Source organism: Streptomyces sp. NPDC048288 (genome assembly GCF_043201555.1).
Classification (GTDB): Bacteria; Actinomycetota; Actinomycetes; order Streptomycetales; family Streptomycetaceae; genus Streptomyces.
Window position 1 is genome coordinate 1,209,126 of record NZ_JBICZD010000001.1, and the last position, 197,108, is coordinate 1,406,233.

The window sequence follows — 197,108 nt, forward strand, 5'->3', positions numbered from 1 at the left end:
CCTGGGCGCCGCCGAACTTGTCCAGCGGGACGATGACCCCGCCGCCCACGAGCAGCAGCAGGAAGACCAGGTTGGCGGCGGCCAGGGTCGCCTCCGCCTTGAGCGTGCCCGCCATCAGCAGGCCCAGCCCGGAGAAGGCGGCCGTGCCGAGGACCAGCAGGAGCAGGACGGCGAGGGGGTTGCCGTGCGGGGACCAGCCGAGGGCGAAGGCGATCACCGTCAGGAGGACGACCTGGAGGATCTCCGTGACCAGGACCGACGCGGTCTTCGCGGCCATCAGGCCCCAGCGGGGCAGCGGGGAGGAGGCGAGCCGCTTGAGGACGCCGTAGCGGCGCTCGAAGCCCGTCGCGATGGCCTGGCCGGTGAAGGCCGTGGACATGACGGCGAGGGCGAGGACGCCGGGGGCGAGGAAGTCGACCGACTTGCCCGCGCCCGTGTCGACGACGTCCACCGAGCTGAACAGGACGAGCAGGAGGGTCGGGATGACGACCGTCAGCAGCAGCTGCTCGCCGTTGCGCAGCAGCATCCGCGTCTCCAGGGCCGCCTGCGCCGCGATCATGCGGAGCAGCGGGGCGGCGCCCGGCCGGGGGGTGTACGTGCCGGTGCCGGTGTCGGTCGCGGTGGTCATGAGCGCAGCTCCTTGCCGGTCAGCTCAAGGAAGACGTCTTCCAGGGTGTGGCGTTCGACCGAGATGCGGTCCGGCATCACCCCGTGCTGGGCGCACCACGAGGTCACCGTGGCCAGCAGCTGTGGATTGACCTTGCCCATGACCCGGTAGGAGCCCGGGGTCAGCTCGGCGGCCGAGCTGTCGGTGGGGAGCGCCTTGAGGAGCGAGCCGACGTCGAGGCCGGGGCGGCCGGTGAACCTCAGGGTGTTCTCGGCGCCGCCCTTGCACAGCTCCTCGGGGGAGCCCTGGGCGATCACCCGGCCGGCGTCGATGATCGCGACGTCGTCGGCGAGCTGCTCGGCCTCGTCCATGTGGTGGGTGGTGAGGATGACCGAGACGCCGTCGGTGCGCAGGTCCCGGACCAGGTCCCAGGTGGCCCGCCGGGCCTGCGGGTCGAGTCCGGCCGTCGGCTCGTCGAGGAAGACCAGTTCCGGGCGGCCGACCACGGCCATCGCGAGCGCGAGGCGCTGCTGCTGGCCGCCGGAGAGGCGCCGGTACGACGTCCGGCCGCAGCCTCCCAGGCCCAGCCGTTCGATCAGCGCGTCCACGTCGAGCGGATGCGCGTGCAGTCTGGCCACGTGCCGCAGCATCTCGTCCGCGCGGGCGCCGGAGTAGACGCCGCCGGACTGGAGCATCACGCCCACCTTGGGGCGCAGCTCGGCGGACTGGCGTACGGGGTCGAGGCCCAGGACGCGCACCGAGCCGGAATCCGGCCGGCGGTACCCCTCGCAGGTCTCGATCGTCGTCGTCTTGCCCGCTCCGTTGGGGCCGAGTACGGCGGTCACCCCGGGCCGGGCCACCAGGTCGAGGCCGTCCACGGCGGTCTTCGTGCCGTACCGCTTCACCAGGTCCCGCACCTGGACCACGGGCTCACTTCGCATGGTGACAGAGTCTAAGGACGCCCGGCGTCACCCGGACGGCCGGGTGCTAGATCTCCTCCTCACGGGGTCGGTGTACGGCCAGCCATCGCTCGGCGTAGGCCACGGCTTCGGCCATCGGGAACAGCCGGGTCTCGGCCGCGCCGACCGTGCCGCGGACGACGACCGGGCGGTCGCGTTCGAAGTCGTAGCCCAGTTCGTCGAAGCGGTCGGAGGTGATCGACACCTCCGTCACCTCCTCCCAGCCGCCGCCGGGCGCGGGCCTGCCGACCGCGACGCGCGGCGAGGGGATGCGGTACTCGGCCAGGTGGAAGGCGGTACAGGTGGCGTAGCCGGTGCCGAGCATCAGCACCCGCGCGTCCAGCTTCTCCAGCCGGGCCAGCGGGCTCTGCTCGCCGAGCCGGCAGTCGGGGGCGTGGCCCTCGGTGATCTCGGCCGCGCGGGGGCCGATCGCCGCGAAGGAGGTCTGCGGGTGCGCGCTGCGCAGGGCGCCCGGCCAGTTCCGTACGGTCTCGGGGATCACCCCGACCCCGCGCGAGGGCGTGCGCAGGGGGTCGTACTCCGGCATGGTCGCCCGGATCGTCGGCCACCACTCCTCGGGCACCGGCGGGTGCTGCCAGACCGCCGGGTCGGAGAGGTCGCCGGTCTGGGTGGGGACCACCAGGGTGCCGCCCGTGCCGCCCGTGCCGCCCGTGCCGAGCGCGTCGAGGAGTCCCTGGACGACGGCCACGGCTCCGCCGTTGACCCAGCCGAGGGAGCTGAGTGAGGTGTGGACGAGGAGGGTCTCGCCGGGCTTGACACCGAGGGCGCGAAGCTGCTGCGCGAGGGTGTCCCGCGTGACAAGAGGGCCGGTCGGAGGGGGTGTGGGCATGGTTCCGGAGTCTTGCGGAGGGGGCGGTCGCGCGCCACCGGTTTGGCTGAGGGATGATCGATCAAAGATCGTTTCCCCAGGTCAGATTAGGTATGCCTAAGTGACGCAGGGCACCGTCGGGTCGCCCGGACGCGGCTTGCCTGCCTCTGAGGAATTACGCAACAATGGCGTTGTGAAAAACGTCGACGAGGCTCGGGAGACCCCCATCGGGGTCCCGCAGGAGGAGCTGGCGACCGGTGAGCGTTCCACGCGCAACCGGGTCGCGCGGTCGATCCTGGACCACGGCCCGTCGACCGTCACCGAGCTGGCCGGACGCCTGGGCCTGACCCCGGCGGCCGTACGCCGGCATCTGGACGCGCTGGTCGCCGACGATGTCGTGGAGGCACGCGAGCAGCGGGTGTACGGCGCACGGACCCGCGGCCGGCCCGCCAAGGTCTTCGCCCTCACCGACTGCGGCCGGGACGCCTTCGACCAGTCGTACGACAAGCTGGCCGCCGACGCGCTGCGCTGGATCGCCGAGCAGGGGGGCGGCCAGGAGGCGGTCGCCGCCTTCGCCCGGGCCCGGATCACCGCCCAGGCGCGCGCCTACCGCAAGGCGATCGAGAGCGTGCGCCCCGACGAGCGGGCCGAGGCGCTGGCCAGGGCGCTGAGCGTGGACGGGTACGCTGCCACGGCGCGCAGCGCACCGGTCGGCGAACAGCTGTGCCAGCACCACTGCCCGGTCGCCCATGTCGCGGAGCAGTTCCCCCAGCTGTGCGAGGCGGAGACGGAGATCTTCGCCGAGCTGCTCGGAACGCACGTCCAGCGACTGGCGACCATCGCGCACGGCGACGGCGTCTGCACGACGTTCATCCCCAAGATTTCCACTGACGCATCTGCTAGCACGGCCGGGAGGAACCCCGCATGACTCTCCCCACGGAGACTGCCCACCCTGAGCTCGAAGGCCTGGGCAAGTACGAATACGGCTGGGCCGACTCCGACACGGCCGGCGCCTCCGCCAAGCGCGGCATCAACGAGGACGTCGTCCGGGACATCTCCGCGAAGAAGTCCGAGCCCGAGTGGATGACCAAGCTCCGCCTCAAGGGCCTGCGCCTCTTCGAGAAGAAGCCCATGCCGAACTGGGGCTCGGACCTGTCGGGCATCGACTTCGACAACATCAAGTACTTCGTGCGCTCCACCGAGAAGCAGGCGGAGTCCTGGGAGGACCTGCCCGAGGACATCAAGAACACCTACGACAAGCTGGGCATCCCGGAGGCGGAGAAGCAGCGCCTGGTCGCCGGTGTCGCCGCCCAGTACGAGTCGGAGGTCGTCTACCACCAGATCCGCGAGGACCTGGAGGAGCAGGGCGTCATCTTCCTGGACACCGACACCGCGCTGAAGGAGCACCCGGAGCTCTTCAAGGAGTACTTCGGCACCGTCATCCCCGTCGGTGACAACAAGTTCGCGTCGCTGAACACCGCCGTGTGGTCGGGCGGCTCCTTCATCTACGTGCCGAAGGGCGTGCACGTCGAGATCCCGCTGCAGGCCTACTTCCGGATCAACACGGAGAACATGGGCCAGTTCGAGCGGACCCTGATCATCGTCGACGAGGGCGCCTACGTGCACTACGTCGAGGGCTGTACGGCCCCGATCTACAAGTCGGACTCGCTGCACAGCGCCGTGGTCGAGATCATCGTCAAGAAGAACGCCCGCTGCCGCTACACGACCATCCAGAACTGGTCGAACAACGTCTACAACCTGGTCACCAAGCGCGCCGTCGCCTACGAGGGCGCCACCATGGAGTGGATCGACGGCAACATCGGCTCCAAGGTGACGATGAAGTACCCGGCCGTCTACCTGATGGGCGAGCACGCCAAGGGCGAGACCCTCTCCATCGCCTTCGCGGGCGAGGGCCAGCACCAGGACGCCGGCTCCAAGATGGTCCACATGGCGCCGAACACCTCCTCCAACATCGTGTCGAAGTCCGTCGCCCGTGGCGGTGGCCGCACGTCCTACCGCGGTCTCGTCGAGATCGGCGAGGGCGCCGCCGGCTCCAAGTCCAACGTGCTCTGCGACGCGCTGCTGGTCGACACCATCTCCCGCTCGGACACGTACCCGTACGTCGACGTCCGCGAGGACGACGTGTCCATGGGCCACGAGGCGACCGTCTCCAAGGTCTCCGAGGACCAGCTCTTCTACCTGATGAGCCGTGGCCTGACCGAGTTCGAGGCGATGGCGATGATCGTGCGCGGCTTCGTCGAGCCGATCGCCAAGGAGCTCCCCATGGAGTACGCCCTCGAACTCAACCGGCTGATCGAGCTCCAGATGGAAGGCGCGGTCGGCTAAGCCACCGCCCTCACCGTCACGCCACTCACGTAAGAAAGCGAGCAGACCGACAGCCATGGCTGAGGCTCAGAACACCCCGGTGGGCTCCACCACCGCCGGCGCCATCGCGGTGGCCGCCGAGTCGACCGTCGCCACGCGCATGAGCGCGCCCCCGTCCTTCGACGTCGCGGACTTCCCGGTCCCGCACGGCCGCGAGGAGGAGTGGCGGTTCACCCCGCTGGAGCGCCTGCGCGGGCTGCACGACGGCACGGCGGTCGCCACCGGCGACAGCCTGAAGGTCGCGGTGGAGGCCCCCGAGGGCGTCACCGTCGAGCTGGTCGGCCGCGACGACCCCCGGCTCGGCCGGGCCGGCGCCCCCGTGGACCGGGTCGCCGCCCAGGCATACTCCGCCTTCGAGCAGGCCGGCGTGGTCACCGTCCCCAAGGAGACGGTGCTCACCGAGCCGATCCGGATCAGCGTGCACGGCCAGGGCGGCGTCGCCTTCGGCCACCAGGTCATCGAGCTGGGTGCCTTCGCCGAGGCCGTCGTCGTCATCGACCACACCGGTGACGTGGTCACCGCCGCCAACGTCGAGTACGTCCTCGGCGACGGCGCCAAGCTCACCGTCGTCTCCGTCCAGGACTGGGACGACAAGGCCGTCCACGTCGCCCAGCACAACGCCCTGGTCGGCCGCGACGCCAGCTTCAAGTCCGTGGTCGTCACCTTCGGCGGCGACGTCGTACGACTGCACCCGCGCGTCGCCTACGCCGGCACCGGCGGCGAGGCCGAGCTGTACGGCCTGTACTTCACCGACGCCGGGCAGCACCAGGAGCACCGCCTCCTCGTCGACCACAACACCCCGCACTGCAAGTCCAACGTCGCCTACAAGGGCGCGCTCCAGGGCGACGACGCGCACGCGGTGTGGATCGGTGACGTCCTCATCGAGGCCAAGGCCGAGGGCACCGACACCTACGAGATGAACCGCAACCTGGTCCTCACGGACGGCGCGCGGGTCGACTCGGTGCCGAACCTGGAGATCGAGACCGGCGAGATCGTCGGCGCCGGCCACGCCTCCGCCACCGGCCGCTTCGACGACGAGCAGCTCTTCTACCTGATGGCCCGCGGCATCCCGCAGCACGAGGCCCGCCGCCTCGTCGTCCGCGGCTTCTTCGCCGAGCTGGTCCAGCAGATCGGTGTCGCCGACATCGAGGAGCGCCTGCTCGCCAAGATCGAGGAGGAGCTGGAGGCCTCGGTCGCATGACCAGCACCTTCGTACGCGCCTGCGGGCTGAGCGAGCTGGCGGAGGACACCCCCAAGCGGGTGGAACTCGACGGCACGCCGGTCTCGGTCGTGAAGACCGAGGGAGAGGTGTTCGCGATCCACGACATCTGCTCCCACGCCAACGTCTCGCTCTCCGAGGGCGAGGTGGAGGACTGCCAGATCGAGTGCTGGCTGCACGGCTCCAGCTTCGACCTGCGCACCGGCAAGCCGTCCGGCCTCCCGGCCACGCGCCCCGTCCCCGTTTACCCCGTAAAGATCGAAGGGGACGACGTGCTCGTCTCCCTCACCCAGGAGTCCTGAGGCACCCATGGCAACGCTTGAAATCCGAGACCTGCACGTCACCGTCGAGGCCGACAACGCCACGAAGGAGATCCTCAAGGGCGTCGACCTGACCGTGAAGCAGGGCGAGACGCACGCCATCATGGGCCCCAACGGCTCCGGCAAGTCGACCCTCGCCTACTCGCTGGCCGGTCACCCGAAGTACACGATCACCGGCGGCACCGTGCTGCTCGACGGCGAGGACGTCCTGGAGATGTCCGTCGACGAGCGCGCCCGCGCGGGCCTGTTCCTGGCGATGCAGTACCCGGTCGAGGTCCCCGGCGTCTCGGTCTCCAACTTCCTGCGCACCTCCGCCACCGCCATCCGCGGCGAGGCCCCCAAGCTGCGTACCTGGGTGAAGGAGGTCAAGGAGACCATGGAGCGCCTCTCCATGGACCCCTCCTTCGCCGAGCGCAACGTCAACGAGGGCTTCTCCGGCGGTGAGAAGAAGCGCCACGAGATCCTCCAGCTCGAACTGCTCAAGCCGAAGATCGCGATCCTCGACGAGACCGACTCCGGCCTCGACGTCGACGCCCTTCGCATCGTCTCCGAGGGCGTCAACCGCGTCCGCGAGACCGGCGAGGTCGGCACCCTGCTGATCACGCACTACACGCGCATCCTGCGCTACATCAAGCCCGACCACGTCCACGTCTTCGCGGGCGGCAAGATCGTCGAGTCCGGCGGTCCCGAGCTCGCCGACAAGCTGGAGAACGAGGGCTACGAGGCTTACACGAAGGGTGGCGCATCCGAGTGACACAGCTGCCGGGCCTCCTCGACACCGAGGCGATCCGCAAGGACTTCCCCGTCCTGGACCGGCTGGTCCACGACGGCAAGAAGCTCGTGTACCTGGACAACGCGGCGACCAGCCAGAAGCCGCGCCAGGTACTGGACGCCCTGAGCGAGTACTACGAGCGCTACAACGCCAACGTCCACCGCGGTGTGCATGTGCTCGCCGAGGAGGCCACGGCGCTGTACGAGGGCGCGCGCGACAAGGTCGCCGAGTTCGTCAACGCGCCCAGCCGCGACGAGGTGATCTTCACCAAGAACGCCTCCGAGTCGCTGAACCTCGTGGCCAACATGCTCGGCTGGGCCGACGAGCCCTACCGGGTGGACCACGAGACCGAGATCGTCATCACGGAGATGGAGCACCACTCCAACATCGTGCCGTGGCAGCTGCTCGCGCAGCGCACGGGCGCGAAGCTGAAGTGGTTCGGCCTCACCGACGACGGCCGTCTCGACCTGTCCAACATCAACGAGATCATCACGGAGAAGACGAAGATCGTCTCCTTCGTGCTGGTGTCGAACATCCTGGGCACGGTCAACCCGGTCGAGGCGATAGTGCGCCGCGCCCAGGAGGTCGGCGCGCTCGTCTGCATCGACGCCTCCCAGGCCGCGCCCCACATGCCGCTGGACGTACAGGCCCTCCAGGCCGACTTCGTGGCCTTCACCGGCCACAAGATGTGCGGCCCGACCGGCATCGGCGTCCTCTGGGGCCGCCAGGAGCTGCTGGAGGACCTGCCCCCGTTCCTCGGCGGCGGCGAGATGATCGAGACGGTCTCGATGCACTCCTCGACGTACGCCCCGGCGCCCCACAAGTTCGAGGCGGGCACCCCGCCGATCGCCCAGGCGGTCGGTCTCGGCGCGGCCATCGACTACCTCAACGCCATCGGCATGGACAAGATCCTCGCCCATGAGCACGCGCTCACCGAGTACGCGGTGAAGCGGCTGGCCGAGGTCCCGGACCTGAAGATCATCGGCCCCACCACGGCCGAGGACCGGGGCGCCGCGATCTCCTTCACCCTCGGGGACATCCACCCGCACGACGTGGGCCAGGTCCTCGACGAGCAGGGCATCGCGGTCCGCGTCGGCCACCACTGCGCGCGGCCGGTCTGCCTCAGGTACGGAATTCCTGCGACCACGCGAGCGTCGTTCTATCTGTACTCCACCCCGGCCGAGATCGACGCTCTGGTCGAGGGACTGGAGCATGTACGGAACTTCTTCGGCTGAAGGGCGTGAGCTGAGACCGTGAAGCTGGATTCGATGTACCAGGAAGTCATCCTGGACCACTACAAGCACCCGCACGGGCGTGGTCTCCGGGACGGCGACGCCGAGGTGCACCACGTGAACCCGACGTGCGGCGACGAGATCACCCTCCGAGTGAAGTACGACGGCACGACCATCGAGGACGTCTCGTACGAGGGCCAGGGCTGCTCCATCAGCCAGGCCTCGGCCTCCGTACTGAACGACCTGCTCGTCGGCCGGGAGCTGGCCGACGCGCAGAAGATCCAGGAGACCTTCCTGGAGCTGATGCAGTCCAAGGGCAGGATCGAGCCCGACGACGCGATGGAGGAGGTCCTGGAGGACGCGGTCGCGTTCGCCGGGGTCTCCAAGTACCCCGCCCGGGTCAAGTGCGCCCTCCTGAGCTGGATGGCGTGGAAGGACGCGACGGCCCAGGCGCTGGGCGGCGCGGCCGACGCCGAAAGGAAGACGGCATGAGCGAGACCGCTGAGATGAAGCCGGCCTCGGAGGAAGAACTCCGCGAGGCGCTGTACGACGTCGTCGACCCCGAGCTGGGCATCGACGTCGTCAACCTCGGCCTGATCTACGGCATCCACATCGACGACGCGAACATCGCCACCGTCGACATGACCCTGACCTCGGCGGCCTGCCCGCTGACCGACGTCATCGAGGACCAGGCCAAGTCCGCCACGGACGGCCTCGTCAACGAACTGCGCATCAACTGGGTCTGGATGCCCCCGTGGGGCCCCGACAAGATCACCGACGACGGCCGCGAGCAGCTGCGGGCGCTCGGGTTCAACGTCTGAGACCGGGCACGGGAAAGCGGCGGCACCTTCGGGTGCCGCCGCCTTCGTCTGTGCGCTCAGTCCAGCGGGTCCACGAACCGGAACGCGGAGTCCGCGCGGTAGAGGTCGCTGCTCTGGTAGGGGTCCAGCTTCAGCTGGAAGTTCTGGTGGCGGAGATAGCGGCCGGGGTAGTTCACCGACTCCAGCATGACCGCGCCGGAGTAGGAGGAGGCCCGGGCGCAGAAGGTGGCGTCCTGCCTGAAGAGGGACGAGCCGTCGTCACTCATGGCGCGCAGGATGAAGTTGCGGTGCCGCAGGTACCTGCCGTCGGCCGTCTTGAACGAGAAGCAGGAGCTGTTCGCGAGGCCCTTGACCACGGTGAACGAGGAGTCCTCGCGGGACTCCGAGCCGCGTGGCGCGTCCAGCTTCACCAGACCGTCGCTCACGTGCCAGTAACGGTCGGGGTAGTTGACCGACTGGACCGACTTGCGGGCGCTGCTGGTCTGTTGACCCGAACCGCCCGAGCCGCTCGAACCGCCTGAGCCGCCCGAACTGCCCGAGCCGCTCGAACCGCCCGTGGACGACGAGGACTTGGACGGCTTCGCGCCGGTCGGCGTGGCCTTGGGGGTGGTGCCGTGCGCCGAGGCCGCGGCGGAGGCCGACGCGGTCGGCCCGGTGGACGCCATGCCCGACTTGTCCTTGGCGGGGGCGGTCGCACCCGTCGTCGTGGGCGAGGCGAAGGAGAGCAGGCCGGGGCCGTTGTCGGTGTGTGCGTCGGTCGCCGGGGGAGTCGATGACGCCTGGTCAGGGGTGGTGCGGCTGACGGCTATCGCCGTGACGCAGGCGACGATCGTGGCGATCGCCAGCGTGCCGGCCAGCCAGAGTCTTCGGGTTCCGGGAGCCCGTGAGGTGTCGGGGGCCCAGCCGTTCTCCCAGGAGGGATGCGGCGGGGGTTGGGGGGTGGTTTCTGGCATGCGCGTTTCCTCCAGCGGCGCCAAGGCAGCGGCAGCCGGGGGTGTGAAGGTGAGGTGAGTGACATGTGAAACATTGATGGATCACAGAGGTGCACAGACTAGTGGAGTCGCGGGGCTGCGGGGAGCCGTTTCAGCGAGCGGTTTCTGTGAGCATTAAACATCCTCATGTGACGCACGGGAGTTCAAACGTCATTCTCAGCACCCTCCCAGTGCCGGCTCATCGCCCGACGGCAGCCTGGCACGGATGGCTACCTCAGCGTTTTCCCCTGCTCGCCCCGTCTTCGTCGTCGGCTGCCCCCGCTCCGGTACGACCCTGCTCCAGCTGATGCTGCACGCCCATCCGCGGATCGCCCTGCCGCCGGAGACCCGCTTCGTGCTGCCCGCGTACGAGCGCCGGCTCAGCTTCGGTGACCTGCGGGAGCCCCTGAACCGGGCCGGACTCGCCCAGTGGATCACCGGCCGCAAGGAAACCCGTTTCCATGAACTGGGCCTGGACGCCGAGGTCGTCGCCGGCCGGATCGCCGACGGCCCGCCCACCCTCGGCTCGGCCCTCGGCATCGCCCTCGCGGCGTACGCGGAGAGCCACGGCAAGGCCCGCTGGGGCGACAAGCGGCCCGCCTACGCCCTGCACGTCGAGGAGATCCTGCGGCTCTTCCCGGACGCCCAGTTCGTGCACCTGATCCGCGACGGCCGGGACTGCGCGGCCTCGCTGCTCGGCATGCCCTGGTGGCACTGCGGCTTCCACGAGGCGGTGGCCACCTGGGCCCAGGTGATGGACGTGACCCGGCGCTACGCCGGCCGGCTCGGCCCGGGCGCCTGGCACGAGGTCCGCTTCGAGGACCTGGTCGCCGATCCCGAGCCCCAACTCCGGCTGATCTGCGCCTACTTGGGCGAGGAGTACGACCCGGCAATGACCCAGCCGCACCGCCTCGCCCGTACCGCCGTACCGGCCCGCAAGACCTGGCACCGCCGCACCCGCGGCGCCCTCGACACCTCCCGCGCCGGCAGCTGGCAGCAGCGGCTGACACCGGATCAGATCCGGCTCGCCGACGCCGTCCTGGGCGACCGCCTCGCCCGGTACGGCTACGAACCGAGCGGAGCGGTCCGGCCCGACCCGGCCGAACTCCTCCGCTACCGCCGCGTCTTCGCCCTGCGCCGCGCGGCCCACGCCAAGCGCCGGCTGCTCGACCGGCTGACCCGGCTGCGCGAACCGGGCCCGGTGGCGGCGGCCCGGTCCGGCTACGAGGTCACGGCGTGACACCGGCACCGACGCTGGCTGCGGCAGCGGCAGCGACGTCGGTGGTCCGTGGGGGCGCTGGTGCGTACGGTCGTACACAACGGTGCGTACACTCGTACACATGGGATACCTCACGCTCGCCGGCGCCATAGCCGCCGAGGTCGCCGCGACGACGGCGATGAAGTACAGCGACGGCTTCAGCAGACTCTGGCCGACGCTGCTGACGACGCTGGGCTACGTCGTCTCCTTCCTTCTCCTGGCCCAGACGCTGAAGACCGTGTCGATCGGCACGGCGTACGCGATCTGGTCCGGCGCCGGCACCGCGACCATCGCCGTGCTCGGCCTGATGCTGTTCGGCGAGGGGCTGAGCCTGGTCAAGGTCGCCGGAATCGTGCTGATCATCGGGGGAGTGGTGGTCCTGAACCTGGGAGGCGCGCACTGATGCCACGCCGTTACGACCCCGAGCGCCGGCAGCGGATCATCGAGGCGGCGATCCGGGTGGTCGGCGAGAAGGGGCTTGCCGGGCTGAGCCACCGCTCCGTGGCCGCCGCCGCGGATGTGCCGCTCGGCTCCACGACGTACCACTTCAAGACCCTCGACGAGCTGATGGTCGCCGCGCTGCGCCAGGCCAGCGAGGGCTTCGCCAAGGTGATCGCCTCGCGCGGGGGACTGGAGGATCCCCGGGCCGACCTCGCCACCGAACTCGCCGGACTGATGGGCGAATGGCTCGCGGGCGACCGCACCGGCGTCGAGCTGGAGTACGAGCTCTACCTCGCCGCGCTGCGCCGCCCCGCCCTGCGCCCGGTGGCCGCCGAGTGGGCCGAGGACCTCGCCGCCCGGCTCGCCCGCCGTACCGACACCCGCACGGCGCGGGCGCTGGTCGCGCTGATGGACGGGATCTGCCTCCAGGTGCTCCTCACCGGCGTTCCGTACGACGAGGAGTACGCGCGCGAGGCACTGGCACGGGTGATTCCCTGACCGCCCCGCCGTTCCCCACCGGGCAACAGGAGGTGACACGCACGCACCGACGAACCAGAGGGAGCCTTGCGAGCGGACCACCGCCGTCCACGAACCGGCGCCTGGGCGACTCGGCGGCCGCCGATGGCCGACCTGGGGTCGGACACCACCGGCACGCACCGCAAGCTCGACGTCACCAAGATGCACCGGGAGAACGGCGGGGAGGGCGACGGCCGCTCGCCGCGCGACGTCTGCGTCTGCGTCTGCGTCGAGATCGGCGTTCTGCTGACCGCCGACGTCATGCCGTCCAAGGGGCTGGCCTCGCTCCACCGGGCCCTCGCCACGGAGACCGCCGCCGGGCGCCGGGTGGTCGCGGTGAGCGGGGAGCCGATGCGGGACCAGTGGCTGATCGATCCGCAGACGTACCGGATCGTCGGCATGCGGATGGTCCGGGGCGGCAAGGTCGTCGGCGGAGGCTCGACCGTCGCGAGGGCCGTGGTGGACGAGGCCGGAGACTGCGGCTGACACTCCGGACCGGGGCGGCCCGCACCACGTGGGGGGTGCGGGCCGCCCGCCACCCGAGACACCGCTGTCGCTGGTTGGCCTGCGCGGGCCCCGGCCGGTTAGGTTTCCCTCATGACCGACACGACTGCTCCTCGCACCACCGGCGCCGCGGCCGCCGGCCTCGCCACCATCGCCGCCGACGGCACCGTTCTCGACACCTGGTTCCCCGCTCCCGAGCTGGTCGCCGAGCCCGGCCCGGCCGGCACCGAGACCCTGACCGCCGAGCAGGCCGTGGAACTCCTCGGCGCGGGTGCGGCCGACGCGATCGGCCCGGACCCCCGCCGCAACGTCGAGGTCGTCGCGGTCCGCACGGTCATCGCCTCGATCGACGAGAAGCCGATCGACGCGCACGACGTCTACCTGCGCCTGCACCTGCTCTCGCACCGCCTGGTCAAGCCGCACGGCCTGAGCCTGGACGGCCAGTTCGGCTTCCTCGCCAACGTCGCCTGGACCTCCCTCGGCCCGGTCGCCGTCGACGACATCGAGACGGTCCGCCTCAACGCCCGCGCCGAGGGCCTGCACCTCCAGGTCACCTCGATCGACAAGTTCCCGCGGATGACCGACTACGTCGCCCCCAAGGGGGTGCGCATCGCCGACGCCGACCGGGTCCGCCTCGGCGCGCACCTCTCCGAGGGCACCACCGTCATGCACGAGGGCTTCGTCAACTTCAACGCCGGCACGCTCGGCACGTCGATGGTCGAGGGCCGTATCTCCGCCGGCGTCGTGGTCGGCAACGGCTCGGACATCGGCGGCGGCGCCTCCACCATGGGCACGCTGTCCGGCGGCGGCAACGTCATCATCTCCATCGGCGAGCGCTGCCTGATCGGCGCCGAGGCGGGCGTCGGTATCGCCCTCGGCGACGAGTGCGTGGTCGAGGCCGGCCTGTACGTCACCGCGGGCACCCGCGTCACCATGCCCGACGGCCAGATCGTCAAGGCCCGCGAGCTGAGCGGCGCCTCCAACATCCTCTTCCGCCGCAACTCGGTCTCCGGCGCCGTCGAGGCCCGCCCCAACAACGCGGTCTGGGGCGGCCTCAACGAGATCCTGCACAGCCACAACTGACGCACGACGGCCGCCGTGACCTCCTGCGGCCGCCCCGTCGACGCCGGTCATCACCGAGCGCCCTTCCACGGTCCGAGGACGGCCCGGGGGAGGGCGCTCACGTGCTTCCTCGATGAGGTCGGCAGCACACTGCTCGCACGCACCCAACCGCCAACACGCTCCGGGTCCCGCCTGAACGGCCGTGAACGGGGCTGAACGAGACGGAAACTGAGACAGCCGAGCGGTCGCCTAGGGCCGGGTTCGCTCGTGGGGCAGGTCGCAGTCGTCGTCCCGGAGGTGCAGTCCGTGGAGGTCTCGGACCAGGCTGACGGGGAAGGGATGGAGCTTCCACTGTGCGCGATAGCCGGCCTCACCGTGCTCCGTGAGTACGGTCTGGGCTGCGTCCAGAACGGCGTGGGAGAACACATGGCGTGGGTGCGCCGACTGCCAAATCACCGTGCCGTCGGTGTCCGGTAGGTCGGGGCTCACCGCAACATCGGGGAACTTGTAGATGGTCACGCCGATCGCGTCGTCGACCGGGCGGAGCACCCAGCGGAGCTCCTGTGGCTCGGCGTCGAAGAAGAACCGCGCTGTGCTCCCTTGCTCGTACAACGCGCTTGTGGCTGCCACGAGATCCGCCAGCGCGTCGGTGCAGTAGCTGACCAGCAGCGAGGCCTGCTTGGCGTCATCGGTCAGGTGGCACTTCGCCCAACCCTGCCCAGAAAGTTCCCACTTCAGCTGAAAAACGTCCGTCGACACGTGATGTACCCGCACAGGGCCCAGGCTACCGACAGCGATCGGCCATGAGCTTGGATGAACGTCGAAACGGCATTGCCGGCCGAAGTGCCGACCTCGCCGATCTCGGATCTTTCCTCTGCGGAAATGACTGACGTCGCGTACATGGCGCGGTTTACTTCGAAGCCGCACGTTGCGATCTCCTCGGTTCCTGTTGCGCCGTTCGGAGACTCGCATGCTCATCGCACTCGCCGTATGAATGTGTCGCAGGGCTGTCAGTGCCTACGCCGTGAAAGCGGCGTAGGCATCCCGCTGTGCTGCTCGACGCTGCGCGCGCCGCTCGGCCGCTCGGTCAACCGTCGGTGCTCACGGCAGCCTCCTTGACGCATGACGATGGCACAACAGTGTCGCGTCACAGGGGCCTGTTTGTCCTCAATGCTGGACCTCTTGGTCCCGAAGCGACGTGAGCAGCCGCTCCACCTCGGGTCAGGGCACTTCTCCCCAGTCAGGCAATGCCGGTCACGTTCCCGCTGCTGGACTCTGCCGGGCAGTGCTCCAGGCCGTGGCATCATGCATACGGCCAGGCCGCAGGGCATCAATCCTCAAGGTGCCGCCGCGCCGGCCGCCGCCGGCGCGGTCGGACGGCGGCAGGCGCGGCACCTGTCGTGTGTGCCTGCCGCGTCGTGGCCTTTCAGCCCCGCGGTGCGACGCGGAGACGGTTTCCGTCGGGATCGGCCGCGAGGAAGGTCGGCCCGAATCCCGCGTCGTGGGGCTCGCGCAGGATCGTGACGCCCCTGGACTGCCACTGCTCGAAGATCGCGTCGACCTCGTCGGGCCCACCGTCGACGGCCAGACACACCTCGCTGGTGCGCGGGACGTCCGCCGACAGATCCTCGAACTGGCCGGACCACAGACCGAGATCAGCGCCTGGCCCGAGGGCGAAGGTGATGTATCCCGGAGTCTCGAACGACGGCCTCATGCTGAGGAGGCCGCCGTAGAAACGCGCCGCGGCGGGAGCGTCGTTCACATAGACGATGGACACGACGGATGCGGTCATGGTTGTTCCTTCTCGCAGGTGGTAGGTGTGCGTCCGCCAGCCTGACCGGGATATGCGCCGGATCCTGTCGCCATTCCTGAAAAAATCGGTGTGTGACCCCAGACCGCTTCTTCTCCCTGATGCTGCTCCTCGCATCAAGGGATGCCGTGACCACACAGGAACTCGCCTCGGCGCTCGGGGTGTCCCTTCGCACCGTCAACCGGGACCTGAACTGGCTCCGCGACGCCGGTCTGCCGGTGACCGCGCAACGGGGCCGCCTCGGCGGCGTGACCCTGCTGCCCGGGTCCGGGCCCGACCTCACCCGGCTCACGCCCGGCGAGCGTGATCACCTCTCGCTCACCGGACTGGACGAGAGGCAACGCGCGGAGCTCGACGCGTCGGCCGAGAGCCGGCGCGCGCTCTCCAAGATCGCCGCCGCACAGCCACGCCGGGTTCACGAGCTCCTGCCGCTCACCGACGTCGTGCACGTGGACAGCCGTCCCTGGCTCCAGGCCCCTACGTCCGGCACGACTCCGGCTTCGCTGATCGGCCCGCTGCGGCGCGGCCGCCGGCTACGGATCGAGTACGACAGCCCACGCGAGCCAGGCCCACGCGACCTGCTCGTGGATCCCTACGGGCTGTTCGCCAAGGCCGGCACCTGGTACCTCGTCGCCGACTGTGCCCGAGTGCCACGGATGTACCGGCTCGAACGGATCACGGCGTGGAAGGAAGCCGGCCGGCCACGGCGGATCCGCGAGAACCAGACCCTGGCCACCGTCGCCGCGGCGCTCGTCGATCAGTGGGAACACGACCACGCGACAGAGGTCAGCGCCACCATCGACCGGACCCAGATCGAGCGAGCGCGACGGATCCTCGGCCGACGACTCGTCCAGGAGGACCATGACGCATCCGCCGCCGGCCACCGGGTGACCATCCGCTTCCCGCAGCTGGAGGACGTGCGAGCACTACTGCCGTTCGGGAGCGCCATCACCGTGCACGGCCCCGCCGAAGCCAGGGCTCACCTCCGTGACCTCGCCACCGACCTCGCCCGCCACTACGCGCCGACACCAACCTCCCGACCCGCAACATCAGTCGATGATGCGAGGGCTCCGCGCCCGAATGACGCGATGCGCCGCTCGTAGCACCAGGACCAGCACGGTGACCGCCAGTGCGCCGTTGAGGGTGTCCGTGATCATGACGACTGAGTGGGGCGCGTCCAGCAGGCGAGGCACCCTGGCGATGATCATTCCCAGGCCCAGGAGGAGCGGGAACGAGGCGCGAATCGCGACCACGGACCAGTCCGTGAACCGCAGCATCCGCACTCCTTCATCGAGGAAAGGATCCTCCTCTCACGGTTGTCCGCGGTCAAGGATCGCCCGCGGCCCGTCCGTCGACACCTCGGCAGGGTTCTCCGCCGGGACCACTCGAAGGGTCGTCTCGGGCGGCGCGGGTCACAGTATGGCCACCCATCCGACACGCTCCGCACACAGGGTTCTGACGGGCACTACGGTCACTCCACCCGAAACACCCTGGGGGGACGAGATGACCAACCCGTACACCACGCCCATACCGCCGACACCGGGCCCGCCCGCCACGCGCCCGCTCCACAGACGGGTCCTCGTATGGGTCGGCGGCACGGCCCTGTTCGTCACGGGCGCGCTCATCGGCTCCGCCGGGAACGACGGGCAGCAGCCCGTCGAGACCAAGGTCAAACCCTCGACCACCATCACCGCGACCGTCACCGCCACCGCCACCGCCACGCCCGAGCCCGGCCCGACCGTCACCGAGACCGTCAAGGCCAAGGCGAAGCCCGCCCCCACGGTCACGGTCACCAAGACCGCCGCCGCCAAGGCCGCCGACAGCGGTAGTGGCAGCGGCAGCAGCGGTCAGGACAGCGCCGGCACCTGCACCATCGTCTCCAACGCGGGGAACTGCTACGCGGCGGGGCAGTTCTGCCGGAACAGCGATCACGGAGCCGTCACCACCACCGCGGGCGGCGTGAAGATCGAGTGCGCGTACAGCTCGAACGCCTGGCGCTGGACCTACGTCTGACGGGCCGAGGCAGGCGCGGGTGTCACGCGCGGGGGCCGGGCGGTGTCTTCATGCCGAACAGCCCCACGGGGACGCGTACAAGGAGGGTCATCATGACATTGCGCTTGCCGAAGGCCGAGCTTCCCGCCGAGCTCCGGGAGAACATGATCAAGCAGCTGGGTGCTGTGCCCGAGAACGTGGAGGTGCTGTGGCACAGCCCCCGGGTGGCCCAGGACAACCTGGAGTTCGGCGCCAAGGTGGGGGTGTGGGAGGGGGCCGACGCCGGCCTGAAGTCGTTCGCGCACATGGCCGTCGCGGCGCAGGTCGGCTGCAGCTGGTGCCTGGACGTCGGCTACTTCCAGGCGCGGAACGAGAACCTGGACCTGGCCAAGGCGAGCCAGGTGCCGCGCTGGCGGGAGGCGGAGGTGTTCACAGCGCTGGAGCGTGACGTCATGGCGTACGCCGAGGCGATGACGGACACGCCGCCGACCGTCACCGACGAGCAGTACGCCGCCCTGCTGCAGCGGCTCGGGACGGGGGCGATGGTGGAACTCACCGCGTTCATCGCCTACGTCAACCTGGCGACCAGGGCCAACGTGGCGAACGGGGTCGCCTCACAGGGCTTCTCCGACGCCTGCGAGATCCCGCTCGCGAAGCGCCCGGCGGCGTCCCGTGCGGGGTCCACGGCATGACGGAGGACCCGTTCGTCGTCCACCGGGGCCTGCTGTTCACCGTCGCCTACGAGATGCTCGGCTCCGCCGCCGACGCGGAGGACGTACTGCAGGAGACCTGGCTGCGGTGGGCGGGCGTCGACCGGTCACAGGTGCACGACCCGCGGGCGTACCTCGTCCGGGCCGTCACCCGGCAGGCCCTCAACCGCATGCGCACCCTCACCCGCCGCCGTGAGGACTACGTGGGCGAGTGGCTGCCCGAGCCGCTGCTGACCCACCCCGACGTGGCCGACGACGTCGAACTCGCGGAAAGCGTATCCATCGCCATGCTGACCGTCCTGGAGACGCTCGGACCCGTGGAACGCGCGGTGTTCGTGCTCCGCGAGGTCTTCGACATGCCCTACGACGAGGTCGCCGGGGCCGTGGGCAAGACCTCCGCCGCGGTCCGGCAGGTCGCCCGGCGGGCCCGTGATCACGTCGCCGCCAGACAGCCACGCGTCAGGGTGAGCCGCTCGGAGCACAAGGCCGTGGTGGACCGCTTCGTCGCCGCGCTGCACACCGGGCGCATCCAGGACCTCATGGAGATCATGGCGCCGGACGTCGTCCTCGTCGCCGACGGAGGCGGGATCACGGCCGCCGCCCCGGCCCCCGTCCACGGCGCCGCACTCGTGGCAACGATGCTCGCCGCCGCCGACCGGACCGCCTGCAGAACCACCACGGTATGCCTCAACGGCGCCCCCGCGATCCGCATCGCAGCCGACAGCGGCGGCGCCACGGTCAGCTTCCTGATCGAGAACGGGCGCATCACCCGCATCTACGCGACCTCCAACCCACAGAAGCTGACCCGACTCGATGAACCGACCGATCTCACCCGGTAGTTCCACCCGCACCCGCACCACCCGCACCGCCAAGCCGTCACCACCAGGGCAGTACGGGTGATGCGGGTGGTCAGGCGTCGGGTGGCAGGGATGTCCGGAATTCTGTCAGTGCGGTGAAGTCGGTGTCCCGTAGGCCGAGTCGGGGGTCGACGTGGTGCAGCAGGGCCGGGGCGGGATGGTGGGTGTGGACGTACAGGGTGTCCGGTGGGGTCTGCTCGTCGTCGATCCAGGCGAAAGGGCGGCCGTCGGCGTGGGCCACGATCGCCTCGGTCTTCCAGTGGACTCCGTCCGGTCGCTGGGTCAGCAGGGTGTGGCCGAAGTCGACGTACGGTAGGTCGGGGAGGCCGAGGACCGGGGCGATCCAGCGGTTGGCCTCGGCCATCCAGGTGGTCGCCCAGCAGAGTTCGTAGCCGAGGGCGAGCAGGGCCGGGCCGTGGTGGGGGTTCAGCCAGACGCGCAGGGGGCGGCCGGGGCGCACGGTCGCGCGGATCGTCGTATAGCCCGGGGGCCGTCGTTCGGGCTGGGCCGCGTACGGGTTGAGGGGGCCGTCGACGTCCAGGAACAGCAGGGGGCGGCTCACGGGGCCAACGTACGGCAGGGCGGCCGGCCGGCTCCGGTGATTCTTTCCGCGCCGGACAGGCATAGTGGGGCCGCTTCGCGCGCGTCACCAGGGAATACAGGGCCCGGACACGAGGTGGGCCCGGGGGAAGAGAAGGTGACGATGGATGCGGAACTGCAGGAGAGCTTCGTGGAGTTCGTGGACAGCCGGTCCTCGGCGCTGCTGAGGACGGCCGTGCTGCTGACCGGCGGCGACCGGCACGCGGCCGAGGACCTGCTGCAGAACGCCCTGATCAAGGCGGCCGGCCGCTGGCAGCGCATCGACGAACCCGAGGCCTATGTACGGCAGGTCCTCTACCGGCAGCAGATCAGCCGCTGGCGGCTGAAGTGGCGACGGCGCGAACTCACCGTCGCCGAACCCCCGGAGAGCCCGCCCGCGTCCGCCGCCGAGGCGCGGCTCGTGCTGCGCGCCGCGCTGTCCCGGCTCACCGCCCGCCAGCGCACCGTGCTGGTCCTGCTCCCCCACTCTCGGCTTCGCTCGAGCGGGGGGACCCCCACCTTCGAGGACCTGCCGGAGGCCGACGTGGCCCGGCTGCTCGGCTGCTCCGTCGGCACCGTGCGCTCCACCACCCACCGCTCGCTGGCCCGGCTGCGCACCCTCGCGCCCGAACTGGCCGCCCTCGATCCGGACCCCGGCCGCGCCCAGCCGCCGTCCCATGACTACTCGCCCGTGGAGGTGCGGCCGTGAACGTCGAGGAACTCGTGTGCGACTCCCTGCGGGAGCTGGCCGCGGAACAGAGCCCGGCGGGACCGGGCTTCGCCGACCGGGTGCTGGCCGTGCGCCGGCGCCGCCGCACCCGCAGGCTCGCCGCCATGGCCGCCGCGACGGCCGCCGTGGTCGCCGTCGCCGTCGCCGTCGCGGTGGCGGTGCCGCTGCTGGACTCCGGGAAGAGCGATGTGCGCCCGTCCGGGGTCCTGCAGCAGGACGGGATCACCAGGACAGCCGGACCAGTCGCCGCCGCGCTCACTGATCGCGGCCGGGCAGACGGCGCTCGCCGCCTACTACACCTGGCGCACCGTGCCGCAGCCGGGAGGAAAGGGCATCGGCGTACGCACCTACCGGCTGCTCGACGCCGGGACCGGAACGTATGTGAAGGACTCCCGGTGGTCCTTCGTCGCCGTCGCGCCGGGCCTGCGGACGGCGGCCGTGCTGGAGCAGAACCAGCCCGTCCACCGGATCGGCCTGCTCGACCTCGACACCAGGAAGGTCGAGCGGTGGATCCCGGTCGAGCACGCGGTCGCCGGGCTCGCGTTCTCCTACGACGGGACCCGGCTGCTGGCCACGACGTACACCGGCAACCCCGATGTGCGGTCCAAGGCCCAGAACGTCGAGGGCGGCTGGGACTGGGGACCCGCGTTCGAGGCGTCGACCCGGACCGGCTTCTACGACTTCTCCGTGGCCTCCGGCAAGGGCACCTGGACGGCGGTGGCGAACGACCGCGACACCCTCGCCCGCGCGGACTTCTCCTACAGCCGTACCGGCCGTCAGGTGTACACGCAGGTCCTGGGCGACCATGACGGCACCCAGCAGTTCTACGGCCTCGACGGCGACAGGACCGCCGCGCCGGCGAACGAGCGGTACCTGCGCGCGGACGTCGACGCACGGCTGTCCCCGAACGGCCGGCTCGCCGCGCTCGGTCTGACGAAGGAGGTCGCCCCCGGGAAGTCGTACTCCTCGATCCGCGATCCCCGCACCGGCAAGGAGATCACCAAGGTCCGCGGCGGCCATCTGCTCGCCTGGGTCGACGACCGGCGGCTCGTCGCCTGGGAGCGGGTGACCGGCCTGGACGAGCCGTACCGGGCCCGGCTGGTGCTGGTGACGATCGGCAGCGACAGGATCGTGCCGCTGAGCGGGGTCCAGCGGCAGATGTACGACGAGCTGAAGGCGTGGGTGCCCGTCTTCGTCCGCCGCTGATCAACCGGCCATGAACTCCTCGTACACCGCCCGCAGTCCGTCGGCCGCCTCCCGGCCGGCGGGCCGCAGCGGGGCCCGTACCGGTCCGGACGGCAGACCGAGCGCGGTGAGCAGCGCCTTCGACGTGACCGTGCCGGGCAGGCCGGCGGCCATCACCGCCTCGATCAACGGGGTCGCCCGCAGCTGGAGTTCCGCCGCGCGGGCGGTGTCGCCCGCGTCGAACGCGTCCAGGATCGCGGTGATCTCGGCGGGTACGACGTTCGCCACCGTGCTGACACAGCCCGCCGCGCCCACCGCGTACAGGGCGAGGATGTGCTCGTCGCAGCCCGCGTAGTACGCCAGCTCCGTGCGGGCCAGCACCTTCTGGGTGCCGAGGAAGTCGTAGGAGCAGTCCTTCACGGCGACGATCCGGGGGTGCGCGGCGAGCCGGACCAGCGTCTCCGGCTCGATGCGGGTGCCGGTGCGGCCGGGGATGTCGTACAGCATCACCGGCAGCCCGCTCGCGTCCGCCACCTCCAGGAAGTGCGCCTCCAGCGCGTCCTGCGGCGGCCTGCTGTAGTAGGGCGACACCACCAGCACGCCGTCCGCGCCCGCCTTCTCCGCCGCCAGCGCCAGCTCGACCGTGTGCCGGGTGTCCGCCGTGCCCACGCCCGCGACGAGTGCCGCGCGGTCGCCCACCGCCTCCCGGACGGCCGTGATCAGCTCCGCCTTCTCCGTGTCCGTGGTGGTCGGCGACTCCCCGGTCGTGCCGTTCAGCACCAGGCCGTCGCAGCCCTCCGCCACCAGGTGCGCGGCCAGCCGCCGCGCGCCGTCGAGGTCGAGCGCCCCCGTGCCGGTGAAGGGCGTGACCATCGCGCAGAGGGTCCGGCCGAAGGGACGGGACGGGCGGGCGGTGTCGCGTGGGTTCGTCATGGGGGTAGTCTCGGCAGCGCGACGGCTTAGCTCCACTTAATTCTTCTATGGGGTATGTCTTAGTAAAGCTAAGATGTTGGTGACCCGGCGGGTCGAGGCCCTGTGTCCAACTCGGCCTCTCATGGGTCACTATGGGCCGGACGGTCACCGAGGGCAGGTCATGGGAGGCGTCATGAGGCTCGGCAGGGCACTGGCCAAGGGGGTCGCCGAGGAGCGGCCGCTCGTGCACGGCGAAGAACCCGGACTTCCCGAAGAGATCCAAGAGCCCCAGGCCGAGTCCGTGCCCGAAGAGGTCCCGGCCGCCCGGTGAGGCTGCGGCTCCCGGCGGAACGCCCGGCGGAGCCGCCGACCGGCTACAAGATCGCCCACCCGATGCTGTCCGGGGACGGCACCCGGGCCGGGTTCACCGGTGTGTCGCTGGGCGGCGCGCTGCCCTACGGAGTGCTGGACGACGCGTCCTGCGTCTACGGCCGCCGGCACCGCCCGCCCGCGCGGCTGTGCGACTGCGGTTTCCACTGCGTGCACGAACGCGAGACCGCCGAGGCCCTGTTGTGCACCGCCGAGCACCGGGCGGCCGTGCTGCTCGAAGTCTCCGTCCTCGGCGCCTACATCCGTTTCGAGCGCGGCTTCCGCTACGCCCGGCAGCGGGTGCGTACGGCCACGGTGGGCCCCTGCGCCTGCGGGGCGCCGGCCGTCGCGCTCGCCGACGCGGGCTGGGGCAGGCCCGGTTGGCGCGCCCTGACGGCGGTCTGCGGGGGCTGCGCGCCCACGCGTACGGCCGTCTCGCTCGCCGGGTTCGCGCGGCTGGCGGGGGAGCGGCTGCGGGTGATCGCCGGGGGCGCGGGGGCGCCCACCGGGGGTGCGCCACCCGGTGGGGCGGTGCCGGGCGAGGGGTTCGGGGTGCCCGAACTCGTGGCGGAGGCGGCCCTGTTGCAGGCCCGTCTGGACTGGTTCCAGAGCCGGCTGGCCCGGCTCGGCGAGCGCGAGGAGCGCGGGGAGCAGGGCTGAGCGCCGTCGACCTGGGTAGCCGCATGTCTGGAGACGGAACAGAGCGGACGCCGACGACACCCGGGAGGGCGGCAGCGATGACGAAGAGGACCGCACACGCGACGGGGGCCCGACTGGGCGACGCCGCGGGCGCGTTGACGGCGAAGGCCGGTCTCAAGGGCCGCGCCCGGGCCCGTGCCGCCGGGCTGAAGGACAAGGCCGGCGTGCTGACCGTACATCTGCGCGAGGGCGCGACCAGGGCGGGTCACCAGACCCAGGACCGGGCGGCGAAGGGCGGTCACACCGCCCAGGAGCGACTGCTGAACGCGCGGCACGCCCTGCGGGAACGAGCGTCGAGGACCGGGCACGCCCTGCGGGAACGAGCGTCGAGGACCGGGCACGTCGTGCGGGAGCGGGTGGTGTGGGTCCGGCACGTCGTACGGGAGCGGGTGGTGTGGGTCCGGCACGTGGTGCGGGAACGGTCCGGAAGGGGTGGGCACGCCGTGCGGGAACAGGCGTTGCGGGCCGGGCACGTGGTGCGGGAACGGTCCGGGAGGGGTGGGAACGTCGTGCGGGAACGGGCGATGCGGGCCGGGCACGTCGTGCGGGAACGGGCGATGCGGGCCGGGCACGTCGTGCGGGAACGGGCGATGCGGGCCGGGCGCGTGGTGCGGGAACGGTCCGGGAGGGCCGGGCATCTGGCGTCCGAGAAGGCCGCCGGGGCCGGACACGCCGCCGGGGAGCGCGCCTCGCGGTCCACGCACGCGATCGTGCGGGCCGCTCGGCGGCACCCGCGCCGGGTGCTGGCAGGGGGCGCGGCCCTTGCCGCCGGTGTCGCTGCCGTGGTCGCGGGTGTGCTCAGCCGGCGCCGGCGCGGCTGAGATCCGGGTACGGGTCCTCGCCGAGCGCCGAGCGCCGAGCGCCGAGCGCCGAGCACCGAGCACCGAGCACCGAGCACCGAGACCCCCCTCGCGAACACCGACCGCGGCACGCCACACCCTCTCACCGAAAACTCGATCCGTCTGGACAAGAAAAGTTTTCGGTGAGAGGGTGAAGCCATGCTGGACGTGACCGTGATCGAGGACCCCGAGGCGGCGGCCGTGACGCTGGACCCCATACGGTCCAGGCTGCTCGCCGAACTGGCCGCCGCACCCGCGTCGGCCGCGATGCTGGCCGGCAAGGTCGGGCTGCCCAGGCAGAAGGTGAACTACCACCTGAAAGCGCTGGAGCGGCACGGCCTGGTCGAGCTGGCGGGTGAGCGGCGCAAGGGCAACGTCACCGAGCGGCTGATGCGCGCGACCGCGGCGTCGTACGTCATCTCCCCGGCCGCGCTGCCCGCCGTGCAGCCGGACCCGGACCGCTTCCGTGACCAGCTCTCCGCGCGGTGGCTGCTCGCGCTCGGCGCCCGTCTGGTGCGTGACGTGGGCACGTTGATCACCGGCGCCACCAAGGCCCGTAAGCGGCTGGCGACGTACGCGCTGGACGGCGAGGTGCGCTTCGCCTCCGCCGCCGACCGCGCGGCGTTCGCGCAGGAGCTGACGGCGGGTGTGAGCGCGCTCATCCGCAAGTACGACGCACCCGACGCGGAGGGCGGCCGGGACCACCGGATCGTCGTCGCGCTTCACCCCACGGTCAAGGACCAGCCCGTACCCGAACTGGATCAGTAGGCAGCAGGAGCCCCGACATGTCCGAGGACAAGGAATTCGAGATCGCCCGCGAGTTCGAGGTCGACGCCACGCCGGAGGAGGTGTGGGAGGCGATCACCAACGCCACCGGCGCCTATCTGTGGCCGATGGAGCCGCCCGAGCCCCGGGTCGGCGGTGCGGCGGCCTTCGGCTCCACCGTCACCGCGTACGACCCGCCGCACCACCTGGTCGTCCGCAGCGAGAACGTCGGTTTCCCGACCCAGAGCGCCAACCAGCTGGAGCACGTCATCGAGCCCCGCGACGGCGGCCGGCGCGCCTGGGTGCGCTTCGTGCACAGCGGGATCTTCACCGACGAGTGGGACAACCAGTACGACGGCGCGAGCAAGCACAACGACTTCTATCTGCACACCCTGCGCGAGTACCTCACCCACTTCGCGCCCCGCCAGGTGACCTTTGCGCAGCTCAACGGGCCCGAGGCGTCCCAGGCGCCGGACGCCTTCACCGCCGTGGGCCGCGCGCTCGGGCTGCCGGACGACCTGGCCGAGGGCGCCAAGGTGAGCGTCCGGGGACCCGGCGGCCGGACCGTGGACGCGGTGCTCGACTACCGCAACCCCTACTTCATCGGACTGCGCACCGACGACGCCCTCGTGCGGTTCTTCGGCCGCAACCACTGGGGCGCCCCGGTCGGCATCAGCGTCCACGACTTCGCGCCGGACGCCGACGCCGGGGCGAACGAGACCGCCTGGCAGGACTGGCTGAACGGTGTGTACAGCCAGTCCTGAGCCGGGTTTTGTCACGGGCGGAAGCGCAGCACCTGCGGGTCGTGGTCGCTGATCTGGTCGTGGAACTCCGAGTTGATGTGCACGCTGTCGTACTCGAAGTCGCAGCCGCGCCGGATCGCCGGGCTGATCAGGATCTGGTCCAGGACCTGCTGGTTGCCCTGGTAGTCGTAGGTGTAGCGCTCGCTCCTCGGCAGCGACTGGATCGCCGACCACAGCTCGCCGTCACCCTGCAGGATCTTGGTGGTGTCGGAGAAGTCGAAGTCGTTCATGTCGCCGAGCGCGATGACGTTCGCGTTCTTCTGGACGTCGAGGATGCTCTTGGCGAACGCGTCGACCAGCGCCGCCTGCGCGTGCCGCTGGACCTCCGAGCTGCGCGTCGGGGGCTGGTACTGCGAGGTCAGCCCCTGGTCGCCGCCCTTGGAGTTCAGGTGGTTGGCGATCACGAAGACCGTCTTGCCGCGGAAGACGAACTCGCCGGCCAGCGGCTTGCGGCTGCTCGTCCAGGCGGAGTTCGACGGGTCGACACGGCCCGGGGAGGCCGTCAGCTGGGCCTTGCCGTGCACCTTGGTGACGCCCACCGCGGTGGTGGAGTCGCCGCCCGCGCGGTCGACGAAGGAGACCCGCTCCGGGTTGAAGAGGAAGACCTGGCGGATGTTGCCGCCGGGCTCGCCGCCGTCCTGGTCGTTGACCGGGTCGATGGAGCGCCAGTCGTACTTCGGGCCGCCGGCCGCGACGATCGCGTCGATCAGCTTGTTCACCGTCACGTCGGCGGCGACCGTGCCGTCGTCCGTCGCGCCGTTGTTGTCCTGGATCTCCTCCAGGGACACGATGTCGGGCGACTGCAGGTTGTTCACGATCGCGGCCGCGTGCGCGTCGAACGTGGCGTCGGACGGGTCGAGGTTCTCGACGTTGTAGGTCGCCACCGCCAGCTCGCCGCGCGACTGCTTCTGTGTGGTCTCGCGCTGCAGGCCGCCGCTCTTGAGCGTGCCGAGGCTGCTCGCGACGAGCGTGTAGCCGCCGTACTGGTTGTAGTCCATCGGGCCGGTCGTGGCGCCGGTCAGCGTGTCGCCGACGTTGGCCACCGGGAAGTCGGCGGTCGCGCCCAGGGACTGGATCTGCAGCCGGCCGGTGTTCTGGTCGTCGTAGGAGGCGTACAGCGAGCCGCCGCGGCGGGTGCGGTTCTCGTGCGGCTTCACCGTGACCCACAGCTCGCTGTACGGGTCGGTGGCGGTGACCACGCGCGTGTCGGAGACCTGGACGTTCATGCCCTCCAGGGACTCGTAGTAGTCCAGGGCGTACTTCTTCGGCTCCAGGGCCAGGGCGTTGACCGAACCGCTCGCCGCCGTGTCACCCGCGGGGGTGTACGCGGCCGGCACCGACTTCGCGTCGATCACGACCGGCGCCGGGACCGCGTTGCCGGTGGAGACGGTGGTCACGGTCGGCTTGGTGATCTCGGTCAGCGACTGGTTGCCGGTGGAGGCGCCGCCCGGGACGTACTCGGAGACCGTGCCGGTCACCGTGACGGAGTCGCCGACGGCGACCTTCGGGGTGGAGCTGGTGAAGACGAAGACGCCCTCGCTGGTGGCCGGGTTGTCGTCCGGCGTCGGGTCCTGCAGCCAGAATCCTCTGGAGGAGCCGTAGGTGCGCGTGGCCGTGACGATGCCGGGGACGTCCGTCACCTTCTGGCCGGCGTACGGGGAGGTGCGCGTGGTGCCCTGGACGTCGTGGATGCGCAGCCCGTCGGCCTGCGCCGGCGAGGTGAGGGCGACGGTGGACGCCGCGCTGCAGACGGCGGCGACGGTGAGCGCGGCGAGACGCGCGGAAGACCTGCTCGGCAAGGGAATCCCTCCGGGGACATACGGACGTGCCGGGACGAGGGTGAACATGGGGCGTGCATGACACATGCGACGTGATGCGACGCCGCATGTCACGTGCGTGTATGACATGCGACGCGGATGTGACGCGCGTAGACAACGAGTGAACACTTGTCTCCCCGTTTTCTACGCGCGTCAATCTCCTGCCTGGCCAAGGGAGTTGTCAAGGTTTCAGCCATGTGCGCGGTCCGGCGGGGAGATGAACCGGGCGGCATGGGTGGAAATCCGTCTAGGCTGAGCGGCTGAGCCGTACGGCGTCCAGGTGGTCGTACGGCCGTCGGTACGGTGTCCATGTCGCCGTACGACCCTTGAGGCGTCCGAGGAGAACCCGCCGATGTCAGACAGCTCGCCCCTGCCCCCGGTGCGGTTGCGTTCCGAAGCGGAGCTGGCGCGTGCCGCGCTGGCCGCACCGCTGCTCTCCCGGGCCGCCCGGCTCGCCCGCTGGGCGGGGCCGGACACCCGCGTCGACGCAGGCGGGGGACTGGCCGAGGAGCAGCTCCCGGCCGCCGCCGAGCTGCTCGGCCTCACCGGGGACGACGCCGCCGGGTACGCCGCCGAGGCCTGGCGGGTCGCCCTGGACGCCGGGCTCGTCGAGATCGTCGACGAGGACGCCGGGACCGTGGCGGCGGGGGAGGAGCTGGCGCTGCTCACCGCCGGCTCGCCGCACGACGTCCTCGCGGTCTGGCAGGCCGCGCTGGAGGCCGTGATCGCCGACGCGGGCGTGCCCGACCTGGACGGAATTGTCGACGCGCTGGGCGAGGGCGGCGAGGTCGATTTCTCGTCACTCGACTGGGACCCCGAGGCCGAGGCGGACTTCCTCGACGGCGTCCTCGGCAACCTGTACCTGCTGACGGTGAGCGAGGGCGGGCCCGGCGAGGCACCGGTGCCGCTGCCCGCGCTCGCCGCCTCGATGATCGTGCCCAGCGACATGGGCGAGCCGACCAACGACGTCCTCGAACAGGTCTCCGACGCGATGATGCGGCTCGACGACCAGTTCCGGATGCTGGAGCCGGTCGGGCTCGTCGAGTACCAGCCGGTCGACGAGGCGCTCATGGCCGACGCCGAGGAGGAGCCCGCGGCGGGGCCGGTCGACGACGCCGACGTCTCCCGGTACGGCATGGTGCGGCTCACCCCGCTCGGCGCCTACGGGCTGCGGGCGCGGCTGCTGGAGGCGGGCTTCGAGGCGCCGGCGGTCGGGGACCTCGCCGACAAGGGCGCGGACGCGCTGCTCGACGGTACCGCCGCGTTCCCGCAGGGGGCCGCGCAGGCCGAGACCGAGCAGTGGCTGGCGGGCCGTGAATCCCTGTCCGCGGCGCGGGAGCTGCTCGCCGCCGCCCGGGGCGAGGACGCCGGCGCGCCACTGCGCCGCCTCCGCTGTCAGCAGGCCCTGTCCCTGGTCGGCCCCGAGGCCGAGCCGGCGCTCCGCGAGGTCCTCGACGACCCCGAACTGGGCGGCCTGGCCCGGGTCTGGCTCACCGAGGGCGGCGCCGCCGATGTGCCGGCCCCCTCCCAGGACATGATCTTCTGGCTGACCATCGACACGGTCGCCGCCCAGCTGGCCGCCGAAGGCAACTCCGAGGAACTCCAGGCCCTGGTCGAGGGCTTGGCCCAGCAGCACGCCGGTTTCTTCGCCGAGGCCTGGCGCGTGGACCACCCGGACACCGCCGACGTTCTGGAGGCGATGGGCCGCCTGCACCCGGACAAGCGGGTGGCGAAGGAGGCCCGCAAGGCGGCGTTCAAGGCGCGGTCGCAGCACGGGGGATAGGGCGCGGCCGACGGGGGGGCGAGAGAGACGGACTGCGGCGGGGGCCCTGGAGGGTCACCGCCGCCGGTCTTCGCTCGTGCTGCGGGCGGCCGCGTGACGGGCACCGCCCGGTCGCGTCGGTCGCGCCGGTCGCGTCGTCCGGGCCGGGCGCCGTTGCGGCGGGAGGGGACCGGGGGACCGCGGGGTGTGTTCTTGGGCGGGTCTTTTGGATGCTGTGGGCCGGTGTATACGGATTCATGGAAGTGGCGTCGTCGAAGTCGCCTGGTGTTCAACCGGAGTTCAGGGGTGGGCGCGAGCGTGTGCGCCGAGTTGAGGTCCGCCACCCTCCACGGCACTCCCGACCGTCACAGGAGACATCATGTCGCTCACCCGTAGGGACTTCGCCAGGAAATCCGCGATCACCGGTGCCGGTGTCGCGCTGGCGGGCAGTGTCGGTGCCCTCGCCACCGCCCCGAACGCCCTCGCCGCCACCGAGTCCGCCGAGGCCGGTTCGGCGGACGCGCACGGCGGTGTCGGCTACGGGCCGCTGGTCGAGGATCCCGACGGCATCCTCGCGCTCCCCGCCGGCTTCAAGTACAAGATCATCACGTACAGCGGCAAGACCAAGCTGGAGTCGGGCGAGTTCACCCCCTCCAACCACGACGGCACCTCCACCTTCGACGGCCCGCGCGGCGCCACCCTCCTCGTCAACAACCACGAGCTGGCCGGCCCCCGCGCCAACTGGGCGTACCCGGTGCCGCTCACCGAGGGCCTGGTGTACGACCCGGCGGCGGCCGGCGGCTGCACGGTCGTCGAGGTCCGCCCCGGCGGCAAGGTCGCCGAGTGGGTCGGCATCGCCGGCACCGCCACCAACTGCGCGGGTGGCAACACCCCTTGGGACACCTGGCTGACCTGCGAGGAGACCGAGGACAAGACCGGCACCAACGGCTTCACCAAGGACCACGGCTACGTCTTCGAGGTCGACCCCGAGGACCGCCGGGCCAACCAGGACCCCAAGCCGATCAAGGCGCTGGGCCGGTACGCCCACGAAGCGGTCGTCGTCGACCCGAAGCGCGGCGACCTCTACCTCACCGAGGACGCCTCCAACCCGAACGGCCTGCTCTACCGCTGGACCCCGCCCGAGCACTTCCACCACGGCCGCGGCAAGCTCCGCACCCTCGCCGACACCGCGGGCACCCTCCAGGCCTTCAAGTGCTTCGACTCCGCCGGCCAGTTCGTCGACGACCTCTCCCGTGCCACGAAGCTCGGCACGGTCTACGGCGTCGACTGGGTGGACGTCCCGGACCGCGACGCGAAGACCACCTCCGTCCGCAAGCAGTTCACCGCCGGCCAGGTCACCCGCGCCCGCAAGCTGGAGGGCATGTGGTGGGGCGACGGCGGCGTCTACATCGTCTCCTCGTACGCCCGCGCGGAGAGCCCCGTCCAGCACGACGGCTCCGTGTGGTTCTACGACCCCAAGCGACGCACCCTCACCCTCAAGGTCCGCATCGGCGTCAACCCGGACCCGTCCGTGGAAGGCAACTTCGACGGTCCCGACAACATCACCGTCTCGCCGTACGGCGGTCTGGTCATCGCCGAGGACGGCGAGGGCCTCCAGCACCTCTTCGGCGCCACCGACGACGGCACCACCTACCCCATCGCCCGCAACGAGCTGAACGCCGGCACCGAAGAGGAGCCGGAGTACAGCGAGTTCACCGGCGTCACCTTCTCGCCCGACGGCCGGACCCTCTACGCCAACATCCAGACCCCGGGCATCATGCTCGCCATCACCGGGCCCTGGAAGCGCCAGAAGCACTGCTGAGCTTAATTCGTTCGCTCGACTCGCGGCCGCCCTCCTAAAGTGATGAACGTCCAGGTGCGAAGGCAGGACCTACTTCCACTGATAATGGGGCGGCCGCGGGTTCGAGTCCCGCCACCGGTACAACGCGCCGGTGTAGCTCAGGGGTTAGAGCACCTACGTCGGTTCCGCCGACTTCGATCTCTGGACACCAAAAACTTCATGCACCTCCCGGTGTGTGTGCACGTGAACTCGGGAGGCGCAGCTCATGGTGGGTGTCCGGTGCGCAGGCAGCGGTTACTTCAGGGCATGGTCCCCGACTGGGGGTGCGGGTTCGAATCCCGTCATCGGCCAAAGGCCGGTGTGGCGGAATGGCAGACGCGCCAGGTAATAGTCCCGTCGTCGATCCCTGAACTCGGACACCCTCCTTCTGTTGCGCCTCCTCCGGAACTCCAATGAATTCGGGGGGAATTCACCATGGCGCGATTCAACACCAAGTCGGCGCGGGCGCAGCCCACTTCGCGAGTCACTTCCACGGGACGGGTGCTCCGTACCTACCAGGGCGGCCTCGGCCGGGAGCGGGACGCGCGCTCCGAGCTCTTCCTGCTCGCCGTTTCCCACTTCGTCTCGCAGCGGACCTTCTACGAGACCGGCGCCGACCGCGACGACCGGTTCGCGGGGCTCGTGCGCGAGCTCGCCGTCACCGACCCGGAGTGGACCGCCGGCCTGCTCGGCTGGCTGCGCGGTGAGGGCAACATGCGGACCGCCTCGCTCGTGGGCGCCGCCGAGTACGTGCACGCACGGCTGGCCGTGGGCGCCACCGGCGGCCCCTCGAACCGGCAGGTCGTCGCGTCCGTGCTGCGGCGGCCGGACGAGCCCGGCGAGCTGCTCGCCTACTGGACCGCCACCCACGGCCGTGCCGTCCCCAAGCCCGTCAAGCGGGGGATCGCCGACGCCGTACGGCGGCTCTACCACGGCAAGTCGCTGCTCAAGTACGACACCGCGTCCAAGGGCTACCGCTTCGGCGACATCCTCAACCTGGTGCACGCGGCGCCGGACCCGGACAAGCCGTGGCAGGGCGAGCTGTTCCGGTACGCCCTCGACCGGCGGCACCACCCGGACACCGCCGTACCGCCCGGGTCGAGCCCGGTGCTCGCCGCGCACCGCGAGCTGATGGCACTGCCCGTCGAGCGGCGGCGCGCGGTCGTCACCGGGCCGGACGGCGCCGAGCGGCTCGCGGCGGCCGGACTGACCTGGGAGGCGCTGGCCGGCTGGCTGCAGGGGCCGATGGACCGGGCGGCCTGGGAGGCCGTGATCCCCTCCATGGGGACCATGGCGCTCGTCCGCAACCTGCGGAACTTCGACGAGGCCGGGGTCTCCGACGAGGTCGCCGCCCAGGTCGCGGCCCGGATCAGCGACCCGGCGGAGGTGGCGCGGTCGCGGCAGTTCCCCTTCCGGTACCTCGCCGCGTACCAGCACGCGCCGTCGCTGCGCTGGTCCTACCCGCTGGAGCGGGCGCTCGGCCACTCGCTGGCCAACGTGCCCGCGCTGCCGGGGCGGACGCTGGTGCTCGTCGACCGGTCCGGTTCGATGTTCTACTCGCCGCTGTCCGACCGCTCGGAGCTCAACCGGGCCGACGCGGCGGCGATCTTCGGCACGGCGCTCGCGCTGCGGGCGGCGGACGCGGACCTCGTCGAGTTCGGTACGACGAGCAAGCGGCTGGACTTCGACCGGGCCGAGTCGGTGCTGAGGATCCTCGGCCGCTTCGGCGACCTGGGCGGCACCGACACCACCTCGGCGATCCGCGCGCACTACCGGGGGCAGGACCGGGTGCTGATCGTCACCGACGAGCAGTACGCGTACCACCAGCACGGCGACCCGACCCGGCAGGTGCCGGCGCACATCCCGGTCTACACCTGGAACCTGGCCGGCTACCGGGTCGGCCACGGCCCGTCCGGAAAGGCCGGCCGGCACACCTTCGGCGGCCTCTCGGACGCGGCCTTCCGCATGGTGCCGCTGCTGGAGGCGGCCCGGGACGCCGACTGGCCGTGGGCGACGGCGGCCTGACCGTCGCCCCTCGATCGTGACCCGCACCTTCACGGGGGGTGCGGGTCACACCCATGCCCGCCACACCGATACCCACCCCGCCGCACCCTTGCCTGCCCCGCTATTGATATCTAACATTTCAGTGCATGGAGGCCCTACGACCCCTGCCCCGCACCCTGCTCCGCGACCGCGCCTACACCGCGATCCGGGACGCCATCGTCGCCGGGGAGATCGAACCCGGTGCGGTGGTGCGTGACGCCGAGTTCGCGGAGCGGCTCGGGCTGTCCCGGGCGCCGGTGCGGGAGGCGTTCGCGCGGCTCGTCGACGAGGGGCTGCTGGAGAGCAAGCCGCAGAGCTACACCCGGGTCACCCCGGTGGTGGCCGCCGAGGTGCGGGACGCGGCGGCCGTGGTCGGCGCCATGCACGAACTGGTCACCCGGGCCGCCGTGCCCCGGCTCCGGGACGCGGACCTGGACGAGATGCGCGCGGCCAACGTGCGGTTCGCCGGCGCCGTACAGGACGGTGACGTGGACGAGGCGCTGCGCGCCGACGACGAACTGCACGACGTACTGGTCCGCGTGGCGGGCAACCGCGCGGCCGCCGCCACGGTGGCCCGCTACACCCCACTCATCCGCCGTCTGGAGCGCCGCCGCTTCGGCGAGGGCGGCTCCTGCCGCTCGGCCGGGCTGCACGAGGGGCTGATCAGGGCCTGCGCGGCCGGTGACACGGAGGCGGCGGTCCGGGTCACCGCGGAGATCTGGCGCACCCTCGCCGACCTGGCCGACGACGACACCATCGACTGAACCGCCCCTCCAGGAGGCCTCCATGTCCCTTTCCTCGTACGACCGTTACCCGCTCCTCTTCGGCCCCTCCCCGGTGCACCCCCTGGAGCGCCTCACCGCCCACCTCGGCGGGGCGGCGCTGTGGGCCAAGCGGGAGGACTGCAACTCCGGGATCGCGTACGGCGGGAACAAGACGCGCAAGCTGGAGTACCTGGTCGCGGACGCGCTCGCCAAGGGCTGCGACACCCTCGTCTCCATCGGCGGGGTGCAGTCCAACCACACCCGCCAGGTGGCCGCCGTGGCCGCCCGCGCCGGGCTCGAGTGCGTCCTGGTGCAGGAGAGCTGGGTGGAGTGGCCGGACTCCGTGTACGACAAGGTCGGCAACATCCTCATCAGCAGGCTGGCCGGGGCCGACGTACGCCTCGTGCGGGCCGGGTTCGGCATCGGCTTCAAGGAGAGCTGGGAACTGGCGCTGCGCGAGGTCGAGGAGTCCGGCGGCAAGCCGTACGCCATCCCGGCCGGCGCCTCCGACCACCCGCTCGGCGGCCTCGGCTTCGCGGGCTGGGCCTATGAAGTCGCCGAGCAGGAACGGCAGTCGGGCGTCTTCTTCGACACGGTGATCGTCTGCTCGGTGACCGGGTCGACCCAGGCGGGCATGGTCGCCGGGTTCGCCGCGCTGGAGCAGGCGGGCGGCCGTGCGCGCCGCGTCATCGGCATCGACGCCTCGGCCAAGCCCACCGAGACCCGCGAACAGATCGCCCGCATCGCCCACCGCACCGGCCAACTCATAGGCGTCGAACGGGAGCTGACCGTCGACGACGTCGAACTCGACGAGCGCTACCACGCGGGCATCTACGGCATCCCGGACGACACCACCCTCGCGGCGATGCGCCTCGCCGCCCGCACCGAGGGCATGGTGACGGACCCGGTGTACGAGGGCAAGTCCATGGCGGGGATGATCGACCTGGTCGAGCGGGGCGAGATCGCCGCCGACTCCACGGTCCTCTACGCCCACCTCGGCGGCCAGCCGGCACTGAACGCGTACAGCGCGGTGATCTAGGCAGAACGACATCCCGCGAGCCTCAGCCGACCGCCCGGGCGGCGCCCTCAATGAGATCGTCGGGTCGTCGCCGACCTCAGGGTGACCGATCATCACGACGTGGGACGAGCTCGGCACGCCGGCGGGATGGCCTGGTCCCGGCTGGCGGTCAGTTCGGGATGCTCGGTGCGGGTGCGTCATCAGGAGTTCGGCTCTGCCACGCACGGTCGGCTTGAGCGGAAGTCCTACCGTGACTGTGAGTCGGGCCAAGGGCGTGTTTCAGAAGTGGATCGAGCATCGTGGTCGGCTGGGTTGGACGTCTCGTCTGTCCAGCCTCGGGGCAGAGCCAGTCGGCCTGACCGGTGTGCGTTGCGCTGTTCGGTGACCCATCGCTCGACCTGGTTCACGGAGGTCGCGAGTGACCGGCCGGTGGCGTCGATCAGGTGGGTGCGCCATCGCGGGTCTTCGGCGGTCCATGTGGTCCACCGGTGCCAGGCCATCTCCGGCCAGCTCCCGTCGGTGATGACGTCGGGCCGGAAGCACGGGTCGCGGGCGTGCCCGCGGTGCCAGGCGGCCCAGCCGCAGAAGGCGTCGGTGGCGGCCTGGCCCCATCGGCCGCCGTCGCGTGCGGCGAGTCGGTCGCGCCGGTCTTGGTCGGCGACGTCGATCAGGCAGACGGCGATGCCGTTCAGCGAGGGGGCCGAGGGGGCGGCCAGGACTTCGCCCAGCGGTGAGTTCCCGGACAGCAGCAGGTCCATTCCACGGTCCTGCTACTCCGGCGCACCCACACCTCGGTCATGCGGTTGCGCCAGTGGGGAGGGATCGGAGGGTCCGGGACACCGACTTCATCGAAGTCGTGCACCACGACCCCGTCCAGTCGGTCGATGACGGCGAAGGCGAGCGTGGTCTTGCCCGCGCCGCTGGACCCGGTCAGCTTGAGCAACATCTGGCCAGGGTGACAGCCCGAAAAAGCTTTCTCGACCGGTTTGTCGGGCCCCATCGGCCCACCGCGTGAACGCCGAAGACGGCTGTCCGAGCTCGGCAGCCGCGTCCAGACCGCGCCGAACGGCCCGTGCCGACCACCTCAAGGCAACCGACCGACCGCCCCGGTACCCGAGGGCCACGGGGCCACATTCGACTCACGCCTCCACCACCCGCCCGCGATCTCCCTCCGCCCGCCCGTTACCGGCCTTGGCACGCCCATTGCCGGGGGGTACCACTTCTTCCTGGGCCATCATCCGGGGGTCGATCCGGCCTTCATCCCTCAGCGCAGGAACGCGTTCAAGCCGGAGACTCTTGATTCGAGAATTAATCACATCCGATTTGGCTTCCTGGCGCCAATCCAAACAGGCCCAGTCGACTTGCCGCAATTAGTCAGAACGCAAATAGGCCCGCCCCTCGAAAGGGGCGGGCCTGCTGGTGGAGCTGTTTAGTTGGCGGCTGGCGATGGCCGCCAGGAGGGCTTCACAGAGCCGTTCGACGTCGGCTTGCTGCCTGGGGGCGAAGACCATGCTGTTAGGCGACTTGATGGCGGCTGCATTACTGCGCACCACGGCGTTGTTGGTGTCGCCGATGATGACCACGCCGAACCGCCCGTTCGTGAGCAACTTGCGCGGGGCCTTGTAATAGACCTCGCTGATCTGTGCCACGCTTACCCGGCGCTGGCCCGGCACCCGGCTTAATGCGCCGTGCCCGATCGCCAGCAACTGTCCGTCGAAGCTCCGCCTTCGGCCCGAATCGGTTGCTGCGTTGTGCTCATTTCTTGACCTCCGAATTAGCTGCAATCTCTTATTGCATCGGATGAAAGAAAATCATTGCATATCGTCGAAATCGTTGGCCCAAACACATCACGCCGTAAATAAGTTTCCAAGAACGGGTAGTGCTTCGGGCGTTCGATCGGCAAGATAACCCATCATGCGGGCCAGATTCGCAAGACTGACAGCCGAAGCATCGTTCGCTTTCTGTGTTTCCGTGTCCATTTGGGGGCTTTACTGGGCATTTGATGGGCCAGCTCCACGGGCTCCTGCAACTGTTGGTGTCATCCTTGCTTCCGCGAGCTTCCTCACGCTCGTGCTCCAGCACATAGTCGACTCCGCAAACGAGGTGCAAAAGAGCCGCGAACGAGTCCGCGAAGCGGAGCGCAACCTAGAGGACGCTCTGTCGGAGGGGGCCAGCAGACCCCACGAGGATCCGCCCGAGACTCCGAGCGAAGAACGCCGTGAGGCTCACCGGCTGGCGCTCGCGCTGCTGTGGGAGGTGAACCACAGCAAACTGGAGCTATATCACAAGATCGCCACGAGACAGGCGAGCATGTCCTTCTGGAGCGCCCAGCTCGCGATGTTCCTCGGCTTCGGAATGCTGGGGCTGTTCGTGGCGGTGGCGTACGACGCCAGCACGACGGCGGGGGCGATCGTGGCGGGCGGCTTGGGCGCGGTGTCGGCCGCACTCGCGGGATTCATCGGCAAGACGTTCGTCAGGTCACAGGAGGCGGCGGCTGGTCACCTCAAGGCGTACTTTGACCAGCCGCTTGAGATGTCGCGCTTCCTGGCGGCCGAACGCCTGGTCGCCGACTCCGGCATGACGCAGGAGCAGCGGGCGGCGATAACCGCGGAGTTGGCCAGGGCGATCGTGGCGCGCCCCGGTGCCACACCGGCCGCCGGGGGCACCGAGACGTCATTCGAGGGCAGCCGGACGGCCACGGGCTGACAAGCCAGCTCCCTGGTCTTCGTCGTCGTCCCACGTGGGCCACTTCTCGCGGACTGTGAGGCGTGGCCGCTTCACCCGCCCGCCCTCTGGCCAGACCATGCGGGGCGGGAGCGGCTCCAGCTCGGGCGCCGTGGCCTGCCTACGCCTGATGGACGCCGTGGGCTTCCCGGCGGCCAGGAGCCGGGCCTCCCGCTGCCGCACACACCAGGCGTCGCCGTACACCCTGGCCTGAGGGGTGCTGGTCGGTTCGACCCAGCGACCCCGGTCGTACCAGTGGGGGCGGGCGTAGCAGCGTGACTGGTAGTAGTCGATGAAGTTCGGCGGAGCGGTGAGTTTGTGGTGGTGCCAGACCAGGCACCAACGGCAGCGCACGGCCACCTCCATCGCGTTCAACGTGGTGAAGCCGTATAGGAGGGGGACGCCTCCGATGTCCGCGTTCGGTCATGGGCGGAACTCCTCCGGTGGAGGCGTCAGGCCAGGGCCTGACGAGGTTGGGAAAGGTGACGGTGGGGGGTGTCGGCTGCGGGTCACTGGGTCGTTTGGAGGGGGGCTGGCGCTCCGGGCTAGGTATGTACGCGCCGGCCGGACCTGCCGTCCTTGACGGCGGAATCGCGTTCGGGGGCACTCTGGCCCTGTGCCGGGCGGTGCTGAAAGCCCTGAAGGTGTTGTGGACGCGAGGAGGCCCCGGAGCTTGTGTGCTCCGGGGCCAAAAACGGTCACCCGTGCTAGATTTGAGCCTCAACCCGTTCATTGAGCTATTGCTGCCGCCGGTTCGATTCCGGCAATCACACTTGCGGTTGGTTTGGCAATCTGGCACTCCTACGAGTTCTCCAAGGTCATTCGCACACTCCGTAAGGGCAACATCCAGGACAAGCGTCCTAACAAAACAAATTCAAATAGAAGGCTGAGGTTCGGCATGAAGATTATCGAAATCGTAATGCCAGCCGTAAGCGTCGTTGCTGGATGGTTCCATGTGGCGGCAGCTGAGTGAACGGTCGAGTCACCGAGAAGGGGCGCCCCCGCAAATGGGGCGCCCTTCGGTGTTTATCCGCCTAGCGCGGGTTGAGGGCGCGTCTGGCCGAGTCGATGAGGTTGTGGGCGTGAGAGCCGTAGACGGCGGACTCGCTCAGGGTGTCGAAGACGCGCAGGTAGGTGGCCACGTTGTCGGCGTCATCGACCCACATCTCCGAGTGCCAGTTCTCCACGATCACCTGACGGTCGTCGTAGACCCAGAAGGCGGTTGCCGGAGGGATCTTGAGGGACGCGGAGAGGGGGATGATGCCCAGCTCGACCGTGTCCAGGCCGATGGCCCCCGAGAGGCGGTCCAGTTGGGCGGCCAGCACCGATGGTGGACAGATCAGGGCGTGGAGAGCGGACTCCCACAGGATGAGGTGGAACCGCTTCGAGGAGTCGTACAGGGCTTCCTGCCGCTTCATGCGGGAGCGCACGGCCTCCTCGGTGTCACGCGGCGACCGCTGTAGCTCCGCGTACCGGGTGAAGATCGACCGGGCATAGTCCGGCGTCTGCAGAATGCCGAAGATCATGGAGGACTCCCAGCCCCGGAACACAGACGCGTCGGCGTGCGCGCCCAGGTGGGTGTCCTGGACCGGCTTGTGCCCGGAAGCCAGCTGCCGTCGCCACGACCGGATGTGTGACTCGAACCCTCGAAGCCTGGCCAGCAGCTCGCCATGCGCCTCGGGCTGGCCGCACGCTTCGGCCCACCTCTGCAGGTCGTCAGCCGTGGGAGTTTGTCTGCCGTTCTCCAGCCTGCTGACCTTCGACTTGTTCCAGCCGTACCGCTGGGCAAGCTGCTGACCGGTGAGCCGGCCACCGGGGGTGGAGAACCTGAGTTCGCGCAACCGCATGCCCAGGGCCGCGCGTGCCTGCTGGTAGTCCGTGCTCACCGGTCAGCAACCTGCCTTACTCCTTCGCGGTCAGCTGCGCCGCGAACTGGTCGTACGGGATGGCGTGGTGCATGGCCGCGTCCCGCGCCTGGACGTACCTCAGGACCGCCGCGGGCTCCGTGATCAGCTCGACATTCAGCAGGGTGTCGGCGTCATCGAAGTTCAGGAGGGCGGCCAGCCGCGAGTCGAAGAGCCAGAAGTCCTCGGCGGGCAGGCCGAGCCGGCCGGCGTCCTCGCGCCACAGGTTGAAGATCCGCTCACCGACGGCGCTGTTACGGCGCGCGTTGTCGAGGAGGTAGAGCTGACCGGCCGTTGGCGGGTTGTCCACCACACGCGCCCGCTCGAATCGCTTACCCAGCGCGGTCTGTTCCCGGCGTTCGGCGCACCACTCCACGTCGACGCCATCCCAGTTCACGGGCTCGCCACGAGTGAACTGGGCGTAAGTGTCGGTGACTTCGTCGGAGGCGTACCGGCGCCGCGTCTCCAGCCGCCAGGCCGTGTGCTTGAACTGGGTGAAGAGCCGGTCGAACTCGTCCAGACCGATGATGTCCGGCACCCGGGTGACCTCCTTCGGGCCGAAGTCGACGAGCAGTTCGCGCGGTACCACGATGGGCACTTCGCCCTGGTTCAGGTGGCGAAGCTGGCCGATGTCATCGGGGTCGGTGAGAGCCGGGCCGTGCACGATGACCTCACCCGAGTCGAGATCTTCATGCACAGCGGGGCACCCGTTGACGCCGCTGCCCGTGCCTTTGAAGCGCAGTCGACGCGCCATGATCAGTTCCTTTCGTCAGAGGACTGATCTTCCAAGCCTCGCTGAGCCCGGCGGCTTCCCGACCGGGTTCCGTCGGCCTTTATCAGCAACCTTCCGCAACTCGGGGAGGACGTCAAGCAACTTTGCGCAACTCCCATAGCGATCAGCGGTGGCCGGTTCCTAGCTTCGGGTTCATGGCACCGAAGAAAGCGCAGGACGTCACCGACACTCAAGCGGCGGTCGAGGAACTGAGAGCCGCCCTGGACGGAGTGAGGATCGTCTTCCCCTCGCTGAGGCTCGACCCGGCCTCACCCGGGTCGGAGCCGGTCGAACTGGGCTGCGTGCGCGCCGACGTGGCCGTCCGCCTCGCCAAGGCACTCCGTTCGGGGGCTCGCGAGTGACCGCCGAGAAGGTGGAACCGCCAGCCGGCACCCTGGTCATCGACATCGCCAGCGACAAGCTCGGCTACCTCATGGGGCACGAAGGTTCGTACGTCCAGCTGCGCCCCGTGGCCGGAGGGCGAGATTGGGACGCCGACCCCGCTCACGTCCGTCGGGCCACAGACGAGGAGCGGCACCGGGCCATGGCCGAACGCATCCGCGCCATGAACACCTTCAGCAGCGGCGGCATCTTCGGATGAGCGCGCCGACCGACGACACCTCCACGATGTCCCCTGAGTGCGCCCTCGGCCAGCGGCCGGGTTACCTGGGCATGCACGACGAGTGCCGCCAGACTAAGGACATCCCGCTCCCCCACGGCCGGGGCATCCTCCTCATACGTCGCTGCACCTGCCCCCATCACCGCTACACCTCCCCCAGGTGATGCCCCCTCACCAAAGCCATCTGACCAGCAACTGAGCCTTACCCCAACTCGACCAGGGTGAGGCTTAGTTACGTCTCCCCCCGCTGCCCTCGGTGATGCGCTACATTCGACGCGGCAAGTCGTCAGGCTCTCTGCCTCTCCAGCTCTCCAGAGGCCTCGCGGGCTGCTTCTCAGCGTTTCGACTGGATGTAGTGCGGAGTGCGAACCTGTACGGCGTGAGTCGAAACCACAGAGGCGGACCGCTCCAGTTCCCGAGCCTGCTCGGGTTATCGGCTGCTGCTGAGTAGAACCGAGAACATTTGCGCACACGTCGGCGTTAGGTGCACGGTCCGAACCGCAGGGTTCGGATCGAGGCTGCCTGCGCACCCGATCCGACCTGTGACAGGGAAGGTAAGGATCGGTGGACGGCACCGCCATCATCATTCTCGCCATCGCTGGCGTGCCTTCCGTGCTGCTCTTCGCTGTGAAGGGTCTGCTGGACCAGGTCCCGGATGTGATCGACTCCGCCGGGAAGGCCCGCGACGCATGGCACCGCTAGGAGGCACGTTGCAGGCGAGGACTCGCCGGACGGTGGTGGTCACAGCACGTTGCTGAGCCGTTCGATCAGCGCGTGCGCCGTCTCCTCGCCGCCAGCCGTGGCACCTGCCGCGACCGTGCTGATCGCGATCGGAGCGAGGTGTCCCCTGAGGGTTGCCAGGGCGCGCCGGAGAATGCCGCGGTCCGGCTCGTCTCGGGCGACCTCGGCGCAGACGGTTGCTGCCGCATCCGATGCGTCTTCGCGGACACCATCGGGCACATCCGCGGTGACCAAATGACGCACGGCGTCAGCCACGGCTTCGGCGAGGGCCTCGAAGCCGGGAGTGACCCTCTGGACGAACTGATCCACGTTGCCATAGGTCACCGACCCTTGGACCTTGCCCGAGTTTTGATTTCCAATCTGCACGATCTTGTCGCCGTAGTGGATTTCACTCATCCAGTCACCTTGCCTGTGTTGGCGTTGCCGAACTGCGTGATGCTGTCACCGACATGAAAGTTCTCGACCTGGAACTGAAACTCCGCCTCCGGATTGTCAATCGCCTCCATGATCGAGCGGGAGATATCGGACACCAGTTCGTTGTCTGGATGCGTAATTACGGCGCTCGCCGCTCCCGCAGTCTCGATGTTGAGCCGGTACAGGGTGTCTCCGCTGATCGCCCATACCAGGCGGATGAGACCAGAGACGAGGAACGCGGCCAAGATCCCCAACACTGCTGGCGCGATGAGCCCAGCCGCGAGGGTTTGACCTTGAGTCACGTACAGGGCGTAGCCCACGAGTACGACGTACGCCACGAGAAACCAGCGCCCGACGCTCTTGAAAATCTTGGCGAAGCTCGGCCTCAGCGTCTCTGGCATCACGCGGGCGATGTTCTGAAGGGGGTAGGCCGCGGAACCGACCCAGAGGACCCTTCGACTGACGCGGATAGTGATCGTATTGTGCCTATAGAACATCCTGCCCCCCGTACCAGGAATGCCTGCCAATCGGCACTTAACTGTATCCGTCTATCGCCGGAGGAGGTGGGCAGATCGACAGAATGATGAGCATGATCAGGGCTGGCTAAGAGGCGTAGTCGGCCTGTGGCCGTCTCGTTGCCGGGGCATGGGGTGGTGGGAGGCTTGTGGGGATGAGGGGCTTACAACGGCTAACGCAATAAGCTGAGTTATCGGTGGGCGATCAGACAGCAGGCGAACTTGAGGAACGCTTCATGGATGTCGGCTCGGCGTTCCCAGCGGATCCGCAGGCGCCGGAAGCCGTGCAGCCACGCGAAGCTCCTTTCGATCACCTAGCGGTAGGTGCCCAGTCCGGTGCCATGGCATGTTCCGTGGCGGGCAATGGCTGGCACGATCCGCGGTTGCGGACCTGGTCGCGGTAGGTGTCGTGGTCGTAGCCGCGGTCGGCGAACAGCGAATCGGGTTTGCGGCGCGGTCGGCCGACACGGCCGCGGACGGGCGTGATCGCGTCGAGCAGGGGCAGGAACTGGGTGCCGTCGTTGCGGTTGCCACCGGTCAACAGGACAGCCAGCGGGGTGCCATGCCCGTCGGTGATCAGATGGTGTTTCGAGCCGGCCCGGCCCCGGTCGACCGGCGAGGGACCAGTGTGGCTCCCCCTTTTAGTGCTCTGACGTGGGAGGAGTCGACCACGCAGCGGGACCAGTCCAGGCGTGAGGCTGCGTTCAGTTCGGCCAGCAGGACGTCGTGGAGTCGCTGCCAGACGCCGGCCTCGTTCCAGTCCCGCAAGCGGCGCCAGCAGGTCATGCCCGAGCCGAAGCCCAGTTCCTGCGGCAGGTACTCCCACTGGATCCCGGTGTGCAACACGTAGAGGATCCCGCACAGCACTTCCCGGTCCGGTAGCGCCCTGCGGCCCGGGTACCGGAAACGCCGTTCACGCTGCGGCAGCAGCGGCTTCAGGCGATCCCACAGCTCATCCGACACGATCCACGGCGATGTCCCCACATCTGGCCGAACGCTCAACTACCGGCACAGACACGGCCAGCAGTGCCAATCCACCTCATTGTGTTAGCCGTTGTAAGGGCCTGTAAAAGAACAACATGCGGGTGCACGTCCCGCTGACCTGCAGTGTCAAGAATGGAACCAGCAAGTTAATTCCCGGCAGGCCCTAAGCGGGGTGGGCACGCCTGCGGCCAGCACCTGCCGGCCCGCGACCGGTTCTAGCCGCCCGCGTTCAGCCTCCGCCTGCCCGTGGCCACCCCCTCACCTGCCCGTGACCGGCCCCTACCGGCCCGCAACCACCGCCCACCGGCCCGCAACCAACCTCCACCCGCGCAGCGATACAGTGCACAGCGTGCGGGCGGACGATCAACAACGGGAGACGCGCGGCGGGGGGCCGGACGGCCCTCGGCGTCGGGCCACGATTCATGATGTGGCGCGGCTCGCGGGTGTGTCCCGGCAGACGGTCTCCCGTGCGGTGAACGACAAGGGTGAGATCGACCCGGTCACCAAGGAACGCGTGCTGGAGGCGGCGCGGTTGCTGGACTACCGGCCGAGCCGGTTCGCCCGGGGGATGGTGCGCAAGGGCGCGGTGACCACCGGTCTGGTGATCCCGGACCTGATGAATCCGTTCTTCCCCGAGGTGGCCGCCGGGGTGCTGGAGGCGGCCGAGCAGCGGGGCTGGCAGGTCGTGGTGTGGGACTCGCGCACCGACGTGGACCGTGAGCGCGAGGCCCTCGACGTGCTCTCGCACCAGGCGGACGCGGTCGTCGGCTACTTCAAGAACGAGGACGCGGAACTCGCGCGGCTGCTCGGCGGAGTTCCGCTCGTGCTGCTCGAACGCGGCCCGCAGCAGACCCGGTTCGGCGCCGTCGGCATCGATGTCGCCGTCGGTATGGAGCGGGGCGTCGCCCATCTGGTCGCGGCCGGGCACCGCCGGATCGGACTGCTGGACGGCGACGGGCTGTCCGCCCCCGGCCCGCGCCGGGCGGCCTTCCTCGACGAGGTCCGGCGGCACGGGCTGCCGGTCGACCAGGGGTGGATCGTGCTCTGCCCCGAGCACAGCGTGGCGGGCGGTGAGACCGCCATGGCCCGACTGCTGTCGGCGCACCCCGAGGTGACCGCCGTCGTCGGCTTCAACGACCTGATCGCCATCGGCGCGATCCGCACCGCCCGGAGCCGGGGGCTGCGGGTGCCGGACGACCTGGCCGTGCTGGGCTTCGACGGGCTTTCGCTCGGCGAACTGGTGGAGCCCGCGCTGACCACCCTGCACATCGACAAGCGCCGCCTCGGCCGGCTGGCCGTCGAGCAGGTCGCCCGGCTGCGGGCCGGTGAGGAGCCGCTGACCGGCGCGGACGCGTGGGTGATCCCCGAACTGGTGGTGCGGGCCTCGGCCTGAGCCGTCGTAGCGGACCCCGTCGGCCCCGAAGACCCCCTGACACCACGTCAACAGATAGCGCCTGCACGTCTCTTGACTGATCTTTTCGGCCACCCCAATACTCGTCGGCAACGTTCACGTGAACGTTCACGGGGCCTTCGACATCGTTGTCCTCCCCTTGCTCCGGAAAGGCGAGTGCGCGCCCATGGCACCACACCGAACGATCTCCCGCAGGCGGCTGCTGGGGGCCTCCCTGGGCGGCGCGGGGGCCGCGCTGCTGGGTCTGTCGGGATGCGGGACGGGCAGCGGCTCGATCTCCGCGGGCACCGACCACCTCACCATCTGGTACTGGAAGGGCTCGCTGAGCGACAAGCTGCTCGCCACCTCCGCCGGCGGCGTTCCCGGGGTCTCCGGCCTCAAGGTGAAGGGCGCGCCGATCGCCGGCGACTACCGGGGCAGGCTGCGCACGGTCATGGCGGCCCGCGCCTACGTGCCGGACCTGGCCTGCCTCAACTCCCCGATCGGGGACTACTTCCCGGACGAGAACGAGTTCCTCGACCTGAAGGACCTCGGCGCGGACGCGGTCGAGGACGAGTACCTGGCCTGGAAGTGGAAGAGCTGCGTCAGCCCGTCGGGCCGCATGATCGGCTTCCCGCTCGACGCCGGCCCGACCGCGCTCTACTACCGCCGTGACCTCTTCGAGGCGGCCGGACTGCCCACCGAGCCGGCCGAGGTCGCCGAGGCGACCTCGACCTGGGAGAAGTACCTCGACGTCGGCAGGACCCTCAAGGCGAAGGCGCCCGGCAAGCCCTACCTGATCTCGCAGATCGCGTACGTCTTCCGGATGGCGCTGTACCAGAGCCCCAAGCAGTTCGTCGACGCCGACAACCACTTCATCGGCGACCAGGAACACGTCAAGCGCGCCTGGGACCTGGCCGTGGAGACCTACCGGCAGGGGCTGAGCGCCCGTGTCCTGGACGGCACGCCCGACTTCAACTCCGCGCTCGGCGGCGGCCGGATCGCCTCGATGAACACCGCCGTCTGGTACATCAACGGCCTCAAGGACACCGCCCCCAAGACCGCGGGGAAGTGGCGGCTCACCACGATGCCGGGCGGCCCGGCGAACTACGGCGGCTCGTATGTCGGCATCACCCGCTACTGCCGGGACCCGGAAGGCGCGTTCGCCTTCCTCAAGTGGCTGCTCGGCCCCGCCAACCAGCTGAAGAGCTATCAGGAGATGGCGCTGTTCCCCACCACCCCGGCCGCCTACGACCAGCCCGCGATGCGCGAGCCCGACCCCTTCTTCGGCGGCCAGATCCCCGTCGAGGTGTTCGGCCCGGCCGCCGAGAAGGCCCCGGTCATCTTCTTCAGCGCCTACGAGAACACCGCGAACACCCCTGTCTACCAGGAGCTCACGAACGTGGAGACGCTCGGCAAGAACCCCGACAAGGCATGGCGTGACGCCATGGAGGCGTCCCGGACCGCGCTCGCCCAGCGGGGGGTGAGCTGACATGGCCGCAGTGGCACAGACACCGTCGGCGGCGGACCTCACGGAGGAGCCGGTCCGGGCGCGGGCCCCGCGCGGCCGCCGGCGGCGCCACCTGCCGTCGTACGCCGCCATCTCGCCGTACTACGTGCTCTTCGCCGTCTTCGGCGCGTTCCCGGTGGGCTTCTCGCTGTACCTGTCCTTCCAGGACTGGGACGGCATCGGGGACATGAAGTTCGTGGGCTTCCGGCAGTACTACTGGCTGCTGCACGACTCGGTGTTCTGGCACGCGCTGCTGAACACCTTCGAGATCTGGTTCCTGTCCACGGTGCCGATGCTGTTCCTGGCGCTGGTCCTCGCCTTCCTGCTGCACTCGCAGACCCGGTTCTCGGCCGCCTGGCGGGTGGCGTACTTCATCCCGAACGTCACCTCGATGGTCGCGATGACGATCGTCTTCGGCTCGGTCTTCGCCCAGGCGGGCCTGGCCAACTCGCTGCTCAAAGCGGTCGGGGTGGACGGTGTGAGCTGGCTGACCTCGGCGCTGGGCATCAAGTCGGCGATCGCCCTCATGATCGTCTGGCGGTGGGTGGGGTACAACGCGCTGATCTTCCTGGCCGGTCTGCAGGCCATCCCCACCGAACTGTTCGAGGCCGCCCGGGTGGACGGGGCGAACAGCAGGCAGCTGCTCTTCCGGGTGATCGTGCCGCAGCTGCGGCCGGTGATCCTCTTCGCCGTCATCACGTCCACCATCAACGGCCTGCAGATCTTCACCGAGCCGCAGGTGCTCTTCTACTCGGACGACCCGGGCACCGCCGGCGGTCCCGGCCAGGAAGGCATGACGATCGTGCTCTACCTCTGGCAGAAGTCCTTCAACGACCTCCAGTTCGGCTACGGGGCGGCGATGGGCTGGCTGCTCTTCGCGGTCATCGCGCTGTTCGCGATCATCAACTGGCGGCTGGTGTCCGGCTCCGGCCGCGACGACCGCCCCGGCATCCCGCTCGGGAAGGAGACCGGCCGTGGCCGCTGAACGCACCGCCTCGAACGCGGGGCTCGCCGTCGGAGCCGGGAGCAGGACCACCCGGATCGCCGTCCGGATCGCCCTGCTCCTCGGGGTGCTGGTCTCGCTGTTCCCGTTCTACTGGCTGGTGGTGATGGCCTCCGTCACCACCCAGGACATCCTGGCCTACCCGCCCCGGCTGCTGCCGGGCGACCAGCTCCTGCACAACATGCGGGAGGTGATCCACCGGATCGACTTCTTCACCTCGCTCTTCAACACGGTCGTGGTGGCCACCGTCGGCACCCTGCTCGTGCTGTTCTTCGACTCCCTGGCCGCCTTCGCGTTCGCCAAGTACGCCTTCCCGGGCCGGAAGATCCTGTTCGGCATCCTGCTGGCCACCTACATGATCCCGGCGCAGCTCTCGCTGGTCCCGCAGTTCGTCACCATGGCCCACTTCGGCTGGGCCGGCACCCTGAAGGCGCTGATCGTCCCGGGGGCGGCCAACGCGTTCGGCATCTTCTGGATGCGCCAGTACGCGCAGAACTCCCTGCCCGACGAACTCCTCGACGCCGGACGCATCGACGGGGCCGGCTTCTTCCGCCTGTACTGGCAGGTGGCGCTGCCGCTGTTCCGGCCCGCGCTCGCGTTCCTCGGCATCTTCACCTTCATCAGCCTCTGGAACGACTACATCTGGCCGCTGGTCGTCATGGTCAACCCCGACAAGGTCACCCTCCAGGTCGCCCTCGCCAACCTCAACGTCGCCTACAACACCGACTACGCGGTGGTGATGGCGGGCGCGCTGATGAGCGTGCTCCCGCTGATCGTGGTGTTCCTGATCGGGGCCCGGCAGTTCCTGCGGGACCTGGCGGCGGGGGCGACGAAGATGTGACCAGGGCCGGGCCGCAGCCGCCACAGCCGGCAGCTTCGGCAGCAGCCGCACCACCGTGAACATGGCCGGGGTCACGGGCAGCCGGCCGCCCTCCGCGGCCACCCCGCCGAGCAGCGAGGACACGGCGAACAGCAGCGCTCCGGCGCCGAGCGTGCGGCGGCGGCCGACGAGCAGTAACGGACCGCCGAAGGCGAGGGTGCAGGCGTTGAGCACCCAGGACAGGCCGGTGCGGTTGAACCCCGGGCCCCGCTGGATGTCGGGCGGCGCGACATTGACGACGGTGGAGTCGACGCCGACCATCATGGAGGCGGCGACGATGACGAGGAGGCCGGAGCGGAGCCCGGCGGGATGCGGGGAGCCCGGCGGGACACCGGCGGCGGTGGCGGACACGGACGGGCCGGACGGGCCGGACGGGGAAGACATGAGGTTCTCCCGGTCTGCGCGTCCCCCTGTACGCCCCCGGCGCGAACGGGCCGGCCGACTGCCCGCGGAGCACACGGTTTGCAAGGAGTAACTGGATGACGCAGGTCAGGCCCATGCGGGCGGACGCTCGGCGCAACTACGAGCGCTTGCTGAAGGTGGCCGTCGAGGCCTTTGCCGAGCATGGGGAGAACGCCTCGCTGGACGACATCGCCAAACGGGCGGGCGTCGGCTCCGGCACGCTCTACCGGCACTTCCCGACCCGGCAGGCGCTGCTGGAGGCCGCGATGACCGACCGGATGGAGGCGCTGGCGGCCAGTGGTGACGCGCTCGCCGCGGAGCTGCCGCCGGGGGCGGCGCTCATGGAGTGGCTGAACGAACTGTGCGTCGCCACCATCCAGGTACGCGGTCTGAAGGCCCTGCTGGGCTCGGCGGTCACCGACGGCAGCCCGGCCCCGCTGACGGCCTGCGGCCGGCTGGTGCGCGGCACGGCCACCCGCCTGGTGGACGCGGCGAAGGCGGAGGGCACCCTGCGCCCGGACATCGAGCCGGTCGAACTGCTGCGCCTCGCGCACGGACTCGCCACGGCATCGGAGCTGGCCAACGGGGAGGGCCAGGACATCCGGCGGTATCTGTCGCTGCTCACGGAGGGGCTGCGGCCGTAGCACCCACGGCCGCGCACCCGCTCCCGGGACACCTCTAGAGGGACTCCGCCCCCGGCTTCACCATGTTGCGGACCGTGCGGGCCTTCACGAACTGGCCCATCGCCGTCATGTCCCACTCGCCGGAGAACTGGCGGATGAGCTTGGCCATCATCACGCCCGTCTGCGCCTCGGCGTTGGTGAGGTCGAAGCGGGCCAGCTCCTCGCCGGTCGCGGCGTCCAGGAGCCGGCAGTAGGCCTTGGCGACCTCCGTGAACTTCTGGCCGGAGAACGAGTTCACCGTGAAGACCAGGCCGGTGACCTCCGGGGGGATCCGGCCGAGGTCGACCACGATCACCTCGTCGTCGCCGCCGCCCTCACCGGTGAGGTTGTCGCCGGAGTGCTTGATCGCGCCGCCCAGGATGGACAGCTTGCCGAAGTAGCAGCTGTCGATGTGGTTGCGCTGCGGGCCGTAGGCGATGACCGAGGCGTCCAGGTCGATGTCCTTGCCGCGGAACGCCGGCTCCCAGCCCAGGCCCATCTTGACCTGGGAGAGCAGCGGGCGGCCGCCCTTGACCAGGGACACCGTCTGGTTCTTCTGGAGGCTGACCCTGCCCTTGTCCAGGTTGATCTTCCCGGCGCCGGGGGCGGGCGGGGCCGGGGGAACCGGGGGAGCGGTGGGCGGGACCGGCTGGGTGGCGGCGGGGGCAGGGGCGGGGGTGGGGGTCGGCTGGGCCGCGGGGGCCGGGGCGGGTGCGGCGGCCGGTTCCTCCACCGTGACGCCGAAGTCGGTGGCGATGCCGGCCAGACCGTCGGCGTACCCCTGGCCGACCGCGCGGGCCTTCCACGCGCCGTTGCGCAGATAGATCTCCACGACCACCAGGGCCGTCTCCGTGCCGAGCTGCGGAGGCGTGAAGGTGGCCAGCACCGAGCCGTCGGCCGCGTCGCGGATCGTGGCCGTCGGCTCGATGCCCTGGAAGGTCTGGCCCGCGGCGTCCGGGCTCGCCGTGACCACGATCTTCTCGATGCCCGGCGGGACGGACGCGGTGTCGACGATGATCGCGTCGGGCGCCGTACCACCGCCCGAGCGGTAGGTCACGCCCGCGCCCGCCGGCTGGTTGTAGAAGATGAAGTCGTCGTCGGAGCGCACCTTGCCGTCGCCCGTGAGCAGCAGGCCCGACACGTCGAGCCGCACGGGAGCGGCGACGTCCACCGCCACCCGGGAGGCGGAGAGAGGGATGTTCGAGCCAGGGGTCATAGCTGTCATGCCGGGTGAACGAACGACCTCTCTTTACCGTTCCCTTAAACTTCTGCCGTACCGCCGAACCGCTACGGCACCACCACGATCTTCCGCCCCACCCCCGCCGCGAACTGCTCCAGCGCCTGCGGGTAGCTGTCGAGCGGCAGCCGGTCGCTGATGAAGACCTCCGGGTCCAGCACTCCGTTGGCGAAGAGTTCCGCCGCCCGTTCGTAGCTGTGGAGCACGGCCATGGAGCCGGTGATGGTGATCTCCTGGTTGTAGACGCGGTACGGGTCGATGGTCACCCGGGTCGCGTAGTCGGCGACGCCGAACTGCAGGAAGGTGCCCGCCTTCGCCACCCGCTCCAGGCCGTCCTGGATGGCGGCCGCGTTGCCGGTGGCGTCGATCACCACGTCCCAGCCCCGCGGCCGGTCCAGCTCGTCCGCGTTCGCGGCGGACGCCGAGACGCCCAGCCGGCGGGCGGTCTCCAGGCGGGCCGGGTTCAGGTCGACGACGTCGACGCTCGCCGCGCCGGTCCGCTTGGCCAGCTCCAGCATCATCAGGCCCATCGTCCCGGAGCCGTAGATCAGGACGTGGGCGCCGAGGCGCGACTGCAGGACGTCGTAGCCGCGTACCGCGCAGGAGAGGGGCTCGACCAGGGCCGCGTCCTGGGTGCGGACGTGCTCGGGGAGCTTCACGCAGTTGGCGACGGGGGCGACGGCGTACTGCGCGGCGCCGCCCGGTACCGTCACGCCGATCGCGGCCCAGCGCTCACAGAGGTTGTTGTGGCCGTCACGGCAGTAGCGGCACTCGTAGCAGTACAGGGACGGGTCGACGGCGACCCGGTCGCCGATCGCCACCTCGGTCACCTGGGAGCCGACGCCGACCACCTCGCCGGCGAACTCGTGGCCCGGCACGATCGGCAGCTTGGGCGCGAACTCGCCCTGGAGGATGTGCAGATCGGTGCCGCACAGGCCGCACGCGGCCACCTCCACGACGACCTCACGGGGGCCCGGGGTCGGGTCCGGGACCTCGGTGACGACGGCACGGCCCACGGACTCGATGACGGCGGCCTTCATTTCACGGCTCCCAACGACAGGCCCTGGACCAGCTTGTCCTGGGCGGCGAACCCCGCGGCGAGCACCGGCAGGGAGACGACGAGCGACGCGGCGCACACCTTGGCCAGGAACAGGCCCTGGCTGGTGATGAAGCCGGTCAGGAAGACGGGGGCGGTCTCGGCGACCACGCCCGTCAGGACTCGGGCGAAGAGCAGTTCGTTCCAGCTGAAGATGAAGCAGATCAGGGAGGTCGCGGCGATGCCGGGCAGGGCGATCGGGGCGACCACGCGCGCGAGGATCGTCGGCAGCCGGGCGCCGTCGATCTGCGCGGCCTCGATGACGGCGACCGGGACCTCGGCGAGGAAGGACTGCATCATCCACACCGCGATCGGCAGGTTCATGGAGGTGTAGAGGATGACCAGGAACCAGATGTTGTCCAGCATCCCGGTGTTCTTCGCGAACAGGTAGATCGGCAGCAGGCCGGCGACGACCGGCAGCATCTTCGTGGAGAGGAAGAAGAACAGGACGTCCGTCCACTTCCGCACCCGCCGGATCGACAGCGCGTAGGCCGCCGGGAAGGCGAGGACCAGGACGAACAGGGTCGAGACGATCGACGCCACCGCCGAGTTGACCAGCGCCGGCCAGGGGCTCGCGCCGCCGCCCGCGCCGAAGAACTCGCGGTAGCCGTCCAGGGTGAGGGCGGCGCCGAAGGAGGGCGGGTTGGTCGCCGCGTCCGCCTCGGAGTGGAAGGACGTCAGCGCCATCCAGGCGATGGGGAAGAAGAAGACGATGCCGACCAGCCAGGCCACCAGGCCGACGCCGACACCCCGGTGCTGCCGGATGCGTGGGGCGATGGTGCTCATGCGCGGGACGCCTCCTCTCGGAACAGGGACGACACCACGCGCAGGGCGAAGGTCGCGATGATGATCGAGCCGATGACCACCAGGACCCCGGCGGCCGAGGCGAGACCGTTCTCGTGGGCCTGGTAGAAGCTCTGGTACACGGTGTAGGGGAGGTTGGCGGTGCCCAGGCCGCCGGACGTGATCGTGAAGACCGCGTCGAAGTTCTGGACGATGTAGATGGAGCCCAGCAGGGCGCCGAGTTCGAGGTAGCGGCGCAGGTGCGGAAGCGTCAGATGGCGGAAGATCTGCCACTCGTTGGCGCCGTCGACCCGCGCGGCCTCGATCTGCTCGGGGTCCCGGCTCTGCAGCCCGGCGAGCAGGATCAGCATCATGAACGGCGTCCACTGCCACACCAGGGCGGCCTCCACCGCCAGCAGCGGGGTGTTGGAGATCCAGTCGGGCTGCGGCCCGCCGACGTAGTGCAACAGGCCGTTGAGCAGGCCGTACTCCGGGTTGTAGAGGACGTGTTTCCAGAGCAGCGCCGCGGCCACCGGGACCACCAGGAAGGGGGCGATCAGCAGGGTGCGGACGACGCCCCGGCCGCGGAACCTGTTGTTCAGCAGCAGGGCGAGCGCGAGGCCCAGCACCAGGCTGACCAGCACCACGGTGACCGTGAGGAGGACCGTCGTCCAGACCGAGTGGCGCAGGTCCGCGTCGGTCAGCACCTGGCGGTAGTTGTCGACTCCGGCGAAGTGCCGGGCCTTCGGATAGAGGGCGTTCCAGTCGAAGAAGGAGATGACCACCGTGGCCACGAACGGCAGCTGGGTCACGACGATCATGAAGACCAGGGCGGGCAGGAGCGGGGCCCGGGTGGCCCAGGCGCGCAGGCGGGCGGAGGGCGGCCGCGAGGCGCGTGCGGGTGTCGCTGCGTAGGGGGCTGTCGTCGCGGTCATCGTCCCTCGTACTCCTTGGAGATCTTCTCGGCGAGCTGCTGGGACTTCTTCAGGGCCGAGTCGACGGACTGCCGTCCGGCGATGGCCGAGCTGATCTCCTGGGAGACCTTGGTGCCGAGATCGGTGAACTCGGGGATGTCGACGAACTGGATGCCGGGCGCGGGGCGCGGCTGCACGCCGGGGTCGTTCGGGCGGGCGCTCTCGATGGCCTCCTTGGTCATCTCCTGGAAGGCGGCGGCCGACTTCACGTAGTCGGGGTTGGTGTACGTCGAGGCCCGCTTGCCCGCCGGGACGTTGGACCAGCCGCTGGTCTCGCCGACCAGCTGCTCGTACTGCTTGCTCGACGCCCAGGAGATGAACTTCCAGGCCCTGTCCGGGTTGCGGGAGGCCTTCTGGATGCCCCAGGCCCAGGTGTAGAGCCAGCCGGCGGACTTCGTCCGCTCGACGGGCGCGGGGACGTAGCCGAGCTTGCCCTTGACCGGGGAGCCGTTCGCCTCCAGGAGACCGGCCGCCGAGGTCGCGTCGTACCACATGGCGGTCTTGCCCTGGGTCATGTTGTTGAGGCACTCGGCGAAGCCGGACTGCGGGGCGCCGGACTCGCCGTGCGCGCGGACCAGGTCGACATAGAACTTCGTCGCCTTCTCGAAGCCGGACCCGGTCAGCCGGGCCTTCCAGTCCTTGTCGAACCAGGTGCCGCCGAAGGTGTTCACCACCGTGGTCAGCGGCGCCATCAGCTCGCCCCAGCCGGGCAGCCCGCGCAGGCAGATGCCGCGCATCCCGGACCGCGCGCCGTCCACCTTCGCGGCGAGGTCGGCGACCTGCTGCCAGGTGGGGTGCGCGGGCATCGTCAGGCCCTTCGCCGCGAACACGTCCTTGCGGTACATCAGGAACGACGACTCGCCGTAGAAGGGCTCGCCGTAGAGCTTGCCGTCGTTCGCGGTCAGCGACTCGCGCATCGGCTGCAGGATGTCCTGCTGGTCGAAGCCCGGGTCCTTCGCGACGTACGAGTCCATCTCGTGCAGCCAGCCGTTGCGGGCGTAGATCGGGATCTCGTAGTTGGACAGGGTGGCCACGTCGTACTGGCCGGCCTGGTTGGCGAAGTCCTGGCTGATCTTGTCGCGGACGTCGTTCTCGGGCAGGACGGTGAAGTTGACCTTGATGCCGGTCTCCTTGGTGAAGCGCGGGGCGAGCTTCTGGAGTTCCGTCATCTGGGGGTTGTTGACCATCAGCACGTTGATCGAGTCGCCGCCGGAACCGGACCCGCCCGCGCCGACCCAGCAGCCGGAGAGCAGCGGGGCGAGCAGCGTCCCTGCGGCGGCCATGGCGAGGGTGACGCGCGGCCTCCGTCGGCTCGGGGTTCGCATGGATCGCTCCTGGAGGAATCGGGATATATGGGGCAGTGGAGGGTGTGGAAAGGCCTTCGGGGAGGGGTGAGGTCGGGGGTCAGACCCGGATGACCTGGGGGCCGAGCAGGGAGTAGCGGTGGGCCTCGGCGGTGGGCAGCAGGGTGCTCGTCACGATCGCCTCCAGGGCGCCGACCTCGGCGAAGCGGCAGAAGCTGACGGCTCCGAACTTGGTGTGCACGCCCGCGAAGACCGTCCTGCGCGCGGCCCGGACGGCCTGCGCCTTGACCTCGCTGACGGCGGGGTCCGGGGTGGTCAGCCCGTGCTCGCGCGAGATGCCGTTGGCTCCAATGTAGGCGAGATCGAGAACGAAACCGGCGAGCATCTTCGTCGTCCAGTGGTCGACGGTCGCCAGCGTGCCGGGCCGCACCCGGCCGCCCAGCAGCAGGACCGACATGTTCTCGGTCTCCGCGAGCGCGCCCGCGACCGGAAGTGACGCCGTGACCACGGTCAGCGGCCGGTCCGTCGGCAGCGCCTCGGCGATGAGCTGCGGGGTGAAGCCCTCGTCGACGAAGACCGTCTCGGCGTCGCCCAGCAGCTCGGCGGCGGCCGCCGCGATCCGCCGCTTCTCCGGCACATGGCTGGTCGAGCGGAAGGCGAGGGTGGTCTCGAAACCGGCGCTCTCGACGGGGTAGGCGCCCCCGTGGGTGCGGCGCACCAGGCCGTGGTCCTCCAGGGCGCGCAGATCGCGCCGGATGGTCTCCTTCGCCACGCCCAGGGCGCCGGCGAGCGCGGTGACGTCGACGGAGCCCGAGGCGCGTGCGGCCCGCACGATCTCGCGCTGGCGTTCCTCCGCCGTCTGCGTGCTCATCCCGTCACCCACTCCCTTGTGGAAACGCCGTGGAACTGCCCGTTCGGGCCATGCAGCAATTTCTACAGCGGGTGTGCGGGGCTGACCAGGTCTGTTGCGGGCCCGATACTGCCCGTGTGGGCCCGTTTGCCCGGCTCGGTGCCCGCCTCGGACCTGCACGGCTGTCCGGGGAGGGGTGGGATCGGGCGGCCCGGATGCCCGAACGCGGCGGCGGGCGGGCCCGTTCGGTGCCCGCCCGCCGCCGCGTGCGATCGTCTCGCGCCGTCGCGAGTACCGGTGTCAGTACGGCCAGATCGGCGGGTCGTTCACGAAACGGCCGCCGAGGTGGGTGTGGGCCGGGTTCTCCGGGTCCAGCTCGCCGTGCTCGGCGATCAGCTTCCCGGCGTACTGCTCGGAGTCGTCCTGCGGGTCGTAGCCGAGCGCCCGCGCGCTCGTCAGGTCCCACCACAGGCGGGTGTTGGCGGAGGAGCCGTAGACCACGGTGTGGCCGACCTCCTCGGCGGTCAGGGCCGCGTGGAAGAGGCGGGCGCCGTCGGCGGGGCTCATCCACACCGAGAGCATCCGTACGTCGGCGGGCTCTCCGAAGCAGGAGCCGATGCGGACGGAGACGGTCTCCAGGCCGTGCCGGTCCCAGTACAGCTGGGCGAGGTCCTCGCCGAAGGACTTGGACAGGCCGTAGAAGGTGTCCGGGCGGTGCGGGGTGCCGACCGGGATGAGGGGGTCGCCCGCGCGGGGGGCCGGGGTGTAGCCGACGGCGTGGTTGGAGGAGGCGAAGACGATGCGCGGCACGCCGGCCTCGCGGGCCGCCTCGTACAGGTTGTACGTGCCCTCGATGTTCGACCGGAGGATCTTCTCGAAGGGCGCCTCCAGGGAGATCCCCGCGAGGTGCAGGACCGCGTCCACGCCGCGCACGGCCTCGCGCAGCGCCTCCTTGTCGGACAGGTCGGCGGTGATCGCGTCCGGCTCGCCCTCGACCGGGCGCACGTCGAAGAGGCGCAGGGTGTAGCCGTACTCCGGGAGCAGGGAGCGCATCAGGGTGCCGAGCCCGCCTGCGGCGCCGGTCAGCAGTAGCGTGCGGGGAGTGGGCATCCACGGTCTCCTTGACTCGGCACGGGTCGCGTACATGCATGATATTCACATGCGTGGACACGCTAGGGAGCTGGGGTGTGCCGAGTCAAGTGTGCACGCGCGTGCGGAAATCTGCTCGCATGGTGGGTGTTTGCCTGCTTGACCGGCCCTCGGGAGGGCTCGTAACGTGGTCGCGTTCATGAATATGGACACCGATCAGAGACATGCATCGACAGGGAGCGCCCGTGACGCCAGCCCCGCTCGCCGCCCGGCTTCGTGACCCGCGCGGGCCGCTCTTCTTCCCCGTCACCGCCTACGGCCCCGACGGCTCCCTCGACCTCGACGTCTACCGCGAGCACGTCCGCCGGGGCGTCGAGGCCGGCGCCGCCGCCGTGTTCGCCTGCTGCGGCACCGGGGAGTTCCACGCACTGCTCCCGGAGGAGTTCGAGGCCTGCGTGGGCGCTGCCGTGGCGGCGGCCGACGGACGGGTACCGGTGATCGCGGGCGCGGGCTACGGCACCGCGCTCGCCGTACGCTACGCGCGTCTCGCCGAGGCCGCGGGCGCCGACGGCCTGCTCGCCATGCCGCCCTATCTGGTGGTCGCCGGCCAGGAGGGGCTGCTGCGCCACTACCGGGAGGTGGCCGCGGCGACCGGCCTCCCGGTGATCGTCTACCAGCGGGACAACGCGGTCTTCACCCCGCCCACGGTCGTCGAACTCGCCCGCACCGACGGCATCATCGGCTTCAAGGACGGCCTCGGCGACCTGGACCTGATGCAGCGCATCGTCAGCGCCGTCCGCACCGAGATCCCCGGCGACTTCCTCTACTTCAACGGCCTGCCCACCGCCGAACAGACCCAGCTCGCCTACCAGGCCATCGGCATCGGCCTCTACTCCTCGGCCGTCTTCTGCTTCGTCCCCGAGATCGCCCTCGCCTTCCACGCCGCCCTCCGCGAGGGGAACCGGGCGACGGCGGAGCGCCTGCTGGACGGCTTCTACCGCCCGTTCGTCGAACTCCGCGCCCAGGGACGGGGATACGCCGTCTCCCTCGTCAAGGCGGGCGTACGCCTGCGCGGTCTCGACGTCGGCGGGGTCCGCCCCCCGCTGCACGAGCCGGGCGAGGACCATGTGAAGCAGCTCGCTCAGCTGATCGAGCGTGGGTACGCGCTGCTGGAGGAGGACGCGTGAGCACCTCCGCGTCCGGAGGAGGCCGCATGAAGACGTCGACGTTCGTCTACCCCTGGGACGTCAACGGGGACCCCGGGGCCCCCGACCGCATCGCCGCGCTCGGCGTGGACCAGGTGACCCTGGCCTCCGCCTACCACTCCACCCGCGCCCTGACCCCCCGTCACCCCCGCCGCCGCATCGTCACCGCCGAGCACGCGGCCGTCTACTACCCGACGGACGGGCGCTGGACGGGCCGCGAGCTGCGCCCGTACCCGGCGGGCGACTGGGCCCCCGGCGACGCCTACGGCGAGGCGGCCGAGGCCCTGCGCGGCGCCGGTCTGGAGGTCCACACCTGGGTGATCCTCGCCCACAACTCCCGTATGGGCGCCGAACATCCGGCCACCTCCGTCGTCAACGCCTACGGCGACCGCTACCCCTGGGCCCCCTGCATCGCCCAGCCCCCCACGCGCGCGTACCTCACCGACCTCGCCGCCGAGGCCGCCGTCCGCCCGGGCGCCGCCGGCACCGAACTGGAGTCCCTCGGCTGGTACGGCCTCCAGCACCTGCACGCCCACGACAAGACCGCCGGGATCCCGCTCGGGGACGCCGGCCAGTACCTGATGGCCCTCTGCTTCTGCCCGGCGTGCCGGGCCGGCTACGGCGAACAGGGCCTGGACGCCGACGAGTTGGCGACCGCCGTACGCGAGGCACTGGAACCGCTCTGGCGCGGCACGGCCGACGACACCGGCTGGCCCACGGTGGAGAAGCTGCTCGGCGAACCGGTCGCGGCGGCCACGCGCGCGTGGCGCGACGAACAGGCCCGCACCCTCCAGGAGACGGCCGTCGCGGCGGTGCGCGCGGCCGCCCCCAAGGGCTTCCAGGTGCTGCTGCACGCCGACCCGGTGGCCTACCACTGCGGCGCCAACGCGGGCGTGGATCCCGCCCGCATACTCGCGGTCGCGGACGGGGTCGTGGTCCCCTGCGCGGGCGGTACGGCCCTGCTGGCGCCCTTCGCCGAGCACGCGCCCGTGGACGCCGTGCTGGCCGCCAACTTCGGGGTGGTCTCCGGCATGGGCGGCAGCCCGGCCACTCTGGCGGCCGACGCGGAGCGCGCCCGGCAGCTGGGCGCCACCGAACTACGGCTCTATCACGCCGGGTTGGCGTCCGACGGCGACCTCGCGGCGGTACGGGAGGCACTGCGCTGAGCCAGTGACCCGGCGGTGGCCAGCAGCCCACCGCCGAGGACCGCCAACAGCCAGCGGTGGTCGACGAGTTCGACGAGGGCGGCGCCCGCCGTCAGCCCGATCACGTTCGGGGTGAACATCAGCGTGTCGGCGGTCGCGGACGCCCGCCCCAGCGCGGCGGCCGGGATCTCGCGCTGGACGGCGGTGTGGGCGGCGATCAGCACGCAGGGGAGGCCGAGGCCGCCGGCGAGGCTGCAGATGAGCAGTGATATGTCACATGGCACCGCCCGCACGGCCACCGCCACCCCCGTCAGCGCGATCCCGTACCCCGCGAACCGCCGCTCGCCCAGCCGCCGCAGCGCGGGCCCGGAGACCAGCCCGACCGCGACCGAGCCGACGCCCTGGACCGTGTACAGCACGCCGACATAGGCGGGGGAGTGGCCGACGGCGTCCACGACGGCGTAGTTCAGGCTGCTGCCGAGCGAGGCCAGGCACATCGTGGCGCCGCCGGCCCGGACCAGCGGCCGCAGCACCGGATGCGCCCACAGCAGCCGGACGCCCTCGACGGTCTGCCCCCGCCAGCTCCCGGCGGCCGGCCCCGGCCGCTCCTCACGCACCCGGAGCAGCGCGCACACCCCCGCCGCCAGGACGAACGTCAGCGCGTCCAGCAGCACCACGCCCGGCCCGCCGTACGCCGTGTACAGCGCGGCGCCGGTCAGCGGCGCGACCAGCTTCATGCCCTCGCGGGCGGTCATCCGCAGTCCGTTGAAGTCGCCGAGGAGGGCGGGATCGACGGCGGCGACGACCAGGGCGGAGTTCGCCGCGTCCTCCACGACGCCCGCCGCGCCGTAGACGAGGAGGACCGCGAACAGGAGCCGGACGGAGGCGGGGGAGTCGACGGTCAGCAGGGACAGCAGCAGACCGGCGAGACCGAGGTTGACGCAGATCAGCAGGGGTCTACGGCGGACGCGGTCGGCGAGGGTGCCGAGGACCGGCCCGGCGAGGGCCGGGGCCCAGAGGGCGGCGGTGCACAGGGCGGCGAGGCCGTCGGAGCCGGTCAGGTCCTTGACCCAGACACCCGACACCAGCCAGAGCGCCGACGTGCCGAACCCGGACACCACGACGCCGGTGAGGTAGAGGGCCGCGTTACGGTCGCGCAGCAGCCGGAACACGGACCAGGAGGTGGCTTTCATGCCTGGTCATCGTGGATCTAAGGCGGGGGTGCGGGGATCGGGCAGGTGCCTTAGAAGCACGCGGGAAGTACGCGGAAGGCACGAGGGAAGTACGCGGACGGCGCGAGGGACGTACGGCGGGCCGATGAGTTCCGGCGGTCGCCGCGGTCCACCTCCCGAAGGCTGTTTTGCGCATCGGCAGGAGGAACCGGAATGACCGGCACGACCATGATCGACCTCGGTCCGCAGGCAAGGATCGTGGCGGCGCTCGCCGAGCGGGTGACGGACGAACAGCTGGCCGGGGTGACACCCTGCCCCGCCTACGCGGTCCGGCACCTGCTGGGCCATGTGGCGGGACTCTCCGTGGCGTTCCGGGACGCGGCCCGCAAGGACCTGGGGGCGACGACCGCCACACCGCCCGGCACCGTCACGCCCGACATCGGGCCGGGCTGGCGGGCGGAGCTGCCCAAGGCGCTCGACGAACTGGCGGCGGCCTGGCGGGATCCGGACGCGTGGAGCGGCATGACGCGGGCGGGCGGGATCGACCTGCCCGGGGAGGTAGCGGCCGCGGTCGCCGCCGACGAACTGGTCGTGCACGGCTGGGACCTGGCCCGCGCCACGGTCCAGGAGTACGCCCCGGACCCGGCGGCGCTGGCAGCGGCGCACGGCTTCCTGCGGATGGCGGCGCAGGGCGACCGCGGCCCGTTCGGGCCGGTCGTGCCGGTACCGGAGGACGCCTCGCTGCTGGACCGGACGGTGGGGCTGAGCGGCCGGGACCCGGGGTGGAAGCCGTAACAGGGCGCGAACGGTGAGCGGACGGGGACCCGGATCCGTACTCTCCTCGCCATGCCCCTGAGTCTCACCGTCCTCGGCACCGCCTCCCCGCACCCGCGCCCCGGCCGCCCGTGCTCGGGCTACCTGCTGCGGGGCGGCGGCGCCGAGGTGTGGGTGGACGCGGGCACCGGGACCTTCGCGGAGTTGCAGCGGCACACGGATCCGGCGCGACTCACGGCGATCTGGATCTCGCACCTGCACGCCGACCACAGCGCGGACCTGCTGGCCGCCGCCTACGCCTACGCCTTCGGCGGGATGACACCGGCCGCGCCCATCCCGGTGTACGCGCCCCAGGACTGCGCACCGCGCCTCGCGGCCTTCCTCGGCCGACCCGATGTGGGCTTCCTGCGCGGGGTGTTCGACTTCCGGCCCCTGTACGACGGCCACAGCGTCCGGCACTGGAACCTCCGGCTCACCGCGCGGGCGGTCGCGCACGGCACCGAGGCGTACGGGCTGCGCGCCGAGTGCCAGGGGAGCGTGCTCGCCTACTCCGGGGACAGCGGCCCCTGCGACGCGCTGACCGAACTGGCCGCCCGCGCCGACGTGTTCCTCTGCGAGGCCGACCTCGACGAGCATCGCGACGGCGAACGGGTCCACCTGACACCCGAGGACGCCGGCCGCTTCGCCCGGGACGCGGGCGCACGGGAGCTCCTGATCACCCATGTGGGGCCGGCCCTGACCCGTGAGATGGCGGCGGCCCGCGCCGGAGTGGTCTTCGGCCGGGGCACGGCGGTGGCCCGGGAGGGCGAGGCACGGGGGTTCTGAAACGGCCGAAGCGGTCCTGGGTCCCGTGACCGTCACGCCGGGCCACCGGACCGCCGGGCCGGGGAACCAGTACGACCGGTGCGACCGGCGACAATTCCCTGCGGGGAATGGCCCGGGAACCCCGGCCGCCGTTACAACAGGCCCGTGGACTTTCCTCGCGCGCTTCGTGACCGCCGTACCCGCCGTCAGCTCAGCCAGCTCGACCTGGCGCTGCGGGCCGGCACCACCCAGCGGTACCTCAGCTTCATCGAGTCCGGCAGGTCCGTGCCCGGCCGGAACATGGTCGTACGCCTGGCGGAGTCGCTGGAACTGCCGCTGCGGGACCGCAACGAGCTGCTCCTGGCCGCCGGGTACGCGCCCGCCTACCCCGAGAGCCCGCTCGACGACCCCGCGTTGGCCCCCGTGCGGACGGCGATCGACCACGTCCTCCGCGGGCATCTGCCGTATCCGGCGCTGGTCGTGGACCGGGGCGGTGACCTGATCGCCGCGAACACCGCCTTCGGCCTGATCACCGAGGGAGCGGCCGCCGAACTGGTGGGCCCGGGCCGGAACGTCTACCGTCTGGCGCTGCATCCCGAGGGCCTGGCACCCCGCATCGGCAACCTCGCCGAATGGGCGCGGCACATCCTGGCCCGCCTCGGCCACCTGGCGGACCTGCGTGCCGAACTCGCCGCGTACGTACCCGAGTTGGAGCCGTCCGCCGGGGCACTGGGGTTCGCCGTTCCGCTCCGCCTGCGGTCCTCGTACGGTGAGCTGCGCCTTATGACGACGGTGACGACCTTCGCCACCGCCGTCGACGTGACGCTCGCCGAACTCAAACTGGAGGCGTTCCTGCCGGCCGACGAGGCGACGGCCGAGGCGCTCGCGGCCGCCGGCCGGGCGTCCTCCTCCGGTCAGGCCCCCGGGAACATGTAGTCGGCCTTGATCCGGCCGCCGTCGTCGAGCACGAGGATCTCCAGGCCGCCGCCCACGACGTCGCCGGTCTCGGTGGACACCGCCTCCCAGCGGAACTTGACCACGCCGTTCAGGCGTACCGCGTCGGCGCACGAGCGGAACGTGACCCCGTTCTTCTCGACGAACCGCTCGTGGCTCCGCGCCACGCGAGCCTCGATGGCGTCGTACCCCTGAGCCTCCAGTGTGGTGTGGCCGAAGCCGAGTTCCGCGGCGATCTCCCGGATCTCCGCGGGCGGCTGAAGGACGTGGGTGGCGTCCTCGGCCCACAGCCGCTCGATGGCCGCCCGGCGTCCGGCGGCGTCCGGCACGGTCCACTGAGCCATGTAGCGGTCGGCCAGGTGCTGCGGGTCGATCTCGATCATGTACCTCTCCTTGCCGGCGGGTCGTTGCGGACCTGATCGTGCGATGCGTCGCCGGGACCGGCAATTCCCCCGGGGGAATGGGCGGCGGTCGCCGGCCGGCGCCTGATCGAATCGCGGTGGAGAAGGCGGGGGTCATCGGCGAGGGTGAGGGCATGGAGACAGCGAGACTTGTGCTGCGGAGGTTCGGGCCGGGGGACGCGCCGGCGCTGGCGGAGTACCGGTCGGATCCGGAGGTGAGCCGGTACCAGTCGTGGGAGGCGCCGCTGCCGGCCGGGGACGCCGAGCGGCTCGTGGCCGCGTTCTCGGCCGGAGACCCGGGGGATCCGGGGTGGTTCCAGTACGCCGTCGAACTGCGGGACACCCCGGGGCTGATCGGCGACATCGGGGTGTGCCGGAGCCGGGACGGGCGGCAGGCGGAGGTGGGGTTCACGTTCGCCCCGGCGTACCAGGGGCAGGGCTATGCCACCGAGGCCGTGGCGCGGGTGGTGGACCTGCTGCTGGTGGACGAGGGGCGCCACCGTGTCTCGGCCGACTGCGACGCGCGGAACGTCCGCTCGGCGCGGCTGCTGGAGCGGGTCGGGTTCCGCCGTGAGGGCCGTCTCGTCCAGAGCACCTGGATGAAGGGAGAGTGGACCGACGACCTCCTGTTCGGGCTGCTCGCCTCGGAGTACCGGGCCATGAAGGGCCGCACCCGGCACGGCAGTTGAGCAGCTCTTCCGGCTCACCTCTGTCAGAAGCATTGACGAAACACGGCTGTCCTCCTACCTTCATCCGCGTCGTACTTCGTACGTCATATATGAGACGCGATACGTGAGATCAGATACGTCAGACCGGGTCCCCGGGCCCGGTACGTGACCCCGAGAGGCGCGCATGACCTCTGTGCCCATGCCGATCCCGTCCCGCACGCAGTACGTGCTGGACGCGATCAAACACCGCATCCTCACCGGGCAGCTGACGCCCGGTCAGGCCCTGGTGGAGACCGAGCTGGCCGCGCAGTTCGGGGTGTCCAAGACCCCCGTGCGCGAGGCGCTCAAGACCCTCGCCGGGACCGGGCTGGTCGTGATGAGCCAGTACAAGGGCGTCACGGTGCGCATGGTGGACGCGGACATGGCCCGCGAGGTGTACGACGTACGGCTGCTCCTCGAACCCGAGGCGCTCCGCCGGGCCGTGCGGCGCGGTGCCTCCCTCGACGCCGCCCGCGATGCCCTCACCCGCGCCGACGATGCCACCGACACCGCCGAACGCTCCCTCGCCAACCGGGACTTCCACCGCGCCCTGTACCTCCCGTGCGGCAACCCGCTGCTCGCCCGGATGCTCGACGAGGTCCGCGACCAGGCCGCCCTCGTCTCCGCCGTGGCCTGGGCCGCCTCCCCCTCCTGGGAGCGCGAGGCCGGCGAGCACCGCGAGATCCTGCGGCTCGCCCTGGCCGGGGACGCCGACGGCGCCGCCCGCACCCTGCACGCCCACATCGCGTCCTTCGTCGAGCGCGCCTACCCCGAAGCCCAGGCAAAGGAAGGACAGGAATGAGCAGCGTGGCATTCGAGACCCAACGGGCGGCCCTGGCCGACGTCGTGGCCATCCCGGTGACCCCCTTCGCCGAGGACGGCAGCGTCGACCAGGACGCCCACCGGGCCCTGCTGCGCCGCCTCCTCGACGGCGGGATCCGCACCCTCACCCCCAACGGCAACACCGGCGAGTTCTACGCCCTCACCCCCGAGGAGCGCCGGCTCGTCACCGAGTCGACCCTCGACGAGACCGGGGACCGGGCCGCCGTTCTCGTCGGCGTCGGGCACGACGTGCCGACCGCCGTCGCCTCCGCCCGGCACGCCCGCGACCACGGCGCCCACATGGTGATGGTCCACCAGCCCGTCCACCCGTACGTCGCACAGTCCGGCTGGGTCGACTACCACCGCGCGATCGCCGAGTCCGTCCCCGAACTGGGCGTGGTCCCCTACCTCCGCAACGCCCAGCTCACCGGCGCCCGCCTCGCCGAACTCGCCGATGCCTGCCCCAACGTGATCGGCGTGAAGTACGCGGTCCCGGACGCCGCCAAGTTCGCCGCCTTCGCCCGGGACGCGGGGCTCGACCGCTTCGTCTGGGTCGCCGGGCTCGCCGAGCCCTACGCGCCCTCCTACTTCTCGGCCGGCGCCACCGGCTTCACCTCCGGTCTGGTGAACGTCGCCCCGGCCGTTTCGCTGAACATGATCGAAGCGCTTCGATCCGGCGACTACCAGGCCGCCATGAAGGTCTGGGAGCAGATCCGCCGGTTCGAGGAACTCCGCGCCGCGGGCGGCTCCGCCGACAACGTGACCGTCGTCAAGGAGGCCCTCGCCTCCCTCGGCCTGTGCCGCCGCGACGTCCGGCCGCCCAGCAGGCAGCTGCCCGAGGAAGACCGCGCCGAGGTCGCCGCCATAGCCTCCGGATGGTCCCTGTGACGACGCCAGTGGTCCCGGTGAAGAAGCCCGAGGAACTCAGAAGCCACCAGTGGTACGGCACCGAAGGCCTCCGCTCCTTCAGCCACCGCGCCCGCACCCGCCAGCTCGGCTACCTCCCCGAGGAGCACCTCGGCAAGCCGGTCATCGCGATCCTCAACACCTGGTCGGACATCAATCCCTGTCATGTACACCTCCGTGACCGGGCCCAGGCGGTGAAGCGGGGTGTCTGGCAGGCGGGCGGCTTCCCGCTGGAGTTCCCGGTGTCCACCCTCTCCGAGACCTTCCAGAAGCCGACCCCGATGCTCTACCGCAACCTCCTCTCCATGGAGACCGAGGAGCTGCTGCGGTCGTACCCGGTCGACGGCGCCGTGCTGATGGGCGGCTGCGACAAGTCCACCCCGGCCCTCCTCATGGGTGCCGCCTCCGTCGACCTGCCGGCCGTCTTCGTGCCCGCGGGGCCCATGCTCCCCGGCCACTGGCGCAACGAGGTCCTCGGCTCCGGCACCGACATGTGGAAGTACTGGGACGACAAGCGCGCCGGCCTGATCGGCGACTGCGAGCTGACGGAGCTGGAGAGCGGGCTGGCCCGGTCGCCCGGTCACTGCATGACCATGGGGACGGCCTCCACGCTCACCGCCGCCGCCGAGGCCCTCGGCGTCACCGTGCCGGGCGCCTCCAGCATCCCGGCCGTCGACTCCGGGCACGACCGGATGGCCGCGCAGGCGGGCCTGCGGATCGTCGAACTCGTCCACCGGGACCGGAAGCTCTCCGAGCTCCTCACCGCCGACGCCTTCGAGGACGCCGTCACCACCGTGCTCGGCCTCGGCGGCTCCACCAACGCCGTCATCCACCTCATCGCCATGGCCGGACGGGCCGGGGTGCGGCTCACCCTCGACGACTTCGACCGCATCGCCCGTACCGTGCCCGTCCTCGCAAACGTCCGGCCCGGCGGCCAGAAGTACCTCATGGAGGACTTGCACTTCGCGGGCGGCCTGCCCGGCTTCCTCTCCCGCATCCCCGACCTTCTCCACCTCGACCGGCCGACGGTGTCGTACGACAGCTACCGCGAGCAGCTGGCCGGCGCCCGGGTCCACAACGACGACGTCATCCGGCCCCGGGACAACCCGGTCGCGAGCGAGGGCGGGGTCGCCGTGCTGCGCGGCAACCTCTGCCCGGACGGTGCCGTCATCAAGCACATCGCCGCCGAGCCGCACCTGCTCAAGCACACGGGTCCGGCCGTCGTCTTCGACGACTACCGGACCATGCAGCGCACTCTGAACGACCCGTCGCTGGGTATCACCGCCGACAGCGTGCTCGTGCTGCGCAACGCCGGACCCAAGGGCGGCCCGGGCATGCCCGAGTACGGCATGCTGCCCATCCCCGACCACCTCCTCAAGCAGGGCGTCCGGGACATGGTCCGGATCTCCGACGCCCGGATGAGCGGCACGAGTTACGGCGCCTGCGTGCTGCACATCGCACCCGAGTCGTACGTCGGCGGACCCCTCGCACTCGTGCGCGGCGGCGACTCCATCACCCTGGACGTCGAGGCGCGCACCCTCCGGCTCAACGTGGACGACGAGGAGCTGGAGCGGCGCAGGGCGCGGTGGACACCGCCGCCCGTGCGCCAGGAGCGCGGCTACGGAGCGCTTTACGACCAGCAGATCACCCAGGCCGACACCGGCTGCGACTTCGAGTTCCTGGCCCGGCCGGGAGAAGTCCCGGACCCGTACGCGGGCTGACCCCCTTCTTTCCCCTGACGATCGTCGAAGCGCTTCAACCACGTGTATGCAGCAAGCGCTTCCTGCACCCGCTGTAAGCGTCCCATCGCGAACGGAGAACAGGTCATGGCCCAAGCCGCAGCCGTGGCGAAACCGCCCGCGCCACCCCGGCGGCGGCGTGCCTCGGCGACACCGCGCAGACTGCCGTATCTGCTGATCGCGCCGGCCGCCCTGCTGATGCTGGGCTTCATCGCCTACCCGGTGCTCAGCGTCTTCTACTACAGCCTGCAGAACTACAACCCGACCAAGCCCTGGCGGAACGGGTTCGCGGGCCTCGACAACTTCACCCAGGCCTTTGCCCACGACCCGCAGTTCTGGGACACGCTGACCTTCAGCGCCCAGTGGGTCGTGGTGGAAGTCGGGCTGCAGCTGCTGTTCGGACTCGCGCTGGCGCTCATCGTCAACCAGACGTTCGTGGGGCGGGCGCTGGGCCGGGCGCTGGTCTTCTCGCCGTGGGCCGTCTCCGGTGTGCTCACCTCCGCGATCTGGGTGCTGCTCTACAACTCCCAGACGGGCATCACGCGTTACCTCGCCGACGCGGGCATCGGGTCGTACGGCACCAGCTGGCTCTCCGACACCTCGACCGTCTTCCCGGCGGCGGTGGTCGCCGACCTCTGGCGAGGCGTCCCCTTCTTCGCGATCCTCATCCTCGCCGACCTCCAGTCCGTCTCCAAGGACCTGTACGAGGCCGCGGAGGTCGACGGGGCGAGCCGGCTCAAGCAGTTCTGGCACATCACGCTGCCGCACCTCAAGGACGCCATCGTCCTGTCCACGCTGCTGCGCGCGGTCTGGGAGTTCAACAACGTCGACCTGCTCTACACCCTGACGGGCGGCGGACCCGCGGGCGAGACCACGACCCTGCCGCTCTACATCGCCAACACCAGCGTCGACGCCCACAACTTCGGCTACGCCTCCGCCCTGACCACCGTGGCGTTCGTGATCCTGCTCTTCTGCTCGGTGGTCTATCTGCGGCTGAGCAAGTTCGGAGGCGAGACGAAGTGATCACCGAGATCGCCCCCACGGCACAAGCCGCCGTGTCCGAACCCGCCCGGCCGGGGAAGCGGCGCCGCGCCTGGGACGAGGCTCCCCGCTGGCAGATCTACCTCCCCCTCGGGATCTACCTCCTCTTCACCCTGGTCCCCTTCTACTGGATCCTGCTCTTCGCGCTCCGCCCGGCCGGCTCCACCTCCCTCGTCCCCTGGCCGGTCACCTTCGACCACTTCCAGAAGGTGTGGACCGAGCGCAGCTTCGCCACCTACTTCACCAACAGCGTCTACGTCGGCGTCGCGACCCTGGTGCTGACCACCGTCGTCGCCCTGGCCGGCGGCTACGCCCTGGCCCGCTTCGACTTCCGGCTCAAGCGCGGCTTCATGCTGGCCCTGCTCTGCTCCCAGTTCGTGCCGGGCGCGCTGCTCCTGGTCCCGCTCTTCCAGATCTTCGCCAGACTCCAGATGATCAACTCCCTCGGCAGCGTCATCATCGCCGAGACCGTCTTCCAGCTCCCGCTGTCGATGATCCTGATCAGCGGCTTCATCAGGAACGTGCCGTACTCCCTGGAGGAGGCCGCCTGGGTCGACGGCTGCAACCGGTTCACCGCGTTCCGGATCGTCGTCCTCCCGCTGCTGCGGCCGGGGCTGATCGCGGTCGGCTCCTTCGCCTTCGTGCACGCCTGGAACCACTTCCTGTTCGCCCTGATGTTCCTCTCCGACCAGAGCAAGCAGACCATCCCGGTCGGCCTCAACACCCTGATGAGCGCCGACAGCGTCGACCTGGGCGCGCTGGCCGCGGGCGGGATCATCGCCGCCGTACCCGTCGTGATCGTCTTCGCCTTCATCCAGAAGTGGCTGATCACCGGCTTCAGCGCGGGGGCGGTGAAGGGATGACACGCCTCGCGGGACACCTCATGAGACGCCTCCGGGGCCGACCGGGCCGGACGCTTACCCTGCACGCAAAGATCGACGACGCAGGGAGGACACCATGACCATCGACATCGTCCTGGCGGGCGCGCGGGGCCACGGCCGCTGGCACCTGGAGAACATCCGGCGGCTGCAGGAGAAGGGGGTCGTACGGCTCGCGGGCATCTGCGAGCTGACCCCGCTGGGCCCGGACGAGCTGCCCGAGGGCCTCGGACAGCCCGCCCAGTCCGCCGACTTCGGCACCCTCCTCGACGAGACCGGCGCCCGGATCGCCGTGATCTGCACCCCGATCCCCACCCACACCGACCTGGCGCTGGCCGCGGCCGAGCGGGGCGTGCACCTGCTCCTGGAGAAGCCGCCGGCGCCGTCGTACGCCGAGTACCGGCGGATGGCCGACGGGGTCGCCAAGGCCGGGGTGGTGTGCCAGATCGGCTTCCAGTCGCTGGGCTCGCACGCCGTGCCCGCGATCCGCAAGCTGATCGAGGAGGGCGCGATCGGCGCGGTGTCGGGCGTCGGAGGGGCGGGCGCCTGGGCCCGCGCCGAGTCCTACTACCGGCGCGCGCCCTGGGCCGGCAAGCGCCGCCTGAACGGGGTCGACGTCGTCGACGGCGTCCTCACCAACCCGCTCGCGCACGCCGTCGCCACCGGGCTCGCGCTGCTCGGCACCACCCGCGCCGAGGATGTCACCGGCATCGAGACCGAACTGCTGCGCGCCAACGACATCGAGTCCGACGACACCTCCTGCGTCCGCGTCTCCACCCGGCGCGGCCCGGTCACGGTCGCCGCGACGCTCTGCGCCGAGCAGCCGGGGGACCCGTACGTCCTGGTGCACGGCGCCGGCGGCCGGATCACCTTCTGGTACAAGCAGGACCGGGTGCTGGTGCAGCGGGCCGGACACGGCCCCGAGGAGACCGAGTACGGCAGCACGGACCTGCTGGAGAACCTCGTCGACCACCTCACCGACGGCGCCGAGCTGCTGGTCGAGCCGGACTCGACGGGTGCCTTCATGAAGGTCGTTGAAGCGATTCGACTGGCCGACGACCCGGCCGTCCTGCCCGCCGGTACCTGGCGCCTCCTCCCCGAGGAGGACCGCCGGGTGGTGACCGGCATCGACGGACTGGTCGCGGCCGCCGCCGACACCCTCGCCCTCTACTCCGAGCTGGGCGCCCCCTGGGCCACTTCGAAGGAGGTGGGCACATGACGGACGGCAGGACGGACGGCAGGGCGGGTGGCGGGACGGACGGCAGGACGGGTGGCGGGACGGGTGGGGCGGTGCTGCGGGTGGGTGGGCGGCCGGTGGGCCGCTATGTGACATACCACAGGCTCCCCGCCCGTCTCTCCCCGCGCCCCCACCTCCACCCCGTCACCACCCTGGCCGGCACCACGGTCACCGAGCTGACCCCGGCCGACCACACCCACCACCTCGGCGTCGGTGTCGCCGTTCCCGACGTCGAGGGGTACAACTTCTGGGGCGGGCGGACCTATGTACGGGACCGGGGCCCGACCGAGCTGGACAACCACGGCACCCAGCACCACGTGGCCTTCCAGCTCAGCGACCCCGACGGCTTCGTGGAGGAGCTGCGCTGGGCCGCCGGCGGGGCGGACCTGCTGCGCGAGCGGCGCACCGTCGCCGCCACCGAACTCACCGCCACCGCCTGGGCGCTGGACTTCACCTTCTCCCTCACCAACGTCAGCGGCGGACCGCTCTCGATCGGCAGCCCCGCCACCAACGGCCGCCCCGGCGCCGGTTACGGCGGTTTCTTCTGGCGGGCCCGCAAGGAGGCCGTCGCCCCGGACGTGTTCACGGCGGACCGGGAGGGCGAGGCGGCGGTGCACGGCCGGAGCGCCGACTGGCTGGCGCTGGCCGGCGCCGACTGGACGCTCGTCCTCGCGGGGGCCACCGAGGACACCCGCCGCGACCCCTGGTTCGTCCGCACCACCGAGTACCCGGGCGTCGGCTCCTCGCTGGCCGCCGCCGCACGGCTGCCGATCCCGGCCGGCGAGACCGTCGTACGCCGGATCGTCACCGTCGTCGCCGACGGCCGCCCGGGCCGGGACGAGGCGGCCACGCTGGTCCGCAAGGCGGTGGCCCAGTGACGACGTACCCGCAGTCCCGGATCGGCCTCGCCTAGTCCGCACCTCCGTCACCCCGTTGGGAGCCGCAATGCCGCACCTCCGTAGCAAGCGCTTACCAGATCAAGGGCCGACTTCCCCCACACCCGCACCTGTCCGCTGGATCCCGAAGCAGAGACCCGGAGAAGAGAGCCGACCGATGAAGAGCAGCATTCGCAGAAGCAGGCGCGCGGCCCTCGCCGTCGCCCTGGGTTCCGTGCTCGCGCTGACCGCCACCGCCTGCGGCGACGACGGCAGCGGCAGTGCGGGGGACAAGGGCGGCGAGGGCTCGGGCAAGGGCACGATCACCTTCTGGGACAACAACGGCGGTGTCCGCACCGACGTCTGGAAGCAGATCATCGCCGACTTCGAGAAGCAGAACCCCGACATCAAGGTCAAATACGTCGGCATTCCCGCCGCGAGCGCCCAGTCCAAGTACGACACCGCCATCCAGGGCGGCGGCCTGCCCGACGTCGGCGGTGTCGGAACCGCGATGCTCGCCGAGGTCGCGGTCCAGGGCGCGCTGGAGCCGCTGGACAGCCGGCTCGCGAAGAGCTCGCTGAACGGCAAGCTGAACCAGAAACTGCTGGACAGCAGCCGGGCCGCGGGCGGCGGCGACAAGCTGTACCAGGTCCCGACCTCGTCCAACAACGGTGTGCTGTGGTACCGGACCGACCTTTTCAAGAAGGCGGGGCTGGACGCGCCGACGACGTGGACGAAGTTCTATGCGGCCGCCGACAAGCTCACCGACAAGGGCAAGAACCAGTTCGGGTTCACCATTCGGGGCGGTGAGGGGTCGATCGCGCCGGCGCTCGACGCGTCGTACAGCCAGAGCGGGATCACCTCGTTCTGGAACGGCGACAAGACCACGGTCAACGACCCCAAGAACGTCACCGCGTTGGAGAAGTACGTCGCGCTGTTCAAGAAGGACACCCCGTCCGCCGACGTCAACAACGACTTCACCAAGATGGTCGCCCAGTGGGACAGCGGCACGATCGGAATGCTGAGCCACAACCTGGGGTCGTACCAGGACCATCTGAAGGCGCTGGGCGCGGACAAGTTCCGGGGGCTGCCGAATCCGACGCAGGACGACGGCACGCGCGTACAGATCTCCAATCCCGTCGACGGGCTGAGCGTTTTCAAGTCCAGCAAGAACAAGTCGGCCGCGTGGAAGTTCGTCGAGTTCGCGGTGTCGCACGAGGAGAACTCGAAGTTCAACGAGTCGGCGGGGCAGATTCCGGCGAACACGGAGGCCGCCCAGGACGCGTGGATCCAGAAGGCCGAGCCGACGAAGCTGGCGGCCGAGGCGCTGAACGGGGCGACGACGAAGATCGTGCAGCTTCCCTACTACCTGCCGGACTGGAACACCATCTCCAAGGCCGACAACGAGCCGAACTTCCAGAAGGTGCTGCTCGGGAAGATGACGGCGAAGGAATTCCTGGACACGTTGGCCGACCAGCTGAACAAGGCCCAGGCGGACTGGAAGGCCCATCACTGAGAGCGGTTGTGGGGAGCTGCGTGCGGGTCCGTTGTGGCTGGTCGCGCAGTTCCCCGCGCCCCCAAGACAAAGACCTGAAAGGTGCACCCTTGTGTCCCTTACGCGCAGGCAGGTGACTTCCGCGGCTCTCGCCGCCGTGCCTCTCGTCGGTCGGTCTCCCGCGAGGAACTCTCGAACCCTCTACATCGCCGGTGATTCCACCGCCGCCCAGAAATACGCCGACGCGGCTCCGGAGACCGGGTGGGGAATGGCGCTTCCCTTCTTCCTCCGGAAGGAAGTCGGTGTCTCCAACCAGGCCGTGAACGGCCGGAGTTCCAAGAGCTTCGTCGACGAGGGGCGGCTGGAGGCCATCCTCGCCACCATCCGGCCGCACGATGTGCTGCTCGTCCAGTTCGCGCACAACGACGAGAAGAGCGCCGATCCGACCCGGTACACCGAGCCGTGGTCGACGTACCAGGAGTATCTGCGGATGTATGTCGACGGGGCGCGGGCGCGCGGTGCCCGGCCCGTGCTCGCCACCCCGGTCGAGCGCAGGAAGTTCGATGCCGACGGCAACGCCGTGCCGACCCATGGCGACTACCCGGCGGCGATGCGTGCGCTGGCCGGGCAGGAGCGCGTGGCGCTGCTCGACATCGAGGCGCTGTCGCTCGCGCTGTGGCAGTCGCTCGGGGTCGAGGCGACCAAGACGTACTTCAACTGGACCGACACCGAGCAGGACAACACGCACTTCAACCCGCCGGGGGCCATCGCCGTGGCCCGGCTCGTGGCGCAGGAGCTGCTGCGCACCCGGGTGCTGGCCCGGCACGACGTCATCCGGCTGCACGAGGACATACCGACGTCCTGGATCACCTGGCCACCCGCATAGCCGAGGAGAACCGCACAGTGCGTACACAGATATGTCATGGACGCGTCATTGGCGCGCTGGCCGGTTGCACGGCTCTCGTCCTGGCCGCGACCGGGACCGCCCAGGCCGCCGCCCCGCACCGGACCGCGCTCGACCGCCAGGTGCTCGCCGCGAACGACGGCTGGGGCTCGGCGACCACCGGGACCAGCGGCGGGTCCGCCGCCGACGCCGCGCACGTCTACACCGTCACCACCTGGGACGAGTTCAAGGCCGCCCTCGCCGACGGCGGCAGCGCGCCGAAGATCGTCAGGGTCGTGGGGACCATCGACGCGGACGGGCCGAGCTGCGACTCGTTCGCCGTGCCCGGCTACGACTTCGCCGCCTACCTCGCCAAGTACTCACCGGAGGCCTGGGGCCACTCCACCACCCTGGACAACGAGCCCGACGACAGCCCGGAGGGGCTGCGCCGCGCCTCCCAGGCCCAGCAGGACGCCTACATCAAGGCCTACGTCCCGGCCAACACCACCATCGTCGGCGTCGGCAAGGACGCCGGCTTCAAGGGCGCCAGCCTGCAGATCAAGGCCGTCGACAACGTCATCGTCCGCAACCTGAGCTTCGAGAGCCCGCTCGACTGCTTCCCGCAGTGGGACCCCACCGACACCGCCGACGGCAACTGGAACTCCGAGTACGACAGCGCGGTGATCTACGGGGCGACCCATGTCTGGATGGACCACGACACGTTCACCGACGGCGACCACCCGGACAGCACACTGCCGTACTACTTCGGGCGGATCTACGAGCAGCACGACGGCGAACTGGACATCGTCAAGGGCGCCGACTACGTCACCGCCTCCTGGAACGTCTTCGAGGACCACGACAAGACGATCCTCATCGGCAACAGCGACAGCGCCTCCACGGCGGCCGTCGACCGCGGGCACCTCAAGGTCACCTTCCACCACAACCTGTTCGCCAACCTGGTGGAGCGGGCTCCGCGGGTGCGGTTCGGGCAGGTCGACTCCTACAACAACCACTTCGTCGCCGAGGACGGCTACGGCTACAGCTACGGCATCGGCATGGAGTCCCAACTCGTCGCCGAGCACAACGCGTTCACCCTCGCGGACGGGATCGGCGCCGGCACGATCCTGAAGAAGTGGAAGGAGGCGCCGCTCACCGCCGACGACAACTACGTCAACGGTGAACCGACGGACCTCATCGCCGTCCACAACACCGAGGTCCCCGGCGAGATCCTGCAGTCCGGCGCCGGCTGGACCCCGACCCTGCGTACGCGGATCGACCCGGCGCAGGCCGTGCCGCGCGTCGTCGACTGCGGCGCGGGCGCCGGCCGTCTGCGCTGACATCCTCCGGGGCCGGGGCAGCGCGCGCCCCGGCCCCCACACCCCCCACGGCAAAGGACGTACCGCCACCCCTCCTTCTTCGCCACCGTCAAGGAGCACCCGCATGTCCTCGCCCCACCTTCCCCTGCCCAGACGGGGTTTCCTGCTCGCGAGCGCCGGGGCGGGCGCCGCGCTCGGCCTGGCCGCCCTCCCCGCGCACGCCTCGGGCCGCCCCTTCGGCCGCTACGGCTCCCCGCAGCACCGCCGCACCCCGCAGACCCTGTACGTCGACCCGTACGGGCGGGGCGACTTCACCACCGTCCAGGCCGCCGTCACCGCCGCCACCGGCAGCGGCTGGACCCTGGTCCTCGCCCCGGGCGTCTACCGGGAGACGGTCGCCGCCGACACCACCCGCACCGGGGCCACCTGGATCGGTGCCTCCGAGAACCCCCGTGACGTCGTCATCGTCCACGACAGGGCGGCCGGCACCCCCAAACCGGGCGGCGGGACGTACGGCACCACCGGGTCCGCCACCGTCACCGTGCAGGGCGACGGCTTCACCGCCCGCTGGATCACCTTCGCCAACGACTGGCTGCGCGCCGACCACCCCGACATCAGCGGCACCCAGGCCGTGGCCCTGAAGGCGCAGGGCGACCGCAGCGCCTTCCACCACTGCCGGTTCCTCGGCCACCAGGACACCCTGTACGCCGACTCGACGGCCCTCGGTGTCTTCGCCCGGCAGTACTTCGCGCACTGCTACGTCGAGGGCGATGTCGACTTCGTCTTCGGGCGGGCCACGGCGGTGTACGAGGGCTGCCACTTCCGCACCCTGGACCGCGGCGACCTCGCCGCCGCCCCGTACGGGTTCGTCCTCGCGCCCTCGACGGCGGGCGCCAACCCGCGCGGCTACCTGGTGAGCCGGAGCCGGGTGAGCAGCGCGGCCCCGGACGCCTTCTACAAGCTGGCCCGGCCCTGGGTGCCCAGCTCCGACACCACCGCCCGCCCCGCACTCGTCGTGAGGGACACCGTCCTCGGCCCCGGGATCGACGCCGTCGCCCCCTACACCGACATGTCGGCGAGCTTCCCCTGGCAGTCCATGCGGTTCGCCGAGTACCGCAACAGCGGACCGGGCGCGGTCGTCTCCGTCCCCGAGAACCGGCCCCAACTCACCGACGAGCAGGCCGGGTCGGCGACCCGGGAGAGCTACCTCGGCGACTGGACCCCGTGGCAGGGGTGCTGACATGCCGACCCGACGCACACTCCTCGCCGCCGCCGGTGCCGCGCTGGCCATGGGCTCGGCCACCGGCTTCACCCGCGACCGCCGTGTCCTGCACGTCCGCCCCGGTGACTCCGTGCAGGCCGCCGTGGACGCGGTGGCCGGGCCCGGACGGACGATCGTCGTGCACCCCGGTACCTACCGCCAGGTCGTCAACGTGCCTGCGGAGAAAGCTGAGTTGACGATCCGGGGCGCCGGCCGTGATCCGCGGGCCGCCGTCATCGTTTACGACAACGCCAACGGGACGCAGCGGCCGGACGGTTCGGGGACCTACGGCACGGCCGGCTCCGCCACCTTCACCTCGGCGGCTCCGGGGCTGGTCGTCCGCGACCTCACCCTCGCCAACGACTGGCTGCGCGCCGACCACCCCGACATCACCGGCACCCAGGCCGTTGCCGCGTACCTGACCGGGGACCGCACCCACTTCGAGAACGTCCGGCTCCTCGCCCACCAGGACACCCTCTTCGCGGACACCGCCGCCCTTGACTCCTTCGGCCGGCAGTACTTCCACGACTGCCACATCGAGGGCGATGTCGACTTCGTCTTCGGGCGGGCGCGGGCGGTGTACGAGCACTGCCGCTTCCGCACCCTGCCACGGGACGTGGCCTTCACCCCCAAGGGCATGGTGTTCGCCCCCTCGACCGCCCGTGCGAACCCGTACGGGTACCTCGCCGTCCACTGCCGGTTCTCCTCCGGCGCGGAGGACGGGGCGTACAAGCTGGCGCGGCCCTGGGTGCCGACGTACGAGACCACCGCCTGGCCCTCGCTGGTCGTGCGGGACAGCCTCATCGGCCCCGGGATCGACCCCGTCGCGCCCTACACGAACATGCGGGACGCCTACCCCTGGCAGTCCATGCGGTTCGCCGAGTACCGCAACTCCGGGCCGGGCGCGGTGATCACCGTCCCCGGGAACCGGCCCCAGCTCACCGACGCCGAGGCGCTGTCGCACACCCCCGCGGCCTACCTCGGCGACTGGCAGCCCCAGCGCATTCCCTTCCCCTGATCGACGAAAGGACCCGCACGTCATGCGTCGACTCAGCACCTTCACCGCGCTCGCCGTGACCACGGCCTCGCTCGGACTCGCCGTCATCGCCACCCCGGCCCACGCGGCGACCGTCGTGGTCAGCAACTCCACCGACCTGACCAGCGCCATCAAGAACGCCACCGCCGGCGCGGTCATCCAGGTCCGCGGCGGCACCTACTACCCGACGGCCACCCTCCAGTCCACGGCCAACGGCACCTCCTCCGCACCGATCACGCTCACCGCGTACGGCTCGGAGACCGTCAAGATCGACGGTTCCTCGCTCGCCGCCGGCTCCTGGATCTTCAAGCTGACCGCGGACTACTGGAACGTCTCCAACATCACCTTCCAGAACTCCCCGGACAGCGCGGTGGTCTGCCAGTCCTGCACCGGTACCAACTGGAGCAACATCAAGACCATCAACGGCGGCGACTCCGGCTTCACGCTCACCGGCGACGGGACCGTGAACAACACGGTCAAGAACCTCGACTCGTACGGCAACTACGACGCCGCCACCCACGGCCAGAACGCGGACGGCGTGGCCATCAAGTTCGGCTCCGGCACCGGCAACCTGGTCACCGGCGCCCGGCTGTACAACAACTCGGACGACGGGATCGACCTGTGGTCCTTCTCCTCGCCGGTCACCATCGAGCACACCTGGTCCTTCGGCAACGGCGTCAACCGCTGGGGCGACTCCGCCTTCGAGGGCAACGGCAACGGCTACAAGCTGGGCGGCAACGGCGTCACCGTCGCCCACGTCGTCAACAACTCCGCTGCCTGGGGGAACGCCGGCAACGGCTTCACCGAGAACTCCAACACCGGCGCGATCGTCATCAACCGCACCACCGCCTACGCCAACAGCGGCTGGGGCTACTACTTCGCGACCAGCGCGGCCCGCCTCGGCAAGAACCTCGCGGTGAGCAACGGCAGCGGCTCGGTGAGCAAGGGCTCGTCGGTGGTCTCGGCCGGCAACAACTGGGACAGCGGCATCTCCACGCCGTCGTTCGTCTCCACGGACGCCTCCACCACGTACAACGCCCGTAAGTCGGACGGCTCCCTGCCGTCGACGACGTTCCTCACCACCGGCAGCAGCACGATCGGCGCCACGATGAACTGACCGGAATCCGCGGTCCGGGGCGCTTGACCCGGTTTTTGCCTGTGGATGAGATATCGATCAGGCAACGGGTCTCGCGCCCACCGGGGTGACGCGCGTAGAACTCCTGTCATGCATAAGTCACTTCGGATCGCGGCGATCACCGCCGCCTGTGCCGTCGCGGGGGGCGCCCTGTACGGCGCCGGTGCCGCCACCGCCGGTCAGTCGACCGCGAACTCCACCCACGAGCCGTACAACATCGGGCTCCTGGTGAAGGACATCGACACCTACTACGGCACCACCGCCGACGCCAACGGTGTCTACCAGGCGTCCGCGGACAGCCCGTACGCCAAGGACCTCGCGCGCATCGACGCGGCCGCCAGGCGCCAGATCGACCAGGCCGCGCGCAAGGCGCACCACCGGGGCGAGAAGCCCGCGGTCGTCTTCGACATCGACGACACGCTGCTGCTCAGCCTCGACTACGAGAAGCGCTACAACTACACGTACAACTCGACCACCTGGGCCGACTACGTCAACAAGGCCGACCGGCCGGGCGTGTTCGGCAGCGCCGAGCTCGTGCGGTACGCGGCGGGCAAGGGCGTGGAGGTCTTCTACAACTCCGGTCTGAGCGAGGCGCAGCGCACCGCCGCCGTGGAGAACCTGAAGAAGATCGGCGCCGACGTCAACCTCGACTCCGCGCACATGTTCCTCAAGGACAAGGCCAACCCGCCGTCCTACCTGAGCGCCTGCGCCACCCCGGGCACCTGGACCTGCACCACCGTGCAGTACAAGTCCGGCACCCGCAAGCACATCGAGGACGACCTCGGCTACGAGATCGTCGCCAACTTCGGCGACCAGTACTCGGACCTGGACGGCGGCTACGCGGACCGCACGTACAAGCTGCCGAACCCGACGTACTTCGTGTCCTGACGAAAGTTTCCCCGCCGCCGTGGCAACCCTTTCCGGCCACGGCGGCGACAGGGAGACAGAAACGGGCCGGGGCGGCCCCTCCGGCCCGTTTCGCCCCCCTCGTCAGTACGTCCCGTCAGGGGCGTCAAGGAAAGGAACGGCCAGTGCGCTTCAGCACCGGACGCCACCGCAGGACGCGTACCCTCTCGATCGCCGCGGCGGTGGCCGTCGCCGCGGGAGCGGGCGGCGTCTACCTCGGCCTGTCGAACGGCGGTGCCCAGGCCGCCGGCAGCACGGTCACCGTCTCCACCACCGCACAGCTGGAGTCGGCCGTCGCGAACGCCGCCGCCGGTGCCGTCATCCAGGTGCGCGCGGGCACGTACTACCCGACCGCCACCCTCAAGTCGACGGCGAGTGGCACGAGTTCCGCCCGGATCACCCTTGAGGCCTACGGCAGCGAGAAGGTGAGGATCGACGGCTCCAAGCTGCCCGCCGGCTCCTGGCTCACCGGGATCTACGGCAGCTACTGGACCGTGCGGAACCTCACCTTCCAGAACTCCCCGGCCCAGGGCTTCGTCGTCACCTCGTCCACGGGCGGCATCTTCAACAACCTCGTGACCGCGAACAACGGCGACTCAGGGTTCACCCTGCGCGGCGACAACACGGTGAACAACCTCGTGCAGAACCTGGACAGTTACGGCAACTACGACAAGGCCGGGCACGGGCAGAACGCCGACGGGATCGCCATCAAGTTCGGCTCGGGCACGGGCAACAAGGTGACCGGCGCGCGCCTTTACAACAACTCGGACGACGGCCTGGACCTCTGGCAGTTCTCCTCGCCGGTCAGGATCGAGCACAGCTGGGCCTTCGGCAACGGCAAGAACCGGTGGAACGACTCCGCGTTCGAGGGCAACGGGAACGGGTTCAAGCTGGGCGGTGGCGGCGTCGCCGTCGCGCATGTCGTCAACGACGACGCGTCCTGGGACAACACGCTCAACGGGTTCACCGAGAACTCCAACACCGGCGCGATCGTGCTGAACCGGAACACGGCGTACGCGAACGGCGAGGCCGGGTTCTTCTTCCAGACCGGCAAGTCGCGGCTGGCGCGGAACCTGTCGGTGGGCAACAAGGGCGGCAAGGCCACGCTCGGCTCCGCCACGGTCTCCGCCGCGAACAACTGGGACAGCGCCGTGAGCGCGCCGACGTTCAGGTCGACGGACGCGACGACCGCGTACGGCGTCCGGGGCTCCGACGGCTCGCTGCCCGCCACGACCTTCCTGACCACGGGGTCCACCACCATCGGGGCGACCATGGACTGAGGCCGGTCCGTGCCCGAGGCTCACGGTTCCCCGCGCCCCTGCCGCTTCTTCTGGGGGCGCGGGGAACCGTGTTCGAACGGCCGCTGTGGACGGCATGTTCCCGGACCTCACCACCGGGGGTCGTACCGCCGCCCTCGCGACCGCCGGGGCGAGCCGGTTCGCCGCAGTACGGCCGGGCTCGCCCGTCGCTTCCCGGTCGCCGCCGGCGGGGAAAAGGTTGCCGCGCCCGCACAATTTCTTCCGGCCGTGCCCGCGGGACTTCTCTACGAGTCGCCGTCGGCTGTCGTGTGGGTCGCGAAGTCGCCGGTCACCGCGTACTGCTTGCCGTCCGCGCCGCCGGTGATCGTGTAGCTGTCCTTCTTGGCGTCGCGGCCGCCCTGCTGGTGGTTGTACTGGCCCGCGAACACCCACTCGCCGACGGCGACCTTGCTGCCCGGCTTGAGCGTCCACGTGTAGACCAGGAACCCGTCCTGCTCGGCCACCGTCTGCGTGAAGTCGTTCTCCGGCAGCGAGCGCCAGGCCCCGGCGTCGGACACCCCGCCGGTCTGGGCGACCTTCAACTGCACCGTGAGCGAGGTCAGTTGCCGCGAGGCTTTCAGGGTCACGTCGGACTGGGCCCAGAAGTCGTTGCTGTGCGGGTCCACCGAGCCGTCCGACCACAGCGGGCCGTCCTCCTCGCCCTTCGCGACGGGCGTGACCGGGGTGGCGGAGGCCTTCGGGGTCGACGAGGGCGGCGCGCTCGCCCGCGGGGAGGAGGCCGTGGCGGACGTGCTGGGGGCCGGCGGGGCGGCCGAGTGGGACGGCGGGCGCGAGGTCGCGTCCGGGGACCCGGAGGGCGCCGGAGACACCGCGACCGTCTTCTCGGTGGGCGGGTCCTTCACGGCCGAGGCGACCGCGTAGCCGCCGACCCCGAGCACCGCGGCGACCGCGGCCGTGGCGCTGACCACCCGGATCCAGCCGAACACGGGCGGCAGGGTGGCGCGATGGCCGGTGCGGGCCTGTGGTGCCATGCCCCGCTCGACCCGGGCCAGGATGCGGGCGCGGTCCGGTTCGTGCGCCTCGGCCGCCTCGTGCAGCCGGGCGCGCAGCTCGTCGTGCACGTCCTGCTGCCTCATCGGTTCCTTCCTCCGCTCTGACCCGCGCGCGGCGCCATCGCCGCGTGCACCCGCTGCGGAACGCTCTGGTCGCCCAGGAGCTTCTGCAGCTCGGCCATGCCCTTCGACGTCTGGCTCTTAACCGTACCCACCGAGATTCCGAGGGCGAGAGCGGTGTCCTTCTCCGACAGGTCGAACGCGTGTCGAAGCACCACACACGCCCGTTTGCGGAAGGGCAGGCGGCGCAACGCCCCCTGGACGTCCACCACCCCGGCGACATCGGGGTTCTCGGTCTTCTCCTCGCGCTGCGACCAGAACAGGGCGATACGGCGCCGCTCGCGCACGGCGCTGCGGATGCGGGTGCGGGCCAGATTGGCGACGACACCCCGGGCGTAGGCCACCGGGTGGTCGGCCGCGCGCACCCGGTCCCAGCGGTGCCAGAGGGCCAGCAGCGCGTCGGCCGCCAGGTCGTCGGCCGCGTCGGACTCACCGGTCAGCATGTAGGCGAGACGGGAGAGCTCCGCGTAGTGGCGTTCGAAGAAGGCATGGAACTCCACGGAGGCGGCGTCGTCGACGACTGTGCCCACGGGTGACCTCTTCTGTCGGGGTGCTTCTGGCAGGGTGCTTGTGTCATGCAGATGACATGTGAACGTCCGAAGAGACGTTTCGGCGAGATCCGGAGCGTAGCAGTGGTCATTTCGTGTGCTTCGTACGGGGGTTCGGTGTGCCCAGCCTGATTCCGTAACACGGGGAAAACCTGAAACTGGTTCAACGCGGGAACAATCCAGCCAGCATCCGCACACGAACGCTCAGTCGACGAGGAGTACGACCATGTCCGAGACGCAGAAGGTGGACCCGCCGCGCGGCGCGGCGCCACCTGCCGGGAACAGCGTCGACCGGTTCTTCAAGATCTCCGAACGGGGGTCCACCTTCGGCCGGGAGATACGCGGCGGCTTCGCCACGTTCTTCACCATGGCCTACATCCTTGTCCTGAACCCCATCATCCTCGGCAGCGCCAAGGACAAGTTCGGCCACAGCCTCGACACCGGCCAACTCGTCACCGCCACCGCGCTGGTGGCCTGCGTGATGACGATCATCATGGGCGTCGGCGGCAACCTGCCCCTCGCCATCGCCGCCGGTCTCGGCCTCAACGCCGTCGTGGCCTTCCAGCTGGCGCCGCTGATGAGCTGGTCCGACGCGATGGGGCTGGTCGTCCTCGAAGGCCTGCTGATCTGCGTGCTCGTGGTGACCGGTCTGCGCGAGGCCATCATGAACGCGATCCCGCAGCAGATGAAACAGGCGATCGGCGTCGGCATCGGCCTGTTCATCGCGTTCATCGGCTTCGTCGACGCCGGGTTCGTCAGCCGGATCCCGGACGCCGCGCAGACCACGGTGCCGGTGCAGCTGGGCGCCGTCGGCCGGCTCACCGGCTGGCCCGTACTCGTCTTCTGTCTTGGCGTGCTCCTGACCATCGCGCTGGTCGCCCGCAAGGTGAAGGGCGCGATCCTGATCAGCATCGTCACCATGACCGTCGTCGCGATCGTCATCGACTCGGTCGCCGACATCAAGAGCTGGGGCCTGACCACGCCGAAGGTGCCCGACAAGATCGTGGCCGCCCCCGACTTCGGGCTCGTCGGTCACTTCAGCCTGTTCGGCGGCTTCGCCAAGGCCGGTGTGCTCACCGCCGTGCTGCTGGTCTTCACCCTGATCCTGTCCGACTTCTTCGACGCCATGGGCACGATCGTCGGCATCAGCGCGGAGGCCGGGCTGCTCGACGACAAGGGGCAGGTGCCGGGCATCGGGCGGGTGCTGTTCATCGACGGCGCGGCGGCCGTGGCCGGCGGCATCGGCTCGGCCTCCTCCAACACCGCGTACATCGAGTCGGCGGCCGGGGTGGGGGAGGGCGCCCGCACCGGCTTCGCCAACCTGGTCACCGGCGGCCTGTTCGGGCTCGCGCTCTTCCTCACCCCGCTGCTGACCATCGTCCCGCTGCAGGCGGCGGCGCCCGCGCTGATCGCCGTGGGCTTCCTGATGATGACCCACGTCAAGCACATCGACTGGGACAAGTACGAGATCGCCATCCCGGCGTTCCTGACGATCGCCGCGATGCCGTTCACCTACTCCATCACGGACGGCATCGGGGCGGGCTTCGTGTCGTACGTCGTCATCAAGGCGGTGCTGGGGAAGGCGAAGGAGGTCAACTGGCTGCTGTGGGTGGTCTCGGCGCTGTTCCTGGTGTACTTCGCGATCGATCCGGTGGAGCAGGTGCTGGGCGTGAAGTAGGTGACGCTGCGCGACCGGCCGCGGGTTCGTCGTGGCTGGTCGCGCACACGCGGCGGAGCCGCATATTGATACAGCCCCGCGCCCCTTGGGGGGCGCTTCAGCTCGGGGCGTCTACTTGAGAGCCGCTTCCATCATCGCCTTCGCCACCGGCGCCGCCAGCCCGTTGCCGCTGACCTCGGACCGGGCCGCGTCGGACTGCTCGACCATGACCGCCACGGCGACCTCCTTGCCGGTGCTGTCGGACTTGCCGTAGGACGTGAACCAGGCGTACGGCGTCTTGCTGTTGTTCTCGCCGTGCTGGGCCGTGCCCGTCTTGCCGCCCACGGTCACGCCGTCGATCCGCGCGTTCGTGCCCGTGCCGTCCTCGACGACCGTCTGCATCGCGGACTGCAGCTGCTCGGCGGTCGAGGAACTGACGATCTCCTTGCTGCTCGCCTCGTCGTCGTAGTTCTTCAGCACGTCGCCGCCGCTGTCGGTGATCTGCGAGACCATATGCGGCGAGACCAGCTTGCCGCCGTTGGCTATGGCGGCCGACACCATGGCCATCTGGAGCGGGGTCGCGGTGACGTCGAACTGACCGATGCCGGAGAGGCCGGTCTGGGCCTTGTCCATGTCCTTGGGGTAGACGCTGGTGTAGGCGCGCACCGGGACGTCCAGCTTGTCGTCGTTGAAGCCGAACTTCTCGGCCATCGCCCGCACCTTGTCCTGGCCCAGGTCGACGGCCATCTTGCCGAAGACGTTGTTGCAGGAGAAGCGCAGGGCGGTACGGATCGAGGCGTCCTCGCAGGGCGCCGAGGTGTTCTCGTTCTTGAGCGGGGTGACCGTGCCCGGCAGGGTGTACGGGTCGGGGCTGTCGGTCTTGGTGTCGACGTTCGCGTAGAGCCCGTCCTCCAGCGCCGCCGCCGCGACCACCAGCTTGAAGGTCGAACCCGGCGGCAGCGGCTGGCGCAGCGCCCGGTTGGTGAGCGGCTTGTCGCTGTCGGCGTTCAGCTTCTTCCAGGCCGTGCCGGCGGTGTTGGCGTCGGTGAGCGAGGAGGGGTCGTACGACGGGGTCGACACCACCGCCAGGATCTTGCCGGTCTTCGGGTCCATGGCGACGGCCGCGCCCTTGTTCGTGCCGAGCGCCTTGTACGCCGCCTTCTGGACGGCCGGGTCGATCGTCGTGACCACGTCACCCGGGTCGGCGCGCCGGTCGGTGACCGTGTCCATGGCGGTCTTGAGCCGGGTGTCGGTGCCGTTGAGCAGGTCCTGGTAGATGCCTTCCAGCTGGGTCGGGGCATAGCTCTGCGAGGCGTAGCCCGTCACCGCCGCGTACAGCTTGCCGTCCGTGTACGTGCGCTTGTACGTGAGATCGCTGTTGCCCGAGGACCTCGTCGAGCCGGTGATCGCCTCACCGGCCACGATGATGTTCCCGAGCGGCTGTGAGTACGTCTCGATGACGTTGCGCCGGTTGTGCGTGTCGTCCGCGAGGGCCTGTCCGTCGTAGAACTGCACCCATGTCGCCCTGACCAGCAGGGCGAGCACGAGCAGCAGCGCGAAGACGGAGGCTCGCCTGATCGTCTTGTTCATCCCACTCGGACAGACGAGCGAAGGCGGGGTGTTCGTTCCCCCGGAGCCGATTTCTCATGGTCCGCTCATGCGGCGGACGCCTGTCTCACAGCCTGCGCGTCGCCAGTGTGAGGCGGTCCCGTGCGTCGAACAGGGCGTCCTTGATCATCTGTTCGTGGGCGGGGGTGAGGCGGGCCACCGGGACCGAGCAGCTGATCGCGTCGCGGGCCGGGGTGCGGTACGGGATCGCCACGCCGAAGCAGCGCAGCCCCAGCGTGTTCTCCTCGCGGTCGATCGCGAAGCCCTGCTCGCGGATCTGGTGGAGCTCCTCGATGAGCTTCTCGCGGTCGGTGAGGGTGTGCTCGGTGAGCGCCGGGAGGGTCTCCGGCAGCAGCTTGCGGACCTGCTCGTCGGTGTGGGTGGCGAGCAGCGCCTTGCCGAGCGAGGTGGAGTGCGCGGGCAGGCGGCGGCCGACCCGGGTGAAGGGGCGCAGGTAGTGCTGCGACTGGCGGGTGGCCAGGTAGACCACGTTGGTGCCGTCCAGGCGCGCCAGGTGGATGGTCTCCGTGGTGTCGTCGGAGAGCCGGTCCAGGGTCGGCCGGGCCGCAGCGACCACCTCGTCGCCGTCGATGTACGAGGTGCCGACCAGCAGCGCCCGCACCCCGATGCCGTACCGGGTGCCGGTCGCGTCCGTCTCCACCCAGCCCAGTTCCACGAGGGTGCGCAGCAGCATGTAGAGGCTGGACTTGGGATATCCGACGGCCTCCTGGACCGCCGCGAGGGAGTGCATACCGGGCCGGCCGGCGAAGTACTCGAGCAATTCCACGGTCCGCACCGCGGACTTGACCTGCGCCCCGCCGCCTGTCTCGCCTGCCGACATCGCCCTTGACCCCTTCGTTGGACGGGAAATAGTCTCCAACAGCATATTCATCATCAGAGACAGCGTTCAGTATATCGAACATCCCTGGTGAATGACCCGGATACTGCGGCACTAACGCAATACATGGAGGGACCCGCGGTGGCAGCAGCACCAGTCTGGAGTGTCGACCCGCGCACCGGGAAGCAGCGTGAACAGGTTGCGGTGGAGGCCACAGCCGAAGAGGTGGACGCCGTCGTCACGGCCGCGCACGCCGTACGCGGTTCCCTCGCCGACCGCACGGTCCGCGCCGCCTTCCTGCGCTCGGCCGCCGCCGGACTCGACGCGGCCAAGGACCGGCTGGTCGAGGCCGCCGACGCGGAGACCGCGCTGGGCCCGGTCCGGCTCACCGGCGAACTCGCCCGCACCGTCTACCAGCTGCGGGCCTTCGCGGACATCGTCGACGAGGGCGCCTTCCTCGACGTCATCATCAACCACCCCGACGCCACCGCCACCCCGCCCATCCCGGACCTGCGCCGCTACAAGGTCCCGCTGGGCGTCGTCGCCGTCTACTCGGCCTCCAACTTCCCCTTCGCGTTCTCCGTCGCCGGCGGCGACACCGCGAGCGCGCTGGCCGCCGGCAACCCGGTCGTCGTCAAGGCCCACCCCGACCACCCGGCGCTGTCCGAGCTGGTCGCCAAGGTGCTGCGCCGGGCCGCCGCCGAGCACGGCATCCCGGACGCGGTCCTCGGACTCGTGCACGGCTTCGAGGCCGGCATCGAACTGATCAGGCACCCGCTGGTCGCCGCGGCCGGCTTCACCGGCTCCATCCGCGGCGGACGGGCGCTGTTCGACGCGGCCGCCGCGCGACCGGTGCCGATCCCGTTCCACGGCGAGCTGGGCTCCCTGAACCCGGTCCTCGTCACGGAGGCCGCGGCCACCGAGCGCGCCGAGGAGATCGGCACCGGGCTCGCCGGGTCGATGACCCTGGGCGTCGGGCAGTTCTGCGTCAAGCCGGGCCTGGTCCTGGTACCGGCCGGTGCCGCCGGTGACGGCCTGGTCAAGTCCCTCACGGACGCGGTCAGCAACACCGACGCGGGCGTGCTGCTCGACCACCGGATGCGGGACAACTTCATCGCCGGGGTCGCCGAGCGCGGCGAACTCCCCGACGTGGACAGCCCGGTGACGCCGGGGGCGGGCGGCGAGCACACCGTCAGCGCGGGGTTCCTCACGGTGGCGGCGAGCCGGCTGGCCGAGGCCGGGGCGTACGACCTGCTGCTGGAGGAGTGCTTCGGGCCGGTGACCGTGGTGGTCCGTTACGAGGACCGGGGCGAGGCGACGGCGGTGCTGTCGCGGCTGCCGGGCAACCTCACGGCCACCGTCCATGTCTCCGACGGGGAGGCCGCGGGGGAGGGGCTCGGCGCGGAGATCCTCGCGGAGCTGACGCCGCTGGCCGGGCGCGTGCTGGTCAACGGGTGGCCGACGGGGGTGGCCGTGGCGCCGGCCCAGCATCACGGCGGGCCGTACCCGGCGACGACGTCCACGTCGACCTCCGTGGGCGGGACCGCGATCGAGCGGTGGCTGCGGCCGGTGGCGTACCAGGGGGCGCCGTCGGCTCTGCTGCCGGCGGAGTTGAGGGACGAGAATCCGCTGGGGCTTCCCCGGCGGTTCAACGGGGTGCTGGAGCGGTAGCGCCGTGGGGGTGCGGGGTGCGCTGCGGAGTGCCGGTTCGATGTGGTTGCTCGCGCAGTTCCCCGCGCCCCTGACGGGGCGCGGCTGCTGACACAATCTGACCATGGACGTGGAACTTCCCGAACTTCCTTTCCCCCTCCGTACCTATGGGCCCGACGGGCACTGGTTCTACGAGGACGGTGTGCTCACCGGGTGGGCCGGGGCCCGGCAGGACCGGTTCGTGTCGCCGACCGGGGAGGCGCTGGATCCTGCTTCCGATGCGCCCCGGCTCCTTGGGGCGCCCGAAGGGGACTTCCAGCTGATCGCCCGGGTCACCGTCGGGTTCGGTGCCGCCTTCGACGCCGGGGTGCTCTACGTGCACGTCGGCGACCGGGCCTGGGCCAAGCTCTGTCTGGAGAACTCCCCGGACGTGCCGACCGTCTGCACGGTGGTCACCCGGGGGCACTCCGACGACTCCAACGCCTTCACGGTGGAGGGCAGTTCGGTGTGGCTGCGGATCAGCCGGACCGGGCGGGCGCTCGCCTTCCACGCCTCCCGCGACGGCAAGAAGTGGGTCTTCGTCCGGCTGTTCACCCTGGGCGGCGAGAAGGAGACGGGGGGCGCGCTGGTCGGCTTCATGACGCAGTCGCCGATGGGGGAGGGGTGCGTGGTGACGTACGACCACCTCGAGTTCAGGACCGACTGGCCGGCCGATCTGCGCGACGGCAGCTGACCGGGAACGCCGGGGCGGCGCGGCGGCGGGGAACCGGCGCGGGCCCGGGCGCGTCCTCCGTTGCATGATCAGTGACCGTGTGCGTGGACTCCGTGTGATCCGTACGGCGCTGTCCGCCGAGGCGGAGAAGATCGCCGCGCTGCACCACCGGGCCCGCTCGACGTACTACCCGGACGGGCTGCCGGACGACGGGATGGACTGGACGGCCGCCTGGCGCTCCGCCGTCGAACGGCCCGACGGGCAGGTGCTGTGCGCGGTCGAGGCGGGCGAGATCATCGGCGTCGCCTCGTTCCGGCCCCCGGAGGGCGCCCCCGCCGAAACGGTCAAGCTGTTCCAGTTCCATGTCGACCCCGGGCGCTGGCGGGCCGGCATCGGCACCGCCCTGCACACCGCCTGTGTGGAGCAGTGGCGGGCCGAGGACAGGCGGACGGCAGTCCTGGACGTGCATGTCGACAACCGGCGGGCCCAGGCCTTCTACGCCCGGCAGGGCTGGGTGCCGGACCCGGAGCAGCCGCCCGCCGAGGACGACCACCATCTGTATTTGCGGTACGCGGTGCGCGGGGAATGAAGCGGGGAACGACGGGGGAATGAAGCGGGCTGGTTGAAGGTTCAGGTAGTTCGGAGACGTCCCCTTCACTACCTGGAGAGCCGAGAACATGCGCGTCGAGATCTGGAGCGACATCGCCTGCCCGTGGTGCTACGTGGGCAAGGCCCGCTTCGAGAAGGCCCTCGCCGCCTTCCCGCACCGTGACGAGGTCGAGGTCGTGCACCGCTCCTTCGAGCTGGACCCCGGCCGTGCCAAGGACGACGTCCAGCCGGTGCTCGCCATGCTCGGCAAGAAGTACGGCATGAGCGAGGCGCAGGCCCAGGCGGGCGAGGACAACCTGGGCGCGCAGGCCGCCGCCGAGGGTCTCGACTACCGCACCCGGGGCCGTGACCACGGCAACACCTTCGACCTGCACCGGCTGCTGCACCTCGCCAAGGCGGAGGGCCGCCAGGACGAGCTGGTCCAGATCCTCTACCGGGCGAACTTCGCCGAGGAGCGGTCCCTGTTCACCGAGGGCCCCGAGCGGCTCGTCGAGCTGGCCGTGGAGGCCGGGCTGGACGCGGCGGCCGTGCGTGAGGTGCTCGCCGACCCGGCCGCCTACGCCGACGAGGTCCGCGCCGACGAGCGCGAGGCCGCCGAGCTCGGCGCGAACGGGGTGCCGTTCTTCGTGCTGGACCGGAAGTACGGGGTCTCGGGCGCCCAGCCCACCGAGCTCTTCGCCCAGGCGCTCGGCCAGGCCTGGGACGCGCGTTCCCCGCTGAAGCTCATCGACGAGGGCGGCGCCGAGGCCTGTGGGCCGGACGGGTGCGCGGTCCCACAGCACTGAGAAAGGGCAGGTCGGGGCGGTCGTATAAGCAGCGCTTAGCGGTTCCGCGTATTGATGCGCAATGGACGGGGGGTTCCGTGGGCCGCAGAGTGGACGCATGGAGACCACGGAGACGTTCGAGAGCCTCGTCCGCGCCGAGTTCACCCCGCAGAGCACCTTTCTCAACACCGCCAGCAGCGGCCTGCTGCCCGCCCGTACCGTGGCCGCCCTGCACGCGGCGGCACTGCTGCGGGCCGAGGGGCGGCCGCTGACCTCCCTGTACGAGGACGTCGAGGCGTGCCGGGCCGGATACGCCCGGCTTGCCGGTGTCCCGCCGACCCGGGTGGCGGTCGGCGCCTCGGTCGCCGCGCACACCGGCGTGATCGCCGCCTCGCTGCCGGTCGGCGCCGAAGTGCTCACCGCCGAGGACGACTTCACCTCCGTACTGAACCCCTTCCACGTCCGCGGCGACCTCAAGGTCCGCGCGGTGCCGCTGGAGCGGATCGCCGAGGCCGTCCGCCCGGACACCGCCCTGGTCGCGGTCAGCGCGGTCCAGTCGGCGGACGGCCGGATCGCCGACCTGCCCGCGCTGCGCGAGGCCGCCCGCACCCACGGGGCGCGCACCTACGTCGACTTCTCCCAGGCCGCCGGCTGGCTGCCGATGGACGCCGACGCCTTCGACTTCACCGCGTCCGTCGCCTTCAAGTGGCTGCTCGGCCCGCACGGCGTGGCCTTCCTCGTGCTCCCCGAGGACTTCGGCGGCCTGACCCCGCTCCTCGCGGGCTGGGTCGCGGGCGAGGAACCGTGGGACAGCTGTTACGGCCCGGTCGCCGAACTCGCCCACTCCGCACGGCGGTTCGACCTCACCCACGCCCTGTTCACGTGCGCGGGCCTGCGCCGCTCGCTCGACCTGATCGAGGAACTCGGCCTGGCCGCCGTCCACACCCACGACGTGGGCCTCGCCGACCGGTTCCGGGCCGGGCTTGCGCGCCTCGGGCACGAGCCGGTGGCCGCCCCCGGTTCCGCGATCGTCTCGGTCCCCGGGCTCGGCGGCCGGCAGCCCGAGCTGAGCCGGGCGGGCATCGAGGTCTCCAACCGCGCCGGCAACCTGCGGGCCGCCATCCACCTGTACAACACGCCCGCCGACGTGGACCGCCTGCTGGACGTCCTGGCCGGCTGACCGACGGCACGGCCGGGCCGGGACCCCCCGTCCCACACGAGGAGATCCCGGCCCGGCGGCTCACGGAGCGGTCACCTCACGGGCGTGAAGTCCCGCGCGCCGATGAACTCGGGCCGGCGGACCGGCGCCGCGAACGGCTCCACCGCCGCGTTCTCCACGCTGTTGAACACGATGAAGACGTTGCTGCGCGGGAACGGCGTGATGTTGTCGCCCGAGCCGTGCATGCAGTTGCAGTCGAACCAGGTCGCCGAGCCGGCCCTGCCGGTGAACAGCTTGATGCCGTACTCGCCCGCCATGGCGGTGAGCGCCTCGTCGGACGGGGTGCCCGCGTCCTGCATCTGCAGGGACTTCTTGTAGTTGTCCCTGGGCGTGGCGCCGGCGCAGCCCAGGAACGTCTTGTGCGAGCCCGGCATGATCATGAGCCCGCCGTTGGTGTCGTGGTTCTCGGTCAGCGCGATCGAGACCGACACGGCCCGCATGTTCGGCAGGCCGTCCTCGGCGTGCCAGGTCTCGAAGTCCGAGTGCCAGTAGAAGCCGCTGGCCCCGAACCCCGGCTTGACGTTGATCCGCGACTGGTGGACGTACACGTCCGAGCCGAGGATCTGCCGGGCCCGGCCGACCACCCGCTCGTCGTGCACCAGGTTCGCGAAGATCTCGCTGATCCGGTGCACCTCGAAGACGGACCGGATCTCCTGCGACTTCGGCTCGATGATCGAGCGTTCGTCGGCCCGGACCGCCGGGTCGGCGACCAGTCGCTCCAACTCCTGCCGGTAGACGGCGACTTCGTCGTCGGCGATCAGCTGCTCGACGGCGAGGAAGCCGTCGCGGTCGAACGCCTCCAGCCGGTCCGTGGCGAACGGCCCGGGCGCGCCGGGCGCCGACCAGACGACCGGGTCCTTGCGGGGGACGGTGACCTCGACGGGACCACGGCTCGGGTACAGGTCGGTGATCGTGGTCATGGTCAGCCCTCCTCCGTCAGCAGGGGATAGACGCCGTTCTCGTCGTGGTCCTCCCGCCCGGTGACCGGCGGGTTGAACACGCAGACGCAACGGAAGTCCTCCTTGACGCGCAGGGTGTGCCGTTCGTGCCCGTCGAGGAGGTACATGGTCCCGGGCGTGATCGTGTACGACGTCCCGGTCTCGCGGTCGGTCAGCTCGGCCTCGCCCTCGACGCAGACGACGGCCTCGATGTGGTTGGCGTACCACATCGACGTCTCGGTGCCCGCGTACAGGATCGTCTCGTGCAGCGAGAAGCCGACCCGCTCCTTGGCGAGGACGATGCGTTTGCTCTCCCAGGTACCGGACGCGGACCTCACATGCCGGTCGGTGCCTTCGATTTCCTTGAACGATCGGACGATCACGGTTCTGCGATGCCTCCTAGCTGGTGTTTCAGACGGTTTCCCGGACGGCCCGGGCGAGGATGCTCAGCCCCTCGTCCAGCTCCTCCGGGGTGACGGTCAGGGCGGGCAGCAGCTTCACCACCTCGCTCTCCGGTCCCGACGTCTCGATGAGCAGCCCGAGTTCGAAGGCGCGCGCGGCGATCCGCCCGGCCCGCTCCTTGTCGTGGAACTCCAGGCCCCACACCAGGCCCCGGCCCCGGTACTCGCGCACGTCGGCGAGGTTCTCCTCGACGATCGCGATGAGCCCCTGCTCGATCTGCTCGCCCTTGGTCCGGGTCTGCTTCTCCATCGCCGGGCCGTCGCTCCAGTAGCTCTCCAGGGCGGCGGTCGCGGTGACGAAGGCGGGGTTGTTGCCGCGGAAGGTGCCGTTGTGCTCGCCCGGCTCCCACACGTCCAGCTCGGGCCGGAACAGGCACAGCGACATGGGCAGCCCGTACCCGCTGATGGACTTGGACACCGTCACGATGTCCGGGACGATCCCCGACTCCTCGAAGGAGAAGAAGGCGCCGGTGCGTCCGCAGCCCATCTGGATGTCGTCGACGATCAGCAGCATGTCCTGCCGCTCGCACAGCGCCTTCAGCGCGCGCAGCCACTCGGGCCGGGCGACGTTGATGCCGCCCTCGCCCTGCACGGTCTCCACGATCACCGCGGCGGGCTTGTTGAGCCCCGACCCCTGGTCCTCCAACAGCCGCTCGAACCAGAGGAAGTCCGGCACGGTCCCCTCGAAGTAGTTGTCGAACGGCATCGGCGTCCCGTGCACCAGCGGGATCCCGGCCCCGGCCCGCTTGAACGCGTTGCCGGTGACGGCCAGCGAACCGAGGGACATCCCGTGGAAGGCGTTGGTGAACGACACGATCGCCTCGCGCCCCTTCACCTTCCGCGCCAGCTTCAGCGCGGACTCCACGGCGTTGGTGCCGGTCGGCCCCGGGAACATGACCTTGTACGGCAGGTCGCGCGGCCGCAGCACCAGGTCCTGGAACGTCTGCAGGAACGACCGCTTGGCCGTGGTCGACATGTCGAGGCCGTGGGTGACCCCGTCGCGTTCCAGATAGTCGAGCAACGCCCGTTTCAGTACGGGGTTGTTGTGGCCGTAGTTGAGCGACCCGGCGCCGGCGAAGAAGTCCAGGTACGCGTGTCCGTCCTCGTCGTACATCCGGCTGCCCCGGGCACGGTCGAAGACGGTCGGCCAGCCGCGGCAGTAGCTGCGGACCTCGGACTCCAGGGTCTCGAAGATACTCAGGTCGGGCTGGGTGATGGTCACGGTAGGGCTCCTCAGTGCGATGTGGGGGTCAAGGGGCCGATGCGGTACAGGACTTCGGGGTCGTGCGGACCGTCGGGGAACTCGCCCGCCTCGAACAGCACCGAGCGCTCCAGCGCGGCGCCGTGCCGGGCGGCGTACGACGTGAACAGGCGCTCGGAGGCGGTGTTGCCGGGCGTGATGGTGGTCTCGACGGCGGTGAGCGGCCGGTCGGCCGCCACCTGGGCCGTGAGGCCGTCCAGCAGCCGTGCCGCGACACCGCGTCCGCGCTGCGCGGCGTCCACGGCCACCTGCCAGACGAGCAGGGTGTCCGGCCGGTCCGGCCGGGTGTACCCGGTCACGAACCCGACGGGCTCACCGTCCGCGCCGCGCGCCACCACCGACGTCCCGGCGAAATCCCGGCACCACAGCAGATAGCTGTAGGAGGAGTTCAGATCGAGGCTTCTCGAATCCTTCGCGATACGCCAGAGAGCGGCGCCGTCGGTCACCAGCGGGCGCTCGACGGTCAGGTCTGCTTGTGGGGCAGTCATGCGGCTTGAATTTAGCGAGGCAAATACAAAAATGCACGGCGAGTGGTCTTGTCAGCTCATCTCTGGGTGCCCTTATCCACCGATATTTCCCACCACAAACCAGACAAAAACCCCCGACATGTGGAGTGTGTCACAGGGTTGAAACCCGGATGAAATCTCCCCTGTTTAGCTCCGCAAAAAGCGGGCAGAAGAACTCGGGTAAGCCATCCACCGAAAGGGAATTCGGAATTGCTCTGAATTCAGGCCCCGGTAACACCGTCGATACCCTCACGCGCAGACTGACCTCGACACCGTCCAGCGGGCCACCGGAGATCCGCCCGGTGTCGTCGAGCGACCGCCCCGCGCACAACTCCCGCCCCCGCGCCACACGTCCAGCGCCTCGTCGAGCCCGCGCCCGGGGTCGAGCGTGTACCCCGTCTCGTCCTCGTGCACCGGAGCCACGTCGAGCCCCGCGAACACCCGCTGGAACCAGTTCCGTTCGACCTCGGCGAGATGCTGCACCAGCCCCAGCAGCGTCAGCGCGGACGGCGCCGCCGACGCCGTCCGCACCTGTTCGTCGTCCAGGCCCGAGCACTTCAGGGCGAGGGTCGCCCGGTGGTAGTCCAGCCAGCTTTCCAGCATGGGGCGTTCGGCGCCGGTCGGGAGTGGGAGGTGGTGGCACCCGCCGCTTTTCGGCCCCTATCGCCAGGCGGACTCCGCCGCGCGCCGGGCGGCCTCCAGGTCCACGGTCAGGCCCTGCTTGGCGAGGCCGGCGCCGATGGCCGCCAGGCTCGACTGGACGGCGCGTGCCGTGGCGTCGGCGCCGTAGTGGTTGACGCGGATCATCTCGCCGGACAGGGTGCCGCCGCCGGCGGCCAGTGGGAGGGTGTCGTCGCTCGCGAGGGCCTCGGCGACCAGGTCCGAGGCCACCACGCCGGCCGGTACCCGCAGGGTCGTGGCGACCGGTGCCGCGTCGGACTCCTCGTGGACGTACGGCGTCAGGCCGCCGCCGAGGGCCACCGCCCCGGCCCGGGTGGCCAGCGCGGCCGTACGGTGCCGCCGCATCACCGTGTCCAGGCCGTCCGCCTCGATCCGCTCCACGCACGCCTCCAGCGCCAGCATCTCCAGCTGGGCCGGCGCGTGCAGCAGCGCCTTGCGGCCGCCGTCGACCCAGCGCTCCTTCCAGTCCAGCAGGGAGAGGTAGGAGCGGCGCGGGGCGCGCGGGTTCGCCGCCATCCGGGCCCAGGCCCGCTCGCTGACCGACACCGCCGAGACGCCCGCCGGGCCGCCCATCGCCTTCTGCGCCCCGATCACGCACAGGTCCACACCCCACGCGTCCGGCAGTACCGGCTCCGCCCCGACCGAGGCGACCGCGTCGAGGTAGAAGAGGGCGCCCCGCTCCCGTACCGCCTCACCGATCTCCGCGACCGGGTTGGTGTTGCCGGTGGCCGCCTCCGCGTGCACCAGGGAGACGAAGTCGATCTCCGGACGCTCGGCGAACGCCTCCCGGATCCGCGCGGCCGTCACCGCCGTGTGGAACGGCACGGCGAGGTCGATCACGGTCGCACCGCAGTCCCGCAGCCAGTTCCCGAAGGTCTGCCCGTACGGGCCGGTGATCACGTTCAGGGCGACCGTTTCCGGCCCCGCCGTCGCCCGGATCGCGCCCTCCAGCGGCAGCAGCGCCTCGCCCTGCATGATCACCACGTCCTGGCGGGTATCCAGCAGCCGGGCCACCCGGTCCTCGATCGCGGCGAAGTGTGCGGCGCTCAGCGGGGGCAGGTCGAGGAAGGGGTGGGTCACGGCGGTGCTCTCTTCGGTCGGTGCGGGGAGATCCAGATGAGCGTAACCGGCAGGGCGATCACCGGCCCCGACCGGCGACTTCTTAGGCCGGACGGCTCCACGGCCATCGGTTTGATTTGAGAGACCCAAACATCTCCTTATAATCGGAACCCGCAGAACCGGAACACAAAGCTCCCCCACAGACTTCTGGAGGTCTCGTGACCACGCTCCTCGGGCGCCGCCGGGCTCGCGCCCTGGCCGCCGTCACCGCCGCGGCCGGGCTGGCCCTCGTGGCCGGCTGCACGTCGAGCGGCAACGGCTCCAGCGCCTCCAGAACCGCCGCCGGCGGGGTCGAACTCGTCAAGGCCGGCCAGCTCACCACCTGCACCCACCTGCCCTACCCGCCGTTCCAGTCGGAGATCGACGGCAAGGTGCAGGGCTTCGACGTCTCGATGATCGACCTCGTCGCCAAGAACCTCGGCGTGAAGCAGCAGATCCTCGACACGCCCTTCGAGAACTTCAAGACCGGCGCCTTCCTCAACTCCGGCGAGTGCGACCTGGCCGCGGCCGGCATGACCATCACCGCCGAGCGCAAGAAGAACGTCGACTTCTCCGACCCCTACTTCGACGCCACCCAGGCCCTGCTCGTCACCAAGAACAGCGGTATCACCTCGCTCGCCGACGCCAAGGCCAAGAAGGCCCCGCTCGGCGCCCAGGCGCAGACCACCGGCGAGGACTACGCCAAGGCGCAGGGCTTCGACCCGGTCTCCTTCGAGTCCTCCGACGCCGTCCTCAACGGCCTGCGCACCGGCCAGGTCAAGGCCGTCATCATCGACTACCCGGTGGTCCAGGGCTGGCTGAAGGACAAGGCCAACGCGGACGCCTTCCAGCTCGCCGGCAACATCAACACCGGCGAGCAGTACGGCTTCACGGTGAAGAAGGGCAACACCGAGCTCGTCGCCGCGATCAACAAGGCGATCTCCGACGCCAAGGCCGACGGCACGTACAAGAAGCTCTACGAGAAGTGGATCGGCCCCTACGACGAGTCGGCCGCCTCGCCCTCCGCGTCATGACCGCCGCGGACACGGAACTCCAGCCCCGAAGAAAGGGCCTGACCCGGCGTCAGAGGCGCAGCCTGTCGCGCGGCGCGCAGTACGTCGTCTTCGTCGCCGCGGTGATCGCCTTCGCGGTCGCCGCCGACTGGGGGCGGCTGCGGAACCAGTTCGCCCAGTGGGACATCGCGAAGCAGATGTTCCCGGACGTCATCACACTGGCGCTGAAGAACACCGTGCTCTACACCCTGTCCGGCTTCGTCGTCGGACTGGCGCTCGGCATGGTGATAGCCCTGATGCGGCTGTCGTCCGTCGGCCCCTACCGCTGGCTGGCCGGCGTCTACATCGAGATCTTCCGCGGCCTGCCCGCCCTGCTGATCTTCATCTTCATCGGGGTCGCGGTCCCGCTGGCCTTCCCCGGCACGGAGATCATCGGCGGCACCTACGGCAAGGTGGCCCTGGCCCTCGGCCTGGTCGCCGCCGCCTACATGGCCGAGACGATCCGCGCGGGCATCCAGGCGGTCCCCAAGGGCCAGCTGGAAGCGGCCCGTTCGCTGGGCTTCTCACCCGCCCGCGCGATGATCTCGATCATCGTCCCGCAGGCGTTCCGCATCATCCTGCCGCCCCTGACCAACGAACTGGTCCTGCTCTTCAAGGACTCCTCCCTGGTCCTCTTCCTCGGCGTCACCCTGGAGGAGCGCGAACTGTCCAAGTACGGCCGCGACCTGGCCAGTACGACCGCCAACTCCACGCCGATCCTCGTCGCCGGCCTGTGCTACCTGCTGGTCACGATCCCGCTCGGCTTCGTCGTACGCCGCATGGAGGCGAAGGCCCGGAAGGCCGTGAAATGAGCCGACCCGAGATCGAGGTGAAGGGCCTGCACAAGTCCTTCGGCGACAACGAGGTGCTGCGCGGCATCGACCTGGAGATCGGCCAGGGCGAGGTCGTGTGCGTCATCGGCCCGTCCGGCTCCGGCAAGTCCACCCTGCTGCGCTGCGTCAACCTCCTGGAGGAGCCCACCCAGGGCCAGGTGTTCGTGGGCGGCACGGAGCTGACGGACCCCGACGTCGACATCGACGCCGTCCGCCGCCGGATCGGCATGGTCTTCCAGCAGTTCAACCTCTTCCCGCACCTCACCGTCACCGAGAACCTCACGCTCCCGCAGCGCCGGGTGCTGCGCAGGGACAAGGCGACGGCGGCACGGGTGGCCGCCGAGAACCTGGCCCGCGTGGGCCTCTCCGAGAAGGCGGACGCCTACCCCGCCTCCCTCTCCGGCGGCCAGCAGCAGCGCGTGGCGATCGCCCGCTCGCTGTCCATGGGCCCCGAGGTGATGCTCTTCGACGAACCGACCTCGGCCCTCGACCCGGAGCTGGTCGGCGATGTCCTCGCGGTGATGCGGATGCTGGCCCAGGAGGGCATGACCATGATGGTCGTCACCCACGAGATGACCTTCGCCCGCGAGGTCGCCGACCGGGTCGTCTTCATGGACGGCGGGGTGATCGTCGAGGACGGCACCCCCGACCGCGTCATCGGCGCCCCCACCCACGACCGGACCCGCCACTTCCTGTCCCGGCTCCTCGACCCGGCCATGGCCCGGGTGGAGGAGGAGACCCCGGACTAGGCGGGCGAGGTCCGGCTGTCAGTGCCGTGTGCGAGGGTTCGGCCATGAACACAGAGCACCTGGAACAGGGTTGGGAAGAGACCGTCGCCCTGTTCGAGCGGCGCGGGCTGCCCGAGTCGTCGTACGAGAACCTCTACGAGGAGCCGTACGACGTCCACCCCGGCCCGCTCACGATCGCGGGCGGGCTGGACCTGGACGCCCTGGAGACCTCCGGCACCGGCGTGGTGGTCGACGGTGCCCTGACCGTCGAGGGCAGCATCGTCAACGTCGACGACGGCTGCCCGGCGCTGATCGTCCTCGGCGACCTGCGGGCCGCGCACGTCTATCTCGAAGGCGACGCCAAGCTGCTGGTGCTGGGCAGCGTCACCGTGGACGCCTTCATAGGCAACATGACCGACAAGCTCGTCATGATCGAGGGCGACCTGCGGGCCAGGGTGACCGTCCTGTCCGGCGAGTTCAGCCCCGACCTCGTCGGCGGCACCCTGCACGGCGCCGTCGTCGCGCCCGCCTACCTCGACCTCGCCCAGGACGTCGACCCCGCCTCGGTCCTCGTCCCCGACGTGCTCCGCGCGGACGGCGAGGACTGCCCGCGCGGCTTCGACGCCCCGCGCGTGCACGGCGGCCGGCTGCTGAGCCGTATCGATGAGGGGCTCCCCGTCGTCCTAGGCTGAGGCCCATGAGCGATCAAGCGGTGCTGCACGTGACGGGCCGGGTCCTTGCGGGACCCGAGGACGTCCGCGACGAACTGTGGGTGGTGGGCGGTCGGATCTCCTACGACCGTCCCGCCGCCGCCCGTGACATCACGACCGTGGACGGCTGGGCGCTGCCCGGACTCGTCGACGCCCACTGCCATGTCGGCCTCGGCACGCACGGCCCGGTCGACGCGGCGACCGCCGAGAAGCAGGCCCTCACCGACCGCGAGGCGGGCACCCTGCTGATCCGGGACGCCGGATCGCCCTCCGACACCCGCTGGGTCGACGACCGCGAGGACCTGCCGAAGATCATCCGGGCCGGCCGGCACATCGCGCGCACCCGCCGCTACATAAGGAACTTCGCCCACGAGATCGAGCCCGAGGACCTGGTCGCCTACGTCGCCGAGGAGGCCCGGCGCGGCGACGGCTGGGTCAAGCTGGTCGGCGACTGGATCGACCGCGACCTCGGCGACCTCGCCCCCAGCTGGCCCCGGGACGCGGTGGAGGCGGCGATCGCGGAGGCCCACCGGCTCGGCGCCCGGGTCACCGCCCACTGCTTCGCCGAGAACTCCCTCCAGGACCTGGTCGAGGCCGGCATCGACTGCGTCGAGCACGCGACCGGCCTCACGGACGACCTGATCCCCCTCTTCGCCGCCCGGGGCGTCGCCATCGTCCCGACCCTCGTCAACATCGCCACCTTCCCGCAGCTCGCGGCGGGCGGCGACACCAAGTTCCCGCGGTGGTCCGCCCATATGCGCCGACTCCACGAGCGCCGCTACGACACCGTCCGGGGCGCCTACGACGCCGGCATCCCGGTGTACGTCGGCACGGACGCCGGCGGCTCCCTCGCGCACGGCCTGGTCGCGGCCGAGGTGGCCGAGCTGGTGACCGCCGGGATCCCGCCCCTCGACGCGCTCGCGGCGACCAGCTGGGCGGCCCGTGCCTGGCTCGGCAGGCCCGGCCTGGAGGAGGGCGCACCGGCGGACCTGGTGGTGTACGAGAGCGACCCGCGCGCCGACGTACGCGTCCTCGCGTCCCCCCGGCGGGTGGTGCTGAACGGGCAGGTCGTGGAGTAAGGGAACTCCTGTGCCGGTGGGGTCGAATAGATTCACGGAAAGTCCACTAATGAGTGAAGTAACGCAGGATTGCTGCCCGTTCACCCACAGTGCGTAATTCTTGGCGGGTCCCGAGCAAGTTTCCTCTGGGGGTCCCACCACAGTGAACAGCTACGCCTTCCGCATGCCCGCACGCCGTCTCGCGACCGTCGCGACGGCCACGGCCCTGGCCGCCGGTCCCGCGGCCCTGGCCGGCGCGGGCACCGCGCACGCCACCGCCGACCACGGTCGCGCGAGCGCGGTCGTCCTCCGCACCGGCCTGGACGTCTCCCTCCTGAACAAGACCGTGAACGTCCCGCTCGCGGTCTCGCTGAACGAGGTCCAGGCACCGCGCAGCGCCGACCGGACCGCCCTGACCGCCACCCTCGACGGAGTCGACGGCGGCAAGCCGTTCAGCGTCCTCGGCGCGGACGTCGCCGCCGCGAGGGCGACCGTCTCCGACACCCGCGCCGAGGGCTCCGTCCACCTCGCCCACGCCCGGCTGCACCTGCCCGGCCTGCCCCTGCTCTCCCTCGTCGAACTCGACACCGTCACCTCCACCGCCACCTGCGAGACCGGCAAGCGCCCCGAGGCCTCCGCCAACGTGCTCGGCGCTGTCACAGTGCTCGGCAAGCGGGTGACCCTCAGCGCGGGCGGCCCCACCGACGTCAAGGTCCCCGGCGTCGGCGAGGTCCGCCTCGACCTCTCCCACCGCGAGACGACCTCCACCACGGCCGCCGCCAGCGCCCTCGAACTCAAGGTCTCCGTGAACCCGCTGAAGCTGAACGTCGCCGACGTGGAGGGAACACTCACCCTCGCGAAGGCCACCTGCCAGACCCCACCGGCACCGGCGGACCCGACCGACCCCGTCACCGACGTCCAACCCCAGGGCGCCCCGGCCAAGCAGACCAAGCTCGCGGAGACAGGCGGCAGTTCACTGACCCCCTACATGGTCGGAGGAGCGCTGGCCCTGCTCGCGGCAGGCGGAGGAGCGGCAACTCTCACCCGACGCCGCCGCTAGCATGCCCGTCTTTTAGGGGCGCGGGGAACTGCGCGACCAGCCACAACGCACCCGCACCCGCCCACGGCGCGCGCAGTCCCCCGTCCTCTCATCCGCGTATCAACATCAACGCCTGATCGAACGCCTGCAGAAACCCGTTCACCGTCACCCTGTCGCGCACAGCGATCCGCACCCACTCCTCGTCCAGCCCCGGAAACGTGTCCCCCCGCCGCACCGCATACCCCAGCACCCTCAGCTGTCGGCGCACGGCGGCCGCCTCCCGCACGCGGACCAGCACGAACGGCCCCTCCGCGGGCCCCGCCACCCGCACCCCCTCCGGCGCGAACTCCTCCAGTCCCGCCACCAGATGGGCCCGGTCGGCCGCCCCCCGGTGCGCCGCGTGCGCCGCCTCCGCCAGCGCCCGCGGCGCCACACACGCCTCGGCCGCCGCCAGCGCCGGCGTCGACACCGGCCAGAGCGGCTGCGCCCGCTCCAGCTCGGCGACGACCTCCGGCGCCGCCAGCACGTACCCGATCCGCAGCCCGGCCAGCCCCCATGTCTTCGTCAGGCTCCGCAGCACCACAAGACCGGGCACGTCCGTCCGCCCGGCCAGCGCCTCCCGCTCACCCGGCACCGCGTCCATGAACGCCTCGTCGACCACCAGCGTCCGCCCGGGCCGGGCGAGCCGGGCGATCGCCTCGGCCGGGTGCAGCACCGACGTCGGGTTGGTCGGATTGCCGATCACCACCAGGTCCGCGTCCTCCGGGACGGCCGCCGGATCCAGCCGGAACCCGTCCGCCGCCCGCAGCAGCACCCGGTCCACGGTGTGCCCGGCGTCCCGCAGCGCCGCCTCCGGCTCGGTGAACTGCGGATGCACCACCACCGGCCGACGCACCTTCAGCGCCCGCGCCAGCAGCACGAACGCCTCCGCCGCGCCCGCCGTCAGCAGCACCCGTTCCACCGGCAGCCCGTGCCGCGCCGCCACCGCCGCCCGCGCCGCCCGCCCGTCCGGGTAGGCCGCGAGACCGCCCAGCGACCGGGCTATCCGCTCCCGCAGCCAGACCGGGGGAGTACCGGTGCGCACATTGACCGCGAGGTCGACGAGCGCGGAACCATCGTCACGGACCTCGGCGTCGCCGTGGTGGCGCAGATCGTGCTCGGGTCTGGGACCGTCCTCAGTGCGCATGGGCGTGTCCACTGTGGTGGTGCCCGTGGTGGTGGTCGTCGTCCGGGTGGAAGTGCGGCTGCTGCGGCAGCCCCACCTTGTCCTCGAAGCCGGGCAGCGCGATCCGGTACACACACGAGTCGCAGTTCATCCGCAGGTCGCCCGCGACCGCCTCCCGGTACCGCTCCATCACCAGGTCGAGCAGCTCCGGCTCGGGCCCGATGACGTCCGCCGACCGCACCTCCACCTCGGGGTGCGCGTCCGCCCAGCCCTCGGTCTGGTGCCGCACCCGGTCCGGCAGGATCCCGGTGAACAGGAAGTAGGGCAGGACGACGATCCGGCGCGCCCCCAGTTTCCGGCACCGGTCGAGTCCGCTCGGCACGTCCGGCGCCGCCAGCGACACGAACGCCGTCTCCACCCCGGCGTACCCGCGTCCCTCCCACAGCAGCCGCGCCGCCTTGTGCACCTCGGCGTTGGCGTCGGGGTCGGTCGAACCGCGCCCGACCAGCAGCACGGTCACGTCCGCCCGGTCCAGCGGGGTGCGCCCCGCACCGGCGCCCAGCGCCTCGTCCAGCCGCCGCTCCAGGACCGACAGCAGCGCGGGATGCGGGCCCAGCGGACGGCCGTAGGTGTACGAGATCCCCGGGTGCCGCTCCTTCTCCCGCGTCAGCGCGGCCGGGATGTCCCCCTTGGCGTGCCCGGCGGAGACCAGCATCAGGGGAACGGCGGCGAACCGCCGTACCCCGCGCTCCACCAGCTCGGTGACGGCTTCGCCCAGCGGGGGCGGGGACAGCTCGATGAAGCCGCCGGCGACGGGCAGTTCGGGGTGGCGGCGCCCCAGCTCCCGTACGAAGTCGCGGAACGCCTCGGCCCCGGCGTCGTCCCGGGTGCCATGGCCGGCGATGAGCAGGGCGGGCGGGGTGGTCACAGGTTCTCCTCGGAAGTGGGGTGGTACAGCAGGGCGTTGAGCGCGGCGGCGGCGACCGCCGAGCCGCCCTTCTCGGACACGTTGCTGACGGCGGGCAGCCCGCTCTCGCGCAACGCGGCCTTGGACTCGACCGCGCCGACGAAACCGACGGGCAGGCCGATGACGAGCGCGGGGGAGGCGTCCAGGGTCAGCAACTCCTCCAGGGCGGTCGGCGCGTTGCCGATCACCCACAGGGCGCCGGGCCCGACCTGCTCGTAGGCGAGCCGGATCGCGTGTGCCGAACGGGTCAGGCCGGGACCGGACTCGGCATCGCGCAGCCGGCACACGGTCTCCCGGCGGGTGATCCCGGCCGCGACCATCTCGACGTCGACGACCACCGGCGCCCCGGCGTGCAGCGCGGCGTGCGCCTTCGCCAGGTCGTCCTCGTCGGTCACGAGATCGGTCGCGTACTCCAGGTCGGCGGCGGAGTGGACGACCCGCTCGACCACCGCCCGGGTCAGCGGCGGGAAGTGCGAGGTGTCCAGACGCGCGCGCAGCCGCCGGAAGGACTCCTGCTCGATGGGGTGGACGACTCGGTTCACTTGGCGCCCTCCTCGTACGTCTGCCAGCGGTAGCCGCGCGGGGTGACCATACGTCCGGCGATGTTCCGGGTCGCCGTGTTGCCCACGGTCACCACCGTCATCATGTCGACCCACGCCGGGTCGAGCGCACCCAGGGTGGTCAGCCGGCTCGACTCGTCGGGGCGCGAGGCGTTGCGTACGACGCCGACGGGCGTCGCCGGCGCGCGGTGCTCGGCGAGGATCTCGAGCGCCTTGGGCAACTGCCAGTCACGGCCCCGGGAACGCGGGTTGTAGAACGTCACGACGAGGTCCGCCTCGGCCGCCGCCCGCACCCGGCGCTCGATGACCTCCCACGGCGTGTGCAGGTCGGACAGGCTGATGGACACGTGGTCGTGGCCCAGCGGCGCGCCCAGGATCGCCCCGGCCGCGAGCGCGGCGGTGACCCCGGGGACGCCGATCACGTCGATGTCGTCCGACGCCTCGGCGAGTGCGGGCGAGGCCATCGCGTACACGCCCGCGTCCCCGCTGCCGATCAGCGCGACGGCCTGCCCGGCCCGCGCCTCGGCGACCGCCGTCCGCGCCCGCTCCTCCTCGGCCCCGAGCCCCGACTCCAGGATCCGGGTACCGGGCCGCAGCAGGTCGCGGATCTGGTCGACGTACTGGTCGAGCCCGACGAGCACGGAGGCACGCCGGAGTTCGGCCTTGGCCCGCGGGGTGAGCAGATCCCGCGCGCCGGGGCCGAGCCCGACGACCGCGAGCCGGCCGCGCGCGGGGCGCCGTACGACGGCACAGGTCGCCATGGCGGGCCGGCCGTCCGACTTCCGCTTGGGGACCAGGAGTTCACCGCCCCGCAGCAGCGCCGCCGCCTCGGCCACGGAGGGGGTGCCGACGGCGGCGAGCGGCGCGTCCGAGGGGTTGGGGACCCGGACCTCGGCCAGTTCCTCGGCGGAGTGGGTCACCAGGGGAACTCCGAGCCGCGCGGCCGCCTCGACGATCCCGGGTTCACCGGCCTTGGCGTCGACGGTGGCGAGTTCGGCGATGCTCCGAGGAGACAGCCCCGCGTCCCGCAGGGCCGCCTCGATCAGCGTGAGCACCTCCTCGACGGGGGCGCCCTTGGAGGCGCCGACGCCCACCACGAGGGACGGCGGGCGCAACAGCACCTCGTTCGCGGCGGGTTCGACCGCGCGGTCGGTCAGCCGGACGGTGTACGCGCCCTCCCCGGCCAGCGGCAGCGGGGGCAGCGGCCAGGTCGACTCGGCGCGCAGGGCGACCGGTTCGCCGTCCAGCAGGGCCCGCGACACGGCGGCCACCGCGCCCTCCACGGGGAAGCCGAGGGTGTCGAGCCCCGGCAGGCCGACGGCGTCGGTCGCCGTCGTCACCACCGGCCGCGCGGCCAGCACCTCGCCCACCGCCACGGCGAGTTCATTGGCGCCGCCCCCGTGCCCGCCGACCAGCGACACGGCGAACCGCCCGCCCTCGTCGACACAGACCACCCCCGGGTCGGTCGCCTTCTCGCCGAGGAGCGGGGCGATCAGCCGGACCACCGCACCGGTGGCCAGGAAACACACCAGCTGCTCGCACTCCGCGAACGCGGACCGCACGGCGTCCCGGACGGGACCGTCGTACACCCGCGTACGGTCCGGCCACGCCGCGGCCAGCCGGTCGCGCGCCGCCGCCCCCGCCGCGGTGGCGGAAATGAGGCCGATCACTGGGCAACTCCTTCGTCGGAAACGGGGATTCTGGTTCCCCACAGCAGAAACACGGGATTGGTCGCGGCGAGCCGGGTCACATCACCCGGCAGCGGCGCGAGACGGGAGGACTGCAGCAGCACCCCGTCGCAGGAGAACCCGGCACCGGTGAGCGCCTCGCGCGCCGCCGGCACCCGGTCCAGGGCGGCCATCGCGACCACCACCGTCCGCCGGGCGCGCCGCGCGCAGGCGGCGACGATGGCGGGCAGTTCGGCTCCGCCGCCGCCGACGAAGACGGCGTCGGGGTCGGGGAGCGCGGCGAGGGCGTTCGGTGCCATGTCACACACCACATCCACGTACACCCCGTGCGCCCGCGCGTTGGCGGCGATCCGCTCCACCCCGTCCGCCGTCTTCTCCACGGCGATGGCGGCGGCGCCCAGGCGTGCGCACTCGACGGCCACGGACCCGGAGCCCGCGCCGATGTCCCAGACCAGGTCGCCCAGCCGCGGCCCGAGCCGGGCCAGCGCCAGCGCCCGCACCTCGAACTTGGTGATCATCGAGTCGCGGTGGGCGAACTCGCCCTCGTCCAGGGCCCATCCGGCGGGCCCGGCCGGCGCCCCGGCGACCGTACGGACGTCCCCGAGCACCCGCGCCCCGTCGAGGCACAGCACCACGCTGACGTCCGTTCCCCAGTCCCGGTCGGCGGCCTCGGCGGGCGTGACCCGCTCGACGCGCTCCCGCGCGGAGCCGAGCGCCGAGGCGACGACGAGGACGCGCGAGAGAGAGGCCCGCGCCGACGTCGCCGCGTGCTCGGGAGATTCGGGTGCCGGCGAGGATCCAGGCGCCGCCGGGCCGGGCGCGGACGCGTCCTCGGGCTCGTCGCAGGCGTGCCGCAGCGCCGCCCCCAGCTCCGCCGGGCCCGCCCCCGGCCCCGTCAGCACCGCCACCTTCGGATGCGCCCGGCAGACGTTCACCGCCGTCCGCAGGTCCCGCCCGTGGGCGCTGACCACCACCGCGTCGTCCCAGGGCAGCCCGACCCGCGCGAAGGCGGCGGCCACGGACGACACCCCGGCCCGCACATCGAGCCGGTCCGCCCCGAACCGCTCCGCCAGCGCCCGCACGATCCCGAAGAACCCGGGGTCGCCGGAGGCCAGCACGAGCACCGGCCGGTCCTTGCCGACGTACTCCTCGACGATGTCCAGGGCGGGCGCCAGCGGCCCGAGGACGACCCGCTCGGCCCCCTGCGGCAGCCGTACGGCGTCCAGGTGCCGCCGCCCGCCGACGACCAGCTCGGCCCCGGCCCCGGCCACCGCCTCCGGCGGGACGGGCGCACCCGTTCCCGTACCGATGACCGTGATCACGTACTCGCCCCCCGCTCGCGCAGCGCCTTGCGGGCCTGCGGGTCCGCCTTGCGGAAGCCGTGGAAGTGGCCGGGGTGGTACAGGTGCGAGCGGGTGCCCTCGGCGTCCAGGGCCGGGCCGACCAGGAAGAGCGTGTGCTTCCAGAGCTTGTGCTCCTTGACCGTCTCCTCCAGCGTCTCGATCGTGCACTTCACGACCAGTTCCTCCGGCCAGGTCGCCTGGTAGGCGACGACGACCGGGGTGGACGTCGGATAGCCGCCCTCCAGCAGTTCCCGCACCAGCTGCCCGCTGCGCGCGGCGGACAGGAAGACCGCCATGGTCGTCCCGTGCCGTGCGAACTCGCGCACCTCCTCGCCCGGCGGCATCGGCGTCTTGCCGCCGCCGAGCCGGGTGAGCACCACGGACTGCGCGACCTCGGGAATGGTCAGCTCGCGCCGGGCGATCGCGGCCACGGCCGAGAAGGAGGAGACCCCCGGCACGATCTCGACCTCGATACCGATCCCGGCACACCGGTCGACCTGCTCCTGCGTGCCGCCCCAGAGCGCCGGGTCCCCGGAGTGGATCCTGGCCACCCGCAGCCCCTCCGCCCGGGCCCGCTCGTACACGGCGACGACGTCCTCCAAGGACATCGTGGCCGAATCGAGGATCTCCGCGTCCTCGCGCGCGTGCTGGAGGACCTCCGCCTGCACCAGGCTCGCGGCCCAGATCACGACATCGGCCTCGGCGATCGCGCGCGCGGCCCGGAACGTCAGCAGATCGGCGGCGCCGGGGCCGGCACCGACGAAGGTCACCTTGCCTGCGGAAGCGGCGGCATCGGCCATGAAATTTCGGTCCTCTCTGGACAAAGGGTGTTACGGGTGGTGCTGGATGTGCGCTGAGGCGGGTCGATCGGATACGAAGGCCCCATGGCGGTCTTCGTCGCGCTCGGCGCGTTCCTGATGACGCTGGCCGGCGGCTGGACGGCACAGCGCGTGACCGACCGTCGCCACCTGGTCCTGGGCCTGGCCGGCGGTCTGATGCTCGGGGTGGTCGGCCTCGACCTGCTGCCGGAGGCGCTGCGCGCGGCCGGCCGCGAGGTCTTCGGGGTACCGGCCGCCCTGCTCCTGTTCGTGGCCGGCTTCCTGCTGGCCCACCTGGTGGAGCGCACCCTGGCCCTGCGCCAGGCCGCGCACGGCGGCGACGAGCACGGTCACCGGGCGCCCGAGGTGGGACTGACGGCGGCCGGGGCGATGGTCGGCCACAGCGCGATGGACGGCGTGGCGATCGGCGCGGCCTTCCAGGTGGGCGGCGGCATGGGCGCGGCGGTCGCGCTGGCCGTGATCGCCCACGACTTCGCGGACGGCTTCAACACGTTCACCCTCACGAGCCTGTATGGCAACGCGCGCCGCCGGGCGATAGGCATGCTGATTGCGGACGCCTGCGCACCGGTCCTCGGCGCCCTCTCCACGATCTTCTTCACCATCCCCGAGACCCTGCTCGGCGGCTATCTCGGCCTCTTCGGCGGCGTCCTGCTCTACCTGGCCGCCGCCGAGATCCTCCCCGAGGCCCACCACGAACACCCGGCCCGCTCCACCCTGCTCTGCACGGTGGCCGGCGCCGCCTTCATCTGGCTGGTGGTGGGCGTGTCCGGCTGAGGCCGCGCCGCTCACAGTTTCCCGCCTCTGCCACCGTCCCGGCGCGGGGGCGCGATCAGCGTGGAGAGATACGGCAGCGGGGAGCCGTCGAGTTCGGCGGCGGGCCGGATCGACTCCTCGTCCAGGCCCAGCGCCGACCCCCACACGGCGTCCTCCACCCGCCCGGACTCCCGCAACGCCTCCACCACCGCACCGGCCTGCCGGCCGAACTTGTACGCCACGACCGTCCCCGGCCCGTTCAGCGCGTCCTTCAGCGCCTGGGCACCGGCCGTCACGGGCACCAGCGTCAGCGGCTCGGTCCCCTCGGTGAGCACGGCCCCGGAGCGGGCGGCGAGATCCTGCATGGCGGTGATACCGGGCACGGTCTCCACGACCGTCTCCGGCACCAGTTCGGCGATGGTCTGCGCGAGATACGTGAACGTCGAATAGACATTCGGATCCCCGATCGTCGCGAAGGCGACCGACCCGTGCTCGCGCAGCAGCTCGGCGACCCTCGCGCCCGCCGCGTCCCAGGCGGCCTCCCGCCGCCCCCGGTCACTGCGCTCGTTGAGCGCGAACACGACCCGTACGACCTTCTCCGCGCCGACGTAGTGCAGCACCGTGGCCTCGGCCCGCCCCTGCTCGCCGGTGTCCATCACCGGGACGACGACGACCTCGGCCGCGCGCAGGGCGTTGACCCCCTTGACGGTCACCAGCTCGGGGTCACCGGGACCCACCCCGACTCCGACCAACCTGCTGCTGCTCATGACGTCCGGCACCTCTCCACGAACCTTCGGGCCACACCGGGCTCGGACGCCCAGTGCGTGTGCAGATAACTCGCGTGCACACCCTGCTGTACAAAACCTTCGACATGCGGCCGGGGGGTGCGCACACCCCACGCGGGCGCCGCCCCCGCCACCGGCTCCACCACGGTCCGGTGGAACTCGTGCCCCCGCATCCGCGTCCCGGCCACGGCCAGCACACTGTCGCTCACGGCGACGGCGTCCCGGTACCCCAGGGTCAGCCGTTCCGACATCCGCGCGCCCACGTCCAGCACCCCGCACATCGGCAGCCCGTCCAGCTCCCGGCAGAGATACAGCAGCCCGGCACACTCGGCGGCGACCGGCGCCCCGCTCCGCGCCAGGGCGGCGATGTCCTCCCTGAGCGACTCGTTCGCGGACAGCTCACCGCCGTACACCTCGGGAAACCCGCCCCCTATGACCACCCCACGCGTCCCCTCGGGCAACCCCTCGTCCCGAAGCGGATCGAACACCACCACCTCGGCCCCGGCCGCGGCAAGCAACTCGGCATGCTCGGCATAGGAGAAGGTGAACGCGGCCCCACCGGCGACCGCCACCACGCCCTTCAGCCCGTCCGGCACCCCCTTTAGCCCGTCCGGCACCCCCTCCAGCCCGGCCCGCACCCTCTCCAGCCCGTCCGGCGTTTGAGGACGAGGCCCTTCGGGCCGAAGCGGGGGTCCGGGGGCGGCAGCCCCCGAGGACGGGGTCGAAGGGGCAGCGCCCCTGGAGGACGGGACGGGTAGGGGCGGCGGGGTCGAGGAAGCCAGGGCCTCGGCCGCATCCCACGCCGCACCCGACAACACCCCCGCCCCCCGCGCCAGCTCCAGCAGCCCCTCCAGGTCGCACCCGTCGGAGACCTGCGCGGCCATCGCCGCCACCGCGTCCACGGCCTCCGCCCGCCGCTCGGCGACCGGCACCAACCCCAGATGCCGCGACGGCGTGTCCACCCGCGCCACCCGCCGCAGCACCCCGAACACCGGCACGCCGGAAGACTCCAGCGCCTCCCGCAGCAACTCCTCGTGCCGGTCCGACGCCACCTTGTTCAGGATCACGCCCCCGACCCGCACCTCCGGATCCCACGACGCGAACCCGTGCACCAGCGCCGCCACCGACCGCGACTGCGACGACGCGTCCACGACCAGCACCACCGGCGCCCGCAGCAGCTTCGCGACATGCGCGGTGGACGCCAACTCCCCTTCCCCCGCCGCCCCGTCGTACAGCCCCATCACGCCCTCGACGACGGCCAGATCACAGCCGCGCGCACCGTGCGCGAACAGCGGGCCGATCAGCTCCGGCCCGCACAGGTACGCGTCGAGGTTCCGCCCCACCCGCCCGGTGGCGAGCGCGTGGTACCCGGGGTCGATGTAGTCCGGCCCCACCTTGTGCGGGGACACGGCGAGCCCCCGCGCGGCGAACGCGGCCATCAGCCCCGTGGCGACGGTGGTCTTGCCGCTCCCCGAGGAGGGCGCGGCGATGACCAGCCGTGGGACGGAGACGGAACTCACCACGACCTCACCATGACCTCACCACTCGATGCCCCTCTGCCCCTTCTGCCCCGCGTCCATCGGGTGCTTGACCTTGGACATGTCGGTGACGAGGTCCGCGAGGTCGACCAGCTTCTCCGGCGCGTTCCGCCCGGTGATCACGACATGCTGGGTCCCGGGCCGGTTGCGCAGCACCTCGACGACCTCGTCGGTGTCCACCCATCCCCAGTGCATCGGGTACGCGAACTCGTCCAGCACGTACAGCTGGTACGACTCGGCGGCGAGGTCCCGCTTGACCTGCTCCCAGCCCTCCCGGGCCTTCTCCTCGTTGTCCATCTGCGCGTCCCGCTGCACCCAGGACCAGCCCTCGCCCATCTTGTGCCAGGCGACGGTCCCGCCCTCCCCGGAGTCCCCGAGGACGCGCAGCGCCCGCTCCTCGCCGACCTTCCACTTCGCCGACTTGACGAACTGGAACACCCCGATGGGCCACCCCTGGTTCCAGGCCCGCAGCGCGAGCCCGAAGGCGGCGGTGGACTTGCCCTTGCCCACGCCCGTGTGCACGACCACCAACGGCCGGTTACGGCGCTGACGGGTCGTCAGCCCGTCCTCCGGTACGACGCTCGGCTGCCCCTGCGGCATTACGCGGCCCTCCTCGAACGACCCTGAACATCCTTGACCAGCCCGGCGATCGAGTCCGCCCGCAACTCGTCGAGCGTCACCGCCGTCCCGCCCAGTTCACCTGCCAGCTGTCCGGCGAGCCCCAGCCGCACCGGCCCCGACTCGCAGTCCACGACCACCGAGGCGACCCCGTCGGCCGCGAACAGCCGGGCCGCCCGCCCCGCCAGGGCGACCGGCTCGGGTCCGCCCGTGGCCCGTCCGTCGGTCACCAGCACCACCAGCGCCCGCCGCGCGGGATCCCGCAACCGTTCCACCCGCAGTACGTCGTGCGCCTTGAGCAGCCCGGCCGCGAGTGGTGTACGGCCGCCGGTCGGCAGCGACTCCAGCCGGGCCGCCGCCGCGTCCACGGACGAGGTCGGCGGCAGCGCGACATCGGCGGCCGAGCCCCGGAACGTCACCAGCCCCACCTTGTCGCGCCGCTGGTACGCGTCGAGCAGCAGCGACAGCACGGCCCCCTTCACGGCGGTCATCCGCTGCCGGGCCGCCATCGACCCGGACGCGTCGACCACGAACAGCACGAGGTTGCCCTCACGCCCCTCCCGGGTCGCCTGCCGCAGATCGTCCCGCCGGATCACCAGCCCCGGCCCGGACCGCCCACGGGCCCGCTGGTGCGGGGCGGCGGCCTGCACGGTCGCCGCCAGGTGCAGCTTGGTCAGCGCACCGCGCGGCCGGCGCGCACCCGTGGTCCGCCCGTGCTCGGTCCGCGCCCGGGACCGCCGCCCGGCGGCCCCCTCGCCGATCCCCGGCACGCTCAGCACCTTGGTGCGAAAGGGCTCGGCGGCCCGCACCGGAGCCTGCTCGCCGCCCCCGGCCTGCCGCGGTACGCCGTCGCCCTCCCCGGCCTCGGGCCGGGCGGCACCGTCCGAGCCGCCGTCGCCCTGCGGCCCCTCGTCGGGCTGCGGCTGCCCGCCGCCCCCGCCGGGACCGTCGGGATCCGGATCGTCGTCGCTCCGGTCCTCCCCGGAGAACTCCTCCAGCGTCTGGTCCAGCCTGTCCTCGTCGAGCCCCGGCGCGTCGAAGGGGTTGCGGCGCCTGCGGTGCGGCAGCGCGAGCAGCGCGGCCTGCCGGACGTCCTCCGCCAGCACCTCGGTCCGCCCGGCCCACGCGGCCAGCGCCGTCGCGGTCCGCGCCATCACGATGTCGGCGCGCATCCCGTCGACCTCGAAGGCCGCGCAGGTCGCCGCGATCTGCCGCAGCGCCCCGTCGCCGAGGCGCACCTTCGGCAGCAACTCCCGTGCCGCCACGATCCGTTGCCGGACGGCGGACTCCTCGTCGGCCCACCGCGCCGCGAAACCGGCCGGATCGTCGTCATAGGCGAGCCGTCGCCGTACGACCTCCACCCGCTGGTCGGGCTCGCGGGAGGCGGCCACCTCCACGGTCAGGCCGAACCGGTCGAGCAACTGCGGCCGCAGCTCGCCCTCTTCGGGGTTCATGGTGCCGACGAGGAGGAACTTCGCGGCGTGCCGTACCGACACACCCTCGCGCTCCACGTACGACGCGCCCATCGCGGCCGCGTCCAGGAGCAGGTCGACCAGGTGGTCGTGGAGGAGGTTGACCTCGTCGACGTAGAGGATGCCCCGGTGCGCGTCGGCGAGCAGCCCCGGCTCGAAGGCCTTCACGCCCTCGGCGAGCGCACGTTCGATGTCCAGCGCCCCGACCAGCCGGTCCTCGGAGGCGCCGACCGGCAGCTCGACCATCCGCGCCGGGCGGGACTCGAAGGCCCCGGGCGGGTTGTGCGGGCCGTCCGGGCAGGCCGGGTCCGGGGCGGCCGGATCGCAGGAGAACCGGCAGCCGGCGACCACGTCCACGGCCGGCAGCAGCGCCGAAAGGGCGCGTACGGCCGTGGACTTGGCGGTGCCCTTCTCGCCGCGCACCAGCACCCCGCCGACCGCCGGGGACACGGCGTTCAGCAGCAGCGCGAGCCGCAGGTCGTCCTGGCCGACGACGGCGGTAAAGGGGAAGGGGGTGCTCACTGGTCGTCGCCCTCCAAGTCGCCTTCCAGCTCCAGATAGGTGGCGCGCAGCCTCTCCAGGGTGTCCGCGTCCGGCTCGGCCCACAGGCCCCGGTCGGCGGCCTCCAGGAGCCGTTCGGTGATCCCGCGCAGCGCCCACGGGTTGGACTTCTTCATGAAGTCCCGGTTCTCCGCGTCGAAGACGTACTCCGCGCTGAGCTTCTCGTACATCCAGTCGTCGACCACGCCCGCCGTGGCGTCGTAGCCGAAGAGGTAGTCGACGGTCGCCGCCATCTCGAAGGCGCCCTTGTAGCCGTGCCGGCGCATCGCCGCCATCCAGCGGGGGTTGACCACCCGCGCCCGGAAGACCCGGTGCGTCTCCTCGCCCAGCGTGCGCGTCCTCACCTGGTCGGGTGTGGCCGAATCACCCACGTACGCCTCGGGGTTGGCGCCGGTCAGATGGCGGACCATGGCGACCATGCCGCCGTGGTACTGGAAGTAGTCGTCGGCGTCCACGAGATCGTGCTCGCGGGTGTCCACGTTCTTCGCGGCGACGGCGATCCGCCGGAACGCGGTCTCCATGTCCCCGCGCGCCGCCCGCCCGTCGAGCCCGCGCCCGTAGGCGTAACCGCCCCACACCGCGTACACCTCGGCGAGGTCGGCGTCCGAGCGCCAGTTCCGGGCGTCGATCAGCGGCAGCAGCCCGGCCCCGTACGCCCCCGGCTTGGAGCCGAAGATACGGGCCGTCGCGCGCCGCCGGTCGCCGTGCTCGGCGGTGTCCTCGTCGGCGTGCGCCCGCACGTAGTTGGACTCCGCCGGTTCGTCCAGCTCGGCGACCTTGCGCACCGCGTCGTCGATCAGCCCGACCACGTGCGGGAACGCGTCCCGGAAGAAGCCCGAGATACGGACCGTGACGTCGATGCGCGGCCGGCCCAGCTCGTCGAGGGGGATCACCTCGAAGCCGGTGACGCGCCGCGAGGCCTCGTCCCACACCGGACGGCAGCCGAGCAGCGCCAGGATCTCGGCGATGTCGTCGCCCTGGGTGCGCATCGCGGAGGTGCCCCACACCGTCAGGCCGACGGACTTCGGGTACTCCCCGGTGTCGCTCAGATACCGCTGCACGAGCGAGTCGGCGAGCGACTGGCCGACCTCCCAACTCAGCCGGGACGGGATGGCCTTGGGGTCGACCGAGTAGAAGTTCCGGCCGGTGGGCAGCACGTTGACCAGTCCGCGGGTCGGCGAGCCCGACGGACCCGCCGGGACGTAACCGCCGTCCAGGGCCTTCAGGATGTGCCCGATCTCGTCCGTGGTCCGGGCGAGCCGCGGTACGACCTCGTCGCAGGCGAACTCCAGCACGGCGACCGCGTCCGGGAGTTCGGTGCCCAGCACCTCCCGCACCAGCGCGCGGCTCTCGCCGACGGCCCAGCCCCGCTGCTCCATGCCCTCCGCGACCCGGCGGCACAGCTGCTCCAGCAGGTCGATCGCGTCGGCCGCGGTACGGGAGGGACCCTCGACCAGGTCGGTCAGCTCCACCGGCACCTTCACCGGCGCACCCGGCTCCGCGAGCAACTCCTTCTCGCCGAGCCCGAAATGGGCCGCGAAGGAGGCCCGCAGCCCCGGCAGGGCGTTGGCCTGCCCGCCCCACACCTGGGAGGCGCGCAGCACGGCGAGGACCAGGTTCACGCGGGCCTCGTCGACCGGCCCGCCACCCAGGATGTGCAGTCCGTCGCGGATCTGCACGTCCTTGATCTCGCAGAGATAGCCGTCGATGTGCATGACGAACGAGTCGAAGTCGTCGTCCCCGGGCTGCTCGTCCACATGCAGGTCGTGGTGGAGCTCGGCCGCCTTGACCAGCGTCCAGATCTGCGCCCGGACGGCCGGCGCCTTCGTCGGGTCCAGGTCGGAGACGAGCGCGTACTCGTCGAGCAGCTGCTCCAGCTTGGCCAGGTCGCCGTAGGTGTCGGCGCGGGCCATCGGCGGCACCAGGTGGTCGACGACGGTGGCGTGCCCGCGCCGCTTGGCCTGGGTGCCCTCGCCGGGGTCGTTGACGATGAACGGGTAGATCAGCGGCAGATCGCCGAGCACCGCGTCCGGCGCGCAACCGGCGCTCAGCCCGAGGCCCTTGCCCGGCAGCCACTCCATCGTGCCGTGCTTGCCCATGTGCACGATCGCGTCCGCGCCGAACGAGTTGTCGAGCCAGCGGTAGGCGGCCATGTAGTGGTGCGACGGCGGCATGTCCGGGTCGTGGTAGATCGCGATCGGGTTCTCCCCGAAGCCGCGCGGCGGCTGGATCATCACGACGACGTTCCCGAACTGCAGGGAGGCGAGCACGATGTCGTCCCCGTCGACGTACAGCGAGCCCGGCGGCTCCCCCCATGCCTCCGTCATCGCGTCCCGCAGCTCCGGGTCGAGCTTCTCGAACCACGCCCGGTAGTCGGCGAGCGGCACCCGCGCGGGCGCGGCGGCCAGCTGCTCCTCGGTCAGCCACTCGACGTCGTGGCCACCGGCGTTGATGAGCCGGTGGATCAACTCGTCGCCGCCGGAGGGGTATTCGGTGACCCCGTAACCCGCCGCCGCGAGGGCGTCCAGCACCCGTACGGCCGACGCGGGGGTGTCCAGACCGACCGCGTTGCCGACCCGCGAGTGCTTGGTGGGGTACGCGGTGAAGACCAGCGCGACCTTCTTCTCCGCGTTCGGCTTGTGCCCGAGCCGGGCGTGCCGTACGGCGATCCCGGCGACGCGTCCGGCCCGCTCGGGGTCGGCGACGTACACCGGGACGTCGTCCGGACCCTGCTCCTTGAAGGAGAACGGGACCGTGATCAGCCGTCCGTCGAACTCCGGGATGGCGACCTGCATCGCCGCGTCCATGGGGGAGAGGGCGGCGTCCGACTCGTCCCAGGCGCTCTTCGAGGAGGTCAGGCAGAGGCCCTGCAGCACCGGCACGTCGAGGTCGGCGAGCGCGCCGATGTCCCAGGCCTCCTCGTCGCCGCCGGCCGAGGCGTGCGAGGCGTGGGTGCCGCCGGCCGCCAGGACGGTGGCGACCAGCGCGTCCGCCCCGGCGAGGGTCTCGTACAGCCCGGCGTCCGCCCCGCGCAGCGAACCGCAGTACACCGGAAGGGCGTTGGCGCCGTGCGCCTCGATCGCCTGGCACAGGGTGTCCACGAAGGCGGTGTTGCCGCTCAGTTCATGCGCCCGGTAGAAGAGCACGCCGACCGTGGGGCGGCCCTCCTGGATCTCGTACGAGCCGTGCACCCCGAACTCGGGCATCTTCTGGGGCTCGTCGAACCCCTCGCCGGTCAGCAGCACGGTGTCGGACAGGAACCGGGACAGTTCGGTGAGGTTGGCGGGCCCGCCCTCGACCAGGTACCTGAGGGCCTCGGCCACCACACCGGCCGGCACCGACGACTCGGCCATCAACTCGGCGTCCGGCACCGCCTCGCCGCCGAGCAGCACGGTCGGGATCCCGGCGGCCTTCAGCGCGGCGAGCCCGTCCTCCCAGGCCCGCTTGCCGCCGAGCAGCCGTACGACGGCGATGTCCGCGCCCTCGACGAGCGCGGGCAGTTCCTCGGCGACGTCGACGCGCGTCGGATTGCCGATCCGGTAGTCGGCACCGGAGGCGGCCCGGGCCGCCAGCAGATCGGTGTCGGCGGTCGACAACAACAACACAGTGCTCATGCGGGCGCTCCCGGTGGAATGAAAGGCAGTCCTTGCGGCGCGCCCGACTCGATGAGCCGCCAGAGCGCGTCGGTGTCCGCGTGCTGTTCGATCAGGTCGCCGAGCCGGTCGAGCTGCTCCTCGCGCAGCGCGGCGAACGAGGTGTCGGGGGCCGGCACGAACCGGCGGCCCGCGGCGGCCGCCACCTCGCGCAGGAAGGCCCGCCGGAAACCGTCCGACTCCAGGGAGCCGTGCCAGTGCGTGCCCCAGGTCTGCCCGACCCGGCACCCGTCCAGGCTGTGTCCATGGTCGTCAGAGATGAACGCGTCGCCTCCCGTGACGTCGGCGACCCCGTGATGGATCTCGTACCCCTCGACCCGCTCGCCGAGTGCCCTCCCCTCCGGCCGGGTAAGGATCTTCTCGGGGGCGAACCGCACCCTTAGGGGCAGCACCCCGAGACCCTCCACCCGCCCCCGCCGGCTCTCCACCTCGTCCTCGATGTGCTCACCGAGGATCTGGAAGCCGCCGCAGATGCCGAGGACCGGCCGCTGCTCGGCGGCCCGGCGGCGCAGCGCGTCCGCGAGCCCCCGTTCGTGCAGCCACTCCAGGGCCCGGACCGTCCCCCGGGTCCCCGGAATCACGACGAGATCGGCGTCGGCCAGCTCCTCCGGCCGGTCCACGAACCGCACCACGACCCCGGGTTCGGCGGCCAGCGCGTCCACGTCCGTGAAGTTGGACATCAGCGGGACGGCACAGACGGCGACCCGGAGCACGTCCGCGCCGACGGGCGGGGCGACGGCCGACTCGCGGACGGTCCCGCGCAGCGAGACCCGCAGCCCGTCCTCCTCGTCGATGCCGAGGCCGTGCCGGAAGGGGAGGACGCCGTACGTCTGCCGCCCGGTCAGCCCGTGCAGCATGTCGAGGCCGGGCTCCAGCAGGCTCACGTCCCCCCGGAACTTGTTGACGAGGAACCCGGCGACGAGTTCCTGGTCCTCCCGCGAGAGCAGCGCGACGGTCCCGAAGAAGGAGGCGAACACGCCCCCGCGGTCGATGTCCCCCACGACCAGCACGGGAAGCCGCGCGTTGCGCGCGATCCCCATGTTCACGATGTCCGTCCGCCGCAGGTTGATCTCGGCGGGACTGCCGGCGCCCTCACAGATCACCGCGTCATACGTGCCCCGCAACTCCGCGAGACAGTCGAGCACGGTCCCGAGCAGCTTCTGCTGCCGCCCGCCGTGGTAGCCGCGCGCACTGAGCTCACCGACCGGCTTCCCGAGCAGCACGACCTGACTGCTCTGCTCGCCACCCGGCTTGAGCAGCACGGGATTCATCAGCGCGGTCGGCTCGACGCGGCAGGCCTGCGCCTGCATGGCCTGGGCCCGCCCGATCTCGGCGCCTTCGCGGGTGACGAAGGAGTTGAGGGACATGTTCTGCGCCTTGAACGGCGCGACCTTCACCCCCTGCCGCACCAGCCACCGGCAGATACCGGCGGTGACGACGCTCTTGCCGGCGTCGGAGGTGGTGCCGGCGACGAGGAGACCACCGTTCATGACGTCCGTCCCTTCGCGACGAGGCGTGCGGTGACGGTCGCGCCGAGCGCGAGCACCCCCACACGACGGGAGACCCGTACCGCCCGCCGGATGTCCGCGACCGCCACGGCCCGCCCCTTCTGATTCAGCACGGGCCGGTGCTCGACCCGGCCGCCGTACGACAACGTCCCCCCGAGCCGGACCCCGAGCGCCCCCGCGAACGAGGCCTCCACGGGCCCGGCGTTGGGACTCGGATGCTTCGCGGCGTCGGCCCGCCAGGCCCGCACGGCACCCCGGGCGTCGCCACCGGCGACCGTGGCCAGTACGGCCGTCAGCCGCGCCCCCGGCCACCCGGCGACGTCGTCCAGCCGGGCGGAGGCCCAGCCGTAGCGCCGGTACCGCGCCGACTTGTGCCCGACCATGGCGTCCAGCGTGTTCACCGCCCGGAACCCGAGCAGCCCCGGCACCCCGGCCACGGCCCCCCACACCAGCGCGCCCACGACGGCGTCGCTGGTGTTCTCGGCGACGGACTCCACGACGGCCCGGGCGATCCCGTCGGCGTCCAGGGCCTGCGGGTCCCGCCCGCACAGATGCGGCAGCCGGGCGCGGGCGGCCTCGACGTCCCCCGCCTCCAGGGCGTGCCCGACGGCCAGGGCCTCACGGGCGAGTGAAGTGCCGCCGACGACGGCCCAGGTGGCGGCGGCGGTGAGGGCTGTGGAGGCGGCGGTGGACGGTCGTACGACCCGCTGGGCCAGGGCGCCCAGCGCCACGGCGCCGCCGGCGCACACGGCGGTGTGCAGCGCGCCCCACCCGCGGTGGTCCCGCCACAGCACCCGTTCCACGGCCCCGGCCGCCCGCCCGAACGCGGCGACCGGATGCCCCCGGCGAGGATCGCCGAGCAGCAGGTCACCGAGAAGGCCGGCGGCGGCGCCGTACGCGAAGACGCGATCGGCACCCATCGGCTCAGCCGGCCGCGGGGTCGGGGAAGGGCCGGGTACGGAACCTCGATCGGCAGCCGCGCATGGCGATATGTCCTCACTCAGGGTGTCCACGCCCTGGTTCGACGAGACCGGCGGTGAGAGTTCCTGGCTCCCGGGGATTGCTACCCCGGTGACAGTGGCGGGACCGCGCCGGATTCACACCGGCTTCCTCTCTTGCCGCCGTACATGGCTCAGGAAGTCCACCATGCCCCCGGAAGAGCCGTCAACTTGCCGTTGACCTGCGAGGGGAGAGTGTGCGAAGGCCCACACCGGTTGCCCGGCGGGACTCCTGGGGCATGACGAAGGGCATGACGAAGGGCATGACGAAGGCTCCTCCCCGGACGTGCGGGGGAGGAGCCTTCCGGGCCTCGGTCAGGCCTTGGCCACGATCAGGTGGATGCCGTACGCGACGGCGGCCGCGCAGCCCGCGAAGCAGAGGTAGGCGGCGGTCACGGCGAGGGCCGCCGAGTTGCCCTGGGCGGTGGCGCGTTCGCGGGCGGAGAGGCCCTTGATGCCGAGGGTGAAGAGGGCCACCAGGCCCACCGCGACCACGAGGCTGACGCCGAAGACGGAGCCGATGGCTGCCCAGTCGATGTTCATGTCGGTTCTTCCTCGGGGGTCAGACGGTGGCGGCCGGGTCGGTCGCGGGAGCGGCGGGGGAGGGGGAGGGGATGGTGGCCGTCAGGCCGTCCGTGACGGTGCCCGCGGGCGGCGGGGTCACGGCGGCGATCGCCGTGGTCACCACACCGGCCGGCTCGCCGGCCTCGGTGTCGATGACGTTGGTGCTGTCGACGACCTCGCGGCGGGACAGCTTCCAGATCGTGGCGCTGGCGGCCACCAGGAAGACGGCGACGACCGCGGTGCCCCAGTCGCCGAGGTCCGTCACGGACTCGGCGAGCGCGCCGACCAGTGCGGCGGCCGGGAGCGTGAGCAGCCAGGCGATCACCATGCGGGTCGCGGTGGACCAGCGGACCGTGCCGCCCTTGCGGCCGAGGCCCGCGCCCATCACCGAGCCGGAGACGACGTGCGTGGTGGAGAGGGAGAAACCGAGGTGGGAGGAGGCCAGGATGGCGGTGGCCGCGCTGGTCTGGGCGGCGAAGCCCTGCTGCGGCTGAAGGTCGGTCAGGCCCTTGCCCATGGTGCGGATGATCCGCCAGCCGCCGATGTAGGTGCCGAGCGCGATGGCGAGACCGGCGGAGAGGATGACCCAGGTGGGAGGGTTCGAGCCGGGGGCGATCGAACCGCCCGCGATCAGCGCGAGGGTGATGATGCCCATCGTCTTCTGCGCGTCGTTGGTGCCGTGCGCGAGCGAGACAAGGCCGGCCGAGGCGATCTGGCCGGCGCGGTAGCCCTTGCGGGTGGCCTCGTCCTCGGCGTTCTTCGAGAGCGCGTAGGACAGGCGGGTGGCGAGCGTCGCTGCGAGGCCCGCGACGAGCGGGGCGGCGACCGCCGGCAGCAGGACCTTGGTGACGAGCACGTCGCCGTGGACCGCGCCGAAGCCGGCCGAGGCGACGGTGGCGCCGATCAGACCGCCCATGAGGGCGTGCGAGGAACTGGAGGGCAGGCCCACCAGCCAGGTCACGAGGTTCCAGAGGATCGCGCCGACCAGGGCGGCGAAGATGACCTCGGGGCGGATGCCGTTCTCGTCGACGAGGCCCTTGGAGATCGTGTTGGCGACCTCCACGGAGAGGAAGGCGCCCACCAGGTTGAGCGCGGCCGACATGGTCACCGCGATCTTGGGCTTGAGCGCGCCGGTCGAGATGGTCGTGGCCATCGCGTTGGCGGTGTCGTGGAAACCGTTCGTGAAATCAAACGCGAGTGCGGTGACGACCACAATCGCGAGGATCAGCGAGAAGCTTTCCATTTACCCAGACAATCTTTAGAGGTCATCAGCCGTTGGACCGTAGGCAACCTGAATGAACGGAAGGTGAACTGGGGTGGGCTTGAGGGTGTCGCAGATCGGGTCCATGAAGAAGGGCGCCCGGGTCGCCGTTCCGTTTCCGGTCCGGCGGCCCAGGCGCCCCTAGGTCGGCCTCGGGATCAGAGGCCCAGGGTGAACGACTTCAGCCGGCCCATCGACCCGTTGAAGAGATTCTGGTCACCCGGCAGGGTGCCGCTGTTGTCGTACTGCCAGAAGGTCCAGTGCGACCATCCGGCCGGCAGCGTTCCCGCGTCCGCCGAGCCGTGGCGGGCGATCCACAGCGCGTGGTCGGCGGCGAAGGCGCTGCTGCCGCCGGTGCACAGGTTCCACCAGTGGGTGGTCGTGTAGATCACCGGCCGCCGGCCGGTCTCCCGCTTCAGCTCGTCACTGAAGGACCTGATCCACCGGACCATCCGGGAGTTGCTCAGCCCGTAGCACCGGTGCTTCTTGTCGTACGGGTTGTACTCGACGTCGAGCGCGGGCGGCAGCGTCCAGCCGTCCGCGGTCCAGGTGCCGCCGTGGCTCACGAAGTACGACGCCTGCTGGGCGCCCGACGACTTGTCCGGCAGGGCGAAGTGGTACGCGCCCCGCAGGATCCCCGCCTTGCGCGAGCCGTTGTACTGCTGGCTGAAGTAGGGGTTGCGGTAGGTGGTGGACTCGGTCGCCTTGATGTAGACGAACCGGGCGCCTTTCGCCTTGGCGCCCGGCCAGTCGACGTTCTTCTGGTGCGAGGAGACGTCGTGCCCCTTCGGCGGGCCCGCGGCGGACGCCGGCGTCCCGGCGAGCGCGGTCGCGGCCCCCACGAGAGCGAGCGCCGCCGCGGACGCCGCGAGGCCGCGGACGCGGTGGCGACGGCGGTGGCGGTACGGCGGAGAGCTGTCACGGGCCATGTTTCCCCCCGGAATGGCAACGCGCACGGAAAATCGTCCAGAGATTATTGGAAGATCGGCCTATGATCGGCGATCTTCAGCCAAGCCTTGACATGGGACTCTTTGTGGTGATTTGCGCCGTACTTGATTCGGGACACCCGGCCTAAGGTGCCCTGCCGCGCGGGCCGTTCGGGGCGTCGGCTGACAGGATCGGGCCATGGCTGAGCGGTGGCGGGACGAGCGTGACGGACGGGCTGAACGGGGTGGCGCACAGGGTGTGTCGGAGCCGCGAAGGCGCGATGTACGCGCGGCGGAGGCGAGCGCCTGGCGGGAACTCGTCGCCACGGCCCGCCGCACCGTGACCGACGGACTGGTCGTCGGCACCTCCGGCAACGTCTCGGTCCGCGTCGGCGACACCGTGCTGGTCACACCGTCGGGCGTGCCCTACGACCGGCTCACCGACGACGACACGACAGGCGTGGACCTCTCCGGCCGACAGGTGCTCGGCGCCCTGGTCCCGACCAGCGAACTGCCGATGCATCTCGCGGTCTACCGCGCCACCGACGCCCGGGCCGTCGTCCACACCCACGCCGTCCACGCGACGGCCGTCTCGACGCTCGTCCCCGAGCTGCCGGCGATCCACTACATGTCCGGGGCCCTCGGCGGCGCCGTCCGGGTCGCCCCCTACGCGACCTACGGCACCGACGAGTTGGCCGAGAACATGCTCCGCGCCTTGACCGACCGCTCCGGCTGCCTCCTGCGCAACCACGGCACGATCACCCACGGCTCCACCCTGTCCCAGGCCTACGACCGCACCGCCCAGCTGGAGTGGATGTGCCGCCTGTGGCTGACGGCGTCCTCGGTGCCCGGCCTGACCCCGACCCTGCTCTCCGCGGAACAGGTGGCGGAGGCGGGGGAGAAGCTGCGGGGATACGGACAGCGGAAGGAGTGACGGCCGCGGGGCCCGGTCCCATGGTGGGGCCCGGTCCCATGGTGGGGTCCGGTCCCTTGGCGGGCCGGTCCCTTGGTGGGGCCCGGTCCCTCGGCGGGCCGGTCCCTTGGGCGAAGACGCGTCTGCCTCCACTGGCCGCCGTCCCGGTCCGCCCCGACACTGGACAGGTGCGCCCAGTCAAAGTCACGGCCGCCGCCCTCGGTGCAGTACTCGCCGCCGGCGCGGCCGGTGTGGCCGCGGGGCGGTTCGCCAGTGGCGCCGCGCTCAAGGCGCCGCCGGGTCGGCCCCTGCCCACCGAACCCCGGCTCACCGTGCACTCCACCGCGGCCGGCCGCATCACCCTCACCCGGGACCTCGCCTCGCTGCGCCCCGGCCGGTACGGTCTGGCCGGCGACGGCACGCACGCGGTCGTCGGCGCCGTCCTGGAGTCCGCCGAGAGCACCCCGGACAGCGTCGTACGGCGCCTGGAGCGGGTGACCCACGGCACCCTGGAGACCGGCGACAAGGTCTGGCTCACCCCCAACGTGCACATCGGCGACCCGGGGGCCGCGCTCGGCCTGGAGTGCGCCGACATCGACATCCCCGGCGAACTCGGCCCGCTGCCCGGCTGGTTCGTGCCCGGCTACCGGGACACCTGGGTGATCGCCGTGCACGGTCTGGGCACCACCCGCGAGCTGGCCATGAACGTCATGGGCTTCCTGCACGGCCGCCGGCTGCCGGTCCTCGCCCTCGCCTACCGCGGCGACCTCGGCGCCCCGCGCCCCCCGGACGGCCTGAACCACCTCGGCGAGAGCGAGTGGCGTGACCTGGACGCGGCCATCCGCTACGCCGTCCGCTACGGCGCCCGCCGCGTCGTCCTGTACGGCTGGTCCACCGGCGCCACCATGGCGCTGCGCGCCGCCGCCCACTCGGCACTGCGCGAGCGCGTCTCCGGGCTGGTCCTGGACTCCCCGGTGCTCAGCTGGGAGGCCACCCTGCGCGCCCTCGCCCAGGCCCGGCACACCCCCGAGCCCCTGCTGCCGCTCGCGGTGCGCGCCGCCCAGGGCCGCGCCGGCCTGCACCCCGACCACCTCGCCGACCCCGTCGGCCCGGACCACCCCACCGTGCCCACCCTGATCATCCATGGTCCCGACGACACGGTGGCCCCCTGGCTCCACTCCCGCCGCCTCGCCGCCCGGAGCCCCGACCGTGTCGCCCTGTACACCGTCCCCGACGCCCCGCACGGCGCGATGTGGAACGCCGACCCCCAGCACTACGAAGAGCGACTGCGCCGCTTCCTCACGCCCCTGATGTGACGGCGTTCCCCTACGACATCCCCCTCGCGCAGCCCCGCCCCGTCATCCCCGCCGCCCCCGGACGCGCCCCCGCGATGTGATTCTTCCCGCATCCTCGGTCCCGCCCGGCGCGCCGCCTCGGCACGGGTCGGAGGGCCTGATTCCAGTCGGTCGCGCAGGTTCCGTTTAAGGCCGTACCACTGGCCTGAACATGTCTCCCCGCCTCCCGCCGAACCCCGTGCGTTGGCCAGCCCCGTCGCCCGCCGTGACATTCCGTTTGGGTTTTCGGACCGTCAACCGGAAGACTGCACCCGTGACGTCCCGTATCCCGCGCGACTCAAGGCTTCGACTCGTCCGAACGCGACCCCTGGCCGCCGCCCCCCGAGCGATGAACCAGCGGCCCGCGCGCCGCCCCGCACCACGCCCGCCCGAGGGCACCCCGGCCCCCGGCGAACTGGCCAGAATGGCACGCTCCGGGCTCGCCGGAGCGGCCCGCGTCGCCCACTGGGCCGACGCGGCCCTCGGCCCCGGCAGCGACGGCGCGACCGCCGACGGCAAGGCCACCCTCGCCGACGCCACCGCCGAACGCGCGGCCGGCGACCTGGGCCTGACCGTGGCTCAGATCCGGGCAGACTGGGACACCGCCCGGCTCGCCGGTCTGGTCGAGGTGCACGGCGACAACGCGCGCCCCGGCTGGCGGCTGCGCGCCTGGGACCGCGACGACAGCGCCGTACTGCGCGGCTGGGTCGCCCTCTTCGACGCCTGGTCGCTCGCCCATCCGGAGCCCACGGACGTCGAGGCAGGCGCCGTCGCCGAGGTCGTCTCGGCCATGCCCCAGGTGCTCTCCTTCCTCCAGCTGTCCGCCGGTCCCGTCCCGGTCGAGCAGCTCCTGGACCTGCTCCGGCAGCGGGTCACCGAACTGCGCACCGAGCGGTGCGAGGTGCCCTACGACACGGAGAACGGGACCGGGTCCGCCGGGCCGGTCGCCGCCCTGCGCTCCGCCGACGCCGACCCGGCGGACCGGGCACCGGCCGAGGACCCCGCCCCCGCCGAGAACGCCGAGCTCGCCCCCCTCCTCGACTGGTCCCTGCACGCCCTCGGCTCCGTCGGCGCGCTGACCTACGGCGACGGCCAGGCCACCCTCACCCCGCTGGGCAGCTGGGCGGTCTGGGTCAAGCTGGAGCAGATCTGCGTGGCCGCGCAGAGCCCCGCCGGCAACATCGAGGTCGCCGCCGAGGAGATGCTCCGCGGCTGCGCCCAGCTCCGCCCCAACGCGGCCCGCGCCGAGTACCGCGCCTGGCTCGCCGCCCGCCCCGTCGGCGGCGCCGTCACGGAGCTGGTCGACGCCGCCCGTGGCGAGGACGCCCTGCTGCGCGGTCTCGCCTTCGAGGCGCTGCGGGTCGTCGGCGCCCCCGCCGAACCGGACGTCCGCGCGGTCGTCGACGAGCCCACCCTGCGGCCGTACGCCCTGCTGTGGCTGGCCGAGCACGACGGGGTGGACCCCGAGGACGCCCACGAGGTGCTCACCCGCGAAGAGGCCACCTGGCTCTGGGTGGACACCGCCGCCGCGGTCGCCGACCACGGCGAGGCGCCGCTGCTCGTCCGCCATCTGGAGTCGGCGCTGCAGCCCACCGTCCCCGCGCTGCTCGACGAGGTGCGCGCCGTCGGCCACCCGCGCACCGTGCAGGTCCTGGTCGCGCTCGCCGCCGCCCACCCCGACCCGGCGCTGGCCAAGGCCGTCCGCCGGGCCGCCTTCCAGGTGCACACCGGCGGATAGCCATAGCCATAGCCATAGCCACAGGGGCCGGGGCAGGGGGCCGGGTCAGGCCGTTATCTCGGGGGCGTAGGTGCCGAAGCTCCAGACGTTGCCCTCGACGTCCACGGCCATGTAGTCCCGCGAGCCGTAGTCCTGGTCCGTCGGGGGCATCAGGATCTCGGCGCCGTGGTCCACGGCCCGCTGGTGGTGTGCGTCGACGTCGTCCACGACGATGTACACCCCGGCCGGGCCCGCGCCCTCCATCGCCGCGTCGAAGCGGCCGCCGCGGCCCTTGGAGCCCAGCATGATCGCGCCGTTGCCCTGCACCAGCTCGGCGTGGAGCACCATGCCGTCCTCGCCCTCGTACACCGACAGCTCGGTGAAGCCGAAGGCCTCCGTCAGCTGCTTGATCGCCGCCTTCGCGTCCGCGTACAGCAGCGACGGATAGATGCTCGGCCGTCCGCCGGTCGTACCTGCCATCCCGATCACTCCCTTGTGTGCCGGTCCCCCGAAAGCCGTCGTTCCGACCTGCTGCACAGTCTGGCACCCGGCACTGACAACGCCCCATGCCCGCACGGTCGTTGCAGGTCAGCGGCTCGGTGGCTCAGCGGAAGGTGTCGCAGCGGGCCATGTCCCCGGTCCGGTAGCCCTGGTAGAACCACGCCTGCCGCTGCTGCGCCGACCCGTGCGTCCAGGTCTCGGGGGTCACCCGCCCCTGGAACCGCTCCTGGATCCGGTCGTCGCCCACGGCCGCCGCCGCGTCCAGGCCGTCCCGGATGTCGGCGTTGGTCAGACTGGTGATCAGCGGCCGGCCGGTCGACTCGTCCTTCGTGGTCGTCGCGTGCCGCGCCCACACCCCCGCGTAGCAGTCGGCCTGGAGCTCCACCCGCACCGCGTTGCTGTTCACCCCGGTCATGTTGTCCTGCGACCGGCTCAACGTGCCCATCAGGTCCTGCACATGGTGCCCGTACTCGTGCGCCACGACGTACGCCTGGGCGAACGGCCCGCCGCTCGCCCCGAACTTGGACCGCAGCTCGTCGAAGAAGCCGAGGTCCAGATAGACCTTCCGGTCGCGCGGGCAGTAGAACGGGCCCACCGCCGAGGTCGCCGTCCCGCACGCGGTGGCGACCCGCCCGGTGAAGAAGACCGTGGGGGCGGCGGTGTAGGTGCCCCGGCGGTCCCGGAACTCCTGCCTCCAGAAGTCCTGCACGCTGTTGACCACCGCCACGATCCGGCAGTCCTCCTTGGTGTTCGCGTCCTGTCCGGTGCGGCAGCTCTGCTGCACCTGCGCCAGTGAGGAGGAGGCGGGCGCGGGCGAGCTGTCACCGGAGGAGAGGCCCAGCTGGTCCGGGCCGACACCGAAGAAGAGGCCGAGCAGCAGCGCGATCAGACCGGCCAGGCCGCCGCCGATGGTCGCCTTCCCGCCCGGGACCCGCCTGCCGCGCACGTCCTGGACCTCGGAGGTGTCCAGGTTCGCGTCGTCGTCGAACTGCATGGGGCACCGCCTCCTGCTCGCACCGCTCCGTCCCCCGGATGCCGCTGCACCCCTCCGCATCCACCTTGCGCCATCCGCGCCGGCACTTCGCGTCGGTGGCCGGACCGACCCCCGATCGGGCGACGTCCCGCCCGGCCGCCGCGTCACGCCCGGCCCCGCCTCGCGGGCGTGGCTACGCTCTGCGCCTGATCCATGGGACACGGGCACCCGACCGGGCGCCGAAGGGGGGAAACGGTGGCCGTTCTGCCGTACGGGAGGACCGCGCCACCCGAAGCGGAGAACCCTCCGGACGAAGCGGCCCGCTCCCCGGCCCACTCCCGGGTGCACTCCCCGGCGCGGCCTCCGGCGCATCACCCGGCGAACCCACCGTCCGCCCCCGCGTCGGCGCACGCCACCCGAACACGCCCCCTCGGCCCGCTCCGAACGCGCACCCTCGGCCCGCTCCGCAAGCGCCCCCACGGCCCACTCCGCCCCCACCGCCCCCTGGCCGTCGTCGCCGCCCTCCTCGTCATGACCGCCCTGCTGGCCGTCGCCCACGCGATCCGCCCCGCCCCCTACGGCGACCACCTCACCCCCGGCACCCCCGGCCCGCCCGCGCACACCGCACGCGCGCGTGCGGACGTCGTCGAGGCCTACGAGGGGCGGAGCCTGCGGTGGCGCTATGCGCGCGTGGGCCACCGGCCGCTCAGCGTGCTGCCCGCGCGGGGGCACGCGATCGCCCTCTGGGACGACGGGCTCGTCACCGACACCGACGGCCGCGCCGTGCGCTGGCACCGCGCCCTGCCCGCCGCCACCGGCTGGCTCCGGCGCCAGGGCGGCACCGGCGTCCTGCGCCCCCTGGGCCGGGGCATCCTCGCCGTCGTCACCCCGTCGCGCATCGCCGCCTACCGCACCGCCGACGGCGACCTGCGCTGGCTGCTGCCCGCCCGCGCGGGCTGCGCGTTCCACCCGGAGCGTGCCGTTCGTCACGGCACCGCCCTGCTCGTCGCCCAGCCCTGCCGGCACGGCGCCTGGACCGCGCAGCTCGTCGCCGTCGACGACCTGGGCGGGATCGCCCCGCACCGCGCACCGCTGGGCAACGACCGCCCCGGCGCCGGCCGCCCCGAACACGCGCGCACCGAAAAAGCGCTTGCGCCGCCCCGTTAGACTTGGCCCATGGCCATTCTCCTCGCGCATTAGACGGCGGGAACGTCCTCAGCCGCCCACCCGTCACTCTCCGTACGCTCTGGAGTCTGTCCGTGATCTCCGCCTCCGGTATCGAGCTGCGCGCCGGTGCCCGCATCCTCATCGAGAACGCCACGTTCCGTGTCGCCAAGGGCGACCGCATCGGGCTGGTCGGCCGCAACGGCGCCGGCAAGACCACCCTCACCAAGGTGCTGGCCGGTGACGGCATCCCCGCCTCGGGCACCGTCACCCGCTCCGGCGAGGTCGGCTACCTCCCGCAGGACCCCCGCACCGGCGACCTCGACGTCCTCGCCCGCGACCGCGTCCTGTCCGCGCGCGGCCTCGACGTACTGATCCGCAAGATGCGCGAGAACGAGCAGCGCATCGCCAACGGCCAGGGCGCCACCCGCGAGAAGGCGATGAGGCAGTACGAGCGCCAGGAGACGGAGTTCCTCACCAAGGGCGGGTACGCCGCCGAGGCCGAGGCCGCCACCATCGCCGCCGCGCTCAACCTGCCGGACCGGGTGCTCGGCCAGCCGCTGCACACGCTCTCCGGCGGTCAGCGCCGCCGTATCGAGCTGGCCCGGATCCTGTTCTCCGACGCGGACACGCTCCTGCTCGACGAGCCGACCAACCACCTCGACGCGGACTCGATCGTCTGGCTGCGCGACTACCTGAAGACCTACCGCGGCGGCTTCATCGTGATCTCCCACGACGTCGACCTGGTCGAGACGGTCGTCAACAAGGTCTTCTACCTGGACGCCAACCGCGCCCAGATCGACGTCTACAACATGGGCTGGAAGCTCTACCAGCAGCAGCGCGAGGCCGACGAGAAGCGCCGCAAGCGCGAGCGCGCCAACGCCGAGAAGAAGGCCGCCGCGCTGCACTCGCAGGCGGACAAGATGCGGGCGAAGGCCACCAAGACGGTCGCCGCGCAGAACATGGCCCGCCGCGCGGACAAGCTGCTGGCCGGCCTGGACGCCGTCCGGGTCTCCGACAAGGTCGCCAAGCTCCGCTTCCCGGAGCCCTCGCCCTGCGGCAAGACCCCGCTGACCGCCGAGGGCCTGTCGAAGTCCTACGGCTCACTGGAGATCTTCACCGACGTCGACCTGGCCATCGACAAGGGCTCCCGGGTCGTCATCCTCGGCCTCAACGGCGCCGGCAAGACCACCCTGCTGCGCCTGCTCGGCGGCGTGGAGCAGCCCGACACCGGCGAGGTCATCGAGGGCCACGGCCTCAAGCTGGGCTACTACGCCCAGGAGCACGAGACCCTGGACCCGGGCCGCACGGTCCTGGAGAACATGCGCTCGGCCGCCCCCGACATGGACCTCGTCGAGGTCCGCAAGGTGCTGGGCTCGTTCCTGTTCTCCGGCGACGACGTCGACAAGCCGGCCGGGGTCCTCTCCGGCGGCGAGAAGACCCGTCTGGCCCTCGCCACCCTGGTCGTCTCCTCCGCGAACGTCCTGCTCCTCGACGAGCCGACCAACAACCTCGACCCCGCCAGCCGCGAGGAGATCCTCGGCGCCCTGCGCACGTACAAGGGCGCGGTCGTCCTCGTCACCCACGACGAGGGCGCGGTCGAGGCGCTCCAGCCCGAGCGGATCATCCTGCTGCCCGACGGTGTCGAGGACCTGTGGGGCGCCGACTACGCGGACCTCGTCGCCCTCGCCTGAGAACACGTGGAACGCGTGTGTCGCCGTCGTTTGATCGAATGCCTGATCCACTGGCTATGGATCATTCGGCCTATCGGTGATCCATCATCTGTGTGAGATCTCCTCGTATCGAGGTGTGTCCTACATCGATTTCGCGGCCGATCCCATTGTCGACAAGGGGTCGGCCGCTCGTCGTGCCTGACCTGGTACTTCACGAATGAACCCGTTCGGCCGTGTGGACAACTCTCACCGGAATCACAGATTCCGCTTGTGGGGATGTGCTCCTGTCGTCACAACGATGTCTCACGGACCTTGCCGAATGGGTGGCCATCACGCCCCGGAGGGGTGATCATGAGGGGACCAGAGCGCACTTCCCATGAGGAGGCACGGGTGGCCGAGACTCTGAAGAAGGGCAGCCGGGTAACCGGCGCCGCGCGCGACAAGCTCGCGGCAGACCTGAAGAAGAAGTACGACTCCGGTGCGAGCATTCGGGCACTGGCCGAGGAAACCGGCCGCTCGTATGGCTTCGTCCACCGGATGCTCAGTGAGTCGGGTGTCACGCTGCGTGGGCGTGGCGGGGCGACGCGGGGCAAGAAAGCCGCGTCCTGACCCCGGGCGGCCCATCGGCTTCGATGGTGGCCACCCGGTCGGTCGGGTGATCGACCGGGTGGTTACTGTGCAGTCACTTAGCATGCCGTACGGCAATGCGTGATGACCGCACACATCGGAGGCGCCCCATGGCTTCGCCCGACCAGGACCTCACTCCTGTTCTCGACAAGGACGGCGTACGGCTCACCGTCGACGACGCGCTCGCCACGGTGACGCTGACCAACCCGGCCAAGCGCAACGCCCAGAGCCCCGCACTGTGGCGGGCGTTGGCCGAGGCCGGGCGGTCACTGCCGGGGTCGGTCCGGGTCGTCGTGCTGCGCGGCGAGGGCCAGTCCTTCTCCGCGGGCCTCGACCGGCAGATGTTCACGCCGGAAGGGATCCCGGGCGAGCCGACCTTCATCGAGCTCGCGCACCGCGACGACGCCGAACTCGACGCGACCATCGCCGAATACCAGGAGGCGTTCACCTGGTGGCGGCGCAACGACATCGTGTCGATCGCCGCCGTGCAGGGACACGCCATCGGGGCCGGTTTCCAGCTTGCCCTCGGCTGTGACCTGCGCGTTGTCGCGGACGACGTGCAGTTCGCCATGCGCGAGACCAGCCTGGGGCTGGTGCCGGACCTGACCGGTACGCATCCGCTGGTCTCCCTGGTGGGCTATGCCCGCGCGCTGGAGATCTGCGCGACCGGACGGTACGTCCTGGCCGAGGAGGCGGTGGCCTCCGGGCTGGCGAGCGTGGCCGTACCGGTGGGCGAACTCGACGCGGCGGTGCGGGACCTGGCCGGGGCGCTGTTGGCTGCGCCGCGGGATGCCGTGGTGGAGACGAAGGCGTTGCTGCGCGGTGCCGGGGGTCGTACGTATGACGAGCAGCGGGCTGCCGAGCGGCAGGCGCAGGCTCGGCGGCTGCGGGACCTCGCGGGGGTGGGGGAGTAGTTCGCTGCGGGTGAGTGGGGGTTGAGCGTGCCCACGCGGCGGAGCCGCACATCCAATGCGGCCCCGCGCCCCTGACGGGGCCGCTTCAGCCGATGCTTGTGACAAGCACAGCCACGGTCGGCTGATCGTCCAACGCCTCGCCGACCGTCGTACGGACCTGCCGGGCCACCTCCACGGCCCGCCGGCCGTCGCTCACCGCCACCTCCACCCGGATGTGGCGGCGCGGCAGGGCGGCGTCGAAGTGGATCTCGCGGCTCAGGGCGCCCGTGACCCGGTCCACTCCCGGCACCGTGAGCGCCGCCGCCGTGACCCTGGCCCCGTCGGGGTCGGCCCCCTCACGGACCGACGGTGGCCGAGACGGACGTACGACCGCCGGTTCCGCCGTGTCCTCGTCCAGCAGGTCGGTCACGCGCAGGTCCACTTCGGTCACCGTCAGCCCGAGGCGGTCCGTGGCCGCTGCCAGGGCCCGGCGCAGTGCGGCCGCCGTCGCCGGCAGGGGCTCCGCGGCGGTCGCCGCGAAGTCCGCCGTCAGCCGCAGCGGGCCCGGTGGGACGGCGCCGGGCGGTGGGGGTACGGCGGGTTCCCGGACGTCGGCCGGATCCGCCGGCGCGATCCGGAGCGCGCCCAGGCGTACGCCCGGCACCTCGGCCGCCGCCCGTCGCAGCACTCCGTCGGCCGCCGCCTCCGCGAGCCAGGCCCCGTCGTGCGGGCCGCCCAGCGGGAGCAGTCTGCCGAAGCCCAGGGGGTGCCGTACCGCCTCTGCCCATCGGTCCGCCGTCATTCCTCCAGCCTGCCGCATCACCGGGGCATGACGGGGCATCCGCACTTACCGTGGTCGCAGGACGACGACCGGAAGGGACGCGCGGCGATGAGCGAGACGGCGGCCGAGGCCGAGAAGGACCCCACGGTGACCACCCGCAAGACGACCAGACGGGGCGGCGGCGATCCGGCCACCCGGGGGCGTACGACGATCGCCGACGGCGTCGTGGAGAAGATCGCCGGACTGGCGGCGCGGGACGTGGTCGGCGTGCACGCGATGGGCAGCGGACTGGCCCGCACCTTCGGAGTGGTGCGCGACCGGGTGCCCGGCGGCTCGAAGTCCGTGACCCGCGGGGTGAAGGCGGAGGTCGGCGAGGTGCAGACCGCGCTCGACCTGGAGATCGTCGTGGACTACGGCGTGTCGATCTCCGATGTCGCCCGCGCGGTACGGGAGAACGTGATCGCCGCCGTGGAGCGCATGACCGGACTCGAAGTGGTCGAGGTCAACATCGCGGTGAGTGATGTGAAGCTTCCGGAGGAAGAGGAAGAAGAGCCGGAGTCCCGGCTCCAGTGACCGGTGAGGGGAGCGCACCATGAGCACCGCCGTGGTCGGCATGATCGCCGGCATGGCGCTGGGCTTCGCCGGGTACTTCGGCGGATTCGGCGCCTTCCTGCTGGTGGCCGCGTTGGGGGCGGTCGGGTTCGTCGTCGGCCGGTTCGCGGAGGGGGACATCGAACTCGGTGACTTCTTCCGCACCCGCGACGACCGGCGTGACCGTCGGCGATGACCTCCGCGAGCGGTGAGACACAGAGCGCCCCGGCGGCCGTGCCGCCCGGCGAGCGCGGCGCCCTGCGGATCGCCGACCGGGTGGTGGCCAAGGTCGCCTCCCAGGCGGCCCGCGAGGCCCTCGGCGGCCTCCCGAAGGACGCCGTGCCCCCGCACGCCACGGTCGTCGTCCACCACGAGGCGGTCCGGGTCCGCGTCCATCTCGAACTGGACTATCCGTCCGACATCGGCGCCCGGTGCGCGGCCGTGCGTCGGCATGTGGTCGAGCGGGTAGGCGCGTTGGTGGACATGGAGGTCCCGGAGGTCGCCGTCCACGTGGAACGGCTGCATCCGGCCCGGACCCAGGGGAGGGCGTGATGAGCACCGAGCAGACACAGGTCGTCGAGAAACCGCCGGCCGAGACCGCACCCCCGGCCGGACGCGAGGCCCGCTTCTGGTCCCCGCGCCGCGCCCCGGCGGCCGTGGTGGCCGTGCTCGCCCTCGTGACCGCGGGCGCCTTCCTGTACGACATCGCGGCCGTACGCGCCCACCACCCCGCCATGCACTGGCGCCGCGCACTGGCCCGCCAACTCGCCGACCGGCCCCTTGACGACACCTGGGTGCTGGCCGGCGCGGGCGTCGCCGCCGCCCTCGGCCTGTGGCTGCTGATCCTGGCCGCCACCCCCGGCCTGCGCCACCTGCTGCCCATGCGCCGCACCCACCCCGACGTCCGCGCCGGCCTGCGCCGCGACGCGGCCGCGATGGTGCTGCGCGACCGGGCCATGGAGATCTCCGGCGTCCGGCGGGTCCGGGTCCGGCTGCACCGCTCCCGGGCCCACGTTCTCGCCATCTCCCACTTCCGGGAACTCGACGAGGTACGGGCCGACCTGGACACGGCCCTCAACGACGCGATCCGCGGCCTGGGCCTCGCCCACCCGCCCAAACTGACCCTGCTGGTGCTGCGACCCGGCCGGAAGAGGTGACGTCATGCTCGGTGCGGTCAACCGCGTACTGGTCGGACTGGCGGGCCTGCTGCTCCTCGCCCTGGGCGGCTCGGTGCTGGCCGTCGGCCTCGGCGCCCCGCCGCCGTCCTGGTGGATCCACACCGGCCGCCACGACGTCCTGCTCAGCACCGCCGAGCGCACCCACTGGCGGGACGCGGGCTGGTGGTGGCCGACGGTCCTCGCCGCGCTGGCCGTGCTGGTCCTGCTCTCCCTGTGGTGGCTGACCGCCCAACTGCGCCGCCGCCGGCTGCCCGAGGTCCTGGTCGACACCGGAGACGGCGAGAGCGCACTCCTGCGCGGCCGGGCCCTGGAGACGGTCCTCGCGACGGACGCGGCCCACCAGGAGGGCGTGGCCCACGCCCAGGCGGTCCTCCGGGGGAAGCGCACGGCCCCCGAGGTCCGGGTCTGGCTCCAACTGGACCCGGACGTCTCCCCGTCCATGGCCCTGAACGACCTGACGGCCCAGGCCCTCGCACACGCCCGAGACTCAGCGGCCCTGAAGAAACTCCCCGCAGAAGTCCGACTGACATCGGTCAAACACCGCGCGGAAAGGGTCACTTGAAAACCCCGTCAAGAAGAAGCGCCCCGTCAGGGGCGCGGGGAACTGCGCGACCAGCCCCCACAACCCGCACCCGACGAACAACCGTCAGAACCCGTGCCTCATCCCCCCATCGACAGGAACCATGATCCCCGTCAGATAAGAAGCCCCCGGAGACATCAGGAACGCGGCCACCCGCCCGAACTCCTCCGCCGTCCCGTACCGCCGCAACGGAATCCTCGACTCGTGCTCCGCCCGCGTCGCCGCCGGATCCGCCGACATCCCGTCCAGCTCGCGCACGCGATCCGTGTCGATCCGGGACGGCAGCACCCCCACCACCCGGATCCCGCGCGGCCCCAGCTCGTCCGCCAGCGACTTGGCGAACCCGGCGAGACCCGGCCGCAGCCCGTTGGAGATCGTCAGCCCGGGAATCGGCTCGTACACGGACGCGGACAGCACGAACCCGATGACACCCCCGTCGGTCAGTTCGGCCGCGGCCGCCCGGGCCAGTCGTACGGCCCCGAGGAACACCGACTCGAAGGCGCTCCGCCACTGCTCGTCCGTGTTGTCGGCGACGAACCCGGCCGGAGGCCCGCCCACGCTCACCAGGATGCCGTCGAAGCCGCCGAAGTGGTCCCGCGCGACCGCGATCAGCCGCGCCGGCGCGTCCGGGTCCGCGTTGTCGACGGCGACGCCGACCGCGTTCGGGCCCAGTTCGGCGGCGGCCTCCGCGGCCCGCTTCTCGTCCCGTCCGGTCACCACGACCTTCGCCCCGTCGGCGACCAGCTCCCGCGCGGTCGCGTTGCCCAGCCCGCGGGTCGCTCCGGTGACGACGTACACCCGGTCCTTCAGTCCAAGATCCATGGCCCCTATCCTGCCTGGTCGCTCCCGAACAGCGTGAGGGCGGTGTTCACCAGCCCGATGTGGCTGAACGCCTGCGGGAAGTTGCCCAGCTGGCGTTCGAGCCCCGCGTCGTACTCCTCGGCGAGCAGCCCCACGTCGTTGACCAGCCCCACCAGCCGTTCGAACAGTTCCTTCGCCTCGTCGGTGCGGCCCGTCATGTGCAGGGCGTCGGCGAGCCAGAACGAGCAGGCCAGGAAGGCGCCCTCGCCGCCCGGCATCCCGTCGACGCCGACCGCGTCGGTGTCGTAGCGGCGCACGAAACCGTCGTGGCCGAGGTCGTCGCGGATCGCGTCCACCGTGCCGATCACCCGGGGGTCGTCCGGCGGCAGGAAGCCCAGGCGCGGGATCAGCAGCAGCGAGGCGTCCAGCTCGCGCGAGCCGTAGTACTGCGTGAAGGTGTTGCGCTTCGGGTCGTACCCCTTCTCGCAGACCTCCCGGTGCACCTCGTCGCGGAGCGCCCGCCAGCCCTCCAGCTCGCCCTTGAGTTCCGCGTGCTCCTCCAGGGTCTGTACCGCGCGGTCGGCGGCCACCCACACCAGCACCTTGGAGTGCACGAAGTGGCGGCGGCCGCCGCGCACCTCCCACAGCCCTTCGTCCGGCTGTCGCCAGCTCTTCTCCAGGAACTTCATCAGCGCGCACTGGATGGCCCACATGTGCGGCTTGGTGGGCAGTCCCGCGGTGCGGCCCAGCGACAGCGAGTCCATGACCTCGCCGTACACGTCCAGCTGGAGCTGGTCGACGGCGCCGTTGCCGACGCGTACGGGCGCCGATCCGGCGAACCCGGGGAGCCAGGGCAGTTCGAACTCGGGCAGCCGGCGTTCGCCCGCGAGCCCGTACATGATCTGCAGGTCCGCCGGGTCGCCGGCGACCGCGCGCACCAGCCAGTCGCGCCAGGCCTCGGCCTCCTTGTGGTAGCCGGCGGAGAGCAGCGCGCCGAGGGTGAGGGTGGAGTCGCGCAGCCAGCAGAAGCGGTAGTCCCAGTTGCGCACCCCGCCCAGCTCCTCGGGCAGCGAGCTGGTGGCGGCCGCCACGATGCCGCCGGTCGGCCGGTAGGTGAGCGCCTTCAGGGTGATCAGGGAGCGCACGACCGCGTCCCGGTAGGGGCCGTCGTAGGTGCAGCGGGCGGTCCAGCGCCGCCAGTCGGTGACGCTGGCGCGCAGCGCCTCGTACGGGTCCACGAGCGGCGGCCGGGGCTCGTGCGAGGGGTGCCAGGTGAGCACGAACGCGACCCGCTCGCCCTCCGCGACGGTGAACTCTGAGTGCGTGCCGAAGTCCTCGCCCCAGGTCCGTACGGACGGCTCGCTGCGCAGCCACACCGCGTCGGGTCCGGCCACGGCGACCCGGTGGCCGCCCGAGCGGCGCATCCACGGGATGACCGAGCCGTAGTCGAAGCGGAGCCGGAGCGTGCTCTGCACGGTGACCCGGCCGCTGACGCCCTCGATGATGCGTACGACGTCGGGGGCGCGGTCGCGCTGGGGCATCAGGTCGGTCACCCGGACCGTGCCCTCGGCGGTCTCCCACTCGGTGTCCAGGACCAGGGTGTCGGGCCGGTAGGCGCGGCGGGTGCAGACGGTGGCGCCCTGCGGGGCGATCCGCCAGTGGCCGTGGTCCTCGTCGCCCAGGAGCCGGGCGAAGGAGGCGGCCGAGTCGAAGCGGGGCAGGCACAGCCAGTCGATGGAGCCGTCCCGGCCGACCAGGGCCGCGGTCTGCTCGTCGCCGATGAGGGCGTAGTCCTCGATGCGTCGGTCCACGGGAGCCGGTTTCCCGTCCGGCCGGGGGGCCAATCAGGGGGTGGGCCGGGGGAGTGACACGGGACCGCGCTCAGACGGCGGCGGGTTCCGCCTCCTCGGCCGTCTCCCGCTCGGCCGCCGCCTCCGCACGCGTGCGTGCCTCGCGGCGGGCCAGGACGAAGAAGCCGTACGGGACGCCCGCGGCGAACAGCCACCACTGGATCATGTACGCGTAGTTCAGCGGGGCGTCTTCCTTGCCCGGGTCGGAGATCTGCTCCGGGGTGTCGCCCTTGGGTTCGGGCGCGGTCTGCTGGATGTAGCCGCCGAGCACCTGCTTGCCGAGCCGGCGCGCCTGTTCCGCGCTGTTGATCAGCATGATCTGACGGTCGGGCAGGCCCTTGATGTCCTTGATGCCGCTCGCCGCGGTGGTCTCGTCGGGCATCAGCCGGCCCTGGATGGTGACCTGGCCGGCCGGCGGCGCCGGGATCTTGGGGAACGCGGTCTGGCTGGGGCCGTCCGAGGGGATCCAGCCCCGGTTGACCAGCAGCACCCTGCCGTCGGCCAGGACGAACGGGGTGAGGACGTGGTAGCCGACCTCGTCGTCGTCATTGGTACGGCGGCGGACGACGACCTCGTCGGCGGTGTCGAAGGTGCCGGTCGCGGTGACGGTGTGGTACCGCTCCTTGCGGGTCACCGCGTGCCCCGGCCCGGTCACCTGCTCCACCGGCACCGGCTTGGCGTGCAGCGCCTCGGCCACCAACTGGTTGCGGGCGCTGCGCTCCTCGTACCGGTGCTTCTGCCAGATCCCCAGCCGGATCATCGTGGGGATGAGAAGCAGCGAGATCAGGGTGAGGATCACCCACTGCCGGGTCAACAGGAAGCGGTACACCCCACGACCGTACAACTCGGTCGCGGGGCGCGATCGGGCGGGTACCGGGTCACACGCGGTCGACGATGCCCGCCTTCCCGGCCTCGCGGGCGCAGTGGGCGCCGCAGAACCACTGGTTCTCGGCCTCCACGCCCTGGCCGATGATCGAGACCCTGCAGTGCTCGCAGACCGGGGCCATGCGGTGGATCGCACAGGAGAAGCAGTCGAAGACATGGACCGCGCCCTGCGCGTGCACCTCGAAGGTCATTCCGTAGTCATTGCCGCATACTTCGCATTTCGCCATGCGCCACAGGGTGGGCGGTCGTCCTCGCGCGGACGAGCGGGCGCGGGGCGAGTCGCACGGCAATCACCCGTCCGTACGGTCACTTCCCGGAGGCCGGTGCCACGTCCCGCAGCAGCTGGCCGAAGGCCGCCTCGTCGACGACCGGGGTGCCGAACTGGCGGGCCTTGACGACCTTCGACGTACCCGAGTCGGGGTCGTTGGTGACGAGCAGGCTGGTCAGCCGCGAGATGCTGGTGGAGACATGCAGGCCGGCCTCCGCCGCCCGGTCCTCCAGGAGCTCCCGGTCGACCGAGGTGTCCCCGGAGAACGCCACCCGCATGCCCTGCCGGAGCGGCCTGCCGTCCTCGTACCGCCCCGGGTTCGGGTACGGGCACGCCGGGCGCTTGCGGGACGGCCGCCAGCTGGTCGGCCGGTAGCCGCCGCCGTGGCCGCCGCTGGCCTGCTGCCCGATCCGGGGCGTGTCCGACCACTCCGTCAGCGGCCGGCACTCAAGGAGCGGCAGTCGTACGTTGCCCGCCGCCGCGGCCCGCAGGCTGGGCCGGAACGCCTCCGCGAGCACCCGCGCGTCGTCCAGCGCGTGGTGCGCCCGCCGCTGCACGACACCGAAGTGCGCGGCCAGGGTCTCCAGCTTGTGGTTGGGCAGCGGCAGCGCCAGCTCCTTGGAGAGCGCGATCGTGCACAGCCGCTGCCGCACCGGGGGCTCGGCCTTCGCGCGCGCGTACTCCCGCGCGATCATCTGCCAGTCGAAGACCGCGTTGTGCGCGACCAGCACCCGGCCGTCCAGCCGGGCCGAGAACTCCTCGGCGATGTCGGTGAAGAGCGGAGCCCCTTCGAGCGCCTCGCTCGTCAGACCGTGGATCCACACCGGACCCGGGTCCCGCTCGGGGTTGACCAGCGTGTACCAGTGGTCCTCGACCTCGCCGCGCTCGTCCAGCCGGTAGACGGCCGCGGAGATTATCCGGTCGTCCCGGGCCAGTCCGGTGGTCTCCACGTCGACGACCGCGTATCCCTTCGGATACGCGGCCGGCCACGGGGTGCCGGGGGACACTGCGGTCGTACGGTCTTCGAGCATGGTCATTGAGGATACGGGCCCCGACCGACAGTCCGGTCCGTCAGGTCGCCTGCCGCGGCCACCCGTTCGCATGTCCTGATAATCCGTCGCACGCCCGCGGACCTTTGTCCTGATAGTCCGTCGCGCGCGCGGACCTTTGTCCTGATTGCCCTTCGCGCGGCTATGGACCTTTTCACCGCCCGGTGCAAGCGTGCACCCCGCCCGGCGCAGACGGCGGCCGACGGAAGGGCGGTACGGCGGATGGCACGCGTACGGTACGGCGCTCGGACCGAGGCGGAGATCGGGGCCGCGCGCACCGCGCGGCTCCCGGACGTCTGGTCCACCGGGGTGGTGGCCGTCTGGGAGACCGACCCGGACGCGGTCGCGGCGGTGCTGCCGCCCCCGCTCAAGCCCACCGGCCGGCCCCTGGCCCGGGTCAGCATCAGCAAGGTCGAACTGCCCGGATACCCGCTCGGCGCGGGCTCGTTCGCGGTCGCCGCCGCCCATGGCGCGGTCGAGGGCTGGTACCCGCTGGTGATGCCGATGACCCACGAACGCGCCCTGACCGGCGGGCGCGAGGTGTTCGGCGAGCCCAAGAAGCTCGGCGAGGTGACCGTCGAACGGGAGGGCCGGGAGGTTCGCGCGGCCCTGGCCCGGCACGGGGTCGCCTTCGTCGAGGTGCGCGGCACGGTCGACGGTCCGCTGCCGCTGCCCGAGCCCGCCCCGAAGACCGACTTCTACTTCAAGTTCCTCCCGGCCGTGGACGGTTCGGGCTTCGACGGCGACCCGCTGCTGGTGCACTGCGTACGCGAGGAGAAGGTCCGCCGACTGGAGCGCGTCACCGGGGAGGTGATCCTCCGTGAGTCGGCCTACGACCCGGTCGCCGACCTCCCCGTGCTGCGCCTGGTGGACCTCACCCTGGGCGAGAAGACCAGCGACCAGCGCGGCCGGGTCGCCGAACGGGTCGACGCCCAGGCCCTGTTGCCGTACGTCCACCAGCGGTACGACGACCCGCGCCAGATCCATGACGCGCCGCCCGAGGGAAGCGAGGCCTGATGGAGCTGCGGGCCGGACAGGTCGCCGTCGTCACGGGCGCCGCGAGCGGACTCGGGCTCGCGATGGCACGGCGGTTCGCCGCCGAGGGCCTCAAGGTGGTCCTCGCCGACGTCGAGGCCGCCGCGCTGGAGAAGGCCGCCGACGGCCTGCGCGCGGACGGCGCCGACGTGCACGCGCGCGTGGTCGACGTCGGCGTCCGCGAACAGGTCCTGGAACTCGCCGAGTCGGCCTACGACACCTATGGCGCGGTGCACGTCCTGTGCAACAACGCCGGGGTGGGCTCGGGCGCCGAGGGCCGTATGTGGGAGCACGAACCGAACGACTGGAAGTGGGCGTTCGAGGTCAACGTGTGGGGTGTCTTCCACGGCGTACAGGCTTTCCTGCCCAGGATGATCAAGTCGGGTCAACCCGGTCATGTGGTCAATACATCCTCCGGCGACGGCGGTATCGCGCCGCTCCCGACGGCCTCCGTGTACGCCGTGACGAAGGCGGCCGTGGTCACCCTCACCGAGTCCCTGTACGCCCATCTAAGGGCCGAGCACGCGCGCGTGGGCGCCTCCGTGCTCTTCCCGGGGCCGCACATGCTGCGCACCGGGCTGTGGGAGTCGCACCGCAACCGGCCCGAGCGCTGGGCCAAGGAACGGCCGCGCAGGACGCCGTACCGCAGTCTCGACCAGTGGGAGGCGGCGATGCGCGCGGCGGGCGAGGAGGTCGCCTTCACGCCCGTCGAGGAGGTCGCCGAGTTCGTCGTGGCGGGCATCCGCGCGGACCGCTTCTGGCTGCTGCCCGACAGCGCGCACAGCGACGCGCAGATCCGGGCGCGGGCCGCCTCGATGCTGGACCGTGCGAACCCGTCGTACCTCGAGAGCTTCATCCTGGACTGAGCACCTGGACCGACAGGGGGCAGTGGTGACCGCGTACGACGACCCATATCTGATCATCTCCTCCGACTGCCACGCCGGACTGCCCACCGAGGAGTACCGGCCCTATCTGGACGCCCGGTTCCACCGGGACTTCGACGAGTTCCTCGCCGGACGGGAGCGTCGCCGGGAGGAGATGACCCGGCTCGGCATCCGCAACGAGGCGTTCGCGGCCAAGTGGTTCCAGGACAACGAGGAGGGGCTGCGCGGGGGCTGGGACAGCGCGCAGCGCCTCAAGGAGCTGGACGGCGACGGGGTGGCCGCCGAGGTGGTGTTCCCGGACGCCGACGCCGTCGACAGCCGGACGGCCGCGCCCTTCGGGGTGGGCCTCGGCCTCTCCGGGGACCACGACCCGGAGCTGGGCATGGCCGGTGCCCAGGCCCACAACCGCTGGCTGGCGGAGTTCGTGTCGGAGCACCCCGAACGGCACTGCGGGGTCGCCCTGCTGCCCGTCACGGCACCGACGGAGCGCGTGGTCGCCGAGGTGTACCGCGCGAAGGAGTCGGGCCTCGGCGCGCTGATGATCCCGGCCATGTGGGTCGACAAGGAGCCCTACCACGACCGCCGTTACGACCCCGTGTGGGCGGCCGCCGCCGAGTGCGCTCTGCCGGTCGTCACCCACTCCGGGGCGGCCCCCCGCCACGAGTACGGCGACCATCTCGGCATCTACGTCAGCGAGGTGACGTGGTGGCCGGCCCGTCCGCTGTGGTTCCTGCTCTGGTCCGGCGCGTTCGAACGGCACCCGGGGCTGCGCTTCGGCGTCGCCGAGTCCGGCTGCTGGTGGCTGCCGAACCTGCTGTGGTTCATGGACCGCCTCTACCTCGGCGCCCACGGCGGCAAGAAGCTGTCCCCCTTCGAGGAACTGCGCCGCCCGCCGCACGAGTACCTGGACCGGCAGGTCTTCGTCTGCGCCACCAACACCAAGCGCCGGGAACTCGCCCAGCGCTACGAGATCGGCGTCGACAACATCCTCTGGGGCAGCGACTTCCCGCACCCCGAGGGCACCTGGCCCGACACGCGCGCGTGGCTGCGCCGCACCTTCCACGACATCCCGGTGGCCGAGACCCGCCGGATGCTGGGCCTCGCGGCGGCCGAGGTCTTCGGCTTCGACACGGACCGCCTGGCCCCGCTGGCCCGCCGGATCGGCCCCACCCCCGCCGACCTCGGCCAGCAGGCCGACCAGACGGCGGTGGAGGCCTCCTGGGCCCGCTCGCGCGAGGTGGGCCGGCACTGGCTGACGGACAACGACTTCCCTGTGCTGGGAGCGGAGCGATGAACGGACAGGACCGCTACACGGTGATCTCCGCCGACTGCCACGCGGGCGCCGACCTCCTCGACTACAAGCCGTACCTGGACAAGCGCCACCACGACGACTTCGACGTCTGGGCGGCGACGTACGTCAACCCGTACGAGGACCTGCTCGCCGACTCGGCCGACCGGAACTGGAACTCCGCGCGGCGGCTCGCGGAGCTGGAGGAGGACGGGATCGTCGCGGAGGTGATCTTCCCGAACACCATCCCGCCGTTCTTCCCGTCCGGGTCCCTGATGGCCCCGGCACCGACGGCGGCCGAGTTCGAACGGCGCTGGGCGGGCCTGCGCGCCCACAACCGCTGGCTGGCCGACTTCTGCGCCGCCGCGCCCGGGCGCAGGGCCGGGGTCTTCCAGATCCTCCTGAACGACGTCGAGGAGGCGGTGAAGGAGATCCGCTGGGCGGCGGACGCGGGGCTCAAGGGCGGCCTCCTGCTGCCCGGCACACCCCCCGGCTCGGGCCTGCCCGAACTCCACGCGCGCGTGTACGACCCGATCTGGGCCGTCTGCGCGGAACTCGGCATCCCCGTCAACCACCACGCCGGCTCGGCGTCCCCGCCGCTCGGCGACGAACCGGCCGCCCGCGCGGTCTTCATGGTCGAGACGACCTGGTTCTCGCACCGGGCGCTGTGGCACCTGATCTTCGGCGGCGCCTTCCGCCGCCACCCGGACCTGAGGCTGGTCCTGACGGAACAGGGCTCGGGCTGGATCCCCGGGGTCCTGGCGATGCTGGACTACTACCACGGCCGCATGCTGGCGGCGGCGGGGCGAGCGAGCACGGCCGAGTCGAAGTTCGGCGAGGGCCTCGCCGAGTCGATGGGTGCGCCGCCGTCCTCGGTCTGGCGCGACAACTGCTTCGTCGGCGCCAGCTTCATGCGCCCGCACGAGGTACCGCTGCGCGACCGCATCGGCCTGGACAAGATCATGTGGGGCAGCGACTTCCCGCACGACGAGGGGACGTACCCCTACACCCGTGAGGGCCTGCGCTTCGCCTTCGCCGGGGTCCCGCGGGGCGAGCTCGCGGCGATGCTCGGCGGCAACGCGGCCCGCGTCTACGGCTTCGACCTGGACCTCCTGGACCCGATCGCGGCGAAGGTGGGACCGACGGTGGCCGAGATCGCCGAACCGCTGTCGACCCCTCCGGCGGACGCGACGAGTCCGGTGTTCGCGAAGGGCGCCTCGGTACGGGTCTGGTGACGTCGGTACGGCGCCCGTGGGCCTGTGGGTGCGATCCTCCCTGCTGTGACGGAACCAACGCACGACGACGAGGCCCACGGGGGAGCGCTCGGCTCCCGGCTGAACTGGCTGCGGGCGGCCGTACTCGGCGCGAACGACGGCATCGTGTCGACGGCGGGCATCGTCGTCGGCGTGGCCGGGGCGACGGGTGACCGGAGCACCCTGCTGACGGCGGGGCTGGCCGGCCTGCTCGCCGGATCCATGTCGATGGCGGCGGGCGAGTACGTGTCGGTGTCCACCCAGCGCGATTCGGAACTGGCCGCGCTGGCCCAGGAGAAACGCGAGCTGAAGGAGCAGCCGGAGGCCGAGCTGGAGGAGCTGACCGAACTGCTGGAGCGGCGCGGCCTCTCGCGCGAGGTGGCCGGCGAGGCGGCGGTCCAGCTCACGGAACGGGACGCCCTGCGTGCCCACGCGAGCGTGGAGCTGGGTATCGACCCGGACCAGCTCACCAACCCCTGGCACGCGGCCCTCGCCAGCTTCCTGGCGTTCACGGTGGGAGCGCTGCTGCCCCTCCTGGCGATCGTCCTGCCGCCGGCGGAGTGGCGGCTGCCGGTGACCGTGGGGTCGGTGCTGGCGGCCCTGGTCCTCACCGGGTGGGCCGGCGCGCGGCTGGGCGCGGCGGCCCCGGGCCGCGCGGTGCTGCGGAACGTGCTGGGCGGGGCGCTGGCCATGGGCGTCACCTACGCGGCGGGGAGCCTGCTGGGGGCGGTGGGGGTCTAGCCCGTTGGCGGAGATCGCCAACAAGCAAGCGCATACCGCAGGTAATACTTGTGGGTAACAACGTCTAGCCGCGGCCGACCGGCGGTTCTACGGTGCCCCCATGCCGAACCTGCCCGATGTCGTGCTGTTGTCGATACCCGCCTTCGTGCTGCTCACCGTGATCGAGGTGATCAGCTACCGCGTCCACCCCGACGACGATGCCGCCGGGTACCAGGCCAAGGACGCGGCCACCAGCATCGGTATGGGGCTCGGGTCGCTCGTCTTCGACTTCGTCTGGAAGATCCCGATCGTCGCGATCTACACGGCGGTCTACGAACTCACCCCGCTGCGCGTGCCCGTCCTGTGGTGGACGGTCCCGCTGATGCTGCTCGCGCAGGACTTCTTCTACTACTGGTCGCACCGCGGCCACCACGTCATCCGCATCCTGTGGGCCTGCCACGTCGTCCACCACTCCAGCAAGAAGTTCAACCTCTCCACCGCGCTGCGCCAGCCCTGGACCTCCCTGACCGTCTGGCCGTTCTACGTCCCGCTGGTGGCCGCCGGTGTGCATCCGGCCGCGCTCGCCTTCTGTTCCTCGGCGAACCTCGTCTACCAGTTCTGGATCCACACCGAGCGCATCGACAAGATGCCCCGGTGGTTCGAGTTCGTGTTCAACACGCCGTCCCACCACCGTGTGCACCACGCCTCCCAGGGCGGCTACCTGGACCGGAACTTCGGCGGGATCCTGATCATCTGGGACCGGCTGTTCGGATCGTGGGTGCCCGAGGTAGAGCGACCCGTGTACGGGTTGACCAAGAACATCAACACGTTCAATCCGATCAAGGTGGCCACCCACGAGTACGCGGCCATCGGCCGGGACCTCAAGGCCGCGCGCGGCTGGCGGGAGCGGGTCGGGCGGGTGTTCCGGGGGCCGGGCTGGGCGCCGCCGGCCGCCGTGGAGCAGGCCGAGGAGTCCGTGGCCGCGTGAGAGTGCCCCGGACGCTGCTCGCCGCCTTCGCCCTCGCCACCGTCGTCGACCTCGGCTGCCTCGCCGCCGGCTTCCACGCGGGGCACGTGGTCGCCAAGGTGCTCCTGATGCCGCTGCTCGCCGCCGGTGTCGCCCGCGCGGGCGGCCCGCGGCTCCTGGTCGCCGCCCTGCTGTGCGGCTGGGGCGGTGACGTGCTGCTGCTCTCCGACGCGGACCCGGCCTTCATGGTCGGCATGGCCTGCTTCGCCGCCGGACACGTCTGCTATCTCGTGCTGTTCCGCCGGCAGGGTCCGCCCCGCGCGGGCGCGCGCGTGCTCGCCGCCGGCTACGCCGCGGCCCTCGTCACCCTGGTCGCCCTGCTCTGGCCGGACCTGCCCGCCGGCCTCCGGGTCCCCGTCGCCTGCTACAGCGCCCTCCTGACGGCGATGGCGTACACCGCCGCCACCCGGCTCGGCCCGGTGGCCGGGCTCGGTGGCGCGCTCTTCATGCTCTCCGACACCCTCATCGCGACCGGCGTCGCCGACTGGCCGCAACTGCCCCGGCCCGACTTCTGGATCATGCTCACCTACGCGGCCGGACAGTTCCTGCTGGTCCGGGGCGCCCTCGACGCGCGGCCCGCACTGGCCACGGCGTACCGTGAAGTGCGCTCGACCACCCCCTGAGCGCACCCACGACACCGCACGAGAAGGACCCTCGCCATGCGCGCCACCACCATCCACGCCCCGTTCGACATGCGCGTGGAGGACGTACCCGAGCCCGTGGTGCAACTGCCCACCGACGCCGTCGTACGGGTGCTGCGCGCCTGTATCTGCGGCAGCGACCTGTGGGCGTACCGGGGCGAGGCGGCCCGGCAGCCGGGGCAGCGCATCGGGCACGAGTTCCTCGGTGTCGTCGAGGAGACCGGCTCCGAGGTGGGCACCGTGCGGCGCGGGGACCTCGTGGTCGCGCCCTTCATGTGGTCCGACGGCGTCTGCGACTACTGCCGTGAAGGTCTGACGACGTCCTGCGAGCACGGCGGCTTCTGGGGCGCCGTGGGCTACGACGGCGGCCAGGGCGAGGCCGTGCGCGTGCCGTTCGCCGACGGCACGCTGGTCCAGCTGCCCAAGGAGGCGGCCTCCGACGACCATCTGCTGTCCGCCCTGCTGACCCTCTCCGACGTGCTCGGCACCGGCCACCACGCGGCCCTCGGCGCGGGCGCCCGCCCCGGTGCCACGGTCGCCGTCGTCGGGGACGGCGCGGTCGGCCTGTGCGCCGTGCTGGCCGCCAAGCGACTGGGCGCCGAGCGGATCATCGCGCTCGGCCGGCACGAGGTCCGTACCGACATCGCGCGCCGCTTCGGCGCCACCGACGTCGTCGCCGAACGCGGCGACGCGGCCGTGGCCGCCGTACGCGAACTCACCCGCGGCCAGGGCGCGCACGCCGTCGTCGAGGCCGTCGGCACCGAGCAGTCCATGCGGACGGCCGTCGAGATCACCCGGGACGGTGGCGCCATCGGCTTCGTCGGCGTGCCGCACGGCAGCGGCACCGGCCTGGACCTCGGCGTGATGTTCGACCGGAACATCGCCCTGCGCGGCGGTGTCGCCCCGGTCCGCGCCTACATCCCCGACCTGCTGCCCGACGTCCTCGACGGCACGATCGACCCGTCGCCGGTCTTCGACCTGACCGTCGGCATCGAGGGCGTCCCCGACGGCTACAAGGCGATGGACGAGCGCACCGCCCTGAAGGTGCTCGTCACGAACGGCTGAACCGACGGCTCAACCAACCGCTGGATCAACGACTGGATCGGCGGCTGGATCAACGCCCCGATCAATGGTTGATCAAGTCCACCTGATCGGCAGCGGCAGCGCCGTCAGCACCCCCGACACCGCGACCACCGCCCCCAGCGCGACCACCTCGGCCCGCGCGGGGACGTACGCGGCCAGCGGATCGGCCGCCCGGCGCAGCCGGTACCGCGCCCACAGCGCGAGTACGGCGACGGCGGCGACGAGGATCACCTTGGCCAGCAGGGTGCGTCCGTACGCCGTCGTCGTCAGCTGGTCCAGGACCGTGCCCGTGGGCATTCGCCGCAGCGTGCTCCACACGCCCGTCGCGGTGATGGCCGCGAGCAGGACGGCGGCCACGCGCGCGTAGAGACCGAGCAGCGCGGCCCCGGCCGCCCGGTCGTGCCACCGGCGCAGCATGCGCAGCGCGTACGGCAGACCGCCCACCCACAGCGTCGCGCACGTCAGATGCACCAGGGTCAGCGCGGACCCGAGCAACGGGTTGTGCTCGGGCGCGGGATGCGCGCGCAGCGCCTCGGCCACGACCACCGCCCCGAGCGGCCACACCCGCAGTGCCGGGTGGCGTGCGCGGGCGCACAGTCCCGCCAGCAGAAAGGCGTTGACCTCGATCAGGGCCAGCTTGCCGTCGCGGGACTGATAGAGGCCGCCCGCGTCGACGTCGGCGAGCGAACGCGGCACCAGGTTGCCCGTCGACACCACCGACGCCAGCCCCAGCGCGGCGGCGAAACCGGCCACGGCCGCGAACACCGCCCAGCTGGACGGCCGTTCGGGCGGCGCGTCCGGCAGCCGGCGGGCCAGCCGGGTCACGAACAGCTCGCCCGCCGGCACGCACAGGGCGGCGAACAGCACCCCGCGCAGCAGCGCGATCCCGCCCACCCCCGGCGCCGCGGCCTCCCCGGTGTCGTGCAGCGCGACGGACGGCCCGAGCAGCGGCACCAGCGCGCCCAGCGTCACCAGGGCCAGGACGGCGAAGGCCCGGCCGGTCCCGGGGCGTCTCGCTGGGCCGCTCGCGGCGGCCGCTTCGGCGGTCGGTCGTGTCACCGTCACCCCACGATCTTCGCCAGCCATGACAGAACCGGGCAAGTACAGGAAATCAACTGACCGTTCGCCAATCCACCCATTCGTTCGTTTCCGGCCACTCGCGCGGGCGCGATCACATCCGCGATCACGCCCGCGCACCGGATCCCGTCCCTAGCGCGCCGGATCCGACCCCCAGCGCGCCGGATCCGATCCCCAGGGCACCGGAGGCCGTGCCCAGTCGGACGGGCCGCCCGTGAAGGACAACGGCGGCCGCGCGTACCGCAGTCGCCCCAGCGCGCTGTCCGTCCCGGCGAGCCAGGCGTCCGGCCCCGCGTACGGCTCACCGGCCTCGGGACCCGGCTCCGGCTCCGTCTCCGCCATGAGCCACCGCGCGGTCCGCGCCAGGGCCAGCCGTACGAACCTGCCACCGCCCTCGTACGACTGCTCGGTCAGCGCCCGCAGCACGCCCGCCGCCAGCAGATAGCCGGTGCCGTGGTCCAGCGCCTGCGCGGGCAGGGCGCCCGGCCGCTCCGCCGAGCCCTCGGTCTCCGCGATGCCCGTGGCGACCTGCACCAGGCTGTCGAAGCCGCGCCGCCCGCCCCACGGCCCGTGTCCGCCCCACGCCGACACCTGGGCCACGACGAGCCCGGGCCGCCGTTCGGCCAGGGCCTCGGGGGAGAGCCCGAACCGGTCCAGGGCGCCCGGCCGGTACCCGGTGACCACGACGTCCGCCGAGCCCAGCAACTCCTCGAAGGCCGCCCGGTCCGCCGTCAGGTCGAGCGTCGCCGACCGCTTCCCGAAGCCCGTGTCGGCGTGCTGGTCGGGGAGTTCGGGCAGCCACGGCGCGTCCAGGCGCAGGACGTCGGCGCCCAGCAGCGCCAGGGTGCGGGTCGCGACCGGCCCGGCGAGGACCCGGGTCAGGTCCAGGACGCGCAGCCCGGCGGCGGGCAGCAGGGGAGCGGCGGCGGAGTCGAGCGGCGGGAACACGCGCGGGGGCGCCGCGTCCAGCCGGCCCCGCTCGACGAGGGGGCGTGCGGCCACCTCGACGGCCTGCCCGTGCGCGGCCCACTCCGCGGGCGACCGCAGCGCCACGGTGAGCCCGCCCGCCGCGTAGACCGCCTCCTCCGTCTCCACCGCGCGCCGCTCGGCGATCCGCGCCGCCACCTCCTCGACCGAGGCGTCCTCGCGCAGGCCCAGCGCGCCCAGCAGCCGGGACCTGTGGTGCGGATAGTTGGCGTGGGTCCGCACCCACCCGTCGGCCGTACGCCAGAACCGCGACAGCGGGGCGAACGACACCGGGGCCCGCCCGTCGATCAGCACCTGCCGCTCGCTGCCGAACGCCGTCGCCACGGCCCCGTCGTCCACCACGACCCCGGGCACCTCCGCGGCCCCGGACCGCCGCGCACCCAGCTCGGCCGCGGCGAGCGCACACGCCCCCACGCACGCGCGGGCGACCTCCCGTACCGGAAGCCGTGCCTGAAGCGTGCCCCGACGCGACACGGTCGCGACCCGCGCGACCAGCGAATGATCGCCGCCCAGCGCGGACCACGCATACTTGATTCCAGTCATGACTGCATTGTGCAGTATTGATCCAATCAATCTATCTACTGGCCAAGCCACTCGCTGAATCGGACGTGACGGTACGAGGGCGAATGGAGGGTTGGCCGGGTGGGCGTAGGTCCCCAGGGGTGTGGACATGTCTTGGCGCAATCCAGGGCTCGCCGGCAGAACGATCACGGCTCTCGCGCGTCACGTACGCCGCGCCGTCGGTACTCATGAGGCCGGACACGTCTTCGGGCTCGGGCACGCCGTTTCGGGACACGAGAACCTGACCATGTTCACGAACTCGTTCCTGTGCACCACGAAGGCCAGGACGCTCGGCAAGGCGAATCGCGTGTGTGCTGCTGGTGGTGGGCGTGATGACGCCGGTCACGGCGTGTGCGTCGGGCGACAGTGGTGCGGACGGCTCGGCATCGTGCGTCTACCGGGTCACCTATGAGGGAGGCGGGGTCGACGGAGACCGCCTATGCCGTGACGGGTGTCTCCCCTGAGGTGGCCATCGCCGTCGGGGACACGCCGGACGATACGACCTTTGTCGCGGTCTACTCCGGCAACGAACTCCCGCCCGAGGTGAAGAAGCTGGTCAAGGGCTCATGACGCGGGGTGCCGGGGAGTCCTCGTGCCCCGGCACCCCGCACTTTCGTTGCGGTGCGCTACTTGGTCACTGCCGCCAGCGCGTTCACGACGCCCCAGCCGTAGAAGCCGTTGCGGTTCTTCGAGCCCTCGCACACCGCGTCGACCTTGCCGTCGCCGTTGATGTCGTACGGGTCGGTGCACGGGGTGGCGGTCGCCTCGGCGTACAGCAGGGCCTTCACCAGGGCGGCGGAGGCGTGCGGATGGGTTGACTTGATCAATGCGGCGACGCCGACGACGTGCGGGGTGGCCATCGAGGTGCCCGCCATGTAGCCCCACTTGCCGCCCGGCAGCGGGCCCAGGATCAGGCCGCTGGTCGCCGGGGGCGCCGGGGGCTGGTAGGCCGTCGAGTCGCCGCCGGGCGCGGCGACGTCGATGACCCCGAGGCCGTAGTTGGAGAACGACGACTTGAGGCCCTTCGCGCCGGTCGCCGCGACCGTGACGACACCCGGCAGCTGGGTCGGGATGTCGAAGCAGGTGTGCGGGTCGATCACCCGGTCGACGGGCGTGCCGTCGTTCGGCGAGACCGGGTCGGTGATCGAGTCGGAGGCCAGGTCGTAGCTCTCGTTGCCGGCCGCCGCGACGTTGACCGTGCCCTTGCGCTCCGCGAACTGCGAGGCCCGGGTGATGGCGTCGACGAGCGCCTTCTGGTCCGGGTCGTCGGTGCAGTTGAAGTACCAGGGGTCGGTGTAATAGCTGTTGTTGGTCACGTCGATGTGGTGCTCGGCCGCCCACACGAAGCCGCAGACCACGGCCTCCGTGTAGAAGTAACCGGCGGTGGTGGCCACCTTGATGCCGGCCACCTTGACGCCCGGCGCCACACCGGTGATGCCGATCCCGTTCTTGGCGCCCGCTATCTCGCCCGCCACATGGGTGCCGTGCGGGCTCTCCGCCGCGGTGGGCCGCCAGGCGCCGTAGGTCGTGTCCGGCTTGCCCGTGACGCAGTTGGTGGACTGCGCGGCGGAGAAGTTGGGGGCGATGTCCGGGTGGGTGTCGTCGACGCCCGTGTCGATGACGGCGACGGTGACCTTCGAACTGCCCAGCGTCTTCTCGTGCGCCTTGTCCGCCTGGATGGCCGGCAGGTCCCACTGCAGCGGCTCCAGCGGGTCCTGCCCGTCGGTCGCCTGCGCGTCCGCCGCCGCGACCTGCTCGGAGCTGAGCACCTCCGGCGTGCCGACGTCGGTGGTCGACTGGGCGGGCAGCGGCGCGTTGCGGGTGTTCCCGGCCGAGTCCACGCCGGGCACCTTGCGGATGGTCTTGGCGAAGTCCGCGTTCGACGAGTGCACGACGATCACGCCGATCTCGTCGTACGCGATCACCACCGAACCGCCGGCCCGCGCGATCGCCTTCTGGACGCGCTCGGAGGTGCCGTGTCCGGGACGGACGTTGACGACATAACTGAGGGACGTCGAGTCAGTGGCGTCGGCCGCGGAGACGGACGCGGACGTACCGGTGTCGGCGGCGGACGCCGAGACGTTGGGCAGGAAGGCGAGGGCCGTGGCCATGGCCATGCCGAGCGGGAGGGCGAGGACGCGACGGTGGCGCGGCTTGGGCGCGGTCATCTGAGGTCTCCAGTTCGTTCGCGGAACGGGCATGCCGTGCGGGAAGTCCTGCTCTGCGGTGGCTACTTGACGGCGCGGAGCGCGTCGACGACACCGGAGCCGTAGAAGCCGTTGACGTGCTTGCCGCCCACGCAGGTGGCGTCCACGACACCGTCGCCGTCCCCGTCGTACGGGCCCGCCGGGCAGCCCGGGTTGTCCGCCTCGGCCTTGAGGAGGGCCTGGAGCTGGGCCGGGGTGGCGTGCGGGTGGGTCGACTTCAGCAGCGCGGCGACCGCGGCCACGTGCGGGGACGCCATCGAGGTGCCCTGGAGGAAGCCGTACTGGCCGTTCGGCAGCGTGGACAGGACGCGGCCGTTCTTCGACGGCGTGTCCGGGATCTGGTACTTGTCGCCGCCGGGACCCGCCACGTCGATGACGCCCCGGCCGTAGCTGGAGTAGTACGACTTCGTGTCGTTGACGCCGACCGCGCTCACGGTGACCACACCGGGCAGCTGGGTCGGCACGTCGAAGCACTCGTGCGGGTCGACCGTCCGGGTGGTCGCGGTCGAGTCGTCGGGGCTGGAGTCGTCGACGAGGGCGTCCGCGTCGAGGTCGTCGTTCGAGTTGCCCGCCGAGGCCACATTGAGTGTGCCCTTGCTCTGGGCGTACAGCTGCGCCCTGTTGACCGCGTCAACGATGGCACGTTGATCGGGGTCGTCCATGCAGTTGTACAGCCATGGATCAACGTAGTAGCTGTTGTTGGTGATCTCCACGCCGTGGTCGGCGGCGAACACGAAGGCGCAGACCACGCTCTCCGGGTAGAACAGCTGCGTCGAGTCGGGCTGCGCCACGGTGATGCTCGCGACCTTCACGCCCGGTGCCACGCCCGCCACGCCGATGCCGTTGCGGGCGGCGGCTATCTCACCGGCGACATGGGTGCCGTGGTAGTGGTCGGCGTCCACCGGCCGCCAGGCGCCGTACGTGGTGTCCGCCTTGCCGCTGACGCAGTTGGCGGACTGCGCGGCGGAGAAGTTCGGGGCGATGTCCGGGTGGGTGTCGTCCACGCCGGTGTCGATGACGCCGACGGTCACCGAGCGGCTCCCCGGGTTGATCGCGGCGGCCTTGTCGGCGCCGATCGTCCGCAGATCCCACTGGTCGGCCTCCAGGGGCTCCTGGCCGGCCGTCGCCTTCTGCTCGATCTTCGCGGCCGCCGTCTTCGACAGGACCTGCACGGCCCCCTCGTCCGTGGTCCCGGCCGCGCTCAGCGGAGCCGTCCGGGTGGCCCCCGCCGACTGCACCCCGCGCACCGCGCGCATCGCCGAACCGAAGTCGGGGTTCGCCGCGTGCACGACGATCACACCGATCCTGTCGTACGACACGACGATCGTGCCGCCGTTGCGCGTGATCGCGCGCCGCACCGACTCGATCGTGCGGTGATCCGTCCTGGTGTTGACGACATAGGCCAGATTCGGCCCCTCCGCCGCCGACGTCGCCACGGTCGTCGACGGGGCCGCGGAAGCCGCCGTCGGCAGCAGGCCGAGCGAGGCGGTGAGCGACAGGACGACCGGTACGGCGAGCGCCAGCCCGCGTCTGGAACGCAGATGAGCCATGGGATCTCCACATCATCCGGAACGGCAACCGAAATCGGGACCGCCCAAGACGCGTGTGGCGCTTGGGCAGGTACATGACTGGTTGTGCAGGGTGAAGCTATCTCCCGCAGTCACCGGCCAGCAATGACCGGAGACCACTCGCGCGGTCGACTTCCGAAAGAACCCGGGCGAGTTGAACCTGCCCACGCGTGGCGCCGTGACCTTGGGCAGGGAGCCGCAGCAGGATCGAGGCCCCCTGTCGGAATCACCCACGGGAGTCGTTCCCTCACTCCGAGTAGGTGATCCATGTGTCTGTGAGGTCAGAATCCGCATGTCCGTATCGCGAGGAGACTCCGTGGCTACCGAGACACCACCGCCCTCGAACGCGCAGACCCGGCACCCCTCCAGCGAGGAGTTCGCCGAGGTGCAGCAGAGTCCGGAGTTCGCCGAACTGCGGAACTCCTACCGCTCCTTCGCCTTCCCGCTGACCGTCGCCTTCATCGCCTGGTACCTGCTGTACGTCCTGCTCTCCAGCTACGCGGACGGGTTCATGGGCACCAAGGTCGTCGGCAACATCAACGTGGCGCTGGTCCTCGGCCTCGCCCAGTTCCTCACCACGTTCCTCATCGCCTGGTGGTACGCGCGGCACGCCGCCGCGAAGCTCGACCCCAAGGCCGAGGCCATCAAGTCCCGGATGGAGGGCGGCGCATGAGCCCCGCACAGCACACCACCCTGCTCGCGGCCGGCGAGGCGAGCCAGCACCGGACGCTGATCATCACCCTGTTCGCGGTGTTCGTCGCCGCGACCCTCGTCATCACCATCTGGGCCGGCCGCCAGACCAAGGACGCCGCCGACTTCTACGCGGGCGGCCGCCAGTTCACCGGCTTCCAGAACGGCCTCGCCGTCTCCGGCGACTACATGTCCGCCGCGTCCTTCCTGGGCATCGCCGGCGCCATCGCCCTCTTCGGCTACGACGGCTTCCTCTACTCCATCGGCTTCCTGGTCGCCTGGCTGGTCGCCCTGCTCCTGGTCGCCGAACCGCTGCGCAACTCCGGCCGCTACACCATGGGCGACGTCCTCGCCTACCGCATGCGCCAGCGCCCGGTCCGCACGGCCGCCGGCACCTCCACGATCGTCGTGTCGATCTTCTACCTCCTCGCCCAGATGGCGGGCGCGGGCGTCCTCGTCTCCCTCCTGCTCGGCATCACCAGTGACGGCGGCAAGATCGCCATCGTCGCCCTGGTCGGCGTTCTGATGATCGTCTACGTCACCATCGGCGGCATGAAGGGCACCACCTGGGTCCAGATGGTCAAGGCCGTGCTGCTCATCGCGGGCGCCCTGCTGCTGACCTTCATGGTCCTCGCCAAGTTCCACTTCAACATCTCCGATCTGCTCGGAAAGGCCGCCGACAACAGCGGCAAGGGCTCCGCCTTCCTGGAGCCCGGCCTGAAGTACGGCGCCACCGGCACCAGCAAGCTGGACTTCCTCTCCCTCGGCATCGCCCTGGTCCTGGGCACCGCCGGCCTGCCGCACATCCTGATCCGCTTCTACACCGTCCCCACCGCCAAGGCGGCCCGGCAGTCGGTCCTCTGGGCCATCGGCCTGATCGGCGCCTTCTACCTGATGACCCTCGCCCTCGGCTTCGGCGCCGCCGCGCTGATCAAACCGGACGAGATCATCGCCTCCAACAAGTCCGGCAACACCGCGGCGCCACTGCTCGCCCTGCATCTGGGCGGTGTCGACTCCAACTGGGGCGCGATCCTGCTGGCCACGATCTCCGCGGTGGCCTTCGCGACGATCCTCGCCGTGGTCGCCGGTCTCACCCTGGCCTCTTCCTCCTCCTTCGCCCACGACATCTACGCCAACGTCATCAAGAAGGGCCAGGCCACCGAGAAGCAGGAGCTGGGCGCCGCCCGCTGGGCCACCGTCGGCATCGGCGCGGTCTCGATCGTCCTCGGAGCCCTCGCCCGCGACCTCAACGTCGCCGGCCTGGTCGCCCTCGCCTTCGCGGTCGCCGCCTCCGCCAACCTGCCGACCATCCTGTACAGCCTCTTCTGGAAGCGGTTCACCACCGCCGGGGCCCTCTGGTCGATCTACGGCGGCCTGGTCACCGCCGTCGGCCTGGTGCTCTTCTCCCCGGTGGTGTCCGGCAAGGAGACCTCGATGTTCCCGGACGTCGACTTCCACTGGTTCCCGCTGGAGAACCCCGGCATCATCTCGATCCCGGTCGGATTCCTCCTCGGCATCGTGGGCACCCTGCTGTCCAAGGAGGAGCCCGACACCCAGAAGTACGCGGAGCTGGAGGTGCGGTCCCTCACGGGCACCGGAGCGCACTGACCTTCGTACGACCGGCCGCGTCGACGGGATCGTAGGGTCCTACGACGCGGCCGCGCCGTACCTCGTGGCATCGGGCCTCTCGCGTTGTCAGTCCTGTCACGTAGGCTCGCAGGTGACGGTAGAGATCTGGTCCGGAGCGAGGGAGGGGGCCCACGTGCTCATCGACACCTACGGCCGGGTGGCCACCGACCTGCGAGTCTCGTTGACCGACCGGTGCAATCTGCGGTGCACCTACTGCATGCCCGAGGAGGGGCTGCAGTGGCTGGCCAAGCCCGACCTGCTCACGGACGACGAGATCGTCCGCCTGATCGACATCGCCGTACGCCTGCTGGGCGTCGAGGAGGTCCGCTTCACCGGCGGTGAGCCGCTGCTGCGGCCCGGTCTGGTCGGCATCGTGGAGCGGGTGGCGGCCCTGGCACCCCGCCCCCGGATGTCCCTGACGACGAACGGCATCGGTCTGCGCCGCACCGCGGCGGCCCTGAAGGCGGCCGGTCTCGACCGGGTCAACGTCTCCCTGGACACCCTCCGCCCGGACGTCTTCAAGACCCTCACCCGCCGCGACCGCCACCAGGACGTCCTCGACGGCCTCCGGGCCGCCCACGACGCCGGACTCACCCCCGTCAAGGTCAACACGGTCCTGATGCCCGGACTGAACGAGGGCGAGGCCCCCGATCTCCTGGCCTGGGCCCTCGACCACGACTACGAACTGCGCTTCATCGAGCAGATGCCCCTGGACGCCCAGCACGGCTGGAAGCGCGACAGCATGGTCACCGCCGCGGACATCCTCGCCTCGCTCCGCACCCGCTTCGACCTCGCCCCCGAGGGCGCGGACGACCGCGGCTCGGCCCCGGCGGAGCGCTGGCTGGTGAACGGCGGCCCGCAGAGCGTCGGCGTCATCGCCTCGGTGACCCGCCCTTTCTGCGCGGCCTGCGACCGCACCCGGCTCACCGCCGACGGCCAGATACGGACCTGCCTGTTCGCCCGGGAGGAGACCGACCTGCGCGGCGCGCTCCGCTCGGGCGGCTCAGACGAGGAGATCGCCCGCCTCTGGCGGCTCGCGATGTGGGGCAAGAAGGCGGGCGCGGGCCTGGACGACCCGACCTTCATCCAGCCGGACCGGCCGATGTCCGCGATCGGAGGCTAGGCCGGACCCTCGCGCTCTTCCCACTCCTTCAACAGCACGACGTCCTTCAAGAACCCCCGCACGCCCAGGAACTGGGAGAGGTGCTCGCGGTGCTCCTCGCAGGCGAGCCAGGTCTTCCGGCGCTCGGGAGTGTGGATCTTCGGGTTGTTCCAGGCGAGCACCCACACGGCGGCGGCCCGGCATCCCTTGGCTGAACAAATGACGTCACTCACTGCTTCGTCCCGCACCCCGTCGTCTTGATCGACTTGCACAAAGGCCCCGTAGAAAAGGCGACGCCGAGCAGCCACGGGGGGAGCTGCCCGGCGTCGGTCCGTCGCTCCGACGGGGGATGCGGAGCGCTCACGCAGTATGTCATGGGTCACCCGCCACCCGGCACTGGAACAGCGCGATTGATCTGAGCTTTTCTTGAGGTTCGTGCGGAACTACCAACCGCTCAAACCACGTCGTCGACGCTCACACCGACTCCGGCCGCTCACCGCGTACCCCCGCCGCCGGATCGGCCACCCTGTCCTCCGGGACGGGTTCCGTGTGGGGTTCCTCCGCCCGCGGCGCCGTGATCATCAGCCGCGTCGGCGCGACACCGAACGTCGACGGAAGCGAGGGCGGCCGTTCCCGGCCCGCGTTGGCGATGACGACCGCGACATAGGGGAGCAGTGCCCCGAGGACCAGCGCCACGACGGCGACATACCGTTCGACGTTCCACAACGTGGCCGCCATGATCACCGCCACGGTCCGGACCGACATCGAGATGACGTACCGCCGCTGCCGGCCGCGCACGTCCTCCGTCAGGCCGGTGCGGGCTCCGCTGATCCGGAACACCTGGACGTTCCCGCCGTCGCGCTGCTTCCGCATCACATTCCACCATCCGCCCGCATCGGACTCTCCCCGGCCCGTACCCTGTCCGCACCCGTACGGGGAACCGGGCCGGGACGCCTCCCACGTTACGCCGCGTCTGCGCCGCCTTCGAGACCGGGTCGCCCGCCCGCCTGCGTGAACGTCCTGCGCCGTACCGCGTACGGGCGTACCGACATGCGCCGTACGGCGGACGGCCCGAGACTTGGCGTAATGCTCACGTCGAGCCGTACGAGGAGGCAGCCATGGGCTGGTTGTGGGCGATCATCGTGGGTTTCGTGCTGGGCCTGATCGCCAAGGCGGTCATCCCGGGCAAGCAACACAGCCCCCTCTGGCTGACGACCATCTTCGGCATGCTGGGCGCCATCGCCGGCAACGCGCTCGCCCGCGCCCTGGGCGTGGAGGCGACCCGCGGCATCGACTGGAGCCGCCACCTCTTCCAGCTGGTCGCCGCGATCATCATCGTCTTCCTGGGCGACATGGCGTACATGGCCACGCTGGGCAAGCGAAAGCAGCACACCTGAGCGTCCCGTCAGGGGCGCGGGGCGTGTCGATTAGCGGCTACCGCCGCGTGGGCGCGACCAGCCACAACGCACCGGCACTCCGCAACGCACCCGCACCCCTACGGCGCTCACGAACCCACTACGGCGCTCACTAACCGACGACCTCCACGGCCGCCAGGTTCTTCTTCCCCCGTCGCAGCACCAGCCACCGCCCGTGCAGCAGCTCACCCCCGGAGGGCACCGCGTCCTCGGCGGTCACCTTCACGTTGTTCACGTAGGCCCCGCCCTCCTTCACGGTCCGCCGCGCAGCGGACTTGCTGGCGACCAGCCCGACCTCGGCGAACAGGTCGACCACCGGCCCCAGCTCGGCCACCCGCACATGCGGCACCTCGGCCAGCGCCGCGGCCAGCGTCCGGTCGTCCAGCTCCGCCAGCTCGCCCTGCCCGAACAGCGCCTTGGACGCGGCGATCACGGCGGCCGTCTGGTCGGCCCCGTGCACCAGCGTCGTCAGCTCCTCGGCCAGCGCCCGCTGCGCCGCCCGCGCCTGCGGACGCTCCTCCGTCTGCTTCTCCAGCTCCTCCAGCTCCGCACGGGACTTGAAGGACAGGATCCGCAGGTACGTCGAGATGTCCCGGTCGTCCACGTTCAGCCAGAACTGGTAGAACGCGTACGGCGTCGTCATCTCGGCGTCGAGCCAGATCGCACCGCCCTCGGTCTTGCCGAACTTGGTGCCGTCCGCCTTGGTCATCAGCGGCGTCGCCAGCGCGTGCACGCTCGCGTGCGGCTCCAGGCGGTGGATCAGGTCCAGGCCGGCCGTGAGGTTGCCCCACTGGTCGCTGCCGCCCTGCTGGAGGGTGCAGTTGTACCGCCGGAACAGCTGGAGGAAGTCCATCCCCTGGAGGATCTGGTAGCTGAACTCCGTGTAGCTGATGCCCTGGTCGGACTCCAGGCGGCGGGCCACGGAGTCCTTGGTCAGCATCTTGTTGACGCGGAAGTGCTTGCCGATGTCCCGCAGGAACTCGATCGCGGAGAGGCCCTCGGTCCAGTCGAGATTGTTGACCATGACGGCCGCGTTCTCGCCCTCGAAGGACAGGAACGGCTCGATCTGGGCGCGGAGCTTGCCGACCCAGCCGGCGACCGTCTCGGGCGCGTTCAGCGTGCGCTCGGCCGTCGGGCGCGGGTCGCCGATCAGACCCGTGGCCCCGCCCACCAGCGCCAGCGGCCGGTGCCCGGCCTGCTGGAGCCGGCGCACGGTGAGCACCTGCACCAGGTGCCCGACGTGCAGGGACGGCGCGGTCGGGTCGAAACCGCAATAGAACGTGACGGGACCGTCCGCGAGCGCCTTGCGCAAAGCGTCCTCGTCAGTGGACAGGGCGAACAGCCCGCGCCACTTCAGCTCGTCGACGATGTCCGTCACGGTTCTCGTTCTCCTTGGATGATCTTCGTGCGATCTCTGGGCGGTCGTGCGACCACCGGCTACGAGGTTATACGCCCTGACTGACAGAGCTCATATTGAAGTCGGGCACCCGCAGCGCGGGCATCGCAGCCCTAGTGAACCAGTCGCTCCACTCCCTCGGCAGCGTCTTTTCCGTGCGCCCCGCCTCGGTCGCCCGCCCCAGCAGGTCCACCGGCGACTCGTTGAACCGGAAGTTGTTCACCTGTCCCGTGACCTGCCCGTTCTCCACCAGGTACACGCCGTCCCGGGTCAGGCCGGTGAGCAGCAGCGTCGCCGGGTCGACCTCACGGATGTACCAGAGACAGGTCAGCAGCAGCCCGCGCTCGGTGGCCGCGACCATCTCCTCCAGGGAGCGGTCCTGGCCGCCGTCCAGGATCAGGTTGCCGCCCGCCGGGGCGACCGGCAGCCCGGTGAGACCGGCGCTGTGCCGGGTGGTCGTCAGGTGCTTCAGCTCGCCGCCCGAGACCCACTCGGTGGCGGCGACCGGCAGCCCGTTGTCGAAGACGGACTGGTCACCGCCGGAGGAGTGGGCCACGACGAAGGGCGCGGACTCCAGGCCCGGCTCGTTCGGGTCGGTGCGCAGGGTCAGCGGCAGGTCGGTCAGCCTCTCGCCGACACGGGTGCCGCCGCCCGGCTTGGAGAACACCGTCCGCCCCTCGGTCGCGTCCCGCCCGGACGCCGACCACAGCTGGTAGATCAGCAGGTCGGCCACGGCGGTCGGCGGCAGCAGCGTCTCGTACCGGCCGGCCGGCAGCTCGATCCGCCGCTCCGCCCAGCCCAGCCGTACGGCGAGCTCGGCGTCGAGCGCGCCCGGGTCGACGTCCTTGAAGTCCCGGGTGGAGCGGCCCGCCCAGGCCGACCGGGTGCGGTCCGGCGACTTGGCGTTCAGCTCCAGCGTGCCGGTGGGCTGGTCGTGCCGCAGCCGCAGCCCGGTCGAGGTGCCCACGTAGGTGGAGACCAGCTCGTGGTTGGCGAAGCCGTACAGCTCCCGGCCGCCCGCACGCGCGCGTGCGAAGGCCTCGCCGAGCGCCGGCGCGAAGTCGGTGAACACGGCGGAGGAGGTCTCGGCGGGCGCGTCCGCGAAGTCGGGCGACTCCGGTACGCCCGTGACCAGCGGCTGCGCGTCCTCGGCCGGACCGGCGCCGCGTGCGGCGGCCTCGGCGGCCCGCACCAGCGGCTCCAGGTCCTCGGCGGTGACGGCCGCCCGGGACACCACACCCGAGGCGGTGCCCTCCTTGCCGTCGACGGTCGCCACGACGGTGAGCGAGCGCCCGCGCGTGACACCGTTCGTGGTGAGCGCGTTGCCGGCCCAGCGCAGGTTGGCGGTGGAGTGCTCGTCGGCGATGACCACGCAGCCGTCGGCCCGGGAGAGTTCCAGAGCGCGCTCGACGATCTCGTGCGGCTTGTTGCTACGGGCGCTCATCGACCGGCCTCCTGCGTGGTGTTGAGGATGTTGACGCCCTTGAAGAGGGCCGAGGGGCAGCCGTGGGACACGGCGGCGACCTGGCCCGGCTGGGCCTTGCCGCAGTTGAAGGCACCGCCCAGGACATACGTCTGCGGGCCGCCGACAGCCGCCATGGAGCCCCAGAAGTCGGTGGTCGTCGCCTGGTAGGCGACATCGCGCAGCTGCCCGGCGAGCCGCCCGTTCTCGATCCTGAAGAACCGCTGGCCGGTGAACTGGAAGTTGTAGCGCTGCATGTCGATGGACCAGGACCGGTCCCCGACCACGTAGATCCCCCGGTCGACCCCGCCGATCAGGTCCTCCGTCGAAAGACCGCCCGGATCCGGCCGCAGCGACACGTTGGCCATGCGCTGCACGGGCACGTGCCCGGGGGAGTCGGCGTACGCGCACCCGTTGGACCGCTCGAAGCCGGTCAGCCGCGCGATCCGGCGGTCCAGCTGGTAGCCGACGAGCGTGCCGTCCTTCACCAGGTCCCAGGACTGGCCGGCGACGCCCTCGTCGTCGTAGCCGATGGTCGCCAGGCCGTGCTCGGCGGTGCGGTCACCGGTGACGTTCATCAGCTCGGAGCCGTACCTGAGCTTGCCGAGCTGGTCGAAGGTGGCGAAGGAGGTGCCGGCGTAGGCGGCCTCGTAGCCGAGCGCGCGGTCCAGCTCGGTGGCGTGGCCGATGGACTCGTGGATGGTCAGCCACAGGTTGGACGGGTCGACGACCAGGTCGTAGAGCCCCGCCTTGACGCTCGGTGCCCGCATCTTCTCGGCGAGCAGCTCGGGGATCTGCTCCAGCTCCGCGTCCCAGTCCCAGCCGGTGCCGGTCAGGTACTCCCAGCCGCGGCCGACCGGCGGCGCGATGGTCCGCATCGAGTCGAACTCGCCGCTCGACCCGTCCACCGACACGGCGGTCAGCTCCGGGTGCAGCCGGACCCGCTGCTGCGTGGTCACGGTCCCCGCCGTATCGGCGTAGAACTTGTTCTCGTGCACGGTGAGCAGCGAGGCGTCGACATGGTCGACCCCGTTCGCCGCCAGCAGCCGCCTGCTCCACTCCGCGAGCAGCCCGGCCTTCTCCTCGTCCGGCACGGAGAACGGATCGATCTCGTACGACGAGACCCACGTCTTCTCCTCGTGCACCGGCTCGGCGGCCAGCTCCACCCGCTCGTCCGACCCGGCGGCCTTGATCACCTGCGCCGAGAGCTTCGCCATGGCCACCGCCTGCGAGGCGACCTTGGCGGCCGCGTCGAGGGTCAGGTCCACCCCCGACGCGAAGCCCCACGTACCGCCGTGCACGACCCGGACCGCGTACCCGAGGTCGGTGGTGTCCGACGACCCGGCGGGCTTCGCGTCCCTGAGCCGCCAGGACGCACTGCGCACCCGCTCGAACCGGAAGTCCGCGTGCGCGGCCCCCAGCGCACGCGCGCGTGCCAGCGCGGCGTCGGCCAGAGCTCGTAGCGGAAGCGCCGTGAAAGTTTCGTCGATGGTATGAGGCATCTGCGTCTCTTCCTGCCGGCATGACGACGAGTGGTGGTCACCCTGATCATGTCGCGCCCGACGGCCGTCGACCAAAGGTTTGCGTCAGGCCGCGTCCCTGTCGGATGACGCAAGTACCTAACGCGTTGTCAGAGGGACGTGGCAATATCTGGGCATGGAGGGGTGGGGACGCCAGTTCCGTGCCTGGTTGTCGTCGCTGGACGACGTCCAGATACGGCGATTGTTGATACGGCATGTGTGCATGCGGCGGCGCCGATGCGTCTGCCGCTATCAGGTGGAATCGCGAGCGGCCCAGAGCGTGACACGCCAGGAGGTGCAGGCCGCGCGGGTCTGGTTCGCCCGGGCGAAAGAGGCCCAGTTGGCCGATGCGGCGGTCTGTTCCGTGGCCGGCGCGGCCAGGATGCTGCGTCACGAGTACGACTTTCCGGACCACGTGGTCGCGGATCCGTCTGCCGGACAACTCGTCACGCTGCTCGAGGTGCTCGATCCCGAGTTCGCGCGATGCGTGGTCCACGGCCTTCTTCATCCGCGCGCGGCCCAACTGCCCGTCGCGGACATGGTCGAGGAGCACCCGGAGAAGTACTTTCACGCCGCCGACCGCGAACCGCCGCCCCACGCACATGACATCGGCCCGTCGTTGAACACCCCTACCACCGCTGAACCTCACGAGAAACCGGAAGCCGCCACGATGACGTCCCGCGAGTCCCAGGCCAACGCCACCGCCGAGACGGCACCCGCACAGCGCTCCGTGGCTGCAGAGCTGCGTCATCGGGCGGAAGAACTGGCGCGGGCACTGCGTGAGACGGCCGACCGGCTGGCGGAGGGGCGATCCGTGGTCGAGCTGGGCTGGACGCGGGACGACATCACCCACTGGCAGCGACGGCGCTCCCTCCTCACCGAGAGCGTGACAGCTGCCGGCGGGAGCTGGGCCGCGGACGCGGGCTTCGGCGAACTGGAAGCTGAGCTGGACCTCCTGGAGGTCCGGGCGGCTGCGGAACGTGAACGCAGACTCGACGGGCTGCGTCGGAACGCGGAACAGCTCAAGCAGATGATCGCTGAGGCGGAGGACACCGTCGCCGCGCATCTGGAGCAGGCGCTGGAAAGGCTGACGGGGCAGATCTCCGAGCTCTCCCGGCCCGCCGACGGGACACCGGAGCCGGGACATGGTGAGGCGGCCGAGCCCGGACCCCGCGTCACCGGTGCGGCGGAGGTGGAGGCAGCCGAGACGAACGAACCGGCGGATGCCGGCGACCTCGCGATGTCGAGCGGAGCGGCGGCCGCCGACACTCACGAGCGACCGCCCGCCCAGGCCGAACCCGACACCTCGGACCTGCCGGGGGAGCCTGACCCCGCCGCGGCCGAAACCGCGCCGATCGCGGCCGAACCCACTGCGGCTACGGTCGTGCCCGCCGAGTCCGAGGTCGTGCCCGCCGTGTCGGCTGTCGTGCCCGCCGTGTCGGCTGTCGTGCCCGCACCCGCGCCGACCTCTGCCGTCCTCGTGCCCGAGTCCGGGATGGACGCGGAACGCGTGGACGACGCCACTGACGTCGAAACCGTCGAGCCCCCGGACGACGCCCCTTGGCCTGCGGGCATGGAGCACGCGGACTGGGACCCGTCCGAACCCTGGGAGACGGGACAGCACTCGCCCGTGGCCCAACTGATCGCCGAAGGACTGCTGCCGCAGGCGTACTGGATGACGGCCGCCGCCTCGCGGGAGCCCGGCACGCGTGTGCAGGCACTCGCCTTCGCCGCAGCGGCCTTCAGCTGTGTGGGAAGCGACGAGGCGACTCAGGCACAGATCGACCACGACATCGCCCCCGAGAGCCTCGCGGACGATCGGGAGGCTCTTCTCGTCGCCACGGTCGCGGCATTGCGGGCAGGCCTGAGCGCAGGCTGGCCGCATGTGCTGGTCAGCGACTTCGCCTTGCCGTCGGGCCTGCCCAGCCCCTGGCAGCAACTGCTCACCGTGCTGGTCTCCGCCGTACGCGACTGCAAGACGTTCGTACCGGGAGCCATCGAGGACCTCGCCGATCCGGGAGACACGCTCACCCTCCGCGGCCTGGGCGAGGACGCACGCGTGCTCCTTGAGGACCTGCCCCGGCGGAAGATCAAGTACCAGCGCGCCTCTCGCGTGCTGCAGTACCTCGCCGGACCGTCGGGCGCCCTCCATCAGGCGCTCAAGGCCGTCGTGGACTGGGCGCACGGCGGCGATCCCGCACAGGTGGCACGGCTGAGTGAGAGTTTCAAGCGGCCGGACCACACCGACCGGCTCATAGAGGAGGCCGACAGCCGGTTCCGTACCCCCAAGCAAGCGAAGGAATCCATTCATTCCGGCGCACTACGGCAGCTGCACGCGGCGGTGCGGTCCGTGAGCGAAGTGCTGGCCAAGGCTGACGCGGTCGCCGGCGCCATCCGCAGCCGCGGCGCGACGAAGGGCGGTGAACTGCCCGCCCTCGGCGCGGTCGTCAGTGAACTGGAGGCGTACGAGGCCCCCTCAGGCGTCGGCGGGGCCGCCCTGGGCCTGCTCAGGGACTGGGTCGTCGGCCACCACGTCGCCGATACCAGTGCGCTCACCTCCACGGAACAACGACCGTTCGCCGCCCCGCCGTCCGCCGACTTCCTGCTGCTCAGTCCCGGTCTGCCCAGGGACACGGACGGGCAGCCGGACTTGAACAACCCCGGTACCTCGCGAGCGATGGCCGCGTTCCTGGCCCCCGTGTCGCCCGATGACGCCCTGGCCGCCTATCTCGGCACCGGGGACCTGCACCTCGCCCGTGCCCTGATCACGTGGACCGAGCGCAATCCGGTACACGCGGTCGGCCTGCCGGAGGACTGGGCCGACACGGCCACCCGGCGCATCCGCGAGGCGGAGAAGGACTGGCGCAACCGCACGACGGAACGGCACCGTCAGGCAGCCGGGCTCCTCGCGCAGATCCGTACCCTCAACCTGATGGCGCCCGACGAGGAGCGGGACTTCACCGGCCGGCTGGAGGAGTTCGCCGACGGCGACGAGGCGGGCCGCTACCGGCACGCACTCACCCGTCTGGCCCAGCTCGTGCAGGAACTGCGGGTCACCGTCGAGAATTCCACCGATCGGCTCCGGCAGGACCTGGACAACCTCCGGCTGGACCCCGAGCGTCCCCTCGCGCAGAGTGACCACGACCGCATCTGGGATCTCATAGAGGAGGGCGACACCGTCACCGCGCAGGAGTTCCTGGCCTTGGCGGGCGGGGGGAACCAGCTTCCCGAGCGGCCTGAGGACGACGGATCGGAACTCGTCGAGTTCGTCGCGGGGCTCACCGGCTCGGGCGTACCTCAACCGGGCGGAGAGGGAGTCCACGCCTCGTGGTGGGTCCGGCGCTACGGCTCGGACGCCCGGCTCACCTCTGCCGCGGAGCAGGCGCTCGACTCCTGGCAGGCGCTGTGCTCGAAGAAGGGCCGCAGCAGCGAGTGGCAGCAGCACATCCCCCGCGTGCTGCGCCTGCTCGGTCTGGAACCCGCCACCGGCTCCCTCAACTCCGACCGGCCCGGCCAGGGCATACGTCGGCTCAAGCTTCGCGCCTCCGTCGCGGAGGCCGCCGGCTACGTCGCCGCGCTCGGCTCCCGCGCCACCTCGTACACGATCCTGCTCGTCTGGGAGGAACAGCGTGACGGCGGCGCGCTGTCGCACCTGGAAGACGCGGACGTCGACGCGAACATCGTGCTCTATCTCCACCCGCTCGGCCTCGGCGGACGGAAGGCACTCGCCGAGGCGGCCTCCGGGCATGCCCAGCAGGCCTTGGTCGTGGACCCCGCGGTGTTCGGGTGGATGGCCGCGCGGGCGCCCCGTTCCTTCCGTGCGCTGCAACGGGTGACGCTGCCATGGACGTCATACAACCCGTACACGCCGTTCGTCGCGGGGCTGGTACCCCCGGAGGTGTTCTACGGGCGGGACGAGGAACTGCGAGAGGTGATGGACCCCAACGGCGGCCTCTTCCTCTACGGAGGACGTCAGCTGGGCAAGTCCGCCTTGTTGCAGCGGGTGGCCGAACTCTTCCCGAGCCGTTCCGAGTCGAACGTCGCCGTCTATCTCGATCTACTCAAGGCCGAGATCGGGCAGGCCGAGCCGCCCGAGCAGATCTGGTCGCTGCTGGCCGAGGGGCTCAAGCGGCGGCAGGTCTTCAACGCGAAGCTGTCGGACCGGGCCACCCCCGATACGGTGGCCAGACGCATCCGTGACTGGCTGGACGAGGACGAGTCGCGCCGACTGCTGATCCTCGCGGACGAGGCGGACGCGTTCCTGACAGCCGACTCGCGCCGAGTCTTCCGTTCCGGCGGTGAGTCGACCTTCCAGAACGTCAAGCGGTTCCAGCAGCTCATGGAGCAGACCAACCGCCGCCTCAAGATCGTGTTCGCCGGTCTCCACCAGGTACAGCGCTTCGGTGACCTGTCCAACGTCTCCACGGCGCACGGTGGCCCGGACGTGCTGGTGGGCCCGCTGAAGCCGCATGCGGCGGTGCGTCTGGTCACCGAGCCGATGGCCGCGCTCGGTTTCGTCTTCGACCGGCCGGAACTGGTCTGGCGGATCCTCGCCATCACCAACTACCAGGCCAATCTGGTGCAGATCTTCTGCAGCGAACTGGTGCGCACCCTGCAGGGACGCCCCCGGCCCGAGGCGGAGCACCCCACCAGGATCAAGGAGGAGGACGTCCAGGGCGTCGCAGCTTCCGAGACGGTCCGCAGACGTCTCGCGGAGCGGCTTCGGTTCACCATCAACCTGGAGGACCGCTACCGGGTCCTTACCCTGGTGATCGCCCTGCGCAGCCTCGCCGACCGTTACCGCGGCGACTACACGCCCGAACAACTCCTTGATCTCGCACGCGACGCGTGGTCGGACGGCTTCGACGAGTTGGGGGTCAAGCGAGTCGAGATCTACCTCACCGAGATGGTCGGCCTCGGCCTTCTCGTGCAGCTCGGCGACCGTCGTTTCGCGGTGCGCAGCCCGAACGTCGTGAACATGCTCGGCACTCGGGAGGAGCTCGAACTCGAACTCAGGGAGAGCGAGTTCAGCCTTCCGTACGACTACGACCCGCGCGCCGCACGCCGTCTGCTGGGCCGCGACAACGGCAACGGGATCCAGCGGTACAGCCCGCTCACCGAGGGCCAGTTGCACGAGGCTGCCCAGCCGGGCGTCACGCTGATCGGCACCACTTCCCTGTATCAGCCGCCGCTGATGATTCGCGCGGCAGAGGCCTTCGCCGAGGCGCGCGGCGTGGAGGTGCACAAGGTCAAGGTTCCCTACGACCTGCGCACGGTCCTCGCCGAAGCCGCCCGGATGCGCCGCAACTACGTCCTGGTGGCGGACCTTCGCGGTCTGGACCCGGTGGACCTCGCCGCCGCCGTGCAGCAGTGCGTCGACCACGCCGGCCCCGCGGCCGACGAACGAGTGCGCTCGACTGCGCGCAAGCACACGGGGAACCGGTCCGTGTTCCTCTTGGCCGACGCCGTCGTCGCCGGGGCGTTGCGTGACACGCGGGGGGACGCGCCGCTGCCCGTGCGGCATCTCCGCCCCGAACGGTGGACCGTGGACAGCCTGCGCGCCTGGCCGGAGTGTCCCTTCGTGTCCCGGGGCGAGCGTGGCCGTTTGATCGCGGTCACGGGCGGCTGGGCTCCCTTCGTCGAGCAGGCCATCGCGGAGGTCTCCGTCCGAGGTGCCACCCTGGAGAGCTCGCTCGACGCCGTCAGCCGGGCCATCGCGAAGCCGGAGAACCTGGCGGAACACTGGAACCGCTCCGGCCTCGATGCCGGGGACGAGGAACTGCTCGGCTTGTGGAGTTCGTACGTCGACGAGGGGCAGGGGGTACCCCTGGACGACGTGGCCGCTGCGATCGAACGCGATCTGGAGGAGACCCGGCGCTGGCTCGACCGCCTCGACCTGATCGGCGTTCTGGACGCCTTGCCGACAGGGCTGGCTGTGGATCCCGTCACCTTCCGGGCGGCACGCGCTCGCGTCTCCGGGGCGTGAGGGGTGGAACTGAGTCCCAGGGCGCTGTCGGACCTGCCCGGGGTGCGCCGCCAGGTCGGCCGCATAGCCGCCGACCTGGCCGCCGGCCTGCACTGCCTGTGGCTGCTTCCGGACGACCTCGTGGCGGCCGGATACGGTGCGGAGCTGCACCACACGGCGCTGAACTCCTCGTCCGAGCGCCTGGACCTGCCTGCCTTCGTCGACTCGGAGGAGGCTGTGGCCCGGTTGCCGGCGCCGGCGCCGATCAGCTGGCTCACGGACGATCTGCCGGTCCTTGAGGACTACGACAACGGGTTCACCATCGATTGGGAACCCGACATTCCGCGGCAACGCGGTAGGCCGCCCCGGTCCGCCCCGCTGCCCGAACCCGTGGGGTCCGACCTGCTGGGCAGGCTCGCCAAAGAACTGTCCGTGACCCCGGGTACGGTGATCGACTCGCTCACCGAACCCGGTCGGCCCTGGCGGCCGGTCATCGGCATCCGTGCCTGGGAGGAGCCCGAGCCGACAGGCGGGCCGAGCGAACCCGAGGGGGAGCGCGGGCGGGAGATCGCTCGGCTGATCCGCTCGCTCAGTGCCGCCGTCAAGCAGGCCGGGCTGCTCCCGGAGGACAGGCCCCGGCTGCTGGTGACCGCGCGGGTCGGTGACCTCCCGCAGCAACTGCCCGACGAACTGGAGCTCGACCTCGCCTCCTCGGCCGTGCACTGGTGGTGGGGGACGCTCGACAGGCTGGACAGCGCCACCGTGGTGGCGTCCGTGGCCATGACGTCGGGCCAGGACACGCACCGGTACGGGGAACGACTGCGCGACCGCATTCTGCGGTCCGTGCGCGACGAGGTCGTGAGCGAGGTCTGCGGACCTGATCCGGTGCTCGGCTGGCGGTTGTCGCGCTGCTGGGACGGCAACGTGCGTACGCTCGAGGACAGCTTGCGGGCCTGCCTCGTCGGCCGCCTGCCCGGCGCGCAGGGGCAAACCGTCGTCCATCCGGGCCTTGGCTCGGGGTACCGGCCCGCCGCCCGACTGCGGCCGGCTTGGGCGCGAGGGCTGCTGCAGTCCTGGGACGGCCGGGCCCGTGCGCACCCGGCGGTCTGGTGCGCGGAAGTGAGGGACCCGGAAGAGCTGGGCGTGCTGGTGAGCCAGGCGCAGGCGCGCATCCTGCTGCCCTGGATCGAGGACGTCCGGCGCCGACTGGCACTGCGCGCGCTGGCAGGCCGCACCGGGCCTGTGGCGGACCTCGTCGCCCGCTATGTGGAGCGTGCCCCGGCCGGGTATCGGACGCGTCCGGAGGAAGCCTTTCAACGCATAGAGGTGGGACCGATGCTCAGTGCCTGTCGGCAGGGACACCTCAACCTGCCGAGGGAAGACCGCCAGCTGCTGGAGCGGCTGGTTCTGGCCCGCAACGTGCTGTCCCACAGAGGAGTGCTGTTCGACCGAACACTGCGCACCCTGTGTGACGAACTCGCCGGGTTCGACGAGCGCTGGTCTGACGAGAACTGAGCCCGGGTGGGCGGGACGACTTTCCGGCACGGCAATGCCTGTGATGCGGCGAGCTGTAGGAACTCCACAGGAGCGTCCGCCTTCCGCTGTCGGTGCCCCAATGCCCGCGGCTGTAGCGGGACCGGTAGGTTTCTGACGAAGCCGCCTGTCATGCCAGCTGCTCGGGCGGGTTGTCAGACCGAACGAAAGGGTGATCCGTTGAGCCGCTCGGTTCTTGTCACCGGAGGCAACCGGGGCATCGGCCTCGCCATCGCCCGTGCTTTCGCCGAAGCCGGCGACAAGGTGGCCATCACGTACCGCTCCGGTGAGCCGCCGGCGGCCCTCAAGGAGTTGGGCTGCCTCGCCGTCAAGTGCGACATCACCGACTCCGAGCAGGTGGAGCAGGCCTACAAGGAGATCGAGGACGCGCACGGCCCGGTCGAGGTCCTGATCGCCAACGCCGGCATCACCAAGGACACGCTCCTGATGCGCATGTCCGAGGAGGACTTCACCTCGGTCGTCGACACCAACCTCACCGGCACCTTCCGCGTGGTCAAGCGCGCCAACCGCGGCATGCTGCGGGCCAAGAAGGGCCGCGTCGTCCTGATCTCCTCGGTCGTCGGCCTCTACGGCGGCCCCGGCCAGGCCAACTACGCCGCCTCCAAGGCCGCCCTGGTCGGCTTCGCGCGCTCCCTCGCCCGTGAGCTCGGTTCGCGCAACATCACCTTCAACGTCGTCGCGCCCGGCTTCGTCGACACCGACATGACGAAGGTGCTCACCGACGAGCAGCGCGCCACCATCGTGTCGCAGGTGCCGCTCGGCCGGTACGCGCAGCCCGAGGAGGTCGCCGCGACGGTGCGGTTCCTCGCCTCGGACGACGCCTCGTACATCACTGGAGCCGTCATCCCTGTTGACGGCGGACTGGGAATGGGTCACTGATCACCATGAGTGGAATTCTCGAGGGCAAGCGCATCCTGATCACGGGTGTACTGACGGAGTCCTCCATCGCCTTCCACGCGGCCAAGCTGGCCCAGGAGCAGGGCGCCGAGATCATCCTCACCGCGTTCCCGCGGCCCACGCTGACCGAGCGCATCGCCAAGAAGCTCCCCAAGCCCACCAAGGTGATCGAGCTCGACGTCACCAACGACGAGCACCTCGGCCGGCTGGCCGACCTCGTCGGCGAGGAGCTCGGCGGCCTCGACGGCGTCGTGCACTCCATCGGCTTCGCCCCCCAGGACGCGCTCGGCGGCAACTTCCTCAACACGCCCTTCGAGTCGGTCGCCACGGCCATGCACGTCTCGGCGTACTCCCTGAAGTCGCTGACCATGGCCTGCCTGCCGCTGATGCAGAACGGCGGCTCGGTCGTCGGCCTCACCTTCGACGCCCAGTACGCCTGGCCGCAGTACGACTGGATGGGCCCGGCCAAGGCCGCTCTGGAGGCCACCAGCCGCTACCTCGCCCGCGACCTGGGCAAGCAGAACGTCCGCTGCAACCTGATCTCCGCGGGCCCCCTCGGCTCCATGGCCGCCAAGTCCATCCCGGGCTTCACCGAGCTCGCCTCGGTCTGGGACCACCGCTCCCCGCTGGAGTGGGACCTGAAGGACCCGGAGCCGGCCGGCAAGGGCATCGTCGCCCTGCTGAGCGACTGGTTCCCGAAGACGACCGGCGAGATCATCCACGTGGACGGCGGCCTGCACGCCATCGGCGCCTGATCCGCACGCGGTTTTCGAGGCCCGTACCCCGCGAGGGTGCGGGCCTCACCCGTTCGGCCCACCGGCCGGGCCGTCACCCTTCCGGCGGCGCACCCTGGAGACGCGTCCCCCGCGCGATGTCCCTCCCCAGCCCGGCCGAGGAGGTCCCCTTGTGCGCCTGTCCCGCAGCCTGGCTCCGCTGACCCTGGCCGTCGCCCTCGTGCTGTCCCTGCCGTACGACGCCGTGTCCCACGCGCGCGTGGGCAGCGGGCAGGGTCCTGCGCCGCAGCTGTTCGGCGCCGAGTGCCGGACCACCGTCCGCGGGTCCCATGTGGTGGCCTACTGCCACAACCCCTACGTCGACACCGACCGGGTACGGCTGCACATCGAGTGCGCCCAGTGGTGGGACATCGACACCGACGGCTCCCCGGTGGACACCGGACCCGCGATGACCGTACGGCTCACCGGCCGCTGCTGGAAGGACGTCCGCGCGGTGTGGATCAGCCACCAGAAGGCGGACTGAAGCGGTCCGGACGGCACAGGAACGGATAGCTCGCCCCCTCCTTGGCGGCCGCGTCCGCGTCGCCCGCGCGGATCGCGTCGACCAGCCGCGCGTGGTCCATGTACGCCTCCGGCGTCAGCTCGGCGCCGACGTCCGCGCGCAGCCAGTCCCGCAGCACCTCGCCCAGGTCGGCGTACATCGCCGTCAGCACGTCGTTGTGCGAGGCGGCCACCACCGCCAGATGGAAGGCCGCGTCCGCCGTCACGAAGGCCTCCGCCTCGCCCGACCCCCAGGCCTGCTCGCGGCGCGCCAGCATGGCGTCCAGCTGCCTGAGGTCCTTGTCGGTGCGCCGAGCCGCGGCCAGCCGGGCCGCCGAGGACTCCAGGGTGGAGCGCAGCTCGGCGATGTGCCGGGGGTCGGCGTCGGCGAACCGGCGGTGCATCACGCCGGCCAGCTCACTGGTGGCCGCGACATACGTCCCCGAGCCTTGGCGGATGTCCAGCAGGCCGTTGTGCGCCAGCGCGCGGACGGCCTCCCGCACGGTGTTGCGGGCCACCCCGAGCTGCTCGACCAGCTCCGGCTCGGTGGGGATGCGCGAGCCGACCGGCCACTCGCCCGAGGCGATCTGGTTCCGCAGCGCGGCGATGACCTGCTCGGAGAGCGCCGAGCGGCGCGGGTGGCTCAGAGGCATGACACACCTTCGCACGAGACGGCCGGGCGGGAACGGCGGGGGCGGTTGTACAGGCCCGGGACTGGACAACCAATCATCCCATGATTCTATGATGGCCTTATGGCGAGCGAGGAAACCACGGCGGCATCCATGGCAGCACCCCCGACGGCACCCGACCGGACCCCCGCGAACTCCACGCGCGCGTGGACGAAGCGGCTGGTCGTCGTAGGCATCCTGCTGGCCGCGGTCAACCTCCGACCCGCCATCACCAGCCTCGGCGCCCTCCTGGAGGAGGTCCGCGACGGGCTCGGCATGAGCGGCAGCGTGGCCGGGCTGCTCACCTCGGTGCCCCCGTTCTGCTTCGCCGTCTTCGGCGTGATGGCCCCGCGCCTCGCCCGCCGCTTCGGCCCGGCGGCGGTGGTCTGCGCCGGCATGGTGGCCATCACGGCCGGCCTGCTGATACGGCCGTACGCCGGAAACACGGCCGGATTCCTGGTCGGCAGTGTGCTCGCGCTCATGGGGATCGCGGTCAGCAACGTGCTGATGCCGGTCATCGTCAAGCGCTGGTTCCCCGACCGGGTCGGCTCCATGACCGGCCTGTACTCGATGGCCCTCGCCGCGGGCACCTCGGTCGCCGCCGCCGTGACCGTGCCCCTGACGGACGCGCTGGGCGGCGGCTGGCAGTCCGGGCTCGCCGTGTGGGGCGGCCTCGCGGCCTTCGCGGTGCTGCCCTGGCTGCCGCTGGTCCGGGACCGGGGCCCGGGCGTCGCCTCGGCGCCCGTGGCCGGGGCACGCGCGCGTGCCGACCGGCAGCCGCCCGCCCTGCGGATCACCCGCAGCCGTACCGCCTGGGCGCTCGCCGTCTTCTTCGGGCTCCAGGCCACCGCCGCCTACATCACGATGGGCTGGATGGCGCAGATCTTCCGGGACGCGGGGGTGCCCGCGGGCACGGCCGGGCTGCTGCTGGCGGTCACCATGGTGATGGGCGTGCCGCTGGCCTTCGTCATCCCGCGCGTGGCCACCCGGCTGCCGCACCAGGGCCCGATCGTGATCGCGCTCGGCGTCTGCGGCCTCGCCGGATACGCCGGCCTGTGGGCCGCCCCGGCCGGCGGCGCCTGGGCCTGGGCCGTGCTGCTGGGCATCTCCAACTGCGCCTTCCCGCTGGCCCTCACCATGGTCGGGATGCGGGCCAGGACCGGCGCGGGTGTCGTCCAGCTCTCCGCGTTCGCGCAGAGCGCCGGCTACCTGATCTCCATCCCGGGCCCGCTGCTGGTGGGCGTGCTCTACCAGAGCGGCGGCGGCTGGGGGCTGCCGATCGCCCTCATGATCGGCCTGATGATCCCGCAGATGGCGGTCGGTGTCCTGGCGGGCCGCGACCGTACGGTGGAGGACGAGGCCGCGGCCGGCTGACACGCCGCGAGCACCCCGCCCGGCCCGTCCGCTCCGGGAGGTGCCAGACTGGGCCCATGCCAGTGCTCGAACCGAACCCCCAGAACGGTCAGAAGAAGATGCTGATCGTCTTCGGCTCGTTCTTCGCCATCTTCATCGTCATCGCCGTCATCGCGACCCTCGCGTCCCCCTGACCGCCGCCGTCGTGGCCACCTCTCCGGCGGCCCGCCGCTCCGGTGGCCTGGTGGCCTGGCGGCCCATGGTGGTGCTAGCCCCCCCATCCCCTAGGGGGTGAGGGTCAGGGTCAAGTGGGTGGGCCACCGGATGGGTTGGCGACTGCGGATTCCGTAGTTTCGAGATGTGGCCGCGAGGGGTGGTCACCGGAACACGGAGACCAGCGGAGGCGATCATGTCGGCCCGAACGCACACCCGGCCCCACCCGGCGACCCCGGGCAGCGTCGACATCCGGCTTCCCTGGTGGGCGCTGGCCCTCCCCGCGCTCGCCTTCGTGACCCTGCTGCTGCTCATACTGAACCCGGCGGACGCCCACGCGGCCACCGGCGACCCGGCCGTCACCCACCTCTTCGAGCGCGTGCAGCAGATCGTCACCCGCTAGCGCCCGCACCTGTCGGCAGGGCGAATCCGCATGTCAACTCCCTGCGCCCGATGGCCTGTTTCATGCGAAGCTGGGTGCCATGAGCGTCGCAGAACCCCGCAGGATTGTCTTCTTCCGCCATGCGAAAGCCGACTGGCCACAGGTGACCGACCACGAGCGACCGCTCGCTGACCGGGGCCGAATGGACGCAGCCGTCGCCGGACGCAGGCTGGCGGACAGCGGCATCACCTTCGACCTGGCCCTGTGCTCCACGTCCGTGCGCACCCGGGAGACCTGGAAGCTCGCCGTCCACGAGCTGGCGCACCGGCCGAAAACCGTCTACGAGGAGCGGGTGTACGAGGCCTCGCCCGGCGAGCTGATCGCCGTGCTCAACGAGGTGCCCGACGACGCCAAGGACGTGATCCTGATCGGTCACAACCCCGGCGTGCACGGAGTGACCGAGATCCTGGCCGGCACCGCCGACGACGACGTCCGCGAGCGGATGAACCGCCGGGGCTTTCCGGCCGCCGCCTTCGCCGTCGTGACCTTCGAGGGCACCTGGAAGGGTCTGGAGCCCGGTGTGGCCACGCTCGCGGACTACTGGGCGCCCTCCGAATGAGACGTGCGGCCACCGCACCACCACTGACGTGACACGACGAGGGCCCGGCACCGTGGAGATCGGTGCCGGGCCCTCGTTCGCGGACAGCGGCCGGGCCGGACGGCTCAGCTCTCGTCGTGGGTGTCCGCCGCCTCGACCTCTTCGCGGGTGACGCCCAGCAGATACAGGACCGTGTCCAGGAAGGGGAAGTTCACCGCGGTGTGCGCGGCCTCGCGGACCACCGGCTTGGCGTTGAAGGCGACACCGAGACCGGCCGCGTTCAGCATGTCCAGGTCGTTGGCGCCGTCGCCGATGGCCACCGTCTGGGCCAGCGGCACGCCCGCCTCGGCGGCGAACCGGCGCAGCAGCCGCGCCTTGCCCGCCCGGTCCACGATCTCGCCGGTCACCCGGCCGGTCAGCTTCCCGTCGACGATCTCCAGCGTGTTGGCCTGGGCGAAGTCCAGCCCCAGCCGCTCCTTCAGATCGTCGGTGACCTGGGTGAAACCGCCCGAGACGACGCCGACTTGGTAGCCGAGCCGCTTCAGCGTGCGGATCAGGGTCCGGGCCCCCGGCGTCAGCCGCACCTCGGCACGCACCTTCTGCACGACCGACTCGTCCAGCCCCTTGAGCAGCGCCACGCGCGCGTGCAGCGACTGCTCGAAGTCCAGCTCGCCGCGCATCGCGGCCGCCGTCACCTCGGCGACCTGGTCCTCGCAGCCGGCGTGCGCGGCGAAGAGCTCGATCACCTCGTCCTGGATGAGCGTGGAGTCCACGTCCATGACGACCAGGCGCTGGGCCCGCCGGTGCAGGCCCGCCGCGACGACCGCCACGTCCACGCCGAGCTCGGCCGCGTCGGAGGCCAGCGCGGTGCGCAGCGGCTCGGTCGCCACACCGGACACCGCGAACTCGACGGCCGTCACCGGGTACTTGGCGAGCCGGAAGATACGGTCGATGTTGCCGCCGGCCTTGGCGATCCGGGAGGCGATGGCGGCCGTCGACTCGGCGGTCAGCGGGTGGCCGAGGACGGTGACCAGGGAGCGGCCCAGACCACGCGGCCGGTTGTCGCCGCGGCCCGAGATGATCTCCGCCTGCATCTTCACCGACTCGGCCCAGCTGTGCACGGTCGCCCTGAGGTCGCCCTCAAGGCCCGCCGGGGGCTGGGTCACGAGCGCGCACAGCACCAGGCGGCCACGCGTGACGACCTGCTCGATGTCGACCACGTCGACCATGTACGCGGCAAGGGTGTCGAAGAGGCCGGCCGTGATGCCCGGCCTGTCCTTGCCGAAAATCTTGACGAGGAGAGTGGGGACCTCGGAGGTCTGCGGATCGCTCATGGTGTAACCACCGTAACCGGCACCCAGTGCCTGCGGCGCAGGTGGTCCGCCTGACGGACACGGAACAATAAGTGTCGGATCGGTGTCGGACGCCTTGCTTCCGCACAACGAGTGAACATGCGTGCGATGTCGGCGGCCCGGCGGAAGCGGCATCGGGCCCGGCCTTCACACACGGTTCAGCACCGCGCCACGCACAGTGCGGGCACGGCACCCGACCTCATCGGCGGGGCCGGGGCGGCGGAGCGGGCGGCGGCGGGGGAGGAGGCGGAGGCGGTGGCGGAGGCCCGGCGCCCGGACCGTCCGGGGATCCGTCACCGTCACCGGGGCGTACTCCCGGCCGCCGCCGCGGAGACCGGGGCGGCGGGTCGACCGGCCGGGCCATCGTGGGAGCGCCGTACACATCGCCCGAGCCGGGCGGTACGTCGGAGGAGGAGCCACCGCCGCTACCGGGCCGCCCCTCGTAGGGCCGGGGCGCCTGTTCTTCGTACGGCCCGGGCGCCTGCCTGTCGTGCGGCCCCGGCGTCTGCCCCTGGTGGGGCTGGGGCGGCCGCCCGCCGTACGGCCCGGGCGTCTGCCCTTGGTGGGGCTGGGGCGGCTGCCCGGCGTAGGGATCGGCGGCCTGCCTGTCGTACGGCCCCGGTGTCTGCCCTTGGTGGGGCCGGGGCGGTCGTCCGTCGTAGGGACCGGTGGCCTGTCCGTCGTAGGGACCGGTGGCCTGTCCGTCGTAGGGGCCGGGGGGCTGGCTGTCGTAGGGGCTGGGGCTCTGTTCGCGGTGCGGGCCGGGTGGCTGCCTGTCGTACGGTCCGGGCGGCTGTTCTCCGTAGCGACTGGGCGTTCGTTCGTCGTACGGCCGTTCGGCCGCGCGCTCCTCGTACGGCTGGGTGGGCTGTCCCTCGTACGGCCCGGGTGTCTGTCGGCCCCGGCCCTGTCCTCTCCCGGGCCAGGCGTCGGGGTCGCCGTCCGTCTCCCGCAGCTCGTCCGGCACGCGGAGGTAGGGATTGGTGTTCGGGTTGGGGGGACGGTACGGGGTTCCCGGGGCGTAGGGGCCGGTCGTGCCGTCTCCGGTCCGGCCCGGTGGCCCGGCGGGGGCGCTCGGGTAGGCCGACGCGGGGTTCCCGGCGGTGTCCGTCCCGCCGGCCGTCATGTCACCCCGTGCCAGTGGTGCCGCGTGGGAGCCGGCCGCGCCGGTGGCCCAGGCCAGCAGGGCGCCCGTCGCTCCGGCCGCCGCACCCCAGGCGGCCCCGAGGAGCAGGGCCATGCCCAGGTGCCCGTGGAGTCGGATCCCGGCGCCGAACGCGTCGAAGCCCAGCACCGACAGGGAGGCGTCCACGGAGACGTTCGTCAGCCAGGCCAGCAGCGGCAGGGTGAGCGCGGTGGCGATCCCCAGCCGTACGGCACACCGCCCGGCGAAACCGAGGGCGCCGGGACGGGCCGTGCGCCCGCTGCCGGAGGCCTGCGCCCCGCCCGGTCGGCCCACCGGTGTCCGCACCGCCATGAACACCCCGGCCAGCAGCATCATCAGGGCCGCCGCGACCCCCAGCAGCCACACCCGTCCGTCCAGGTCGGCCAGGTGGCCGAGGGTCACCGACTGGTCGGACCCGGAGTTCAGGAGGTCGTCGAGGGGGTGGGGCAGGAAGGCGGTCAGGACGCCCGTGGCCCGGCCGTCGAACGGGACGAGGAGGCCGATCGGGATGCCGAGCCAGACGCCGTTCGGGGCGCCGAGCAGTGCCGCGCCCATGATCCGGGCCGGGTGCGGGTCGCCGATCGCCGCGTAGGCCGCCGCAGCCCAGCCGGCCGCCACCGCCACCAGCAGGACCGTCACCAGCGCCGAGGCCGCCGGCCGCACCACCCGGTGCACGGCCTCCCAGCCGCGCGGCAGCGGTGTGCGGCGCGAGGCCAGCAGGGCGATCAGCAGGACGCCGGCGCACCAGCCGAGGCCGCCGAGCAGGGTCTGCGCCGTGTCCACCCGGAAGCCGACCGCCGCGTTCGCATGCACCAGGTCGCCGAGGCGGTCCGGCAGCAGCCCGCCGACGTCACCGATGCCGGGGATCTTCAGCCCTCCGCCGCCACCGCCGCCGCCGCCGCCCGGCAGCTTGTCGAGGCCGAGCGCACCGCCGTCGATCGTCACGACGGAGTGCCCTGCCCAGGCCAGCCCGCCGAGCGTCGCCACGAACAGTACGATCACCGCGCCCGCGCGGGCGAGCAGTTCGGCCGGTGCGATCACGACTCCGGCCGCGCGCAGGGACCGTAAGAAGAACCACGACAAAAGGAGCGCCCCGACCAGGCTCACCCCCAATGGCGTGATCTCGATGGCGGTCGTGGCCTCTGCTCCGCTCAGGCCGAAAGCGGACAGATCCCCGTTCGGAGTGACCGAACCACCCGCCCCGAGCGCCACAACAGCCGCGGTCATCGGGCCCAGTGAGCCCGCCGCGTCCGCCTGCAGCAGGTGCAGACCCAGCGCCGCCGTACCCGCCATGCCGATCAACGCCCAGCTCACGGCGGCGATCCCGGACAGCAGGATGTCGCCCCACGGCAGCCGCGCGCCGTGCCTCGTGCTCTCGACTCCCGTACCGAGAGTGCCGGAAGTGCCAGACGTGCCAGAACCCATGGCAGACCCCCCGATCCGCGAACGCCCGGGGCCGCTCCGTCGCGCATGTCCCCCTCGCGTGGATTACCACTCTCCGGCCCGGTTTCAACCCCGTCAACGGAAAGAGTTGAAGCGCTCGTACGAGCCCTCCACAAGGCCCGACTTTCGGTCAGAGGGCCGAGCCTGAAATAGTTCCCGACGATGTTCGACATCCCTAGACTCCCTGTGATGGGGGTAACTCGGGGGACTACTCATGGGGCTTGGAGTGCCGGAACTCGTACTGGAATCAAACGGACGCACCTGGACGCTCGACATGTCCAGGTCATACACCCTCGGACGTGATCCGCAGGGGGACATCGTGTTCGACGACGCCAGGGTCTCCTGGCGACACGCCACGATCAGCTTCGACGGCCGCAGTTGGGTCATCGAGGACCACGGCAGTACCAACGGCACCTTCGTGCAGAGCCAGCGGGTCCAGCGGTCGGAGATCGGCCCGGGCTCGGCCGTGCACCTCGGCAACGCCAACGACGGGCCGCGCCTGAGCCTGTCCGGCGCCGCGACCGCCGTCGCCCAACCGCAGCCCCAGCAGCAGCCGTTCGCCGCGCAGGGCGCGGGCGGCGCGGGCTGGTCCCAGCCGCCGGCGCCGCAGTCGTCGGCCGCGCAGCAGGCTCCGCAACAGGGCTGGCAGCAGGCCCCGCCGGCGATCCCGCAGCAGCAGGGCGCGCCGGCCGCGGCCTCCGGTGGTGGCGCGGGGGCGCCGCCGGTCTACGGCGACCGCAGCCCGACCACGTTCCACCAGTTCTCCATCGGCCGCGTGATGCGGATCGGCCGTGCCCTGGACAACGAGCTGGTGGTCTCCGACCTCCAGGTCTCGCGCCACCACGCCGAGTTCCACTCCACGCCCGACGGCCGTATGGAGATCCGCGACCTGGGCTCGCACAACGGCACGTACGTCAACGGTATGCCGATCTCCAAGGGCGGCACGGCGGTCCTCGACGCGAACGACATCGTCGGCGTCGGCCACTCCACCTTCCGGATCGTCGGCGACCGGCTGGAAGAGTTCGTCGACACCGGTGAGGTCTCCTTCTCCGCACGCCGGCTGACCGTCACGGTCGACGGCGGCAAGCAGATCCTCAAGGACGTCTCCTTCGGCGTCCCGGAGAAGTCCCTGATCGCGGTCATCGGCCCGTCCGGCTCCGGCAAGTCGACGCTGCTCAAGGCGCTCACCGGCTACCGCCCCGCCAACGAGGGCGAGGTGCTGTACGACAACCGCAACCTGTACAAGCAGTTCGCCGAGCTGCGCCAGCGCATCGGTCTGGTCCCGCAGGACGACATCCTGCACAAGGAACTGACCGTCAAGAAGGCCCTCAAGTACGCGGCCAAGCTCCGCTTCCCCGCCGACACCACGGGCGAGGAGCGCGAGGCCCGGATAGACGAGGTGCTGCGCGAGCTGAAGCTGGACATCCACAAGGAGAAGAAGGTCACCTCCCTCTCCGGCGGCCAGCGCAAGCGCGTCTCGGTGGCCCTGGAGCTGCTCACCAAGCCGTCGCTGATCTTCCTGGACGAGCCCACCTCGGGCCTCGACCCGGGCATGGACCGCGATGTCATGCAGCTGCTGCGCGGCCTCGCCGACGACGGCCGCACGGTCCTCGTCGTCACCCACTCGGTGGCCGAGCTGGCGCTGTGCGACAAGCTCCTGGTGATGGCCCCGGGCGGCGCGGTCGCCTACTTCGGCCCGCCCGAGGAGGCGCTGAACTTCTTCGGCTACGACACCTGGGCCGACGTCTTCTCCGCCTTCGAGAACTACCGCGACTACGACTGGGCGGGACGCTGGAAGGGCTCGCAGCACTACCAGATGTACGCCGCGGACATCGACGCGATTGCTCCGCAGTCCGTACAGATGCCGCCGATGCAGGTGATGAAGCCGAAGAAGCCGCAGAGCTGGGGTTCGCAGCTGCTGACCCTGGTCCGGCGGTACGTGTCGGTCATCGCCTCCGACAAGGGCTTCCTGGCGCTGACGGTGATCCTGCCGGCCGTGCTCGGCGCGGTCAGCCTGCTGATCGACAGCGACAAGGGCCTGCTGGTGAACCCGGTCAGCTCGAAGACCGGCGTGCCCGTCCCGAACGGCACGGCGACCACGGTCCTGCTGATCCTCGCGGTCGGCGCCTGCTTCGCGGGCGCCGCGAACTCCGTGCGTGAGCTGATCAAGGAACGGGTCATCTACGAGCGGGAGCGCGCGGTCGGCCTGTCCCGGTCGGCGTATCTGATGTCCAAGGTGGTCGTGCTCGGCGTGATCACCGTGCTGCAGGGCCTGATGGTCGGCCTGATCGGCTTCTCCAGCCGGGACATCCCCGCCGAGGGCGTGGTCCTCGGCCACTCCACCCTGCTGGAGCTGTGCATCCCGATCATGGGGCTCGGTTTCACCTCGATGATGTTCGGCCTGGTCATCTCCTCGCTGGTGAAGACGTCCGAGAAGACCATGCCGCTGCTGGTGATGTTCGCGATCATCCAGGTCGTGTTCACCGGCTGCCTGTTCAACCTGAACGGCGCGGTCGGCGTGAACCAGGTGTCGTTCCTGATGCCGTCCCGCTGGGCGGTGGGCGCCGACGGCGCCACGCTGGACTTCAACAACATCGCGCCCAACACCGACGATCCGACCAAGACCGACCCGCTGTGGAACCACACGGCCGGCGCCTGGACCATGGACATGGCCGCGCTGATCGTCCTCGGCGTGATCTGCGGCTTCCTGGTGGCCCGTTTCCTGCGCCGCCACGAGCCCGAGGTCATGCGCAAGTAGCGGGTCCCTCCGGCAGGTCCCGTACGTACGCCGAAGGGCGGCGCCCCGCAGTGGGGTGCCGCCCTTCGGCGTGTGCGTGCAGAGGTCCGCGCCTGCCTCAGTACGCGCTGTTGACGTTGTCGATCGAGCCGTACCGGTGGGCCGCGTAGTTGGCGGCGGCGGTGATGTTGGCGACCGGGTCGTAGATGTTCCAGGACGTGCCGGAGACGTGGTACGTGGCGAAGGTCGGCGGGATCACCTGCAGCAGGCCCTTGGAGGGGATGCCGTTGATGGCGTTGATGTCCCAGTTGTTGATGGCGTTGGGGTTGCCGGAGGACTCCCGGATGATGTTGCGGTGCAGGCCGCTGTAGGAGCCCGGGATGCCCTTGGAGTTCATGATGTCGAGGGCCTGGCGGATCCAGCCGTCGAGGTTGTTGGCGTAGGTCTTCGCGGCGACCTGCTGGATCTGCGGGCGCGCGGCGGACCGGCTCGCGGCCTGCTGGGCGGCGCGCTGCTTGGCGGCGACGTGCTGGACGTGGGCGGCGTGGGCCTTCTGCGCGGCGACGTGCTTGACGTGGGCCGCGTGGGCCTTCTTCACCTTGGCCACGTGGGCGGCGTGCGCCTTCTTCACGTGGGCCACGTGCGCGGCGTGGACCTTCTTCAGGTGCGCCACGTGCAGCTCGTGGGCCGTCTTCGCCTTCTTCTTGGCGGCGATGGCCTCGATCTTGACGTTCTGGAGCGCGAGCTGGTCGGTGACCGTGCCCTTGACGTCCTTGATCTGCTGGGTGGTGTAGGCCACGTTGGCCGCGGTCTGGGGGGACCCGGACACGATCGTCTCGGCGCTGCTCGGCACGGCCGAGAGGGCGAGGGCTGCGGCGCCGAGGGTGGCTACACCGGCGAGCGCGATCTTGTGGTGCTTGGTCAGCGCGGGACTGTGGGTGTTCTTCGGCATGGCAGGACCTCTTCGAATAGCGCGGAGATCGCTCGTTGTCCGTGGGGGAGACCGGCTCCTCCTGCACGAACACCGCGGGGGGAACCCGCGGTGCAGAGCGACGGCAGCCATTCTTAGCGGCAGCAAAATGCCCTGGCAAAGGTGTGACGTACGATCCTCCCTAGGAGAGCCCGGAGGGGCAAAACGGGACAGACTGGAACGTCTGTCCCGTTCGTGCGGGGGGCCTTTATCTCCTATGTCCGTTCGTACGTGATGTGCGCCCTATGTGCGTCCTCACATCGGCCTCACATGAATCTCACCGCTAGTTGCTGGAGCAATGCTCTGTGTGAGGCTTCTCCTCCGGGAGGATGAGGTGTACGTCCCCGAACTCGTGCCACAGGTAGAGCCCGCGCAGCGCCTCCTCGTAACTGCGGTCGACCGCGGCCCGCCCCGCGACCGCCTCCAGCATCAGCAGATGCGAGGCCTCCGGCTCGTGCAGCCCGGTCACCAGCCCGTCCACCACCCGCACCCCGCGCTCGGGCGTCACCACCAGCTCCGTCCACCCCGAGGCCGCCCGCACCACCCCGTCCGCCCCGGCGGCCGACTCCACCGCCCGCACAGCCGTCGTCCCCACCGCCACGACCCGTCCGTCACCCGCCTTCACGTTGTTGATCAGCCGCGCCGACGCCTCCGGGACCACGAAGCGCTCCGCGTACGGCGGCTCGTGCACCTCCGCCGACGACACCCCGGTGTGCAGCGTGATCGGCGCGAACTGCACGCCCCGGCTCACCAGCTCCGCCACCAGCCGCGCGGTGAAGGGCCGCGCCGCACTCGGCATCTCCGCGCTCCCCGTCCCGTCGGCCGAGGGCAGCGCGAACACCGTCTGGTACACGGACAACGGCTGGTCCCGCTCCGTATAGGAGTAGCGAATGGGGCGCCCGTGCTCCCGCAGCAGCCCCGGCACGTCCGTGCCCGCCCCGGCCCGCGCCCACCACAGCCGCTCGCCCGACGCGCTCAGCGGCTCCTCCAGGACCAGCCGCCCGCCCCCGGGCAGCCGCACCGCACTCCCCGCGCGTGTACCCGCACGCGCGCGGGTGGTCCCGTGGCCGTCCGGCTCCCGCAGCTCGACCGCCCACCGACCGTCGTCCCCGCGCGTGGAGACGTGCACCACCACGCGCGCGTGCCCGACCCGCCCGTCCACCGCGGCCGCCAGCGTCGGCGAGGTGTTCACCACCAGCAGGTCCCCGGCCCGCAGCAGGCACGGCAGCTCGGCGAAGGCGTGATGCGACACCGCCGTCCCGCGCGACACCAGCAGCCGTACGGCATCCCGCTCAAGACCCGGCCCGCGCTGCTCGGCCGGCACCCGCGCGGACAGTTCCTCCGGCACCCGCACCACGGTCGTCATCGCCCCTCCACCAGAGCCGGCGCCCCGTACCGCCCACTCACCGGCCGCTCGTCGAGCAACCGCAGGAACGCCGGTACGACACTGTCTGGCGCCGGCCGCGGATCGTCGTCGTCCGGTACGGCCGCCGCGTACAGGCCGGTCGCCATGTCCCCGGGATCCACCGCCCACACCCGCAGCCCCGGCTCCTCCACGCCCAGCACGGCCGCGAGCTGGTCCAGGGCCGCCTTCGAGGCGCCGTAGCCGCCCCAGGTCTCGTACGCCTCGGCGCCCGCGTCCGAGCTGACCGCGAGCACCGCGCCCGCCGCCGACTCCCGCAGCAGCGGCAAGGCCTCCTGCACCAGGCCCAGCGCGGCCACCACGTTCACCTCCAGCGCCCGGCGCAGCCCCTCCAGTGGCAGCTCCCCTAGCCGGACCAGCGGCTCGGCCCCCAGCGCGCTGGCATTGCTCACCACCAGATCGACCCCGCCCAGCTCCCGCGCGGCGGCCACCAGAGCGGCCCGGTGCCCGGCGTCCGTGACGTCCCCCGGCAGCGCCGCCACCCGCGTCCCGGGCCGCGCGACCGCCTCCGCCGCCTCCTTCAGGGCCCCGGCACCTCTGGCGTCCAGCACCAGGTCCCAGCCCCGCCCGGCCAGCGCCCCGGCCAGCGCCCGCCCCAGCCCCTTGGAGGCCCCCGTGATGATCGCTACCGGCATGACAACCGTCCCCTCGGCTCCGTCCGCCCGTGTCGGCGGTGACCCCAACGTAGGAACGGGACCGCCCCGGCCGCCTCGGACGCGGGCCGCAACCGGGCGGGGCCCTTCGGACTACGCCGCCGGTCCGGGCCGCGCGCCCTAGGTCCCCGGGTCTAGGGCCACCGGTCCAGGCCCTGCCGCCCTCGGCCCGATCCCCGGTGTCACACCCCGCCGGTACCGTGAGGACATGAGTCAAGGTCCCCGGTCCGGCCTCGCCGCGGTGAGCACCGCGCTGCTGGCCATGAGCAGGCATCTCGAGGTGCGCGACGTCCTCAAGACGATCGTCGCCTCGGCCCGTGAGCTGCTCGACGCGCAGTACGCCGCGCTCGGGGTCCCCGACGACCACGGCGGCTTCGCCCAGTTCGTCGTCGACGGCGTCAGCGACGCCCAGTGGAAGGCCATCGGCCCGCTCCCGCGCCAGCACGGCATCCTCGCCGCGATGCTCCGCGAGGCCAAGGTCGAGCGGCTGGCCGACGTCCGCACCGATCCCCGCTTCGAGGGCTGGCCCTCCGCCCACCCCGACATGTCCGACTTCCTGGGCCTGCCGATCCGCGACGGCGACGAGGTCATCGGCGCCCTGTTCCTCGCGAACAAGAACTGCGAGAAGCCCGAGGGCGGTTGCGGCTTCACTGCCGAGGACGAGGAACTCCTCTCCATCCTCGCCCAGCACGCCGCCATCGCCCTCACCAACGCCCGCCTCTACGAGCGCAGCCGCGAGCTCACCATCTCCGAGGAACGCTCCCGGCTCGCCCACGAACTGCACGACGCGGTCAGCCAGAAGCTGTTCTCGCTGCGCCTCACCGCCCAGGCCGCCGCCGCCCTGGTCGACCGCGATCCCGCCCGCGCCAAGGGCGAGTTGCAGCAGGTGGCCGTGCTCGCCGCCGAGGCCGCCGACGAACTGCGCGCCGCCGTCGTGGAGCTGCGTCCCACCGCCCTCGACGAGGACGGCCTGATCGCCACCCTGCGCACCCAGGTCCAGGTCCTCGACCGCGCCCACACCGCCCGCGTGACCTTCGCCGCCGGCGGCTTCCGCGCCCTGCCCGCCGCCCAGGAGGAGGCCCTGCTCCGGGTCGCCCAGGAAGCCCTGCACAACGCCCTGCGGCACTCCGCCGCCGAGCATGTCGGCGTGACGGTGAACCGGCGCGGCGGCGGCGCCGTCCTGCGGGTCACGGACGACGGCCGCGGCTTCGACCCGCACCTCACCCGGCGCGCCGGACGCCACCTCGGCCTGGTCTCCATGCGGGACCGGGCCGGCGGCGTCGGCGGCACGCTCACCGTGGAATCGGCGCCCGGCAAGGGCACCACGATCGAGATGGAGGTCCCCGGTGGCTGATGCGATCAGGGTGCTGCTGGTCGACGACCACCAGGTCGTCCGCCGGGGCCTGCGCACCTTCCTGGAGGTCCAGGACGACATCGAGGTCGTCGGCGAGGCCGCCGACGGCGCCGAAGGAGTCGAACGCGCTCAGGAACTGAGCCCCGACGTCGTCCTCATGGACGTCAAGATGCCCGGCATGGACGGCGTGGAGGCGCTGCGCAGGCTCCGCGAACTCGACAACCCCGCGCGCGTGCTGATCGTCACCAGCTTCACCGAACAGCGCACGGTGGTCCCGGCGCTGCGCGCGGGCGCCGCCGGGTACGTCTACAAGGACGTCGATCCCGACGCGCTCGCCACCGCCATCCGCTCGGTGCACGCCGGGCACGTCCTGCTGCAGCCCGAGGTGGCCGGCGCCCTGCTCTCCCAGGAGGAGGCCAACTCCGGGCAGGGCCGGGGCGGTTCGCTCACCGAGCGGGAGCGCGAGGTGCTCGGCCTGATAGCGGACGGCCGCTCCAACCGCGAGATCGCCCGCGCCCTGGTGCTGTCCGAGAAGACCGTCAAGACGCACGTCTCGAACATCCTGATGAAACTCGACCTCGCCGACCGCACCCAGGCCGCCCTGTGGGCCGTTCGCCACGGCGTGACCGGCTGAAACGCCCTCCGCAACGCTTCACCGACGGCAATATGGAGGGTCGCCTTCCGGGCTGAGATTCATACCGTCGTGGGAATGTCACCCGGACGGCGCATCCTCTCCCGGCCACCGCCGTTCTTCAGTGCGTGCCGCGGCGACCGCCGCGGCGATCGCCAAGGAGGGCTCAAGAAGTGAAGAACCTGAAGAAGGCAGCGGCCGTGACGATGGTGGCCGGCGGGATCCTGGCCGCCGGTGCGGGCATGGCCTCCGCCCACACGGGTGGCGCCCACGCCGACGGCGGTGCCCAGGGCTCTCCGGGCGTCGTCTCCGGCAACGTCATCCAGGTCCCGGTGCACATCCCGGTCAACGCCTGCGGCAACAGCGTGAACGTCATCGGCGTGCTGAACCCCGCGTTCGGCAACGTCTGCGTCAACCGCTGAGACCGCACCGCGGTATCGACCTCCGGCCTTCCGGGCGCCCCCGGAAGGCCGGTCGGCTTGTCCTCCCAGCGACTCTTACGCCCAATGATCCGAACGGGCACACACGGTCCGGCGTCCCGTACCGCCGGAGCCCCCGCGGCGTTGGTCAGCGCACGGCCCACGGCCGGGCCGGACCCGCACACGCAGGAGGAACCCACCCCATGAACATCGCCAAGAAGGCCGCCGTCGCCATGACCGTCGCCGGCATCGCGGCGGGCGCCTCCGCCGGTTCCGCCGCCGCCGACGCGGACGCCGCCGCCGTGGCCGCCAACTCCCCGGGTGTCGCCTCCGGCCTGATCGCCCAGATCCCGGTCAACGTCCCGGTCAACGCCAGCGGCCTGTCCGTCAACGTCGCCGGCCTGCTGAACCCGGCGTTCGGCAACACCGCGGTCAACAAGTAGCACCGACGCGACCCTTGGGGGCCACGCCGTCCGGCGTGACCCCAGGTCCGCTAGCGCCCCCGCTCACGCTCCTCCACGACGGAGTTGTAGGCCGCGACCAGCGCCCGCCGGGCCGTCCGCTCGACCGGCCGCAGCGCCGCCCCCCGCGCCGCCATCTCCGAGGCGCTCACCGCCCCGCCGTGCCCGTTCTCGTAGGCCAGCGAGACCAGCAGCCCCACCCGCTGCGCCAGCTCCAGCACCCGCACCGCGCGCGGCGGATACCCCGGCGCCAGCACCTCCCGCCCCCGCTCGGACCGCGCCCGGTATGCGTCGATCGCCGCGTCCGCCACCGGCCCCGACCCGGCGACATCGAGCTTCGACAGCACGTCGGTCGCATCCCGCAGCGCCTCCGCCAGCTCCCGCTCGGCCTCACCGAGCGACGGCACGTCGGCCGGCGGCGCCTCCCGCACCGGCAGCACATGCCAGACCACCTCGACATGCACATCACCGGCGGGCCCCGCCTCGGACACCTCCGGCACCAGACCGAACGCGGCGCCGTGACAGACCACCGCCTCCTCGGCCTCCAGAGCCCGCGCGTTGAACTCCGGCGGCCCGCTCAGCCCCAGCGGATGCCCCGGCGCCGGCAGCGCGATCCGCAGCCCGGTCACCCCGAGCGCCCGCAGCCGCCCCAGCGCCAGCGTGAGCCCGACCGGCGCCGACTCACCCGGCAGCCCCTCCACCCGGTGCACCGCGTCCTCGCCGACGATGGCGAGCACGGCGTCATCCGGGGAGACAAGTCCGGCCAAGAGGGCATTTCCCCAAGCGGCGAGGCGTCCTGAACGCGGTTCCGAGAGCATGCCCCCACCCTAAGGACCGGACCGATGGAATGGAGCGCCGCACTCGTGGCGTAGATTTCATAAGGGCTGCGCCCACCGGTGCCGCCGCCCGAGCCACAGGCGTACGCGACAGCCGAGACCGGCCACACTGCAAGGGGAGACAACGCGCTCATGAGCGATGTTCTGGAGCTTCAGGACGTATCTGTGGTCCGCGAGGGCCGGGCTCTGGTGGACCAGGTCTCCTGGTCGGTGAAGGAGGGCGAGCGCTGGGTCATCCTCGGCCCCAACGGCGCCGGCAAGACCACTCTCCTGAACATCGCGTCCAGCTACCTCTTCCCCAGCAAGGGCACCGCCACCATCCTCGGCGACACCCTCGGCAAGGTCGACGTCTTCGACCTGCGCCCCCGCATCGGCATGGCCGGCGTCGCCATGGCCGAAAAGCTCCCCAAGCGCCAGACCGTCCTGGAGACCGTGCTCACCGCCGCCTACGGCATGACCGCCCACTGGCAGGAGGAGTACGACGAGGTCGACGAGCAGCGCGCCCGCGCCTTCCTCGACCGCCTCGGCATGACGGAATACGTGGACCGCCGCTTCGGCACCCTCTCCGAGGGCGAGCGCAAGCGCACCCTGATCGCCCGCGCCCTGATGACCGACCCCGAGCTGCTGCTCCTCGACGAGCCCGCCGCCGGCCTCGACCTCGGCGGCCGCGAGGACCTGGTCCGCCGCCTCGGCCGGCTCGCCCGCGACCCGATCGCGCCCTCCATGATCATGGTCACCCACCATGTCGAGGAGATCGCCCCCGGCTTCACCCACGTCCTCATGATCCGCCAGGGCAAGGTCCTCGCCGCCGGCCCGCTGGAGCTCGAACTGACCTCCCGCAACCTCTCCCTCTGCTTCGGCCTGCCGCTCGTCGTCGAGCAGGTCGGCGACCGCTGGACCGCCCACGGACTGCCCCTGTCCTGACGGGCGTTGTCATGGCGGAGCGCCCTGTCGGGTTCGGTACCCGCGGCCCTACCATGACAATGTGAACAACATCGACGCATGGGTGTGGTGGCTCGTCGTCGCGGCGGCACTCGGCATCCCGCTCGTGGTGACCGCGATGCCGGAGTTCGGCATGTTCGCGGTCGGCGCCGTGGCAGCGGCCGGCACCGCCGGGCTCGGCGCGGGCATCGTCGCCCAGGTACTCGTCTTCGTCCTCGTCTCCGTCGCGCTGATCGCCGTCGTACGGCCCATCGCGGCCCGGCATGCCGCCCAGCGACCCCAACTCGCCACCGGCGTCGATGCCTTGAAGGGCAAGCAGGCCGTCGTACTGGAACGCGTCGACGGCTCGGGCGGACGGATCAAGCTCGCCGGCGAGGTCTGGTCGGCGCGCTCCCTCGACACCGGGCGGGCCTACGAAGCGGGAGAGGAAGTGGATGTCGTGGAGATCGAGGGGGCCACGGCCATCGTCATCTGACCTCGTACGACGCAACTGGGCTGAACGACTCCCGAGTTGGGCAAGGGTCTGTCAGACTCGTCCAGCAAGATCTTCAACAACCATAAGATCTGCCGAAGCGCCGAGGCGGAGAAGGGTACGGGGAACGACGATGGAACCGGTCATCATCGTCCTGATCATTCTGGTGGTGTTGGTCTTCATCGCCTTGATCAAGACAATCCAAGTCATCCCACAGGCGAGCGCCGCCATCGTCGAGCGCTTCGGCCGCTACACGCGGACGCTCAACGCCGGCCTCAACATCGTGGTCCCGTTCATAGACACCATCCGCAACCGCATCGACCTGCGTGAACAGGTCGTGCCGTTCCCGCCCCAGCCGGTGATCACCCAGGACAACCTGGTCGTGAACATCGACACCGTCATCTACTACCAGGTGACGGACGCCCGGGCGGCCACCTACGAAGTCGCCAGCTACATCCAGGCCATCGAGCAGCTGACCGTCACCACGCTGCGCAACATCATCGGCGGCATGGACCTGGAACGCACCCTGACCTCCCGCGAAGAGATCAACGCGGCCCTGCGCGGCGTCCTCGACGAGGCCACCGGCAAGTGGGGCATCCGCGTCAACCGCGTCGAGCTCAAGGCGATCGAGCCGCCGACCTCCATCCAGGACTCGATGGAGAAGCAGATGCGCGCCGACCGTGACAAGCGCGCCGCGATCCTCACCGCGGAAGGCACCCGCCAGGCCGCGATCCTCACCGCGGAGGGCGAGAAGCAGTCCCAGATCCTGCGCGCCGAGGGTGAGGCCAAGGCGGCCGCCCTGCGCGCCGAGGGCGAGGCCCAGGCGGTCCGTACGGTCTTCGAGGCGATCCACGCCGGAGACCCCGACCAGAAGCTCCTGAGCTACCAGTACCTCCAGATGCTCCCGAAGATCGCCGAGGGCGACGCCAACAAGCTCTGGATCGTCCCCAGCGAGATCGGCGACGCCCTCAAGGGCCTCTCCGGCGCCATGGGCAACTTCGGCTCCCTGGGCGGCGGTTCGGGCAACAGCGGCAGCGGCAACATCCCCACCCAGGAACGCCGCGAGAAGCCCAACATCGACTGACCTGAACTGAAAAGCAAGGTTCCCCGCACCCCGGTCAGGGGCGCGGGGAACTACGCGACAAGCCACGACGAACCCGCAGTCGCAAGACGGGGTCAACCCGGCAGACGCCTAGGCGGCCACATCCCCCGCCAGCCACTCAGGAAGCGCCGCCAGATCCTCCGCCCCCATCGCCAGCAGCATCGCGTCCTGCGGCGAAGGCTCGAACGGCTCCCGCAGCAACGGCATACCCGCCTGCTCCGGCGTCCGGTCCGCCTTGCGGTGATTGTCCTCCGCGCACGAGGCCACCGTGTTCAGCCACGAATCCTGGCCACCCTGCGCCCGGGGCACCACATGGTCCACGGTCGTCGCCCGCTTGCCGCAGTACGCGCACCGGTGCCGGTCCCTGACCAGCACCCCCCGCCGCGACCAGGGCGCCTGTCTCCGAAAGGGCACCCGCACATACCTGCACAGTCGTATGACCCGAGGAGCGGGTATGTCCACCTCGGCACCGCGCATGCGCAGTTCGGGGTGGGCCTGCTCGACGACGGCCTTGTCCTGGAGCACCAGGACGACAGCGCGGTTCAACGTCACCGTGGACAGCGGCTCGAAGCTCGCGTTCAGCACCAGCGTGTCACGCATCCAGCCCACCTCCTTTGTGCACCGTGCCCACCCCCGGCGGGCTTGGATCAACTCTGGACGGGCGCGCCGAGATGGACAACGCAATAAAAACTGCCCGCCTCTGATCACTTCCAAGACCAGAGGCGGGCAAACGTTCAATGAACGCTCGGCTGATTTCGCGCCGTGCGTCAGCCCTGTTCGGGGTTCTCGTACTCGCCGATCAACTGCGCCCGCGCGATCGCGTGGAACCGCAGGTTGAACCCGACGACGGCGGGCGAGACATCGGCGTCCGGACCGAGCTTGGCCTGGTCCACCGCGTACACCGTGAAGACGTACCGGTGCGGCCCGTCCCCGGGCGGCGGCGCGGCGCCGCCGAAGTCCTTCGACCCGTAGTCGTTGCGCACCTGCACCGCACCCTCGGGCAGCCCCTCGAACTTGCCGCTGCCCGCACCCACCGGCAGCTCGGTCACCGAGGCCGGGATGTCGAACACCACCCAGTGCCAGAACCCGCTGCCCGTCGGGGCGTCCGGGTCGTAGCAGGTCACGGCGAAACTCTTGGTCCCGTCCGGGAAGCCCGCCCACCGCAGATGCGGCGAGGTGTTGCCCTCGGCGTAGACCTGAGCGTCCTTGAGCGTCGCCCCTTCCTCGATGTCCTCGCTCGTCACCGTGAACGACGGGACGGACGGGTGGAAGTCATGGGGGAGAGGCCGCCGCTTGAGCTCGGACACCTCGGTACCTCCTGATCGATCAACGGAATCAGCAGTACCGAGCCTAGAACCAGTTGCGCTTGCTGCCGACCTCGGACAGCCACTGGTTGAGGTAAGCCGCCCAGTCGGTCCCGTGGAAGTCGTGCAGACCCACCTGGAACGACCGGAAGGTGTCACTGCCCTCGCTGAACAGCCCCGGCTTCTTGTCCATTTCGAGGATGACGTCCATGGCGTGCGCGTCCGCCACGAAGCTCAGCTCGACCTGGTTCAGCCCCCGGTACTGCGCCGGCGGGTGGAACTCCACCTCCTGGTAGAACGGCAGCGTCTGCCGCGTCCCCCGGATGTGCCCCTTCTCCAGGTCGGCGTTCTTGAAGCGGAAGCCCAGCTGGATGAAGGCGTCCAGGATCGCCTTCTGCGCCGGCAGCGGGTGCACGTTGATCGGGTCCAGGTCCCCGGAGTCGACGGCCCGCGCGATCTCCAGCTCCGTCGTCACGCCGATGTGCATCCCGCGCAGCGCCTGCCCGTCGATCATCGTGACCGGCGTCTCCCACGGGATCTCCAGCCCGAACGGCACCGCGTGCACCGCCCCGGCCTGAATCTCGAAGGCACCGCCGAGCCGCACCTTGCCGAAGTCGATGTTCTCCTTGTACTCCTCGTCGCCGCGCTCCACCTCGACCCGCGCCTGGAGCCCCACGGACAGCCCCTGGATCTCCTGGTTCACCGAGCCGCCCTGGATCCGCACCTCGCCCTGGACGACACCGCCCGGAACGACGTTCACCTCGGTGAGCACCGTCTCGACCGACGCCCCGCCGGCACCCAGGCTCGCGAGCAGCTTCTTGAACCCCATGACTCTCCCTTTACGTACGGACCTCTGACCCCTACAAACGCGATCCGGCCGCGACCGGTTCCGGCCCACACCCTGGCAAGGAGACGAATCCTTGACCACCCCTTGGGCTCCACCGGCCTGGACTAGGCTCGGACGCCATGATCGCGCCCCCGGACCGTACGCCACTCCCCAGGGACTTCTTCGACCGCCCTGTACTGGAGGTCGCCCCCGACCTCCTCGGCCGCATCCTCGTCCGCACCACCCCGGACGGTCCGATCGCGGTCCGCCTCACAGAGGTGGAGGCGTACGACGGCCCGAACGACCCCGGATCGCACGCCTATCGCGGTCCCACACCCCGCAACGACGTGATGTTCGGTCCGCCCGGACATGTGTACGTCTACTTCACCTACGGCATGTGGTTCTGCATGAACCTCGTCTGCGGTCCGCCGGGCACCGCCAGCGCGGTCCTGCTCCGCGCGGGCGAGATCCTCGAAGGCACCGAGCTCGCCCGCAAACGTCGACTTTCGGCCCGATACGACCGAGAACTGGCCAAAGGCCCGGCCCGCCTCGCCACCGCCCTGGGCGTCGACCGGGCCCTGGACGGCACCGACGCGTGTGCCTCCGGCGAGACGCCGCTGCGGATACTGACCGGTACTCCCGTGCCCTCCGACCAGGTACGCAACGGTCCACGCACCGGAGTCGCCGGCGAGGGCGGCGACGGCGACCTCCACCCCTGGCGTTTCTGGGTCGCCAACGACCCGACCGTCAGCCCCTATCGGGCCCACGTACCCCGGCGTCGCTCAAGTTGACGCGTCCCTGGAAGGTGCGTAATGTAGCCCGAGCCGCTGAACCGGATACGGCAATCGCCAGCAGCCGGAAGTGGCCACCCACTACCTACGACTTCCCCTGACAGGGTCGAATTCGTCATGCCCGCATGCCTGAATTCGAACTCGCGGAACTCGATTATGAGTCTCGACGGGAGTCGGCTAACGTAGTGAATGTCGAAAGGCCGACAGGCGAAAGCCGGAAAGCCCCAAGACAATCCCGCCGACCGGGAATCGGACACCGAAAGGATCTGATAGAGTCGGAACCGCCGGAAAGGGAAACGCGAGAGCGGAAACCTGGAAAGCGCCGAGGAAATCGGATCGGAAAACGGTCTGATAGAGTCGGAAACGCAAGACCGAAGGGAAGCCCGGAGGAAAGCCCGAGAGGGTGAGTACAAAGGAAGCGACCGTTCCTTGAGAACTCAACAGCGTGCCAAAAGTCAACGCCAG

The 197,108-nt window shown here is 71.2% G+C and carries 194 protein-coding genes, 2 pseudogenes and 1 riboswitch (1 of these 197 only partly in view); of the genes and pseudogenes, 115 read left to right on the forward strand and 81 right to left on the reverse strand.

Annotated elements, in window-relative coordinates; genetic code table 11:
• The 3 genes in view from ACGFZS_RS05360 to ACGFZS_RS05370 are tightly spaced (at most 46 nt apart) and all read right to left on the reverse strand, a layout consistent with a single transcriptional unit that may run on beyond the window.
• Positions 1 to 628, reverse strand: partial view of an ABC transporter permease gene (locus ACGFZS_RS05360; protein ID WP_393793949.1) — the 5' portion only. The gene continues 155 nt to the left of window position 1, outside the view; the window shows 628 of its 783 coding nt (coding positions 1-628); the start codon lies at positions 626 to 628; its stop codon lies beyond the left edge, outside the window.
• Positions 625 to 1,548 (reverse strand): ABC transporter ATP-binding protein, encoded by a 924-nt coding sequence (locus ACGFZS_RS05365; RefSeq protein WP_393793950.1) that lies wholly within the window; start codon positions 1,546 to 1,548, stop codon positions 625 to 627. The genes ACGFZS_RS05360 and ACGFZS_RS05365 overlap by 4 nt, the downstream gene beginning before the upstream one ends.
• 46 nt (positions 1,549 to 1,594) lie before the next feature.
• Positions 1,595 to 2,416, reverse strand: coding sequence for an aminoglycoside N(3)-acetyltransferase (locus ACGFZS_RS05370; protein WP_393655621.1), 822 nt, complete (start codon positions 2,414 to 2,416; stop codon positions 1,595 to 1,597).
• A 172-nt stretch (positions 2,417 to 2,588) separates the two neighbouring features.
• On the opposite strand from ACGFZS_RS05370, the gene ACGFZS_RS05375 reads away from it, so the two are divergent.
• Genes ACGFZS_RS05375 through ACGFZS_RS05410 form a run of 8 tightly spaced genes read left to right on the forward strand, consistent with a single transcriptional unit; the run spans position 2,589 to position 9,144 of the window.
• A complete protein-coding gene (locus tag ACGFZS_RS05375; protein WP_359222065.1) occupies positions 2,589 to 3,323 on the forward strand; it encodes a metalloregulator ArsR/SmtB family transcription factor in 735 nt (244 codons plus the stop codon).
• Positions 3,320 to 4,741 (forward strand): Fe-S cluster assembly protein SufB, encoded by a 1,422-nt coding sequence (gene sufB, locus ACGFZS_RS05380; protein ID WP_189260921.1) that lies wholly within the window; start codon positions 3,320 to 3,322, stop codon positions 4,739 to 4,741. The genes ACGFZS_RS05375 and sufB overlap by 4 nt, the downstream gene beginning before the upstream one ends.
• A 55-nt stretch (positions 4,742 to 4,796) precedes the next feature.
• Positions 4,797 to 5,981 carry a Fe-S cluster assembly protein SufD gene (sufD, locus tag ACGFZS_RS05385; protein WP_393793951.1) on the forward strand — a complete coding sequence of 395 codons (1,185 nt, stop codon included), beginning with the start codon at positions 4,797 to 4,799 and terminating at the stop codon, positions 5,979 to 5,981.
• Entirely contained in the window at positions 5,978 to 6,301 is a 324-nt protein-coding gene (locus ACGFZS_RS05390; protein WP_365680686.1) for a non-heme iron oxygenase ferredoxin subunit, read from the forward strand. Before sufD ends, ACGFZS_RS05390 begins: the two co-directional genes overlap by 4 nt.
• 7 nt (positions 6,302 to 6,308) lie before the next feature.
• Positions 6,309 to 7,073, forward strand: a complete 765-nt coding sequence (sufC, locus tag ACGFZS_RS05395) for a Fe-S cluster assembly ATPase SufC (RefSeq protein ID WP_355715235.1) — start codon at positions 6,309 to 6,311, stop codon at positions 7,071 to 7,073.
• Positions 7,070 to 8,326 (forward strand): cysteine desulfurase, encoded by a 1,257-nt coding sequence (locus tag ACGFZS_RS05400; protein WP_393793952.1) that lies wholly within the window; start codon positions 7,070 to 7,072, stop codon positions 8,324 to 8,326. Before sufC ends, ACGFZS_RS05400 begins: the two co-directional genes overlap by 4 nt.
• 18 nt (positions 8,327 to 8,344) lie before the next feature.
• Positions 8,345 to 8,815 carry a Fe-S cluster assembly sulfur transfer protein SufU gene (gene sufU / locus ACGFZS_RS05405; protein WP_355715230.1) on the forward strand — a complete coding sequence of 157 codons (471 nt, stop codon included), beginning with the start codon at positions 8,345 to 8,347 and terminating at the stop codon, positions 8,813 to 8,815.
• Positions 8,812 to 9,144 (forward strand): metal-sulfur cluster assembly factor, encoded by a 333-nt coding sequence (locus tag ACGFZS_RS05410; protein WP_355715227.1) that lies wholly within the window; start codon positions 8,812 to 8,814, stop codon positions 9,142 to 9,144. The genes sufU and ACGFZS_RS05410 overlap by 4 nt, the downstream gene beginning before the upstream one ends.
• Positions 9,145 to 9,200: 56 nt before the next feature.
• Here the strand turns inward: ACGFZS_RS05410 and ACGFZS_RS05415 are convergent, their stop codons facing one another.
• Complete coding sequence (locus ACGFZS_RS05415; protein WP_393793953.1) at positions 9,201 to 10,097, reverse strand: AbfB domain-containing protein; 897 nt, start codon at positions 10,095 to 10,097, stop codon at positions 9,201 to 9,203.
• Positions 10,098 to 10,341: 244 nt separating this feature from the next.
• Here ACGFZS_RS05415 and ACGFZS_RS05420 point away from each other — a divergent pair, with 244 nt between their 5' ends.
• The 5 genes from ACGFZS_RS05420 to dapD all read left to right on the forward strand — a co-directional run bounded on the left by ACGFZS_RS05420 (position 10,342) and on the right by dapD (position 13,917).
• Complete coding sequence (locus ACGFZS_RS05420) at positions 10,342 to 11,355, forward strand: sulfotransferase family protein (protein ID WP_393793954.1); 1,014 nt, start codon at positions 10,342 to 10,344, stop codon at positions 11,353 to 11,355.
• Between the two features lie 100 nt (positions 11,356 to 11,455).
• On the forward strand, positions 11,456 to 11,776 hold the full coding sequence (locus ACGFZS_RS05425) for a multidrug efflux SMR transporter (RefSeq protein ID WP_355715218.1): 321 nt from the start codon (positions 11,456 to 11,458) through the stop codon (positions 11,774 to 11,776).
• Positions 11,776 to 12,312 carry a TetR/AcrR family transcriptional regulator gene (locus tag ACGFZS_RS05430; protein ID WP_393655636.1) on the forward strand — a complete coding sequence of 179 codons (537 nt, stop codon included), beginning with the start codon at positions 11,776 to 11,778 and terminating at the stop codon, positions 12,310 to 12,312. Before ACGFZS_RS05425 ends, ACGFZS_RS05430 begins: the two co-directional genes overlap by 1 nt.
• A 123-nt stretch (positions 12,313 to 12,435) precedes the next feature.
• A complete protein-coding gene (locus ACGFZS_RS05435) occupies positions 12,436 to 12,816 on the forward strand; it encodes a hypothetical protein (RefSeq protein WP_393793955.1) in 381 nt (126 codons plus the stop codon).
• A gap of 111 nt (positions 12,817 to 12,927) precedes the next feature.
• Entirely contained in the window at positions 12,928 to 13,917 is a 990-nt protein-coding gene (gene dapD / locus ACGFZS_RS05440; protein ID WP_355715212.1) for a 2,3,4,5-tetrahydropyridine-2,6-dicarboxylate N-succinyltransferase, read from the forward strand.
• A 228-nt stretch (positions 13,918 to 14,145) separates the two neighbouring features.
• Here the strand turns inward: dapD and ACGFZS_RS05445 are convergent, their stop codons facing one another.
• Together ACGFZS_RS05445 and ACGFZS_RS05450 are read right to left on the reverse strand one after the other, a co-directional pair.
• Positions 14,146 to 14,655, reverse strand: a complete 510-nt coding sequence (locus tag ACGFZS_RS05445; protein ID WP_393793956.1) for a hypothetical protein — start codon at positions 14,653 to 14,655, stop codon at positions 14,146 to 14,148.
• Between the two features lie 667 nt (positions 14,656 to 15,322).
• Positions 15,323 to 15,688: a VOC family protein gene (locus ACGFZS_RS05450; protein ID WP_393793957.1), complete on the reverse strand. Its 366-nt coding sequence runs from the start codon at positions 15,686 to 15,688 to the stop codon at positions 15,323 to 15,325.
• Between the two features lie 92 nt (positions 15,689 to 15,780).
• Between ACGFZS_RS05450 and ACGFZS_RS05455 the strand changes: the two genes are divergently transcribed.
• Positions 15,781 to 16,809, forward strand: a complete 1,029-nt coding sequence (locus ACGFZS_RS05455) for a helix-turn-helix transcriptional regulator (protein WP_393793958.1) — start codon at positions 15,781 to 15,783, stop codon at positions 16,807 to 16,809.
• Here ACGFZS_RS05455 and ACGFZS_RS05460 read toward each other — a convergent pair.
• On the reverse strand, positions 16,756 to 16,983 hold the full coding sequence (locus ACGFZS_RS05460) for a hypothetical protein (RefSeq protein WP_393793959.1): 228 nt from the start codon (positions 16,981 to 16,983) through the stop codon (positions 16,756 to 16,758). The genes ACGFZS_RS05455 and ACGFZS_RS05460 overlap by 54 nt on opposite strands.
• Positions 16,984 to 17,209: 226 nt before the next feature.
• Between ACGFZS_RS05460 and ACGFZS_RS05465 the strand changes: the two genes are divergently transcribed.
• The 3 genes from ACGFZS_RS05465 (at position 17,210) to ACGFZS_RS05475 (ending at position 19,247) form a co-directional block, all read left to right on the forward strand.
• Positions 17,210 to 17,719, forward strand: a complete 510-nt coding sequence (locus tag ACGFZS_RS05465; protein WP_393793960.1) for a hypothetical protein — start codon at positions 17,210 to 17,212, stop codon at positions 17,717 to 17,719.
• Positions 17,720 to 17,811: 92 nt separating this feature from the next.
• Complete coding sequence (locus ACGFZS_RS05470) at positions 17,812 to 18,390, forward strand: carboxymuconolactone decarboxylase family protein (protein WP_393793961.1); 579 nt, start codon at positions 17,812 to 17,814, stop codon at positions 18,388 to 18,390.
• The gene (locus ACGFZS_RS05475) at positions 18,387 to 19,247 is read left to right on the forward strand and encodes an RNA polymerase sigma-70 factor (protein WP_393793962.1); all 861 of its coding nucleotides are present in this window, start codon (positions 18,387 to 18,389) and stop codon (positions 19,245 to 19,247) included. Before ACGFZS_RS05470 ends, ACGFZS_RS05475 begins: the two co-directional genes overlap by 4 nt.
• A 70-nt stretch (positions 19,248 to 19,317) precedes the next feature.
• Here the strand turns inward: ACGFZS_RS05475 and ACGFZS_RS05480 are convergent, their stop codons facing one another.
• A complete protein-coding gene (locus tag ACGFZS_RS05480; RefSeq protein WP_393793963.1) occupies positions 19,318 to 19,827 on the reverse strand; it encodes a hypothetical protein in 510 nt (169 codons plus the stop codon).
• Between the two features lie 141 nt (positions 19,828 to 19,968).
• On the opposite strand from ACGFZS_RS05480, the gene ACGFZS_RS05485 reads away from it, so the two are divergent.
• On the forward strand, positions 19,969 to 20,553 hold the full coding sequence (locus ACGFZS_RS05485) for a SigE family RNA polymerase sigma factor (protein ID WP_393793964.1): 585 nt from the start codon (positions 19,969 to 19,971) through the stop codon (positions 20,551 to 20,553).
• A 207-nt stretch (positions 20,554 to 20,760) separates the two neighbouring features.
• On the forward strand, positions 20,761 to 21,780 hold the full coding sequence (locus ACGFZS_RS05490) for a WD40 repeat domain-containing protein (protein ID WP_393793965.1): 1,020 nt from the start codon (positions 20,761 to 20,763) through the stop codon (positions 21,778 to 21,780).
• Here the strand turns inward: ACGFZS_RS05490 and dapA are convergent, their stop codons facing one another.
• Positions 21,781 to 22,692 (reverse strand): 4-hydroxy-tetrahydrodipicolinate synthase, encoded by a 912-nt coding sequence (gene dapA, locus ACGFZS_RS05495; protein ID WP_393793966.1) that lies wholly within the window; start codon positions 22,690 to 22,692, stop codon positions 21,781 to 21,783.
• Between the two features lie 172 nt (positions 22,693 to 22,864).
• Here dapA and ACGFZS_RS05500 point away from each other — a divergent pair, with 172 nt between their 5' ends.
• The 5 genes from ACGFZS_RS05500 (at position 22,865) to ACGFZS_RS05520 (ending at position 26,107) form a co-directional block, all read left to right on the forward strand.
• Complete coding sequence (locus ACGFZS_RS05500; RefSeq protein WP_355715201.1) at positions 22,865 to 23,002, forward strand: hypothetical protein; 138 nt, start codon at positions 22,865 to 22,867, stop codon at positions 23,000 to 23,002.
• A complete protein-coding gene (locus tag ACGFZS_RS05505; protein WP_393793967.1) occupies positions 22,999 to 23,700 on the forward strand; it encodes a hypothetical protein in 702 nt (233 codons plus the stop codon). Before ACGFZS_RS05500 ends, ACGFZS_RS05505 begins: the two co-directional genes overlap by 4 nt.
• A gap of 77 nt (positions 23,701 to 23,777) precedes the next feature.
• Positions 23,778 to 24,560, forward strand: a complete 783-nt coding sequence (locus ACGFZS_RS05510) for a hypothetical protein (protein WP_393793968.1) — start codon at positions 23,778 to 23,780, stop codon at positions 24,558 to 24,560.
• 177 nt (positions 24,561 to 24,737) lie between these two features.
• Positions 24,738 to 25,346 carry a helix-turn-helix domain-containing protein gene (locus ACGFZS_RS05515; RefSeq protein WP_390971406.1) on the forward strand — a complete coding sequence of 203 codons (609 nt, stop codon included), beginning with the start codon at positions 24,738 to 24,740 and terminating at the stop codon, positions 25,344 to 25,346.
• Between the two features lie 17 nt (positions 25,347 to 25,363).
• The gene (locus ACGFZS_RS05520; protein ID WP_393793969.1) at positions 25,364 to 26,107 is read left to right on the forward strand and encodes an SRPBCC domain-containing protein; all 744 of its coding nucleotides are present in this window, start codon (positions 25,364 to 25,366) and stop codon (positions 26,105 to 26,107) included.
• Between the two features lie 11 nt (positions 26,108 to 26,118).
• On the opposite strand, the gene ACGFZS_RS05525 is transcribed toward ACGFZS_RS05520, so the two are convergent.
• The gene (locus ACGFZS_RS05525; protein ID WP_393793970.1) at positions 26,119 to 27,945 is read right to left on the reverse strand and encodes an endonuclease/exonuclease/phosphatase family protein; all 1,827 of its coding nucleotides are present in this window, start codon (positions 27,943 to 27,945) and stop codon (positions 26,119 to 26,121) included.
• 370 nt (positions 27,946 to 28,315) lie between these two features.
• Between ACGFZS_RS05525 and ACGFZS_RS05530 the strand changes: the two genes are divergently transcribed.
• From ACGFZS_RS05530 to ACGFZS_RS05550, 5 genes are all read left to right on the forward strand, one after another.
• Positions 28,316 to 29,746: a hypothetical protein gene (locus tag ACGFZS_RS05530; protein WP_393793971.1), complete on the forward strand. Its 1,431-nt coding sequence runs from the start codon at positions 28,316 to 28,318 to the stop codon at positions 29,744 to 29,746.
• 358 nt (positions 29,747 to 30,104) lie between these two features.
• Complete coding sequence (locus tag ACGFZS_RS05535; protein ID WP_393793972.1) at positions 30,105 to 31,547, forward strand: alkaline phosphatase PhoX; 1,443 nt, start codon at positions 30,105 to 30,107, stop codon at positions 31,545 to 31,547.
• Between the two features lie 453 nt (positions 31,548 to 32,000).
• On the forward strand, positions 32,001 to 33,590 hold the full coding sequence (locus ACGFZS_RS05540) for a TROVE domain-containing protein (RefSeq protein WP_393793973.1): 1,590 nt from the start codon (positions 32,001 to 32,003) through the stop codon (positions 33,588 to 33,590).
• Between the two features lie 125 nt (positions 33,591 to 33,715).
• The gene (locus ACGFZS_RS05545) at positions 33,716 to 34,372 is read left to right on the forward strand and encodes a GntR family transcriptional regulator (protein ID WP_393793974.1); all 657 of its coding nucleotides are present in this window, start codon (positions 33,716 to 33,718) and stop codon (positions 34,370 to 34,372) included.
• A gap of 22 nt (positions 34,373 to 34,394) precedes the next feature.
• On the forward strand, positions 34,395 to 35,411 hold the full coding sequence (locus tag ACGFZS_RS05550; RefSeq protein ID WP_393793975.1) for a 1-aminocyclopropane-1-carboxylate deaminase: 1,017 nt from the start codon (positions 34,395 to 34,397) through the stop codon (positions 35,409 to 35,411).
• A gap of 224 nt (positions 35,412 to 35,635) precedes the next feature.
• On the opposite strand, the gene ACGFZS_RS05555 is transcribed toward ACGFZS_RS05550, so the two are convergent.
• Together ACGFZS_RS05555 and ACGFZS_RS05560 are read right to left on the reverse strand one after the other, a co-directional pair.
• A complete protein-coding gene (locus ACGFZS_RS05555) occupies positions 35,636 to 36,148 on the reverse strand; it encodes a hypothetical protein (RefSeq protein WP_393793976.1) in 513 nt (170 codons plus the stop codon).
• A gap of 612 nt (positions 36,149 to 36,760) precedes the next feature.
• Positions 36,761 to 37,174 carry a DUF4429 domain-containing protein gene (locus ACGFZS_RS05560; RefSeq protein WP_393793977.1) on the reverse strand — a complete coding sequence of 138 codons (414 nt, stop codon included), beginning with the start codon at positions 37,172 to 37,174 and terminating at the stop codon, positions 36,761 to 36,763.
• Positions 37,175 to 37,460: 286 nt separating this feature from the next.
• Here ACGFZS_RS05560 and ACGFZS_RS05565 point away from each other — a divergent pair, with 286 nt between their 5' ends.
• Positions 37,461 to 38,096 carry a hypothetical protein gene (locus ACGFZS_RS05565; RefSeq protein WP_393793978.1) on the forward strand — a complete coding sequence of 212 codons (636 nt, stop codon included), beginning with the start codon at positions 37,461 to 37,463 and terminating at the stop codon, positions 38,094 to 38,096.
• Here ACGFZS_RS05565 and ACGFZS_RS05570 read toward each other — a convergent pair.
• From ACGFZS_RS05570 to ACGFZS_RS05580, 3 genes are all read right to left on the reverse strand, one after another.
• Positions 38,064 to 38,480 carry a hypothetical protein gene (locus ACGFZS_RS05570; RefSeq protein WP_393793979.1) on the reverse strand — a complete coding sequence of 139 codons (417 nt, stop codon included), beginning with the start codon at positions 38,478 to 38,480 and terminating at the stop codon, positions 38,064 to 38,066. The genes ACGFZS_RS05565 and ACGFZS_RS05570 overlap by 33 nt on opposite strands.
• A 668-nt stretch (positions 38,481 to 39,148) precedes the next feature.
• Positions 39,149 to 40,000 carry a helix-turn-helix domain-containing protein gene (locus ACGFZS_RS05575; protein ID WP_393793980.1) on the reverse strand — a complete coding sequence of 284 codons (852 nt, stop codon included), beginning with the start codon at positions 39,998 to 40,000 and terminating at the stop codon, positions 39,149 to 39,151.
• Positions 40,001 to 40,016: 16 nt separating this feature from the next.
• Positions 40,017 to 40,772 (reverse strand): DUF6879 family protein, encoded by a 756-nt coding sequence (locus tag ACGFZS_RS05580; protein ID WP_393793981.1) that lies wholly within the window; start codon positions 40,770 to 40,772, stop codon positions 40,017 to 40,019.
• A gap of 173 nt (positions 40,773 to 40,945) precedes the next feature.
• On the opposite strand from ACGFZS_RS05580, the gene ACGFZS_RS05585 reads away from it, so the two are divergent.
• From ACGFZS_RS05585 to ACGFZS_RS05595, 3 genes are all read left to right on the forward strand, one after another.
• Positions 40,946 to 41,152, forward strand: a complete 207-nt coding sequence (locus ACGFZS_RS05585; protein WP_393793982.1) for a hypothetical protein — start codon at positions 40,946 to 40,948, stop codon at positions 41,150 to 41,152.
• Positions 41,149 to 41,391 carry a hypothetical protein gene (locus ACGFZS_RS05590; protein ID WP_393793983.1) on the forward strand — a complete coding sequence of 81 codons (243 nt, stop codon included), beginning with the start codon at positions 41,149 to 41,151 and terminating at the stop codon, positions 41,389 to 41,391. Before ACGFZS_RS05585 ends, ACGFZS_RS05590 begins: the two co-directional genes overlap by 4 nt.
• A 582-nt stretch (positions 41,392 to 41,973) precedes the next feature.
• Positions 41,974 to 42,111: a hypothetical protein gene (locus ACGFZS_RS05595; protein WP_393793984.1), complete on the forward strand. Its 138-nt coding sequence runs from the start codon at positions 41,974 to 41,976 to the stop codon at positions 42,109 to 42,111.
• Positions 42,112 to 42,150: 39 nt separating this feature from the next.
• On the opposite strand, the gene ACGFZS_RS05600 is transcribed toward ACGFZS_RS05595, so the two are convergent.
• The 3 genes and pseudogenes from ACGFZS_RS05600 to ACGFZS_RS05610 form a co-directional block, all read right to left on the reverse strand.
• A complete protein-coding gene (locus tag ACGFZS_RS05600; protein ID WP_393793985.1) occupies positions 42,151 to 42,546 on the reverse strand; it encodes a hypothetical protein in 396 nt (131 codons plus the stop codon).
• Positions 42,543 to 43,061 carry a DUF6232 family protein gene (locus ACGFZS_RS05605; protein ID WP_393794127.1) on the reverse strand — a complete coding sequence of 173 codons (519 nt, stop codon included), beginning with the start codon at positions 43,059 to 43,061 and terminating at the stop codon, positions 42,543 to 42,545. The genes ACGFZS_RS05600 and ACGFZS_RS05605 overlap by 4 nt, the downstream gene beginning before the upstream one ends.
• 209 nt (positions 43,062 to 43,270) lie before the next feature.
• Positions 43,271 to 44,063 (reverse strand): annotated as a pseudogene (locus tag ACGFZS_RS05610) (IS5 family transposase).
• Positions 44,064 to 44,403: 340 nt separating this feature from the next.
• On the opposite strand from ACGFZS_RS05610, the gene ACGFZS_RS05615 reads away from it, so the two are divergent.
• From ACGFZS_RS05615 to ACGFZS_RS05635, 5 genes are all read left to right on the forward strand, one after another.
• A complete protein-coding gene (locus ACGFZS_RS05615) occupies positions 44,404 to 45,456 on the forward strand; it encodes a LacI family DNA-binding transcriptional regulator (protein WP_393793986.1) in 1,053 nt (350 codons plus the stop codon).
• A gap of 184 nt (positions 45,457 to 45,640) precedes the next feature.
• Complete coding sequence (locus tag ACGFZS_RS05620; protein ID WP_393793987.1) at positions 45,641 to 46,945, forward strand: ABC transporter substrate-binding protein; 1,305 nt, start codon at positions 45,641 to 45,643, stop codon at positions 46,943 to 46,945.
• A gap of 1 nt (position 46,946) precedes the next feature.
• Positions 46,947 to 47,948, forward strand: a complete 1,002-nt coding sequence (locus ACGFZS_RS05625; RefSeq protein ID WP_393793988.1) for a carbohydrate ABC transporter permease — start codon at positions 46,947 to 46,949, stop codon at positions 47,946 to 47,948.
• On the forward strand, positions 47,938 to 48,807 hold the full coding sequence (locus ACGFZS_RS05630; protein WP_365680760.1) for a carbohydrate ABC transporter permease: 870 nt from the start codon (positions 47,938 to 47,940) through the stop codon (positions 48,805 to 48,807). The genes ACGFZS_RS05625 and ACGFZS_RS05630 overlap by 11 nt, the downstream gene beginning before the upstream one ends.
• Positions 48,808 to 49,325: 518 nt before the next feature.
• Positions 49,326 to 49,892, forward strand: a complete 567-nt coding sequence (locus tag ACGFZS_RS05635; RefSeq protein ID WP_393793989.1) for a TetR/AcrR family transcriptional regulator — start codon at positions 49,326 to 49,328, stop codon at positions 49,890 to 49,892.
• 34 nt (positions 49,893 to 49,926) lie between these two features.
• On the opposite strand, the gene ACGFZS_RS05640 is transcribed toward ACGFZS_RS05635, so the two are convergent.
• The 7 genes from ACGFZS_RS05640 to ACGFZS_RS05670 all read right to left on the reverse strand — a co-directional run bounded on the left by ACGFZS_RS05640 (position 49,927) and on the right by ACGFZS_RS05670 (position 57,264).
• Positions 49,927 to 51,126, reverse strand: a complete 1,200-nt coding sequence (locus ACGFZS_RS05640) for a TerD family protein (RefSeq protein ID WP_393794128.1) — start codon at positions 51,124 to 51,126, stop codon at positions 49,927 to 49,929.
• A gap of 71 nt (positions 51,127 to 51,197) precedes the next feature.
• The gene (locus ACGFZS_RS05645; protein WP_393793990.1) at positions 51,198 to 52,187 is read right to left on the reverse strand and encodes a zinc-dependent alcohol dehydrogenase family protein; all 990 of its coding nucleotides are present in this window, start codon (positions 52,185 to 52,187) and stop codon (positions 51,198 to 51,200) included.
• A complete protein-coding gene (locus tag ACGFZS_RS05650; RefSeq protein ID WP_393793991.1) occupies positions 52,184 to 53,029 on the reverse strand; it encodes a carbohydrate ABC transporter permease in 846 nt (281 codons plus the stop codon). Before ACGFZS_RS05650 ends, ACGFZS_RS05645 begins: the two co-directional genes overlap by 4 nt.
• The gene (locus ACGFZS_RS05655; RefSeq protein ID WP_393793992.1) at positions 53,026 to 53,961 is read right to left on the reverse strand and encodes a carbohydrate ABC transporter permease; all 936 of its coding nucleotides are present in this window, start codon (positions 53,959 to 53,961) and stop codon (positions 53,026 to 53,028) included. The genes ACGFZS_RS05650 and ACGFZS_RS05655 overlap by 4 nt, the downstream gene beginning before the upstream one ends.
• Positions 53,958 to 55,325, reverse strand: a complete 1,368-nt coding sequence (locus tag ACGFZS_RS05660; protein WP_393793993.1) for an ABC transporter substrate-binding protein — start codon at positions 55,323 to 55,325, stop codon at positions 53,958 to 53,960. Before ACGFZS_RS05660 ends, ACGFZS_RS05655 begins: the two co-directional genes overlap by 4 nt.
• A 79-nt stretch (positions 55,326 to 55,404) precedes the next feature.
• Positions 55,405 to 56,175 (reverse strand): DeoR/GlpR family DNA-binding transcription regulator, encoded by a 771-nt coding sequence (locus ACGFZS_RS05665; RefSeq protein ID WP_359224874.1) that lies wholly within the window; start codon positions 56,173 to 56,175, stop codon positions 55,405 to 55,407.
• Between the two features lie 279 nt (positions 56,176 to 56,454).
• Entirely contained in the window at positions 56,455 to 57,264 is an 810-nt protein-coding gene (locus ACGFZS_RS05670) for an NAD-dependent epimerase/dehydratase family protein (protein WP_393793994.1), read from the reverse strand.
• Positions 57,265 to 57,488: 224 nt separating this feature from the next.
• On the opposite strand from ACGFZS_RS05670, the gene ACGFZS_RS05675 reads away from it, so the two are divergent.
• Both ACGFZS_RS05675 and ACGFZS_RS05680 read left to right on the forward strand, forming a co-directional pair.
• Positions 57,489 to 58,430 carry a 5-dehydro-4-deoxyglucarate dehydratase gene (locus tag ACGFZS_RS05675; RefSeq protein ID WP_393793995.1) on the forward strand — a complete coding sequence of 314 codons (942 nt, stop codon included), beginning with the start codon at positions 57,489 to 57,491 and terminating at the stop codon, positions 58,428 to 58,430.
• Positions 58,431 to 58,456: 26 nt separating this feature from the next.
• Positions 58,457 to 59,614, forward strand: coding sequence for a hypothetical protein (locus ACGFZS_RS05680; RefSeq protein WP_393793996.1), 1,158 nt, complete (start codon positions 58,457 to 58,459; stop codon positions 59,612 to 59,614).
• Here ACGFZS_RS05680 and ACGFZS_RS05685 read toward each other — a convergent pair.
• On the reverse strand, positions 59,557 to 60,786 hold the full coding sequence (locus tag ACGFZS_RS05685; protein WP_393793997.1) for an MFS transporter: 1,230 nt from the start codon (positions 60,784 to 60,786) through the stop codon (positions 59,557 to 59,559). The two genes, ACGFZS_RS05680 and ACGFZS_RS05685, sit on opposite strands and share 58 nt — an antisense overlap.
• A 192-nt stretch (positions 60,787 to 60,978) precedes the next feature.
• Here ACGFZS_RS05685 and ACGFZS_RS05690 point away from each other — a divergent pair, with 192 nt between their 5' ends.
• The 3 genes from ACGFZS_RS05690 (at position 60,979) to ACGFZS_RS05700 (ending at position 63,279) form a co-directional block, all read left to right on the forward strand.
• A complete protein-coding gene (locus tag ACGFZS_RS05690; protein ID WP_393793998.1) occupies positions 60,979 to 61,560 on the forward strand; it encodes a TIGR03086 family metal-binding protein in 582 nt (193 codons plus the stop codon).
• Positions 61,561 to 61,611: 51 nt separating this feature from the next.
• A complete protein-coding gene (locus ACGFZS_RS05695; protein WP_393793999.1) occupies positions 61,612 to 62,364 on the forward strand; it encodes an MBL fold metallo-hydrolase in 753 nt (250 codons plus the stop codon).
• A gap of 144 nt (positions 62,365 to 62,508) precedes the next feature.
• Positions 62,509 to 63,279 (forward strand): helix-turn-helix domain-containing protein, encoded by a 771-nt coding sequence (locus ACGFZS_RS05700; RefSeq protein WP_393794000.1) that lies wholly within the window; start codon positions 62,509 to 62,511, stop codon positions 63,277 to 63,279.
• On the opposite strand, the gene ACGFZS_RS05705 is transcribed toward ACGFZS_RS05700, so the two are convergent.
• The gene (locus ACGFZS_RS05705; protein ID WP_393794001.1) at positions 63,258 to 63,680 is read right to left on the reverse strand and encodes a hypothetical protein; all 423 of its coding nucleotides are present in this window, start codon (positions 63,678 to 63,680) and stop codon (positions 63,258 to 63,260) included. The genes ACGFZS_RS05700 and ACGFZS_RS05705 overlap by 22 nt on opposite strands.
• A gap of 152 nt (positions 63,681 to 63,832) precedes the next feature.
• Here ACGFZS_RS05705 and ACGFZS_RS05710 point away from each other — a divergent pair, with 152 nt between their 5' ends.
• The 16 genes from ACGFZS_RS05710 to ACGFZS_RS05785 all read left to right on the forward strand — a co-directional run bounded on the left by ACGFZS_RS05710 (position 63,833) and on the right by ACGFZS_RS05785 (position 81,215).
• A complete protein-coding gene (locus ACGFZS_RS05710; protein ID WP_393794002.1) occupies positions 63,833 to 64,387 on the forward strand; it encodes a GNAT family N-acetyltransferase in 555 nt (184 codons plus the stop codon).
• 163 nt (positions 64,388 to 64,550) lie between these two features.
• Positions 64,551 to 65,207 (forward strand): GntR family transcriptional regulator, encoded by a 657-nt coding sequence (locus ACGFZS_RS05715; RefSeq protein ID WP_365680794.1) that lies wholly within the window; start codon positions 64,551 to 64,553, stop codon positions 65,205 to 65,207.
• On the forward strand, positions 65,204 to 66,115 hold the full coding sequence (locus ACGFZS_RS05720; protein ID WP_393655710.1) for a dihydrodipicolinate synthase family protein: 912 nt from the start codon (positions 65,204 to 65,206) through the stop codon (positions 66,113 to 66,115). The genes ACGFZS_RS05715 and ACGFZS_RS05720 overlap by 4 nt, the downstream gene beginning before the upstream one ends.
• 8 nt (positions 66,116 to 66,123) lie before the next feature.
• The gene (araD, locus tag ACGFZS_RS05725; protein ID WP_393794129.1) at positions 66,124 to 67,854 is read left to right on the forward strand and encodes an L-arabinonate dehydratase; all 1,731 of its coding nucleotides are present in this window, start codon (positions 66,124 to 66,126) and stop codon (positions 67,852 to 67,854) included.
• Between the two features lie 105 nt (positions 67,855 to 67,959).
• Entirely contained in the window at positions 67,960 to 68,895 is a 936-nt protein-coding gene (locus ACGFZS_RS05730) for a carbohydrate ABC transporter permease (protein ID WP_393794003.1), read from the forward strand.
• On the forward strand, positions 68,892 to 69,776 hold the full coding sequence (locus tag ACGFZS_RS05735; protein WP_393794004.1) for a carbohydrate ABC transporter permease: 885 nt from the start codon (positions 68,892 to 68,894) through the stop codon (positions 69,774 to 69,776). The genes ACGFZS_RS05730 and ACGFZS_RS05735 overlap by 4 nt, the downstream gene beginning before the upstream one ends.
• A 94-nt stretch (positions 69,777 to 69,870) precedes the next feature.
• The gene (locus ACGFZS_RS05740; RefSeq protein ID WP_393794005.1) at positions 69,871 to 71,010 is read left to right on the forward strand and encodes a Gfo/Idh/MocA family protein; all 1,140 of its coding nucleotides are present in this window, start codon (positions 69,871 to 69,873) and stop codon (positions 71,008 to 71,010) included.
• Positions 71,007 to 71,906, forward strand: a complete 900-nt coding sequence (locus ACGFZS_RS05745) for a PmoA family protein (RefSeq protein ID WP_393794006.1) — start codon at positions 71,007 to 71,009, stop codon at positions 71,904 to 71,906. Before ACGFZS_RS05740 ends, ACGFZS_RS05745 begins: the two co-directional genes overlap by 4 nt.
• 175 nt (positions 71,907 to 72,081) lie before the next feature.
• Positions 72,082 to 73,419, forward strand: a complete 1,338-nt coding sequence (locus tag ACGFZS_RS05750; protein ID WP_393794007.1) for an ABC transporter substrate-binding protein — start codon at positions 72,082 to 72,084, stop codon at positions 73,417 to 73,419.
• Positions 73,420 to 73,510: 91 nt separating this feature from the next.
• Complete coding sequence (locus tag ACGFZS_RS05755) at positions 73,511 to 74,284, forward strand: rhamnogalacturonan acetylesterase (protein WP_393794008.1); 774 nt, start codon at positions 73,511 to 73,513, stop codon at positions 74,282 to 74,284.
• 17 nt (positions 74,285 to 74,301) lie between these two features.
• Complete coding sequence (locus ACGFZS_RS05760; protein WP_393794009.1) at positions 74,302 to 75,618, forward strand: polysaccharide lyase family 1 protein; 1,317 nt, start codon at positions 74,302 to 74,304, stop codon at positions 75,616 to 75,618.
• Between the two features lie 103 nt (positions 75,619 to 75,721).
• A complete protein-coding gene (locus ACGFZS_RS05765) occupies positions 75,722 to 76,837 on the forward strand; it encodes a pectinesterase family protein (protein WP_393794010.1) in 1,116 nt (371 codons plus the stop codon).
• Between the two features lies 1 nt (position 76,838).
• The gene (locus tag ACGFZS_RS05770; RefSeq protein WP_393794011.1) at positions 76,839 to 77,876 is read left to right on the forward strand and encodes a pectinesterase family protein; all 1,038 of its coding nucleotides are present in this window, start codon (positions 76,839 to 76,841) and stop codon (positions 77,874 to 77,876) included.
• 22 nt (positions 77,877 to 77,898) lie between these two features.
• Positions 77,899 to 79,011, forward strand: a complete 1,113-nt coding sequence (locus tag ACGFZS_RS05775) for a chondroitinase-B domain-containing protein (protein WP_393794012.1) — start codon at positions 77,899 to 77,901, stop codon at positions 79,009 to 79,011.
• 108 nt (positions 79,012 to 79,119) lie between these two features.
• The gene (locus ACGFZS_RS05780; RefSeq protein WP_393655733.1) at positions 79,120 to 79,917 is read left to right on the forward strand and encodes an HAD family acid phosphatase; all 798 of its coding nucleotides are present in this window, start codon (positions 79,120 to 79,122) and stop codon (positions 79,915 to 79,917) included.
• A gap of 143 nt (positions 79,918 to 80,060) precedes the next feature.
• A complete protein-coding gene (locus tag ACGFZS_RS05785; RefSeq protein WP_393794013.1) occupies positions 80,061 to 81,215 on the forward strand; it encodes a right-handed parallel beta-helix repeat-containing protein in 1,155 nt (384 codons plus the stop codon).
• A 263-nt stretch (positions 81,216 to 81,478) separates the two neighbouring features.
• Here ACGFZS_RS05785 and ACGFZS_RS05790 read toward each other — a convergent pair whose 3' ends face one another.
• Together ACGFZS_RS05790 and ACGFZS_RS05795 are read right to left on the reverse strand one after the other, a co-directional pair.
• A complete protein-coding gene (locus ACGFZS_RS05790; protein ID WP_393794014.1) occupies positions 81,479 to 82,330 on the reverse strand; it encodes a hypothetical protein in 852 nt (283 codons plus the stop codon).
• The gene (locus tag ACGFZS_RS05795; RefSeq protein WP_359220655.1) at positions 82,327 to 82,896 is read right to left on the reverse strand and encodes a SigE family RNA polymerase sigma factor; all 570 of its coding nucleotides are present in this window, start codon (positions 82,894 to 82,896) and stop codon (positions 82,327 to 82,329) included. The genes ACGFZS_RS05790 and ACGFZS_RS05795 overlap by 4 nt, the downstream gene beginning before the upstream one ends.
• A 244-nt stretch (positions 82,897 to 83,140) precedes the next feature.
• Between ACGFZS_RS05795 and ACGFZS_RS05800 the strand changes: the two genes are divergently transcribed.
• Complete coding sequence (locus tag ACGFZS_RS05800; RefSeq protein WP_393655741.1) at positions 83,141 to 84,592, forward strand: NCS2 family permease; 1,452 nt, start codon at positions 83,141 to 83,143, stop codon at positions 84,590 to 84,592.
• Between the two features lie 111 nt (positions 84,593 to 84,703).
• Here ACGFZS_RS05800 and ACGFZS_RS05805 read toward each other — a convergent pair whose 3' ends face one another.
• On the reverse strand, positions 84,704 to 86,161 hold the full coding sequence (locus ACGFZS_RS05805; RefSeq protein WP_393794015.1) for a peptidoglycan D,D-transpeptidase FtsI family protein: 1,458 nt from the start codon (positions 86,159 to 86,161) through the stop codon (positions 84,704 to 84,706).
• An 85-nt stretch (positions 86,162 to 86,246) separates the two neighbouring features.
• Positions 86,247 to 87,020, reverse strand: a complete 774-nt coding sequence (locus ACGFZS_RS05810) for an IclR family transcriptional regulator (RefSeq protein WP_351694752.1) — start codon at positions 87,018 to 87,020, stop codon at positions 86,247 to 86,249.
• A gap of 138 nt (positions 87,021 to 87,158) precedes the next feature.
• Here ACGFZS_RS05810 and ACGFZS_RS05815 point away from each other — a divergent pair, with 138 nt between their 5' ends.
• From ACGFZS_RS05815 to ACGFZS_RS05835, 5 genes are all read left to right on the forward strand, one after another.
• On the forward strand, positions 87,159 to 88,688 hold the full coding sequence (locus ACGFZS_RS05815) for an aldehyde dehydrogenase (NADP(+)) (RefSeq protein WP_393794016.1): 1,530 nt from the start codon (positions 87,159 to 87,161) through the stop codon (positions 88,686 to 88,688).
• 103 nt (positions 88,689 to 88,791) lie between these two features.
• Positions 88,792 to 89,400 carry a DUF1349 domain-containing protein gene (locus ACGFZS_RS05820; protein ID WP_359220646.1) on the forward strand — a complete coding sequence of 203 codons (609 nt, stop codon included), beginning with the start codon at positions 88,792 to 88,794 and terminating at the stop codon, positions 89,398 to 89,400.
• Between the two features lie 64 nt (positions 89,401 to 89,464).
• On the forward strand, positions 89,465 to 89,968 hold the full coding sequence (locus ACGFZS_RS05825) for a GNAT family N-acetyltransferase (protein ID WP_365680833.1): 504 nt from the start codon (positions 89,465 to 89,467) through the stop codon (positions 89,966 to 89,968).
• Between the two features lie 88 nt (positions 89,969 to 90,056).
• Complete coding sequence (locus ACGFZS_RS05830) at positions 90,057 to 90,773, forward strand: DsbA family oxidoreductase (RefSeq protein ID WP_393655750.1); 717 nt, start codon at positions 90,057 to 90,059, stop codon at positions 90,771 to 90,773.
• A gap of 97 nt (positions 90,774 to 90,870) precedes the next feature.
• Positions 90,871 to 91,932 (forward strand): aminotransferase class V-fold PLP-dependent enzyme, encoded by a 1,062-nt coding sequence (locus tag ACGFZS_RS05835; RefSeq protein ID WP_393794017.1) that lies wholly within the window; start codon positions 90,871 to 90,873, stop codon positions 91,930 to 91,932.
• 71 nt (positions 91,933 to 92,003) lie between these two features.
• Here ACGFZS_RS05835 and thpD read toward each other — a convergent pair whose 3' ends face one another.
• The 6 genes and pseudogenes from thpD to ACGFZS_RS05865 form a co-directional block, all read right to left on the reverse strand.
• A complete protein-coding gene (gene thpD / locus ACGFZS_RS05840) occupies positions 92,004 to 92,891 on the reverse strand; it encodes an ectoine hydroxylase (protein ID WP_393794018.1) in 888 nt (295 codons plus the stop codon).
• Positions 92,892 to 92,893: 2 nt separating this feature from the next.
• Positions 92,894 to 93,292: an ectoine synthase gene (locus ACGFZS_RS05845; protein ID WP_355727268.1), complete on the reverse strand. Its 399-nt coding sequence runs from the start codon at positions 93,290 to 93,292 to the stop codon at positions 92,894 to 92,896.
• 28 nt (positions 93,293 to 93,320) lie between these two features.
• Entirely contained in the window at positions 93,321 to 94,592 is a 1,272-nt protein-coding gene (gene ectB, locus ACGFZS_RS05850) for a diaminobutyrate--2-oxoglutarate transaminase (RefSeq protein ID WP_393537541.1), read from the reverse strand.
• An 11-nt stretch (positions 94,593 to 94,603) separates the two neighbouring features.
• On the reverse strand, positions 94,604 to 95,119 hold the full coding sequence (gene ectA / locus ACGFZS_RS05855) for a diaminobutyrate acetyltransferase (protein ID WP_393794019.1): 516 nt from the start codon (positions 95,117 to 95,119) through the stop codon (positions 94,604 to 94,606).
• A 271-nt stretch (positions 95,120 to 95,390) separates the two neighbouring features.
• Positions 95,391 to 95,740 (reverse strand): annotated as a pseudogene (locus tag ACGFZS_RS05860) (DUF664 domain-containing protein); the annotation flags it as partial.
• A gap of 57 nt (positions 95,741 to 95,797) precedes the next feature.
• A complete protein-coding gene (locus tag ACGFZS_RS05865; protein WP_393794020.1) occupies positions 95,798 to 96,898 on the reverse strand; it encodes a pyridoxal-phosphate-dependent aminotransferase family protein in 1,101 nt (366 codons plus the stop codon).
• A 197-nt stretch (positions 96,899 to 97,095) separates the two neighbouring features.
• Here ACGFZS_RS05865 and ACGFZS_RS05870 point away from each other — a divergent pair, with 197 nt between their 5' ends.
• The 6 genes from ACGFZS_RS05870 (at position 97,096) to ACGFZS_RS05895 (ending at position 102,357) form a co-directional block, all read left to right on the forward strand.
• The gene (locus ACGFZS_RS05870) at positions 97,096 to 97,950 is read left to right on the forward strand and encodes a transporter substrate-binding domain-containing protein (protein WP_393794021.1); all 855 of its coding nucleotides are present in this window, start codon (positions 97,096 to 97,098) and stop codon (positions 97,948 to 97,950) included.
• Positions 97,947 to 98,780 (forward strand): amino acid ABC transporter permease, encoded by an 834-nt coding sequence (locus ACGFZS_RS05875; protein ID WP_393794022.1) that lies wholly within the window; start codon positions 97,947 to 97,949, stop codon positions 98,778 to 98,780. Before ACGFZS_RS05870 ends, ACGFZS_RS05875 begins: the two co-directional genes overlap by 4 nt.
• Positions 98,777 to 99,550 carry an amino acid ABC transporter ATP-binding protein gene (locus ACGFZS_RS05880; RefSeq protein WP_393794023.1) on the forward strand — a complete coding sequence of 258 codons (774 nt, stop codon included), beginning with the start codon at positions 98,777 to 98,779 and terminating at the stop codon, positions 99,548 to 99,550. The genes ACGFZS_RS05875 and ACGFZS_RS05880 overlap by 4 nt, the downstream gene beginning before the upstream one ends.
• Positions 99,551 to 99,594: 44 nt before the next feature.
• A complete protein-coding gene (locus ACGFZS_RS05885) occupies positions 99,595 to 100,221 on the forward strand; it encodes a hypothetical protein (RefSeq protein ID WP_393794024.1) in 627 nt (208 codons plus the stop codon).
• 5 nt (positions 100,222 to 100,226) lie between these two features.
• Positions 100,227 to 101,318, forward strand: a complete 1,092-nt coding sequence (locus ACGFZS_RS05890; protein ID WP_393794025.1) for an amidohydrolase family protein — start codon at positions 100,227 to 100,229, stop codon at positions 101,316 to 101,318.
• Positions 101,319 to 101,460: 142 nt separating this feature from the next.
• The gene (locus ACGFZS_RS05895; RefSeq protein ID WP_393794026.1) at positions 101,461 to 102,357 is read left to right on the forward strand and encodes an SCO1860 family LAETG-anchored protein; all 897 of its coding nucleotides are present in this window, start codon (positions 101,461 to 101,463) and stop codon (positions 102,355 to 102,357) included.
• A gap of 88 nt (positions 102,358 to 102,445) precedes the next feature.
• Here the strand turns inward: ACGFZS_RS05895 and cobC are convergent, their stop codons facing one another.
• From cobC to cobM, 6 genes are read right to left on the reverse strand one after another with little or no spacing between them, the layout of a single operon-like run.
• Positions 102,446 to 103,522 (reverse strand): Rv2231c family pyridoxal phosphate-dependent protein CobC, encoded by a 1,077-nt coding sequence (gene cobC / locus ACGFZS_RS05900; protein ID WP_365680858.1) that lies wholly within the window; start codon positions 103,520 to 103,522, stop codon positions 102,446 to 102,448.
• A complete protein-coding gene (locus ACGFZS_RS05905) occupies positions 103,512 to 104,429 on the reverse strand; it encodes a sirohydrochlorin chelatase (protein ID WP_393794027.1) in 918 nt (305 codons plus the stop codon). Before ACGFZS_RS05905 ends, cobC begins: the two co-directional genes overlap by 11 nt.
• A complete protein-coding gene (locus ACGFZS_RS05910; protein WP_393794028.1) occupies positions 104,426 to 105,010 on the reverse strand; it encodes a precorrin-8X methylmutase in 585 nt (194 codons plus the stop codon). Before ACGFZS_RS05910 ends, ACGFZS_RS05905 begins: the two co-directional genes overlap by 4 nt.
• On the reverse strand, positions 105,007 to 106,698 hold the full coding sequence (gene cobJ / locus ACGFZS_RS05915) for a precorrin-3B C(17)-methyltransferase (protein WP_393794029.1): 1,692 nt from the start codon (positions 106,696 to 106,698) through the stop codon (positions 105,007 to 105,009). The genes ACGFZS_RS05910 and cobJ overlap by 4 nt, the downstream gene beginning before the upstream one ends.
• On the reverse strand, positions 106,695 to 108,038 hold the full coding sequence (gene cbiE, locus ACGFZS_RS05920; RefSeq protein ID WP_393794030.1) for a precorrin-6y C5,15-methyltransferase (decarboxylating) subunit CbiE: 1,344 nt from the start codon (positions 108,036 to 108,038) through the stop codon (positions 106,695 to 106,697). Before cbiE ends, cobJ begins: the two co-directional genes overlap by 4 nt.
• On the reverse strand, positions 108,035 to 108,859 hold the full coding sequence (gene cobM, locus ACGFZS_RS05925) for a precorrin-4 C(11)-methyltransferase (RefSeq protein WP_393794031.1): 825 nt from the start codon (positions 108,857 to 108,859) through the stop codon (positions 108,035 to 108,037). The genes cbiE and cobM overlap by 4 nt, the downstream gene beginning before the upstream one ends.
• Before the next feature lie 84 nt (positions 108,860 to 108,943).
• Here cobM and ACGFZS_RS05930 point away from each other — a divergent pair, with 84 nt between their 5' ends.
• Positions 108,944 to 109,672, forward strand: a complete 729-nt coding sequence (locus tag ACGFZS_RS05930; protein ID WP_359220606.1) for a ZIP family metal transporter — start codon at positions 108,944 to 108,946, stop codon at positions 109,670 to 109,672.
• Between the two features lie 11 nt (positions 109,673 to 109,683).
• On the opposite strand, the gene cobI is transcribed toward ACGFZS_RS05930, so the two are convergent.
• The 10 genes from cobI to ACGFZS_RS05980 all read right to left on the reverse strand — a co-directional run bounded on the left by cobI (position 109,684) and on the right by ACGFZS_RS05980 (position 123,538).
• Positions 109,684 to 110,430, reverse strand: coding sequence for a precorrin-2 C(20)-methyltransferase (gene cobI / locus ACGFZS_RS05935; RefSeq protein WP_393794032.1), 747 nt, complete (start codon positions 110,428 to 110,430; stop codon positions 109,684 to 109,686).
• A complete protein-coding gene (locus ACGFZS_RS05940) occupies positions 110,415 to 111,959 on the reverse strand; it encodes a cobyrinate a,c-diamide synthase (protein ID WP_393794033.1) in 1,545 nt (514 codons plus the stop codon). The genes cobI and ACGFZS_RS05940 overlap by 16 nt, the downstream gene beginning before the upstream one ends.
• 15 nt (positions 111,960 to 111,974) lie before the next feature.
• Positions 111,975 to 112,574 (reverse strand): cob(I)yrinic acid a,c-diamide adenosyltransferase, encoded by a 600-nt coding sequence (gene cobO, locus ACGFZS_RS05945; protein ID WP_365680877.1) that lies wholly within the window; start codon positions 112,572 to 112,574, stop codon positions 111,975 to 111,977.
• On the reverse strand, positions 112,574 to 114,586 hold the full coding sequence (locus ACGFZS_RS05950; protein ID WP_393794034.1) for a putative cobaltochelatase: 2,013 nt from the start codon (positions 114,584 to 114,586) through the stop codon (positions 112,574 to 112,576). Before ACGFZS_RS05950 ends, cobO begins: the two co-directional genes overlap by 1 nt.
• Positions 114,583 to 118,239, reverse strand: coding sequence for a cobaltochelatase subunit CobN (gene cobN / locus ACGFZS_RS05955; RefSeq protein WP_393794035.1), 3,657 nt, complete (start codon positions 118,237 to 118,239; stop codon positions 114,583 to 114,585). The genes ACGFZS_RS05950 and cobN overlap by 4 nt, the downstream gene beginning before the upstream one ends.
• On the reverse strand, positions 118,236 to 119,768 hold the full coding sequence (locus tag ACGFZS_RS05960; protein ID WP_393794036.1) for a cobyric acid synthase: 1,533 nt from the start codon (positions 119,766 to 119,768) through the stop codon (positions 118,236 to 118,238). The genes cobN and ACGFZS_RS05960 overlap by 4 nt, the downstream gene beginning before the upstream one ends.
• Positions 119,765 to 120,706, reverse strand: coding sequence for a cobalamin biosynthesis protein (locus ACGFZS_RS05965; protein WP_393794037.1), 942 nt, complete (start codon positions 120,704 to 120,706; stop codon positions 119,765 to 119,767). Before ACGFZS_RS05965 ends, ACGFZS_RS05960 begins: the two co-directional genes overlap by 4 nt.
• A 99-nt stretch (positions 120,707 to 120,805) precedes the next feature.
• A riboswitch (cobalamin riboswitch) is annotated at positions 120,806 to 120,948 on the reverse strand.
• 151 nt (positions 120,949 to 121,099) lie between these two features.
• Positions 121,100 to 121,327 carry a hypothetical protein gene (locus ACGFZS_RS05970; protein ID WP_355716004.1) on the reverse strand — a complete coding sequence of 76 codons (228 nt, stop codon included), beginning with the start codon at positions 121,325 to 121,327 and terminating at the stop codon, positions 121,100 to 121,102.
• A gap of 19 nt (positions 121,328 to 121,346) precedes the next feature.
• Positions 121,347 to 122,591: an anion permease gene (locus tag ACGFZS_RS05975; protein ID WP_393794038.1), complete on the reverse strand. Its 1,245-nt coding sequence runs from the start codon at positions 122,589 to 122,591 to the stop codon at positions 121,347 to 121,349.
• Positions 122,592 to 122,767: 176 nt separating this feature from the next.
• Positions 122,768 to 123,538 (reverse strand): lysozyme, encoded by a 771-nt coding sequence (locus tag ACGFZS_RS05980; RefSeq protein ID WP_393794039.1) that lies wholly within the window; start codon positions 123,536 to 123,538, stop codon positions 122,768 to 122,770.
• Between the two features lie 196 nt (positions 123,539 to 123,734).
• On the opposite strand from ACGFZS_RS05980, the gene ACGFZS_RS05985 reads away from it, so the two are divergent.
• The 3 genes from ACGFZS_RS05985 to ACGFZS_RS05995 all read left to right on the forward strand — a co-directional run bounded on the left by ACGFZS_RS05985 (position 123,735) and on the right by ACGFZS_RS05995 (position 127,520).
• On the forward strand, positions 123,735 to 124,469 hold the full coding sequence (locus tag ACGFZS_RS05985; RefSeq protein ID WP_393794040.1) for a class II aldolase/adducin family protein: 735 nt from the start codon (positions 123,735 to 123,737) through the stop codon (positions 124,467 to 124,469).
• Positions 124,470 to 124,636: 167 nt separating this feature from the next.
• Positions 124,637 to 125,764 (forward strand): alpha/beta hydrolase family protein, encoded by a 1,128-nt coding sequence (locus ACGFZS_RS05990; RefSeq protein ID WP_393794041.1) that lies wholly within the window; start codon positions 124,637 to 124,639, stop codon positions 125,762 to 125,764.
• Between the two features lie 292 nt (positions 125,765 to 126,056).
• Positions 126,057 to 127,520, forward strand: a complete 1,464-nt coding sequence (locus ACGFZS_RS05995) for a hypothetical protein (RefSeq protein ID WP_393794042.1) — start codon at positions 126,057 to 126,059, stop codon at positions 127,518 to 127,520.
• A 45-nt stretch (positions 127,521 to 127,565) separates the two neighbouring features.
• Here the strand turns inward: ACGFZS_RS05995 and ACGFZS_RS06000 are convergent, their stop codons facing one another.
• The gene (locus tag ACGFZS_RS06000; RefSeq protein WP_355716021.1) at positions 127,566 to 127,979 is read right to left on the reverse strand and encodes a VOC family protein; all 414 of its coding nucleotides are present in this window, start codon (positions 127,977 to 127,979) and stop codon (positions 127,566 to 127,568) included.
• Positions 127,980 to 128,103: 124 nt separating this feature from the next.
• Complete coding sequence (locus ACGFZS_RS06005; protein ID WP_393794043.1) at positions 128,104 to 128,994, reverse strand: neutral zinc metallopeptidase; 891 nt, start codon at positions 128,992 to 128,994, stop codon at positions 128,104 to 128,106.
• A gap of 510 nt (positions 128,995 to 129,504) precedes the next feature.
• On the opposite strand from ACGFZS_RS06005, the gene ACGFZS_RS06010 reads away from it, so the two are divergent.
• From ACGFZS_RS06010 to ACGFZS_RS06025, 4 genes are all read left to right on the forward strand, one after another.
• Entirely contained in the window at positions 129,505 to 130,140 is a 636-nt protein-coding gene (locus tag ACGFZS_RS06010) for a hypothetical protein (RefSeq protein ID WP_393794044.1), read from the forward strand.
• Between the two features lie 92 nt (positions 130,141 to 130,232).
• On the forward strand, positions 130,233 to 131,831 hold the full coding sequence (locus ACGFZS_RS06015; protein ID WP_393794045.1) for an ABC-F family ATP-binding cassette domain-containing protein: 1,599 nt from the start codon (positions 130,233 to 130,235) through the stop codon (positions 131,829 to 131,831).
• Positions 131,832 to 132,200: 369 nt separating this feature from the next.
• Positions 132,201 to 132,419 carry a helix-turn-helix domain-containing protein gene (locus tag ACGFZS_RS06020; RefSeq protein WP_046727957.1) on the forward strand — a complete coding sequence of 73 codons (219 nt, stop codon included), beginning with the start codon at positions 132,201 to 132,203 and terminating at the stop codon, positions 132,417 to 132,419.
• Positions 132,420 to 132,547: 128 nt separating this feature from the next.
• A complete protein-coding gene (locus ACGFZS_RS06025) occupies positions 132,548 to 133,351 on the forward strand; it encodes an enoyl-CoA hydratase/isomerase family protein (RefSeq protein ID WP_355716030.1) in 804 nt (267 codons plus the stop codon).
• An 85-nt stretch (positions 133,352 to 133,436) separates the two neighbouring features.
• On the opposite strand, the gene ACGFZS_RS06030 is transcribed toward ACGFZS_RS06025, so the two are convergent.
• Positions 133,437 to 134,132 (reverse strand): nucleopolyhedrovirus P10 family protein, encoded by a 696-nt coding sequence (locus ACGFZS_RS06030; RefSeq protein ID WP_393794046.1) that lies wholly within the window; start codon positions 134,130 to 134,132, stop codon positions 133,437 to 133,439.
• An 87-nt stretch (positions 134,133 to 134,219) separates the two neighbouring features.
• Between ACGFZS_RS06030 and ACGFZS_RS06035 the strand changes: the two genes are divergently transcribed.
• The 5 genes from ACGFZS_RS06035 to amaP are packed head-to-tail and all read left to right on the forward strand — an operon-like array spanning position 134,220 to position 136,442.
• Complete coding sequence (locus ACGFZS_RS06035) at positions 134,220 to 134,684, forward strand: Asp23/Gls24 family envelope stress response protein (RefSeq protein ID WP_355716036.1); 465 nt, start codon at positions 134,220 to 134,222, stop codon at positions 134,682 to 134,684.
• A gap of 19 nt (positions 134,685 to 134,703) precedes the next feature.
• Positions 134,704 to 134,898 carry a hypothetical protein gene (locus ACGFZS_RS06040; RefSeq protein WP_355716039.1) on the forward strand — a complete coding sequence of 65 codons (195 nt, stop codon included), beginning with the start codon at positions 134,704 to 134,706 and terminating at the stop codon, positions 134,896 to 134,898.
• Positions 134,895 to 135,254: an Asp23/Gls24 family envelope stress response protein gene (locus ACGFZS_RS06045; protein WP_393794047.1), complete on the forward strand. Its 360-nt coding sequence runs from the start codon at positions 134,895 to 134,897 to the stop codon at positions 135,252 to 135,254. Before ACGFZS_RS06040 ends, ACGFZS_RS06045 begins: the two co-directional genes overlap by 4 nt.
• Positions 135,254 to 135,859: a DUF6286 domain-containing protein gene (locus tag ACGFZS_RS06050; protein WP_393794048.1), complete on the forward strand. Its 606-nt coding sequence runs from the start codon at positions 135,254 to 135,256 to the stop codon at positions 135,857 to 135,859. The genes ACGFZS_RS06045 and ACGFZS_RS06050 overlap by 1 nt, the downstream gene beginning before the upstream one ends.
• Positions 135,860 to 135,863: 4 nt before the next feature.
• On the forward strand, positions 135,864 to 136,442 hold the full coding sequence (gene amaP / locus ACGFZS_RS06055) for an alkaline shock response membrane anchor protein AmaP (protein WP_393794049.1): 579 nt from the start codon (positions 135,864 to 135,866) through the stop codon (positions 136,440 to 136,442).
• A gap of 84 nt (positions 136,443 to 136,526) precedes the next feature.
• Here the strand turns inward: amaP and ACGFZS_RS06060 are convergent, their stop codons facing one another.
• The 5 genes from ACGFZS_RS06060 to ACGFZS_RS06080 form a co-directional block, all read right to left on the reverse strand.
• Positions 136,527 to 137,282, reverse strand: coding sequence for an SDR family oxidoreductase (locus tag ACGFZS_RS06060; RefSeq protein ID WP_393794050.1), 756 nt, complete (start codon positions 137,280 to 137,282; stop codon positions 136,527 to 136,529).
• Between the two features lie 5 nt (positions 137,283 to 137,287).
• Positions 137,288 to 139,072 (reverse strand): glycoside hydrolase family 15 protein, encoded by a 1,785-nt coding sequence (locus ACGFZS_RS06065; RefSeq protein WP_393794051.1) that lies wholly within the window; start codon positions 139,070 to 139,072, stop codon positions 137,288 to 137,290.
• Positions 139,073 to 139,142: 70 nt separating this feature from the next.
• Positions 139,143 to 139,940, reverse strand: coding sequence for an SURF1 family protein (locus ACGFZS_RS06070; protein ID WP_393794052.1), 798 nt, complete (start codon positions 139,938 to 139,940; stop codon positions 139,143 to 139,145).
• 49 nt (positions 139,941 to 139,989) lie between these two features.
• Complete coding sequence (locus ACGFZS_RS06075; RefSeq protein WP_393794053.1) at positions 139,990 to 140,223, reverse strand: hypothetical protein; 234 nt, start codon at positions 140,221 to 140,223, stop codon at positions 139,990 to 139,992.
• A 79-nt stretch (positions 140,224 to 140,302) separates the two neighbouring features.
• Complete coding sequence (locus tag ACGFZS_RS06080) at positions 140,303 to 141,295, reverse strand: DEDDh family exonuclease (RefSeq protein ID WP_393794054.1); 993 nt, start codon at positions 141,293 to 141,295, stop codon at positions 140,303 to 140,305.
• A gap of 240 nt (positions 141,296 to 141,535) precedes the next feature.
• Here ACGFZS_RS06080 and ACGFZS_RS06085 point away from each other — a divergent pair, with 240 nt between their 5' ends.
• From ACGFZS_RS06085 to ACGFZS_RS06120, 8 genes are all read left to right on the forward strand, one after another.
• Positions 141,536 to 142,330, forward strand: coding sequence for an acetoacetate decarboxylase family protein (locus ACGFZS_RS06085; protein WP_393794055.1), 795 nt, complete (start codon positions 141,536 to 141,538; stop codon positions 142,328 to 142,330).
• On the forward strand, positions 142,330 to 143,214 hold the full coding sequence (locus ACGFZS_RS06090; protein WP_393794056.1) for an SDR family NAD(P)-dependent oxidoreductase: 885 nt from the start codon (positions 142,330 to 142,332) through the stop codon (positions 143,212 to 143,214). The genes ACGFZS_RS06085 and ACGFZS_RS06090 overlap by 1 nt, the downstream gene beginning before the upstream one ends.
• A 25-nt stretch (positions 143,215 to 143,239) precedes the next feature.
• A complete protein-coding gene (locus tag ACGFZS_RS06095; protein WP_393794057.1) occupies positions 143,240 to 144,526 on the forward strand; it encodes an amidohydrolase family protein in 1,287 nt (428 codons plus the stop codon).
• Positions 144,523 to 145,755, forward strand: a complete 1,233-nt coding sequence (locus ACGFZS_RS06100) for an amidohydrolase family protein (protein WP_393794058.1) — start codon at positions 144,523 to 144,525, stop codon at positions 145,753 to 145,755. Before ACGFZS_RS06095 ends, ACGFZS_RS06100 begins: the two co-directional genes overlap by 4 nt.
• 45 nt (positions 145,756 to 145,800) lie before the next feature.
• Complete coding sequence (locus ACGFZS_RS06105; RefSeq protein ID WP_393794059.1) at positions 145,801 to 146,514, forward strand: VIT family protein; 714 nt, start codon at positions 145,801 to 145,803, stop codon at positions 146,512 to 146,514.
• Between the two features lie 100 nt (positions 146,515 to 146,614).
• A complete protein-coding gene (locus ACGFZS_RS06110) occupies positions 146,615 to 147,481 on the forward strand; it encodes a sterol desaturase family protein (RefSeq protein WP_393794060.1) in 867 nt (288 codons plus the stop codon).
• Positions 147,478 to 148,143 (forward strand): lysoplasmalogenase, encoded by a 666-nt coding sequence (locus tag ACGFZS_RS06115; protein ID WP_393794061.1) that lies wholly within the window; start codon positions 147,478 to 147,480, stop codon positions 148,141 to 148,143. Before ACGFZS_RS06110 ends, ACGFZS_RS06115 begins: the two co-directional genes overlap by 4 nt.
• A 36-nt stretch (positions 148,144 to 148,179) precedes the next feature.
• Positions 148,180 to 149,226 (forward strand): zinc-dependent alcohol dehydrogenase family protein, encoded by a 1,047-nt coding sequence (locus ACGFZS_RS06120; protein ID WP_359220533.1) that lies wholly within the window; start codon positions 148,180 to 148,182, stop codon positions 149,224 to 149,226.
• Between the two features lie 72 nt (positions 149,227 to 149,298).
• On the opposite strand, the gene ACGFZS_RS06125 is transcribed toward ACGFZS_RS06120, so the two are convergent.
• Together ACGFZS_RS06125 and ACGFZS_RS06130 are read right to left on the reverse strand one after the other, a co-directional pair.
• Positions 149,299 to 150,309, reverse strand: coding sequence for a CopD family protein (locus ACGFZS_RS06125; protein ID WP_393794062.1), 1,011 nt, complete (start codon positions 150,307 to 150,309; stop codon positions 149,299 to 149,301).
• 144 nt (positions 150,310 to 150,453) lie between these two features.
• Positions 150,454 to 151,851: a CoA transferase gene (locus ACGFZS_RS06130; RefSeq protein ID WP_393794063.1), complete on the reverse strand. Its 1,398-nt coding sequence runs from the start codon at positions 151,849 to 151,851 to the stop codon at positions 150,454 to 150,456.
• A 426-nt stretch (positions 151,852 to 152,277) separates the two neighbouring features.
• Between ACGFZS_RS06130 and ACGFZS_RS06135 the strand changes: the two genes are divergently transcribed.
• Positions 152,278 to 152,439 (forward strand): DUF6281 family protein, encoded by a 162-nt coding sequence (locus ACGFZS_RS06135; protein ID WP_393794064.1) that lies wholly within the window; start codon positions 152,278 to 152,280, stop codon positions 152,437 to 152,439.
• 56 nt (positions 152,440 to 152,495) lie between these two features.
• Here the strand turns inward: ACGFZS_RS06135 and ACGFZS_RS06140 are convergent, their stop codons facing one another.
• Both ACGFZS_RS06140 and ACGFZS_RS06145 read right to left on the reverse strand, forming a co-directional pair.
• A complete protein-coding gene (locus tag ACGFZS_RS06140; RefSeq protein ID WP_393794065.1) occupies positions 152,496 to 154,037 on the reverse strand; it encodes a S8 family serine peptidase in 1,542 nt (513 codons plus the stop codon).
• A gap of 62 nt (positions 154,038 to 154,099) precedes the next feature.
• Positions 154,100 to 155,626, reverse strand: coding sequence for a S8 family serine peptidase (locus tag ACGFZS_RS06145; protein WP_393794066.1), 1,527 nt, complete (start codon positions 155,624 to 155,626; stop codon positions 154,100 to 154,102).
• Positions 155,627 to 155,960: 334 nt separating this feature from the next.
• Here ACGFZS_RS06145 and ACGFZS_RS06150 point away from each other — a divergent pair, with 334 nt between their 5' ends.
• The 3 genes from ACGFZS_RS06150 (at position 155,961) to moaA (ending at position 159,086) form a co-directional block, all read left to right on the forward strand.
• The gene (locus ACGFZS_RS06150) at positions 155,961 to 156,317 is read left to right on the forward strand and encodes a DUF485 domain-containing protein (protein WP_365680949.1); all 357 of its coding nucleotides are present in this window, start codon (positions 155,961 to 155,963) and stop codon (positions 156,315 to 156,317) included.
• A complete protein-coding gene (locus ACGFZS_RS06155; RefSeq protein ID WP_365680951.1) occupies positions 156,314 to 157,942 on the forward strand; it encodes a cation acetate symporter in 1,629 nt (542 codons plus the stop codon). The genes ACGFZS_RS06150 and ACGFZS_RS06155 overlap by 4 nt, the downstream gene beginning before the upstream one ends.
• A gap of 154 nt (positions 157,943 to 158,096) precedes the next feature.
• Complete coding sequence (gene moaA, locus ACGFZS_RS06160) at positions 158,097 to 159,086, forward strand: GTP 3',8-cyclase MoaA (protein ID WP_393794067.1); 990 nt, start codon at positions 158,097 to 158,099, stop codon at positions 159,084 to 159,086.
• Here moaA and ACGFZS_RS06165 read toward each other — a convergent pair.
• Together ACGFZS_RS06165 and ACGFZS_RS06170 are read right to left on the reverse strand one after the other, a co-directional pair.
• Positions 159,083 to 159,298: a hypothetical protein gene (locus tag ACGFZS_RS06165; protein ID WP_359220510.1), complete on the reverse strand. Its 216-nt coding sequence runs from the start codon at positions 159,296 to 159,298 to the stop codon at positions 159,083 to 159,085. The genes moaA and ACGFZS_RS06165 overlap by 4 nt on opposite strands.
• A gap of 241 nt (positions 159,299 to 159,539) precedes the next feature.
• Complete coding sequence (locus ACGFZS_RS06170; protein WP_393794068.1) at positions 159,540 to 159,938, reverse strand: DUF3099 domain-containing protein; 399 nt, start codon at positions 159,936 to 159,938, stop codon at positions 159,540 to 159,542.
• Positions 159,939 to 160,183: 245 nt separating this feature from the next.
• On the opposite strand from ACGFZS_RS06170, the gene ACGFZS_RS06175 reads away from it, so the two are divergent.
• Positions 160,184 to 160,462, forward strand: a complete 279-nt coding sequence (locus ACGFZS_RS06175; protein ID WP_365680957.1) for a GlsB/YeaQ/YmgE family stress response membrane protein — start codon at positions 160,184 to 160,186, stop codon at positions 160,460 to 160,462.
• A gap of 130 nt (positions 160,463 to 160,592) precedes the next feature.
• Here ACGFZS_RS06175 and tyrS read toward each other — a convergent pair whose 3' ends face one another.
• From tyrS to ACGFZS_RS06190, 3 genes are all read right to left on the reverse strand, one after another.
• Positions 160,593 to 161,858: a tyrosine--tRNA ligase gene (gene tyrS / locus ACGFZS_RS06180; protein WP_393794069.1), complete on the reverse strand. Its 1,266-nt coding sequence runs from the start codon at positions 161,856 to 161,858 to the stop codon at positions 160,593 to 160,595.
• A 67-nt stretch (positions 161,859 to 161,925) separates the two neighbouring features.
• The gene (locus tag ACGFZS_RS06185) at positions 161,926 to 163,320 is read right to left on the reverse strand and encodes a metallopeptidase TldD-related protein (RefSeq protein ID WP_393794070.1); all 1,395 of its coding nucleotides are present in this window, start codon (positions 163,318 to 163,320) and stop codon (positions 161,926 to 161,928) included.
• A complete protein-coding gene (locus tag ACGFZS_RS06190; protein WP_393794071.1) occupies positions 163,317 to 164,840 on the reverse strand; it encodes a TldD/PmbA family protein in 1,524 nt (507 codons plus the stop codon). Before ACGFZS_RS06190 ends, ACGFZS_RS06185 begins: the two co-directional genes overlap by 4 nt.
• Before the next feature lie 298 nt (positions 164,841 to 165,138).
• Between ACGFZS_RS06190 and ACGFZS_RS06195 the strand changes: the two genes are divergently transcribed.
• From ACGFZS_RS06195 to ACGFZS_RS06215, 5 genes are all read left to right on the forward strand, one after another.
• Positions 165,139 to 170,844 (forward strand): hypothetical protein, encoded by a 5,706-nt coding sequence (locus ACGFZS_RS06195; RefSeq protein WP_393794072.1) that lies wholly within the window; start codon positions 165,139 to 165,141, stop codon positions 170,842 to 170,844.
• 3 nt (positions 170,845 to 170,847) lie between these two features.
• A complete protein-coding gene (locus ACGFZS_RS06200) occupies positions 170,848 to 172,338 on the forward strand; it encodes a hypothetical protein (RefSeq protein WP_393794073.1) in 1,491 nt (496 codons plus the stop codon).
• A gap of 198 nt (positions 172,339 to 172,536) precedes the next feature.
• Positions 172,537 to 173,256, forward strand: a complete 720-nt coding sequence (fabG, locus tag ACGFZS_RS06205) for a 3-oxoacyl-[acyl-carrier-protein] reductase (protein ID WP_355716113.1) — start codon at positions 172,537 to 172,539, stop codon at positions 173,254 to 173,256.
• Positions 173,257 to 173,261: 5 nt separating this feature from the next.
• Positions 173,262 to 174,029, forward strand: a complete 768-nt coding sequence (fabI, locus tag ACGFZS_RS06210) for an enoyl-ACP reductase FabI (protein ID WP_359220503.1) — start codon at positions 173,262 to 173,264, stop codon at positions 174,027 to 174,029.
• Between the two features lie 151 nt (positions 174,030 to 174,180).
• Complete coding sequence (locus tag ACGFZS_RS06215) at positions 174,181 to 174,531, forward strand: hypothetical protein (protein WP_393794074.1); 351 nt, start codon at positions 174,181 to 174,183, stop codon at positions 174,529 to 174,531.
• Here ACGFZS_RS06215 and ACGFZS_RS06220 read toward each other — a convergent pair.
• Positions 174,509 to 175,201: a FadR/GntR family transcriptional regulator gene (locus tag ACGFZS_RS06220; RefSeq protein WP_365680967.1), complete on the reverse strand. Its 693-nt coding sequence runs from the start codon at positions 175,199 to 175,201 to the stop codon at positions 174,509 to 174,511. The genes ACGFZS_RS06215 and ACGFZS_RS06220 overlap by 23 nt on opposite strands.
• A gap of 129 nt (positions 175,202 to 175,330) precedes the next feature.
• Here ACGFZS_RS06220 and ACGFZS_RS06225 point away from each other — a divergent pair, with 129 nt between their 5' ends.
• The 4 genes from ACGFZS_RS06225 (at position 175,331) to ACGFZS_RS06240 (ending at position 177,783) form a co-directional block, all read left to right on the forward strand.
• Positions 175,331 to 176,590 carry a CynX/NimT family MFS transporter gene (locus ACGFZS_RS06225; RefSeq protein WP_393794130.1) on the forward strand — a complete coding sequence of 420 codons (1,260 nt, stop codon included), beginning with the start codon at positions 175,331 to 175,333 and terminating at the stop codon, positions 176,588 to 176,590.
• Between the two features lie 56 nt (positions 176,591 to 176,646).
• Positions 176,647 to 176,763, forward strand: coding sequence for an SGM_5486 family transporter-associated protein (locus ACGFZS_RS06230; RefSeq protein ID WP_260328452.1), 117 nt, complete (start codon positions 176,647 to 176,649; stop codon positions 176,761 to 176,763).
• A gap of 215 nt (positions 176,764 to 176,978) precedes the next feature.
• Entirely contained in the window at positions 176,979 to 177,185 is a 207-nt protein-coding gene (locus ACGFZS_RS06235) for a hypothetical protein (protein ID WP_365680969.1), read from the forward strand.
• A 79-nt stretch (positions 177,186 to 177,264) separates the two neighbouring features.
• Positions 177,265 to 177,783 (forward strand): SixA phosphatase family protein, encoded by a 519-nt coding sequence (locus ACGFZS_RS06240; RefSeq protein WP_393794075.1) that lies wholly within the window; start codon positions 177,265 to 177,267, stop codon positions 177,781 to 177,783.
• A 104-nt stretch (positions 177,784 to 177,887) separates the two neighbouring features.
• Here ACGFZS_RS06240 and serB read toward each other — a convergent pair whose 3' ends face one another.
• Complete coding sequence (gene serB / locus ACGFZS_RS06245) at positions 177,888 to 179,096, reverse strand: phosphoserine phosphatase SerB (RefSeq protein ID WP_393794076.1); 1,209 nt, start codon at positions 179,094 to 179,096, stop codon at positions 177,888 to 177,890.
• Positions 179,097 to 179,313: 217 nt separating this feature from the next.
• Complete coding sequence (locus ACGFZS_RS06250; protein ID WP_393794077.1) at positions 179,314 to 181,704, reverse strand: streptophobe family protein; 2,391 nt, start codon at positions 181,702 to 181,704, stop codon at positions 179,314 to 179,316.
• A gap of 232 nt (positions 181,705 to 181,936) precedes the next feature.
• On the opposite strand from ACGFZS_RS06250, the gene ACGFZS_RS06255 reads away from it, so the two are divergent.
• Complete coding sequence (locus ACGFZS_RS06255; RefSeq protein ID WP_393794078.1) at positions 181,937 to 184,480, forward strand: FHA domain-containing protein; 2,544 nt, start codon at positions 181,937 to 181,939, stop codon at positions 184,478 to 184,480.
• A 97-nt stretch (positions 184,481 to 184,577) separates the two neighbouring features.
• Here the strand turns inward: ACGFZS_RS06255 and ACGFZS_RS06260 are convergent, their stop codons facing one another.
• The 3 genes from ACGFZS_RS06260 to ACGFZS_RS06270 form a co-directional block, all read right to left on the reverse strand.
• Positions 184,578 to 185,411 (reverse strand): transglycosylase SLT domain-containing protein, encoded by an 834-nt coding sequence (locus ACGFZS_RS06260; protein WP_393794079.1) that lies wholly within the window; start codon positions 185,409 to 185,411, stop codon positions 184,578 to 184,580.
• Between the two features lie 301 nt (positions 185,412 to 185,712).
• Entirely contained in the window at positions 185,713 to 186,795 is a 1,083-nt protein-coding gene (locus ACGFZS_RS06265) for an S-adenosylmethionine:tRNA ribosyltransferase-isomerase (protein WP_393794080.1), read from the reverse strand.
• Positions 186,792 to 187,487, reverse strand: a complete 696-nt coding sequence (locus tag ACGFZS_RS06270; RefSeq protein WP_393794081.1) for an SDR family NAD(P)-dependent oxidoreductase — start codon at positions 187,485 to 187,487, stop codon at positions 186,792 to 186,794. Before ACGFZS_RS06270 ends, ACGFZS_RS06265 begins: the two co-directional genes overlap by 4 nt.
• 226 nt (positions 187,488 to 187,713) lie before the next feature.
• Between ACGFZS_RS06270 and ACGFZS_RS06275 the strand changes: the two genes are divergently transcribed.
• The 4 genes from ACGFZS_RS06275 to ACGFZS_RS06290 all read left to right on the forward strand — a co-directional run bounded on the left by ACGFZS_RS06275 (position 187,714) and on the right by ACGFZS_RS06290 (position 190,352).
• The gene (locus ACGFZS_RS06275) at positions 187,714 to 188,859 is read left to right on the forward strand and encodes a GAF domain-containing sensor histidine kinase (RefSeq protein ID WP_393794082.1); all 1,146 of its coding nucleotides are present in this window, start codon (positions 187,714 to 187,716) and stop codon (positions 188,857 to 188,859) included.
• The gene (locus ACGFZS_RS06280; protein ID WP_359220474.1) at positions 188,852 to 189,493 is read left to right on the forward strand and encodes a response regulator transcription factor; all 642 of its coding nucleotides are present in this window, start codon (positions 188,852 to 188,854) and stop codon (positions 189,491 to 189,493) included. Before ACGFZS_RS06275 ends, ACGFZS_RS06280 begins: the two co-directional genes overlap by 8 nt.
• A 170-nt stretch (positions 189,494 to 189,663) precedes the next feature.
• Positions 189,664 to 189,912 carry a chaplin gene (locus tag ACGFZS_RS06285; protein ID WP_359220472.1) on the forward strand — a complete coding sequence of 83 codons (249 nt, stop codon included), beginning with the start codon at positions 189,664 to 189,666 and terminating at the stop codon, positions 189,910 to 189,912.
• A gap of 200 nt (positions 189,913 to 190,112) precedes the next feature.
• Entirely contained in the window at positions 190,113 to 190,352 is a 240-nt protein-coding gene (locus tag ACGFZS_RS06290; RefSeq protein WP_393794083.1) for a chaplin, read from the forward strand.
• Between the two features lie 50 nt (positions 190,353 to 190,402).
• On the opposite strand, the gene ACGFZS_RS06295 is transcribed toward ACGFZS_RS06290, so the two are convergent.
• Positions 190,403 to 191,188 carry a hypothetical protein gene (locus tag ACGFZS_RS06295; RefSeq protein WP_393794084.1) on the reverse strand — a complete coding sequence of 262 codons (786 nt, stop codon included), beginning with the start codon at positions 191,186 to 191,188 and terminating at the stop codon, positions 190,403 to 190,405.
• Positions 191,189 to 191,338: 150 nt separating this feature from the next.
• Between ACGFZS_RS06295 and ACGFZS_RS06300 the strand changes: the two genes are divergently transcribed.
• From ACGFZS_RS06300 to ACGFZS_RS06310, 3 genes are all read left to right on the forward strand, one after another.
• The gene (locus ACGFZS_RS06300; protein WP_355716152.1) at positions 191,339 to 192,130 is read left to right on the forward strand and encodes an ABC transporter ATP-binding protein; all 792 of its coding nucleotides are present in this window, start codon (positions 191,339 to 191,341) and stop codon (positions 192,128 to 192,130) included.
• Positions 192,131 to 192,191: 61 nt separating this feature from the next.
• On the forward strand, positions 192,192 to 192,623 hold the full coding sequence (locus tag ACGFZS_RS06305) for an NfeD family protein (protein WP_365680992.1): 432 nt from the start codon (positions 192,192 to 192,194) through the stop codon (positions 192,621 to 192,623).
• Between the two features lie 130 nt (positions 192,624 to 192,753).
• Entirely contained in the window at positions 192,754 to 193,704 is a 951-nt protein-coding gene (locus ACGFZS_RS06310; RefSeq protein WP_393794085.1) for an SPFH domain-containing protein, read from the forward strand.
• 108 nt (positions 193,705 to 193,812) lie between these two features.
• On the opposite strand, the gene ACGFZS_RS06315 is transcribed toward ACGFZS_RS06310, so the two are convergent.
• The 3 genes from ACGFZS_RS06315 to ACGFZS_RS06325 all read right to left on the reverse strand — a co-directional run bounded on the left by ACGFZS_RS06315 (position 193,813) and on the right by ACGFZS_RS06325 (position 195,855).
• The gene (locus tag ACGFZS_RS06315) at positions 193,813 to 194,322 is read right to left on the reverse strand and encodes an HNH endonuclease (protein ID WP_355716159.1); all 510 of its coding nucleotides are present in this window, start codon (positions 194,320 to 194,322) and stop codon (positions 193,813 to 193,815) included.
• A gap of 167 nt (positions 194,323 to 194,489) precedes the next feature.
• Complete coding sequence (locus ACGFZS_RS06320; RefSeq protein ID WP_355716162.1) at positions 194,490 to 195,029, reverse strand: YbhB/YbcL family Raf kinase inhibitor-like protein; 540 nt, start codon at positions 195,027 to 195,029, stop codon at positions 194,490 to 194,492.
• Positions 195,030 to 195,072: 43 nt separating this feature from the next.
• On the reverse strand, positions 195,073 to 195,855 hold the full coding sequence (locus tag ACGFZS_RS06325; RefSeq protein WP_359220461.1) for a sporulation protein: 783 nt from the start codon (positions 195,853 to 195,855) through the stop codon (positions 195,073 to 195,075).
• Positions 195,856 to 195,992: 137 nt separating this feature from the next.
• On the opposite strand from ACGFZS_RS06325, the gene ACGFZS_RS06330 reads away from it, so the two are divergent.
• Positions 195,993 to 196,643 (forward strand): DNA-3-methyladenine glycosylase, encoded by a 651-nt coding sequence (locus tag ACGFZS_RS06330; RefSeq protein ID WP_393794086.1) that lies wholly within the window; start codon positions 195,993 to 195,995, stop codon positions 196,641 to 196,643.
• Positions 196,644 to 196,820: 177 nt separating this feature from the next.
• Here the strand turns inward: ACGFZS_RS06330 and ACGFZS_RS06335 are convergent.
• Positions 196,821 to 197,108 (reverse strand): hypothetical protein (locus tag ACGFZS_RS06335; RefSeq protein ID WP_393794087.1); only part of this gene is annotated, 288 nt, incomplete at its 5' end.

Excerpts from the sequence above, each read along its gene's own strand:
- ACGFZS_RS05970 (WP_355716004.1), bottom strand. The coding sequence starts at position 121,327 with ATGAACATCGACTGGGCAGCCATCGGCTCCGTCTTCGGCGTCAGCCTC.
- ACGFZS_RS05765 (WP_393794010.1), top strand. The coding sequence starts at position 75,722 with ATGTCCTCGCCCCACCTTCCCCTGCCCAGACGGGGTTTCCTGCTCGCG.
- ACGFZS_RS06005 (WP_393794043.1), bottom strand. The coding sequence starts at position 128,994 with ATGCAGTTCGACGACGACGCGAACCTGGACACCTCCGAGGTCCAGGAC.
- cobM (WP_393794031.1), bottom strand. The coding sequence starts at position 108,859 with ATGGCCGATGCCGCCGCTTCCGCAGGCAAGGTGACCTTCGTCGGTGCC.
- ACGFZS_RS05370 (WP_393655621.1), bottom strand. The coding sequence starts at position 2,416 with ATGCCCACACCCCCTCCGACCGGCCCTCTTGTCACGCGGGACACCCTC.
- ACGFZS_RS06075 (WP_393794053.1), bottom strand. The coding sequence starts at position 140,223 with ATGGCGAAATGCGAAGTATGCGGCAATGACTACGGAATGACCTTCGAG.
- ACGFZS_RS06025 (WP_355716030.1), top strand. The coding sequence starts at position 132,548 with ATGGCTTCGCCCGACCAGGACCTCACTCCTGTTCTCGACAAGGACGGC.
- ACGFZS_RS05555 (WP_393793976.1), bottom strand. The coding sequence starts at position 36,148 with ATGGACCTGCTGCTGTCCGGGAACTCACCGCTGGGCGAAGTCCTGGCC.
- ACGFZS_RS05965 (WP_393794037.1), bottom strand. The coding sequence starts at position 120,706 with ATGGGTGCCGATCGCGTCTTCGCGTACGGCGCCGCCGCCGGCCTTCTC.
- ACGFZS_RS05605 (WP_393794127.1), bottom strand. The coding sequence starts at position 43,061 with ATGTTCTATAGGCACAATACGATCACTATCCGCGTCAGTCGAAGGGTC.
- ACGFZS_RS05450 (WP_393793957.1), bottom strand. The coding sequence starts at position 15,688 with ATGACCGCATCCGTCGTGTCCATCGTCTATGTGAACGACGCTCCCGCC.
- ACGFZS_RS06235 (WP_365680969.1), top strand. The coding sequence starts at position 176,979 with ATGTCGGCCCGAACGCACACCCGGCCCCACCCGGCGACCCCGGGCAGC.
- ACGFZS_RS05600 (WP_393793985.1), bottom strand. The coding sequence starts at position 42,546 with ATGAGTGAAATCCACTACGGCGACAAGATCGTGCAGATTGGAAATCAA.
- amaP (WP_393794049.1), top strand. The coding sequence starts at position 135,864 with ATGCTCGGTGCGGTCAACCGCGTACTGGTCGGACTGGCGGGCCTGCTG.
- ACGFZS_RS06265 (WP_393794080.1), bottom strand. The coding sequence starts at position 186,795 with ATGACGACCGTGGTGCGGGTGCCGGAGGAACTGTCCGCGCGGGTGCCG.
- ACGFZS_RS05625 (WP_393793988.1), top strand. The coding sequence starts at position 46,947 with ATGGCCGCAGTGGCACAGACACCGTCGGCGGCGGACCTCACGGAGGAG.
- ACGFZS_RS05645 (WP_393793990.1), bottom strand. The coding sequence starts at position 52,187 with ATGAAGGCCGCCGTCATCGAGTCCGTGGGCCGTGCCGTCGTCACCGAG.
- ACGFZS_RS05500 (WP_355715201.1), top strand. The coding sequence starts at position 22,865 with ATGAGGCTCGGCAGGGCACTGGCCAAGGGGGTCGCCGAGGAGCGGCCG.
- ACGFZS_RS05660 (WP_393793993.1), bottom strand. The coding sequence starts at position 55,325 with ATGCGAACCCCGAGCCGACGGAGGCCGCGCGTCACCCTCGCCATGGCC.
- ACGFZS_RS05980 (WP_393794039.1), bottom strand. The coding sequence starts at position 123,538 with ATGGCCCGTGACAGCTCTCCGCCGTACCGCCACCGCCGTCGCCACCGC.
- ACGFZS_RS05665 (WP_359224874.1), bottom strand. The coding sequence starts at position 56,175 with ATGAGCACGCAGACGGCGGAGGAACGCCAGCGCGAGATCGTGCGGGCC.
- ACGFZS_RS05490 (WP_393793965.1), top strand. The coding sequence starts at position 20,761 with ATGTGCGCCCGTCCGGGGTCCTGCAGCAGGACGGGATCACCAGGACAG.
- ACGFZS_RS05685 (WP_393793997.1), bottom strand. The coding sequence starts at position 60,786 with ATGAAAGCCACCTCCTGGTCCGTGTTCCGGCTGCTGCGCGACCGTAAC.
- ACGFZS_RS06060 (WP_393794050.1), bottom strand. The coding sequence starts at position 137,282 with ATGGATCTTGGACTGAAGGACCGGGTGTACGTCGTCACCGGAGCGACC.
- ACGFZS_RS06330 (WP_393794086.1), top strand. The coding sequence starts at position 195,993 with ATGATCGCGCCCCCGGACCGTACGCCACTCCCCAGGGACTTCTTCGAC.
- ACGFZS_RS05695 (WP_393793999.1), top strand. The coding sequence starts at position 61,612 with ATGCCCCTGAGTCTCACCGTCCTCGGCACCGCCTCCCCGCACCCGCGC.
- ACGFZS_RS06170 (WP_393794068.1), bottom strand. The coding sequence starts at position 159,938 with ATGCGGAAGCAGCGCGACGGCGGGAACGTCCAGGTGTTCCGGATCAGC.
- ACGFZS_RS06000 (WP_355716021.1), bottom strand. The coding sequence starts at position 127,979 with ATGGCAGGTACGACCGGCGGACGGCCGAGCATCTATCCGTCGCTGCTG.
- ACGFZS_RS05390 (WP_365680686.1), top strand. The coding sequence starts at position 5,978 with ATGACCAGCACCTTCGTACGCGCCTGCGGGCTGAGCGAGCTGGCGGAG.
- ACGFZS_RS06090 (WP_393794056.1), top strand. The coding sequence starts at position 142,330 with ATGGAGCTGCGGGCCGGACAGGTCGCCGTCGTCACGGGCGCCGCGAGC.
- ACGFZS_RS06225 (WP_393794130.1), top strand. The coding sequence starts at position 175,331 with ATGGCAGCACCCCCGACGGCACCCGACCGGACCCCCGCGAACTCCACG.
- ACGFZS_RS05530 (WP_393793971.1), top strand. The coding sequence starts at position 28,316 with ATGTCAGACAGCTCGCCCCTGCCCCCGGTGCGGTTGCGTTCCGAAGCG.
- ACGFZS_RS05510 (WP_393793968.1), top strand. The coding sequence starts at position 23,778 with ATGACGAAGAGGACCGCACACGCGACGGGGGCCCGACTGGGCGACGCC.
- ACGFZS_RS05835 (WP_393794017.1), top strand. The coding sequence starts at position 90,871 with ATGGAGACCACGGAGACGTTCGAGAGCCTCGTCCGCGCCGAGTTCACC.
- ACGFZS_RS05485 (WP_393793964.1), top strand. The coding sequence starts at position 19,969 with ATGGATGCGGAACTGCAGGAGAGCTTCGTGGAGTTCGTGGACAGCCGG.
- thpD (WP_393794018.1), bottom strand. The coding sequence starts at position 92,891 with ATGACCACGATCACCGACCTGTACCCGAGCCGTGGTCCCGTCGAGGTC.
- ACGFZS_RS05805 (WP_393794015.1), bottom strand. The coding sequence starts at position 86,161 with ATGAACAAGACGATCAGGCGAGCCTCCGTCTTCGCGCTGCTGCTCGTG.
- cobN (WP_393794035.1), bottom strand. The coding sequence starts at position 118,239 with ATGAGCACTGTGTTGTTGTTGTCGACCGCCGACACCGATCTGCTGGCG.
- sufC (WP_355715235.1), top strand. The coding sequence starts at position 6,309 with ATGGCAACGCTTGAAATCCGAGACCTGCACGTCACCGTCGAGGCCGAC.
- ectA (WP_393794019.1), bottom strand. The coding sequence starts at position 95,119 with ATGACTGCCCCACAAGCAGACCTGACCGTCGAGCGCCCGCTGGTGACC.
- ACGFZS_RS05570 (WP_393793979.1), bottom strand. The coding sequence starts at position 38,480 with ATGGAGGTGGCCGTGCGCTGCCGTTGGTGCCTGGTCTGGCACCACCAC.
- ACGFZS_RS05365 (WP_393793950.1), bottom strand. The coding sequence starts at position 1,548 with ATGCGAAGTGAGCCCGTGGTCCAGGTGCGGGACCTGGTGAAGCGGTAC.
- ACGFZS_RS06270 (WP_393794081.1), bottom strand. The coding sequence starts at position 187,487 with ATGCCGGTAGCGATCATCACGGGGGCCTCCAAGGGGCTGGGGCGGGCG.
- ACGFZS_RS05705 (WP_393794001.1), bottom strand. The coding sequence starts at position 63,680 with ATGATCGAGATCGACCCGCAGCACCTGGCCGACCGCTACATGGCTCAG.
- ACGFZS_RS06035 (WP_355716036.1), top strand. The coding sequence starts at position 134,220 with ATGAGCGAGACGGCGGCCGAGGCCGAGAAGGACCCCACGGTGACCACC.
- ACGFZS_RS05730 (WP_393794003.1), top strand. The coding sequence starts at position 67,960 with ATGGCCCAAGCCGCAGCCGTGGCGAAACCGCCCGCGCCACCCCGGCGG.
- ACGFZS_RS06135 (WP_393794064.1), top strand. The coding sequence starts at position 152,278 with ATGAGGGAGGCGGGGTCGACGGAGACCGCCTATGCCGTGACGGGTGTC.
- ACGFZS_RS06255 (WP_393794078.1), top strand. The coding sequence starts at position 181,937 with ATGGGGCTTGGAGTGCCGGAACTCGTACTGGAATCAAACGGACGCACC.
- sufD (WP_393793951.1), top strand. The coding sequence starts at position 4,797 with ATGGCTGAGGCTCAGAACACCCCGGTGGGCTCCACCACCGCCGGCGCC.
- ACGFZS_RS05420 (WP_393793954.1), top strand. The coding sequence starts at position 10,342 with ATGGCTACCTCAGCGTTTTCCCCTGCTCGCCCCGTCTTCGTCGTCGGC.
- ACGFZS_RS06185 (WP_393794070.1), bottom strand. The coding sequence starts at position 163,320 with ATGAGCGCCCGTAGCAACAAGCCGCACGAGATCGTCGAGCGCGCTCTG.
- ACGFZS_RS05580 (WP_393793981.1), bottom strand. The coding sequence starts at position 40,772 with ATGGCGCGTCGACTGCGCTTCAAAGGCACGGGCAGCGGCGTCAACGGG.
- ACGFZS_RS05825 (WP_365680833.1), top strand. The coding sequence starts at position 89,465 with ATGATCAGTGACCGTGTGCGTGGACTCCGTGTGATCCGTACGGCGCTG.
- ACGFZS_RS05550 (WP_393793975.1), top strand. The coding sequence starts at position 34,395 with ATGTCCCTTTCCTCGTACGACCGTTACCCGCTCCTCTTCGGCCCCTCC.
- ACGFZS_RS06315 (WP_355716159.1), bottom strand. The coding sequence starts at position 194,322 with ATGCGTGACACGCTGGTGCTGAACGCGAGCTTCGAGCCGCTGTCCACG.
- ACGFZS_RS05985 (WP_393794040.1), top strand. The coding sequence starts at position 123,735 with ATGGCTGAGCGGTGGCGGGACGAGCGTGACGGACGGGCTGAACGGGGT.
- ACGFZS_RS06175 (WP_365680957.1), top strand. The coding sequence starts at position 160,184 with ATGGGCTGGTTGTGGGCGATCATCGTGGGTTTCGTGCTGGGCCTGATC.
- ACGFZS_RS06240 (WP_393794075.1), top strand. The coding sequence starts at position 177,265 with ATGAGCGTCGCAGAACCCCGCAGGATTGTCTTCTTCCGCCATGCGAAA.
- ACGFZS_RS06120 (WP_359220533.1), top strand. The coding sequence starts at position 148,180 with ATGCGCGCCACCACCATCCACGCCCCGTTCGACATGCGCGTGGAGGAC.
- ACGFZS_RS06050 (WP_393794048.1), top strand. The coding sequence starts at position 135,254 with ATGAGCACCGAGCAGACACAGGTCGTCGAGAAACCGCCGGCCGAGACC.
- sufB (WP_189260921.1), top strand. The coding sequence starts at position 3,320 with ATGACTCTCCCCACGGAGACTGCCCACCCTGAGCTCGAAGGCCTGGGC.
- ACGFZS_RS05515 (WP_390971406.1), top strand. The coding sequence starts at position 24,738 with ATGCTGGACGTGACCGTGATCGAGGACCCCGAGGCGGCGGCCGTGACG.
- ACGFZS_RS05680 (WP_393793996.1), top strand. The coding sequence starts at position 58,457 with ATGAAGACGTCGACGTTCGTCTACCCCTGGGACGTCAACGGGGACCCC.
- ACGFZS_RS06230 (WP_260328452.1), top strand. The coding sequence starts at position 176,647 with ATGCCAGTGCTCGAACCGAACCCCCAGAACGGTCAGAAGAAGATGCTG.
- cobO (WP_365680877.1), bottom strand. The coding sequence starts at position 112,574 with ATGCCGCAGGGGCAGCCGAGCGTCGTACCGGAGGACGGGCTGACGACC.
- ACGFZS_RS05410 (WP_355715227.1), top strand. The coding sequence starts at position 8,812 with ATGAGCGAGACCGCTGAGATGAAGCCGGCCTCGGAGGAAGAACTCCGC.
- ACGFZS_RS05715 (WP_365680794.1), top strand. The coding sequence starts at position 64,551 with ATGACCTCTGTGCCCATGCCGATCCCGTCCCGCACGCAGTACGTGCTG.
- ACGFZS_RS05820 (WP_359220646.1), top strand. The coding sequence starts at position 88,792 with ATGGACGTGGAACTTCCCGAACTTCCTTTCCCCCTCCGTACCTATGGG.
- ACGFZS_RS05890 (WP_393794025.1), top strand. The coding sequence starts at position 100,227 with ATGAGCGATCAAGCGGTGCTGCACGTGACGGGCCGGGTCCTTGCGGGA.
- ACGFZS_RS05470 (WP_393793961.1), top strand. The coding sequence starts at position 17,812 with ATGACATTGCGCTTGCCGAAGGCCGAGCTTCCCGCCGAGCTCCGGGAG.
- ACGFZS_RS06250 (WP_393794077.1), bottom strand. The coding sequence starts at position 181,704 with ATGGGTTCTGGCACGTCTGGCACTTCCGGCACTCTCGGTACGGGAGTC.
- ACGFZS_RS05650 (WP_393793991.1), bottom strand. The coding sequence starts at position 53,029 with ATGAGCACCATCGCCCCACGCATCCGGCAGCACCGGGGTGTCGGCGTC.
- ACGFZS_RS05640 (WP_393794128.1), bottom strand. The coding sequence starts at position 51,126 with ATGACCCCTGGCTCGAACATCCCTCTCTCCGCCTCCCGGGTGGCGGTG.
- ACGFZS_RS06100 (WP_393794058.1), top strand. The coding sequence starts at position 144,523 with ATGAACGGACAGGACCGCTACACGGTGATCTCCGCCGACTGCCACGCG.
- ACGFZS_RS06325 (WP_359220461.1), bottom strand. The coding sequence starts at position 195,855 with ATGGGGTTCAAGAAGCTGCTCGCGAGCCTGGGTGCCGGCGGGGCGTCG.
- ACGFZS_RS05710 (WP_393794002.1), top strand. The coding sequence starts at position 63,833 with ATGGAGACAGCGAGACTTGTGCTGCGGAGGTTCGGGCCGGGGGACGCG.
- ACGFZS_RS05655 (WP_393793992.1), bottom strand. The coding sequence starts at position 53,961 with ATGACCGCGACGACAGCCCCCTACGCAGCGACACCCGCACGCGCCTCG.
- ACGFZS_RS05975 (WP_393794038.1), bottom strand. The coding sequence starts at position 122,591 with ATGGAAAGCTTCTCGCTGATCCTCGCGATTGTGGTCGTCACCGCACTC.
- ACGFZS_RS05810 (WP_351694752.1), bottom strand. The coding sequence starts at position 87,020 with ATGTCGGCAGGCGAGACAGGCGGCGGGGCGCAGGTCAAGTCCGCGGTG.
- ACGFZS_RS06040 (WP_355716039.1), top strand. The coding sequence starts at position 134,704 with ATGAGCACCGCCGTGGTCGGCATGATCGCCGGCATGGCGCTGGGCTTC.
- ACGFZS_RS05960 (WP_393794036.1), bottom strand. The coding sequence starts at position 119,768 with ATGAACGGTGGTCTCCTCGTCGCCGGCACCACCTCCGACGCCGGCAAG.
- ACGFZS_RS06030 (WP_393794046.1), bottom strand. The coding sequence starts at position 134,132 with ATGACGGCGGACCGATGGGCAGAGGCGGTACGGCACCCCCTGGGCTTC.
- ACGFZS_RS05425 (WP_355715218.1), top strand. The coding sequence starts at position 11,456 with ATGGGATACCTCACGCTCGCCGGCGCCATAGCCGCCGAGGTCGCCGCG.
- ACGFZS_RS05475 (WP_393793962.1), top strand. The coding sequence starts at position 18,387 with ATGACGGAGGACCCGTTCGTCGTCCACCGGGGCCTGCTGTTCACCGTC.
- ACGFZS_RS06010 (WP_393794044.1), top strand. The coding sequence starts at position 129,505 with ATGACCGCCCTGCTGGCCGTCGCCCACGCGATCCGCCCCGCCCCCTAC.
- ACGFZS_RS05775 (WP_393794012.1), top strand. The coding sequence starts at position 77,899 with ATGCGTCGACTCAGCACCTTCACCGCGCTCGCCGTGACCACGGCCTCG.
- ACGFZS_RS05930 (WP_359220606.1), top strand. The coding sequence starts at position 108,944 with ATGGCGGTCTTCGTCGCGCTCGGCGCGTTCCTGATGACGCTGGCCGGC.
- dapA (WP_393793966.1), bottom strand. The coding sequence starts at position 22,692 with ATGACGAACCCACGCGACACCGCCCGCCCGTCCCGTCCCTTCGGCCGG.
- ACGFZS_RS05460 (WP_393793959.1), bottom strand. The coding sequence starts at position 16,983 with ATGCTGCGGTTCACGGACTGGTCCGTGGTCGCGATTCGCGCCTCGTTC.
- ACGFZS_RS05880 (WP_393794023.1), top strand. The coding sequence starts at position 98,777 with ATGAGCCGACCCGAGATCGAGGTGAAGGGCCTGCACAAGTCCTTCGGC.
- ACGFZS_RS05800 (WP_393655741.1), top strand. The coding sequence starts at position 83,141 with ATGTCCGAGACGCAGAAGGTGGACCCGCCGCGCGGCGCGGCGCCACCT.
- ACGFZS_RS06155 (WP_365680951.1), top strand. The coding sequence starts at position 156,314 with ATGAGCCCCGCACAGCACACCACCCTGCTCGCGGCCGGCGAGGCGAGC.
- ACGFZS_RS06275 (WP_393794082.1), top strand. The coding sequence starts at position 187,714 with ATGAGTCAAGGTCCCCGGTCCGGCCTCGCCGCGGTGAGCACCGCGCTG.
- ACGFZS_RS06110 (WP_393794060.1), top strand. The coding sequence starts at position 146,615 with ATGCCGAACCTGCCCGATGTCGTGCTGTTGTCGATACCCGCCTTCGTG.
- ACGFZS_RS05535 (WP_393793972.1), top strand. The coding sequence starts at position 30,105 with ATGTCGCTCACCCGTAGGGACTTCGCCAGGAAATCCGCGATCACCGGT.
- ACGFZS_RS06140 (WP_393794065.1), bottom strand. The coding sequence starts at position 154,037 with ATGACCGCGCCCAAGCCGCGCCACCGTCGCGTCCTCGCCCTCCCGCTC.
- ACGFZS_RS05465 (WP_393793960.1), top strand. The coding sequence starts at position 17,210 with ATGACCAACCCGTACACCACGCCCATACCGCCGACACCGGGCCCGCCC.
- ACGFZS_RS06290 (WP_393794083.1), top strand. The coding sequence starts at position 190,113 with ATGAACATCGCCAAGAAGGCCGCCGTCGCCATGACCGTCGCCGGCATC.
- ACGFZS_RS06085 (WP_393794055.1), top strand. The coding sequence starts at position 141,536 with ATGGCACGCGTACGGTACGGCGCTCGGACCGAGGCGGAGATCGGGGCC.
- ACGFZS_RS05875 (WP_393794022.1), top strand. The coding sequence starts at position 97,947 with ATGACCGCCGCGGACACGGAACTCCAGCCCCGAAGAAAGGGCCTGACC.
- ACGFZS_RS06295 (WP_393794084.1), bottom strand. The coding sequence starts at position 191,188 with ATGCTCTCGGAACCGCGTTCAGGACGCCTCGCCGCTTGGGGAAATGCC.
- ACGFZS_RS06300 (WP_355716152.1), top strand. The coding sequence starts at position 191,339 with ATGAGCGATGTTCTGGAGCTTCAGGACGTATCTGTGGTCCGCGAGGGC.
- ACGFZS_RS05690 (WP_393793998.1), top strand. The coding sequence starts at position 60,979 with ATGACCGGCACGACCATGATCGACCTCGGTCCGCAGGCAAGGATCGTG.
- ACGFZS_RS05740 (WP_393794005.1), top strand. The coding sequence starts at position 69,871 with ATGACCATCGACATCGTCCTGGCGGGCGCGCGGGGCCACGGCCGCTGG.
- ACGFZS_RS05830 (WP_393655750.1), top strand. The coding sequence starts at position 90,057 with ATGCGCGTCGAGATCTGGAGCGACATCGCCTGCCCGTGGTGCTACGTG.
- dapD (WP_355715212.1), top strand. The coding sequence starts at position 12,928 with ATGACCGACACGACTGCTCCTCGCACCACCGGCGCCGCGGCCGCCGGC.
- ACGFZS_RS05435 (WP_393793955.1), top strand. The coding sequence starts at position 12,436 with ATGGCCGACCTGGGGTCGGACACCACCGGCACGCACCGCAAGCTCGAC.
- ACGFZS_RS05545 (WP_393793974.1), top strand. The coding sequence starts at position 33,716 with ATGGAGGCCCTACGACCCCTGCCCCGCACCCTGCTCCGCGACCGCGCC.
- ACGFZS_RS05885 (WP_393794024.1), top strand. The coding sequence starts at position 99,595 with ATGAACACAGAGCACCTGGAACAGGGTTGGGAAGAGACCGTCGCCCTG.
- ACGFZS_RS06045 (WP_393794047.1), top strand. The coding sequence starts at position 134,895 with ATGACCTCCGCGAGCGGTGAGACACAGAGCGCCCCGGCGGCCGTGCCG.
- ACGFZS_RS05670 (WP_393793994.1), bottom strand. The coding sequence starts at position 57,264 with ATGCCCACTCCCCGCACGCTACTGCTGACCGGCGCCGCAGGCGGGCTC.
- ACGFZS_RS06260 (WP_393794079.1), bottom strand. The coding sequence starts at position 185,411 with ATGCCGAAGAACACCCACAGTCCCGCGCTGACCAAGCACCACAAGATC.
- ACGFZS_RS06145 (WP_393794066.1), bottom strand. The coding sequence starts at position 155,626 with ATGGCTCATCTGCGTTCCAGACGCGGGCTGGCGCTCGCCGTACCGGTC.
- ACGFZS_RS06190 (WP_393794071.1), bottom strand. The coding sequence starts at position 164,840 with ATGCCTCATACCATCGACGAAACTTTCACGGCGCTTCCGCTACGAGCT.
- ACGFZS_RS05430 (WP_393655636.1), top strand. The coding sequence starts at position 11,776 with ATGCCACGCCGTTACGACCCCGAGCGCCGGCAGCGGATCATCGAGGCG.
- ACGFZS_RS05585 (WP_393793982.1), top strand. The coding sequence starts at position 40,946 with ATGGCACCGAAGAAAGCGCAGGACGTCACCGACACTCAAGCGGCGGTC.
- serB (WP_393794076.1), bottom strand. The coding sequence starts at position 179,096 with ATGAGCGATCCGCAGACCTCCGAGGTCCCCACTCTCCTCGTCAAGATT.
- ACGFZS_RS05790 (WP_393794014.1), bottom strand. The coding sequence starts at position 82,330 with ATGAGGCAGCAGGACGTGCACGACGAGCTGCGCGCCCGGCTGCACGAG.
- ACGFZS_RS05540 (WP_393793973.1), top strand. The coding sequence starts at position 32,001 with ATGGCGCGATTCAACACCAAGTCGGCGCGGGCGCAGCCCACTTCGCGA.
- ACGFZS_RS05635 (WP_393793989.1), top strand. The coding sequence starts at position 49,326 with ATGACGCAGGTCAGGCCCATGCGGGCGGACGCTCGGCGCAACTACGAG.
- ACGFZS_RS06220 (WP_365680967.1), bottom strand. The coding sequence starts at position 175,201 with ATGCCTCTGAGCCACCCGCGCCGCTCGGCGCTCTCCGAGCAGGTCATC.
- ACGFZS_RS05620 (WP_393793987.1), top strand. The coding sequence starts at position 45,641 with ATGGCACCACACCGAACGATCTCCCGCAGGCGGCTGCTGGGGGCCTCC.
- ACGFZS_RS05720 (WP_393655710.1), top strand. The coding sequence starts at position 65,204 with ATGAGCAGCGTGGCATTCGAGACCCAACGGGCGGCCCTGGCCGACGTC.
- ACGFZS_RS05415 (WP_393793953.1), bottom strand. The coding sequence starts at position 10,097 with ATGCCAGAAACCACCCCCCAACCCCCGCCGCATCCCTCCTGGGAGAAC.
- ACGFZS_RS05750 (WP_393794007.1), top strand. The coding sequence starts at position 72,082 with ATGAAGAGCAGCATTCGCAGAAGCAGGCGCGCGGCCCTCGCCGTCGCC.
- ACGFZS_RS05745 (WP_393794006.1), top strand. The coding sequence starts at position 71,007 with ATGACGGACGGCAGGACGGACGGCAGGGCGGGTGGCGGGACGGACGGC.
- ACGFZS_RS06080 (WP_393794054.1), bottom strand. The coding sequence starts at position 141,295 with ATGCTCGAAGACCGTACGACCGCAGTGTCCCCCGGCACCCCGTGGCCG.
- ACGFZS_RS06310 (WP_393794085.1), top strand. The coding sequence starts at position 192,754 with ATGGAACCGGTCATCATCGTCCTGATCATTCTGGTGGTGTTGGTCTTC.
- ACGFZS_RS05780 (WP_393655733.1), top strand. The coding sequence starts at position 79,120 with ATGCATAAGTCACTTCGGATCGCGGCGATCACCGCCGCCTGTGCCGTC.
- ACGFZS_RS06130 (WP_393794063.1), bottom strand. The coding sequence starts at position 151,851 with ATGACTGGAATCAAGTATGCGTGGTCCGCGCTGGGCGGCGATCATTCG.
- cobC (WP_365680858.1), bottom strand. The coding sequence starts at position 103,522 with ATGCGCACTGAGGACGGTCCCAGACCCGAGCACGATCTGCGCCACCAC.
- fabI (WP_359220503.1), top strand. The coding sequence starts at position 173,262 with ATGAGTGGAATTCTCGAGGGCAAGCGCATCCTGATCACGGGTGTACTG.
- ACGFZS_RS05770 (WP_393794011.1), top strand. The coding sequence starts at position 76,839 with ATGCCGACCCGACGCACACTCCTCGCCGCCGCCGGTGCCGCGCTGGCC.
- ACGFZS_RS05520 (WP_393793969.1), top strand. The coding sequence starts at position 25,364 with ATGTCCGAGGACAAGGAATTCGAGATCGCCCGCGAGTTCGAGGTCGAC.